Origin of the sequence: Mesorhizobium sp. CCNWLY176 (assembly GCF_037153935.1) — a bacterium.
Classification (GTDB): domain Bacteria; phylum Pseudomonadota; class Alphaproteobacteria; order Rhizobiales; family Rhizobiaceae; genus Mesorhizobium_M; species Mesorhizobium_M zhangyense.
Genome location: NZ_JBBBDZ010000002.1, coordinates 223,994 through 450,109 on the forward strand (window position 1 = coordinate 223,994; position 226,116 = coordinate 450,109).

Annotated in this window: 215 protein-coding genes, 2 tRNA genes and 1 pseudogene (2 of these 218 only partly in view); 84 read left to right on the plus strand and 134 right to left on the minus strand. The window is 61.1% G+C overall.

What is annotated here, in order from left to right:
• Together rsmA and WBQ96_RS03965 are read left to right on the plus strand one after the other, a co-directional pair.
• A protein-coding gene (gene rsmA, locus WBQ96_RS03960) for a 16S rRNA (adenine(1518)-N(6)/adenine(1519)-N(6))-dimethyltransferase RsmA (RefSeq protein WP_336547594.1) crosses the window boundary here: on the plus strand, positions 1–750 show its 3' portion. 87 nt of this gene lie to the left of the window's left edge; 750 of the gene's 837 nt are visible here — the last part of the coding sequence; its start codon lies beyond the left edge, outside the window; its stop codon occupies positions 748–750.
• Between the two features lie 17 nt (positions 751–767).
• Positions 768–1,094: an ASCH domain-containing protein gene (locus WBQ96_RS03965; protein ID WP_336547596.1), complete on the plus strand. Its 327-nt coding sequence runs from the start codon at positions 768–770 to the stop codon at positions 1,092–1,094.
• 60 nt (positions 1,095–1,154) lie between these two features.
• Here the strand turns inward: WBQ96_RS03965 and WBQ96_RS03970 are convergent, their stop codons facing one another.
• The 10 genes from WBQ96_RS03970 to fabD all read right to left on the minus strand — a co-directional run bounded on the left by WBQ96_RS03970 (position 1,155) and on the right by fabD (position 9,025).
• A complete protein-coding gene (locus tag WBQ96_RS03970) occupies positions 1,155–1,748 on the minus strand; it encodes a class I SAM-dependent methyltransferase (protein WP_336547598.1) in 594 nt (197 codons plus the stop codon).
• A gap of 13 nt (positions 1,749–1,761) precedes the next feature.
• Complete coding sequence (gene gmk, locus WBQ96_RS03975; RefSeq protein ID WP_336547600.1) at positions 1,762–2,409, minus strand: guanylate kinase; 648 nt, start codon at positions 2,407–2,409, stop codon at positions 1,762–1,764.
• A gap of 6 nt (positions 2,410–2,415) precedes the next feature.
• Positions 2,416–3,306 (minus strand): YicC/YloC family endoribonuclease, encoded by an 891-nt coding sequence (locus tag WBQ96_RS03980; protein WP_336547602.1) that lies wholly within the window; start codon positions 3,304–3,306, stop codon positions 2,416–2,418.
• Between the two features lie 111 nt (positions 3,307–3,417).
• A complete protein-coding gene (gene mltG, locus WBQ96_RS03985) occupies positions 3,418–4,617 on the minus strand; it encodes an endolytic transglycosylase MltG (protein WP_165115550.1) in 1,200 nt (399 codons plus the stop codon).
• A 111-nt stretch (positions 4,618–4,728) separates the two neighbouring features.
• On the minus strand, positions 4,729–5,991 hold the full coding sequence (gene fabF / locus WBQ96_RS03990) for a beta-ketoacyl-ACP synthase II (RefSeq protein WP_336547603.1): 1,263 nt from the start codon (positions 5,989–5,991) through the stop codon (positions 4,729–4,731).
• A gap of 37 nt (positions 5,992–6,028) precedes the next feature.
• Entirely contained in the window at positions 6,029–6,265 is a 237-nt protein-coding gene (locus WBQ96_RS03995; protein WP_019170544.1) for an acyl carrier protein, read from the minus strand.
• 337 nt (positions 6,266–6,602) lie between these two features.
• Positions 6,603–7,340, minus strand: a complete 738-nt coding sequence (gene fabG, locus WBQ96_RS04000; protein ID WP_336547607.1) for a 3-oxoacyl-[acyl-carrier-protein] reductase — start codon at positions 7,338–7,340, stop codon at positions 6,603–6,605.
• A gap of 73 nt (positions 7,341–7,413) precedes the next feature.
• Entirely contained in the window at positions 7,414–7,743 is a 330-nt protein-coding gene (locus WBQ96_RS04005; RefSeq protein ID WP_336547609.1) for a type II toxin-antitoxin system YafQ family toxin, read from the minus strand.
• Entirely contained in the window at positions 7,715–7,993 is a 279-nt protein-coding gene (locus WBQ96_RS04010) for a type II toxin-antitoxin system RelB/DinJ family antitoxin (RefSeq protein WP_336547611.1), read from the minus strand. The genes WBQ96_RS04005 and WBQ96_RS04010 overlap by 29 nt, the downstream gene beginning before the upstream one ends.
• Positions 7,994–8,083: 90 nt before the next feature.
• Complete coding sequence (gene fabD, locus WBQ96_RS04015; protein WP_336547613.1) at positions 8,084–9,025, minus strand: ACP S-malonyltransferase; 942 nt, start codon at positions 9,023–9,025, stop codon at positions 8,084–8,086.
• A 296-nt stretch (positions 9,026–9,321) separates the two neighbouring features.
• Between fabD and WBQ96_RS04020 the strand changes: the two genes are divergently transcribed.
• Positions 9,322–11,169: an LTA synthase family protein gene (locus tag WBQ96_RS04020; RefSeq protein WP_336547615.1), complete on the plus strand. Its 1,848-nt coding sequence runs from the start codon at positions 9,322–9,324 to the stop codon at positions 11,167–11,169.
• 68 nt (positions 11,170–11,237) lie between these two features.
• Here the strand turns inward: WBQ96_RS04020 and WBQ96_RS04025 are convergent, their stop codons facing one another.
• On the minus strand, positions 11,238–12,893 hold the full coding sequence (locus WBQ96_RS04025) for a TadE/TadG family type IV pilus assembly protein (protein ID WP_165115542.1): 1,656 nt from the start codon (positions 12,891–12,893) through the stop codon (positions 11,238–11,240).
• 451 nt (positions 12,894–13,344) lie between these two features.
• On the opposite strand from WBQ96_RS04025, the gene rpsF reads away from it, so the two are divergent.
• The 5 genes from rpsF (at position 13,345) to WBQ96_RS04050 (ending at position 16,878) form a co-directional block, all read left to right on the plus strand.
• Complete coding sequence (rpsF, locus tag WBQ96_RS04030; protein ID WP_336547618.1) at positions 13,345–13,869, plus strand: 30S ribosomal protein S6; 525 nt, start codon at positions 13,345–13,347, stop codon at positions 13,867–13,869.
• Positions 13,869–14,117, plus strand: a complete 249-nt coding sequence (gene rpsR / locus WBQ96_RS04035; protein ID WP_019170551.1) for a 30S ribosomal protein S18 — start codon at positions 13,869–13,871, stop codon at positions 14,115–14,117. The genes rpsF and rpsR overlap by 1 nt, the downstream gene beginning before the upstream one ends.
• Positions 14,118–14,329: 212 nt before the next feature.
• Positions 14,330–14,905 (plus strand): 50S ribosomal protein L9, encoded by a 576-nt coding sequence (gene rplI, locus WBQ96_RS04040; RefSeq protein WP_336547624.1) that lies wholly within the window; start codon positions 14,330–14,332, stop codon positions 14,903–14,905.
• A gap of 155 nt (positions 14,906–15,060) precedes the next feature.
• A complete protein-coding gene (locus WBQ96_RS04045) occupies positions 15,061–16,356 on the plus strand; it encodes a cyclopropane-fatty-acyl-phospholipid synthase family protein (protein WP_336547626.1) in 1,296 nt (431 codons plus the stop codon).
• A 198-nt stretch (positions 16,357–16,554) separates the two neighbouring features.
• Positions 16,555–16,878, plus strand: coding sequence for a YnfA family protein (locus tag WBQ96_RS04050; protein ID WP_336547628.1), 324 nt, complete (start codon positions 16,555–16,557; stop codon positions 16,876–16,878).
• A gap of 9 nt (positions 16,879–16,887) precedes the next feature.
• Here WBQ96_RS04050 and WBQ96_RS04055 read toward each other — a convergent pair whose 3' ends face one another.
• Together WBQ96_RS04055 and WBQ96_RS04060 are read right to left on the minus strand one after the other, a co-directional pair.
• Positions 16,888–17,721, minus strand: a complete 834-nt coding sequence (locus tag WBQ96_RS04055; protein WP_336547630.1) for an AraC family transcriptional regulator — start codon at positions 17,719–17,721, stop codon at positions 16,888–16,890.
• An 86-nt stretch (positions 17,722–17,807) separates the two neighbouring features.
• Positions 17,808–18,392: a hypothetical protein gene (locus tag WBQ96_RS04060; protein ID WP_336547632.1), complete on the minus strand. Its 585-nt coding sequence runs from the start codon at positions 18,390–18,392 to the stop codon at positions 17,808–17,810.
• A gap of 289 nt (positions 18,393–18,681) precedes the next feature.
• On the opposite strand from WBQ96_RS04060, the gene WBQ96_RS04065 reads away from it, so the two are divergent.
• The 6 genes from WBQ96_RS04065 (at position 18,682) to WBQ96_RS04090 (ending at position 25,167) form a co-directional block, all read left to right on the plus strand.
• Complete coding sequence (locus WBQ96_RS04065; RefSeq protein WP_091912230.1) at positions 18,682–20,172, plus strand: replicative DNA helicase; 1,491 nt, start codon at positions 18,682–18,684, stop codon at positions 20,170–20,172.
• Positions 20,173–20,175: 3 nt separating this feature from the next.
• Positions 20,176–20,718, plus strand: a complete 543-nt coding sequence (locus WBQ96_RS04070) for a DUF6584 family protein (RefSeq protein ID WP_336547635.1) — start codon at positions 20,176–20,178, stop codon at positions 20,716–20,718.
• A 3-nt stretch (positions 20,719–20,721) separates the two neighbouring features.
• On the plus strand, positions 20,722–22,122 hold the full coding sequence (gene radA, locus WBQ96_RS04075) for a DNA repair protein RadA (RefSeq protein ID WP_165115528.1): 1,401 nt from the start codon (positions 20,722–20,724) through the stop codon (positions 22,120–22,122).
• A 60-nt stretch (positions 22,123–22,182) separates the two neighbouring features.
• Positions 22,183–22,818 (plus strand): CvpA family protein, encoded by a 636-nt coding sequence (locus WBQ96_RS04080; RefSeq protein WP_336547638.1) that lies wholly within the window; start codon positions 22,183–22,185, stop codon positions 22,816–22,818.
• 132 nt (positions 22,819–22,950) lie between these two features.
• Positions 22,951–24,420, plus strand: coding sequence for an amidophosphoribosyltransferase (gene purF, locus WBQ96_RS04085; RefSeq protein ID WP_165115524.1), 1,470 nt, complete (start codon positions 22,951–22,953; stop codon positions 24,418–24,420).
• Positions 24,421–25,167: an SDR family NAD(P)-dependent oxidoreductase gene (locus WBQ96_RS04090; protein WP_336547641.1), complete on the plus strand. Its 747-nt coding sequence runs from the start codon at positions 24,421–24,423 to the stop codon at positions 25,165–25,167.
• 12 nt (positions 25,168–25,179) lie between these two features.
• On the opposite strand, the gene WBQ96_RS04095 is transcribed toward WBQ96_RS04090, so the two are convergent.
• Positions 25,180–25,707 (minus strand): OsmC family protein, encoded by a 528-nt coding sequence (locus WBQ96_RS04095; RefSeq protein ID WP_336547643.1) that lies wholly within the window; start codon positions 25,705–25,707, stop codon positions 25,180–25,182.
• A 185-nt stretch (positions 25,708–25,892) separates the two neighbouring features.
• Here WBQ96_RS04095 and WBQ96_RS04100 point away from each other — a divergent pair, with 185 nt between their 5' ends.
• Together WBQ96_RS04100 and WBQ96_RS04105 are read left to right on the plus strand one after the other, a co-directional pair.
• Entirely contained in the window at positions 25,893–26,780 is an 888-nt protein-coding gene (locus WBQ96_RS04100; protein ID WP_336547645.1) for a DMT family transporter, read from the plus strand.
• Between the two features lie 74 nt (positions 26,781–26,854).
• The gene (locus WBQ96_RS04105) at positions 26,855–27,751 is read left to right on the plus strand and encodes a DMT family transporter (protein WP_336547647.1); all 897 of its coding nucleotides are present in this window, start codon (positions 26,855–26,857) and stop codon (positions 27,749–27,751) included.
• A 181-nt stretch (positions 27,752–27,932) separates the two neighbouring features.
• Here the strand turns inward: WBQ96_RS04105 and WBQ96_RS04110 are convergent, their stop codons facing one another.
• Positions 27,933–28,538, minus strand: a complete 606-nt coding sequence (locus tag WBQ96_RS04110) for a nucleotidyltransferase domain-containing protein (protein WP_336547649.1) — start codon at positions 28,536–28,538, stop codon at positions 27,933–27,935.
• Between the two features lie 597 nt (positions 28,539–29,135).
• Here WBQ96_RS04110 and WBQ96_RS04115 point away from each other — a divergent pair.
• Entirely contained in the window at positions 29,136–31,355 is a 2,220-nt protein-coding gene (locus tag WBQ96_RS04115) for an AMP-binding protein (RefSeq protein WP_336547651.1), read from the plus strand.
• Between the two features lie 150 nt (positions 31,356–31,505).
• Here WBQ96_RS04115 and WBQ96_RS04120 read toward each other — a convergent pair whose 3' ends face one another.
• The 5 genes and pseudogenes from WBQ96_RS04120 to WBQ96_RS04140 form a co-directional block, all read right to left on the minus strand.
• Positions 31,506–32,336: a CDP-alcohol phosphatidyltransferase family protein gene (locus tag WBQ96_RS04120; RefSeq protein WP_336547653.1), complete on the minus strand. Its 831-nt coding sequence runs from the start codon at positions 32,334–32,336 to the stop codon at positions 31,506–31,508.
• A 2-nt stretch (positions 32,337–32,338) separates the two neighbouring features.
• Positions 32,339–33,040 (minus strand): annotated as a pseudogene (locus tag WBQ96_RS04125) (phosphatidylserine decarboxylase); the annotation flags it as partial.
• 90 nt (positions 33,041–33,130) lie between these two features.
• Complete coding sequence (locus WBQ96_RS04130) at positions 33,131–35,014, minus strand: ABCB family ABC transporter ATP-binding protein/permease (protein WP_336547654.1); 1,884 nt, start codon at positions 35,012–35,014, stop codon at positions 33,131–33,133.
• A gap of 5 nt (positions 35,015–35,019) precedes the next feature.
• A complete protein-coding gene (locus tag WBQ96_RS04135) occupies positions 35,020–35,373 on the minus strand; it encodes an ArsR/SmtB family transcription factor (protein WP_336547656.1) in 354 nt (117 codons plus the stop codon).
• Positions 35,374–35,435: 62 nt separating this feature from the next.
• Entirely contained in the window at positions 35,436–36,914 is a 1,479-nt protein-coding gene (locus WBQ96_RS04140; RefSeq protein WP_336547658.1) for a LysM peptidoglycan-binding domain-containing protein, read from the minus strand.
• 115 nt (positions 36,915–37,029) lie between these two features.
• Here WBQ96_RS04140 and WBQ96_RS04145 point away from each other — a divergent pair, with 115 nt between their 5' ends.
• On the plus strand, positions 37,030–37,641 hold the full coding sequence (locus WBQ96_RS04145; protein WP_165115510.1) for a TIGR00730 family Rossman fold protein: 612 nt from the start codon (positions 37,030–37,032) through the stop codon (positions 37,639–37,641).
• Between the two features lie 15 nt (positions 37,642–37,656).
• Positions 37,657–38,655, plus strand: a complete 999-nt coding sequence (locus tag WBQ96_RS04150) for a CorA family divalent cation transporter (protein ID WP_336547662.1) — start codon at positions 37,657–37,659, stop codon at positions 38,653–38,655.
• Here WBQ96_RS04150 and rarD read toward each other — a convergent pair.
• The 7 genes from rarD to cysS all read right to left on the minus strand — a co-directional run bounded on the left by rarD (position 38,652) and on the right by cysS (position 45,000).
• Positions 38,652–39,569, minus strand: a complete 918-nt coding sequence (gene rarD / locus WBQ96_RS04155; RefSeq protein WP_336547664.1) for an EamA family transporter RarD — start codon at positions 39,567–39,569, stop codon at positions 38,652–38,654. The genes WBQ96_RS04150 and rarD overlap by 4 nt on opposite strands.
• An 83-nt stretch (positions 39,570–39,652) precedes the next feature.
• The gene (gene cimA, locus WBQ96_RS04160) at positions 39,653–41,275 is read right to left on the minus strand and encodes a citramalate synthase (RefSeq protein ID WP_336547665.1); all 1,623 of its coding nucleotides are present in this window, start codon (positions 41,273–41,275) and stop codon (positions 39,653–39,655) included.
• Entirely contained in the window at positions 41,272–42,228 is a 957-nt protein-coding gene (pip, locus tag WBQ96_RS04165) for a prolyl aminopeptidase (RefSeq protein WP_336547666.1), read from the minus strand. Before pip ends, cimA begins: the two co-directional genes overlap by 4 nt.
• Positions 42,225–42,701 carry a GFA family protein gene (locus WBQ96_RS04170; RefSeq protein ID WP_336547667.1) on the minus strand — a complete coding sequence of 159 codons (477 nt, stop codon included), beginning with the start codon at positions 42,699–42,701 and terminating at the stop codon, positions 42,225–42,227. Before WBQ96_RS04170 ends, pip begins: the two co-directional genes overlap by 4 nt.
• Positions 42,698–43,189: a GFA family protein gene (locus tag WBQ96_RS04175; protein ID WP_336547668.1), complete on the minus strand. Its 492-nt coding sequence runs from the start codon at positions 43,187–43,189 to the stop codon at positions 42,698–42,700. Before WBQ96_RS04175 ends, WBQ96_RS04170 begins: the two co-directional genes overlap by 4 nt.
• A 12-nt stretch (positions 43,190–43,201) precedes the next feature.
• Positions 43,202–43,585, minus strand: a complete 384-nt coding sequence (locus tag WBQ96_RS04180) for a VOC family protein (RefSeq protein WP_336547669.1) — start codon at positions 43,583–43,585, stop codon at positions 43,202–43,204.
• A complete protein-coding gene (cysS, locus tag WBQ96_RS04185; RefSeq protein WP_336547670.1) occupies positions 43,582–45,000 on the minus strand; it encodes a cysteine--tRNA ligase in 1,419 nt (472 codons plus the stop codon). Before cysS ends, WBQ96_RS04180 begins: the two co-directional genes overlap by 4 nt.
• A gap of 379 nt (positions 45,001–45,379) precedes the next feature.
• Here cysS and WBQ96_RS04190 point away from each other — a divergent pair, with 379 nt between their 5' ends.
• Positions 45,380–45,538 (plus strand): transcriptional regulator, encoded by a 159-nt coding sequence (locus WBQ96_RS04190; protein WP_165115492.1) that lies wholly within the window; start codon positions 45,380–45,382, stop codon positions 45,536–45,538.
• Here the strand turns inward: WBQ96_RS04190 and WBQ96_RS04195 are convergent.
• On the minus strand, positions 45,515–46,141 hold the full coding sequence (locus tag WBQ96_RS04195) for a LysE/ArgO family amino acid transporter (protein ID WP_165115490.1): 627 nt from the start codon (positions 46,139–46,141) through the stop codon (positions 45,515–45,517). The genes WBQ96_RS04190 and WBQ96_RS04195 overlap by 24 nt on opposite strands.
• Before the next feature lie 12 nt (positions 46,142–46,153).
• Positions 46,154–46,921, minus strand: a complete 768-nt coding sequence (locus WBQ96_RS04200) for an SOS response-associated peptidase (RefSeq protein WP_165115488.1) — start codon at positions 46,919–46,921, stop codon at positions 46,154–46,156.
• 125 nt (positions 46,922–47,046) lie between these two features.
• Here WBQ96_RS04200 and WBQ96_RS04205 point away from each other — a divergent pair, with 125 nt between their 5' ends.
• The 5 genes from WBQ96_RS04205 (at position 47,047) to WBQ96_RS04225 (ending at position 49,702) form a co-directional block, all read left to right on the plus strand.
• Positions 47,047–47,472, plus strand: coding sequence for an NUDIX domain-containing protein (locus WBQ96_RS04205; protein WP_337035869.1), 426 nt, complete (start codon positions 47,047–47,049; stop codon positions 47,470–47,472).
• Positions 47,473–47,520: 48 nt separating this feature from the next.
• On the plus strand, positions 47,521–47,898 hold the full coding sequence (locus WBQ96_RS04210; RefSeq protein ID WP_336547678.1) for a TIGR02301 family protein: 378 nt from the start codon (positions 47,521–47,523) through the stop codon (positions 47,896–47,898).
• Between the two features lie 16 nt (positions 47,899–47,914).
• On the plus strand, positions 47,915–48,250 hold the full coding sequence (locus tag WBQ96_RS04215) for a hypothetical protein (protein WP_336547680.1): 336 nt from the start codon (positions 47,915–47,917) through the stop codon (positions 48,248–48,250).
• Positions 48,251–48,566: 316 nt separating this feature from the next.
• On the plus strand, positions 48,567–48,824 hold the full coding sequence (locus WBQ96_RS04220) for a hypothetical protein (protein WP_091914014.1): 258 nt from the start codon (positions 48,567–48,569) through the stop codon (positions 48,822–48,824).
• Positions 48,825–48,904: 80 nt separating this feature from the next.
• Positions 48,905–49,702, plus strand: a complete 798-nt coding sequence (locus tag WBQ96_RS04225; protein WP_336547681.1) for an APA family fibronectin-binding glycoprotein — start codon at positions 48,905–48,907, stop codon at positions 49,700–49,702.
• A gap of 99 nt (positions 49,703–49,801) precedes the next feature.
• On the opposite strand, the gene WBQ96_RS04230 is transcribed toward WBQ96_RS04225, so the two are convergent.
• Complete coding sequence (locus WBQ96_RS04230) at positions 49,802–51,133, minus strand: dihydroorotase (RefSeq protein ID WP_336547684.1); 1,332 nt, start codon at positions 51,131–51,133, stop codon at positions 49,802–49,804.
• A gap of 83 nt (positions 51,134–51,216) precedes the next feature.
• Here WBQ96_RS04230 and ygfZ point away from each other — a divergent pair, with 83 nt between their 5' ends.
• Entirely contained in the window at positions 51,217–52,104 is an 888-nt protein-coding gene (gene ygfZ / locus WBQ96_RS04235; protein ID WP_336547685.1) for a CAF17-like 4Fe-4S cluster assembly/insertion protein YgfZ, read from the plus strand.
• Entirely contained in the window at positions 52,104–52,718 is a 615-nt protein-coding gene (locus tag WBQ96_RS04240; protein WP_442920795.1) for a YfbR-like 5'-deoxynucleotidase, read from the plus strand. Before ygfZ ends, WBQ96_RS04240 begins: the two co-directional genes overlap by 1 nt.
• On the opposite strand, the gene WBQ96_RS04245 is transcribed toward WBQ96_RS04240, so the two are convergent.
• From WBQ96_RS04245 to WBQ96_RS04260, 4 genes are all read right to left on the minus strand, one after another.
• Positions 52,675–54,201: a RimK family protein gene (locus WBQ96_RS04245; protein ID WP_336547687.1), complete on the minus strand. Its 1,527-nt coding sequence runs from the start codon at positions 54,199–54,201 to the stop codon at positions 52,675–52,677. The two genes, WBQ96_RS04240 and WBQ96_RS04245, sit on opposite strands and share 44 nt — an antisense overlap.
• A 77-nt stretch (positions 54,202–54,278) precedes the next feature.
• Positions 54,279–54,776, minus strand: coding sequence for a GNAT family N-acetyltransferase (locus WBQ96_RS04250; protein WP_336547689.1), 498 nt, complete (start codon positions 54,774–54,776; stop codon positions 54,279–54,281).
• Between the two features lie 192 nt (positions 54,777–54,968).
• The gene (locus tag WBQ96_RS04255) at positions 54,969–55,754 is read right to left on the minus strand and encodes an anti-sigma factor family protein (RefSeq protein WP_336547691.1); all 786 of its coding nucleotides are present in this window, start codon (positions 55,752–55,754) and stop codon (positions 54,969–54,971) included.
• Positions 55,751–56,269 (minus strand): sigma-70 family RNA polymerase sigma factor, encoded by a 519-nt coding sequence (locus WBQ96_RS04260; RefSeq protein WP_336547693.1) that lies wholly within the window; start codon positions 56,267–56,269, stop codon positions 55,751–55,753. The genes WBQ96_RS04255 and WBQ96_RS04260 overlap by 4 nt, the downstream gene beginning before the upstream one ends.
• Positions 56,270–56,498: 229 nt before the next feature.
• Here WBQ96_RS04260 and WBQ96_RS04265 point away from each other — a divergent pair, with 229 nt between their 5' ends.
• Positions 56,499–57,737 (plus strand): MFS transporter, encoded by a 1,239-nt coding sequence (locus WBQ96_RS04265; protein WP_336548193.1) that lies wholly within the window; start codon positions 56,499–56,501, stop codon positions 57,735–57,737.
• Between the two features lie 2 nt (positions 57,738–57,739).
• On the opposite strand, the gene recO is transcribed toward WBQ96_RS04265, so the two are convergent.
• From recO to rpoZ, 8 genes are all read right to left on the minus strand, one after another.
• A complete protein-coding gene (recO, locus tag WBQ96_RS04270; protein WP_336547695.1) occupies positions 57,740–58,501 on the minus strand; it encodes a DNA repair protein RecO in 762 nt (253 codons plus the stop codon).
• A gap of 18 nt (positions 58,502–58,519) precedes the next feature.
• Entirely contained in the window at positions 58,520–59,428 is a 909-nt protein-coding gene (gene era / locus WBQ96_RS04275; protein ID WP_336547698.1) for a GTPase Era, read from the minus strand.
• Positions 59,425–60,147, minus strand: coding sequence for a ribonuclease III (rnc, locus tag WBQ96_RS04280; protein ID WP_165115463.1), 723 nt, complete (start codon positions 60,145–60,147; stop codon positions 59,425–59,427). The genes era and rnc overlap by 4 nt, the downstream gene beginning before the upstream one ends.
• A 1-nt stretch (position 60,148) precedes the next feature.
• Positions 60,149–60,898, minus strand: coding sequence for a signal peptidase I (gene lepB, locus WBQ96_RS04285; RefSeq protein WP_336547700.1), 750 nt, complete (start codon positions 60,896–60,898; stop codon positions 60,149–60,151).
• A 102-nt stretch (positions 60,899–61,000) separates the two neighbouring features.
• A complete protein-coding gene (gene acpS, locus WBQ96_RS04290) occupies positions 61,001–61,402 on the minus strand; it encodes a holo-ACP synthase (RefSeq protein WP_165115459.1) in 402 nt (133 codons plus the stop codon).
• A 13-nt stretch (positions 61,403–61,415) separates the two neighbouring features.
• Positions 61,416–61,994, minus strand: a complete 579-nt coding sequence (gene pyrE, locus WBQ96_RS04295) for an orotate phosphoribosyltransferase (protein ID WP_336547702.1) — start codon at positions 61,992–61,994, stop codon at positions 61,416–61,418.
• Between the two features lie 22 nt (positions 61,995–62,016).
• Positions 62,017–64,242 carry a RelA/SpoT family protein gene (locus tag WBQ96_RS04300; protein WP_336547704.1) on the minus strand — a complete coding sequence of 742 codons (2,226 nt, stop codon included), beginning with the start codon at positions 64,240–64,242 and terminating at the stop codon, positions 62,017–62,019.
• A 110-nt stretch (positions 64,243–64,352) separates the two neighbouring features.
• The gene (rpoZ, locus tag WBQ96_RS04305) at positions 64,353–64,754 is read right to left on the minus strand and encodes a DNA-directed RNA polymerase subunit omega (RefSeq protein WP_336547706.1); all 402 of its coding nucleotides are present in this window, start codon (positions 64,752–64,754) and stop codon (positions 64,353–64,355) included.
• Positions 64,755–65,071: 317 nt separating this feature from the next.
• Here rpoZ and WBQ96_RS04310 point away from each other — a divergent pair, with 317 nt between their 5' ends.
• Entirely contained in the window at positions 65,072–65,659 is a 588-nt protein-coding gene (locus WBQ96_RS04310) for a LabA-like NYN domain-containing protein (protein WP_119818996.1), read from the plus strand.
• A complete protein-coding gene (locus tag WBQ96_RS04315; RefSeq protein ID WP_336547709.1) occupies positions 65,659–66,312 on the plus strand; it encodes a uracil-DNA glycosylase in 654 nt (217 codons plus the stop codon). The genes WBQ96_RS04310 and WBQ96_RS04315 overlap by 1 nt, the downstream gene beginning before the upstream one ends.
• 62 nt (positions 66,313–66,374) lie before the next feature.
• On the opposite strand, the gene WBQ96_RS04320 is transcribed toward WBQ96_RS04315, so the two are convergent.
• The 3 genes from WBQ96_RS04320 to dapA form a co-directional block, all read right to left on the minus strand.
• Positions 66,375–66,731 carry a hypothetical protein gene (locus WBQ96_RS04320; RefSeq protein ID WP_165115449.1) on the minus strand — a complete coding sequence of 119 codons (357 nt, stop codon included), beginning with the start codon at positions 66,729–66,731 and terminating at the stop codon, positions 66,375–66,377.
• Positions 66,732–66,898: 167 nt separating this feature from the next.
• Entirely contained in the window at positions 66,899–67,375 is a 477-nt protein-coding gene (smpB, locus tag WBQ96_RS04325; protein ID WP_091913982.1) for an SsrA-binding protein SmpB, read from the minus strand.
• 92 nt (positions 67,376–67,467) lie between these two features.
• On the minus strand, positions 67,468–68,349 hold the full coding sequence (gene dapA, locus WBQ96_RS04330) for a 4-hydroxy-tetrahydrodipicolinate synthase (RefSeq protein WP_336547714.1): 882 nt from the start codon (positions 68,347–68,349) through the stop codon (positions 67,468–67,470).
• A gap of 245 nt (positions 68,350–68,594) precedes the next feature.
• Between dapA and WBQ96_RS04335 the strand changes: the two genes are divergently transcribed.
• Both WBQ96_RS04335 and WBQ96_RS04340 read left to right on the plus strand, forming a co-directional pair.
• Positions 68,595–70,628 carry a lytic transglycosylase domain-containing protein gene (locus WBQ96_RS04335; protein WP_336547716.1) on the plus strand — a complete coding sequence of 678 codons (2,034 nt, stop codon included), beginning with the start codon at positions 68,595–68,597 and terminating at the stop codon, positions 70,626–70,628.
• 113 nt (positions 70,629–70,741) lie between these two features.
• Positions 70,742–71,632: an alpha/beta fold hydrolase gene (locus tag WBQ96_RS04340; RefSeq protein ID WP_336547718.1), complete on the plus strand. Its 891-nt coding sequence runs from the start codon at positions 70,742–70,744 to the stop codon at positions 71,630–71,632.
• A 100-nt stretch (positions 71,633–71,732) separates the two neighbouring features.
• Here the strand turns inward: WBQ96_RS04340 and WBQ96_RS04345 are convergent, their stop codons facing one another.
• Positions 71,733–72,821, minus strand: coding sequence for a porin (locus WBQ96_RS04345; RefSeq protein WP_336547720.1), 1,089 nt, complete (start codon positions 72,819–72,821; stop codon positions 71,733–71,735).
• A 394-nt stretch (positions 72,822–73,215) separates the two neighbouring features.
• Entirely contained in the window at positions 73,216–74,316 is a 1,101-nt protein-coding gene (locus WBQ96_RS04350) for a porin (protein WP_165115439.1), read from the minus strand.
• A gap of 468 nt (positions 74,317–74,784) precedes the next feature.
• Here WBQ96_RS04350 and WBQ96_RS04355 point away from each other — a divergent pair.
• The 3 genes from WBQ96_RS04355 (at position 74,785) to WBQ96_RS04365 (ending at position 77,314) form a co-directional block, all read left to right on the plus strand.
• Positions 74,785–74,875: transfer RNA gene (locus tag WBQ96_RS04355), tRNA-Ser, on the plus strand.
• 115 nt (positions 74,876–74,990) lie between these two features.
• The gene (locus WBQ96_RS04360; protein WP_336547721.1) at positions 74,991–76,076 is read left to right on the plus strand and encodes a porin; all 1,086 of its coding nucleotides are present in this window, start codon (positions 74,991–74,993) and stop codon (positions 76,074–76,076) included.
• A gap of 275 nt (positions 76,077–76,351) precedes the next feature.
• The gene (locus tag WBQ96_RS04365; RefSeq protein ID WP_336547723.1) at positions 76,352–77,314 is read left to right on the plus strand and encodes a tyrosine-type recombinase/integrase; all 963 of its coding nucleotides are present in this window, start codon (positions 76,352–76,354) and stop codon (positions 77,312–77,314) included.
• Between the two features lie 312 nt (positions 77,315–77,626).
• Here the strand turns inward: WBQ96_RS04365 and WBQ96_RS04370 are convergent, their stop codons facing one another.
• Complete coding sequence (locus WBQ96_RS04370; protein ID WP_165115433.1) at positions 77,627–78,175, minus strand: TetR/AcrR family transcriptional regulator; 549 nt, start codon at positions 78,173–78,175, stop codon at positions 77,627–77,629.
• 161 nt (positions 78,176–78,336) lie between these two features.
• Between WBQ96_RS04370 and WBQ96_RS04375 the strand changes: the two genes are divergently transcribed.
• The 3 genes from WBQ96_RS04375 (at position 78,337) to WBQ96_RS04385 (ending at position 83,891) form a co-directional block, all read left to right on the plus strand.
• A complete protein-coding gene (locus tag WBQ96_RS04375) occupies positions 78,337–79,542 on the plus strand; it encodes an efflux RND transporter periplasmic adaptor subunit (RefSeq protein WP_336547725.1) in 1,206 nt (401 codons plus the stop codon).
• Positions 79,539–82,619 (plus strand): efflux RND transporter permease subunit, encoded by a 3,081-nt coding sequence (locus WBQ96_RS04380; protein WP_336547727.1) that lies wholly within the window; start codon positions 79,539–79,541, stop codon positions 82,617–82,619. The genes WBQ96_RS04375 and WBQ96_RS04380 overlap by 4 nt, the downstream gene beginning before the upstream one ends.
• A gap of 159 nt (positions 82,620–82,778) precedes the next feature.
• The gene (locus WBQ96_RS04385) at positions 82,779–83,891 is read left to right on the plus strand and encodes a pyridoxal phosphate-dependent aminotransferase (protein ID WP_336547729.1); all 1,113 of its coding nucleotides are present in this window, start codon (positions 82,779–82,781) and stop codon (positions 83,889–83,891) included.
• Positions 83,892–84,022: 131 nt separating this feature from the next.
• On the opposite strand, the gene WBQ96_RS04390 is transcribed toward WBQ96_RS04385, so the two are convergent.
• The 10 genes from WBQ96_RS04390 to WBQ96_RS04435 all read right to left on the minus strand — a co-directional run bounded on the left by WBQ96_RS04390 (position 84,023) and on the right by WBQ96_RS04435 (position 94,437).
• Entirely contained in the window at positions 84,023–85,747 is a 1,725-nt protein-coding gene (locus WBQ96_RS04390; protein ID WP_336547731.1) for an ABC transporter substrate-binding protein, read from the minus strand.
• Between the two features lie 77 nt (positions 85,748–85,824).
• Entirely contained in the window at positions 85,825–86,112 is a 288-nt protein-coding gene (locus WBQ96_RS04395) for a DUF2160 domain-containing protein (protein WP_336547733.1), read from the minus strand.
• On the minus strand, positions 86,109–86,474 hold the full coding sequence (locus tag WBQ96_RS04400) for a hypothetical protein (RefSeq protein WP_336547735.1): 366 nt from the start codon (positions 86,472–86,474) through the stop codon (positions 86,109–86,111). The genes WBQ96_RS04395 and WBQ96_RS04400 overlap by 4 nt, the downstream gene beginning before the upstream one ends.
• Positions 86,474–86,911, minus strand: coding sequence for a hypothetical protein (locus WBQ96_RS04405; protein ID WP_336547737.1), 438 nt, complete (start codon positions 86,909–86,911; stop codon positions 86,474–86,476). Before WBQ96_RS04405 ends, WBQ96_RS04400 begins: the two co-directional genes overlap by 1 nt.
• A complete protein-coding gene (locus tag WBQ96_RS04410) occupies positions 86,911–87,840 on the minus strand; it encodes a carbohydrate ABC transporter permease (protein ID WP_336547739.1) in 930 nt (309 codons plus the stop codon). Before WBQ96_RS04410 ends, WBQ96_RS04405 begins: the two co-directional genes overlap by 1 nt.
• 1 nt (position 87,841) lies before the next feature.
• The gene (locus tag WBQ96_RS04415) at positions 87,842–88,708 is read right to left on the minus strand and encodes a carbohydrate ABC transporter permease (RefSeq protein WP_165115415.1); all 867 of its coding nucleotides are present in this window, start codon (positions 88,706–88,708) and stop codon (positions 87,842–87,844) included.
• A 3-nt stretch (positions 88,709–88,711) separates the two neighbouring features.
• Positions 88,712–89,782 (minus strand): ABC transporter ATP-binding protein, encoded by a 1,071-nt coding sequence (locus WBQ96_RS04420; protein ID WP_336547743.1) that lies wholly within the window; start codon positions 89,780–89,782, stop codon positions 88,712–88,714.
• Positions 89,783–89,791: 9 nt separating this feature from the next.
• A complete protein-coding gene (locus WBQ96_RS04425) occupies positions 89,792–90,874 on the minus strand; it encodes an ABC transporter ATP-binding protein (protein WP_336547745.1) in 1,083 nt (360 codons plus the stop codon).
• Positions 90,875–91,138: 264 nt separating this feature from the next.
• Positions 91,139–92,359: an MFS transporter gene (locus WBQ96_RS04430; RefSeq protein WP_336547747.1), complete on the minus strand. Its 1,221-nt coding sequence runs from the start codon at positions 92,357–92,359 to the stop codon at positions 91,139–91,141.
• Positions 92,359–94,437, minus strand: a complete 2,079-nt coding sequence (locus WBQ96_RS04435; RefSeq protein ID WP_336547749.1) for a TonB-dependent siderophore receptor — start codon at positions 94,435–94,437, stop codon at positions 92,359–92,361. Before WBQ96_RS04435 ends, WBQ96_RS04430 begins: the two co-directional genes overlap by 1 nt.
• A gap of 295 nt (positions 94,438–94,732) precedes the next feature.
• On the opposite strand from WBQ96_RS04435, the gene WBQ96_RS04440 reads away from it, so the two are divergent.
• Genes WBQ96_RS04440 through WBQ96_RS04465 form a run of 6 tightly spaced genes read left to right on the plus strand, consistent with a single transcriptional unit; the run spans position 94,733 to position 101,190 of the window.
• Complete coding sequence (locus WBQ96_RS04440) at positions 94,733–95,362, plus strand: TetR/AcrR family transcriptional regulator (RefSeq protein WP_336547751.1); 630 nt, start codon at positions 94,733–94,735, stop codon at positions 95,360–95,362.
• Complete coding sequence (locus WBQ96_RS04445) at positions 95,343–96,506, plus strand: isovaleryl-CoA dehydrogenase (RefSeq protein WP_336547753.1); 1,164 nt, start codon at positions 95,343–95,345, stop codon at positions 96,504–96,506. The genes WBQ96_RS04440 and WBQ96_RS04445 overlap by 20 nt, the downstream gene beginning before the upstream one ends.
• A gap of 6 nt (positions 96,507–96,512) precedes the next feature.
• Positions 96,513–96,854, plus strand: a complete 342-nt coding sequence (locus WBQ96_RS04450; protein WP_336547755.1) for a hypothetical protein — start codon at positions 96,513–96,515, stop codon at positions 96,852–96,854.
• A gap of 58 nt (positions 96,855–96,912) precedes the next feature.
• Positions 96,913–98,520, plus strand: a complete 1,608-nt coding sequence (locus WBQ96_RS04455) for a carboxyl transferase domain-containing protein (RefSeq protein ID WP_336547757.1) — start codon at positions 96,913–96,915, stop codon at positions 98,518–98,520.
• A gap of 53 nt (positions 98,521–98,573) precedes the next feature.
• The gene (locus tag WBQ96_RS04460) at positions 98,574–99,092 is read left to right on the plus strand and encodes a DUF1993 domain-containing protein (RefSeq protein ID WP_165115402.1); all 519 of its coding nucleotides are present in this window, start codon (positions 98,574–98,576) and stop codon (positions 99,090–99,092) included.
• A gap of 22 nt (positions 99,093–99,114) precedes the next feature.
• The gene (locus WBQ96_RS04465; protein WP_336547759.1) at positions 99,115–101,190 is read left to right on the plus strand and encodes an acetyl/propionyl/methylcrotonyl-CoA carboxylase subunit alpha; all 2,076 of its coding nucleotides are present in this window, start codon (positions 99,115–99,117) and stop codon (positions 101,188–101,190) included.
• A gap of 84 nt (positions 101,191–101,274) precedes the next feature.
• Here the strand turns inward: WBQ96_RS04465 and WBQ96_RS04470 are convergent, their stop codons facing one another.
• Positions 101,275–102,393 (minus strand): ABC transporter substrate-binding protein, encoded by a 1,119-nt coding sequence (locus tag WBQ96_RS04470; protein WP_336547761.1) that lies wholly within the window; start codon positions 102,391–102,393, stop codon positions 101,275–101,277.
• Positions 102,394–102,716: 323 nt separating this feature from the next.
• On the minus strand, positions 102,717–102,983 hold the full coding sequence (locus WBQ96_RS04475) for a sel1 repeat family protein (RefSeq protein ID WP_091913932.1): 267 nt from the start codon (positions 102,981–102,983) through the stop codon (positions 102,717–102,719).
• 445 nt (positions 102,984–103,428) lie between these two features.
• On the opposite strand from WBQ96_RS04475, the gene WBQ96_RS04480 reads away from it, so the two are divergent.
• The gene (locus WBQ96_RS04480) at positions 103,429–103,770 is read left to right on the plus strand and encodes a DUF2147 domain-containing protein (protein ID WP_165115398.1); all 342 of its coding nucleotides are present in this window, start codon (positions 103,429–103,431) and stop codon (positions 103,768–103,770) included.
• A gap of 60 nt (positions 103,771–103,830) precedes the next feature.
• Here the strand turns inward: WBQ96_RS04480 and WBQ96_RS04485 are convergent, their stop codons facing one another.
• The gene (locus WBQ96_RS04485) at positions 103,831–104,535 is read right to left on the minus strand and encodes a glutathione S-transferase family protein (protein ID WP_336547763.1); all 705 of its coding nucleotides are present in this window, start codon (positions 104,533–104,535) and stop codon (positions 103,831–103,833) included.
• 368 nt (positions 104,536–104,903) lie between these two features.
• On the opposite strand from WBQ96_RS04485, the gene WBQ96_RS04490 reads away from it, so the two are divergent.
• From WBQ96_RS04490 to WBQ96_RS04500, 3 genes are all read left to right on the plus strand, one after another.
• Entirely contained in the window at positions 104,904–105,098 is a 195-nt protein-coding gene (locus WBQ96_RS04490) for a hypothetical protein (RefSeq protein ID WP_165115397.1), read from the plus strand.
• Positions 105,099–105,167: 69 nt separating this feature from the next.
• The gene (locus WBQ96_RS04495; RefSeq protein ID WP_165115396.1) at positions 105,168–106,670 is read left to right on the plus strand and encodes an AMP nucleosidase; all 1,503 of its coding nucleotides are present in this window, start codon (positions 105,168–105,170) and stop codon (positions 106,668–106,670) included.
• 124 nt (positions 106,671–106,794) lie between these two features.
• Positions 106,795–107,826, plus strand: a complete 1,032-nt coding sequence (locus WBQ96_RS04500) for an endonuclease/exonuclease/phosphatase family protein (RefSeq protein ID WP_336547767.1) — start codon at positions 106,795–106,797, stop codon at positions 107,824–107,826.
• Positions 107,827–107,837: 11 nt separating this feature from the next.
• Here WBQ96_RS04500 and WBQ96_RS04505 read toward each other — a convergent pair whose 3' ends face one another.
• Both WBQ96_RS04505 and WBQ96_RS04510 read right to left on the minus strand, forming a co-directional pair.
• Entirely contained in the window at positions 107,838–108,434 is a 597-nt protein-coding gene (locus WBQ96_RS04505; protein ID WP_336547769.1) for a DUF922 domain-containing protein, read from the minus strand.
• A gap of 143 nt (positions 108,435–108,577) precedes the next feature.
• On the minus strand, positions 108,578–110,257 hold the full coding sequence (locus WBQ96_RS04510; protein WP_336547771.1) for an electron transfer flavoprotein-ubiquinone oxidoreductase: 1,680 nt from the start codon (positions 110,255–110,257) through the stop codon (positions 108,578–108,580).
• A gap of 329 nt (positions 110,258–110,586) precedes the next feature.
• Here WBQ96_RS04510 and WBQ96_RS04515 point away from each other — a divergent pair, with 329 nt between their 5' ends.
• Genes WBQ96_RS04515 through WBQ96_RS04525 form a run of 3 tightly spaced genes read left to right on the plus strand, consistent with a single transcriptional unit; the run spans position 110,587 to position 112,495 of the window.
• Positions 110,587–111,180 (plus strand): hypothetical protein, encoded by a 594-nt coding sequence (locus tag WBQ96_RS04515; protein WP_442920798.1) that lies wholly within the window; start codon positions 110,587–110,589, stop codon positions 111,178–111,180.
• A 35-nt stretch (positions 111,181–111,215) separates the two neighbouring features.
• The gene (locus WBQ96_RS04520) at positions 111,216–112,106 is read left to right on the plus strand and encodes a uracil-DNA glycosylase (protein ID WP_336547775.1); all 891 of its coding nucleotides are present in this window, start codon (positions 111,216–111,218) and stop codon (positions 112,104–112,106) included.
• Between the two features lie 32 nt (positions 112,107–112,138).
• Complete coding sequence (locus WBQ96_RS04525) at positions 112,139–112,495, plus strand: hypothetical protein (protein WP_336547777.1); 357 nt, start codon at positions 112,139–112,141, stop codon at positions 112,493–112,495.
• A 16-nt stretch (positions 112,496–112,511) separates the two neighbouring features.
• Here the strand turns inward: WBQ96_RS04525 and WBQ96_RS04530 are convergent, their stop codons facing one another.
• Positions 112,512–112,910 (minus strand): hypothetical protein, encoded by a 399-nt coding sequence (locus WBQ96_RS04530; RefSeq protein WP_336547779.1) that lies wholly within the window; start codon positions 112,908–112,910, stop codon positions 112,512–112,514.
• Between the two features lie 140 nt (positions 112,911–113,050).
• Between WBQ96_RS04530 and WBQ96_RS04535 the strand changes: the two genes are divergently transcribed.
• Positions 113,051–113,875 (plus strand): helix-turn-helix domain-containing protein, encoded by an 825-nt coding sequence (locus tag WBQ96_RS04535; protein ID WP_336547781.1) that lies wholly within the window; start codon positions 113,051–113,053, stop codon positions 113,873–113,875.
• A gap of 5 nt (positions 113,876–113,880) precedes the next feature.
• Here WBQ96_RS04535 and WBQ96_RS04540 read toward each other — a convergent pair whose 3' ends face one another.
• On the minus strand, positions 113,881–114,831 hold the full coding sequence (locus WBQ96_RS04540) for a DMT family transporter (RefSeq protein WP_336547783.1): 951 nt from the start codon (positions 114,829–114,831) through the stop codon (positions 113,881–113,883).
• Entirely contained in the window at positions 114,828–117,137 is a 2,310-nt protein-coding gene (locus WBQ96_RS04545; protein WP_336547785.1) for a xanthine dehydrogenase family protein molybdopterin-binding subunit, read from the minus strand. The genes WBQ96_RS04540 and WBQ96_RS04545 overlap by 4 nt, the downstream gene beginning before the upstream one ends.
• A gap of 164 nt (positions 117,138–117,301) precedes the next feature.
• Between WBQ96_RS04545 and pepN the strand changes: the two genes are divergently transcribed.
• Both pepN and WBQ96_RS04555 read left to right on the plus strand, forming a co-directional pair.
• Positions 117,302–119,947 carry an aminopeptidase N gene (pepN, locus tag WBQ96_RS04550; protein ID WP_336547786.1) on the plus strand — a complete coding sequence of 882 codons (2,646 nt, stop codon included), beginning with the start codon at positions 117,302–117,304 and terminating at the stop codon, positions 119,945–119,947.
• A 140-nt stretch (positions 119,948–120,087) separates the two neighbouring features.
• Positions 120,088–122,409: a PAS domain-containing sensor histidine kinase gene (locus tag WBQ96_RS04555; protein ID WP_336547788.1), complete on the plus strand. Its 2,322-nt coding sequence runs from the start codon at positions 120,088–120,090 to the stop codon at positions 122,407–122,409.
• A gap of 97 nt (positions 122,410–122,506) precedes the next feature.
• On the opposite strand, the gene WBQ96_RS04560 is transcribed toward WBQ96_RS04555, so the two are convergent.
• From WBQ96_RS04560 to WBQ96_RS04710, 31 genes are all read right to left on the minus strand, one after another.
• A complete protein-coding gene (locus WBQ96_RS04560) occupies positions 122,507–125,482 on the minus strand; it encodes a bifunctional [glutamine synthetase] adenylyltransferase/[glutamine synthetase]-adenylyl-L-tyrosine phosphorylase (protein WP_336547790.1) in 2,976 nt (991 codons plus the stop codon).
• Complete coding sequence (locus WBQ96_RS04565; RefSeq protein ID WP_336547792.1) at positions 125,479–126,933, minus strand: ATP-binding protein; 1,455 nt, start codon at positions 126,931–126,933, stop codon at positions 125,479–125,481. Before WBQ96_RS04565 ends, WBQ96_RS04560 begins: the two co-directional genes overlap by 4 nt.
• A 3-nt stretch (positions 126,934–126,936) precedes the next feature.
• Positions 126,937–127,611, minus strand: coding sequence for a response regulator transcription factor (locus WBQ96_RS04570; RefSeq protein WP_091914086.1), 675 nt, complete (start codon positions 127,609–127,611; stop codon positions 126,937–126,939).
• A 199-nt stretch (positions 127,612–127,810) separates the two neighbouring features.
• Positions 127,811–129,352 carry a DegQ family serine endoprotease gene (locus tag WBQ96_RS04575; RefSeq protein WP_336547794.1) on the minus strand — a complete coding sequence of 514 codons (1,542 nt, stop codon included), beginning with the start codon at positions 129,350–129,352 and terminating at the stop codon, positions 127,811–127,813.
• Positions 129,353–129,479: 127 nt separating this feature from the next.
• A complete protein-coding gene (locus WBQ96_RS04580; protein WP_336547796.1) occupies positions 129,480–129,947 on the minus strand; it encodes a cytochrome c-type biogenesis protein in 468 nt (155 codons plus the stop codon).
• Entirely contained in the window at positions 129,944–131,929 is a 1,986-nt protein-coding gene (locus WBQ96_RS04585) for a heme lyase CcmF/NrfE family subunit (protein ID WP_336547798.1), read from the minus strand. Before WBQ96_RS04585 ends, WBQ96_RS04580 begins: the two co-directional genes overlap by 4 nt.
• Positions 131,929–132,381: a cytochrome c maturation protein CcmE gene (gene ccmE, locus WBQ96_RS04590; protein WP_165115369.1), complete on the minus strand. Its 453-nt coding sequence runs from the start codon at positions 132,379–132,381 to the stop codon at positions 131,929–131,931. Before ccmE ends, WBQ96_RS04585 begins: the two co-directional genes overlap by 1 nt.
• Before the next feature lie 5 nt (positions 132,382–132,386).
• Positions 132,387–133,529, minus strand: a complete 1,143-nt coding sequence (ccmI, locus tag WBQ96_RS04595; RefSeq protein WP_336547800.1) for a c-type cytochrome biogenesis protein CcmI — start codon at positions 133,527–133,529, stop codon at positions 132,387–132,389.
• A 97-nt stretch (positions 133,530–133,626) separates the two neighbouring features.
• Positions 133,627–134,121, minus strand: coding sequence for a hypothetical protein (locus WBQ96_RS04600; RefSeq protein ID WP_337035871.1), 495 nt, complete (start codon positions 134,119–134,121; stop codon positions 133,627–133,629).
• Between the two features lie 82 nt (positions 134,122–134,203).
• Entirely contained in the window at positions 134,204–135,580 is a 1,377-nt protein-coding gene (locus tag WBQ96_RS04605) for an ATP-binding protein (RefSeq protein WP_336547804.1), read from the minus strand.
• 46 nt (positions 135,581–135,626) lie between these two features.
• Entirely contained in the window at positions 135,627–136,292 is a 666-nt protein-coding gene (locus WBQ96_RS04610) for a response regulator transcription factor (RefSeq protein ID WP_091913898.1), read from the minus strand.
• Between the two features lie 80 nt (positions 136,293–136,372).
• On the minus strand, positions 136,373–136,678 hold the full coding sequence (locus WBQ96_RS04615) for a hypothetical protein (protein WP_165115361.1): 306 nt from the start codon (positions 136,676–136,678) through the stop codon (positions 136,373–136,375).
• A gap of 95 nt (positions 136,679–136,773) precedes the next feature.
• The gene (locus WBQ96_RS04620) at positions 136,774–136,980 is read right to left on the minus strand and encodes a hypothetical protein (protein ID WP_336547808.1); all 207 of its coding nucleotides are present in this window, start codon (positions 136,978–136,980) and stop codon (positions 136,774–136,776) included.
• Between the two features lie 34 nt (positions 136,981–137,014).
• Positions 137,015–140,914, minus strand: a complete 3,900-nt coding sequence (locus WBQ96_RS04625) for a baseplate multidomain protein megatron (RefSeq protein WP_336547810.1) — start codon at positions 140,912–140,914, stop codon at positions 137,015–137,017.
• Between the two features lie 15 nt (positions 140,915–140,929).
• The gene (locus WBQ96_RS04630; protein ID WP_336547813.1) at positions 140,930–141,379 is read right to left on the minus strand and encodes an NlpC/P60 family protein; all 450 of its coding nucleotides are present in this window, start codon (positions 141,377–141,379) and stop codon (positions 140,930–140,932) included.
• Positions 141,376–142,266 carry a DUF2163 domain-containing protein gene (locus tag WBQ96_RS04635; protein ID WP_336547815.1) on the minus strand — a complete coding sequence of 297 codons (891 nt, stop codon included), beginning with the start codon at positions 142,264–142,266 and terminating at the stop codon, positions 141,376–141,378. The genes WBQ96_RS04630 and WBQ96_RS04635 overlap by 4 nt, the downstream gene beginning before the upstream one ends.
• The gene (locus tag WBQ96_RS04640) at positions 142,263–142,910 is read right to left on the minus strand and encodes a DUF2460 domain-containing protein (RefSeq protein ID WP_336547817.1); all 648 of its coding nucleotides are present in this window, start codon (positions 142,908–142,910) and stop codon (positions 142,263–142,265) included. Before WBQ96_RS04640 ends, WBQ96_RS04635 begins: the two co-directional genes overlap by 4 nt.
• 8 nt (positions 142,911–142,918) lie before the next feature.
• Positions 142,919–143,494, minus strand: a complete 576-nt coding sequence (locus tag WBQ96_RS04645) for a phage tail tape measure protein (RefSeq protein WP_336547819.1) — start codon at positions 143,492–143,494, stop codon at positions 142,919–142,921.
• Positions 143,479–143,718, minus strand: a complete 240-nt coding sequence (locus WBQ96_RS04650) for a rcc01693 family protein (protein WP_336547821.1) — start codon at positions 143,716–143,718, stop codon at positions 143,479–143,481. Before WBQ96_RS04650 ends, WBQ96_RS04645 begins: the two co-directional genes overlap by 16 nt.
• On the minus strand, positions 143,715–144,053 hold the full coding sequence (locus WBQ96_RS04655) for a gene transfer agent family protein (RefSeq protein WP_336547823.1): 339 nt from the start codon (positions 144,051–144,053) through the stop codon (positions 143,715–143,717). The genes WBQ96_RS04650 and WBQ96_RS04655 overlap by 4 nt, the downstream gene beginning before the upstream one ends.
• Positions 144,050–144,466, minus strand: a complete 417-nt coding sequence (locus tag WBQ96_RS04660) for a phage major tail protein, TP901-1 family (protein ID WP_336547825.1) — start codon at positions 144,464–144,466, stop codon at positions 144,050–144,052. Before WBQ96_RS04660 ends, WBQ96_RS04655 begins: the two co-directional genes overlap by 4 nt.
• Before the next feature lie 64 nt (positions 144,467–144,530).
• Complete coding sequence (locus tag WBQ96_RS04665) at positions 144,531–144,932, minus strand: DUF3168 domain-containing protein (RefSeq protein ID WP_336547828.1); 402 nt, start codon at positions 144,930–144,932, stop codon at positions 144,531–144,533.
• Positions 144,913–145,101, minus strand: coding sequence for a hypothetical protein (locus WBQ96_RS04670; RefSeq protein ID WP_336547830.1), 189 nt, complete (start codon positions 145,099–145,101; stop codon positions 144,913–144,915). The genes WBQ96_RS04665 and WBQ96_RS04670 overlap by 20 nt, the downstream gene beginning before the upstream one ends.
• On the minus strand, positions 145,098–145,433 hold the full coding sequence (locus WBQ96_RS04675; RefSeq protein WP_336547832.1) for a phage head closure protein: 336 nt from the start codon (positions 145,431–145,433) through the stop codon (positions 145,098–145,100). The genes WBQ96_RS04670 and WBQ96_RS04675 overlap by 4 nt, the downstream gene beginning before the upstream one ends.
• Positions 145,433–146,002 carry a head-tail connector protein gene (locus WBQ96_RS04680; protein WP_336547833.1) on the minus strand — a complete coding sequence of 190 codons (570 nt, stop codon included), beginning with the start codon at positions 146,000–146,002 and terminating at the stop codon, positions 145,433–145,435. Before WBQ96_RS04680 ends, WBQ96_RS04675 begins: the two co-directional genes overlap by 1 nt.
• A 129-nt stretch (positions 146,003–146,131) precedes the next feature.
• On the minus strand, positions 146,132–147,385 hold the full coding sequence (locus WBQ96_RS04685; protein WP_336547835.1) for a phage major capsid protein: 1,254 nt from the start codon (positions 147,383–147,385) through the stop codon (positions 146,132–146,134).
• Positions 147,382–148,080 (minus strand): HK97 family phage prohead protease, encoded by a 699-nt coding sequence (locus WBQ96_RS04690; RefSeq protein WP_336547837.1) that lies wholly within the window; start codon positions 148,078–148,080, stop codon positions 147,382–147,384. The genes WBQ96_RS04685 and WBQ96_RS04690 overlap by 4 nt, the downstream gene beginning before the upstream one ends.
• Positions 148,064–148,420, minus strand: a complete 357-nt coding sequence (locus WBQ96_RS04695) for a DUF6107 family protein (RefSeq protein ID WP_165115329.1) — start codon at positions 148,418–148,420, stop codon at positions 148,064–148,066. Before WBQ96_RS04695 ends, WBQ96_RS04690 begins: the two co-directional genes overlap by 17 nt.
• A gap of 28 nt (positions 148,421–148,448) precedes the next feature.
• Positions 148,449–149,630 (minus strand): phage portal protein, encoded by a 1,182-nt coding sequence (locus WBQ96_RS04700; protein WP_336547840.1) that lies wholly within the window; start codon positions 149,628–149,630, stop codon positions 148,449–148,451.
• A 53-nt stretch (positions 149,631–149,683) separates the two neighbouring features.
• A complete protein-coding gene (locus tag WBQ96_RS04705) occupies positions 149,684–151,027 on the minus strand; it encodes a DNA-packaging protein (protein WP_336547842.1) in 1,344 nt (447 codons plus the stop codon).
• Positions 150,918–151,394 carry a hypothetical protein gene (locus WBQ96_RS04710; RefSeq protein WP_336547844.1) on the minus strand — a complete coding sequence of 159 codons (477 nt, stop codon included), beginning with the start codon at positions 151,392–151,394 and terminating at the stop codon, positions 150,918–150,920. Before WBQ96_RS04710 ends, WBQ96_RS04705 begins: the two co-directional genes overlap by 110 nt.
• A gap of 291 nt (positions 151,395–151,685) precedes the next feature.
• On the opposite strand from WBQ96_RS04710, the gene WBQ96_RS04715 reads away from it, so the two are divergent.
• From WBQ96_RS04715 to WBQ96_RS04735, 5 genes are all read left to right on the plus strand, one after another.
• Positions 151,686–153,845 carry a transglycosylase domain-containing protein gene (locus tag WBQ96_RS04715; protein ID WP_336547846.1) on the plus strand — a complete coding sequence of 720 codons (2,160 nt, stop codon included), beginning with the start codon at positions 151,686–151,688 and terminating at the stop codon, positions 153,843–153,845.
• A gap of 121 nt (positions 153,846–153,966) precedes the next feature.
• Entirely contained in the window at positions 153,967–154,551 is a 585-nt protein-coding gene (locus WBQ96_RS04720) for a DUF1214 domain-containing protein (protein WP_336547848.1), read from the plus strand.
• Positions 154,544–155,086, plus strand: a complete 543-nt coding sequence (locus WBQ96_RS04725) for a DUF1254 domain-containing protein (RefSeq protein WP_165115317.1) — start codon at positions 154,544–154,546, stop codon at positions 155,084–155,086. Before WBQ96_RS04720 ends, WBQ96_RS04725 begins: the two co-directional genes overlap by 8 nt.
• A 440-nt stretch (positions 155,087–155,526) precedes the next feature.
• A complete protein-coding gene (locus WBQ96_RS04730) occupies positions 155,527–155,901 on the plus strand; it encodes a tudor domain-containing protein (protein WP_246245655.1) in 375 nt (124 codons plus the stop codon).
• Positions 155,902–156,258: 357 nt separating this feature from the next.
• The gene (locus WBQ96_RS04735; RefSeq protein WP_336547851.1) at positions 156,259–157,197 is read left to right on the plus strand and encodes a DUF2336 domain-containing protein; all 939 of its coding nucleotides are present in this window, start codon (positions 156,259–156,261) and stop codon (positions 157,195–157,197) included.
• A gap of 20 nt (positions 157,198–157,217) precedes the next feature.
• Here WBQ96_RS04735 and WBQ96_RS04740 read toward each other — a convergent pair whose 3' ends face one another.
• The 3 genes from WBQ96_RS04740 to WBQ96_RS04750 form a co-directional block, all read right to left on the minus strand.
• On the minus strand, positions 157,218–157,565 hold the full coding sequence (locus WBQ96_RS04740) for a DUF1491 family protein (protein ID WP_165115311.1): 348 nt from the start codon (positions 157,563–157,565) through the stop codon (positions 157,218–157,220).
• 67 nt (positions 157,566–157,632) lie between these two features.
• Entirely contained in the window at positions 157,633–158,424 is a 792-nt protein-coding gene (locus WBQ96_RS04745; protein WP_336547854.1) for a peptidoglycan-binding domain-containing protein, read from the minus strand.
• Positions 158,399–160,135, minus strand: coding sequence for a sensor histidine kinase (locus WBQ96_RS04750; RefSeq protein ID WP_442920799.1), 1,737 nt, complete (start codon positions 160,133–160,135; stop codon positions 158,399–158,401). Before WBQ96_RS04750 ends, WBQ96_RS04745 begins: the two co-directional genes overlap by 26 nt.
• Before the next feature lie 525 nt (positions 160,136–160,660).
• On the opposite strand from WBQ96_RS04750, the gene WBQ96_RS04755 reads away from it, so the two are divergent.
• Entirely contained in the window at positions 160,661–160,996 is a 336-nt protein-coding gene (locus WBQ96_RS04755) for a DUF5330 domain-containing protein (RefSeq protein WP_336547858.1), read from the plus strand.
• Between the two features lie 117 nt (positions 160,997–161,113).
• Positions 161,114–161,539, plus strand: a complete 426-nt coding sequence (locus tag WBQ96_RS04760; protein WP_336547860.1) for a SufE family protein — start codon at positions 161,114–161,116, stop codon at positions 161,537–161,539.
• A 14-nt stretch (positions 161,540–161,553) separates the two neighbouring features.
• Here WBQ96_RS04760 and WBQ96_RS04765 read toward each other — a convergent pair whose 3' ends face one another.
• On the minus strand, positions 161,554–162,369 hold the full coding sequence (locus WBQ96_RS04765) for a DUF6456 domain-containing protein (RefSeq protein WP_336547862.1): 816 nt from the start codon (positions 162,367–162,369) through the stop codon (positions 161,554–161,556).
• Between the two features lies 1 nt (position 162,370).
• A complete protein-coding gene (locus WBQ96_RS04770; protein ID WP_336547864.1) occupies positions 162,371–162,778 on the minus strand; it encodes a helix-turn-helix domain-containing protein in 408 nt (135 codons plus the stop codon).
• Between the two features lie 217 nt (positions 162,779–162,995).
• Between WBQ96_RS04770 and WBQ96_RS04775 the strand changes: the two genes are divergently transcribed.
• Complete coding sequence (locus WBQ96_RS04775; protein WP_336547866.1) at positions 162,996–163,355, plus strand: cytoplasmic protein; 360 nt, start codon at positions 162,996–162,998, stop codon at positions 163,353–163,355.
• Positions 163,356–163,362: 7 nt separating this feature from the next.
• Here the strand turns inward: WBQ96_RS04775 and WBQ96_RS04780 are convergent, their stop codons facing one another.
• From WBQ96_RS04780 to WBQ96_RS04815, 8 genes are all read right to left on the minus strand, one after another.
• Positions 163,363–163,794 carry a MucR family transcriptional regulator gene (locus tag WBQ96_RS04780; protein ID WP_091913869.1) on the minus strand — a complete coding sequence of 144 codons (432 nt, stop codon included), beginning with the start codon at positions 163,792–163,794 and terminating at the stop codon, positions 163,363–163,365.
• A gap of 294 nt (positions 163,795–164,088) precedes the next feature.
• Positions 164,089–164,451 (minus strand): monovalent cation/H(+) antiporter subunit G, encoded by a 363-nt coding sequence (gene mnhG / locus WBQ96_RS04785; protein WP_165115305.1) that lies wholly within the window; start codon positions 164,449–164,451, stop codon positions 164,089–164,091.
• The gene (locus WBQ96_RS04790) at positions 164,448–164,783 is read right to left on the minus strand and encodes a cation:proton antiporter (RefSeq protein WP_336547872.1); all 336 of its coding nucleotides are present in this window, start codon (positions 164,781–164,783) and stop codon (positions 164,448–164,450) included. Before WBQ96_RS04790 ends, mnhG begins: the two co-directional genes overlap by 4 nt.
• Complete coding sequence (locus WBQ96_RS04795; RefSeq protein WP_336548196.1) at positions 164,780–165,253, minus strand: Na+/H+ antiporter subunit E; 474 nt, start codon at positions 165,251–165,253, stop codon at positions 164,780–164,782. Before WBQ96_RS04795 ends, WBQ96_RS04790 begins: the two co-directional genes overlap by 4 nt.
• Positions 165,253–166,821, minus strand: a complete 1,569-nt coding sequence (locus tag WBQ96_RS04800) for a Na+/H+ antiporter subunit D (RefSeq protein WP_336547874.1) — start codon at positions 166,819–166,821, stop codon at positions 165,253–165,255. Before WBQ96_RS04800 ends, WBQ96_RS04795 begins: the two co-directional genes overlap by 1 nt.
• A 3-nt stretch (positions 166,822–166,824) precedes the next feature.
• Complete coding sequence (locus tag WBQ96_RS04805; protein WP_336547876.1) at positions 166,825–167,202, minus strand: Na+/H+ antiporter subunit C; 378 nt, start codon at positions 167,200–167,202, stop codon at positions 166,825–166,827.
• Positions 167,202–167,621: a Na+/H+ antiporter subunit B gene (locus WBQ96_RS04810; protein ID WP_336547878.1), complete on the minus strand. Its 420-nt coding sequence runs from the start codon at positions 167,619–167,621 to the stop codon at positions 167,202–167,204. The genes WBQ96_RS04805 and WBQ96_RS04810 overlap by 1 nt, the downstream gene beginning before the upstream one ends.
• Position 167,622: 1 nt before the next feature.
• Positions 167,623–169,974, minus strand: a complete 2,352-nt coding sequence (locus tag WBQ96_RS04815; protein ID WP_336547880.1) for a putative monovalent cation/H+ antiporter subunit A — start codon at positions 169,972–169,974, stop codon at positions 167,623–167,625.
• Positions 169,975–170,235: 261 nt separating this feature from the next.
• On the opposite strand from WBQ96_RS04815, the gene WBQ96_RS04820 reads away from it, so the two are divergent.
• Positions 170,236–172,350: a S9 family peptidase gene (locus tag WBQ96_RS04820; RefSeq protein ID WP_336547882.1), complete on the plus strand. Its 2,115-nt coding sequence runs from the start codon at positions 170,236–170,238 to the stop codon at positions 172,348–172,350.
• A gap of 25 nt (positions 172,351–172,375) precedes the next feature.
• Here WBQ96_RS04820 and WBQ96_RS04825 read toward each other — a convergent pair whose 3' ends face one another.
• The 4 genes from WBQ96_RS04825 to WBQ96_RS04840 all read right to left on the minus strand — a co-directional run bounded on the left by WBQ96_RS04825 (position 172,376) and on the right by WBQ96_RS04840 (position 175,609).
• Positions 172,376–173,323 (minus strand): c-type cytochrome, encoded by a 948-nt coding sequence (locus tag WBQ96_RS04825; protein WP_336547884.1) that lies wholly within the window; start codon positions 173,321–173,323, stop codon positions 172,376–172,378.
• 10 nt (positions 173,324–173,333) lie between these two features.
• The gene (locus WBQ96_RS04830; protein WP_165115287.1) at positions 173,334–173,774 is read right to left on the minus strand and encodes a c-type cytochrome; all 441 of its coding nucleotides are present in this window, start codon (positions 173,772–173,774) and stop codon (positions 173,334–173,336) included.
• A gap of 191 nt (positions 173,775–173,965) precedes the next feature.
• A complete protein-coding gene (locus WBQ96_RS04835; protein WP_165115285.1) occupies positions 173,966–174,562 on the minus strand; it encodes a superoxide dismutase in 597 nt (198 codons plus the stop codon).
• Between the two features lie 168 nt (positions 174,563–174,730).
• Positions 174,731–175,609: a branched-chain amino acid aminotransferase gene (locus tag WBQ96_RS04840; RefSeq protein ID WP_165115283.1), complete on the minus strand. Its 879-nt coding sequence runs from the start codon at positions 175,607–175,609 to the stop codon at positions 174,731–174,733.
• A gap of 150 nt (positions 175,610–175,759) precedes the next feature.
• On the opposite strand from WBQ96_RS04840, the gene WBQ96_RS04845 reads away from it, so the two are divergent.
• On the plus strand, positions 175,760–176,422 hold the full coding sequence (locus tag WBQ96_RS04845) for a haloacid dehalogenase type II (RefSeq protein ID WP_336547889.1): 663 nt from the start codon (positions 175,760–175,762) through the stop codon (positions 176,420–176,422).
• 197 nt (positions 176,423–176,619) lie between these two features.
• On the plus strand, positions 176,620–177,357 hold the full coding sequence (locus WBQ96_RS04850; RefSeq protein ID WP_205826540.1) for a L,D-transpeptidase: 738 nt from the start codon (positions 176,620–176,622) through the stop codon (positions 177,355–177,357).
• Positions 177,358–177,417: 60 nt separating this feature from the next.
• Here WBQ96_RS04850 and WBQ96_RS04855 read toward each other — a convergent pair whose 3' ends face one another.
• Positions 177,418–178,950: a helicase HerA-like C-terminal domain-containing protein gene (locus WBQ96_RS04855; RefSeq protein WP_336547892.1), complete on the minus strand. Its 1,533-nt coding sequence runs from the start codon at positions 178,948–178,950 to the stop codon at positions 177,418–177,420.
• A 249-nt stretch (positions 178,951–179,199) separates the two neighbouring features.
• On the opposite strand from WBQ96_RS04855, the gene WBQ96_RS04860 reads away from it, so the two are divergent.
• From WBQ96_RS04860 to WBQ96_RS04875, 4 genes are all read left to right on the plus strand, one after another.
• Complete coding sequence (locus WBQ96_RS04860; RefSeq protein WP_336547893.1) at positions 179,200–180,642, plus strand: methylmalonyl-CoA mutase subunit beta; 1,443 nt, start codon at positions 179,200–179,202, stop codon at positions 180,640–180,642.
• Positions 180,639–182,765 carry a methylmalonyl-CoA mutase gene (gene scpA / locus WBQ96_RS04865; protein WP_336547894.1) on the plus strand — a complete coding sequence of 709 codons (2,127 nt, stop codon included), beginning with the start codon at positions 180,639–180,641 and terminating at the stop codon, positions 182,763–182,765. The genes WBQ96_RS04860 and scpA overlap by 4 nt, the downstream gene beginning before the upstream one ends.
• Positions 182,766–182,828: 63 nt before the next feature.
• Complete coding sequence (locus WBQ96_RS04870; RefSeq protein ID WP_165115272.1) at positions 182,829–183,050, plus strand: AbrB/MazE/SpoVT family DNA-binding domain-containing protein; 222 nt, start codon at positions 182,829–182,831, stop codon at positions 183,048–183,050.
• A complete protein-coding gene (locus WBQ96_RS04875; protein WP_165115270.1) occupies positions 183,047–183,436 on the plus strand; it encodes a type II toxin-antitoxin system death-on-curing family toxin in 390 nt (129 codons plus the stop codon). Before WBQ96_RS04870 ends, WBQ96_RS04875 begins: the two co-directional genes overlap by 4 nt.
• A gap of 10 nt (positions 183,437–183,446) precedes the next feature.
• Here WBQ96_RS04875 and greA read toward each other — a convergent pair whose 3' ends face one another.
• Positions 183,447–183,920: a transcription elongation factor GreA gene (greA, locus tag WBQ96_RS04880; RefSeq protein WP_336547897.1), complete on the minus strand. Its 474-nt coding sequence runs from the start codon at positions 183,918–183,920 to the stop codon at positions 183,447–183,449.
• A 110-nt stretch (positions 183,921–184,030) separates the two neighbouring features.
• Here greA and WBQ96_RS04885 point away from each other — a divergent pair, with 110 nt between their 5' ends.
• A complete protein-coding gene (locus WBQ96_RS04885) occupies positions 184,031–185,410 on the plus strand; it encodes a TIGR03808 family TAT-translocated repetitive protein (RefSeq protein ID WP_336547899.1) in 1,380 nt (459 codons plus the stop codon).
• Positions 185,411–185,421: 11 nt separating this feature from the next.
• Here the strand turns inward: WBQ96_RS04885 and WBQ96_RS04890 are convergent, their stop codons facing one another.
• Complete coding sequence (locus WBQ96_RS04890) at positions 185,422–186,426, minus strand: asparaginase (protein ID WP_336547900.1); 1,005 nt, start codon at positions 186,424–186,426, stop codon at positions 185,422–185,424.
• A gap of 77 nt (positions 186,427–186,503) precedes the next feature.
• On the opposite strand from WBQ96_RS04890, the gene WBQ96_RS04895 reads away from it, so the two are divergent.
• Positions 186,504–187,292, plus strand: coding sequence for a DUF3750 domain-containing protein (locus WBQ96_RS04895; RefSeq protein ID WP_336547901.1), 789 nt, complete (start codon positions 186,504–186,506; stop codon positions 187,290–187,292).
• A 25-nt stretch (positions 187,293–187,317) separates the two neighbouring features.
• On the opposite strand, the gene WBQ96_RS04900 is transcribed toward WBQ96_RS04895, so the two are convergent.
• On the minus strand, positions 187,318–188,055 hold the full coding sequence (locus tag WBQ96_RS04900) for an SDR family NAD(P)-dependent oxidoreductase (RefSeq protein ID WP_336547902.1): 738 nt from the start codon (positions 188,053–188,055) through the stop codon (positions 187,318–187,320).
• Positions 188,052–189,218, minus strand: coding sequence for an acetyl-CoA acetyltransferase (locus WBQ96_RS04905; RefSeq protein WP_336547903.1), 1,167 nt, complete (start codon positions 189,216–189,218; stop codon positions 188,052–188,054). Before WBQ96_RS04905 ends, WBQ96_RS04900 begins: the two co-directional genes overlap by 4 nt.
• 185 nt (positions 189,219–189,403) lie before the next feature.
• Here WBQ96_RS04905 and betI point away from each other — a divergent pair, with 185 nt between their 5' ends.
• Genes betI through betB form a run of 5 tightly spaced genes read left to right on the plus strand, consistent with a single transcriptional unit; the run spans position 189,404 to position 195,689 of the window.
• Entirely contained in the window at positions 189,404–189,997 is a 594-nt protein-coding gene (gene betI, locus WBQ96_RS04910; RefSeq protein WP_336547904.1) for a choline-binding transcriptional repressor BetI, read from the plus strand.
• Positions 189,994–191,520, plus strand: a complete 1,527-nt coding sequence (gene betC, locus WBQ96_RS04915; RefSeq protein ID WP_336547905.1) for a choline-sulfatase — start codon at positions 189,994–189,996, stop codon at positions 191,518–191,520. The genes betI and betC overlap by 4 nt, the downstream gene beginning before the upstream one ends.
• Positions 191,520–192,521, plus strand: a complete 1,002-nt coding sequence (locus WBQ96_RS04920; protein WP_336547906.1) for a threonine/serine dehydratase — start codon at positions 191,520–191,522, stop codon at positions 192,519–192,521. The genes betC and WBQ96_RS04920 overlap by 1 nt, the downstream gene beginning before the upstream one ends.
• Positions 192,514–194,166, plus strand: coding sequence for a choline dehydrogenase (gene betA, locus WBQ96_RS04925; protein WP_336547907.1), 1,653 nt, complete (start codon positions 192,514–192,516; stop codon positions 194,164–194,166). Before WBQ96_RS04920 ends, betA begins: the two co-directional genes overlap by 8 nt.
• A 59-nt stretch (positions 194,167–194,225) precedes the next feature.
• Positions 194,226–195,689 (plus strand): betaine-aldehyde dehydrogenase, encoded by a 1,464-nt coding sequence (gene betB, locus WBQ96_RS04930; protein WP_336547909.1) that lies wholly within the window; start codon positions 194,226–194,228, stop codon positions 195,687–195,689.
• Between the two features lie 57 nt (positions 195,690–195,746).
• Here the strand turns inward: betB and WBQ96_RS04935 are convergent, their stop codons facing one another.
• Positions 195,747–197,981, minus strand: a complete 2,235-nt coding sequence (locus WBQ96_RS04935) for a mannose-1-phosphate guanylyltransferase/mannose-6-phosphate isomerase (protein ID WP_336547911.1) — start codon at positions 197,979–197,981, stop codon at positions 195,747–195,749.
• 255 nt (positions 197,982–198,236) lie between these two features.
• Here WBQ96_RS04935 and WBQ96_RS04940 point away from each other — a divergent pair, with 255 nt between their 5' ends.
• From WBQ96_RS04940 to WBQ96_RS04955, 4 genes are all read left to right on the plus strand, one after another.
• Positions 198,237–198,572: a glycine zipper 2TM domain-containing protein gene (locus tag WBQ96_RS04940; protein WP_165115251.1), complete on the plus strand. Its 336-nt coding sequence runs from the start codon at positions 198,237–198,239 to the stop codon at positions 198,570–198,572.
• Between the two features lie 126 nt (positions 198,573–198,698).
• A complete protein-coding gene (locus WBQ96_RS04945; protein ID WP_336547914.1) occupies positions 198,699–198,881 on the plus strand; it encodes a hypothetical protein in 183 nt (60 codons plus the stop codon).
• 650 nt (positions 198,882–199,531) lie between these two features.
• Positions 199,532–199,608: transfer RNA gene (locus WBQ96_RS04950), tRNA-Pro, on the plus strand.
• A 414-nt stretch (positions 199,609–200,022) separates the two neighbouring features.
• Positions 200,023–200,277 carry a hypothetical protein gene (locus WBQ96_RS04955; RefSeq protein ID WP_336547916.1) on the plus strand — a complete coding sequence of 85 codons (255 nt, stop codon included), beginning with the start codon at positions 200,023–200,025 and terminating at the stop codon, positions 200,275–200,277.
• 43 nt (positions 200,278–200,320) lie between these two features.
• Here the strand turns inward: WBQ96_RS04955 and WBQ96_RS04960 are convergent, their stop codons facing one another.
• From WBQ96_RS04960 to WBQ96_RS04975, 4 genes are all read right to left on the minus strand, one after another.
• Positions 200,321–201,940 carry an ABC transporter ATP-binding protein gene (locus tag WBQ96_RS04960; protein ID WP_336547918.1) on the minus strand — a complete coding sequence of 540 codons (1,620 nt, stop codon included), beginning with the start codon at positions 201,938–201,940 and terminating at the stop codon, positions 200,321–200,323.
• Positions 201,941–201,944: 4 nt separating this feature from the next.
• On the minus strand, positions 201,945–203,069 hold the full coding sequence (locus WBQ96_RS04965; RefSeq protein ID WP_336547920.1) for an ABC transporter permease: 1,125 nt from the start codon (positions 203,067–203,069) through the stop codon (positions 201,945–201,947).
• Entirely contained in the window at positions 203,062–203,985 is a 924-nt protein-coding gene (locus tag WBQ96_RS04970; protein ID WP_091913839.1) for an ABC transporter permease subunit, read from the minus strand. The genes WBQ96_RS04965 and WBQ96_RS04970 overlap by 8 nt, the downstream gene beginning before the upstream one ends.
• 76 nt (positions 203,986–204,061) lie before the next feature.
• Positions 204,062–205,654: a peptide ABC transporter substrate-binding protein gene (locus tag WBQ96_RS04975; protein ID WP_165115239.1), complete on the minus strand. Its 1,593-nt coding sequence runs from the start codon at positions 205,652–205,654 to the stop codon at positions 204,062–204,064.
• Positions 205,655–206,001: 347 nt separating this feature from the next.
• Between WBQ96_RS04975 and WBQ96_RS04980 the strand changes: the two genes are divergently transcribed.
• Both WBQ96_RS04980 and WBQ96_RS04985 read left to right on the plus strand, forming a co-directional pair.
• Positions 206,002–206,472, plus strand: coding sequence for a TadE/TadG family type IV pilus assembly protein (locus WBQ96_RS04980; protein ID WP_165115237.1), 471 nt, complete (start codon positions 206,002–206,004; stop codon positions 206,470–206,472).
• Entirely contained in the window at positions 206,472–208,253 is a 1,782-nt protein-coding gene (locus tag WBQ96_RS04985; protein WP_341286323.1) for a TadG family pilus assembly protein, read from the plus strand. The genes WBQ96_RS04980 and WBQ96_RS04985 overlap by 1 nt, the downstream gene beginning before the upstream one ends.
• A gap of 3 nt (positions 208,254–208,256) precedes the next feature.
• On the opposite strand, the gene bglA is transcribed toward WBQ96_RS04985, so the two are convergent.
• From bglA to WBQ96_RS05035, 10 genes are all read right to left on the minus strand, one after another.
• The gene (bglA, locus tag WBQ96_RS04990; protein ID WP_165115233.1) at positions 208,257–209,888 is read right to left on the minus strand and encodes a beta-galactosidase BglA; all 1,632 of its coding nucleotides are present in this window, start codon (positions 209,886–209,888) and stop codon (positions 208,257–208,259) included.
• A gap of 21 nt (positions 209,889–209,909) precedes the next feature.
• Positions 209,910–211,910, minus strand: a complete 2,001-nt coding sequence (glgX, locus tag WBQ96_RS04995; RefSeq protein WP_336547927.1) for a glycogen debranching protein GlgX — start codon at positions 211,908–211,910, stop codon at positions 209,910–209,912.
• A gap of 14 nt (positions 211,911–211,924) precedes the next feature.
• Complete coding sequence (locus tag WBQ96_RS05000) at positions 211,925–213,550, minus strand: alpha-D-glucose phosphate-specific phosphoglucomutase (RefSeq protein WP_336547929.1); 1,626 nt, start codon at positions 213,548–213,550, stop codon at positions 211,925–211,927.
• A 3-nt stretch (positions 213,551–213,553) separates the two neighbouring features.
• Positions 213,554–214,999, minus strand: a complete 1,446-nt coding sequence (gene glgA / locus WBQ96_RS05005) for a glycogen synthase GlgA (RefSeq protein ID WP_336547931.1) — start codon at positions 214,997–214,999, stop codon at positions 213,554–213,556.
• Positions 215,000–215,008: 9 nt separating this feature from the next.
• Positions 215,009–216,271 carry a glucose-1-phosphate adenylyltransferase gene (gene glgC, locus WBQ96_RS05010; protein WP_165115227.1) on the minus strand — a complete coding sequence of 421 codons (1,263 nt, stop codon included), beginning with the start codon at positions 216,269–216,271 and terminating at the stop codon, positions 215,009–215,011.
• An 18-nt stretch (positions 216,272–216,289) separates the two neighbouring features.
• Positions 216,290–218,506: a 1,4-alpha-glucan branching protein GlgB gene (gene glgB, locus WBQ96_RS05015; protein ID WP_336547934.1), complete on the minus strand. Its 2,217-nt coding sequence runs from the start codon at positions 218,504–218,506 to the stop codon at positions 216,290–216,292.
• 49 nt (positions 218,507–218,555) lie between these two features.
• On the minus strand, positions 218,556–221,024 hold the full coding sequence (locus WBQ96_RS05020) for a glycogen/starch/alpha-glucan phosphorylase (protein WP_336547935.1): 2,469 nt from the start codon (positions 221,022–221,024) through the stop codon (positions 218,556–218,558).
• Between the two features lie 116 nt (positions 221,025–221,140).
• Entirely contained in the window at positions 221,141–221,923 is a 783-nt protein-coding gene (locus tag WBQ96_RS05025; RefSeq protein WP_336547937.1) for an ATP-binding cassette domain-containing protein, read from the minus strand.
• Positions 221,923–223,005: an ABC transporter permease gene (locus WBQ96_RS05030; RefSeq protein ID WP_336547939.1), complete on the minus strand. Its 1,083-nt coding sequence runs from the start codon at positions 223,003–223,005 to the stop codon at positions 221,923–221,925. The genes WBQ96_RS05025 and WBQ96_RS05030 overlap by 1 nt, the downstream gene beginning before the upstream one ends.
• Before the next feature lie 97 nt (positions 223,006–223,102).
• A complete protein-coding gene (locus tag WBQ96_RS05035; RefSeq protein ID WP_336548200.1) occupies positions 223,103–224,119 on the minus strand; it encodes a sugar ABC transporter substrate-binding protein in 1,017 nt (338 codons plus the stop codon).
• A gap of 309 nt (positions 224,120–224,428) precedes the next feature.
• On the opposite strand from WBQ96_RS05035, the gene WBQ96_RS05040 reads away from it, so the two are divergent.
• Positions 224,429–225,580 carry an ROK family transcriptional regulator gene (locus tag WBQ96_RS05040; protein WP_336548203.1) on the plus strand — a complete coding sequence of 384 codons (1,152 nt, stop codon included), beginning with the start codon at positions 224,429–224,431 and terminating at the stop codon, positions 225,578–225,580.
• Between the two features lie 99 nt (positions 225,581–225,679).
• Positions 225,680–226,116, plus strand: the start of a protein-coding gene (locus tag WBQ96_RS05045; protein ID WP_336547941.1) for a carbohydrate kinase family protein. The gene runs 487 nt beyond the window's last position; the window shows 437 of its 924 coding nt (coding positions 1–437); the start codon lies at positions 225,680–225,682; its stop codon lies beyond the right edge, outside the window.

Sequence of the window (226,116 nt, forward strand, 5' to 3'; positions counted from 1 at the left end):
CTCGACCTCAATCTCACCGGCAAGATCGCCCGCACCGCCGGTGATCTCAGCGCCACGACCGTCATCGAAGTCGGCCCCGGCCCCGGCGGCCTGACCCGCGCGCTGCTGATGAACGGTGCAAAGCGCGTCATAGCGATCGAGCGCGACGAGCGCTGCCTTGCGGCACTGGCCGAAGTCTCGGCGCATTATCCCGGCCGGCTGGAAGTGGTTTCGGGAGATGCGCTGAAAACCGATTTTGCGGCACTCGCCGGCGGCGAGCCGGTCAAGATCGTCGCCAATTTGCCCTACAATATCGGCACCGAACTGCTCATTCGCTGGCTCACCGTTTCCGATTGGCCGCCCTTCTATTCCTCTATGACGCTGATGTTCCAGCGCGAGGTGGCGCAGCGCATCGTGGCGGCACCCGACAGCGACGCCTATGGCCGCCTCAGCATTTTGGCCGGCTGGCGCACGCAGGCCAGGATCGCCTTCGACGTGCCGCCTCAGGCGTTCACGCCGCCACCGAAGGTGACATCCTCGGTGGTGCATCTCATCCCGCGCGAAAACCCGCTGCCGGCCGACGTGCGCGTGCTGGGCCGCGTCACCGAAGCCGCCTTCGGCCAGCGCCGCAAGATGCTGCGCCAGAGCCTCAAGGGCATCGAGGGCGCACGCCTGCTGGAAGCCACCGGCATCGACGGCACCCGCCGCGCCGAGACGCTCGATATCGCCGAGTTCGTGGCACTGGCGAATGCCGTGTCGCGCAAGGGTTGAGGATGCAGGCCCTCGGCGTGGTCCCTCGCCTTTTCCCGCTGGTCGAGATCGGGCAGAAGACCAGTACGATCCGCTGGCGAGAAACCCGGATCGAACCGGGCTATATGCGCTATGTCTGTGACGGGGAAGCCACGAAGACGGCGATCGTCTGGGTCGTCCGCTGCACCGACCTGCCGCTGTCGCAGGCGGCCGCCTTTGTCGGGCGCGAGGCAGATTGGCCGAAGGATGTCATGCTGGAAGGCATGCGCGAGCACTATCCGGAAATCGAATGGACGGATATCGTCCAGATCGTCGAGCACCTGACGCCCGCTGAAACGGCCCTGCGGGACGATTTTCCCGCCTGAGTTCAGCTCGGATGGCGTCGGTTCGATTGGACGTCATTGCAACGACCTGTATCGACTCCACTATTCCTTTATCGCAGTCACCAAAAGCCACTCAGTGGACTGTTGGTCGTAGCCACTGCCCATTGCGCGGCTAATATCAATGTTCCGCCAACCCGAGCCATAGACCTGTTCGAGCCATTCGGCCGACGGATAATTGTAATAGCGGCCAAAACGGTCGCGCCCCTCCGGCAAGCCAGTCTTGAAAGTGGCATAAAATGCGCCACCGACCTTCAATGCAGCCCGTATGCGGCCGATGATTGATGAAAGTTCACCACGCGGGACATGCAAAAGGCAGGCATTCGCCCAGATGCCGTCATATTGATTCTGCTCCTCTATATCTTCAAAGAGCAGCACCCGCACCGGTCGTTTGAGGCGCTTTTCGGCCTCCCGCGCCAATTCGGCGCAACCGTCAGTAGGAACGACGTCCAGACCGCGAGCCAGCATCGCTGCACTGTCCTGTCCTCCACCGCAGCCGAGTTCGAGAACCTTGGCGCCGCGCGGAAGATAGGCAGCAAAAGCATTAATACGTGCCTCATCGCTCTCTCGCGAACGACTGGCATAGGTCTCGGCCTCGTTGGCGTAGAAATTCAGCGTCGGAGCGTCGCGGGCTGACAATATGCCTCCTGTTTCAGCCTAGCTTCTCGTCCAGCAAACCTGAGATGAAATCGAACAGGCCCGGCCGGCGGTCGCGGCGCAGGCGCTCGGCCGCAACGATCGCCCTGACCTCGGCATAGGCCTGGTTCAGGTCGTGATTGACGACAACGAAGTCGTATTCCTTCCAATGCTCGATCTCTTCGCGCGCATTCTGCAGGCGCTTTTCGATCGCCGCATCGGCGTCTTCGGCGCGACGCTTCAGCCGTGCCTTCAGTTCCGTCATCGACGGCGGCAGGATGAAGATCGAGACGATGTCGACCCGCATCTTGTCCTTGAGCTGAAGCGCGCCCTGCCAATCGATGTCGAAAAGCATGTCGCGGCCTTCGGCCATTGCCGCCTCGACCGGCTCGCGCGGCGTCGCGTAGTAATTGCCGTGCACCTCGGCCCATTCGAGCAGCGCATCGGAATCGCGCAGGCGCTCGAATTCACGCTGCGTCACGAAATGGTAATGCACGCCGTCGATCTCGCTGCCGCGGCGCGGACGCGTGGTCACGCTGACCGACAGGCTAAGTGCCGGGTCTTTCTCCAACAGATTGCGTGCGATGGTCGACTTGCCGGCCCCCGAGGGGGACGACAGCACCAGCATGAGGCCACGGCGGCGAATATTGGTCTCAGCGGCCATAGGCCATTACTCCAGATTTTGAACCTGCTCGCGAAACTGGTCGACGACGGCCTTGAGCTCCAGCCCGATGGCTGTAACAGCGGCGGCGTTCGCTTTCGAGCATAAGGTATTCGATTCGCGGTTAAATTCCTGTGCCAGGAAGTCGAGCTTGCGGCCCACGGAGCCCCCGCCCGACAGCAGCGCCCTGCCCGAAGCAACATGGGTCTTGAGCCGGTCGATCTCCTCGCGGATATCGGCCTTGGTCGCCAGAAACGCCGCTTCCTGATGCAGGCGGCCCTCGTCGAGATTGCTGGTCGCGTCCATCAGGAGCGCTACCTGCTCGGCGATCCGCGCGCGGATGACTGCGGGCTCGCGTGACGGATCGGCCTCGGCCTTCTGTGTCAGCGCCTCGATCGTATCGATATGCCCGCGCAGAAGGTTGCCAAGTGCCTGCCCTTCGGCCTGACGCGCCTGTTCGAGCCCGGTGAGCGCCTTATCGAGCGCACCAAGGATCGCCGCATCGAGACTGGCGCGCGTCTCCTCCGTCTCGGTCGTTTCAGGAATATCGAGCACGCCGCGCAGGGCCAGCAGGCCATCGGCACTTGGCGGTGCCGCGCCGAACTGCTCCTGCAGGCGCTTGGCCAGCCCTGCCAGGTCCTTCAGAAAAGCTTCGTTGACGACGGGCTGGACCATCGTACCGGCAGCGCGGGTGACAGTCAGCGTCACCTGCATATTGCCGCGTGAAAAGCGCTTCTGCACCGCCTGGCGCGCTTGCGCTTCCAGCCTCTCGAAGCCTTGCGGCAGGCGGAATCGCGCTTCGACGGTCTTGCCGTTCACCGACTTCAGTTCCCAGGCGATCGCCGTGCCGTCATGCTCGGCCGAAGCGCGTGAAAAGCCCGTCATGCTCTGCAATGTCATCCCTCGCCCCTTCCGTGCCCAACGGCAAATCGCGGAAATCCGCTTCTGCAAATGCAGCGGGCCGGCAAGCGGCCCGATACAGACTGACTACCGTGTAGAAACAGCTGGTGCCTATTGCGCCGCAGGTGCCGGCGCGCCCTCTGTCGTTCCTTGCGTTTCCCCAGCTTTGGCGGCTTCTTCGGCCTGCTTCTTCTGTACGGCGCGCCACCGCGCCACATTGTCGTTGTGCTCGTCCAGCGACTTGGCAAAAACATGCCCGCCGGTACCGTCGGCAACGAAGTAGAGATCTTCGGTCTTGGACGGATTGGCGACAGCCTCCAGCGAAGCCTTGCCCGGATTGGCGATCGGCGTCGGAGGCAGGCCGTTGATGACATAGGTGTTGTAGGGCGTCGGCTTCTGGATGTCGGACTGGTAGATCGGCCGATCGGAAGGCCGGCCCTTGCCGCCGAACAGACCGTACAGGATCGTCGGGTCGGACTGGAGCCGCATTTTCTTTTCCAGCCGGTTGATGAAGACCGATGCAACGCGCGAACGCTCGTCGTTGCGGCCCGTCTCCTTCTCGACGATGGAGGCCAGCGTGACGAACTCGTTGACGTCGGCCAGCGGCAGGTCAGGCGAACGGCGCTGCCAGATATCTTCCACCAGCTGCTTCTGGTGGGCCAGCATCTTGTCGATGATCTGCTGGCGCGTGGTGCCGCGCGTAAAGCGCTGCGTGTCGGTGGCCAGGCTGCCTTCCGGCGGCAGGGTCGCCGGCATGTCGCCGGTCAGTGCGTCCTGTTCGGCGATGCGCTGGAACGCCTGCTCGACGGTCAGGCCTTCGGGGATCGTCAGCGAATACATCACCGACTTGCCGCTCTTGAGCAGTTCCATCACCTCATGCATGGAAGCGCCCGCCTTGACCTCGTATTCGCCGGTCTTCAGCGCCATGTCGTTGCCATAGGCGCGCACGCCAAGGCGGAAGATGCGTGCGTCGCTGATCAGGCCGCGACGCTCGAGCTGGTCGGCTATGTCCTGGACACCGGTGCCGGGCTTGACCAGAAAGGTCTGCGCCGTGGTGGTCGGGCCGGGCCCTTCAAACTCGCGCTTGCCGAAAAATACAGCAGCACCCGCAGCCAACACCGCCAGAATCACCAGCGAAAGCATGAAGTTGAGGAAAACAACGAACTGATTGCGCGAGGCGCGCGAGCGCGTGCGTTTCGGCGGCGGCGTGCCCTGTTCCGGGCGCAGTGCTTCGCTGGCGCTCTTCGGAACGATCGGTTTAGGCGGCTCGGGACGCCGGCCGAATTCGGCGTCGGAAGGATTGGTGTTCATGGCGCCTCAACACTTTGCAATCAGACGAATCCCCACCGAGATAAGGGTCGAAGGCAGACCCTAGGCACGAATATGTCAAAATTCACGGCGAAACGGCCCTATTGGCCGCCTTCAGCCGTTATAGCGCTGGAAAACCAGCGACGCATTGGTCCCGCCGAATCCAAAGGAATTGGATAGCGCAACATCGATCTGGCGCTCGCGCGCCTTGTTCGGCACGAGGTCGATTGCCGTTTCGCGTTCTGGATTGTCCAGATTGATCGTCGGCGGCGCGATGTTGTCGCGAATGGCAAGCACCGAGAAGATCGCCTCGGCAGCACCCGCAGCACCCAGGAGATGGCCGATCGCCGACTTCGTCGACGACATCGAAATCTTCGATGCAGCATTGCCGACCAGCCGCTCGACCGCGCCAAGCTCGATCGTGTCGGCCATGGTCGATGTTCCATGCGCGTTGATGTAGTCGACATCGGCAGGCTGCAGGTTCGCGCGCTTGAGCGCGGCGGTCATGCAACGGAAAGCGCCGTCGCCGTCTTCGGCGGGTGCGGTGATGTGGTAGGCATCGCCGGTCAGGCCGTAGCCCGTCACCTCGGCATAAATCTTGGCGCCGCGCGCCTTGGCGTGCTCAAGCTCCTCGAGCACGACAACACCGGCGCCCTCGCCCATGACGAAACCGTCGCGGTCTCGGTCATAGGGGCGCGAAGCCTGTTCGGGCGTGTCGTTGCGATCGGTGGAAAGCGCCTTGCAGGCGGCGAAACCGGCCAGCGAAAGGCGTGTCACGGGTGCTTCCGCACCACCGGCAAGCATGACGTCGGCATCGCCGAAGATGATCAGCCGGGCTGCATCGCCGATGGCATGCGCGCCCGTCGAGCATGCGGTCACCACGGCATGATTCGGGCCCTTCAGCCCGTGCCGGATGGAGACCTGGCCGGAGACCAGGTTGATGATCTGTCCGGGAATGAAGAAGGGGCTGATGCGGCGCGGGCCGCGCTCCTTGAGAATGAGCGCATTTTCCGCGATGCCCTCGATGCCGCCGATGCCGGAACCGATCATCACGCCGGTGGCGTGCTGTTCCTCGGGGGTCTTGGGTTCCCAGCCGGAATCCTTGAGCGCTTCGTCGGCGGCCGCAATCCCGTAAAGGATGAAGTCGCCGATCTTGCGCAGTTCCTTCGGCTCCAGATAGGCTTCCGGGCTGAAGGTGGCGTTGCTGCCGTCGCCACGCGGAATCACATGCGCGATCTTGCAGGCAAGATCCTCGACATCAAATTCCGTGACTTTCCTGGCGGCGCTCTTGCCGCTCAGGATTTGTTTCCATCCATGTTCCACGCCAACGCCAAAAGGCGAAAGCAGTCCCATGCCGGTGACGACGACACGCCTCATAGCGATACTCTCGGAAAGCTGACTGCTGGACTGAGCGTCAGGCCGAGGCCTTGTCGATGTACTTGACGGCGTCGCCGACCGTCAGAATCGTCTCGGCTGCATCGTCAGGGATTTCGACGCCGAATTCTTCTTCGAAGGCCATGACGAGTTCGACCGTATCAAGGCTGTCCGCGCCGAGATCATCGATGAAGCTGGCGGCTTCCGTTACCTTGTCGGCCTCGACGCCGAGATGTTCGACAACGATCTTCTTGACGCGCTCTGCGGTGTCACTCATTTGGGCATCCTCGTCTCTTGTTGTTCGTCTTCGTTAACGGCACGACTGCCGCTAATCAAGTTGAAAGATGTTCCCTCCCGGGAACGTAGCGGCAACGGCGGGAAGTTTGCCGAAATCGCCGCGTTGATGGCCGCATTACACGAAAAGACGCCCGCGTCCAATGCGAAAACGCCTTGTTTGGTCATAGCGCGGCATGAACCTTGTTAAGAATTCGCCCTGTCGAGTCAGGTGGCGTGGCTTTCGAGAACCGGAGCGGAGCGTACATAAAGTATGTGAGCACCGGAAGCGCAGAAAACCGCGCAAGATGGCCGACAGGATAGAATTATCAACAAGGTTCTCAGATCATCGCCATGCCGCCGTTGACGTGTATCGTCTGGCCGGTGATGTAGGCTGCTTCATTGGACGCCAGATAGACCACCGCCGAGGCGACTTCCGCGCCCGTTCCCATGCGCCGGGTCGGGATGGCGGCCATGATCGCCTCCTTCTGCTTGTCGTTCAGCTTTTCGGTCATGGCTGATTCGATGAAGCCCGGAGCGACGCAGTTGACGGTGACGTTGCGGGTGGCGATCTCCTGCGCCAGCGACTTCGACAATCCGATCATGCCGGCCTTGGAAGCGCAGTAATTGGCCTGGCCGGGATTGCCGGTGACGCCGACAACCGAGCTGATGTTGATGATGCGGCCATTGCGGCGGCGCATCATGGGATGGGTCAGCTCGCGGGTCAGGCGGAACACCGCCGTCAAATTGACCTCCAGGACCGCGTCCCAATCGGCATCGGACATGCGCACGAACAGGCCGTCCTTGGTGATGCCGGCATTGTTGACGAGGATATCGACGCCTTCGAGATCGGCTTCGGCCTTCTGGCCGAGCGCCTTGACCTCGTCGCGGTCCGACAGGTTCGCCGGAAACAGCTTTACGCGGTCGCCGAGTTCGGCAGCCAGCGTTTCCAGCTTCTCAACCCGCGTACCATGCAGGCCAACGGTTGCGCCCTGCGCATGCAGCGCACGCGCCACCGCCTCGCCGATGCCGCCGGTAGCCCCGGTGACGAGTGCCTTGCGGCCGGTCAGATCGAACATTTTTGACTCCCCTTCCAGCTTCCCGGTTTCCTTCGGAAGCGATAAGCAGACAGCAAGGCTGCCCTAATCCTTGTTATTCGAACAACTCAGCATGAGTTCCGGCCCGAACAAACACAATCTGTTCCCGCGGCCCTTTGCCATCGAGGCGGTAGACGAGCAGGAAATCACCACCAATATGACACTCACGATGAGCCGCCCAATCGCCCGTCAAAGCGTGATCCAGCCACTCTCTTCCAAGCGGCCCGTCATTCGCGACGAGCAGCATCATCGCTTCCTTGATCCGCTTCATATCGAACCGGCCCGAACGGGACAAACGTTCCCAATCCTTGAGAAAGCTCTTCGTATATTCGGATGCCCTCGGTAGCGAGGAACGTTTATCGCTCGCCGGCCTTTTCGAGGTCATCCAATAGTTCCTGAGCGGTTGCGAAGCGGGCACGGCCATTCTGAATGATGGTATCGGCCTCGGCCATCGCCGCGCGCGTTTCCGCATTCGGCATGCGAAGATCGAAAGGTACGGTCTTTTCGCGCGCTATACGCTTGAGCATGACCCTGACCACCCCCGAAACAGACAACCCCATCGAGGCCAATACGGCCGACGCCTCATTCTTCTCATCTTCGTCCACACGCACATGGACCATTCCCGTGGCTGCCATGACGGCCTCCTGATTCAACTCTGTAATACATTGTATCTCATTTGCCGAATATCAAGCAACACGAGATCAACATATTTGCAGCAAAGGCGCCTAGGCCAGCGCCGCAATGGCGGCATCGACATCGGCCGGGTTGTTGACGGCTGCGGTGGCGATTTCCTTGTTGATACGCCGTGCCAAACCGGAAAGCACCTTGCCTGCGCCAACTTCATAAAGCGTGGTCACGCCATTTGCGCCGAACCATTCCACCGTTTCGCGCCAGCGCACGCGGCCGGTCACCTGCTCGACGAGGCGGGCAGCGATCTCATCCGGGTCGCTCAGCGGCCGGACGACGACATTGGCTACGACTGGAACCGAAGGCACGTTCTTCGTCACATCGGCCAGCGCCTCACGCATGGCGTCGGCCGCCGGACCCATCAGTGCGGAATGGAAAGGTGCGGAGACCGAGAGCATCAGTGCGCGCTTGGCGCCCTTTTCGGTGCACAGCTTTGCCGCCAGTTCGACGGCGGCCTTGGCGCCCGAAATCACCAGCTGTCCGCCGCCATTGTCGTTGGCGATCTGGCAGACCGAATTTTGCGCCGCTTCCGCGCAGGCGGCTTCCACGTCGGCCTGCTCAAGTCCGATGATTGCCGCCATCGCCCCCTCGCCTACCGGCACGGCGGCCTGCATGGCATTGCCGCGAATGCGCAGCAGCCGGGCAGCATCGCCAATCGAGAAGGTGCCGGCAGCGGCAAGCGCCGAATATTCGCCAAGCGAGTGGCCGGCGACGTAGGCGACCTTGTCTTTCAGCGAGAATCCGCGCGCTTCCAGCGCCCGGATCGCGGCCATCGACACCGCCATCAGCGCCGGTTGCGCGTTTGCGGTCAGCGTCAGCGTCTCTTCGGGGCCTTCCCACATGATCTGCGAAAGCTTCTGGCCCAGCGCGTCATCGACCTCGTCGAACACCGCGCGAGCCTCCGGAAAGGCATCCGCCAGATCCTTGCCCATGCCCACGGCCTGGCTGCCCTGGCCTGGAAAGGTGAATGCAACGGCCATGTCCCGCTCCCGGATTTGTTTGTCGGAAAGGCCCTGTGGCGCAGGAAAGCCGGCGGAGTCAAGGCCACAGATCATGAAGCGCGGCTGCTATCTACCTGCCGTTCCATGAAAATCCGCAACAGTAATTTACCGGCGGTCTTCCCATTTTGAACACAGACGCTAGATTTTGTGACGGTTCGATGACAGTGAGATGACGGTTTAGTTTCGCGTTCGAGGTTCGTGAGTTGTCCAATCGGCTTACTGTGGCACAAGGGAATACGGTATGTGAGAGTGCCCGCGGCCGTGCAAAACGCCGCGTGCAGGCGCTCCATCTTGCCCGAACCCTGGCGCTTACCGTCATAATATCGGCACTTCTGGTATTTTCCGTCGAACTGATCGTTCGCGGCTCGCTTGAGCAGACATTGCTGTTTTTCCAGCAGCCGTTCCGGCCGGGTTGGACAACCGTCGTGATCTTTGCGCTGGTGCTGGTGTTTCTCGACGCCCTGCTTGGGCGCGCGCATCACGCTTTGCTGCTGGTGGCGCCGCTGGCGCTGCTCCTGGCCTTCATAGGCCATCAGAAATCGCTCTATCTCGGCGATCCACTTTACCCGACCGACTTTCTCTATGCCCGCCAGATTGTCGAATTGACGCCGCTTCTGGTGCGGCAGCGCCCGATGTCGGCGGTTTTCATGGCAGTCGGGGCGATCGCGGCGATTGCCATGCTGGTCTATGCCTGGAAGTTCTGGCGCCGCCGCATACCGGCACTGTCATGGCGCGCGCGCATCACACGCCTCGGCCTGGCGCTGCCGGCCCTGGTGTTCTTCGGCTCTATCATGGACTACGCGACCTTCTCCTGGGCGCGTGACCGTCTCCAGATCATCCCGATTATGTGGGACCAGAAGGAGAATTATAACAGCAACGGCTTCGCCATCGCCTTCGCGCTCAACGTGCCGATGGCAAAGGTGCTGGCCCCGGCGGGCTATTCGGACAAGGCCATCGCCGCAATCACGCGGCCCGAGGCCGATGCCCCGGTGCTGCCCGCTGAAAAGCCCGACATCATCATCGTGATGAACGAATCCTTCTGGGATCCGACCCGGCTGCCGGGCCTTGAGATCACGCCGGACCCCATCGCCAATGTGCGCTCGCTCGAATCCGGCCATATCTTCTCGCCGGAGTTCGGCGGCATGACCGCCAATGTCGAGTTCGAGGCGCTGACGGGCTTTTCCAACGCCTTCCTGCCTTATGGCAGCATTCCCTATCAGCAATATGTGCGCAGCCCGATTCCCTCGCTCGCCACCTTCCTGAAGAGCGAAGGCTACGCCACCAAGGCGATCCATCCTTTCGGCGGCTGGTTCTGGAACCGCACGCCCGTCTATCAGGCGTTCGGTTTCGACACCTTCCTGTCGGCCGACAATCTGCCGCCGCTCGCTTCACGCGGGCCGCTGGTGTCCGACAAGGCATTGACCGAGGAGATCATTCGCCAGGCCGATGCCACGCGCGATCCGTTCTTCATCTTCACCGTCACGCTGCAGAATCACGGCCCCTATGAGCCGAACCGCTATTGGGACACCAGCCACACCGTCTCGGGCAATGTCAGCCAGACGGCGCGCGATTCGGTGTTGAGCTATGCCGAAGGTGCTTCCGACGGCGACAAGGGCCTCGCGCGGCTGATCGAATGGGCGAAGAACCGCGAGCGTCCGACCGTCATCGCCTTCTTCGGCGACCACCTGCCGCCGCTGGGGCCGGTCTATATCGAAACCGGGTTCATGAAAGACCAGGTCGCACCGCGCAAGGCGCCGCTGCCCGAGATGAGCCTGCAGCATGAGACGCCGCTGGTCATCTGGTCGAACCGCACCGGGCCGGCGGAAAACATCGGCTCGATAAGTCCGGCCTTCCTGCCGCTGCATGTGCTGAAAACGGCCGGCATCAGCCACCCCTACTACACCGGCTTCCTCGGCGGCGTGCGCGAGCATTTCCGCGTTGTCGACCGCAACATGCTGGTGACGCCGAACGACGAAGCCCTGCCGGACTGGTCGCGCGCCAAGGAGATCGATCCCGAGATCCGCGACTATCGCCTGCTGCAATACGACATGATGTTCGGCAAGCGACACGCCGCACCGGAGTTCTTCCCCGAAACGACGGGCAAGCCGGTGCCGGCTACCTGAGACTGACGACGGCGATTCCAGGAAAGTGCGCTGCGGTTTTCCGTCCGGAGTTGCGTAAAGAAAAACCGTCAGTTGGTAACGTAAAGGTCCGTAATCGCATAGGCGATGTTGTCGAAGGCGGCCTTGAGCTGGGTCGCATCCTTGGTTGGATAGTAGTTCGCCGGCGTCGAGGCACAGCCGCTGTAGAGCTTGCGGTTTGCAGCCGTGTCGGCACCCAGAACGACGGTGAACACCTTGACGCCCTGGTTCTTCAGGCGCGTGCACATGGCGTCCGTCCAGGTGTTGACGTTGGTCAAGGCAGTGGCCCTGGTCGAGCTGCTCGTGCCCATGCGGTAGGTGTCGAAATATCCGTAAGCGCCGTAGTCGGACTGATTGGCCAGTTCGCTCGATGCGCCGAAAACGTTGTTCTCGCCATCAGTGAACACAACCACGACCTTGGACGTCTGGTCCGAATTGAAAGCGTCACCCTGGTCGTAGGGCTCGCCCGGCGACAGGACGCGATAACCCCACGCTAGCCCCTCGGATACGTTCGTTCCCGAGCCATACCAGTATACCATCTTGCTGATGTCGGTCTTGAGGCTCTCCAGATCGGTGGTCAGCGGCGCGATCGGGGTCGGACAGGCATAGTTCGGTCCGGTTGTTGCCGGAGCTGCCGTGTTGATCACCGCAGTATTCCTGATGCTGACGTTGGAGTATTTGGCCACAGCCATTTGCTGCGTTTTTTGCAGAACCTTCGTCGCCGCTTTATTGCCGTCGCTGAGGTAGCTGTTGTTGAACGCAGTGGCGCTGTTGGGGGAAGCTTTTGCAGCGCCGGGTTCGTCAGGCGCGAAATAGGGCACGAACACAGTCTCGGGTTTTACGTTACCCGTTTGATCGGCCGCGGTATAGACGAGCTTGGCCGGCGGCGTGTCGTCCAGATTTAACGCGTCAGTGGTCAGGTTTGGAGTGCCATCCGCGTTGAACTTCGAAGTGCGGGCTTCCACGCAGCCTTTCCATTCCACCTTCAGCTTGTTGACGAAAAGATCCCAGTGACCATAGCGCCTACCGTCAGCGTAGGTGGCAAAATTGTTTCCGTTGGTGCTTTTGTCGTCCTTCGGAACAATTGTCCGCTTGTCGATCCACTCGTCCTTGAAGCCGACGCCGTTGATGTTCACCGCCGTCACGAACGGCACCAGCGCCACGCGGATTTCGCGTTCCGGCTTTTCCGTCTTGGCTTGCTTGAGAATGTTGACGAGTTGCGTCGCGCCGTCGCGCAGTGCCTTCATATTGGCGTCGCCCATGGAACCGGTGTTGTCGAGCACCATCGCCACTTCCAGCTTTGCTGTCGATTCATAGGCGCTGGCCTTGACTGAGAGATGCCCGCTCTTGCCGAAGACGAAGCTGAAATTAAGGGCGACCTCCGCCGTGGCCGTCGCAGTGGTCTTGATGTAGTTGACGCCCTGCTCCACCGTCAGATGAGCAGACGGGTTGACGAGGCTGCCCTGGCCGTTTGTGTTGGCCTTGAAATAACCGTCGAAAAGATCGTCGCGCGATGTCGACTTGTCGGCCAGCCGGGAAGCGGCGAGCACGGCCGAATCGAGCGCGTTCTGCAGGCTGGATTTGGCCGACATCAGGTTGGAGACGTCGAGCGCAAAGCCGACGCCGGTTAGCATGACGGGCAGCGACACGGCGAACATCATGGCGAAGTTGCCGCTGGTCGAGCGCCAGAACCGCGTGACGAGCATAAAAGTGTACCCCCGGATCGCCCAAATTGGCCAATTACCGTGATTTCTGGGTGAACAGGGTGAAGAGATCGTTGATTTCCGGGGTACCCTTGCCCGCAATTTCACGCGGTGGTTAAGGATGCGTTGGCGCAGCACCAGCAATTTTCTGCGTCCGACGCCTCCGACCTGAAGCCGGCGCCAAAGCGGCGATCGGCTCCCGCCCTTGCCTTCCGGCCAGAATGCTGTATAGACGCCCGCAATCTGCCGGTCCCAGCTGGGGGCTGAACGGAGGGCCGGAGGTTTTTCGCAAGAAGAGCCGCCGTGTGAAGCAAAAAGTGCTTCCGCCTCCCGTGTCTCCGCTCTCGACCGTCTCGTCATGCTCCTTTCTTCCCTGCTCTTGCAGGTCAAAGAGAAGTTGCAGAGGCTTTAGCCGCCGGGAACCGGACAGGGAAACGAAGAAAGGCAAAGAACAATGGCTCTATACGAACATGTGTTTCTTGCCCGGCAAGACCTCTCGCAGCAGCAGGTCGACGCGCTTGTGGAACACTACAAGGGTGTCATCTCCTCGCATGGCGGGTCCGTTGGCCGGGTCGAGAACTGGGGACTGAAGTCCCTCACCTACCGCGTCAAGAAGAACCGCAAGGCGTATTACACGCTTATGGATCTCACCTGCCCGTCGGCCGCTCTCAACGAGATGGAGCGCCAGATGGGTCTTTCCGAAGACGTCCTGCGCTTCCTGACCGTCAAGGTCGAGGCTCATGAAGAAGGCGTCTCCGCCATGATGCAGAAGCGCGAAGAGCGCTCCGAGCGTGGCGACCGCGGCTTCGGCGATCGTGGCGACCGCCCGAACCGCAGCTTCGGCGACCGTGACCGCGGCGATCGTGGTCCGCGCAGCTTCGGCGACCGCGATGGCGGTGGCGATCGTGGCCCGCGCAATTTTGGTGACCGTGACGGCGCTCCGCGCCGGCCGCGCGATGAGGCAGGAGCTGCAGAATAATGGTCGACATCAATCAGATCCCGACCCGGCGCCCGTTCCATCGCCGCCGCAAGACCTGCCCGTTCTCCGGCGCCAACGCTCCGAAGATCGATTACAAGGACGTGCGTCTGCTGCAGCGCTACATTTCCGAGCGCGGCAAGATCGTGCCGTCGCGCATCACCGCCGTCAGCCAGAAGAAGCAGCGCGAACTCGCCAAGGCGATCAAGCGCGCCCGTTTCCTCGGCCTGCTGCCCTACGTGGTGAAGTAATAGCTTTCCGTGGTGGGCGGTTTGCCGCCCATCACACTCTCCTCCGCGACGGGCGCGGATCAGGAGCTGCGTAAAATCCCGAGTTGGGATCGGTAACGATCTCTAACTGCCGCGACAGGCAGGACAGCGACACCGGCGGCAACGCCCTCTCTGCGTCCTGACCTGTTCCGATCATTTCCGGCGAAAGCCGAAACCGAACAAGGATCAGAACCATGCAAGTCATTCTTCTCGAACGTATTTCCCGCCTCGGCCAGATGGGCGACACCGTCAAGGTCAAGGACGGCTTTGCCCGTAACTTCCTGCTGCCGCAGGGCAAGGCGCTTCGCGCCAACGAAACCAACAAGAACAAGTTCGAAGGCCAGCGCGCCCAGCTCGAAGCCCGCAACCTCGAGCGCAAGTCCGAAGCCCAGGAAATCGCAGACCGCCTCGACGGTAAGACCTTCACCGTCGTGCGTTCGGCCGGCGAAACCGGCCAGCTCTACGGTTCGGTCTCGACCCGCGACATCTCCGACATCGTCACCGCCGAAGGCTTCTCGGTCAACCGCAACCAGGTCGAGCTCAACCAGCCGATCAAGACCATCGGCCTGACCAATGTGGCGATTGCGCTGCATCCGGAAGTCGAAGTCACCATCACGCTGAACATCGCCCGCACGGCTGACGAAGCCGAGCGCCAGGCAGCCGGCGAGAAGCTGGATTCGGCCGAAGCCATCTACGGCGACGACATCAACGAGAACGCCCGCCCCGACAACTTCTTCGACCCGAACGAAGAAGAAGGCGAGGAAGCCTGATCACGCTTTAAAAAGCGGATTGTTCATTCGTGAACTGGACCAAAGCCCGGGTGAAAACCCGGGCTTTTTTGTACAAGCTGGAACATTTTCAGCCGTGGCTCTTTGACGCAGAATGATGTCGACCCCATATTGAAATCAGCATTGGGTGCCTTGGCATGAACATTCTGCTTCAACGTGTAATTGAACGTCTCGTTCGCACCGGTAACCTCACCGTCACCGGACCGAACGGCTCCACCCACACTTTCGGCGACGGCACTGGCGAGCCCGTCCATGTCGTCATCAACACGCGCCATGCCGAGCGCGCCATCGCCTTCGACCCTATGCTGGCACTGCCGGAAGCCTTCATGGAAGGCGAGCTGGACGTCGTCGAAGGCGACATTCTCGGCGTGTTGCGCGTGGCTTTCCAGAATATGGGTCCGGGCGGCATCGAGGCATCATGGACGAAGGCCGTCGAGGGCCTGCGCCATGCCTTCCGCCGATTCTACCAGTTGAACACGGCCGGCCGCTCCAGGCGCAACGTGCAACGCCACTACGACCTCTCGGGCGAGCTCTACAAGCTCTTCCTCGACGACGACATGCAATATTCCTGCGCCTATTTCGAGCGGCCAGACATGACGCTGGAGGAAGCCCAGCTCGCCAAGAAAAGGCATATCGCTGCCAAGCTGCGCATCAAGCCCGGCCAGAACGTGCTCGATATCGGTTCCGGCTGGGGCGGTCTCGGCCTTTATCTCGCCCGCACCTTCGATGCGGACGTTCTCGGCGTCACGCTGTCGACCGAGCAGCATGCGGTCGCCACCGAGCGCGCGCATGAAGAAGGGCTGGAAAACCACGTCCATTTCGAGCTTCGCGACTACCGCCACCTGACCGAGCGTTTCGACCGCATCGTTTCGGTCGGCATGTTCGAGCACGTCGGCGTCAACCACTACCGCACCTTCTTCGACAAGGTCGCCACGCTGCTGAAGCCCGACGGCGTCATGGTGCTGCATTCGATCGGCCGCAGCGGGCCGCCCTCGGCCACCAACGCTTTCATCCGCAAGCACATCTTCCCCGGCGGCTACATCCCCGCGTTGTCGGAAGTGCTGCCGCATATAGAGAAGTCGGGCCTGATGGTCTCGGACGTCGAAGTCTTGCGCCTGCACTATGCCGACACGCTGAAGAACTGGCGCGAACGCTTCATGGCCAACCGCGAGCGGGCCAAGGAAATCTACGACGAGCGCTTCTGCCGCATGTGGGAGTTCTATCTCGCCGGCTCGGAAGCCGCGTTCCGCTGGCAGGACCTCATGGTGTTCCAGATCCAGCTCACCCGCCGCAACGACATCGTGCCCCTGACGCGCGACTATATCGGCAAGTGCGAGAAAGCGATCGCCATGCACGAGGCTGCACACCAGCCGGAAGCCGAGACCGTGAAGAAGCCGCTGAGATCGCGGCGGATTCCCGAAGCGGGCGAGTAATCGCGCTTTCCTTCCAGGGTTCGCGCCGCCCCTCATCCGTCTGCCGGCACCGACCGGGGCGAGCCACGGGTCTCGCCCGTCCTTCGGACCCCCGTATAGTGACGGGGGAAGCTCCAACGTTAACGCCCCCTCTCCCCGTCCTTACGGGGAGAGGGTAAGGGTGAGGGGCAGTGCCAACCTCAACCGGAAGCCCCTTATATGACCATTCCCATCTTCATCGCCGCCGCGATCTGCGAGATCGCCGGCTGCTTTGCCTTCTGGGCGTGGTGGCGGCTGGAGAAATCGCCGTTCTGGCTGGTGCCGGGCGTAGTGTCACTCATCCTCTTCGCCTGGCTGCTCACGCTGGTCGACACTGAAGCAGCCGGCCGCGCCTACGCCACCTATGGCGGCATTTACATCGCCGCCTCGCTGGCATGGCTATGGCTGGCAGAAGGCGTTCGCCCGGATCGCTGGGACGTTCTTGGCGCGGCTGTCTGCATCGCCGGCGCCTCGATTATCCTGTTCGCGCCGCGCAGTGCATGAGTTGCCGCATCACCCCTTGATCGGTACCCATATCTCCAGCCCGCCATTTCCGCTGCGCGGGTCGAATTCAGGGCCGTAGCGCTCGAAATTCGGGGCATCAGCGGATTTGTATTGCGATTCCGGCAGCCATTTGCTCCAGATCGTATGCATCGTGCCGCGGATCGCCGAAATATGGTCGCGATGGGTGAACACCGCATATTTCTGCGGCGACACCCTCACGCGCTTGAACTCCTTCGGCATTTCGGAAAAGTCCGTGACCTCGACGCCGCTGACATATTCGAAGCTGGTATCGTCGAAATTGCAGCACAGGCCATACCAGGCATTCGGCACCGCGCCGGGAATGCTTCCTTCATATTCATTGAAGCGCTGCCACAGCGCCGGAATCAGATTGTTGGTCCTGTCGTATTCATAACGCTCGCCAAGGCCGGCGATCAGCATCGCCTTGCCCTCCACGAAGCGGGGTTCTTCCAGTTTGACGGTTGGTTGATCGGACATGATGATCGGCTCCACGAGTTCGATGTTGTCGATATGGCGTTGCGCGCGCAGTGCCTCGGGCGTCAGCCCGAACTGGTCGCGAAATGCCCGCGTGAATGCCTCATGGGAGCCATAGCCGGCATCGATGGCGACGCCGAGAATGTCGGGCGCACCATCTGCCAAAGCCCTCGCCGCCTCGCTTAGCCGGCGTCCGCGCACATAGCGGATGACCGACTGGCCGGTCGCGGCAACGAAGGCCCGCGACAGGTGAAAACGCGAGACGCCACCGACAAGGGCGATATCGTCGAGCGAAATCTCCTTGGCAAAGTGGCTTTCGACAAACCAGAGCGCTTTCGATACCGGGTCCATGTCACTCCCTTCAGGCAATGGCCCGATATGCCCGTTTCCGAAACCGTCCGTTTGATCGTTTTTGCGGTTCAGCGCGTTTTGCCGCCTCAGGGCTTCGCCGGCGTCACGATTTCGTAGGTGCAGGCGAAGGACGCAGCCGCGATGCGGTATGTGTCGCTGACATCATCGGGCACCTGCACGATGGCGTCGCCCGGCCTGGCGACCATCGCCTCGCCCCAGGGTGCGGTGAAGGTGAACTCATCCATCTCCTGCGGAACGATGAAATAGCCCATGTCCGAGCCTTTGGGCGAGAAAGCGCGATAGCCATTAGCGTCGGGTTCGGACTGTGCTTCGCCATAGCGAGTGGGAAACTTGGCCGCCTTGACCAGTATTTCCTCATTGCCGGTCTCCGGGCAGCGGTTGCGCACGACCCAGTCCCCCGCTTCCGCCGGCTTGGATTTCGTCTCCACGCCTTCGCCCTTGATGATGGTGACGACCACCTCCCCGGGCACGGCGGCTCGGGCATCGACGGGTTTGGTCTTGCGGGCGATGCCGGTTTTTCCCTCGCCCTTGACCGTCGCGAACAGCGCAACCTGGTCCTTGGTTGCTGCGGTCTCGGCAATGACTGAGGAAAATCCGGCTACGCTGCCCAGCAACAGGGCGGCGATAAATGCGGTGCTAGCGGCTCTCATGGTGTCGGTTCCCTGACAAAAATCGTCCCGCGCCATACCAGCATGAGCGCGTTGCCGAGCCAATGCCGTATCTAAATGACGATCGTGCAAAACAGCTGGGATATTCCTGTTTTGTTCCCGTCGCACTGCGCTATGATGTCAGCCTGATTCGCGTCAATCGGATTCTCGCCAGGAGTGGGTTTTTTCCGACCCGCTGTGAATCGCGGGCACAAGCGGGATAAGTCGGGATTTGTTCACCGCCCGCTAACGGCATCTGATACGGCAGGGAGCAGGCAAGATCGGGGAAGTCATGGCAGAGGCAGCACAGAAGTTCGGCGTGGCCGAAACACCGCTTTATCGCGAAGCGCCGAACAATATCGAGGCCGAGCAGGCGCTGCTTGGCGCCATCCTCGTCAACAACGACGCCTTCTACCGCGTTTCGGACTTCCTCAAGGCCTCGCATTTCTACGAGCCGCTGCACCGCAAGATCTTCGAGATTGCCGCCGAGATGATCCGCATGGGCAAGATGGCCAATCCGGTCACGCTCAGGAACTTCGTGCCGGCCGACCAGAAGGTCGGCGACATGACGGTCGCCCACTATCTCGCCCGCCTTGCGGCCGAAGCCGTCACCGTCATCAATGCCGCCGACTATGGCCGCGCCATCTACGATCTCGCCACGCGCCGCGCGCTGATCACGGTCGGCGAGGACATGGTCAACATCGCCTATGACGCGCCCGTCGACATGGCCCCACAGGAGCAGATCGAGGACGCCGAGCGCCGCCTGTTCGAGCTGGCCGAAACCGGCCGCTACGATGGCGGCTTCGAAAGCTTCACCGATGCGGTCAAGACCGCCGTCGACATGGCCAACGCCGCCTATATGCGCGACGGCCATCTGTCCGGCGTCGCCACGGGCCTGCGCGATCTCGACAAGCGCATGGGCGGCCTGCAGCCGTCCGACTTGATCGTGCTTGCCGGCCGCCCCGGCATGGGCAAGACCTCGCTCGTCACCAACATCGCCTTCAACGTCGCCCACGCCTATGAGCCGGCGCAGCAGGCCGACGGCTCGTTCAAGGCGGCCAATGGCGGCGTCATCGGCTTCTTCTCGCTCGAAATGTCGTCCGAACAGCTTGCCACGCGTATTATTTCCGAGCAGACCGAGATTCCCTCGTCCAAGATCAGGCGCGGCGAAATCACCGAGAACGATTTCGAAAAGCTCGTCGCCTGCTCGCAGATGATGCAGAAGATCCCGCTCTTCATCGATTCGACCGGTGGCATCTCCATCGCCCAGCTTGCCGCCCGCGCGCGCCGGCTCAAGCGCCAGCGCGGCCTCGACGTCATCGTCATCGACTATATTCAGCTCATGCAGGGCTCCTCCGCCAAGGCCTCGCAGAACCGCGTGCAGGAAATCACCGAGATCACCACCGGCCTGAAGGCGCTGGCCAAGGAACTCAGCGTGCCGATCATCGCGCTGTCGCAGCTGTCGCGTCAGGTCGAAAGCCGCGACGACAAGCGCCCGCAGCTCTCCGATCTTCGCGAATCGGGCTCGATCGAGCAGGACGCCGACGTGGTGATCTTCGTCTACCGCGAGGAATATTACCTCAAGAACAAGGAGCCGAAGCCCGGCACCGAGGAATACATCAAGTGGGAAACCGAGATGAACGACGTGCGTGGCAAGGCGGAAGTCATCATCGCCAAGCAGCGCCACGGCCCGACAGGCACGGTCTCGCTCGCCTTCACCGGCGAATTCACCCGCTTCTCCGATCTCGCGGAAGAGCATCACCTGCCGGAGAGGTTCGAGTAGCGTATGTCGGCGGACGCTGGCGCTGTTGACTTCCAGAAAGTCGATGAGGAGCTGTCATCCGGTCGCCTTTGGCGTGCAAAGGAGATGCTTCAGGGAAGGCTTACGCAGCCACTGTTCGACGAACTGTTGCTCGAAAAGTACGGCAATGTCCTTCTTTTGATGGGCGATCGGCTCGAGGCTGGACGCTATCTATTTGCTTCCGGGAAGCGGAACCCCGAATACAAAAATGCGATAGAGCTTTTCCTCTCCCGCCATAAGAACGCGGATATCGAGCAACTGATAAGTGAAATGCCCTTGATGGTACGTCGCCATCGCGACGTTCTGTCATCGATCTTGTCCAGTTCGGATTTTGCTGAGCATGGATACCCTGAAGCTGTGCGTGCTGCCTTGAGTGAAACCACTCTGCGTCCGGAAAGGCAGGTTCCCGCAACCCCTGCCCGTCTCAAATTTCTTCTTATTGTCATTGGCTTAGGTATCGCGGCCGTCTTTTTAGCGGGACTATATGTGATCCTGCGGTTCCTCATCTCAGCAACGCTAGGCTCCTGAACCATGGCTAAAACCCGCACCCAGTTCATCTGCCAGAATTGCGGCACGGTCCACACGCGCTGGGCCGGCAAGTGCGATGCCTGCGGCGAGTGGAACACGCTCATCGAGGAAGGCACCAACAGCGGCATCGGCAGCGGCCCGGCCTCGATGCGCAGCGCGCGAAAAGGCCGCGCCGTGGCGCTCACCACGCTGTCGGGCGACATCGAGGACGCGCCACGCATCGCGTCGGGCATCGGCGAACTCGACCGCGCGCTGGGCGGCGGTTTCGTGCGTGGCTCGGCCATTCTCGTCGGCGGCGATCCCGGCATCGGTAAGTCGACGCTTCTCACGCAAGCCGCAGCCGCGCTTGCCTCGCGCGGCCACCGCATCGTCTATGTCTCGGGCGAAGAGGCGGTTGCTCAGATCAGGCTGCGCGCCCAGCGACTCGGCGTTGCCAACACCGCCGTCGAGTTAGCCGCCGAAACCAATGTCGAGGACATTCTCGCCACCATCGCCGACGGCAAGCGGCCCGACCTGATCATCCTCGATTCGATCCAGACGCTGTGGACCGACATGGCCGATTCGGCCCCGGGCACGGTCACGCAGGTTCGTTCGTCGGCTCAGGCGATGATCCGTTATGCGAAATCCACAGGTGCTGCAGTCGTTCTCGTCGGCCATGTCACCAAGGAAGGCCAGATCGCCGGCCCGCGCGTCGTCGAGCATATGGTCGATGCCGTGCTGTATTTCGAAGGTGAAGGCGGCCATCACTATCGCATCCTGCGTACGGTAAAAAACCGCTTCGGGCCGACCGACGAGATCGGCGTCTTCGAAATGTCCGACAAGGGTTTGCGCGAAGTCGCCAATCCGTCAGAGCTTTTTCTCGGCGAAAGACACGCGAAATCGCCGGGCGCTGCGGTTTTTGCCGGCATGGAAGGCACGCGGCCCGTGCTTGTCGAGATCCAGGCGCTGGTCGCGCCCTCGCCGCTCGGCACGCCGCGCCGTGCCGTCGTCGGCTGGGACTCACCACGCCTCGCCATGGTTCTGGCCGTGCTGGAAGCCCATTGCGGCGTGCGCTTCGCCACCCACGACGTCTATCTCAACGTGGCTGGCGGCTACCGCATTTCGGAGCCCGCGGCCGATCTTGCAGTTGCCGCCGCTCTGGTTTCCTCGCTCACTGGTCTTGCCCTTCCCGCCGATTGCGTCTATTTCGGCGAAATCAGCCTTTCGGGTGCCATACGGCCAGTTGCGCATGCGCAGCAGCGCCTTAAGGAAGCCGAAAAGCTGGGCTTTGGACAGGCAGTTCTGCCGAAGGGCAGCGAGGAAATATCCGGAGGAATCGGGTCCGGCTCTTTCCAGCCCGCAACGCTCACGGACCTCGTGGTGCGGATTGCGGGGTCGCTTCGCCGGAACACTGACGACGACTGAACGGATCGCCGCCAGCGCGGCCCGGAAAGGCGCAAAGCGCCATCATGGAGTGGGAACGACATGCCGATTACGCTGCTTGACGGAATTCTCGTCGGCTTCACGCTTGTTTCCGCAATGCTCGCCATGGTTCGCGGCCTTTCCCGTGAGGTTCTTTCGATTGCGTCCTGGGTTGCTGCCGCTGCGGCTGCCTATTTCTTCTACCCGCTGGTCCTGCCTTATGTGCAGCCGCATCTCGACAATGAGAAGCTGGCGATGGGCGCGGCAGCCGGCATCGTCTTCATCATCGCGCTGATCGTGGTCACCGTCATCACCATGAAGATCGCCGATTTCATCATCGACAGCCGCGTCGGCGCGCTCGATCGCACCCTCGGTTTCCTCTACGGCGCGGCGCGCGGCATCCTGGTCGTTGCCGTCGGCCTCCTGTTCTTCAACTGGCTCGTCGGCTCGAACCCGCCTGCGTGGATCGCCAACGCCAAGTCGAAGCCGCTGCTGGAATCGATCGGCGCAAAGCTTGAAAACGCGCTGCCGGAAGACCCCGAAAACTCGATCCTCAAGCGCCTGAAGCCGGAAACCGGCACCGAGGCTCCGGAAGCCGGTACGGAAGCACCGACAGCCGACAATGCACCCGCAGAAGCACCTGCGGAGAATGCACCGGCCGACAACGCGCCAGCAGAGGCGCCGCCGGCGAACAACTGATTGCGTACGTCCAGGCGCCCGAAGTGGCGGCCGGACGACATGGCTGCGACATCGACGCCGATGAATTACAGGTGGCATTGTCGACGCCCTTGCCCTATATGACGCTTTTCCGACACCAGAGTCCGTGGCCCTATGGTTGACGCTGATAACTTCCTCTCCGCAGAGGCTGACGATCATTTCCACGACGAATGCGGCGTGTTCGGCATCTTCGGACGCCCGGAAGCCGCCGCGATCACCACGCTCGGCCTTCACGCCCTCCAGCATCGCGGCCAGGAAGCCGCCGGCATCGTCTCCTATGACGGCAGCCAGTTCCATGTAGAGCGCCATGTCGGCCTGATCGGCGACACCTTCACCAAGCAGTCGGTCATCGACCGGCTGCAAGGCACCCGCGCCATCGGTCACACGCGCTACGCCACCACGGGCGGCGCCGGCCTGCGCAACGTACAGCCCTTCTTTGCCGAGCTTTCCACCGGCGGTCTGGCCGTTGCCCACAATGGCAACATCACCAACGCGCTCACCGTGCAGCGCACCTTGCAGAAGCAGGGTTCGATTTTTTCATCCACCTCGGATACCGAAACGATCCTTCACCTCGTCGCCACGAGCAAGGAGCGCGACATCACCGCGCGCTTCATCGAGGCGATCCGCCAGCTCGAGGGGGCCTTCTCGCTGGTCGCACTGACCTCCAAGAAGATGATCGGCGTGCGCGATCCGCTCGGCATTCGCCCGCTGGTGCTGGGCGACCTCGACGGCGCCTGGATCCTTGCCTCCGAGACCTGCGCGCTCGACATCATCGGCGCGCGTTTCGTGCGCGATCTCAAGCCCGGCGAGATGGTCGTCGTCACCGGCAAGGGCATCGAGAGCCATTTTCCCTTTGAGCCGCAGAAATCGCGTTTCTGCATCTTCGAATATGTCTATTTCGCGCGGCCGGATTCCTCCGTCGAGGGCCGCAATGTCTATGACATCCGCAAGCGCATCGGCATGGAACTTGCCATCGAGAGCCCGATCGATGCCGATATCATTGTTCCGGTGCCCGATTCCGGCACGCCCGCCGCGATCGGATTCTCACAGCAGGCCGGCATTCCGTTCGAACTCGGCATCATCCGCAACCACTATGTCGGACGCACCTTCATTTCGCCCGGCGATTCCATCCGCCACATGGGCGTGAAGCTGAAGCACAACGCCAACCGCCGCATGATCGAGGGCAAGCGCGTGGTGCTGGTCGACGATTCCATCGTGCGCGGCACCACCAGCCAGAAAATCGTGCAGATGGTGCGCGAAGCCGGCGCCAGGGAAGTGCATATGCGCATCGCCTCGCCGCCCACCCGCGCCTCCTGCTTCTACGGCGTCGACACGCCGGAAAAGGCCAAGCTGCTGGCATCGCGCATGTCGGTCGAGGAGATGGCCGATTTCATCCGCGTCGATTCGCTCGGCTTCCTGTCGATCGACGGCCTCTACCGCGCCGTCGGCGAAGCGAGCCGCGTAGATGAACAGCCCCAATTCTGCGACGCCTGCTTCACCGGCGAATACCCCACCCGCCTGCTCGACCTCGAAGGCACCGACAATGTGCGGACCTTGTCGCTGTTGGCTACCGGCGGGCAATAAATGACTGAAATTCCAGACCTTTCGGGGCGCGTCGCGCTCGTCACCGGCGCGTCGCGCGGCATCGGCTATCAGATCGCCAAACAGATGGCGGCAGCCGGCGCGCATGTTATCGCAGTTGCCCGCACCGTCGGCGGGCTCGAAGACCTCGACGACGAGATCAAGAAGGCCGGCGGCGAAGCCACCCTGGTGCCGCTCGACCTCACCGACATGGCCGGCATCGACCGTCTCGGCGGCGCCATCAACGACCGCTGGGGCAAGCTCGACATTCTCGTCGCCAATGCCGGCGCGCTCGGCGTCATCTCGCCGCTCGGCCATGTCGAGGCTAAAGTGTTCGACAAGGTGATGGCCGTGAACGTCACCGGCACATGGCGGCTGATCCGCTCGGTCGACCCGCTGCTGCGCAAGTCCGACGCCGGCCGCGCCATCATCCTGTCGTCGGGTGCAGCACACTCCGCCCGCGCCTTCTGGGGGCCGTATGCGGCGTCAAAGGCGGCAGTCGAGGCGCTGGCCCGCTCCTGGGCCGACGAGACGAAAAACAGCGCATTGCGCGTGAATTCCGTCGATCCGGGCGCGACCCGCACGGCCATGCGCGCGCAGGCCATGCCGGGCGAAGACCCCGATACGCTGCCGAAACCCGCCGAGACCGCCGCAAAAATCCTGCCGCTGGCCAGCCCGGCGCTGACCGAGACCGGAAAGCTCTTCCAGGTCCAGCACGGCCGTTTTGTCAGCTACCGGATGCCCGAATAGGCCGCCCGACTCCTAAAGCTTCGCCGTCGGGCGATGGTTTTTCGCCGTCACCGACAGGTCTGGCTTGCTGTTGATGGTCTGGAAAACCACGCAATAGCGTTCGGTCAGCTTGATCAGCGTATCGATCCTGTCCTGCGGCTCGTCCGTGTCGAGGTCGAAGCGCAGCCTGATCGCGCGAAAGCCCACCGGCGCATCCTTTGCCACGCCCAGCGTGCCGCGGAAATCGAGGTCGCCCTCGGCTTCCACCGCCGCACCTTCGAGGCGGAATTCAAGTGCTGTCGCGACCGCCTTCAGCGTCACCCCGGCGCAGGCGACCAGCGCCTCCAGCAGCATGTCGCCGGAGCAGAGTTCGAGCCCGGTGCCGCCCGTCGCCGGATGAAGACCGGCCACCGCCAGCGCCCTGCCCGTCTCCACCTTGCAGGCGATGGATTGCTGGTCGATCGACCCCTTTGCCCGCAGCGTTATCAGCGCCTGCGCCGGGTCGTCGCGATAACCCTGCTTCAGCGGTGCCTGCAATGACTTCAGTTCGTCGGCGTTCATGCCAGCCTCCCAATTGCGCTTTTGACCGGACCATATCACGCCGGCGCGCCCTTGGGGCAGCAAGACGTGACCACGCCCTGCCCCAACGCTCGGCTGCGGCTGGCGTAGCCGGGCGGACGGCGGCAGTCGTATAGCTCGGCTGCTGCTGGTTCACCCGCCGCAGCGCCATTCCGCAGGGCCACTCCATGACCAATGCCGTCGTTCTCGACACGCGCGAAAAGATCTACGCCGGCATCATGCTCACCGGTGTCGCCTATTTCCTGTTTTCGGTGCAGGACGCCTCGATCAAGCTGCTCGTGACGGGACTTACCGTCTGGCAGATCCTGTTCTTCCGCAGCGCCACCGTGCTTGTCGGCTGCGCATTGATCGGCGGGCGCGAACTCCTCGTCCAGTCGGCCCGCTCGCCCATCGTCAAGGCGATGCTGCTGCGCAGCTTCCTGACGCTGCTTGCCTGGCTGTGCTTCTACAGTGCCGCGAAATATCTCCAGCTCGCCGAGCTCACCACCATCTATTTCGCCGCCCCGGTCATCATAACAATCATGTCGATCTTCATCCTTGGCGAGAAGGTGCCGCTGGTGCGCTGGATTGCGGTGCTGATCGGCTTCGTCGGCGTCTATATCGCCTGCGACCCGAGCAAGCTCGGCATAACCCTGCCGGTCGCCATGGTGCTTGCCGCCGCCTTCCTGTGGGCGCTGGCGATCGTCTTGATGCGCAAGATCGCGCTGCAGGAGCGCACGATGGTGCAACTCGTCCTCAACAATGCGTTTTTCCTCGTCATCGCCGGCGTGCCGATGGCCTTCCTGTGGCAGACCCCAACCTGGCAGGAAGCGTTGCTTCTCATGATCGTCGGCTCGCTCGGCGGCGTGGCGCAGTTCATGCTTTTCGAAGGCATGAAGCGCGCGCCCGTCTCCGTCATCGCGCCGTTCGAATACACCTCGCTGATCTGGGCCTTCGCGCTCGGCTACGCGATCTGGGGCGACATTCCCCGCCGCGAGGTCTTTATCGGCGCAGCCCTCATCTTCCTTGCCGGCGTGGTCATCATTGCCAGCGAGCATCTGCGCAAACGCGTATAGCTTCTTCCTCCTGACACTGCGGTGGCAGGGGCGATGCGGTAATCTGCGGTTCGCTGCCGCGTAAGGGAATAATCATGGAACTGGATCAATCGACCGAACGCATGCTCGGCGTGACGCTCGTCAGCGCCTCGGCGGCTGTCTTCGGCCTTGCCGGCGTGCTGACCAAATCGATCCATGCCGACCCACTGACGATCAATTGCTGGCGCGGCTTTGCCGGCGGATTGCTGATCACCGCCTATGTATTCTGGCGACGCCGCAAGGAAACCGCGCCTAAGCCTTTGCGCCTCGGCTGGCGTGGTTGGCTGATGGCCGTGATCGGAGCATTCGCCAGCATCGCCTTCATCGCCGCCTTCAAGAACACCTATGTCGCCAATGTCGCGATCATCTACGCCACGGCGCCTTTCGTGGCCGCACTTCTGGCCTGGCTTCTTGTGCGCGAACGTGTTCGCTCGCAGACCATGCTCGCCGCCTGCCTGTCGCTCGCCGGCGTCGGCCTGATGGTGTTTTCCGGCATCGGCACCGGCCGGCCATTCGGCGACGGGCTGGCACTGCTGATGACCTTCTCCAGCGCGCTCTACATGGTGCTGATCCGGAAATTCCGCGACACGCCGGTGGTGTGGGCCGGTGCGGTGTCGGCCTTCCTGCTTTTCGTGCTGGGCTGGTTCGTCACCGATCCGCTGGCCATTTCCGCGCGCGACGCCCTGCTTCTTGCGGCTTTCGGTGTATCGTTCGCCCTTGCCTCCGTGCTTTGGACCGAGGGCTCGCGGCTCATTCCCGCCGCCGAGGCCGGCTTGCTCGGCTCGGCCGAAGTGCCCTTCGCCATTTTCTTCGGCTGGCTGTTCCTGTCCGAACTGCCGCCGGTCGCAAGCCTTGCCGGCGGGGTCATCGTGCTTGCGGCGGTCTTTGCCCATGCCGGCCGAGACTGGCAGGTGGCGCGCCGGATGCGCGTTTCAGAGATGAAAAGCGCGTGATTTCAGACATTTGCAAGAGCTCAAAAATTTCTTCAAGAAAGATTCTTTTTTTGGGAACCAATTTGCGGAGCGTGCGTTGTTGATGCTGGACGGGCTGTCCCCTTATGCCCAACCCCCCGCCCGTCCCCCTTACTCCAAAGCCGGTCCCTCGTGGCCGGCTTTTCTTTGAAGTGCGGCGCTTCTACAGCGCCTGCGCCCACTCGTGACCGGGATGGGTAATCTCAAGACAGGCTTTCAGCCATGCACGCTCCGATGCTTCCAACTTCGGTACGGCATTCTCAAAGTCGATCTCATCCTTGCTGCGCCTGTGCTTTGCCTTGAACAGCAGGATGGCCGCCGGCTTTAGATAGGGAAGCCCATCACAAGTCATGTTCACTATTTCAGCGCGCGGCCGGGCAATAGCCGGGTCTCTCTTGTAGACCCAACCGTCCGGCGATCCCGGCTCGATCATCATGTCCACGCGCCAGCACCTTTGCTCGACGTCCTGGCACCATATCTGGGAAATGGTCGCCGGCGGCGCTGCATCCGTCTGCAAATACTCAACAATCCCGTCTCCGGCCGTGTAGAATTCCAGGCCCTTCAGCGCTTGCCGGAAGGTCGCGAGGTCTTCACGCAGGATCGTGAACTCAAGGTCCTCATGATCGCGCGTCTGGTATCCATGCCAAAGGTCAAGCGCCCAGCCTCCAACGATGCACCAGGGCCTGGAAACGCCGCTCAGGCAGCTTGCAAGTTCGGTCGGATGCCAGGCCCGCCAGGCGTCATGAGCGAGTGCTTGTTGTGGAGTCATGGAACTGTCCGGGCTTTATCTGCTGTGGCTGATTTTACGCCTGCGTCGCTTCAAAGAGCTTTCAGCCGTACAAGATTTTCGGCGTGAAGGCGTGGAAAGATTTTCACCCAATTTCCACTCAACCCATTGTTCTCATTAGACCTGAACATTTTTTCACGCCCGATTTATCCACACCCCAAACGCTGCCCGCATAATCTCCGCGTCGCCCTCACGGGAACACGGGTCATGAACCGGATGAGCGTGGAGGGGACGGCGTCCGGGCTGGTGGCACTACGGTGGTGCTGCTGGGTGATGAACCCCTAAGCCCGGGTCTTAGCGGCGGCTGGCCACGCGAATGTGGAGGCGACTGAGCGGGACAAGAGCGTCGGCGGGCGCATGGCAAGCGTCACATAAAACTAAAAAGACAGGCGCAAGCCATGCGTCCGCTTTCCCACTTCAATAGCCAGACGCAGAATGCGGGCGTGGTAATGAACAAGTGCGTCGAGGCAATGAAATGCGAGACCGAGACGACCTCATTGACCTTCCCGCAGCATCGTCTAGTTTCCTGATCGAAGCGGTCGGAAAGAGCCGCCCAAAAACATGCGTTGGGAGTGAGGCATGATCCTGACCGCAAAGATCGCCCTTTGCCTGCTTCTGGCCTATCTGGCGGCAGCACTTTGGCAAAAGGTGCGCCTGGGGATGACGTTTCATCAGGCACTGCTCTACCTGCCGCTCAAGCTCATCTATCGGGTGCGCGACGGCAAAATGCGGGCGGCGCGAGATGCGGCAGCACCGGTTATCTACGTCGTCACCCACCAGTCGCGGCTCGATCCCGCGCTCATGCTGGCGCTGCTGCCGGAAAACACGCTGCACATTCTCGACGAGAGGTCGGCCAGATCGCACTGGCTTGAGCCATGGCGGGAACTGGGCCGCACCATCGCCTTCAACGCCGAGCATGTCTTCGTCAGCCGCCGGCTGGTGCGCGTACTGAAAGGCAAGGGCCGCCTGGCCGTCTACATCCCCGCCGATGTCGAGCCGGACGTGAAATCCTTCCGGCTTTACCGTGCCGTGGCGCGCATAGCGCTTCAGGCCGACGCGAAGATCATCCCGGTCTTCATCGACGGCGCGCGCCACCTGCCCTTTTCGCTGACACCGCGTGAAAAAGCGCCGCGAAGCTGGTTTCCGAGGCTGACCGTCAGCACGCTGGAGCCGATGACGATCCAGCAGATGGTCGGCGATACTGACATGCGGCCATCTGATGCGCTGTTCGATCGCGTCGCCGAGGCGCGTCTTGCCGCCGCTGATCCCAAACGCAGCCTGTTTCAGGCCGTCCGCCACGCAGCCTTCCGCTATGGTGCCGGCCACCCTATCGTCGAGGATGTGGTCAGTGGCGCGCTGAGCTACCAGCGGCTGCTTATCGGCGCGCGGGTGCTGGGCCAGCGCTTTGCCCGCCTCAGCGCCCCCGGAGAGGCCGTGGGCGTGCTCCTGCCCAACACCAACGGCATGGTGCTTTCGCTGCTCGGGCTCGTTTCGGCAAGCCGGGTTGCTGCCATGCTCAACTACACCGCCGGACCCGCCAGCGTCACCGCCGCCGTGCGCACCGCCGTCATCCGCACCATCGTCTCCTCCCATGCCTTCATCGAGAAAGCCGGCCTGGCTGACATCGTTGAGGCAGCGGAAAAAGGCGGCGCGAAATTCGTCTGGATCGAAGAGCTGCGCGACAGCACCAGCCTGTTCGACAAGATCGCCGCAAGCTGCCTGTACTGGTGGCCGGTTCACAGCCAGGACGCGGACAAACCGGCCGTCATCCTGTTCACCTCCGGTTCGGAAGGCACGCCGAAGGCGGTGGTGCTTTCCAGCCGCAACCTCGTCGCCAATGCCATGCAGGCCGAGGCCCGCATCAATATCGGCCCCGACGACAAGCTGCTCAACGTGCTGCCGGCCTTCCATTCCTTCGGGCTGACCGGCGGCACGATCCTGCCCCTCGTCTCGGGGGTGAGGCTGTTCCTCTACCCCTCGCCGCTGCACTACAAGATCATCCCCGACATCGCCGCCAAGATACGGCCGACCGTGATGTTCGGCACCGACACCTTCCTCGCCGGCTATGCGCGCAATGCCGATGGCGACGAGTTTTCGAGCCTGCGCTTCGCGGTGGCCGGAGCCGAGCCGGTCAAGGCCGACACGCGGCGCATCTGGCGCGAGCGCTTCAACGCCGAGATCATCGAGGGTTTCGGACTGACCGAGGCCGCACCGGTCGTGTCGGTCAACACGGTCACCCACAATCGCGACGGCACGGTCGGACGGCTGCTGCCGGGCATGCGGATGCGGCTGGAGCCGGTCGAAGGCATCCCGGAGGGCGGCAGGCTCTGGCTTCAGGGGCCCAATGTCATGCTCGGCTATATGACCGCCGACCAGCCCGGCGTGCTTCAATCGCTGGGCAGCGGCTGGCACGACACCGGCGACATCGTTTCCATTGACCGCGAAGGTTTTTTGACCATTCGCGGCCGCGCCAAGCGTTTTGCCAAGATCGCCGGCGAGATGGTGTCGCTGGATGCTGTCGAGATGCTGGTGCAGTCGCTGTGGCCGGAAGAGCATCACGCCGCCGTCGCCGTGCCCGACAAGCGCCGCGGCGAGCGTATCGTGCTCATCACCACCGCAGGCGATGCCGATCCCTCGCTGCTGCGGCAGTACGGCAAATTGTCGGGTGCCGCCGAACTGATGGTGCCGCAGGACATCGTCAAGGTCGGCGAGATCCCGCTGCTCGGTTCCGGCAAGACCGACTATGTGTCGGCCCGCAAGCTGGCGATCGAGCGCCTCGGACTGGAGGCTGCTGCCTGAGAGACCGTTTGCAAACTCTACCCTGCCGGCCATCTGACGCAGTTTTCTGCGCTTCCGGTGCTCACGTACCCAAATGTACGCTCCGCTCCGGTTCTCGAAAACCACGCCATATGACTCGGCAGGGCGAGTTATCAAACGATCTCTACCGCCCTATTCCGTCTTGGGCGGTGCGGCTGCGGCGGCTTCCTTGGCCTTCGCTTCCTCGAGCCGCGAGCGGCGCGAATAGGCGCTGGCGCTGAGCGGCAGGAAGCAGAGATAGGCGATCACCGAGACAGACAGCGTCTGCCACGGGAACGTCACCAGCAGCAGCACGTAAAGCACGACACCGAGGATCAGCGGCAGCACCTTGTCGCCCGGCACCCGCCATTTCTTGCCCGAATAGACCGGCCAGCGGCTGACCAGCAGGAAGGCGATCAGCACCGTATAGCCCGAGCAGATGAAGCCAAAGGTTCGGTCCGGCGCAATCGCGCCGATGAACACCAGATAGATCGGCAGCATGACGATGGCAGCACCCGCCGGTGCCGGCACGCCGACGAAATACTCGGCCTGCCATGCGGGCCGGTCCTGATCCTCGTCCAGCACATTGAACCGCGCCAGCCGCAGACCGCAGGCGATCGCAAACAGAAGCGCTGCGATCCAGCCGAACGATCCGGCGCGATCGAGCAGGTAGGCATAGAGAACCAACGCCGGCGCCACGCCGAAATTGACGATGTCGGCCAGCGAATCCATCTGCGCGCCGAATTTGGACGTCGCCTTGAGTGCCCGCGCGATGCGACCGTCGATGCCGTCGAGGAAGGCTGCGATCAGTACCATGACGACGGCTGTCTCGAAGCGAGCCTCGAATGCGAGGCGGATTCCCGACAGGCCGGCGCAGATCGCCAGAACCGTGATCAGGTTCGGCAGGACCATGCGCAGCGGAATCTCCCGGATGCGCGGTCCGCCCCGGCCGTGCGGCTCGAAATGCTGGAAGGGTGCGGGCACCGTTACGAGACCCGCACGAGCGGGGTCGCGACCCCGCCGCCGAATTCGGCAAGGATGGTTTCGCCGGCAACCGAAGTCTGGCCGACCGAAACGCGCGGCGTGGCGCCGAGCGGCAGGAACACGTCCACGCGCGAGCCGAAGCGGATCAGCCCGAAACGCTCGCCGACGGCGATGTTGCTGTCGGTATCGGCCCAGCAGACGATGCGACGTGCCACCAGCCCGGCGATCTGCACGGCGGCGACCGTGCCATGAGGGCTTTCGATGACGAGGCCGTTGCGCTCGTTCTCGCTGCTGGCCTTGTCGAGCTCGGCATTGAGGAACTTACCCGGGCGATGCTCGATGCGGGTGATGCGCCCGCGCACCGGCGAGCGGTTCACGTGGCAGGAGAAGACGTTCATGAACACCGAGATGCGGGTCATTTCGGCGGTGCCGAGGCCAAGTTCGCGCGGCGGAACCGCAGGCCCGACGGCCGAGACCACGCCGTCGGCAGGGCTCACGACCAGTTTGTCGTCCACCGGCGTCACGCGCACCGGGTCGCGGAAGAAATAAGCGCACCAGGCCGTCAGGATCAGCCCGATCCAGAACAGATTGAGCGAAAAATAGCCGAGAATCAGGGTGGCGGCGGCAAATGCGCCAATAAAGGGATAGCCCTCGCGGTGTATGGGCACGAACGCGTTCTTGACGGTGTCAACGAGGCTCATCGGGCGGGGGCGGCTCCAATTGGATTGCCGGCCTGCTTACCGGAAACGGCCGCCCGCCGCAACGCAACATTGCAGTGATGCGACTTGGCGTGATCAGACTTCGGCGGTCCGCCGGCGCACGACGACGCCAAGTTCGTCGGTTTCGCGAGCAATGCGCAGCCGCTCCTCGGCCTCGGTCGCCTCGCGCTGGCGCGCCCACATCGAAGCGTAGAGCCCGTCCTTGCGCAGCAGCGACAGATGCGTTCCGCGCTCGGCGATCTGGCCGCCCTTGAGCACGATGATCTCGTCGGCGGTGATAACCGTGGAAAGGCGGTGGGCAATGACGATCGTGGTGCGGCCACGGCTGACGAGATCGAGTGCGGCCTGGATTTCCTGTTCGGTGTGGGTGTCGAGCGCGGAAGTCGCCTCGTCCAGCATCAGGATCGGCGGCGCCTTCAGGATGGTGCGGGCAATCGCCACGCGCTGCTTTTCGCCGCCGGACAGCTTCAGCCCACGCTCGCCGACCATGGCTTTGTAGCCGTCCGGCAGGTGCTCGATGAAGGGTCCGATCTGCGCCAGTTCGGCAGCCTTGAAGACCTCCTCGTCGCTGGCATCGGTGCGGCCATAGCGGATGTTGTAGGCGATGGTGTCGTTGAACAGCACCGTGTCCTGCGGCACCATGCCAATGGCAGCACGCAGGCTCTCCTGGGTCACGTCACGAATATCCTGCCCGTCGATCAGGATTGCGCCTTGCTGGATGTCGTAGAAGCGGAACAGAAGCCGCGAAATCGTCGATTTGCCGGCCCCCGAGGGCCCGACGATTGCGACTGTCTTGCCGGCCGGAACGTCGAAGCTGACGCCCTTCAGAATCGGCCGGGCCGGATCATAGGCGAAATGCACGTCGCGGAACTCGACCTTGCCCGCCCCGACAGCCAGCGGCTGCGCATCCGGTCGGTCGAGCACCTCCTGCCTGACGTCGAGAAGATCGAACATCTGCTCGATGTCGGTCAGGCCCTGCCGGATCTCGCGATAAATGAAGCCGATGAAGTTCAGCGGCACCGAAAGCTGCATCAGCATGGCATTGATGAAGACGAAATCGCCGATGGTCTGCGTGCCGGCCATGACCTCGCGCGCCGACATCCACATCGCGACCGCCATGCCGACACCGAAGATGGCGCCCTGCCCGAAGTTCAGCCAGCCGAGCGAGGTCCAGGTCTTGGTGGCGGCGCTCTCGTAGCGCGCCATCGAGCGGTCGAAACGCTCGGCCTCCATGCGCTCATTGTTGAAATATTTGACCGTCTCGAAATTGAGCAGCGAGTCGATCGCCTTGGTGTTGGCGTCAGTATCGGAATCGTTCATCTCGCGGCGGATCGAAATACGCCAGTCGCTCGCCCACACCGTGAACCATGTGTAGAGCGCCACGGTGACGGCGACGACCACCACATAGAGCCAGCCATAGGCGACGGCGAAGATCACTGCCGTCAGTGCAAATTCGAGAATGGTCGGCAAGGTGTTGAGGATGGTGAAACGAACTATCGTCTCGATGCCCTTGGTGCCGCGCTCGATGATGCGCGACAGGCCGCCGGTGCGCCGCTCCAGATGGAAGCGCAGCGACAGATTGTGCATGTGCACGAAGGTGCGGAAGGCAAGCTGGCGCACCGCGTGCTGGCCAACCTGTGCAAACAGCGCGTCGCGCAGCTGGTTGAAGCCGAGCTGTACAAGCTTCACCACATTGTAGGCGATGACCAGCATGACCGGCGCCAGCAGGAAATCCGGCAGCGGCGGTGCCGGCGCCTGGTCGCCGGCGAGCGCGTTCGTCGCCCATTTGAAGAAATAGGGCACCGCGATCAGCACGAATTTGGCGACGAACAGGTAGAACGTCGCCCACACCACCCGGGCCTTGAGATCAGCGCGATCGGCGGGCCACATATAGGGCCACAGATTGAGCAATGTTTTGAACGTTGTGCCGGAATCGGCGGAGACGGTCTTATCGGCCAAGAGTTTTACGCCTTTGAATTTCGGTCGTCGCGACTGGCGCAGCAATCTTCAACCAGAGCAGTCACAAGCCCGGAAAATCCGGCCAGTGCCTGCCGGTCGATCTCATAGCGCGACCGCTGCTTTTCGGGGGAAAACCGCACCAGCCCCGCCTCGACCAGTATTTTCAGATGCTGCGACACCGTCGACTGCGCCAGATCCAGCTGCCCGACGACATCCTTGCAGCAGCATGCCTCGCTGCCTGAGAGGTAGCGCAGGATTTCTATGCGCGTCGGATGTGACAGCGCCGCGAACCGCAACGCCACGGCTTTCGTGGCGGCAGAGCTGCAGGCATGGAAATCGGAAGCAAGAGGAGCATTCATCGTTCATCGTCGATAAACGATGAATGTGGTCCTCACAAGGCTTTTCCCGTAGAAGGCGGTTTTTACTGCGTGGTGGTCGTTGCCTGGTCGCCGATGGTCTTCATGTCGGCGGCTTCGCCCTTGTCGGTCTTTTCAGGCACCTTGAAGACCTGACCCGGCCAGATGCGATTGGGGTCGCGGATCTGTTCCTGGTTGGCGAGATAGATCGTCGAGTATCGCACGCCTAGGCCATAGACCCGGCGCGAGATGCGCCAGAGCGAATCGCCGCGGCGGATAATCACCGCGCTATCGACGCTCTGGAGTTTTGGTGACAGCGCTTCCGGTGCGGCTGCCGCGATCTCGCCGGAGCCGGCAGGCGGCGTAACTTGTGCCTCGGCAGTAGCAGCCGGCGCGGTGCCCTGTGCAGGCGCTGCGGCCGATGTTTCCGGCTGCGCGGGTTTTGGCTGCTCGGCGGGGTCGGTGGGCGCGACTGCCGCAACCGCTTCTCCCGGCTCACGCGTGAACGGCACGGCCGCACGGGCCGCAACCTTTACGCCATCCGGCTCAAGCCCGTCGACACGGACGATGTAATCGCCGACCGGCAGATCGCGCTCGGTTTCGATCAGGAAGCGTCCGCCCGGCGACGTAATCACTTCGCCCAGCAGAATGTCGTTGGCATAGGCGCGCACCTTGCGTCCCGGATCGGCAGCGCCGGCGATGAAGACCTTGCGGCCCTCGATCTCCACGGCTTCAACCTTCACCGTCGGCCCGCTTGCTGGTGCGGGAGCCGCTGCCGGCTTTTCCGGCTGGGGCGCAGCTGCCGCCTGCTGGCTGGCTGGCTGCTCGGTGGTAGGCGCGGCGGCGGTTTGCCCTGCCGGCGCTGTTGCGGGTGGCGTCGGAGCATTTTCCGTCGCAGCGCTGCCGGATTCTGTGGGTTTCGCCGCCGACTCAGGCTCCGGAATCGAGATCAGCTTGCTCGCAGCACCCGGCTGCTCGACGAGTGCCAGAACCTGGCCGCTCTTGTTTTCGGGGATGGAGACGACCGCGGTCTCGGGCGATGTCGCCACGACATTGTCGGGCGTCGTCGAGCGAAGCACGATCTGATGATCGCCGGGCTTCAAAGGCTCTTCGACCACGACGGCGAAATCGCCTTCCGGCCCGGCGATACCGTTGCCGATGATCTTGGAACCGATGACGATTTCCACTTTCGAATTGGGTGCCGCCTTGCCGGCGATCACAACCGAACCATCCGGCTCAGCGCGAACGACGTCGAAGGACGGCACACTAATTCCGGGGGCGACCACGGCACCCGCGCCTGCGGCAGGCGCTTCGGCAGCAGGCTGTTCCGCCTTGGGCGCTTGTGTTTCAGGTGCTGCCGGCTGAGACGGCAATCTTGCCGCCTTGGTATCGGCCTCGGGCGCTTTTGTGTCGGTCAGTGAGGCAGCCATCGGGGGCGCCTTGCCCAGATAGGGATCCAGCGCACCAGACACATAGGCCGTTCCGACCGCAGCGGCCGTGCCGCCGGCCAAAAACAATAAAGCCCTGATCGCTGTAACTGCCATGTTTCCCTACCCTTTAGCCACCTAAGGCGGGTCTACTCTGTTTTCACGAAGCCGACAAGAAAAAGCCCTAAGAAGGTCTTGACCTAAGTTACGCAGGCAATCACCAATCAGTTGCATGAACCCGATTCGATCCATTTGCGTTTATTGTGGCTCATCGCCGGGCCGCAGCGACGTTTACCTCAAGGCCGGTCACACGCTTGGACGCTCAATTGCTGAAGCGGGACTGCGCCTCGTTTATGGCGGCGGCACCAAGGGCATCATGGGAGCTGTGGCCGATGGCGCTATCCGGGCCGGCGGCAAGGTCACCGGCATCATTCCGCGTTTCCTCATCAACAAGGAAGCGACGGAAAACGCTCTGGGCCGTCTCGATGAACTGCTCATCACCGAGAACATGCATGAGCGAAAGCACATCATGTTCGAAAAATCGGACGCATTTGTGGCACTGCCCGGCGGCATCGGAACGGTGGAAGAGATCGTCGAGATCATGACCTGGGCGCAGCTCGGCCATCATCGCAAGCCTATCGTCTTCGGCAATATCGAGGGTTTCTGGAACCCGATGCTGGCGCTGATCGACCATATGAAGGCCGAGGGCTTCGTCCACACCACGCATCTGGTCAATCCGCTGGTCGTGGACCGGGTCGAAGCGATCGTCGCCGCCATACTCGCCGAAGGTGCTGCGGTCGATTCGCCGACGACCGGCCTGCAATCGGTCATCGACAAGCTCTGACGCGCAAGAAAACCAATGGCGGATCGCGCGCAATCGTCCGAAACCGCCAAGACACCGGAGCTTGACGACGAAGGTCTCGTGCTCGCCTTCGATTTTGCAGCTGATGGCTATCAGACCGAGGATGCCGGCGCTGCAAGCTGGAACTGGAAGAACTATTCGCTGACCGACGCGCGCGGCAGGCGCAAGATCGAGGGGCTGGAGAACCTGCCGGCAATCGTCCGCGCCACGCTGCTTGCCGGCGACGACACGCTGCACATGGACTACGACGAGGGCTGGCTGCACGGCGCCATCACCGACACCCGTCACAAGCACTATACCGACGCCCGCGAAATCGGGCAGTTGCGCTTCGCCTTCAACGAAACCCTGCTCATCAGCGCCCGCCGGCACCCGTTGCAGTCCGTCGATGATGTTCGCCGCGTCGTCGAACAGCGCAAAAAGCCATTTCGCTCGCCGAGCGAGCTCATGGAAGCGATCATCGTCAACAGCGTGAACAGGCTTTCGGGCGAACTGATCAAGATTGGCGACGAGTTGGATTCGATCGAGGACAGCATCGTCGGCGACGCCTGGCATGGCGAGCGCGAGCGCCTGACGGCGGTCAGACGGCAACTCGTCTTCATCCACCGCCATGTCGCGACCGTCTCCGGCCTGCTGCGGCATGTCGAGCACATGCATGACGACGAATTGCCGCCTGCCCTATCCAACACCGTCTCACGGCTGGCGCAGCGCTCGATAGCACTCCTGCACGACAGCGAGCAGGTGCAGTCCCGCGCCCGCCTGTTGCAGGATGAGCTGATCGCCAAGCTGGGTGCGGAATCGAACCGGCTTCTCTACGTGCTTTCGGTGATGACGGCTGTTCTGCTCCCGATGACGATCATCTCCGGCCTGTTCGGCATGAATGTCGGCGGGCTGCCCTTCATGGAAAATCCCGAAGGTTTCTGGCTGGTGGCCATCGGCTCGGGCCTGATCGCGGCGATCGTCTATTTCGCGGTCAGGCGGATCGGCGGAAGGAACTAAACCGGCTCGGTTACGGGCTCGGCCCGCCGGAAGAACATCGACCAGGTGTAGATCGCCAGCGCCGCCCAGATCAGCAGGAATGCGACGATGCGCACGCCGCTGAAAGGTTCGCCGAAAATGAATACGGCAATCAGGAAGACGATGGTCGGCGCGATATATTGCATCAGGCCGATGGTGGAGAGCCTGAGCAGCTTGGCGCCAAACGCGTAAAGCAGCAACGGCACTGCCGTGACGGGGCCGCAGCCGAGCAGCAGGGCGATATCGTAAGGGTTCGAGGCCAGGAAATGCCCCTCACCCCGCGTCTGCAGCCAGAAAATATAAGCAAGTGCCGGCACGAACAGGATCAGGATTTCGAGGAAAAAGCCCTGGCTCGGGCCGATCGGCAAGGTCTTGCGCAGATAGCCATAGAGCGCAAAGCTGATTGCGAGCGCGAGCGAAACCCATGGCAGGCCACCGGAATCCACCGCCAGAATAACCACGGCCAAAACCGCCAGCCCGACGGCGGCGATCTGGAAGCGGTTGAGCTTTTCGCCAAGCAGCACCGCGCCCATGACCACGCTGACCAACGGGTTGATGTAGTAGCCGAGCGCCGTCTCCACCGCCCTGTCGGAGGCGATCGCCCAGACATAGATGCCCCAGTTGCAGGTGATGATGGTCGCGGTAAGTGCTGCCATCATGATTGTACGGGGCGAACGAAGCGCGGTTTTCACATCCGCCGTGCGGCCAAGCAGCAGAAGCACGACGCCGGCAATCGGCAGCGACCAGACGATGCGGTGTGCGACGACCTCAACCGCCGGAATGTAAGCAACGGCTTTCATATAGAGCGGCAGCAGGCCCCACAGCAGATAGGCCGAGAGCGCGAAGGCAAAGCCGCGCGTGGCTGCGTTTTCCGAATCCGAAGTCTGCGTGGTCATGCGGCCTCTATGCGCCCCGCAAGCGCCCGGCACCATCGTAAACTTATGATGATCGCTTCAGTTTCGCTTATGCCAGGCGGCAGCTACTCTGCCGCCACCAGCCCGGCCATCTCGCGGTTTTTCATCAGCTTGTAGACGATCGAGTCCATGAGCGCCTGGAAGGAGGCGTCTATGATGTTGTCGGACACGCCCACCGTCCACCAGCGCGCGCCGGTGGCATCATGCGATTCGATCAGCACCCGGGTGATCGCTTCCGTGCCGCCATTGAGGATACGCACCTTGAAATCGGCAAGCTCGAGATCGCCGATCTCGTGCTGGAATTTGCCCAGGTCCTTGCGCAGCGCGATGTCGAGTGCGTTGACCGGACCATGTCCCTCGGCCACGGACATCTTCTCCTCGCCGTCGACCAGCACCTTCACGATCGCCTCGGAGACCGTCTTCAACTCGCCATTGGCGTCGAAACGGCGCTCGATCATGCAGCGGAAGGAGGTAACGCGAAAGAATTCCGGCACGGTGTGCAGCATCTTGCGCGCCAGAAGCTCGAAACTGGCATCGGCGCCCTCATAGGCGTAGCCCTCGGCCTCGCGCTCCTTGACCACGGCGATCAGCGCGTCGAGGCGATTGTCGTCCCTCGGCACGTCGATGCCGCGCCGCTTGAGTTCGGCGACGAAATTGGCCTTGCCGCCCTGATCCGACACCATGACCTTGCGTCGGTTGCCGACGGTTTCCGGCGGGATGTGCTCGTAGGTGGCCGGGTCCTTCGCCAGCGCCGAGGCATGAATGCCGGCCTTGGTGGCGAAGGCCGAAGCGCCGACATAGGGCGCCTGCGCTTCCGGTGCGCGGTTCAGCAGTTCATCGAAATTGCGCGACAGGCGGGAAATGCCGGACAGCGCTTCCGCCGAGATGCCGGTCTCCAGGCGGTCGGCAAAGGCCGGCTTCAGCATCAGCGTCGGGATCAGCGTGACCAGGTTGGCGTTGCCGCAGCGCTCGCCGATGCCATTCAGCGTGCCCTGAATCTGGCGAACGCCGGCATCGACTGCGGCAAGCGAATTTGCCACCGCCTGCCCAGTATCATCGTGGGCATGGATGCCGAGATTCTCGCCCGGAATCCCACTGGCGATGACCTTTTCAACGATGGCGCGCACTTCCGATGGCTGCGTGCCGCCATTGGTGTCGCACAGCACCACCCAGCGCGCGCCAGCGTCAAATGCCGTTCTGGCGCAGGCCAGCGCATAATCGGGATTGGCCTTGAAACCGTCGAAGAAGTGCTCGCAATCGACCAACGCTTCCTTGCCGGAAGCGCGGGCCGCCTCGACGGATGCGGCGATGGCGGCGAGGTTTTCTTCATTGGTGCAGCCGAGTGCGACGCGGACATGATAGTCCCAACTCTTGGCGACGAAGCACACCGCATCCGACTTCGACTGAACCAGAGCGGCCAACCCCGGATCGTTGGACCTCGAAACGCCGACACGCTTGGTCATGCCGAAAGCGACGAATTTTGCGCGCGCCGTCCGCTTCTGGCTGAAAAACGCGGTGTCGGTCGGGTTCGCGCCGGGATAGCCGCCCTCGACATAGTCGATGCCGAATTCGTCCAACATCTTTGCGATCGCAATCTTGTCCTCGATGGAAAAGTCGATGCCCGGCGTCTGCTGGCCGTCGCGCAAGGTCGTGTCGAAGAGATAGATGCGTTCGCGTGCCATCGTCATTTTCCCGCGAAATGGTCGGTCGCCCGGATCAACCGGTCGAGGATACCCGGTTCGGAGAAGGCATGCCCTGCCCCCTCGACCAGATGGAATTCGGACTGCGGCCAGGCCTTGTGAAGTTGCCAGGCGGTTGCCGGCGGACATGCCATGTCATAGCGCCCCTGCACGATAACGCCCGGGATGTCTTTGAGCTTGCCGGCATCGCGGATGAGCTGCCCGTCCTCGACCCAGCCGCCATGGACGAAATAATGGTTCTCGATGCGGGCAAAGGCGAGCGCGTAGTCGTCACCCGCGTGCTGCGCGCTTACCGAGGTGTCGGGCATAAGCGTGATCGTCTGGCCTTCCCAGATGCTCCACGCCTTGGCCGCCTCGACCTTGGCGGCATAATCATCGCCGGTGAGGCGCTTACGGTAGGCGGCCATCATGTCGCCGCGCTCGGCCTCGGGGATCGGCGCGAGAAGACGCTCCCACTTGTCCGGGAAGAATTGCGAAGCGCCGTGCTGATAATACCATTCGAGCTCGACGCGGCGCAGCGTGAAGATGCCGCGCAGCACCATTTCGCTGACACGTTCGGGATGCGTCTCGGCATAGGCGAGCGCCAGCGTCGAGCCCCACGAGCCGCCAAAAACCAGACATTTGTCGAAGCCGGCCATTTCGCGCAGGCGCTCGATATCGGCCACCAGATCCCAGGTGGTATTGTTGTCGAGGCTGGCATGCGGGGTGGATTTTCCGCAGCCGCGCTGGTCGAACAGGATGACGTCGTAAAGTTTTGGATCGAACAGCCGCCGGTGCTTTGGCGAAATCGTGCCACCCGGCCCGCCATGCAGAAACACCGCCGGCTTCGCGCCGCGCGTACCGGAACGCTCCCAGTAAATCCGGTGACCGTCGCCGACATCGAGCATGCCGCTGTCGAAAGGTTCGATCTCGGGATAGAGCGTGCGCAGTTCATGCATCATAGTTTCAAACCCTGTGCCGGCCAGGCGGGTGTTTCGTGATCGGGATGCTGGAAGGAGATAATCGCCTCCTGCCGTGCGTAATAGTCAGTGTCCTGATGCACGGGTTGATCGAAGATCGTCTCGACCCAGGGCAGGCGCGAGCCGAAATTGACCTGGATTTGTGGCGCAAGATCGGAGCGGTCGTCGAAGGCGCCGATGGCGATCTCCAGGCCGTCAGGATGGCGATAGGTCAGCGGCGTGCCGCAGCGCGCGCAGAAACCACGGTCGATATTGACCGAGGACTGGAAGTAGCTCGGCTCCTCGCGGGTCCATTCGACGCCATCCTTCGGAGTGCCGACCAGCGGACCAAAAAACCCGCCAAACGCCTTCTGGCACATGCGGCAATGGCAGATCGACGCGCGCCCAAGCGCACCACGAATGCGAAAACGCACAGCGCCGCACTGGCAGCCGCCGGTTCTAACTGTTTCAGTCATGACTGCTTCTCCGGCGGCCAGGTTTCTGTGTCGTGATCGGGATGCTGGTAGGAAACGAGATCGGCAAGGAAGGGTGCCGATTCCATGTCGGCCATTGTATCCTCGCCCGGCAGTTGCGGTATGGCATCGACATAAGGCAGTTTTGCCTCGGTGCCCCACTGGATGGTCGGCGGTATGCTCGCGGGATCATCAAAGGCAGCGATCGCCAAAGCGATGCCATCGGGCGCTTCATAGGTGAGCGGCGTGCCGCAATCGCCGCAAAAGCCGCGATGCGCGAAGTTCGACGACTTGAACCGCTTCGGCTCGCCGCGCGTCCAGGTGAGCTTTGCCTGACGCACCGAGACCAGCGGGAGATAAAAATTGCCGCTCGCCTTCTGGCACATCCGGCAGTGGCAGATCGAGGCATCGCCCAGCGTGCCTTCGACATGGAAACGCACCGCGCCGCACTGGCACCCGCCGCTATAGACCGGCCTGTTGTCGAGGCTCATGCTTATCCTCCGCTACTCGGGCGCATGACAGACGGCCTCGACATTGTTGCCGTCGGGGTCGAAGACGAAGGCGCCGTAGTAGTCCGCATGATAATGCGGACGCAGGCCCGGCGCGCCGTTGTCCTTGCCGCCGGCTGCGAGCGCTGTCTTGTGAAAGGCATCAACCTCGGCACGCGAGCGCGCGGTGAAGGCGTAGTGCCGGCCCGGTCCGGTGGGCGAGGCCTCATGCAACCAGAACACCGGCCGCTCGCGTCCATAACCGCCGACCTTCTTGCCGCCGGTGTATTCGGGCGGCACCACGTAGAGCAGCGATGCGCCAAGCGGTGCAAACGCCTGATCGTAGAAGGTTTTCGAGGCGTCGAAATTGCTGACGCTTATGCCAAGATGATCGATCATCGCCTTACCTCCCAGGTTGTGATGCGCTCGCCGGTGGCGGGGTCCTTGCCGTCCTTAAGCTGGACGCCCTGTGCCAGTAGTTCGTCGCGGATGCGGTCGGCTTCGGCCCAGTTCTTGGCGGCAATCAGCCCCAGTCTGTTGGCGATCACTTCAGCGACAGCGCTTTCATCGACCTCGGCTACAGCCAAGTCAAATCCGAGGAATGGCAGGGCTGCCCGAAGCGAAGCTGCAGCTTCGCCATTGACGGAGGCTTCCGAAGCCAGTTGCGACAGGATTTGAAACGCTGCCGGCGTGGACAAATCGTCAGCCAGAGCCTCGATGAGCGCAGATGGGATCGCCGCTGCACCGTCCGGTGCAAGATCGGCCGCGCGCTTCCACTTGCGCAGCGTATTCTCCGCCTCCTCCAGCTTACGAACACTGAAATCGATCGGCTCGCGGTAATGCGTCATCAGCATGGCCAGGCGCAGCACCTCGCCCGGCCATTTGCGGCCGCCGAATTTGTCCGTCTCCAGCAACTCGTTGATGGTGACGAAATTGCCGTCGCTTTTCGACATCTTGCGGCCTTCGACCTGCAGGAAGCCGTTGTGCATCCAGTAGTTGGCCATGACCTCGGTGCCGTGGGCGCAACGCGACTGTGCGATCTCGTTCTCGTGGTGCGGGAAGATGAGGTCGAGGCCGCCGCCGTGGATATCGAAGACCTCGCCGAGATAGGCCGCACTCATGGCCGAGCACTCGATATGCCAGCCCGGCCGGCCCCTGCCCCATGGGCTCTCCCAGCCCGGTTCGTTGTGGGAAGACAGCTTCCACAGCACGAAGTCTCCGGGGCTTTTCTTGTGGGCATCGACGGCCACGCGCGCGCCGGCTTGTTGTTCGTCCAGCGGGCGCTTCGACAACTGTCCATAGTCCGGCATCGAAGCCGTATCGAACAGGACTTCGCCTTGCGCTTCATAAGCATGGCCGCGTTCGATCAAGCGTTGAATCAAGGTGATCATATCGGCCTTGCCGTCAGCGCGCGGCTCCACGAATTCCGTGGCGCGCGGCTCGAAGGTCGGCTTCAGGCAGCCCAGCGTCGCGACATCGGCATGAAACTGGTCGGCCGTCTTCTGCGTCACCTTGCCGATCGCCTCGTTGAGCGGCAGGTTCGGGAAGTCGCGCAGCGCCCGTGCGTTGATCTTGTCGTCGACGTCGGTGATGTTGCGGGCGTAGGTGACGTGGTCGGCGCCGTAGAGATGGCGCAGCAGCCGGTAGAGCACGTCGAAGACGATGACGGGCCGCGCATTGCCGATATGGGCGAAGTCGTAGACGGTCGGACCGCAGACATACATGCGCACATTGTTCGCAGCGATCGGCACGAAGTCTTCCTTCGTGCGCGTCAGCGTGTTGTAGATACGCAGGCCTTTAAATCCGTCCGACATTCGAAATCCCAGTCCACAAGAAGATCGCCGCAAGGCGAAAAAAGACTCCAGCCTGCTGGCCGGGGCGTTTGTCCTGTCTGGGGAGAAAAGGCGAAAACGTCCTGACCAGCGCGAGCGCTAGCCGATAATGCAAATGCCACAAATGGCGTAAGGCGTTTTCATGGAAGGCTTTATCGCGCCCGATAGTGTTGCCGTCAAGTCGCATCTTCGCGGGAAACGCGTCGTCTTTTCGATGCCGGGGCGCATCGTAAGTTTTTATTAAACATGTCTATACATGAAATTGGTTAGCTGGCTCGAAATCACGGCACGCGTCACGATTTCGTCCCATTGCACCATCATTGCAGTGCCTTGACGGGACATAACCTTGGGGAAGATGACAATGTCAGCCACCACGAAGAGCGAAGCCGAGCGTATCCGCGCTCAATATGCCACGCTCACCAGCCACTATCGCGCCATCGGTCCGGCGGCGATCCTGGCAGCCGTGCTTGCAGCCAAGAAGCGCAAGCCGGCCAAGTCAGCCGTAGGCAAGGCGGCCTAACAGGCTCAGCCCTATGCCGGCCATGACGAGGCCGATCAGTACGTCGAGTACGCGCCATGCAGCCGGGCGCGCAAATACCGGCTCAAGCAGGCGGGCGCCGTAGCCCAGCCCGAAAAACCAGACGAAGGAAGCGACAACCGCACCTGCGCCGTAAGCGGCGCGGGCCGAGCCTTCATATCTGGCCGATAGCGATCCCAGAAGCACAACCGTGTCGAGATAGACATGCGGGTTGAGGAAGGTGAAGGCCAGGCAGGCCGCGATCGCCGCCTTCAGGCTACCCTCGCCCTTTTTCGCCGCATGCAGCGCTTCCGGCTTCATCGCTCGCCGGAAGGCGATGACGGCATAGGAAAACAGGAAAATCGCGCCGCCGATCGTCACGGCATTGATCAGCATCGGCGAGGTCGCGATCAGCGTGCCAAGGCCGGCGACGCCCGCCGCGATCAGCAAGGCGTCCGACAGCGCGCAGATCAGGCTCAGCACGAAGACATGCTGGCGCAGCAGGCCTTGCCGCAGGATGAAGGCATTCTGCGCGCCGATCGCCATGATGAGCGAGGCGCCGAGAAGAAATCCCGACAGCGCGGCCGGCCAAAGAGCTGATGACATCAGGAAATCCGTCTAGAAAAGTGACATCTGGTCGTCGTTGGGCGGGTTTTTCTTCTTTTCAGACCTGGGCTGTTCCTGCACCAGCGCCGGATCGATGCGGTCCTGGATTTCCGGGCCGGTATTGGCGACCTTGTTGACGAGATCCGACACCGGGATCGCTTCGAAGAAGCCTTGCTCGGCCGGCCGCAACAGATCGGCGACGTCGCGTGGTTCCTGGAACCGGCAATCGAGCCAGCGCGAAAAATCCTGCGCGTGGATGACGATCGGCATGCGCTCATGGATATGGGCTATGTCGCTGTTGGCCTGCGTGGTCAGGATCGCGCCGGTGTCCATTTCCGAGCCGCCGGGTTCGGCATAAGTCTCCATCAACCCCGCAAAAGCAATTAGGCCGCCGTCTCTTGGCCGTATCCAAAAAGGCTGGCCCTTTTTCTTGCCGTCCTGGCGCCATTCGTAAAAACCGGAAGCCGGGATGAGTGCGCGACGATGGCGCATGGCGGTACGGAACGAAGCTTTTTCGGAAGCACTTTCAGAGCGCGCATTGAACAGTAGCGGAAAGCTCCGCGTATCCTTGACCCAGGTCGGGATCAGGCCCCAGCGCACCAGCAGCGAGGTCCGGTCCGGCAAATTGGAACCCGGCTGGCGCGGTTCCCCGGCCATGACCATCAGGATCGGCTGTGTCGGCGCAATGTTGTAACGCGGCGGAAAAGCCTCAAGCTCCGGGAGCGAGAAGGCCTCGTCCACCTCTTTCGGGCTGGAAGTGAGCGCGAAACGTCCGCACATTCTTGGCTTGATACCGTTGATCTTGTGAAATCACTGTGGCGGTGGAAATCCTTTGCCGCAACCTGTATCGATTGGGCCATCCGGCCGATCCCCAATCAATTCACGGCTACGGGAAAGCAGCAGACATGCAGGAAAGGCTGATGATACCGGCGGTTTCGGTCGCGCTCCTGCGCGGTGACCGGGTGCTGCTGGTGAAACGGGGGCAAGCGCCCTCGCTGGGGCTTTATGCCTTTCCGGGCGGGCGGGTAGAGATCGGCGAGAGCGAAGCGGAAGCTGCCGCGCGCGAACTTTTCGAGGAAACCGGAATGCGGGCGCGCAATCTCCAGCCGCTGGAAGTTTTTATGATCGACGCCGAGCGCGACGGCAAAGCCATCACCTATCGGCTCCAGGTCTTTTCCGGCGAAGATATCGGCGGCGAACCGCATCCCGACAGCGACGCGGCGGAGGCCGGTTTCTTCACGCTGGCGCAGATGGAGGCCATGCCGGTGACCGATTCGGTGATGGAGGTTTCCCGTGCATTGCTGGCCGACGTAGCAATAAGCGGGGAATAGAGCGGCAAGCCGCCTTGCAGCCGTCAAATTGTTTCGTCACAAGGGCTTATGAGCCGCGCCACGCTGTTTTTCACCGTATTTCTCGCCGTTGCCTCCTCGGTCGCGACGGTGCCCGTGCGCGCGGTCGAAGCGCCCTTCGAAGGCAGCCTGATGCGCCTGTCCGAAGTGCTCGGCTCACTGCACTTCCTGCGCAACCTGTGCGGCGAGGAAGGAACCCAGTGGCGCGACCAGATGGAGAAGCTTCTGGAAGCCGAAAAACCCGACGCAACGCGGCGCGCAAAATTCATCGCCAGCTTCAACCGCGGCTATCGTTCGTTCCAGGGCAGCTATTCGAGTTGTACGCCGTCCGCGACGGAAGCCATCGCCCGCTACATGAAGGAGGGCGAGACGCTGACGCGCGACGTCGCCGCCCGTTATGGAAACTAGCCACGTACACTTTGCAATGAACGTCGAAACAACCCACCACATCGATGCGTCGGACCCGGACGAGAACGGGTACTACGACTATTTCTACGAGTACGACATCTTCCGGTTTTCCGACGACAGGTCGACGTTCTTCGCCCGATCCTATGTCGACACACCGGATGAAGTGCATTTCCTGAAATGCGGCCCCGGGTCGGAAGAGCGGCTTCTGACGGCCCGCGATTTGCGCGAACCATTGTTTGCCGAAGCATGCGGATATCTCAGGAATCTGGGGAAAACGCAGATCAACTGGCTGGATAGAAAGGACGGGGGCTATCGGTCCGTACCGGACATCGCCAGCATTCGGCCCAAGTGACTTATACCGTTCTAATCCTTTTGTTGGTGGCAGGTTGAATCGTGGCGGATTCGCCACACTTCTAAATCAAAGTTTAACCGCCATTTTGTGGGTTAACTTAAGTTTTAGTTATTCCTGTCGGCACCGTGACGTTTGCGTTACGGTAGCCGTCAAATGACTCGGGGTTTTTGATCTATCGGCCATTTGCAAGGCGCAGACAGTAGAAACATCGCATTTGCAGTGGTCAATTTTGTCCCTTTCTATCGGGACTTCGCAAGGGACAGCTCAAGGTGGTCCGGCCGACAGGGACCATGACTTGAAAGGGTGGAAGATGAGTATGGAGCACACGATCAGCGATATCGACGCGCTGGTCAGGGAAGAAAAGCGCCTGACCGCGGTGGAGTGTCACAACGAAGCCTGGGCCGAAGGTTTGTCGGCCGGCATCGAGGCCGACATCATCGCGGAAGCTGCCCTTTCCACAGCGTTTGTCGAGATTTTGCGCACCAACGGCGAAGCCGCAGCCTTGGCTCTGCTGGATGAGATGCGCGAAAAAGTTATCGCTGGCGAATTCGAGCCTGTTCGCCTGCGACATTGACACGTCCCCAAACCCTCTTTTTCAGTGTAAGAAACTGACGGGCATCGAATCTGTCGCGATGCCTACGGAGAGGACGGGACATGCAGGTATCGACGCAGGCGAAATCGCAAAGCCGCAGAAGTGCGCATATGGCGGCTTTGCTGTGGCTTGCTGCAGTCGGCGTGGCGCTGCCCACTACAGTGCTTTTCGGAACTATTCCCGCCTCGGCCCTCAGCGAAATCAAGCGCGAAGAAACCCCGGCCACCCCGTCACAGGACGAGGCCGCGCCGGAAAATACCGTCCCCTCGCCTGATCCCATACAGAAAACACCGCTGCCGGACGTGCAGCCGCAGGATGACCAGGCCGAGCCCGACGAAGGCCCGGCAGCGCCAAACGGCGCCACGCACCCCAACGAAGACGCCAACGCGCCGCTGCCGGAAATTCTTTACGACGTCCAGTCACTGCCCGAACCGGTGAAGCGCATGCGCCAGCTGCTGCTCGACGTGGCAATGGGCGGCGATATCGAGAAGCTGCGCCCGCTGATCGGCACCGGCGACGAGGCGACGCAATTGTCGCTGAGCGACCTTGAAGACGATCCAATCACCTACCTCAAGGACCTCTCCGGCGACAAGAACGGCGAGGAACTGCTGGCCATCATGGAAAACATCCTCAATGGCGGCTACGTCCACGTCGATGTGGGCAAGCCCGAGGAACTCTACGCCTGGCCCTATTTCTTCGCCATGCCGCTCGAAAAGCTGACGCAACGCCAGCGCGTCGAACTGTTCAAGATCGTCACCGCCGGCGACTACGAAGACATGAAGAGCTACGGCGTCTACAATTTCTATCGCCTCGGCATCACGCCGGAAGGCAAGTGGGCCTTCTTCGTCGCAGGCGAGTGACGGGCCGATAGATGCCGCGCATATCGAGCTGAATCAAAAACACCCGCCAAGCATCTGCTTTGGCGGGTGTTTTCGTTTTCGGAACGATTTTGATCGGACTCAGGCGGGCAAAGCCTCGGAGAAGGCAACGGCCTGGCCCTGCCCCGGCGTGACGATCTCGCCTTCCCACATCACGCGGTTGCCGCGGATGATGGTGCCGACCGGCCAGCCCGTTACCTGCCTGCCGTCATAAGGCGTCCAGCCGGCTTTCGAGCCGGCCTGCGCGTTGGTGATGGTTTCGCGGCGCTTGAGGTCCACGACCGTGAAGTCGGCCTCGTAGCCCGCCGCGATACGCCCCTTGCGCGCCATGCCGAACAGGCGCTGCGGGCCGTGGCTGGTAAGATCGACCAGCCGCTCCAGCGACAGCCGACCCGCGTTGACATGGTCGAGCATGATCGGAACCAGCGTCTGCACGCCGGTCATGCCGGAAGGCGAGGCCGGATAGGGCTTTGCCTTTTCCTCCAGTGTGTGTGGGGCATGGTCGGAGCCGAGCACTTCGACGACACCTTGCGAGATGCCGTGCCAGACGCCGTCGCGGTGCCGCGCGGCGCGAACCGGTGGGTTCATCTGGATCAACGTGCCGAGTGTGGCATAATCATCAGCGGAAAGAGTGAGATGATGCGGCGTCGCCTCGCAGGTGGCGACATCCTTGTGGTTTTCGAGGAATGCGATCTCCTCGGCCGTCGAGATATGCAGCACGTGGATGCGGGCGCGTGCAGCTCGCGCAATGCGCACCAGCCGCTCGGTGCATTGCAGGGCCGCAATCTCGTCGCGCCAGACGGGATGCGAGGATGGATCGCCCTCGACGCGCTCGCCGAGGCGTTCGCGCAGGCGAAACTCATCTTCAGAGTGGAAGGCAGCGCGGCGGCGGGTGTTCTTCAGGATCGAGTACACGCCGTCATCGTCTTCGACCAGCAAATTGCCGGTGGAGGAACCCATGAAGACCTTGATACCGGCGGCGCCCGGCAGGCGCTCGAGTTCGGCAACGTCCCCGGCATTCTCGCGCGTGCCGCCGACCCAGAAGGCGAAATCGCAATGCATGCGGTTCGTCGCGCGCGACACCTTGTCGGCAAGTGCCGCCTCGCTGGTGGTAAGCGGATTGGTGTTGGGCATCTCGAAGACGGCGGTGACGCCGCCGAGCACCGCCGCACGCGAGCCGGTCTCCAGATCTTCCTTGTGCTCCAGCCCCGGCTCGCGGAAATGGACCTGGCTGTCGACCACGCCGGGAAGGATGTGCAGGCCGGTACAATCGATGACTTCGCCGGCGGATGCCTGGCCGAGATCGCCGATCGCCGCAATGCGCCCGGCGCGCACGCCGATGTCGCGCAGGCCGGTGCCATCATGATTGACGACCGTGCCGCCCTTGAGGATGAGGTCGAACGTCGTTGTCATCAGCGTCTCTTCCGGCTCTTGCCCCTGCGATGCGTGCGGCTTACGTAATGGCCAACAGATTTGCAAGATCAGGTCACGTCCGAATGCCCGCAGTTCAGCTCCCCGACCGCATTGTGATTTCCGTCTCCGGCCCGGATGCCGAGCATTTCCTGCAGAACATTCTTACCACCGATCTGGATGCTCTCTCCCCGGAAGATGCCAAACCGGGCGCGCTGCTGACACCGCAAGGCAAGATCCTGTTCGATTTTCTCGTCTCGCGCGACGGCAAAGGTGGTTTGCTGCTGGAGTGCCGCACTGAGATCGCCGACGATTTCATTCGCCGGCTGACGCTCTACAAGCTCCGCGCCAAGGTCGAGATTTCCAAGCAGGAACAATTGCTTGTCTCCGTCTCATGGAATCCTGATTCAAACGCTTCAGTTTCTGATTCAAGTGCCTCACAAACTGATTCAACCGTCAGGCACGATCGGCGCTTTGCCGAGCCAGCCCATGTCTTCCGCATTTATGGCCAAACTGCCTCTGCCGGCGACCAGAGGCAGGCATGGCAGGATTTTCGCCTCGCCTATGGCATTGCCGAAAGCGGACCCGATTATGCGCTGAGCGACGCTTTTCCGCATGACGTGCTGCTGGACCAGACTGGCGGCGTCGGGTTCGGCAAGGGCTGCTATGTCGGGCAGGAAGTCGTTTCGCGCATGCACCATCGCGGCACGGCGCGCAGGCGCGCGCTGCTGGTTTCCGCCGACGCACCGCTGCCGCCGGGCGGCACGGATATAAAGGCCGGCGGCAAGACACTCGGCACGCTTGGCAGCGTATCCGGCACGCAAGGGCTGGCGATCGTGCGCATCGACCGGGTCAAAGACGCGATGGACGCCGGCACCGCAATAACCGCCGGCGAGATTGCGATCTCGCTGACCATTCCCGACTGGGCGAAATTCACTTTCCCGCAGGAGCCGGCTGCTGCGGAGGACGCATAATGGCCGACAAGGCCGGTGCGCCGGCCCGTGCCTGGCAGCGCATGCTGTCGGGCCGCAGGCTGGATTTGCTCGACCCGTCCCCGCTCGATGTCGAGATTTCCGATATCGCCCATGGCCTGGCGCGCGTTGCCCGCTGGAACGGCCAGACCGGCGGCGACCACGCATTCTCGGTGGCGCAGCATTCGCTATTGGTCGAGGAAATCTTTGCGCAGCAGGTAAAAGACCCCTCGCCCGATGCCCGGCTTGCGGCTCTGCTTCACGATGCCCCGGAATATGTGATCGGCGACATGATCTCGCCGTTCAAGTCGGTGGTCGGCGGTGGCTACAAGGCGGTCGAGCAGCGGCTGCAACGGGCGATCCATCTGCGCTTTTCGCTGCCTGCCGATATCAGCGAGAAGCTGAAGAAAGAAATCAAACGGGCCGATCAGATCGCTGCGTACTTTGAAGCCACGGTTCTTGCCGGCTTCACGATCTCGGAGGCGACGCAGTTCTTCGGCCGGCCGCGCGGCATTTCGGCCGACGGCTTCGACCTGACGTGCCGCCCGGCAAAGGCAGTTCAGAGCGCGTTTCTCAAGCGTTTTTCCGCAATCGAACGGATGCGTCCGGCAGGATAAGCCGCTCGGAAATCGCGTTGCTGACCGCCGGCCGCTCCAGACGGTCGAGGAACCATTGCGTCAGCCTGACCCAGACCTCGTCCTTCTCGCCAGAATCCTCACAGCCATGGTCGAGATTGGGGTTGTCGTTCACCTCGATGACGAAGACGCCATCCGCCGTTTCCTTGAGGTCGACGCCGTAGAGGCCATCGCCTATGCACCGCGCGGCGCGCACCGCCGTTTCGACGACATGGGCGGGCGCGTCCTTCAGGGTGAATGACTTGAAGCCGCCCTGATCCGGCTTGCCGTTGGCCTTGTGGTTGACGATCTGCCAGTGCTTCTTGGCCATCAAATAGTGGACCGCGAAAAGCGGCTGACCGCCGAGCACGCCGATACGCCAGTCGTAATCAGTGGGGATGAATTTCTGGGCGATCAGCAGGTCCGAATCCTCCAGCCACAGCGTCGCAAGTTGCTTCAATTCCTCGAAATTCGATGCCTTCTTTACGCCGCGCGAAAACGAGCTGTCCGGGATCTTCAGCACCAGCGGGAAGCCGAGTGTCTGCGCCGCCAGTTCGAGATCGGCCGGCCCGGCGATCATAACAGTCGGCGGCACGGGCACGTTGTTGTAGGTCATCAACTCGTTGAGATAGACCTTATTGGTGCAGCGGATCATCGACAGCGGGTCGTCGATGACCGGCATACCCTCCTGCTGGGCGCGGCGGGCGAAGCGGTAGGTGTGGTTGGAAATCGATGTGGTTTCGCGAATGAACAGCGCGTCGTAATTGGCGAGCTTGGCCAGATCCTTGCGCGATATCGGCTCGACCTCGACGCCCATTTTCTCGGCGATCTTCGCCCAATGACGCAACGAGCTGATCTCGGACGGCGGCAGTTCCTCATGCGGATCGACCAGCGTCGCGAAGGTGAAACGCGCCGGTGTACGCGCCTTGGTGTCGCGCCATTCGCGGTTGGTGTAGGTCGCCAGGCTTTCGAGAAAGCGCGGCTTTTCCTCCGGGCTCATCCGCGCCAGCGGGTGAAAGCCGATCCTGTGGATGGAGGCCCATTGCTGGCTGTCCTTGATCGACACTTCCAGCGCCGGAGCGCGGAACCAGTCGAACAGCAGCTTTGCGAAACGGTCCCATGCCTTCGACGGGCCGATGCCGAAGAAGAACGTGGCCTTGGTGGGAAAAACACCGCCAAGATCCTTGCGGCATTTGTTGAGCGCCAGTTCCAGTTCCGGCAGTGCGTGCTCGTAGAGCTTGTGCTCGGACAGGTCGATCATCGTCTCGACGGTCGGTATGACCTTGTGCCCGCGCGAACTGGCCAGCAGCGAGGCGTAATAGCCGCGGCTCTGGTAGCTGTAGCTGTTCGACAGGTTGATGACTTTGGGACGCTGCCCGCGAAACAGGGCCGGATGCGCCAGATAATCACGGTTGGTGATGATCTTGTGCGGTGTCGCCACCTGGTCGAGATCGCTTTGCCTGCCTGTAAGAATGACCCAGGTCATTTTTGCTCACGCTGTTTTCGGATGGTGATGTTGGCGGCGTCCGGCTTCCCGCCGGGCCAAGGACAATGAACTCATGGCTAACCGGTTCCGGCTTTTTTAGGCAGTGGCTGGTCGTCATCCGAGGCGGACCTGACCAGAGGCTTTTCATAGCGCAAGGCATCCGCCCCATCGGCATAATAGGCGGGCTTGTGCCCGATCTGCCGGTAGCCGTTCTTCTCGTAGAGATCGATCGCGCGGGAATTGTCCTCGCGCACTTCCAGGCGCATTGCCTTCCGGCGTTTGGCGGCAGCGGCGTTTTCTGCTGCCTCTAGCAAAGCACGCCCCAATCCGCCGCCGCTGTTTGGCGCGACGGCCAGCGAATAGAGCCTTGCCTTGTTGCTTCCGGCGCGCAGGAGAATGACACAATGGCCGGCGAGCAAGCCATCGCGCTCGGCAATCAGGATCGAGGCGCTCTTGCTGACGATCATGCGGCGGAAGGCGTTTCTGGACATGCGATCGGTCTCGAAAACCGCGTTTTCGAGCGCCACGAGTGCGCCGATGTCAGAGGCGCGGGCCGGGCGAATGTCTGCGTTCATGGCAGCCGGGAAACCTCGATCGAAAGCGTGCTCGAAGGTGGCAGAACGTCTCTGACCGAGGCATTGGCGCGACGGCATCGAAAGCGCTATCGCTCCTCGAATTGGGCCGAATTGTGACTCCTTACAACGTATGGCGAAGCGCGGAAACTTTGATGACACGGATGGGCGTTCTTCATCCTGCCATGGGGAGAATCACCCCTTCATGCCGTCGAGAAGCTGACGGTAGGCCGAGTTCGCAATCTTCATCAGCGCTTCCTGCGGAAGCGTGCCGGTCACGGCGCAGCCATAGCCGTCATCGAGCCAGTAGAGCGAGCGCGTGCCGCCCTCCTCCAGCAGCCGGAAGCCGGTTTCCTTGGTCGTGGCGTCGCTGATGATGTAGAGCGACACGCGGTTTCCCGTACGGTCCTGATACATGAATTGCGCTGCCGCCTTGCTTTCGGCCGGCAGCAGCCGCCCGCCGACGAGCTCGAAGCCCTGCGCGGTCAGGTCGGGTGCGATCAGCTTGACGCCGACACGCTTGGACAGCCAGCCGACAAGATGATCCTTCTGGTCGGCTCCGACCTCGACGACGTGCAGCTTCTCGGCGGCGTAGAGCGTATGCGCGGCAATCGCACCGTCGGCCAACTGGCTGGCGGCCGCATCTATTGAGCCCCAGCCTGTGACGCCGAGCAGATAGCCGCCAAGCCCACCGGCCACGAAAATTGCCGCAGCAGCAGCCATGCGCCAACGCTGGGGGGCAGCGCTACGGGGTTTCGTCTCGCCTGATACCAAGCGCTCGAAGCGCTCCGGAACCGGCTCGGTCAGCACACCGGCAACTGAATTTTGCAAAGCCGCAAGATCGGTCGCGAAACGCTGGCTGCGCGCCTTCATGTCGGGATTGGCTTCCAGCCAAAGCTCGTAGGCCGCACGCTCCTCGGCCGGCAACTCGCCGTCAAGTGCCATGTGGATGTCGCGTTCGGTGAAATCGCGTGCGGTCATTTCTCGATGACCCTTATGGCCCGGCGCCGCGATCCGTCCTCCAGTATCGTGCGCAATTCTTCACGGCCGCGCGCGATGCGCGACATCAGCGTGCCAGCTGGCACGCCAAGCACATTGGCGGCTTCGGCATAGGAAAAGCCTTCGACGGCAACCATCAGCAGCGCTGCCCGGCGATCCGGGCTGATCGCCTGAAGCGCATCGAGTATCTCATGCGAGGCAACGCTTTCGGCCTGATGGGCAGGAACCGCCATCGCCTCGCTTGCCTCGATCGGCAGCATGGCAGCTTCGCCGCGCCGCTTTTCCCTTCGCATCTGGTCGACAAAAAGATGATGCATGATCGTAAACAGCCACCGCCTCGGATTGTCGCCGGTTCGCCACCCCTCGAGCTTGCCCAGCGCGCGCTCGAGGCAGTCCTGGACCAGATCGTCGGCGGAATCGCGGTTGCGCAGCAGTGCGCGCGCATAGCGGCGCAGGCGCGGTATTTCGGCGAGTATCGCTGCCCTTCTCTGGTCCATGATGCGGCCGGTATTGCCTTCGTTCCAGTCCGATTGAACTCCTGTTCAGCGAGCCCGACAAGGCGGAACCGAACCGTTCGTACAATTGCTTCAGTCCTATAAGAACGTTCGGAACCGCGCCTTTATTCCCGCCGATCCATCAGCATCGCTGAACCTTCGATGCGACCAATTCATTTTGCGAAAACCTGTCGATCCGATAAAAACGGAACATGACTCGGGAGAAACGATGATGACGGCTGCAACGACAAATACCGGCACCCGGGCAACCGTTCCGTGGCTGATCATCATATGCGGCTGCCTGATCGCCGCCCTCACCTTCGGCCCGCGTTCGGCCATGGGCTTCTTCCAACTGCCTATGCTCGCGGAAAAAGGCTGGGACCGCACCACCTTCGGTCTCGCCATGGCGCTGCAGAACCTGTTCTGGGGCCTCGGCCTGCCCTTCTTCGGCGCCATTGCCGACCGCTACGGCACCTGGCGCGTGCTGGCGCTCGGCGGCCTTATTTATGCCGCCGGCCTCTACATGATGGCGACGGCGACTTCGGTCGGAATGCTGCATATCGGCGGCGGCATACTGGTCGGCCTCGGCGTTGCCGCCGGTTCATTCAGCATCGTGCTTGCGGCCTTCGCGCGCCACACGCCGCCGGAACGGCGCTCCATCGTCTTCGGCATCGGCACGGCTGCCGGGTCAGCCGGCATGTTCCTCTTTGCACCGCTCAGCCAGGGCCTGATCACCGCCTATGGCTGGTCGGATACGCTCGTCTATATGAGCTTGATGATGCTCATCATTCCGGTTCTGGCGATCCCGCTGGTCGGCAGTTCGCACAACCCGAATTCCGCCGCCGCCATCGATCACCAGTCGGTCGGTGCAGCCTTGCGCGAAGCACTCGGCCATCGCAGCTACGTGCTCCTGGTTTCAGGCTTCTTCGTCTGCGGCTTCCAGGTCGCCTTCATCACCGCGCATTTCCCCGCTTACATTGCTGATATCGGTATCGACGCGCGCTACGCGGTCATCGGGTTGGCGCTGATCGGCTTCTTCAACATCATCGGCTCGCTGGCTTCCGGTGTGATCGGCCAGAAATACTCCAAGCCGATCTTCCTCGCCTGGATCTATATCGGCCGCTCCATCGCGGTCGCCGCCTTCCTGCTGTTGCCGCAGACACCGACCAGCGTTGTGATTTTCGCCATCGTCATGGGGCTGTTGTGGCTGTCGACCGTGCCGCCGACTAATTCGCTGGTCGCCATCATGTTCGGCACCCGCCATCTCGGCATGCTCGGCGGCGTCGTGTTCCTGTCGCACCAGATCGGCTCGTTCCTCGGCGTCTGGCTCGGCGGCTACCTCTACGACCAATTCGGTTCCTACAATCCGGTATGGTGGCTCGGCGTGGCGCTCGGCATCTTTGCGGCGATCGTGCACTGGCCGATCAAGGAACGCCCCGTCGACCGGCCAGCACTGGTGCCAGCCGAGTAGTCTCAGGCCGCCGTATCGCCCGGAACGTCTTGCGCAGCGGCATTGCGTTTCCTCAACGCGTTGAGGAAACCGGCGCGAGCGTCGGGAGCCTGTATCCCGCGCGGTTCATAGACGTGGCGCGCGAAAAAGAAGTCCGTCAGCCTGAAAGCCTGTTCGATCGTCGTAATGTCGACCTGAGGGCTGGAGCCGCGGAGAAGGAATGCCGGCAGCACCAGCATCTTGTCGTGCCACGGCAAACCGGCCTCGCGCGAAACGGCACGGCCTGATTTCGGCGAGACGTAAGTGAGCTCGTCGCGCCGACCGGTGGCTGCGCATTGGGTGAGGTCGAGGCCGAAGCCCAGCTCCTCCAGCACCATCAGTTCAAAACGCACGACGAGCTCGCCGGCGGTGGTGGCATCATCCAGATGCTCGATCAGCAGCCCTAGCATCTCGTAGAGCCCGCCATGCGGGTCGCGCTCGGGCAGGAGGCGCAGATGCGCGGCCAACGTCTGCAAGCCGTAGACGGCGCAGGCGCTTTCGAACAGGCGCGCGGCGTTGAGTTCCAGCGCCTCGGCCTGGAACATGCCGAGATGCTCGTCGAGCCGCGCACGCCAGATGAGATCGACGCGGTTGCCCGCCTGCAGCAGTGGCTGGGCCTTGCGCGAGCGCCCGCCGCGCACCATGCCGAGATGGCGGCCGTGGGCGCGCGTCATCACCTCAAGTATGACGCTGGTTTCGCCATGCTTGCGGGTTCCAAGGATTATGCCCTCGTCGCGCCATTCCATGGCTGGAGCTTCGGCCGCTCAGTGCGGGAATTCAAGACCCATTTCGCGGTAGCGCTCGGGGTCGTCGCCCCAGTTCTCGCGCACCTTCACGAACAGGAAGAGATGCACCTTCTGCTCGAGGATATCGCCGATATCCTTGCGGGAGGATTGGCCGATGGAGCGGATCGTCTCGCCCTTATGGCCGAGCACGATCTTCTTCTGGCTGTCGCGCTCGACATAGATGACCTGCTCGATACGCACCGAGCCGTCGGGCTTTTCTTCCCACTTTTCCGTCTCGACATGGGACGAATAGGGCAGTTCCTGATGCAGCCGCAGATAGAGCTTCTCGCGGGTGATCTCGGCTGCGAGCTGGCGCATCGGCAGGTCCGAGATCTGGTCTTCCGGGTAATACCACGGGCCGACCGGCAAGGCTTCGGCGAGATGATCGAGGATCGCCTGGCATCCTGCCCCGGTCAGCGCCGAGACCATGAAGGTGCTTTCAAACTTCACACGCTCGTTGCAGGTGGCGGCGAGCGCCAGCAGGCTTTCCGGCTTGACCCGGTCGAGCTTGTTCAGGATCAGGATTTTAGGCTGGCGAACGCCTTCGAGATTGGTCAGCATCGCGTCGGCGTCGCCCTTGATGCCGCGCTCGGCATCGATCAGCACCATGACCATGTCGGCATCCTTGGCCCCGCCCCAGGCGGTCGTGACCATGGCCTTGTCGAGCCGGCGGCGCGGCTTGAAGATGCCGGGCGTGTCGATGAAGACGATCTGCGCATTGTTGTGGGTGGCGATGCCGCGCACGATGGCGCGCGTCGTCTGCACCTTGTGGGTGACGATCGACACTTTGGCGCCGACCAGCTGGTTGACCAGCGTCGACTTGCCGGCGTTTGGAGCGCCGATCAGGGCGACAAAGCCGGAATGGGTTGCGGGGGCGTCTTCGCTCACTGTTCGTTTCCTTCCTGGCCCCAGACGCCTTCGCGCTGGAGGATTGCCGCGGCAGCGGCCTGCTCGGCCTCGCGTTTTGAGCGGCCTGTGGCGGTCGCCGGCTCGAAATCACCGACACGCACGCTCACCGTGAACAGCGGATCGTGGTCGGGGCCTTCGCGGCTTTCGATCTGATAGGCAGGTGTAGCACTTGCCGCCTGATGTGCCCATTCCTGCAATTCGGTCTTGGGGTCGCGGCGGGCCGCACCGGTAACCTTGGACCGCGGCTCCCAATAGCGCAGGACGAAGCGTTTTGCCGCTTCCATGCCGCCGTCGAGATAAAGCGCTGCGATCAGCGATTCCAGCGCATCGGCGCGGATGTTCACCCGCTTGCGCCCGGCAAGCGTCTTGACCTCACTGCCGGCGCGGATGAGGTCCGGCAGGCCGATCTCGTCGGCGATTTCGGCCAGCGCCTCGGCATTGACCAGCGCGTTGAGCCGCACCGAAAGTTCGCCCTCGGCAGCGTTCGGAAAGGCATGGAACAGCATGTCGGCAATGATCAGGCCGAGCACGCGGTCGCCGAGAAACTCGAAGCGCTCATAGTCCGTGCCGGCCCTGGCGCCACGCGCGCTCGCATGCGTCAGCGCGCGCTGAAGCCGCTCATGGTCGCGGAACACATGGCCGGTGCGTTCCTTCAACGCCTCGGCAATGTCTTTTCCGGTCAGCCGTTTGAACGCCATCCTAACGAACGAAGTTGAACAGGCGCGAGGCGCGCATCTCGGACGGCCACTTCCAGATTTCAAGCGGGCTTGCACCATCGGCGATCGAGAAGAAGATGATGTTGGCCTTGCCGACGAGATTTTCGGCCGGCACGTAGCCGACATTGAAGCGGCTGTCGGTCGAGTTGTCGCGGTTGTCGCCCATCATGAAGAAGTGGCCTTCCGGCACAACGAACTCACGGGTGTTGTCGCCGATGGAGTTCGGCGTCAGGTCGAGCGTGTCGTAGGAAACGCCGTTCGGCAGCGTCTCGCGATAGACGTCGACCGGGCGGTTGACCTCGGTGATGTCGGGATTGTCGATCTCGCCGACCTTCTCGCGCGGCACGGCCGTGCCGTTGATGAAGAGCTGGCCGTCCTTCATCTGGACCTTGTCACCCGGCAGGCCGATGACGCGCTTGATATAATCCAATGACGGGTTCGGCGGGAACTTGAAGACCACGACATCGCCGCGCGCCGGATCACCGCCCCAGACGCGGCCCGAAAACAGGTCCGGCCCGAAGGGCAGCGAGTAACGCGAGAAACCGTAGGACCATTTGGTCACGAACAGATAGTCGCCTTCCAGAAGCGTCGGCCGCATCGAGCCTGAGGGAATCGAAAAAGGCTGAAACAGAAACGTGCGGATGACCAGCGCAAGCAGCAGCGCCTGAACGATGACGCTGACGGTCTCGCCAAGCCCGCCGGATTTCTTCTCGGATTTATCAGCCACGCTCATGTCGTCCTCAGTTTCTGCGTCGGGTTGGTATAAGGGCTCGACGCGCGCGGGGCAATCTTTGCCCTGATCGAAAAAACGCCACGAGCGCCATGAAAATGGCGGTTATTCGGCAGGCAAGGCTTCTATGATCACAAACGCTTGCGCGAGCGGAAAATCATCGGTGATCGTCAGATGGATCGCCGCGCGATGGCCCGCCGGCAGCATCTCGGCCAGCCTTGCAGCGGCTCCACCGGTCAGATGCATGGTCGGCTTGCCGCCCGGAAGATTGACCACGCCCATGTCGCGCCAGAAAACGCTATGCGAAATGCCCGTGCCCAGCGCCTTGGAGCAGGCCTCCTTGGCGGCGAAGCGCTTGGCGTAGGAAGCGGCGCGCTGCTTGCGCCGATCGGATTTTTCCTGCTCGACCTCGGTGAAGATGCGGGCCGTGAAGCGTTCGCCGTAGCGCTCCAGCGACTTTTCGATGCGCCGGATGTCGATCAGGTCACTGCCGATGCCGATGATCATCCAGCCGTAATCCTCAAATATTCCGGCTTCCGGGCTTTATCGCCGGGATTGCCGCTAGTTCTGGCGGAAGCTGGTCGGCAGGATAGGCCGGAACCTCATATTCGGCGAGCGCGACCAGCGGCACGCCGACATCCGTCTTGCCCGCAGAGCGATCGACGATGCAGGCGGCAGCGACAACCTCGGCGCCCAGCGCGCGCAGGCAGTCGATGGTCTCACGGATCGACAGGCCGGTGGTCACGATATCCTCCACGATGACGACGCGCGCGCCCTCTTCGAGTTCGAAACGGCGCAGGCGGAAGACGCCATTCTCACGCTCGACCCAGACGGCCGGTACGCCGAGATGCCGCGATGTCTCATAGGCCGGAATGATGCCGCCGATCGCCGGGCCGACGACATAGTCGATCTTGCCAGGCACCTCGGAGCGGATTTTCTCCGCCAGAGCCCGGCACAGCCGCTCGGTCTTGTCGGCATGCATGAAGACGCGTGCCTTCTGCAGGAAAACCGGACTGCGCAGGCCGGAGGTAAGGATAAAATGGCCTTCCAGCACTGCGCCGGCTTCGCGAAAAATGTCCAGTACCTGGTTCGTATTCATGCCGTTCCCGTCTTTAGAATGATCAGCCATTGACGCGCCGCGCATCGCTGACGCTCGAATTTTCCTTGAGCTGAGAGATCAGCCGGTTGAGATGCTTGAGATCCCAGACTTCCAGGTCGATCAGCATCTCGGTGAAGTCTGGCGCAGTGCGCACCATGGAAAGCGTATGGATGTTGGCATCGTTTTCGGCAATCACCTGTGCGATCTCGGCAAGCGATCCCGGTGCGTTGATCGCCACGACCGAGATGCGCGCCGGAAAGCGTTCCTTCGTCGCCTCGTCGATATCCCAGCGCACGTCGATCCAGCGCTCGGGCTGATCGTCGAACGCTGTAAGCGACGGCGACTGGATCGGATAGATGGTGATGCCGGAACCGGGCTGCACGATGCCGATGATGCGATCGCCGGGCACTGCCCCTTCGGGCGCAAAACGCACCGGCAAATCGCCGCGCACGCCGCGGATGGGAACCGCGCCGCTTTCCTTGGCCGCCAACCTGTCCTTGCGCGAGGCCCGGCCCGGAATCTGGAACAGCATGCCAGCGGCGTTGCGGATTTTCGACCAGCCCTCTTCGCGCGGCTTCGGCGGCAGCGTCACGCGCTCTTCCTTGAAATCGGGATAGACGGCCTTCATCACGTCCGTCGAAGACAACTCGCCACGGCCGACGGAGGACAGCACATCCTCGATGTCCTTGCGGGCAAGGCGGTGCAGCACCGGCTTCAGGCCGTCCTTGGAAAAGGTCTTTCCCGAGCGCTCGAAGGCGCGCTCGAGAATGCGAACGCCAAGGCCGGAATACTGCTTGCGGATCGCGTTCTTGGTCGCCCGGCGGATGGCGGCGCGCGCCTTGCCTGTGACGACCACCGATTCCCACGCCGCCGGCGGCACCTGCGCCTTGGACCGGATGATCTCGACCTCGTCGCCATTCTTCAACTCGGTCATCAGCGGCATGATGCGGCCATTGACCTTGGCACCGACGCAAGTGTCGCCGACGTCGGTGTGGACAGCATAGGCGAAATCGATGGGAGTCGCACCGCGCGGCAGCGCAATCAGCATGCCCTTGGGCGTGAAGCAGAACACCTGGTCCTGGAACAGCTCCAGCTTGGTGTTTTCCAGGAAATCCTCGGGATTGTCGCCCTCGGAAAGCTGCTCGATGGTGCGCCGCAGCCAGGCGTAGGCGTTGGTTTCCTTCGAGATGGTGTGGCTGGCGTTCACCTTGCCGCCGGTATCCTTGTAGAGCGCATGCACGGCCACGCCATACTCGGCGATCTTGTTCATCTCGCGGGTGCGAATCTGCAATTCGATGCGCTGGCGAGACGGGCCGACGATCGTGGTGTGGATGGAGCGGTAGTCGTTCTGCTTGGGCGTCGAGATGTAGTCCTTGAAGCGGCCCGGAACCATCGACCATGTCGTGTGGATCGCGCACAGCGCGCGATAACAATCCTCAACGCTGTCGACGACGACGCGAAAGCCGAAAATGTCGGAAAGCTGCTCGAAGGACAGCGCCTTGGCTTCCATCTTGCGGAAGACGGACCATGGCTTCTTCTGGCGGCTCTTGACGGTCGCGTTCAGCGCGTATTTCTCGAAAAGAGCCGATAGCGAGTTCTCGATCTCGACGATGACACCGCGATTGCGCTCGGAAATGTCGGCCAGGCGCGCCGTCACGGTGCGGTAGGCTTCCGGGTTGATGTAGCGGAATGCCAGTTCTTCCAGTTCCTCGCGCATGCCCTGCATGCCCATGCGACCAGCCAGCGGCGCATAGATCTCCATCGTCTCTTCGGCAATGCGCAGACGCTTGTCGTCGCGCATGTGGTCCAGCGTGCGCATGTTGTGCAGCCGGTCGGCGAGCTTGACGAGAAGGACGCGGACATCCTCCGAGATCGCCAGCAGCAGCTTACGGAGATTCTCGGCCTGCTCGGCCTTTTTCGAGACGAGATCGAGCTTCTTGAGCTTAGTCAGGCCCTCCACAAGCTTGCCGAGATCAGGCCCGAAGAGCTCGTCGATTTCCTGGCGGGTGGCGGTCGTGTCCTCGATCGTGTCATGCAGGAGCGCAACCGCGATCGTCGCCTCGTCCATATGCATGTCGGTCAGGATCGCGGCGACCTCAAGCGGATGTGAGAAATAAGGATCGCCGGAAGCCCGCTTCTGATGACCATGCTTCTGCATGGCGTAGACATATGCCTTGTTGAGAAGCGCCTCGTTCACGTCGGGCTTGTAGCGCTGAACGCGCTCGACAAGCTCATATTGACGCATCATGGGCCAAATCTCACAAATCGATAAAAATCATGCGCCGCATCGGTCGATACGGCGCATGATAGATAGCCACGAAACGGCCGGCGCGAAAGTGCCGACAGTACCTCTAAGGGTCAGTAATCGTCGCTTTTTTCCGGGGCGACGAGACCTTCGATGCCGGCCAGCAGATCTTCTTCGGTCATGCGGTCGAAAGTGACGTTGTCTTCTTCGCGATCTTCCTCGGCGGTGGCCACGGTGGCGTCGGCCTGGTCGATCAATTCCTGACCGTCCGATTCCGGCTCATCGACCTCGACATGCTTCTGCAGCGAGTGGATCAGATCTTCCTTCAGGTCGTCGGGCGACAGGGTCTCATCAGCGATCTCGCGCAGCGCCACGACCGGGTTCTTGTCGTTGTCGCGGTTGATGGTGATCGCCGCACCCTGCGATATCTGACGGGCGCGATGGCCGGCCAGAAGCACCAGTTCAAAGCGGTTGTCGACCTTGTCAATGCAGTCTTCAACGGTTACGCGGGCCATGGATTGCCCCTTTCATACGTGGATGTGATGGAAAACAGGCGCGCTCATTAACCTGAAAGCCCACGAAATACAAGGGCGAAGCCTGTGTCGAGAGAGTAGCCGAACCAGTAAGACCGCGATAGCACGCACTGTCCACCATTCTTTTGTCCCAAAGATAATATCACATTTTCTTGCGATAACGTCCCGGCCCCTTGGAATGGCCGCAGTCGAGCGATATTTTCTGAAGTAATGGCTTGTGAAGTGATTTTCCAACGCAACCCGGCGGGCATCATCCGCGTATTTTATGAGATTGCCTATTTTTCCAAAGGATATTTCACATGTTTGATCCCCGTGAAAAAATTGCGCTCTTCATAGACGGCGCCAATCTTTACGCGACATCACGCTCGCTCGGTTTCGATATCGACTATCGCAAGCTGCTTTCGAGTTTTCAGAAACGCGGCTATCTGCTGCGCGCCTACTATTACACCGCGCTGGTGGAGGATCAGGAATATTCCTCGATCCGCCCGCTGATCGACTGGCTCGACTATAACGGCTTCAAGGTCGTGACCAAGCCGGCCAAGGAGTTCACCGACTCGACCGGCCGCCGCAAGATCAAGGGCAACATGGATATCGAACTGACCGTCGATGCACTGGAGCTTTCCGATGTCGTCGACCACTATGTGATTTTTTCCGGCGACGGCGATTTCCGCACGCTCGTGGAAGCGCTGCAGCGGCGTGGACGAAAAGTCAGCGTGGTCTCCACCATGGCGTCGCAGCCGCCGATGATCTCCGACGATCTGCGCCGGCAGGCCGACCATTTCATCGACCTGATGACGCTGAAGAACGAGATCGGCCGTGACCCGTCCGAAAGACCGGTCCGCCGTCCGGAACCCGCCGAAACCGACACTGACGACGACGATTATTGATGCAGACAACAGCTGTCGAACCGTCGCGCGACTGCTCGCTCTGTCCGCGCCTTCATGATTTCATTGCGCTGTGGCGCCAGCGAGAGCCGGGCTGGTTCAATGCGCCGGTGCCGACATTCCTGCCACCGGAAGGCGAAGACGCCGTGCGCTTCCTCATCGTCGGGCTGGCGCCCGGCGTGCGTGGCGCGAACCGTACCGGCCGCCCCTTCACTGGCGACTATGCCGGTGACCTGCTCTACGAGACGCTGATCCGTTTCGGACTGGCGCGCGGGCGTTTCGAAGCACGCCCAGACGACAGCCTCGAACTGATCCAGACCGCGATCACCAACGCAGTCAGATGCGTGCCGCCCGAAAACAAACCGGTCGGCGCCGAGATCAACACCTGCCGGACGTTCCTGAAGCCGACGATTGGACGTTTCAAGAATCTTCGGGCGGTGCTGACCTTGGGCACCATTGCCCATCAATCCACCGTGCGCGCGCTCGGTGGACGCGTCGCCGCGCATCCCTTCAGACATGGCGGGCGGCAGGAAATCGGCGGCGTCACCGTGTTTTCGAGTTACCACTGCTCACGCTACAACACCAATACAGGACGGCTGACGACCGAGATGTTCGTGAGTATTTTCAGTGAGGTAGCGGAGTTTTTGGCCAAGTAGATTCATGCGGCCGCCAGCCCTTTCCGGCGACCGTCACTGTCACGCGACCGGACGGCCAGATCTTAATATCTCGCTCCGCCCAACATGATTTCAACGCCGAAAGGTCGGGACGCCGCCAAATGATGCGGGTTGCTTATGGGCGGAAGATCATAAAAAGCGCGCCCGATCGCCGCGCTGAGCGGCTTTGAAACCGTCGTCCTCACAACGCGAACGTCTTTGATCGATCCATCCGGAGCAAGCCTGAAAGCAACACTCAGGCGCCTCGGATCGAAACGTTGCGCTGCCTGTTGTACCGACGGGTTGTGACGGATCATGTCGACATGCCGGGACAATCGTTTTGAAAACGCCCCTATGGATTCCTCTGCGAAGGAAGGAACCGAACTCGTCAACAAGAAAGCAAAAACCAGAAAGAATCTCATGATGCACCCCCACCACCAAACAAGCGGAAGGAGCCAAGGTCGTCAACCAGTGTGAGCCTGTCTTTGAATGGAATTTCTCGCTTCGGTTGCAAAAACTGCGACTCGAAAAATACCTTCTTATCGTTTGGAAAGCACCGTCGGCCTTTGCCACTACGCGAGCAGCGCCCTCACCCCCGCTCCTTGAGCAGGCGTCCCTTCTCGCGGTTCCAGTCGCGCTGTTTTTCGGTCTCGCGCTTGTCGTGCAGTTTTTTGCCGCGGGCGATCGCCAGCAGGAGTTTGGCGCGGCCCTGGTCGTTGAAATAGATCTTCAACGGCACCATGGTCATGCCTTCGCGATCGACGCTCTGGCTCATGCGCGCCATTTCGCGCTTGTTGAGCAGAAGCTTGCGGCGACGGCGCGGCTCATGGTTGAAGCGATTGCCCTGCAGATATTCAGGCAGATAGGAATTGATCAGCCAGAACTCGCCACCCTCCACCGAGGCATATGACTCCTGGATATTTGCATGCCCCTGCCGCAGCGACTTGACCTCCGTGCCGGTCAGCACGATGCCGGCCTCGACGGTGTCGAGAACCTCATAGGAAAACCGCGCCTTGCGGTTTTCCGCGGCGATCTTGTTGTTGGGGTCGGATTTCTTCTGGTTCATGGCATCACGGCTTATCTGTTGCGTCCTTCGAGGCTCGACAAAGACGCACTCAAATGGCCCTGCGAACCAAATTCCGCAAGAGCTCTAATGGCTTAGTTGAGCAATCCGGCGTGCTTCATGGCAGCCTCGATCTTTTCAGCGGTCGCGTCTTCGACGGTCATCAGCGGCGAACGCAGCACGTTTTCCATCTTGCCCAGCCGTGACAGCGCGTATTTCGCGCCGGAAACGCCGGGCTCGAGGAAGATCGCCTTGTGCAGCGGCATTAGCCTGTCCTGAAGCTCGATCGCACGCTCCTTGTCGCCATTGAGCGTCGCTTCCTGGAATTCGGCGCAAAGCCGCGGCGCGACATTGGACGTCACCGAAATCGCGCCGACACCGCCATGCGCGTTGAAGCCGAGGGCGGAAGCATCCTCGCCCGAAAGCTGGATGAAATCCTTTCCGCAGGTGATGCGCTGTTCGGAAACCCGCTCGACCTTGCCGGTGGCATCCTTGACGCCGACGATGTTCTTGAAGTCGTGGGCCAGCCGTCCCATCGTCTCCGGCGTCATGTCGATCACCGAGCGCGGTGGGATGTTGTAGATGATGATCGGCAGGCTGGTCGACTTGGCGACCGCCGCGAAATGCGCATAGAGACCGCGCTGGGTCGGCCTGTTGTAATAGGGCGTGACCACCAGAACGGCATCCGCACCAACCTTCTCGGCGTGCTCGACCAGCCCGACTGCCTCGGCCGTGTTGTTGGAACCAGCGCCCGCAACCACCGGCACCCTGCCCTTTGCGACCTCGACGCAGGCCTTCACGACCAGGCGATGCTCTTCATGGGAAAGCGTCGGCGACTCGCCAGTGGTGCCAACCGGAACCAGGCCGGTCGTGCCTTCGGCTATCTGCCATTCGACGTATGCACGAAAGGCTTTCTCGTCGAAGCGCCCGCTCTTTTCGAACGGTGTAACGAGCGCGGTAAGCGAGCCTCTCAGCATTTCATTCTACTCCCTGGAACCACCCGGTTCCGCAATAGTGTGATTGACGCCGGCTTTCTAACCGAAAGCTGGGCCGGGCACCATAGTCTTGACATCAGCTTGCGGCAAGGATCGAGCAAAGCAGAAAGCGGACAAATCAAGGAGCTACGATAACCTTTCGTTAACCCGCCCTTCACTACCGGCGACTAGGCTTTTTGTAACCCGATCCCATTTGTATCCTGTATGGACAGGGAATAGAAAAGAGCATGCCAGGCAACAGGCAACACCGTTTCGCGCTGATCGGCGCGATTTTCGCATTGACGCCCGCTCTCGCGATCGGCGCGAGCGTCGACGCGCAGACCACCGCAGCGATTCCCGCGCAGCCGGGAAATTTCGTGAACGCCGGCTCCATGCCGGCGGGAAGCATCGCCAACCTGAAGAGTGGGCTTGATGCGCTGTCGGCACAGGAGGTCGGCCGTGCACGCGCCGTGCGCGACAGCCTTTCAGAGAATTCGCTCGACCGGCACATCCTCGCCTGGGCCATCGCGCTTCGCGGCGGCGATCTCGTGCCGAGCGGCGATATTGCCGCGGCGGCACAAGCGCTGCCTGGCTGGCCCGGCATGGCCGCCCTGCGCCGCAACAGCGAAAAAGCGCTGTTTCGCGAGAACCCCGCCCCGCAAACGGTCGTGCGCGCCTTTGGCGGCTCGCAGCCGCAAACGCTCGAAGGCGTCATTCTGCTTTCGCGAGCCTATGTAGCGCTGGGAAACCGCGATGCCGCTCGCTCGGTCCTGTCGCCGTTCTGGCGCGTCGAAAAGCTCGAGGCCAAGGACGAAGTCTCGATCATCAATGAATTCGGCAGCCTTATCCCGGCGGCGGATCATCGCTTTCGCATGGAGCGCATGCTTTATGCCGAGCGCGTCAACTCGGCCAAGCGTGTATCCGGTCTCGCCGGTGCCCAAGCGCTTGCCGGTGCCTGGAGCGCCGTGCTCAAGAATGACAAGAACGCGAGCAAGCTGCTGGACGCGGTACCGGCGGCGCAGCGCTCGGCCGGCTATATGTTCGCGCAGGCGCGATACCTACGGCGCGGCGAAAAGTTTGCGCAGGCAGCAGCCGTCATGCTGAAGGCGCCGACTGACAAGGCTTCGCTCGTCGATCCGGATGCCTGGTGGGTCGAGCGCCGCATACTGTCGCGCGAACTGGTCGATCAGGACGATATGAAGACCGCGTATCGCATCGTCGCAGCACATGCGGCGGAAAGCCCGACCAATGCCGCCGATGCCGAGTTCCATGCCGGTTGGTATGCCCTGCGCGGCCTGAACGATGCAAAAACCGCTGAAAAGCATTTCGTACGCATCGCGGACCTTGCAGAGGGATCAATTTCGAAGTCGCGCGCCTATTACTGGCTTGGCCGCGCCGCCGAAGCCGGCGGGCCGGGAAACTCGAAACCCTATTTCGAACGCGCGGCAGGCTACGGCACCACCTTCTACGGCCAGCTTGCAGCCGAACGCATCGGACAAAGCGCAATCAAAATTGCCTATCCTTCGCCGACCGCAGCCGACCGGCGCGATTTTGCCCAGCGCGAAGCCGTCAATGCCATCAAGCGGCTGGAAGACGCCGGCTATGCAAGCCTGGCCGACACACTCTACCGCGATCTGGCCGGGCAGTTGACCAGCCCCGGCGAACTGGCGCTGCTCGCGGTCATGGCGGAAAAGCGCGACAACCATTTCCTCGCGTTGAGGGTCGGCAAGATCGCCGCGGCACGTGGCATCGAAATCGGTGCCTTGTCGCACCCGATCGGCGTGATACCGGCGAATGCCAATATTTCCGGCTCGGGCAAGGCGCTTGCCTACGCTATTGCCAGACAGGAAAGCGAGTTCAATGTCGCCGCGGTTTCAAGGGTAGGCGCGCTCGGCCTGCTGCAGTTGATGCCGGGCACTGCCAAGGATCTGGCGAGAAAGAGCGGCCTGCCCTATTCGCAGGCGCGCCTGACCACGGACGCCGGCTATAATGCAGCGCTCGGCGCGACCTTCCTCGGCGAACAGCTCGGCCGCTTCAACGGCTCCTATGTGCTGACCTTCGCCGGCTACAATGCCGGCCCGCGCCGCGCTCAAGATTGGATTACCCGCTACGGCGATCCGCGCGGCAAGGATGTGGACACCGTCGTCGACTGGATCGAGCGCATCCCCTTCTCCGAAACGCGCAGCTACGTCCAGCGCGTGATGGAGAATTATCAGGTCTACAAGATGCGCCTCTCGGGCAAATTCGACATTGTCGCGGATCTGGTGAACGGACGCGACTGACTTCGCACAAGCGTAGATTGAGAGTTGCCCGCCGCGCACGGCTTGCATCATGCCTCGTGGCGGGTAATCCTGCCGGCGCCGCCCTCACGCTGCGTGTTTCCGACAGGTGCCAATTGAATTCCTCTCCCGATTTTTCTGACTTCTTCTATTCCGCGCCGGATGGGCTTCGGCTTCATGCTCGAATCTATGGCGCAGACATCACCGGATCGACGCCGGTGATCTGCCTTCCCGGCCTGACGCGCAACGCCCGGGATTTCCATGAGCTGGCGCTGTTTCTTTCACGCAAGACAAAAACACGACGTAAAGTTGTAGCGTTCGACTACCGCGGTCGCGGTGAGTCGGCTTATGACAAGGACTGGCAGAACTACAATGTCGCCGTCGAGGCTGGCGACATCCTCGCCGGACTGGTCGCGCTCGGCATCGAACACGGCGCCTTTATCGGCACCTCGCGCGGCGGGCTTATCATCCATGTTCTAGGGGCGATGCGCCCGGCGGTTCTGAAAGCGGTCGTTCTCAACGATATCGGCCCGGTACTTGAAGGTGCCGGCCTTGCGCACATACGCGCCTATCTCGAACGCGCGCCGAAGCCGAAAAGCATGGCTGATGCGATCGCTATCCAGCGCGCGACGCATGGTCAGGCCTTTTCGGCTCTGACTGACGCAGACTGGGAGCGCTTTGTCGGCGCGCTCTATCGCATCAATGGCGCTGCACCAGTCGCGGATTTCGACCCAGCATTGCTGAAGACCGTCACCGGCATGGATCTCAGCGTGCCGCTTCCGGTTCTCTGGCCGCAATTCGAGGGTCTGAAGAGCGTGCCGATGCTCGCCATTCGCGGCGAGAACTCAAAACTTCTATCAGCAGAGACGCTCAAGGAAATGGCTGCGCGTCATCCTGCGATCAAAACCATTACCGTCGAAGGCCAGGGCCACGCACCGCTGCTGGAGACCGGCAAACTGCCCAGGCAGATCGCTACGTTTTTGGAGAAAGCAGACCACGGCGCTTAATGCGCTGGACACGTAAACTATTGCTATTGCAACATATTTTTATCCAACAAAAAACCCGGCGATTGCTCGCCGGGTTTTTCGCGTTCAGCTTTGAAGCCGATCAGAAATTGCGCTGGAAGCGCAGGAAGCCACCGAAGCCATCGCCGAGCTTTTCCTTGGTGACGTCGTCATGCCAGGAATTCCAGGCCACTTCCGGGGTGATCTTCAGGCCCGGAACGAGCTCGTAAGCCACGTTGGCGACAATCGCCACGTCCTTGTTGTCGGCATACTGTGCCTGCAGGTTGAAGGTAGCCTTCTCGTTCAACTTGGCTGAACCGCCGCCCCAGACACCCCAGTTGCCGCCCCAGGTCTTGTAGAAGCTGCGGGTGACATTGTCGTCAGTGCCGTAGCCAGCCATGATGAAGAGCGAGATGGTATCAGTTGCATTGACGTCCAGGCGAACCTTGCCGGCCCATTCTTCATAGACCGAGTCGTAGCCGACGACGCCTGTGATGCCGCCCCAGCCCTGGGTGTAGCCAGCGCCGACGACCACGTGCGGAACGTAGGAGTCGATCGTGTAGTCGTCCGTGCCTTCTTCGAGGCCGACCGCCGCCGAGAAGCCATTGGTGCCGGTGTAGGTGTAGACGATCTGGTGGGTGTCGAAGGGACCGTAGCCGCCGTTCAGATCGTCCTCGATCACGTCCGCACCGTAGTTGGTGAAGGTCGAGAACAGCGAGTCGGTCTTGCCGATGCGGAAGCCGCCGAGTTCGATATAGGCATGCTCCATTTCGACATCGGTGCCGCCAGCCACGCTATCGTTCGCGTCGTTGACACCATTGTCCCAATTGAAATGAACTTGGAAGTAGGCGCGCAGGGTGCCGAGTTCGGTTTCCGAACGGGCGTCCAGTTCCAACGAGGCGCGGGCGCGCTTGTAATAGGTGTCGTTCAGGCCATCGCCCATCTTGTCGTTTACGTCGTTGAGGCCGCCGTAGCCGCCCTCGCCGATGCCGATGTCGTAACGGACATAGCCGCCGACCCGCAGGCAGGTCTCGGTGCCCGGGATGTAGTAGAAGCCGGCACCGTAAACGTCGCAGACGCGGACATATTCCATGGGTTCCGGCTCGGCCACGACGACAGCGTCAGCCGCACGGGCGCCAGAGACTGCTGCGAGGGCTGCAGCGGAGCCGAGAAGAAGGCCCTTGATGTTCATTTTCCGCTCTCCAATCAAAATCATTAAGTCCAGTCCGGGTTTCGTTGGGAGCCCACCCGGACGGAGCCGACAGGAATAACACGCCTGTTGCAGTCAGCTTTCGCGCAACTTCGTCCGGCATTCAACTGCGACTGGAGATTTTAGCTGGCGAAGTCGAATTGAGATTCGCCGCTGTGATGGAAAAGACACAAAATCAGGGATGCGATTCATCTTCCGTTAACGGATGAAGCCCGGCATGCAGGCAAATGCTCGCATTTTCATCATCGACCGAACATCTGGCAACTGTGCAATGGAAACAGCCGGCGATTCGAGATCCGTAGCAACCTAAGATATTCCACAAAAGAAAACCCGGCAGTTGCCCGCCGGGTTTTCCTCAAATCAGCTTTGAAGCCGATTAGAAGTTGCGCTGGAAGCGCAGGAAGCCACCAAAGCCGTCGCCAAGCTTGTTGCCGTCGTCATCGTGCCAGGAATTCCAGGCCACTTCCGGCGTGATCTTCAGGCCCGGAACGAGCTCGTAAGCCACGTTGGCGATTACAGCAGCGTCCTTGTTGTCGGCATACTGTGCCTGAAGGTTGAACGCAGCCTTCTCGTTCAGCTTGACAGTACCACCGCCCCAGACAGCCCAGCTACCACCCCAGGTCTTGTAGAAGCTGCGGGTGACGTTGTCGTCCGAACCGTAACCAGCCATGATGAAGAGCGAGATGGTGTCGGTCGCATTGATGTCCAGGCGAGCCTTGCCGGTCCATTCTTCATAGACCGAGTCGTAACCGACGACGCCGGACACGCCGCCCCAGCCCTGCGTGTAAGCAGCGCCGACGACCACGTGCGGAACGTAGGAGTCGATCGTGTAGTCGCCCGTGCCTTCTTCGAGAGCCACGCCAGCCGAGAAGCCGTTGCCACCGGTGTAGGTGTAAGCGATCTGGTGGGTGTCGAACGGACCATAACCGCCGTTCAGATCGTCTTCGATCACGCCGCCGGCATAGTTGGTCATCGTGGTGAAGAGCGAATCGGTCTTACCGATGCGGAAGCCACCGAGTTCGATGTAGGCGTGGTTCATCTTGGCCGTCGTACCGCCAGCGTTGCTGTCGTTGTTGCCGTCGATGAAGCTATCCCAATCGAAGTTGAGGTGCATGTAGGCGCGCAGGGTACCGAGTTCGGTTTCCGAACGGGCGTCGAGCTGCAGCGCAGCGCGAGCACGCTTGTAGTAGGTGTCGTTGAAGTTCGTCTCGCCGTTCAGCGCATCAAGCTTGTCATTGACATCGATCAGGCCGCCGTAGCCGCCTTCACCGATGCCGATGTCGTAACGGACATAGCCGCCGACGCGCAGGCAGGTTTCGGTGCCCGGGATGTAATAGAAGCCGGCGCCGTAAACGTCGCAGACGCGGACATATTCCATGGGTTCCGGCTCGGCGACGACGACAGCGTCGGCCGCGCGGGCACCGGATACTGCAGCGAGGGCCGCAGCGGAGCCGAGAAGCAGGCTCTTAATGTTCATTTTCTGACCTCCAGTCAAAGTTAAAAAACGGGTCTGGGTTTTATTTGCTGAAGGACAGCTTCCCTGCCCCATCCCCAATACTGAAAAAGACACGAACGTTCGCCCCTTCCTCGAATCTGACATTACCCACCGTGCGCCGCCGTTCAACCACGATCGTATGCCTGCAACAGCTCCTGGCGTGTGATCCCGTAACGCTGTGGCACAAATGACACGATTTGATACCCCACGGAAAGGTCTCATTAACTTCTCAACTCCGTGGAAGGCCAGGGAACCATGGGAATCCAGGGAAACGCCATGCCGAGGCTTCGTCACGATTCGCAAAACACCGCGACGGGGCATGCCGAAGCTGATCACCCGTCTCTTGCATATATAAAGGCGGGCCGTTTTCCGATTGCCGGTCTTTATTTCATCAAACAGCGTCTCTCCTTATTGCGTGCGCGCGTCCTTTTCTTTATCCAGCGACCCAACGGAGAGGTGGCCGAGTGGTCGAAGGCGCTCCCCTGCTAAGGGAGTAGAGGTCAAAAGCTTCTCGTGGGTTCGAATCCCATCCTCTCCGCCAGTGCTCAGCACTGCTCTCAAATTTCCCCAATCCTTTCAGTTGATTAGAAGATTCAAGCTTCGGCGTGAGCGTTCTTTTTCGACCTCCTTTTTCGATTCTGACTGGAGGTCAGAAAATGAACATTAAGAGCCTGCTTCTCGGCTCCGCTGCGGCCCTCGCTGCAGTATCCGGTGCCCGCGCGGCCGACGCTGTCGTCGTCGCCGAGCCGGAACCCATGGAATATGTCCGCGTCTGCGACGTTTACGGCGCCGGCTTCTATTACATCCCGGGCACCGAAACCTGCCTGCGCGTCGGCGGCTATGTCCGTTACGACATCCGCGCTGGTGAAGGCGGCTACGGCGGCCTGATCGACGTGCGTGACAAGCAGGGCGACGGCTTCAACGACACCTACTACAAGCGCGCCCGCGCTGCTCTGCAGCTCGACGCCCGTTCGGAAACCGAACTCGGCACCCTGCGCGGCTATTTCCACCTGAACTTCGACTACGATACCTCGGCTCCGGGTGGCTTCACCACTGCTGGTGGCACCGTTGCCAAGATGAACCACGCCTACATCGAACTCGGTGGCTTCCGCATCGGTAAGACCGATTCGCTGTTCACGACGCTCGTTGGTTATGCCGGCGGCGTGATCGAGGACGACATCATCATGTCTGGTCCTTATGATACGCACCAGATTTCATACACCTACAAGGGCGGCAACGGCTTCTCGGCTGCTGTAGCTCTCGAAGAAGGCAATGGTGGCTACACGATCGACTCCTACGTTCCGCATGTGGTCGTCGGCGCTGCTTACACGCAGGGCTGGGGTGGCGTGTCCGGCGTCGTCGGTTACGACTCGGTCTATGAAGAATGGGCCGGCAAGGTTCGTTTGGACGTCAACGCAACCGAGACCATCTCGCTCTTCGTGATGGCCGGCTACGGCACTGACGACGCAGCTACTCTGCGCCAGAACTTCTACAAGCCTTGGGGTGGCAAGTGGGCAGTCTGGGGCGGTGCGTCGGCCAAGCTGAACGAAAAGGCTACCCTTAATCTGCAGGCTTCTTATGCCGACAACAAGGATACCGCGATCGTTGCCAACGTGGCTTACGAGCTCGTTCCGGGCTTCAAGATCACCCCGGAAATCGCCTGGAATTCCTGGCACAGCTACAATGGCACGAAGCTCGGCGACGGCTTCGGCGGCATGATCCGCTTCCAGCGCAACTTCTAATGCGACTGGTTTAAAAACCTAGTAGACGGCCTGGGGTCTTTCGGTCCCGGGCCGTTTTTTTCTTGAAATGAAGCGTTGGCGGGCGGCCGGAAGACAGGGGAGACAACTGCACTATCGCAAGGGGTTGACGTAAGGATCGGAGAAATTCACCGGTATGAATTTCCGGAATTTCGTTCCGTTTCGAGAAATAGGGTTTCCAACGTCCCGCGAAATATGTTTAGCAGCATATGGGCGGGATATTGACCATAGGTCACTATCGACTTGGGGACTGAAAAGTGAGCACACAGGAAAGCGCGAAAAGCGAATTCTCCAGCCATGTCGTCTCGTATTCGACGAGTTATGGAGGGAGTCCGACCTTTAATGCCAATCCTTTCAATGTCGTAAGCACCTTTTCGCTCGCCGAGCTTTTCGAAAAATACAAGAATATTTTGTGGGAAGACGGAAACCACAAATACAACGTCACCTTCTTCATAGGCGAGTTGAATGAGATTTTGCTCGGGGAGCGCTTCAGCACCTTCGACCAAAGTACTCTCGATGACCTTGTCGGCAAGCTACGTGAACGCGGCAACAGCAATGCAACCATCAACAGGAAGATGGCTGCGCTCAGCAAATTGCTGCGAAAGGCGAGTCAGATGGGGGATATCCACAGCCTGCCGGAGTTTCGGCGGCAGAAAGAGCGGGCTGGACGCATCCGCTTCCTCGAACACGACGAGGAAGATCGCTTATTCGGCGCCATCAAGGCACGCTGCGAAGACAGCTACCGGCTCAGCCTGTTTCTGGTCGACAGCGGCTGCCGCCTGGGCGAAGCCCTCGGCCTGATCTGGAACGACATCCAGGAACACCGGGTAAGCTTCTGGATCACCAAATCCGGACGCAGCCGCACTATCCCCATGACCATCCGGGCCGAAGAATCGGTCGACGTCAGCGCCGAGGGCCTGAAAGGCCCCTTCTCCATGCTTACCGGCGTTCGCTACCGCGCCATATGGAATGATGCGAAGGCGGAAGTCGGCCTCGGAACCGACACCCAGGTCGTGCCGCATATCTTGCGCCACACATGCGCGTCGCGCCTCGTCCAGGGCGGCATCGATATCCGCCGCGTACAGATGTGGCTCGGGCATCAGACCCTGCAGATGACAATGCGCTATGCGCATCTTGCGACGAACGATCTGGACTCCTGCGTGGTCGTACTCGATCGCGATCGCCTTCGTCCGCGCAAGACCAAGGCCGCAGGGAAATAGGCCAATCTGCCTTTAGCGCCTGACATACTGACGCGTTGATCGTTGTCAGGCGGTAGAGCCACTGCTTGCCGCAGATAGCGAGCCCGTTTAGCCGTGCCTTTTCAGCATCGCTCGTCATTTCCTATGAAATGATGATGAAGCTGTTCTATAGCGATGAAACCATGACGACCATGCGCTCGGACGACGAGATCAAGGCGGCCTGGGCTGCAATGTCGGCGGATAATCAGAAAACGATGAAGGACGACGACAGCGGGCGTTTGGCCCTCCGCATTCTTTTATGTTCGGGCATGCGGTGTCAGCCCTGCCCCCAAATCAATCGCCCTTCTCCAAAGTTGCCCCCAACGACGCAATCACTGCGTCTTGCTCGACGGGCGACAAGACATCGATATCGAAAAGCCTGAGGCTTCTCATCCCTTCGAGTGCAAGAAAGAGGATCAGCGCGTTGGCTTCATTTCTTGAGCTTGCCTTGAGCCGGTCGAGCAACGTGCGATTGAAGCGCTTTATCGGCGTCAGGAAACCGGGATCCTCCGCCATCGCTGCGAGCAAGCCCGACGGCGGCGGCTGGCGCTGTTCCAGGTCGGTCACGAAAAGTTCAAGATAGGCAGCCCCCAGACTGTTGGGCCGCCCCTCCCACTGCTTTTCCTTCGCCTCCAGGGCGGCATTGAACTCGCTCAGATGCTGTTCCACCAGAGCTTCGAGCAGCTTGGCCTTGCTGGGGAAATTGTAGAGAAGTCCGCCTTTTGAGACCCCTGCACGCTGCGCAACCGCGTCCAGCGACAGGTGGCCCGGCCCGACTTCACCAGCCAGTTCAGCGGCCGCAGCCAATATCTTTTGTCGGGAATTCATTTTGCCGTTCGTCATCTGGGAAATCCTCTCAGAGGGTCCATATAACGCAATTGACAATACCGTCCAGACGGTACAGTAAGCAACCCCGCAGTTTTCAAACTTCGTGTTTTGGTTTAGCGCGTTGGTTGAAACGGAAATTTTTAAACGTCACGCTCATCTCACGCCCGGTGCCATCCATGATCAAGCGCTTCATCATTGCGTTCATTCTTCTTGTGCTGGTTTGCGGCGGCATCGTCGGTTTCAACATGTTCCGCGACAATGCCATCCAGCAGTTTTTCGCCAACATGCCGGTGGCCAAGGTCACCGTTTCCTCCTCGACGGTGGAACCGATCGACTGGACGCCCGGCATAGAGGCCATCGGTACCGTCAACGCTTCGCAAGGCGTGGACCTGACCGTGGAAGCCGCCGGCATCATCAAGGAAATCCTGTTCAAGGCCAACGAGCAGACCAAGGCCGGCGCAGTCCTCATTCAGCTCGATGATGCCGTCCAGCAGGCTGATCTTGCAGCTGGCAAGACTCAAGCAGCGCTCGACAAGGTGACGCTCAATCGCGCCGCCGAGTTGCAGAAGCGCGGTGTCGGCACGGACGTCAATGTCGATTCTGCCCGCGCCGCCGCAGAGGCCTCGGCTTCGCAGGTCGCCAAGCTCCAGGCCGTGGTAGACCAGAAGCAATTGCGGGCGCCATTTGCCGGCACGATGGGCATCCCCAAGATCGATATCGGACAGTATCTCGCGCCGGGAACGATCGTCGCGACGATCCAGGATCTTCAGACCATGCGTGCGGATTTCTCGATCCCCGAACAGCAGTTGGATCTGCTGAAGATCGGCGAGCCCGTCAAGTTCGGCGTCAATTCGGACGATATGCCTTTCAAAGGCACGATCACCGGCATCGAACCCAAGGTCGACCCGACCTCGCGTCTGGTCGCTGTCCGCGCCGAGATCACCAATCCCGAAGGCAAGCTCAGCCCCGGCCAATTCATTCAGGCGCAGGTTGTTCTGCCTGAGGAAAAGGATGTCCTGGCAATTGCGCAGACATCGGTGATTGCGAGCCTTTATGGCGACTATGTCTATGTCGTGCGTCCCGCCAAGAAGGCAGATGCCCCGGCAGAGGCTGCAAAGCCGGCAAAAGCCGATGACGCGGCAGCAACCGACGCGGCCAAACCCGCGGCAGAAGCCGAGACCACCGAGGCTCTTGAGGTTCATCAGGTCTTCATCAAGACGGGCCGGCGTTCCAATGGCCTCGTCGAGATTCTCGACGGCATCGCCGCCGGCGACCAGATCGTGACCGCCGGCCAGAACCGTCTTTCGAACGGCACGCCCGTGACGATCGACAATACGATCAACCCCGCCAATCCGGCGCAACCCCAGCCGGCCGCAAAATGAGCTTCTCAGACATCTTCATCCGCCGCCCCGTCCTGTCGACGGTGGTTGCCTTCATGATCCTGCTGCTCGGCTTCCAGGGCATCTTCAACCTCTCGGTGCGCGAGTATCCGGAGGTCGAGGAAACCGTGATCACCATCACGACGCCCTATGCTGGCGCCAGCGCCGATCTCATCCAGGGCTTCATCACCGCGCCGATCGCTTCTGCCGTCTCGACGACGGAAAACATCGATTACGTCACCTCGCAGAGCCGCCCCTCGGCCAGCGTCGTAACCGTGCAGATGAAGCTCGGTTCCAACCCTGACGTGGCGCTCACCGAGGTCATGTCCAAGGTCCAGCAGGTCAAGAGCCAGCTTCCGTCAGCTGCCGAAGACCCGACGATCGTCAAGGGAACCGGCCAGCAGTTCGCCATCATGTATCTGGCGCTGCAGAACCCGAACATGACATCGGAACAGCTCACCGAATATATCGAGCGCGTTATCCGCCCCCGCGTTTCGACCATCCAGGGCGTTGCCGAAGTGCAGGTTCTGGGCGCGGCGAACTATTCGATGCGCATCTGGATCGACCCGATCAAGCTGGCCGCACGCGGACTGACGGCTGCGGAAGTGCTGAGCGCCGTCAACTCCTCGAACTTCCTTGCCGCCCCCGGCAAGACCAAGAACGAATATGTCGCCTATTCGATCACGATGAAGTCGACGCTGCAGACGCCGGAAGCCTTCGGCGCCCTGCCCTTGCGCTCCGACAGCAGCAGCGTGGTGCGGCTGCGCGACGTTGCCGACGTGGAACTCGGCGCTGAAAGCACCGACACCGTCGTCAATTTCGACGGCAAGCCCGGCACCTTCATCGGCATCTTCCCGACGCCGGCGGCAAACCCGCTCGACACGGCGGCTGCCGTCACCAAGGAACTGCCGGCACTTCAGGAGAGCCTGCCGCAGGGCATGACCGTCACGATGGTCTATGATGCGACCCAGACCATCAGCGCTTCGATCGAGGAAGTGTTCAAGACGATCGGCGAAGCGGTGCTCATCGTCATCGTCGTCATCCTGCTCTTCCTCGGCTCGTTCCGCTCGGTGCTTATGCCGGTGGTCACCATTCCGCTCTCGCTGATCGGCGTGTGCGCCATCCTTCTGGCAATGGGCTATTCCATCAACCTTCTGTCTCTCCTGGCCATGGTTCTCGCCATCGGCCTCGTGGTCGACGACGCCATCGTCGTGGTGGAAAACATCCATCGCCATATGGAAGAAGGCCTGTCCCCCATGGACGCGGCATTCAAAGGCATGCGCGAGATTTTCTCGCCGGTGGTCGCCATGACCATCACGCTTGCCGCCGTGTTCGCGCCGCTCGCCTTCACCGGCGGCCTGACCGGCTCGCTGTTCCGCGAATTCGCGGTCACGCTTGCGGGCGCTGTGGTTATTTCCGGCTTCGTTGCCGTCACTATCACGCCGATGATGGCGGCGCGCATCCTGAAACCGGGCCACAGCCGTTTCCAGGGTTGGGTTGACGGAACGTTCGAAAACATCGCCAATCGCTACGAGCGGCTGGTTTCCGGTTCGCTGAAATACCGTCCGGTGACCTTGATGATCGTCATCGCACTGGTCGCTGTAACCGGCTTCATGTTCATGAAGACATCCAGCGAACTGGCGCCGGAAGAGGATTCAGGCGCGCTGTTCTCGCTCGTCACCGCACCGCGCTACGCGACGACGGAATACACCAGCCTCTACACCGACCAAATCCGCGACCTGACCAAGGATCTGCCCGAAGTGCGGGTGAACTTCTCGATCGTCGGTCTTGGCGGCGCCACCAACAGCGCCTTCTCCATCTGGGGCCTGAAGGACTGGGCCGACCGAGACCGGTCGCAGAACGAGATCAAGGCCGATATCCAGAATCGCCTGACGAAGGTGGCCGGCGTCGAAGCGCTCGTCTTCGCACCGCCGTCGCTTCCGGGCGCTGGCGGCGGCCTGCCGATCTCGATGGTGATCCAGTCGACCGGCGATCCGAGCCAGGTCTACGAGATCGCCGAGCAGATCAAGCAGAAGGCGCAAGCCTCCGGCCGCTTCATCGTCGTCCAGAACTCGCTGAACTTCGACGCACCGCAGGTGACCGTCACCGTCGACCGTGATCGCGCGGCGGCACTCAATGTGCCGATCAGCGATATCGGCACGACGCTCGGCCTGCTTGTCGGCGGCGCGAAGATCGCCCAGTTCGACCGCGATTCTAACAGCTACGACATCATCCCGCAGGTGCCGGACAAGTACCGCAACAATCCCGAAAAGCTCGGCGAGTTCTACATTCGCAGCATGTCGGGCGAGATGGTGCCGCTTTCGGCGGTGGTGAAGATCACGACCAATGCTTCACCGTCGTCGATCGATCAGTTCAACCAGTTGAACTCGGCGACGATCTCCGCGCTTCCAGTGCCGGGCGTGACGACGGGCACGGGCCTGCAGACGATCGAGGACATTGCCCGGCCGCTACTGCCGACCGGCTTCTTCACCGACTATTCGGGCCAGTCCCGTCTCGAGAAGGAGCAAGGCAGCACGATCATCATCGCCTTCGCACTGGCGGTCGTGGTGATCTATCTGGTGCTCGCAGCACAGTTCGAAAGCTTCCGCGACCCGCTCATCATCATGATGTCGGTGCCGCTGTCGATCTTCGGCGCCATCATCCCGCTCAATTTGGGGCTTGGTACGCTGAACATCTACACGCAGGTCGGACTGATCACGCTGATAGGCCTGATCACCAAGCACGGCATCCTGCTGGTGGAGTTTGCCAACCAGCAGCGGGAAGAGCATGGGCTTTCGCGGAGCGAGGCGATCATCGCTTCGGCCAAGGTGCGCCTGCGTCCGATCCTGATGACCACGGCCGCCATGGCGCTCGGCGTCGTGCCGCTGATCCTCGCCGCAGGCGCGGGTGCTGCCGCACGCTACTCGATGGGCCTGGTGATCTTCTCCGGCATCCTCATCGGCACGACCTTCACCCTGTTCGTGGTGCCGATGTTCTACACCTTCCTGTCGGCGAAGGACGTCGTTCACCGCGACGGCCTGGAACACGCCCCCGCCGCCGAACCGGTGCCACACGCCTGATCAATAGGCACAGGCAGGCCCAATAAAAAATCCGCGGCAAGTCCGCGGATTTTTGCTATGTGGCGGCAAATATCTTTTAGACGCAATTCCGGACGGAAAACCGCTACACACTTTTCCTGGAATTGCTCGGACAAACGCCTGAAATTCAAGAGTATCGCCATGCCGAAACGCCCGCCGCTCACCCCGCTCATTGCCACCCTGCCCTCGACGGTTCCCTTCGTCGGCCCGGAGGCGCAGCAGCGCGCCAGCGGGCGCAATTTCCGCGCCCGCATCGGCGCCAATGAAAGCAGTTTTGGTCCCGCACCCAGCGTCATCGCGGCGATGGACGAGGCCGCGCCGGGCATGTGGATGTATTGCGATCCCGACAATCACGATCTGAAGGTCGCGCTGGCAAAGCATCTCGGCGTCGAGCAGAAGAATGTCGTCGTCGGCCAGGGCATAGACGGCCTGCTCAACATCGTCGTGCGGCTCTATATCTCGGCGGGCGATGCCGTCGTCACCTCGCTCGGCGCCTACCCCACCTTCAATTTCCATGTCGCGGCCAGCGGCGGGCGTCTGGTGACCGTGCCTTACGAGAACGACCGCGAAAGCCTCGATGACCTTCTGGAAGCCGTGCGGCGCGAAAACGCGCCGATGGTCTACCTCTCCAACCCCGACAACCCTATGGGGACATGGTGGGAGGCAGCCGAGATCGAACGCTTCATAGCGGCATTGCCTGAAACGACGATGCTCATTCTCGACGAAGCCTATGGCGAGACCGGCCCGGTGTCCGCCCTGCCGCCGATCGATGTTGCGCGTCCCAACGTACTGAGGATGCGCACTTTCTCAAAAGCCTACGGCCTTGCTGGTCTGCGCTGCGGCTATGCCGTCGGCGAGGAAGAAACCATCGCCGATTTCGAAAAGATTCGCGATCATTACGGCGTCAGCCGCATGGCCCAGATCGCCGGCGTGGCGGCACTTGCCGATCAGGATTATCTCAAGTCCGTGGCTAAAAGGGTTGCGGCGGGACGCGACCGGATTTCCGCCATCGCGCGCGACAACGGGCTGGCGCCGATACCGTCGGCCACCAACTTCGTGACCATCGATTGCAAGGCCGACGCCGATTTTGCCCTGCGCGTGATGCAGAACCTACTCGCCCGCGACGTCTTTATCCGCAAGCCGATGGCGCCAGTTCTGAACCGTTGCATCCGGGTCAGCGTCGGGCTGGACCACGAACTTGATGTGTTTGCGGAAGAACTGCCCAAGGCGCTGGCGGCAGCGCGAAACGGGTAAGCACTTCGCTGCAAAAAAGAGAGGCGGCCGAAGCCGCCTCATTTCATATCTAAGCGTAAACAGCCCCTCACCCTTACCCTCTCCCCGTGAAAAACGGGGAGAGGGAGGTGTCAGCGTTGGAGCTTCGGCCCTTACTTCTGCCAGCTCTTGACCAGTTCGTCGTAGTTGATGGTCTGCGGCTTTTCCTTTTCGTTCTCGATCTTGAGCTGCGGCGCGAGGTTGCCCTTGGAAACGGCATCCTTGTTCCAGTATTCGAGATCGTGCTCTTCGGCCATCTTGGGTCCAATATCGCCCTGAACGCCTGCGCGTTCGAGGCGCTCCATCACCTTTTCCTGCTCGCCGCAGAGCGAATCCATCGCTTCCTGCGCCGTCTTGGCACCCGACGATGCGTCACCGATCGCCTGCCACCAGAGCTGCGCTAGCTTCGGATAGTCCGGCACGTTGGTGCCCGTCGGCGACCACTGGACGCGCGCCGGCGAACGGTAGAACTCGATCAGGCCGCCGAGCTGCGGAGCGCGTTCGGTGAAGCTCTTGTCCTGGATGGTGCTCTCGCGGATGAAGGTGAGGCCGACATGGGCCTTCTTCACGTCCACGGTCTTGGAGGTAACGAACTGCGCGTAGAGCCATGCGGCCTTGGCGCGGTCGTCAGGCGTCGACTTCATCAGCGTCCAGGAACCGACGTCCTGGTAGCCGAGCTTCATGCCGTCCTTCCAGTAGACGCCATGCGGGCTCGGAGCCATGCGCCATTTCGGCGTGCCGTCCTCGTTCATCACCGGCAGGCCGGGCTTGACCATGTCGGCGGTGAAGGCAGTGTACCAGAAGATCTGCTGGGCGATATTTCCCTGCGCCGGCACGGGGCCGGATTCGGAGAAGGTCATGCCCTGGGCTTCGGCCGGTGCATAGGCCTTCAGCCAGTCGAGATATTTCTGGATCGAATAGACAGCCGCCGGGCCATTGGTGTCGCCGCCGCGCGCGACGCAGGAGCCGACCGGTCGCGAATTCTCGTCGACCTTGATGCCCCATTCGTCGACCGGCAGGCCGTTCGGAATGCCCTTGTCGCCATTGCCGGCCATGGACAGCCAGGCATCGGTGAACCGCCAGCCGAGCGACGGATCCTTCTTGCCGTAGTCCATGTGGCCGAAGACCTTCTTGCCGTCGACGTCACGGCCGGTGAAGAATTCGGCGATGTCCTCATAGGCCGACCAGTTGACCGGCACGCCGAGGTCGTAACCGTATTTCGCCTTGAAGTCGGCTTTATTCGTCTCGTCGTTGAACCAGTCGTAGCGGAACCAGTAGAGGTTGGCGAACTGCTGGTCAGGAAGCTGGTAGAGCTTCTTGTCAGGTGCAGTCGTGAAGGACGTGCCGATGAAGTCGGCAAGGTCGAGGCCTGGATTGGTGACATCCTTGCCTTCATTGGCCATGAAGTCGGTCAGGTTGCGCACCTGCTGATAGCGCCAGTGCGTGCCGATCAGATCGGAGTCGTTGACCCAGCCATCATAGAGGTTTTGGCCGGTCTGCATCTGCGTCTGGATCTTCTCGACGACATCGCCTTCCTGGATCAGGTCGTGCGTCACCTTGATGCCGGTGATGGCCGAGAAGGCCGGAGCCAGCACTTCGGATTCGTAGGAATGGGTGGTGATGGTTTCGGAGACGACCTTGATCTCCATGCCGGCAAAAGGCTTGGCAGCGTCAACGAACCACTGCATTTCCTTTTCCTGGTCGGCGCGCGAAAGCGACGAGAGATCGCCGATTTCCTTGTCCAGGAAGGTCTTGGCCTCGTCCATGCCGGCATAGGCATTGCCTGCGCCGAACAAGAGGACAATGGCGGTCGTAGATGTCAGTAAGTGCCGTCGCATGTGTTTCCTCCACAAAACAGGTTTCAAAGTTCCCTGGAGCGGCCGCCTGAATACGGTCGTTCCGACTATTTCCCCCTCTATACGTAGCGGAACACCCCCACGGCGTAGACTACGGAGAGAGCGAGAGCCCACCACAGGTTGGGACCGACAAGGCCCAGCCATGCGATATGGATGAAAGCGCTGCCGAGCAGCGAAACGAAGAGGCGATCGCCACGCGTCGTCTCGAAGCGCAGGATGCCGACGCGCGGATTTCCGCCGGGCGAAACATATTCCCAGACGCCCATGCCGACGAGCATCAGGAAGATCGTTGCGAAGAACGCAGCGGTCGGCCAGGTCCAGGCCATCCATGAGAAATCGACGTTCATGGGCGTGGCACCCCCGAATTAGCCAAAGCCGAGGTCAAGTCGCCATCGAGGTCGGCTTGAGCGACGAACTTCATCAATCCAGACAGGTGCTCGAACGCATGCCAGGCGATGAGCGTCGTTTCCGATGACTGACCCACGACCTCCGACCTCAGATCGGCTAGGTCGTCCAGAACGTCGCTCATGGTTGCCTGTGGTGGCTCAGCCGAACCGAACGCCTCTGAGACAAAGACTGTCCAATAGAGATTTTGCTTCACCGGGATGCGATCGATGCCGGCTTGCTCGAGCGATTCAAAAAGCCGGTTGGTCAGCGCCTTCAACTCGCTCAACTCAATCGACTTTTCGTTTGGTTTCATGGCGTCCATCACACCCTCCCCAGGGCATGGATGACAGCCCAATTGAGAGAAATGATTGCACCCCAAAGGCCTGCGGTCACACCCGCAACGACGAATGGGCTGCTCCGCAGCTTGATACGCCCGGCGAAGTCAAGCGTCAGCATGACGATGGCAAAAATGCCGCCATGTGCGAATAGCGGAACAACGGAATCCTCGGCCGTAAATATGTCAAAGAATAGGAACGCTGCGACGATTGGAAACAAGATGCCACCTACGACAAACGTTCCCACCGAAGCCAATACGAACGCTGGCGCGGCGGCACTATCGATCGAGCCAGATGAGACAAGCTGCCTTCCGAAAAGCACAACAGCAGGCAACAAGGACACTCCTATCGTTGACAGCAACCAATTGCGCCCGGGCCTTTGCCCATCCATCTGCAACTCGCTATCTGTGTTTTCCAAATTCATCACACCCTCCCCAGGGCAAAGCCCTTGGCGATGTAGTTGCGGACGAACCAGATGACGAGCGCGCCGGGGATCAGCGTCAGCACGCCGGCGGCGGCGAGCAGTCCCCAGTCCATGCCCGAGGCCGACACGGTGCGCGTCATGACGGCGGCGATCGGCTTGGCATCCGTCGTCGTCAGCGTGCGGGCGATCAGCAGTTCCACCCATGAGAACATGAAGCAGAAGAAGCAGGCGACGCCGATGCCGCTGGCAATCAAAGGCATGAAGATCTTCACGAAGAAGCGCGGGAAGGAATAGCCGTCGATATAGGCGGTCTCGTCGATCTCCTTCGGCACGCCCGACATGAAGCCTTCGAGGATCCATACCGCCAGCGGCACGTTGAACAAGCAATGCGCCAGCGCAACCGCGATATGGGTGTCGATCAGCCCGAAGGCCGAATAGAGCTGGAAGAACGGCAGCGCGAACACCGCCGGCGGCGCCATGCGATTGGTGAGCAGCCAGAAGAACAGGTGCTTGTCGCCCAGGAACCGGTAGCGCGAGAAGGCGTATGCCGCAGGGAGTGCCACCGCGACCGAGATCACCATGTTCATGACCACATAAATGATCGAGTTGATGTAGCCGGAGTACCAGGAGGCATCGGTGAAGATGATCCGGTAATTCCGCAGCGTCGGCTCATGCGGATAGAGCGTCAGCGACGACACGATCTCGGTGTTGGTCTTGAAGCTCATATTGACGAGCCAGTAGATCGGCAGCAGCAGGAAGATGATGTAGAGCGTCGGCACGATCCACCACCAGCGCGACTCCTCGCCCCGCCGGCGCATGCGCCGCTCGATCTCCTGCTTCGACAGGTTGCTGGAAAGCCCGTTTGCCGCGCCGTTGTCGCTGGCAACGCTTTCCCGCGCGCTGGTCGTCCGTTCGTTCACGCCCGTCATCTCAACGCCCCGAATCGTAGTTGGTCATGACGGTGTAGAACACCCATGACAGAAGCAGGATGATCAGGAAGTAGACCAGCGACATCGCCGCCGCCGGCCCGAGATCAAACTGGCCGAGCGCCATCTTGACCAGGTCGATCGACAGGAACGTCGTCGAATTGCCGGGCCCGCCGCCGGTGACGACGAAGGGCTCGGTGTAGATCATGAAACTATCCATGAAGCGCAGCAGCACCGCGATCAGAAGCACGCGCTGCATCTTGGGCAACTGGATGTAGCGGAAAACGGCCCAGCGCGATGCGCCATCGATCTTGGCGGCCTGATAGAAGGCGTCGGGGATCGAGACCAGCCCGGCATAGCAGAGCAGCACGACGAGGCTCGTCCAGTGCCAGACGTCCATGACGATGACGGTAACCCAGGCGTCGATCGGATTCTGTACGTAATTGTAATTGATGCCAAGCGCATTGAGATAGTAGCCCATCAGGCCGATGTCGGTGCGCCCGAAGACCTGCCAGATGGTGCCGACGACGTTCCACGGGATCAGCAGCGGCAGCGCCATCAGCACGAGGCAGACCGGCACGCCCCAGCCTTTCCTTGGCATGTTCAGCGCAATGAGGATGCCGAGCGGCACTTCGATTGCGAGGATGATCCCTGAAAATACGAGGTTCCGGCCAATCGCGGCCCAGAACCGGCTCGACGCCAGCAGTTCCTGGAACCATTCGGTTCCGGCCCAGAAGAACTGGTTGTTGCCGAAGGTATCCTGCACGGAATAGTTCACGACCGTCATCAGCGGGATGACCGCGGAGAACGCCACCAGCACCAGCACAGGCAGAACCAGGAACCAGGCCTTGTTGTTCAAGGTCTTTTCCACGGGTTACGCTCCCATCTCGACGCGCCAGGAATCGGCGTAGATGTTTATCCCGGCCGGGTCGAAGCGGACTTTTGGCTCGGCCGGAATGTCGTCATCCTCGCCGAGGATCGCAGCCAAACTGCGCCCTTCGAGTTCAGCGCGCACGATCTTGTGGCGGCCGATGTCTTCCACTTTGGTGACCGATATCGGCATTCCCTCGCGGCCCAGCCGCACATATTCCGGCCGGATGCCAAGTTCGACCTTGCTCTCCCCGGCCGTCTTCGGCGCGCCCGGCAGCGCGATCGACTGGGTGCCGAGCCGCGCATTGCTGCCCTGGATATCCACCGGCATGAGATTCATGCCCGGCGAGCCGATGAAGTAGCCGACGAATGTATGCCGGGGACGCTCGAACAGTTCTGCCGGCGTATCGATCTGGACAATCTCGCCCTCGAACATCACCACCACCTTCTGCGCGAAGGTCAGCGCTTCTGTCTGGTCGTGCGTGACATAGATTTCGGTGTAGCCGAAGCGCTGGTGAAGCTGCTTCAACTGCGAGCGCAGCACCCATTTCATATGCGGGTCGATGACGGTGAGCGGCTCGTCGAACAGGATGGCGTTGACGTCGGAGCGAACGAGACCGCGGCCGAGCGATATCTTCTGCTTCTGGTCGGCGGTCAGGCCCCGCGCCTTGCGGTCCGCCCAATCCGCCAGATCGATCATCTTCAGCGTCTCTCGAACCTTCTTGTCGACCTCGCTCTCGGTGATGCCACGGTTGCGCAGCGGAAAGGCGAGATTGTCGTAGACCGTCATCGTGTCGTAGATGACCGGGAACTGGAACACCTGCGCGATGTTGCGCTCCTGCGTCGACAGTTCGGTCACGTCGTGGCCGTCGAAACGTAGGCGGCCATGCGAGGGGTGCAGCAGCCCGGAGATGATGTTGAGCAAGGTCGTCTTGCCGCAACCGGACGGCCCGAGCAGCGCATAAGCGCCGCCATCCTCGAATGTGTAGTGGATTTCCTTCAGCGCATAGACGGTCGCTGCTTTCGAAGGCCCTGCGTAGGCGTGGCGGATATGGTCGAGTTCGATGCTTGCCATGAAACTCTCCTAAGCCGCCTGCGCCTGCACGATTTCAGCAGAACGGCCCGCCTCATCGAACACCATCAGATGCCGCGGATCGATGAAGACCTCGATTACCTGGTCCGGATCGAACACCTGGATGCCATGCGCCAGCATCACCCAATGGACGTCTGCGAAATCGAGATGGACGAAGCTTTCCGAGCCGGTCACTTCCGTCACCTTCACTTTGGCCGTCACCGACACCGCCTCGCGGTTCGGACGTTTCAGCGAGAGGTGATGCGGCTGGAAGCCGACCGTGTATGTCGCATCCGCAATGCCCTTGAGCTCGGACGGCACCGGCAGGTTGACGCCGCCGTCGAGCAGGAAGCTAGCCCCGCTCTTGCGCAGTACGATGGTGTTGAGCGGCGGGTCGGAAAAGGTTCTGGCCGTCACCAGGTCGCGCGGCCGGCGGAACACGTCGATCGTCGGGCCGAATTGCGTCACCCTGCCCTGCGACAGTGTCGCGGTGTTGCCGCCGAGAAGCAGCGCTTCGGACGGCTCCGTCGTTGCATAGACGAAGATCGCGCCGGATTCGGCAAATATCTTGGGCAGTTCTGCGCGCAGTTCCTCGCGCAGCTTGTAGTCGAGATTGGCGAGCGGCTCGTCGAGAAGCACCAGCCCGGCATTCTTGACGATGGCGCGCGCCAGTGCGGTGCGCTGCTGCTGGCCGCCTGAGAGGTTGAGCGGCGTGCGGTCCAGATAAGGCGCGAGCTTGAGAAGCTCGGCGGCGCGGCGAACCTCCTTGTCGATCTTCGCACTGTCAACACCGGCAACGCGCAGCGGCGAGGCGATGTTCTCATAGACCGTCATCGCCGGATAATTGATGAACTGCTGGTAGACCATGGCGATCCGGCGCTTCTGCACCGGCACGCCGGTAACATTCACGCCGTCGAACCAGATAGAACCGGAGGTCGGCACATCGAGGCCCGCCATCAGCCGCATGAGGCTCGTCTTGCCCGAGAGCGTCGGCCCGAGAAGCACGTTGAGCGAGGCATGCTGAAGCGTCAGGTCGACCGCATCGATATGCGTGTCGGCGCCGACGACCTTCGTTACCCCTTTGAGTTCCAGCATAGTCGCCACGTTCCTCCCTGCGGCAGGCCATTTTTCGATCATGTTTGATCTTCGAACGTTTTGCAATTCGTTTTCGCTTTTGTTTCGTTAATGGCTCAAATGAATTGCATATCGGTTCAGTTGACGCAGCGTATTGTTCTTCCAGCCGGAGCGCTGGAGACGCGCCGGCTGGCTGAAAACAGGCTGGAAATATGAGAGCGCAGACGCCGGGACGCTCACCAAGGAGCGCTCCGCGAAAAGCTGGCGCCGCGTGGTGCGGCCGAATCAATTGCGGTCGGAAACCATAGCGATGACCGGTATGGCGGCGATCGCGATCACGCCGGCGGTGGCGAAGAATATGCCGTAGCCGAGATATTGTGCGACATAGCCGGCGACGATGCCGCCGACCATGCTGACCAGCGCATCCATGCACTGGAACAGCGTGAAATCCACGCCCGCCTGTTTCGGATCGGACCAGCGCATGAATTGCGCGTAGAGCGCCACGAAGCCCAGCGCCATGATGCCGGACGAACTGGCGACCGAAACCGCCATCAGCACAGCCTTCGGCATGGCATCGAATTGGTGGAAAGCGGCAAAGAAGAACAGTGCCGCCGCCTGGAGCACAATCGCCAGGATCAGAACGGCACGTATGCCCCACAGCCTGACGAGAGCACCGCCGAGCAGTGCTGCCGCAAGGCCGACGAACATGCTGCCGACGCTGTTGAGCAGCCCGACGGTGGTAAGATCCAGCCCGGCATCGATCAGGAACGGGCCGACCATGCCGAGCGCAGCCTTTTGCGCGATGACATAGACCGCCGCTGCCAGCAGGCCCTTGCGTATTTCCGGCCGCTTCAGCGCGGAGCCAAGCGACGGCACATGCTCGCGCGTTTCCACCAGCGTAGCTCTTCTGGCGCGCAGCATGAACGGCAATCCAAGCAGGATCAGCAACACCGCCATCGTCCAGACACCGGCCTGCCAGCCATACCTGTCGACAATGACGAGAAACAGCCCAGCCCCTATCGCCGAACCGAAATAAGCGCCGCCAACCTGCGCGGCATTGCCCCAGCCGTGGTTTTCCTTCGACAGGCTTTCGACGGCATAGCCGTCGCAAGCAATGTCCACAGTCGAGGCGGCGAATGCCACCACCGTCAGGCAGGCCAGAACCGGAAACAGTATTCCCGGACCGAGCGCACCGACCGCGAAAAGACCCACCACCGAGATAAGCCCGCCGATCAGGACGATGGTGCCGGAGCGGTTGCGCCCCACCGGCGGCAGGCGAAACCGCTCGACCGCCGGCGACCACAGGAATTTCAGTGCCCAGGGCAGCGCGATCAGCGAAAGCAGCCCGATATGGTCGAGCGGCATGCCCTGGTCACGCATTACAGCCGGCAGGCCTGCCCAGGTGATTCCGCCGATGACGCTTTGCGCGACGTAGAGCCCACCGATCGCCATGAAAATGGCGACCGGGGACGACGACGCGATACCGGTGTCGGTCTTTTTCAGCATCAGAAGCGGTAGCGCAGGCTGCCCATGATCGAACGCCCTTCGTCACGGTAGCAGTTGCCGGCGCTACAGATCACCTTGCGCTCGTCGAAGACGTTCTTGGCATTGATCTGCAACTTCACGCCCTCAAGATTGTCAAAGCGCCTGCCGAAATCATAGGACAGCGCCGCATCGACAAAGACCCGGTCTTCATTGTCGATCGTGTTCTGGTCGTTGCCGAAGCTCTCGCCGACGTAGCGCACGCCAGCGCCCAGGCCGAGACCGGCCAACTGACCGTCATTGAACTGGTAGTTGCCCCAGAGCGAGAAGATGTCGTTCGGCGTCGCCGAAAGCTCCTTGCCCTCGGTGTCTGCCAAACCTTTGTCGATCGTCATCTTGAGATGCGTGTAGGAGGCGATCAGGCCGAAGCCGTTGTCGAAGGACGCGTTGGCTTCAAGCTCGATGCCGCGCGAATGGAGGTCGAGCTGGCGCTGACGCTGCTGGCCATCCTCGTCGAAAGTTCCATCGTAAACAACGCCGTCCTTTTGCTTGATATCGAACAGGGCGGCGCTGATCAGCAGGTTGGTGTCCGGAATCTGGTACTTGACGCCAATCTCCTTCTGCTCGGCCGCGGTAGGCTTGGCAGCGCTACGAATATTGGTGCCTTCCGCCGACACGAAGCCGATATTGGGTGCGAAAGAGCTTGAGTAGTTGAGATAGGGGATCAGGCCCCACGGCGTCTCATAGGACAGGCCGATGCGGCCGGAGAAATGTCCATCCTTTTGGCTGGTCTCGACTTCAGACGTGTTAACAGCCTTGGTATCGACCCAGTCATAGCGTGCGCTGCCGAACAGCGTAAACGCGTCCCAGGTAAGCTGGTCTTGGGCATAGATACCGACATTGCTCATTTTCTGACTGCCGGCGAAGGCCAGCGGCGTGTTCTTCATATCGTCCGCAGAAATATATGAGACACCGCCGGCTGAATCGTAATCGGCATAAGTGTAGTCGATGCCGGCAATCGCGACATGGCTGACGGGGCCGGTATCGAAGTTGAACTGGGCCATATTGTCGACCGTGAAGGTCGCGACATTTTCGTTATAGTGTCCCCAGTAGCGGGCGAGGTCTGCTCCAACTGGATAGTGGCCGCTATACTCAAGATCCGCATCTGCCTTGGAATAGCGGAGGTTCTGGCGCACCGTCAGCAGGTCATTGAACCGATGCTCGAATTCGTATCCGATACGGCCCTGCCCCTGAGTGTAGTCGTTGTAAGCCGGGTCGCCTTCATAGAGGTCGGAAACCTCGCCCGGAGTTGGATTGTAAAAGAAAGCGGTTCCGCCGGTCTTGGTGCGCGACAGTTCGCCGAGGATCGTCAGCTTGGTGTCTTCATCCGGCTTGAAAGTGAGCGCGGGAGCTATGTAAAGCTTGTCATCCGAGTAACCTTCAAGAAAGGTATCGGAATCCCGACCAAGACCCGTCAGGCGATAGAGAAGCGTTCCATCCTCATTGGCCTTGCCGGAAAAATCAAAGCCGGTCTGGTAGCGATTGTTCTCACCGAGAAGAACCTCGACCTCGCGAAAGGTTTCTTCCTTGGGCCGCTTGGTGACAAGGTTGACGATGCCGCCGGGGCCGCTGACGCCGTAGAGCGAGGAGGCCGGTCCCTTGAGGATCGTGATGCCCTCGAGGCCGTAGGGCTCTGTCTTGAACATCGCCGTCGGCGCATTGTATTGGCGCAAGCCGTCACGGAACATGCCGTTGTAGTAGGCCGGAAAGCCGCGCAGGAAGAATGCATCATTGCGGGTATCGTAGCCGAAGCTGTTGGGGTTGGCGCTAGCCGTGTAGCTCAGAGCCTCGTTCAGCGTGCGCGGCTCCTGATCCTCGATCTGCTTCTGCGTAACCGTCGAAATGGCCTGCGGGATCTTGGCGATCGGCGTATCCGTCTTGGTGCCGATACGGTCCTGCTTGGCGACATAGCCTTCCTGTTTCAGTATCTCGTTGCTCTGCGCCTCCACCGTCACCGCGTCGAGGACGATCGCATTCTGATCCTCCTGCGCATAGGCGCCCTGATTTGAAACGAAAATGGCTGCGCCTCCCAAAAGCAGCATTCTCAGACGATATGTTCTCGGCCCCAACTGCACACTCACACTCCATAATTAAGCAATGCGCGAAATTCGCGTGTCACGCGGTCACAAATATGAGTGTTGGAGTCAAGTAATATTCCATGCTTGGAATTCCTCTCCTGGCGAACCGCATCCTTGGTGTGGCTGTAATTCAACAGTCGTCCAAAACACCTCCCTGAGCAGGTGGAGGAACAAAGAAACTCTCCATCGCTGTCACCTCTTGAATTAATTGAACGTTCGTTTTATTATCAATCTCTCACGCTGGAAAAAGCAAAAAGCCATGGCGCGCACGATTGGTTCAGATGGCGGCAGGACGGAAGCGGCAATACGCGAGGCTGCGATCAGCCTCATGGCCCGTTTCGGCTATGAGGCTGTATCGATGCGCCAGCTTGCGGCAGAAGTCGGCGTGCAGGCTGCCGCGCTCTACCGCTATTTCCCGACCAAGGAGGATTTGCTCTTCACGCTTCTATGCGAACATATGGACGGGCTGCTCTCCGCATGGGAGGCCGCGCGACCGGCCAACGCCGATCCACGCGAGCGCCTTACCGCTTTCGTGCGCAACCATATCCATTTTCATGTCGCGCGCCGGCACGCCACCCATGTCTCCAACATGGAACTGCGCGCCCTTTCGCGCGATAATCTCACGCAAATCCTGCGCCTGCGCACGGCTTACGAAAAGGAGCTGCGTCAGATCCTGCGCGACGGCGCGGAGGCCGGGACCTTCGTGATCGATGACACCGGACTGACGGCGATCGCCATCATCCAGATGATCACCGGCGTGATCGTCTGGTTCCGCCCGGACGAGCGGCTTTCGGTGGAAGAAGTAGCCGAGACCTATCTCGCAATGACAATGCGCCTGACAGGCGCGGAAAACGCCAGGGAGAACACCCATGTACGCGCACACGCTTGATTTCGGGCACGGCGAGGACATTGATGCGCTGCGCGACATGGTGCGCCGCTTCGCGCAGGAGCAGATCGCGCCGATAGCCGCCGAGATCGACCGCTCCAACGAGTTTCCCGCGCATCTGTGGGAAGAGATGGGCGCGCTCGGCTTGCTCGGCATGACCGCCGACCCGGATTTCGGCGGCACCGGCATGGGCTATCTCGCGCATGTCGTGGCCATGGAGGAGATTTCTCGCGCTTCCGCTTCGGTCGGCCTGTCCTACGGCGCGCATTCCAATCTCTGCGTCAACCAGATCAACCGCTGGGGGACCGCGGCGCAGAAGGAGACATACCTGCCTGCGCTTTGCTCCGGCGAGAAGGTTGGCGCGCTTGCCATGTCTGAGCCGGGTGCGGGTTCGGATGTCGTGTCGATGCGCCTGCGCGCCGATAAGCGCAACGACCGTTTCGTGCTCAACGGCAACAAGATGTGGATCACCAACGGGCCGGATGCCGGCACGCTGGTGGTTTACGCCAAGACCGAACCCACAATGGGCTCTCGCGGCATCACCGCCTTCATCATCGAGAGCAAGATGAAAGGCTTCTCCGTAGCTCAGAAGCTGGACAAGCTGGGCATGCGCGGCTCCAACACCGGCGAACTCGTTTTCGAGGATGTGGACGTGCCGTTCGACAATGTGCTCGGACAGGAGGGACGCGGCGTCGAGGTGCTGATGTCGGGGCTGGACTATGAACGCACGGTGCTTGCCGGCGGCCCGCTCGGCATCATGTCGGCATGTCTGGATGTCGCGGTGCCTTACGTGCAGACCAGGCGCCAGTTCGGGCAGGCTATCGGCGATTTCCAGCTCGTCCAGGGCAAGCTGGCCGACATGTACACGACGATGAACGCCGCTCGTGCCTATGTCTATGGCGTGGCCTCCGCCTGCGACCGCGGCAAGACGACCCGCAAGGACGCGGCCGGCTGCATCCTCTTTGCCGCCGAAAAGGCGACGTTGATGGCGCTCGATGCGCTGCAACTGCTTGGCGGCAATGGCTACATCAATGACTACGCCACCGGCCGCCTGCTGCGCGACGCCAAGCTCTACGAGATCGGCGCGGGGACGAGCGAGATTCGACGGTGGCTGATCGGGCGGGAGATCATGGCGGAGGGCGCGTGAGATGCTTTGGTCACGGACGTTTCCAATGTACAAGAAGGCGGCATGCGAAGAGATATTCTGACCAAACTTGTAGTCGCGAGCGCATTCGGACTGTTGGTATTGTTCGACGTGGTGACGAATGTCTCGAGCGTCGCGTTGACGACGACGTGGCTCTTTCTTGCACTTTCGGTGCTTATCTACGCAACCGGCCAATTGGCATGGACGCTCTTAGGCGCGTTCATACAGGAGGGAGGCCGATCAGATCTGGACACCCCCTTCTGGATCACATTTCTAGCGCTGCCGTTCTGCTTCACACTCCTCTACGTTGTGATCTGGAACCTGATAGAATTACACGGTTCCAACCTGTGAGCCGTCGTCCCTCTCAATACATCCGTGACCGCACTCGCAGTCATTATGGAAACCTCTGATGCCCGTAATCCAATCCCAGATCTCCCCCGCCTCCGACGCCTTCAAAACCAATGCCGCGCGCATGCGCGAGCTTGTTGGCGACATTGCCGAGAAGGCCGCAACCGTCGAACTTGGCGGCTCGCAGGAAGCGCGGGAGCGCCATGTCTCGCGTGGCAAGCTTTTGCCGCGCCAGCGACTCGCCCAGTTGATCGATCCCGGCTCTCCCTTTCTCGAGGTCGGCCAGTTCGCCGCGTGGAACATGTATGACGGCGATATTTCGGCCGCCGGCATGATCGCCGGCATCGGCCGCGTCGAGGGCCGCGAGGTGATGATCGTCGTCAACGACGCCACCGTGAAGGGCGGCACCTATTATCCGATCACGGTGAAGAAGCATCTGCGGGCGCAGGAGATCGCCATGCAGAACAATCTCCCTTGCGTCTATCTGGTCGACAGCGGCGGCGCCAACCTGCCCAACCAGGACGAGGTGTTTCCCGACCGCGACCACTTCGGCCGCATCTTCTATAACCAGGCCAACATGTCGGCGGCCGGCATTCCGCAGATCGCCTGCGTGATGGGCTCGTGCACGGCAGGCGGCGCTTACGTACCGGCGATGTCGGACGAAACCATCATGGTACGTAACCAAGCCACCATCTTTCTCGGCGGCCCGCCGCTGGTGAAGGCTGCGACAGGCGAGGATGTGAGCGCCGAAGACCTTGGCGGCGCCGAGGTCCACACGCGCCAGTCGGGCGTGGCCGACCACTACGCCATGGACGACGAGCACGCGCTGGCGATCACGCGGCGCATCGTCAAAAACCTGAATCGGAACAAGAACGTAAGCCTGAACTTACAGAAACCGATTCAACCGCTTCACGATCCGCATGAGATCTACGGCGTCATTCCCGCCGACATTCGCCAGCCCTATGACGTGCGCGAGGTCATCGCCCGTATCGTCGACGGCTCGGAGTTCGACGAGTTCAAGCAGAATTATGGCACCACGCTGGTCACGGGCTTTGCCCATCTCTACGGCATGCCGGTCGGCATCATTGCCAACAATGGCGTGCTGTTTTCTGAAAGCGCGCTGAAGGGCGCGCATTTCATCGAGCTGTGCTGCCAGCGAAAGATCCCGCTGATCTTCCTGCAGAACATCACCGGCTTCATGGTCGGCCGCAAATACGAGGCCGGCGGCATCGCCAAGGACGGCGCCAAGCTGGTGACGGCAGTGGCGACCGCGCAGGTGCCGAAGGTGACGATGATCATCGGCGGCTCGTTCGGCGCCGGCAATTACGGCATGTGCGGCCGTGCCTATTCGCCCCGCTTCCTGTGGATGTGGCCGAACGCGCGCATTTCGGTGATGGGCGGCGAGCAGGCGGCAACCGTGCTTGCCATGGTCAAGCGCGAGGGCATCGAGCGCAAGGGCGGCGAATGGACGGCGGAGGAAGAAGCGAAATTCCGCAAGCCGATCCTGATGAAATACGAGCATGAAGGCCAGCCGCTCTATTCGTCTGCCCGGCTGTGGGACGACGGCATCATCGACCCGGCGCGGTCGCGCGAAGTGCTGGCGCTGTCCTTGAGTGCTGCGCTCAATGCGCCGGTGGCGGACACCAAATTCGGCGTGTTCAGGATGTGACGACAGCCTCACGCGCCGCAGCATCGACACCATCAACAGAACCGCGAGATACCATGTCCCTTTCTCTCTACGACATTTCGATACCCGTCTTCATCACGGCGCTCAAAAACCTGTCGCACAATCTGCGGAAAGGCGAAGCTTATGCTGCCGAGCAGGGAATCGCGGAAGAAGAGCTGACCACCGCCCGGCTCTTTCCCGACATGCTGCCGCTAACCGGCCAGATACAGCGCGCCTCGGATACGGCCCGTTTCGTGGCAGTGCGCGTAGGCCAGATTGAGCCGCGCCCGATGGCGGACAACGAAGTTTCCCTCGCCGATCTTCAGGCCCGCATCGCGGCCACGATCGACTATCTCGGCGCTGTCGCACCCGACAGCATGGATGGCCGCGAGGCCGCCGCGGTGAGCTTCAAGGCCGGAACACGGACACTGGATTTCACCGGCACGAGCTACATTCTGAGCTTTGCGCTGCCCAACTTCTATTTCCACGTAACGACGGCCTACGCCATTCTGCGGCACAAGGGCGTTCCACTCGGCAAGACGGACTTTCTTGCCGGCGGAACCCCCCGTTCATAGACGCCGGCTCCGAGGGATCGCCATGTTCACCAAAATCCTGATTGCCAACCGCGGCGAGATCGCGTGCCGGGTCATCCGCACGGCGCGGCGCATGGGTATTGCCACCGTCGCGGTCTATTCCGACGCCGATGCCAGATCGCTTCACGTCTCGCAAGCGGACGAGGCGGTGCATATCGGCCCCTCGCCCGTCGGTGAAAGCTATCTGCGCGGCGAAAAGATCATCGCCGCCGCCATGGCGACGGGCGCCGAGGCCATCCACCCCGGTTATGGTTTTCTTTCGGAGAACCCGGCTTTCGTCGATCAGGTGACGGCGGCCGGCCTCGTCTTCATCGGCCCATCGGCAGCGTCGATCCGCGCGATGGGCCTGAAGGACGCAGCCAAGCGGCTGATGGAAAAGGCCGGTGTGCCGGTCGTCCCCGGCTATCACGGCGAAGCGCAGGAAATCGTCATTCTCGCCTCCAAGGCGCGCGAGATCGGCTATCCCGTCTTGATCAAGGCGCGCGCCGGCGGCGGCGGCAAGGGCATGCGCAAGGTCGAGCGTCCGGAGGATTTTGCCGAGGCGCTATCGGGTGCACGGCGTGAAGCCAAGGCAGCCTTCGGCGACGACCGGGTGCTGGTGGAAAAATATGTCGACAAGCCGCGCCATATCGAAGTGCAGGTGTTCGGCGACAATCACGGCCACGCGGTGCATCTGTTCGAGCGCGATTGTTCGGCCCAGCGCCGTCACCAGAAGGTCATCGAGGAAGCGCCCGCACCCGGCATGACCGCCGAGATGCGCAAGGCGATGACCGACGCGGCAGTGAAGGCGGCGAAAGCCATCAGCTATTCGGGTGCCGGCACGATCGAGTTCATCGTCGATGCCTCGCAAGGTCTTAAGCCCGACCGCTTCTGGTTCATGGAAATGAACACGCGCCTGCAGGTCGAGCACCCGGTGACGGAGATGATCACCGGCGTCGATCTGGTCGAATGGCAGTTGCGGGCCGCGGCCGGCGAAAAGCTGCCGAAGACGCAACCCGAGATCAAGCTCGACGGCCACGCCTTCGAGGCGCGCATCTATGCCGAAGACCCGGCAAAAGGCTTTCTGCCGGCCATCGGCACGCTGCACCGTCTCGGCTTTCCCATGGCGCCGCCTGCGGGTGCGGAAATGCGCGTAGAGACCGGCGTGCGCGAGGGCGACGCTATCTCACCGTTCTACGATCCGATGATCGCCAAGCTGGTGGTTCATGCAGCGGATCGCGCCGCCGCGTTGAATGCGCTGGGCGAGACGCTGAAGGCCACGGAAATCGCCGGCTCGGTCACCAATGTCGCGTTTCTTGCGGCTCTGGCGGCGGATACGGATTTTGCCAGCGGCGATGTCGACACCGGCCTGATCGAGCGCAAGCAGGCGGCATTGACGGTGATGGCCGTGCCGGACGGTTGCACGATTGCGCTGGCGGCACTTGCCGCATCCGGCATGGGCGAGCAGCAGCCGACCGACGATCCTTGGTCAGCGCTTGCGGGGTATTCGCATTTCCATCCGCTGGCGCGGCGGACGACGCTTCGGTTTGGCGAGGAGGAGTTTGCGGCGAGCGTTTTGGTGAAGCGGGACGGGCGAGTGGCGGTGGAGTTGGACGCACCGGCGCATCCCTCCCCCTTGAGGGGAGGGTCGATCCGCGAAGCGGATCGGGGTGGGGTCGCTGCGGCAGTGCTCGACGTTGGGGCGGTGCCTTCTGATGTAACCCCCTCTGTCGCCTTCGGCGACATCTCCCCCTCAAGGGGGGAGAAAGGCCGCGCCTTCACCCGCTGGCCCGGCCACATCACCGTCTTCGAAGCTGGCCACGCCTTCACCTTCGTCGTTCCCGACCCCTTCGCGCATGCAGCGGATGCCGGCAGCAGCGGTTCCATGCGCGCGCCGATGCCTGGTCTGGTCAAGGTGGTTCGGGCGAGGAAGGATGATGCCGTGATCAAAGGCCAGCCGCTGCTCATCCTGGAGGCGATGAAGATGGAGCACACCATCGCCGCACCGCATGACGGCATCATCGCAGAGATCGCGGAGGAAGGCTCGCAGGTGACCGATGGGACGGTGTTGGTGCGGTTTCAGGAAGAGGCAGGAGCTTAGAGCTGTCTCAGCCTTTGTGCGTCCTTCAAACAAAAATGGCCGGGACAACCCCGGCCATTTTCATTGCATCTGTCCGATAGGTATTTATTGCGCGATCGGCGCGTACTTGCCGTCGTGCCACTGGTTGATGTCGTAGCTGGCGTTCTTGAGATCGCCCTTTTCGTCGAAGGTGACGTCGCCAACAACGGTCTGGATCGGCTGGCCGTTCTTCAGCGCCTCGGCAACCTTCATCGGATCGTCGCTGCCGGCACGCTCGATGCCCTGCGCGAAGGCCTGGATGGTGGCGTAGGAGAACAGGGTGAAGCCTTCCGGCACGAAGCCGCCGGCCTTGATCTTCTCGACGGCTTCCTTGGCTTCAGGCTTGGCCTGCGGGTCGGACGGGAAGACGAACATGGTACCTTCACCGGCCGGGCCTGCAATCTGCCAGAATTCCGGCGAGGCGATCGAGTCCGGCATGATCAGCTGGAACTTGAAGCCCTGCTCGGCCGACTGGCGCAGCATCAGGCCGGCTTCGGGGTGGTAGCCGCCGAAATAGACCACGTCGGCCTTCATTTCCTTCATCTTGGTCACCAGCGCGGAATAATCCTTCTCGCCAGCGTTGATGCCTTCATACATGACCTCCTTGAGGCCGCCTTCGTTCATGGTTGCCTTGACGGCATCCGCCACGCCCTGACCGTAGGCGCTCTTGTCGTGCAGGATGACGACGTTCTTGCCGGCATATTTCTTAGCGATCCACGGGCCGATGAAGGCGCCCTGCGCGTCGTCGCGTGTGTAGAGGCGCATGATCGTCGGCCAGCCCTTCGCTGCCGCATCGTCGGTCAGCACAGGGTTGGACGAAGCCGGGCTCATCATCAGCGCGCCGCTTTCGGCATAGACGGCCGAAGCCGGGATGCTGGAGCCGGAGCAGGCGTGGCCATCGATGAACATGATGCCGTTGGCGACAATGCGGTTTGCCACCGACACGGCCTGCTTCGGATCGCAGACGTCGTCCTCGACCGAGATCTTGATCTGGCGGCCCATCACGCCGCCCTTTTCGTTGATCGCCTTGGCGGCAGCCTCGGCGCCCTGCCGGAACTGATCGCCGATATTGGCAAGCTGGCCGGTCATCGGTCCGACGACAGCAAAGGTGATGTCGTCAGCGTAAGCCGACGCCGACATCATGAGGCCGGCAAAGACCGCGCCCAGAAGTGTTTTCTTGATCATTTTCGTTTCCTCCACGGCGTCGCCCTCGACGCCGAAAGGCAATCTGATATCTCAGGCGAATGGCAAAGGCCACTCGCCAGATCGGCGATCCGGCAAGGCCAGCGGAGAAGATCGTGGAAAAATGAAAAAGCCGCGCCAGTGTGTTTCCACCGGTCACGGCTTTTGCTGGTTCGCATTGCGGTCCCTGTTTTACCACAAAACGCTGTAGTCGCCCGTTTTCGACATGCGCGGCTGGCCCGCCTCCAAGCTGCCGCGTTCTTTCTATTGAGACCCAGCCGTCTGCGCGGCTTGAGCCCTTGAATTCATATCCTGGCCTGCACTTATCAGTGCATGGTCATCCATTCGCGAGCTTCGCGAAGGGCCCTGGCGATTTCGAGCTTCGACATCGAAGCCGAAAGTTCGGAGCGCAGTTCCGCGGCGCGGGCCGAGCCCTTGATCGCGGCGATGTTGAACCATTTGTGGGCGGCGATGGTGTCGACTTCACAGTCGCGGCCAGTCGCATACATCATGCCCAGTTCAAAAAGGATATCGGCCTGGGCGGTTGTTCCCATCGTGCCGAACCCGGCTTCAAGCATTTCAAAACGTGCCATTTCGAAGGTCCCTGTCCGTTGCTGGAAGCCCGCCTCTTTTGTCGTCCTGGGCTGCTCTTCCGATGCTTCGTAGAATGAACCTGAGCCTTGAATCCGTCGTTAAATCACGTGCTTAATTTGGCGCAAACAAAGTTCAAACAAGAGGTAAACGCCTGAATTTGTTAAGGATAGCGATGCGGGAATTCCGGGCTTTCTCAGAAAATTTGAAGAAAATGCGAGTGGTGGAACGAAACCCTTCCGTAACCACGAAAACCGGTCGCATCAGAGCGGAAGATGAAAATCAGGCAGTTGCGGGCCGTTTTGCCACCGCAAAAAACCTGCTTTCCTTCCGCAAGGACACCGCTTTTGTTTTTCCGGCGACTGGATTAGCTTACGTTTGCGTAAGCGGCGGAATGGCGGGAGAGAGCAGGCCGGACCGATAGACGCTCAAAAAGGGAGGACATCTATGTTTCGTAAGATGAGCATGGCAATTGCGGCGACGCTTTTGATGGCTGGTGCGGCCTATGCCGATCCGATCGAAGGCAACTGGAAGACAAAGAGCGGCGACACGGCGGCGATCGCCAGCTGCGGCGGCGGCTTCTGCATCACGTTGAAGACAGGCAAATATGCCGGCAAGTCGATCGGCAAGATGAGCGCCAGCGGCAGCAATCAATATTCCGGCTCGATCACCGACCCGGCAGACGACAAGACCTATTCCGGGTCAGGAACGCTTTCGGGCGCGAAGCTCAACATGACCGGCTGCGCGCTCAAGATTTTCTGCAAGACGCAGGTCTGGTCGAAACTCTAGGCTTTTCCAGAATGTTGCGATCGATGCCGGGAACGTCCCGGCATCGATGCGACAAAAATATCAGGCGCGGGCTTTCTGCCCAAACAGCACTTTCTGAGCTTCCTTGTCGTCGGCGAGATTGCGCCGATGATCTTCACCGACAGTTATCGCCTTCTGGACGGCGGGCCGCGCCAGAATGACATCAAACCAGCGCTTCAGATTCGGGAAATCCTCGATCTCCTGGCCCTGGTTCTTATAGGGCCTCACCCAGCCGATGCTGGCCATGTCCGCGATCGAGTAATCGCCGGCGAGGAATTCGCGGTCAGCAAGGCGCTTGTTCATCACGCCGTAGAGCCGGTTGACCTCATTCGTGTAGCGGTCGATGCCGTACTGGATCTTCTCCGGTGCATATTGCCGGAAATGATGCGCCTGGCCTGCCATCGGCCCGAGACCACCCATCTGCCAGAACAGCCACTGATCGACCTCGACGCGCAGGCGCTCGTCGGCGGGGTAGAACTTGCCGAATTTCCGGCCGAGATATTGCAGGATCGCGCCAGACTCGAAGACGGAGATCGGCTCGCCGCCGGGTCCCTCGGGATCGACGATGGCCGGCATGCGGTTGTTGGGTGCGATTTTCAGGAATGACGGCTCGAACTGCTCGCCCTTGCCGATGTTCACATATTTGACCGTGTAGGGAACGCTGAGTTCCTCAAGCATGATCGTGATCTTCCAGCCATTTGGTGTCGGCCAATAGTGGAGTTCGATCGGCTTGGTCTGCGTCGTCATGAGAGGGTTCTCCGTTTCGGGAATGCTTTCAGCACATAGGCAGACAGCGGCGAAACACAAGCCAACAAACCGAACACGTCGATTAATAAAATTGAACCGAAGATGAACGCCCGTCTCAGAGGTCGTTCAGCCGCGCTCGGGCATTCTCCGCGTCATTGAAGGAGACACCCAATGCTTGCTCGCCGGTTCACCATAGTCTGCCTGCTGATGACCCTGTTCGGAATGACCTTTTCCATCCTGGTTGCGCAGGCAAACCGATCGACCCGGTCCTGGGAACAGGGAATGACCAGGCTCTGCTCGAACGATCCGACCTGCATCACAAGCTTCCGTCCGTAACCAGACCACCGCACCAGAAAAGCGCCACGTCCATGAACAAGATCGCCGCCACCTCGATGAATACCCTTCGGCTCCTGCCGCGGGCGGCGCTCATCCTGGCCATGCTGGCAGCTCCGGTGCTGGCCGTTCCTGCAGCCCGCGGCTCGACCGGCACGACGATCGAAGCCCCGGCACACAAGAAGGTCGGCGCGGGGTTCGTCCTGCTCCTGAGCCTGCAGCGCGGCTGACCAATAAAAAAGTGCAGGCTGACCCAGTCGTCCCCCTCCCAAGGTTGGAAGAACTCTCTATATTGGGTCATGGAAAAGAGAATCTACCCAGAACCCATTGAATTGATTGCCAGCCCGGAACCTTACGGGCTGCATAGCTTTAACGATGCCAACGAGGCCGTTGCGGCGCTCCAATTCCTTTACAGTCGAAACACCGCATTTTTGCGGGACTCCTTCACCGCCCTTGCAAATGGCGGTGATCTAAACAGGCGATATCGCGCCTTCTACCCCGAAGTCGGGGTAACGACGGCTTCCTACACGCAGGTCGATTCCCGCCAGGCCTACGGACATATGCCCTTGCCGGGCCATTATGCGACGACCATCACCCGCCCCGATCTGTTCGAAAGCTATCTCCTCGAGCAGCTTGGCATGATCATGCGAAACCACGGCGTGGTGATCACCGTATCGGAATCGGGAACGCCGATCCCGTTGCATTTTGCATTCCTCGAGGGCACCCATGTCGATGGATCGATTGCGGACCGCATCAAACGCCCGATCCGCGACCTGTTCGATGTGCCGGACCTCGACGGTACCGACGACCATATCGCCAACGGCACCTTCGAGTCCTTGCCGGGCGACACGCGCCCGCTTGCGCCTTTCACCGCTCAGCGCATCGACTACTCGCTGCACCGCCTGTCGCACTACACGGCGACGGCGCCGAACCATTTCCAGAATTTCGTGCTGTTCACCAACTACCAGTTTTACATCGACGAGTTCTGCGTCTACGCGCGGGACCTGATGGCTAGCGGTGGCGGCGGCTACGAAGAATTCGTGGAGCCCGGCCATGTCATCACCAAAGCCGGGGAAAACAGGCCATCCGAGGGCGCGACGCCCCCGCGCATGCCGCAAATGCCGGCATATCACCTGAAGAAGGCCGGCCATGCCGGCATCACCATGGTCAATATCGGCGTCGGACCCTCCAACGCCAAGACGATCACCGACCATGTCGCGGTGCTGAGGCCGCATGCCTGGCTGATGCTCGGCCACTGCGCCGGCCTGCGCAACACGCAGGCGCTGGGCGACTATGTGCTGGCGCATGCCTATGTGCGCGAGGACCACGTTCTCGACGACGATCTTCCGGTCTGGGTTCCCATCCCGCCGTTGGCCGAAATCCAGGTGGCGTTGCAGGAAGCGGTCGCCGAGGTGACTGGGCTTTCCGGCTATGAACTCAAGCGCATCATGCGCACCGGCACGGTCGCGACCATCGACAACCGCAACTGGGAACTGCGTGACCAGCGCGGGCCGGTTCAGCGGCTGTCGCAGTCACGGGCGATCGCGCTGGACATGGAATCGGCCACGATCGCGGCGAACGGCTTCCGGTTCCGCGTGCCCTACGGAACGCTGCTCTGTGTTTCCGACAAGCCGCTGCATGGCGAGCTGAAACTTCCCGGCATGGCCAGCGAATTCTACAAGCGGCAAGTGGCACAGCATCTCACCATCGGCATCCGGGCAATGGAGAAGCTGGCCGAGATGCCGATGGATCGCCTGCATTCGCGCAAGCTTCGCAGTTTTTCGGAGACAGCATTTCAGTAGGAAATCGAGGCCGGAAGGTCTCGGCCACGCCACCTAAAGAAAAATTGCGATAATCCACCCGGGCGAAGGGCCTCGCCCGATTGCATATCTTGAATGAGCCGCATTCTTGTCGATAAGGACGGGAATGAGCACAAACGACATACGAAACAAGCTGACCACGGGGGCGTTCATAGCCGTCCTCGCGCTTTCGCTTCCCCTGATTGCCGGCTTCTTCGGGAGGCTGCATCCGGTTTTCGATTCCTTCGCTCATTTCCGCGTCCATCTTGCGGTGCTGATGGCGATTGCCGCGCTTCCCTTGCTTGCGAGCAAGTATCGGAAGGAAGGTGCGACAGCATTGCTGCTGGCGGTTGCAGCTTTCGCGACGACATCGAGTTCCCTCGGTCTCGGCACGGTGCACGCCGGCGGCTTCCAGCCCAAGAGCGACGAGCAACCGACCTATAAATTGCTGCAGCTCAATCTTCGCTACAACAATGCCGAGCCGAACAAGGTGCTGTCGCTGATCGGACGCCTCCGGCCGGACGTGGTGACGCTGGAAGAAGTTTCCGACATGTGGAAGGAGAAACTGGCGCTGCTGTCGTCAGCATATCCCTACAGCATCATCTGCCCCTACCCCAACCGCGTCTTCGGCGTTGCGATCCTGTCGAGCCGGCCGATGGCCGACGGAGCCGAGGCGAATTGCTACGAACGCGGCTCGTTCGCGGTCGCCCCGGTCAATTTCAGCGGCAAGACTGTGGAGGTAGCGGCACTTCATCTTGGCTGGCCGTGGCCGTTCGAACAGTCGCGGCAGATTTCTGCAGTGGCCCAGCCGTTGTCGCTGCTTGGCGGCACCGCGTTGCTGGCCGGTGATTTCAACGCGACGCCGTGGAGTGCCGCGACCGCACGCGTCGGAAAACTCGGCGATCTCACCATGGTACCGTCAGTGGGGCCGACATGGCAGTCATGGCGGCTGCCGGAGTTTCTCCGCTTTGCCGGACTGCCAATTGATCAGGTTTTTCACAAGGGCGACGTGATCGTGAACTCCGCCCATACGCTGGCGGAGGCAGGCTCGGACCACCTGCCCGTTCTGGTAGAGTTCTCGCTTAAGCCGACTGAAAAAGAGCAGGAGACCGTTACCGCGACCGTCTCCGCCGGAAAAACCGACCTGCCGAACGGCTGAGGTCCCGAACCTTATTTCTGCTTGGCAGTCAGCAATGCGAGCATGCCATCGACGTTGCCGCCATAGTGGTGTTCTTTGGCGTCGAACTGCCGTTGCTTGCCTTCATACGCTGACTCGACACCGCGGACACGGCGCAGCCGCTCCAGGTTCGACTTCGAACAATCGGGATCGTTGTCGTTGGCGATACCAGCCACCGCTTTTTCCGCGGCATCGACCATTTCACGCGCTATGCGGCCGTGCGTTTCTTCATGCATGCGCACGCTGTCCATGAATTTGGCCCAGCGTTTCTGCAGGTCGGGCGACATCCCGCCCTTCACCCAGGGATAGCGATACGTGATGTAAAGCGTCGCGCCTGGGTTCGTCACGCGGCATCCGCCGCCTGATTTGTCCCACCTGGTGTTCCAGCGAAGCGAGTAGCGCGTCTGCGCCATGGCATGCACCATGTAGCCCTTCTTGGGGCCGGTTCGCTTCATGGCTGCAAGCAATTCTTCCCCGGTCTTGCCGGTGATCGTGTAGTTTTCCTTCATGACGACTACGTTCGACCCCGCCGAGGCGGCATTGGTGAGGCCGAAAAGGGCGGCAAGCACTGCTACTCCAACACAACGCATGGCTTTGCTCCAGCAAGGAGCCAAGCCAAGCACATCGCCAAGGCGATTTCAACAATTTGTGAACCATAACGGCACAATTCATGTTGCGCCGTTCGCACCGCCGTCATTTACGGCGGTTTCCCACAGTCACCGAAATATGACCGTCACATGCTGGTATAAACCGGACCCTCTCCGCCCTGCGGCGGCACCCAGTTGATGTTCTGGTTCGGGTCCTTGATATCGCAGGTCTTGCAGTGGACGCAGTTCTGCGCGTTGATGACGAAGCGCACATCCTTCTCCGCCGGGTCGGCGGCAGCGTTGCCATCCTTGTCGACCCATTCGTAGACGCCGGCCGGGCAGTAGCGCGTCGACGGACCGGCGAAGACGTCATGCTCCGAGCGCTCCTGCAAGGCCATGTCCTTGACCTGAAGATGGACCGGCTGGTCTTCCTCATGGTTGGTGCTGGACAGGAACACGGAAGACAGACGGTCGAAGGTCAGGACGCCGTCCGGCTTGGGATAGGCAATCTTCTTGTGCTTGGCAGCGGGCTCGAGGGTGGCATAGTCGGCCTTGCCATGCTTTAGCGTGCCGAAAGGCGAGACGCCGAACAGCGTGTTCAGCCACATGTCGAGACCGCCGATGCCGACGCCGATGATGGTGCCGAACTTCGACCACAGCGGCTTGACGTTGCGAACGCGCTTGAGATCCTTGCCGATGTCGGAGGCGCGCCACTCGTTTTCATAACCGACTAGTTCGTCATTGGTGCGGCCCTCGGCAATGGCGGCAGCCGCATGTTCGGCGGCCTGCATGCCCGAAAGCACGGCGTTGTGCGAACCCTTGATGCGCGGCACGTTGACGAAACCTGCGGCGCAGCCGATCAGCGCGCCGCCCGGGAAGGAAAGCTTCGGCACCGACTGCCAGCCGCCTTCGGTGATCGCACGCGCACCATAGGAAATGCGCTTGGCGCCCTCGAAGACGCCACGGATCGCCGGATGCGTCTTGAAGCGCTGGAATTCCTCGAAGGGTGACAGATAGGGGTTCTTGTAATTCAGGTGGACGACGAAGCCGACGGCGACCTGATTGTCTTCCAGATGATAAAGGAACGAACCGCCGCCCGTCTTCATGTCGAGCGGCCAGCCGAAGGAGTGCTGCACCAGGCCGGGCTTATGGTGCTCCGGCTTGACCTGCCACAATTCCTTGAGGCCGATGCCGTATTTGCCAGGTTCACGGCCTTCGTCGAGCTTGTATTTGGCGATGACCTGCTTGGACAGCGATCCCCGAGCACCCTCGCCCAGCAGCACATATTTGCCGAGCAGCGCCATGCCGGGCGCAAAAGCGGGCCCATGCGAGCCATCGCGCTCGACGCCCATGTCGCCGGTGATGACGCCGGTCACCGCGCCGGCATCGTTGTAGGTCAGGCTGGCAGCGGCAAAGCCCGGATAGATCTCGACCCCCAGCGCTTCGGCATGACCGGCCAGCCAGCGGCAGACATTGCCGAGCGAGACGATGTAGTTGCCGTGATTGTTCATCAGCGGCGGCATCAGGAAATTCGGCAGGCGGACCGACCCGGCAGGTCCAAGCACCAGGAAATGGTCGTCGGTCACTGCGGTCTTGAAGGGATGGCCCTCTTCCTCGCGCCAGCCGGGCAGCAAGCGGTCGATGCCGATCAGATCGACGACAGCGCCCGAGAGGATATGCGCGCCGACCTCACCGCCCTTTTCGAGAACGACGACGGAAAGCTCTGGATTGATCTGTTTCAGCCGTATCGCAGCGGCAAGGCCAGCCGGCCCTGCGCCGACGATGACCACATCGAATTCCATGCTTTCGCGTTCGATCTCGCTCATCCAAACCTCCGCACTGGCTTTTGCCCATCAGGCAATTCTTGCTGGCTTCAGCGTTCCCTTAGCGCATCCGATAGCAACGCGAAACCGCGCAACTGTCATATTCACATTGCGGATTTTGCCAAGCGTCGCGATTGCCGCAGTCAAATTATATGACGTTAACGTAAACGTCAATTATTGCGTCGAGATGCTTTGCAACAAAGCACTGAACATCGCTGCTTTCATGGATTTTCGTCGGCGCAGTTCTCGGTCATACTGACCGGATGCGGAAGGCTGAGATTTTCCGGTCCGTATCGTGGTTCCTGAGCGCGGCTTGCCGTGATTTGCTGTGCATTCTCGCTCCTGCCCTGCTTCTGTTGTGTGTCGGCGCGATCGGGGCCAATGCGCAGGAGGAAAAACCGGAAGCCAAGCGCTGGCTTGCCGGCGCCTACTCCTTCTCCGACGAACTCGGCGGGTTCAAGATACGGGCGATAGGCGGAACGGGAACCCGGGAAGACCCGATCGTCATCGAAGAGGAACTGGTCTCGGCAAGTCCGGTGACGATGGTCATCCGCACCACCAAGCCGATCCGCCCGTTCGACTTCTCCGGCAAGTATGCCAACGGCTTCATGCATCTGAAACTGATCATCTGGAACGGCAGCGAGCAGGCCTGGATCGAGGTCGAGTTCGAACTTCAGGAGATACTCGGTCAGGCGAGCCTGTTCGGCGACGGGCTCTCCTTCGATCAGAGACGCACCGATTCCAAGAACATCTATTCGGACAGCTTTGCAGACTTCAGCCGGGACTTCGAGCCTTATGACCGGCTGCTTTACCGGAACGGCAAGGTGGACCCGCGCCAATCTGCTTCATTCGGCTTCCTCATCAGCGACTATACGCCGAAGCGGCAATTTTATCTGGTACAGGACCCGCGCATTCCCTCGACCTGACTTGCTTTCGCAGCCGCCACGGAAGAATGTAGGACATGACTTCCATCGCCAGACAGGATCCGCCGGGACTTGCCGAGCTTTTCGCCTTTTATGCGGAGGCAGGCGCTTACGACGCGCTGACGGAAGAACCCGTTGACCGCCTCGCGGAGGGCGCTCGGGCGGCGCAAGCCGCGCAGCCACCGGCACAAGCCGCCGCACGACAGGCTGCCGATTCCGAGCCCGCTCCCTCGGCTGCTCCACGCGCACCGTTTCGCGACCAGCAGGCAAGCCCGGCCCCCCGGCCGGCAGCGACCGCCGCCGTGCCTGACGAGGCGCAGGCGGCACTTGCCCGTGAACTCGCCGGCAATGCAGCCACGCTCGACGAATTGCGCCAGCACATGGCTGCATTCGATGGCTGCAATCTGAAATTCACCGCCAAGAGCATGGTGTTTGCCGATGGCAACCCGGACGGCGCGGTAATGCTCGTCGGCGAGGCGCCGGGACGCGACGAGGACATCGAGGGCCTGCCCTTTGTCGGGCGTTCGGGCCAGTTGCTCGACCGCATACTGGCCGCAATCGGCCTCGACCGGACAAACGTCTATATCGCCAATGTCATTCCCTGGCGGCCGCCCGGCAATCGCACGCCGACGCCGCATGAAACCGAAATCTGCCGCCCGTTCATTGAACGGCAGATCGAACTGGCCAATCCGAAACTGCTGGTGACGTTGGGTGGCCCGTCCGCAAAGACGCTGCTCAACACCACCGAGGGCGTTTTGCGGCTGCGCGGCAACTGGCGTTCGCACACGACGAAAGCCGGGACGGTCATTCCCGCCATGCCGACGCTGCACCCGGCCTATCTCCTGAGAAATCCCGCCCACAAGAAACTTGCGTGGCGGGACTTTCTCGAAGTGAAAGCCAGGCTTGCAGCGACGGCGCATTTCAAATGAGCTTAGGAGCGGTACTTTCGAGGCGGTCTTTGGTGACGGCAAGTCTTGCCGTTGCCGTCAATTTGCGCACGGCTGGCTTCGCGAGAAGCGGAAGTACGATATTTACGATTATGAGAGCCACGTCTGCATTCGACAGCGGCGCCGGCTGGAACGTCTTGGAAATTGAACTTCAGGACGGAAAAGCCTTAGCGGAATTCACCGGTAGCAATATTGGCAAGAAAGTAGTCATTAGCTTCAATGGCGGACATTTGGCATCGCCATTCGTATATGAACCTATCAGCGACGGTAAGCTTTGGCTTTCTCCCTTTGAAAAAGAGGAACTAGAGCGGCTGGTAGAGCAGCTTTCACGGAAAGGGGCAGCACTCCAGATTGAAGTGCTGCCGAACTGACGACGAGGTTCCGCAGCTAGGCTGCCTTCATACTGGCGCGGCGCATTCCGATGAACTGCAATTCGGCGAACAGAGCCACGGCAACCGCCTGGGCGCTGACGAAGGCTATACCGAGTGCCGTGGGCGAGACCAGACCGGAAACAAGCAGACCAAAGCTGGCTACGACCCAGAGCACGTTGATGCCGATGATGTCGATCAAGGTCATCCGCGCCAGCGTCTCGCGCCGGGCCGCCACGACCAGAAACGCAACGAACGGCACGAGCACCGCACCCGACCAGAAAAGAAGGTCGGCAGGCAGGCCGAGCCACGGCGAGAGAAAAGAAGCCCCGCCCATCGCCAGAATGGCCGTCGCGCCACTGGCGACCGCATCGAGCAGCAGGGCATTGCGAAGGAAGGGCGAAACAGTGATGGTCATGGTTCTTCTCCAGCTTTGAAAGCGTTGGTGCTTCGGACGTCCATCGCCCTGAGCTGACCGAACCATGCCCGCCGGAAAGCCGCCCGGCGATTACGCTGGAGGTAATAGAATTGCCAACGCGCCTCGCCTAAGGTGACGCCATGACAACGCAACAACCTTCCACCGCCGGCTCCCTCATTCGCGAATGGCGCACCCGCCGCCGCATGAGCCAACTCGACCTCGCCGCAGAGGCGGATATTTCGCAACGCCATCTGAGCTTTGTGGAGAGCGGCCGGGCCAAACCTTCGCGCGAGATGGTGCTGCATCTGGCGGAGCAACTCGATATCCCGCTGCGCCAGCGCAACCAATTGCTGCTGGCCGCAGGCTTTGCGCCGAGTTTCAGCGAAAGGGCGCTCGGTGACACATCCTTGGCTCCGGCAATGGCGGCAGTGGAACTGGTGCTGAAAGGGCATGAGCCCTTCCCCTCTATAGCGGTCGACCGAAACTGGAATCTGGTCGCGAGCAATGCCGCCATCGCGCCGCTTCTGGCAGATATTGCGGATCAGACTTTGCTGACGCCGCCGGTCAATGTGCTGCGGCTAAGCCTTCATCCAAAGGGGCTCGCGCCGCGCATCGTCAATCTGCATGAATGGAGCACGCATCTGATCGAGCGCCTCAAGCATCAGGTCGATGCTTCCGGCGACGCGACGCTGGCCGAACTGGAGCGCGAACTGCGGACCTATCCAAGCGGCCCGCCGAATTCGCGGCCGACCCACCCCGACATTGCAGCAATTGCTCTTCCGCTGCGGCTGCGGATGGGCAGGGACATACTGTCGTTCATCGGCACGATCACCGTGTTCGGCACACCACTCGATGTGACGCTGTCGGAACTGGCGATCGAATCCTTCTTCCCTGCGGACGAGGAGACAGGCGCCCTCCTCCAGAGGCTGGCGGCGGAGCGCGGTGCCGCGCCAAAGCCTTCCTGAATCGATCAGGCCGGCGGCGGTGAAGCCTTGCTTGCCGCCTTGCGCTCCAATCCGAGCCGCTGTTCGCGCCAGATGATGAAAATGCCGGCACCGACGACGATCAGGCCGCCGATCAGCATATGGATCGTTGGAACATCTCCGAAAGCGAAATAGCCGACAGCGATGCCAAGGATCATCGAGGTGTATTCGAACGGAGCGACCGTGGAGACTTCGGCGTGGCGATAGCCTTCGGTCATGAGCAACTGCGCGAGACCACCGCAAAGACCTGACCCGATCAGGAGCGCGGCCTGCGTACCGGTCAGCGACGCCCAGCCGAAAGGATAAGTCACAAGCGATATGACCGTGGCCGTCAGCGAAAACCAAAGCACGATTGTGCCGGTTCTTTCGGTGTGGACAAGGCTGCGCACCAGGATCAAGGCCACCGCCGAGACTGCAGCGGCGGCAAGGGCCGCGATCACGCCAAGCGCCTCTTCATTGCCCATGGCTCCACCGCCGCTGAAAAGCGTGAGCGTGGGCCAGGAAATGATGAGCACGCCGACCAGGCCGACGACGACCGCGCTCCATCGGAAAACACGTATGGTCTCGCGGAGGAAGATCGCGCTGAACACGACAACTAGCAATGGCTGCGCATAGTTCAACGTGATCGCTTCCGGCAGCGGCAGGCGGGTGAGAGCAAAGAAGCCCAGCGCCATGGACGTAACGCCGACCATGCCCCGCGCCATATGGTTGAAAGGGCGCGCGGTGTGAAAGGCAGTGCGCAACTCGCCGCGAAACCCCAGAAAAACGAGGATCAGCAACATGGCGAAGAACGAGCGAAAAAAGACGATCTGCCCGCTCGGCAACGGCCCTGCCGCCTTGATCAGCGACGACATGGCCACAAAGACAGCGACCGACGAAACCTTGAAGGCAATGCCGGTCAGCGGGCTGCTGGCCCGCCTCCCCCCAGATGAATTCACTTTGTAGCCGATGCTTCCTGAATTGTTGCCCAGATACGCGCAGGCGTTGCCGGCATCTCGATATGACCGATGCCATAAGCCCGGTAAAGAGCATCTGCAACGGCATTGAGCGCAGCCGGCGTCGAACCAATGGTGCCGGCCTCGCCCGCCCCTTTGATGCCGAGTGCATTTGTGGTCGAGGGCACGTTGCGGGTTTCAAAATGGAAGGATGGCACGTCGTCGGCGCGGGGCACGGCATAGTCCATGAAGCTCGCGGTCAGCAACTGGCCGTCCTCGCCATAGACGGTGTTTTCCGTCAGCGCCTGGCCGATGCCCTGGACCACGCCGCCATGGACCTGGCCGGCAAGCAGGATGGGGTTCACGGTGACGCCGAAATCGTCAACGATGGTGTAGCCGACGATTTCCGTGGCGCCCGTATCGGGATCGATCTCGACCTCGCAGATATGGGTGCCGTTGGGATAGGTGCACTCATCCTGAAGGAACTCGCCAAAACCCTTGAGATCGTCAGGTTTCTTCGCCGCCTTGGCGACGGCGGAGAAATCGATCGTGCGGTCGGTGCCGACGATGCGGGCGAAGCCGTCGGCGAGCTTGATGTCTCCGGCGGAGGCTTCCAGTTCGTCCGCCGCGATGCGCTTGATCTTTTCGGCCAGATCCTCACCCGCACGTGCGGCCGATACGCCGCCGAGCGGAATGGAGCGCGAGCCGCCCGTGCCGCCACCCGCTTTCAACTCGTCGGTATCGCCCTGCCGAACATGGATCTTGTCGATGTCGAGGTTGAGCTTTTCGGAGATGAACTGGGCGTATGCCGTCGCATGGCCCTGCCCGTTGGTCTGGGTGCCGATCTTCAGCGTCACCGTGCCATCGCCGTTCAGTTCGACGAAAGCCGGTTCCGAGCCCGGAAAGGCGCAAGCCTCGATATAGGTCGCCATGCCGACACCGCGGATTTTTCCGTTCGCCTTCGACTGATCGAGGCGTTTGGGGAAAGTCTTCCACCCGGCCCGCTCGATCGCGGCATTCATATGGCCTTCGAACTCGCCGGTATCGTAAAGCCGGCCGGTGGCCGTGCGGTATGGCATCTGTTCGGGACGGATGAAGTTGCGCCTGCGGATTTCGGCGGCCGAAATGCCGATCTCGTTTGCGCAAACGGAAACCAGCTTCTCCAGAAGGAACGCGGCTTCCGGCCGGCCGGCACCGCGATAGGCGTCCACCGGGCAGGTGTTGGTGTAGAGGCCGGTCACGGAAACATCGAGCGCCTGGATATCGTAGACGCCGGTCGACATGGTGATGCCGACATAGGGAATGAACGGGCCGTATTGCGAAATGTAAGCGCCGATATTGGCCAGCAGATTGACGCGCATGCCGAGAAAGCGGCCATCCTTGTCCATCGCCATTTCGGCGGTTACGACATTGTCGCGGCCTTGCGCGTCAGTGAGGAAATGCTCGGTGCGGTCGCCGGCCCATTTGACCGGGCGGCCAAGCCGCTTTGCCGCTTCCAGCACCAGCGCGTGCTCGCGGTAGACGAAACTCTTCGGACCAAAGCCGCCGCCGACGTCCGGCGTGACCACGCGCAACTGGCTCTTTTCGATGCCGAAGAGGTTCGCAAGGATGTACTGCATCGAATGCACGCCCTGCGAGCCCGTGGTCAGCACGAAGCGGTTTTCGTCGGACTTCCACTCACCGATAGCAGAGCGAGGCTCCATGTAATTGCAGACGAGGCGATTGTTGACGAAGTCGATGCGCGTGAATTTTGTGGCCTTGGCGAAAGCCGCATCGCTCTTGGCCTTGTCACCCATGTGATAGCTGAACGCCCGGTTGGAGCCGAGTTCCGGCCAGACCAGCGGCGTTTCAGGATCGAGCGCGGTCGCTGTCGCGCCGGCAGCGTCCTCGCCGTCATAGTCGATCTCGATCAGTTCGGCCGCGTCCTGCGCCAGCGCCCGGCTGTCGGCCACGACGAAGGCCACGGCATCGCCGACATAATTCACCCGGTCGCGGCAGAGGATCGGGATATCGCGGGTCGGCGCGCGCGTGCCATCCGGCTGCGGCTGCATGACGCCGGATTTGAGATCGCCGAGATGGGCGAGGTCTGCGCCGGTGAGCACGAGATACACGCCCGGTGCAGCTTTGGCAGCTTCCACCGACGCTATCGTGAACGTCGCCTTGGCCGTGGGCGACCGCAGCACGTATCCATGCAGCAGGCCCTCCGGCGCGATGTCGTCGGTGTAGCGACCGGCCCCGGTGATGAAAGCCCGGTCCTCGACGCGCAAGACAGATGCGCCCATCCCGAATTTCGGAGTGACGATGGTCATGATTGCCCCGCAATGTTCGGTGGAGAATGTCGGCCTGAAATAGGCTCCCTCGTAGTTTTGTCGAGGGAACCTTTCGTGTAAAGAGCACAGCCTTCATTTTTTTGGGCCAGATTTCGCCGCCCAGTCCGCCAGAACACCGGAATTTTGACAGGAAAGTCAACGAAATGCGCACAGATACCGGCCAGGTCTTCCGCCTCGAGGATTACCGCCCGAGTGATTATCACATTCCGCTGACCGACCTTACCTTCCGACTGTCGCCGGACAGCACACGGGTGATTTCGGAGCTGACGATCGAACGCCGCGAGGGCATTTCCGACACGCTGCCGCTTGTTCTCGATGGCGACGGGCTTGTTCTCAAGCGCGTCGAGCTCGACGGGAAGGTGCTTGCGCCGTCGTCCTATCAGGCCACGCCGGAAAGTCTTGTGATTGCAAATCCGCCGGCGGCCAAGCGGTTCCGGCTTCTCATCGAAACCGAGATAGCACCATCTCAGAACCAGGCGTTGATGGGCCTCTATCGCTCGAACGGCGTCTACTGCACGCAGTGCGAGGCGGAAGGCTTTCGGCGCATCACCTATTTCCTCGACCGCCCCGACATTCTGTCGGTCTACACCGTGCGCATCGAAGCCAGACGGGACGAAGCGCCGCTGCTTCTGGCGAACGGCAATCCCGGCAAGCGGGGCGATCTTGGCGATGGCTGGCACTTTGCCGTGTGGCACGACCCCTTTCCCAAGCCGTCCTATCTCTTTGCTCTGGTCGCTGGCGATCTTGGTCTCGTCAGCGACAGCCTTGTCACTGCATCCGGCCGTGAAGTCGCGCTCGGCATCTATGTCGAGCATGGCAAGGAAAGGCTGGCGTCCTACGCCATGGACTCGCTGAAGCGCTCGATTCGCTGGGACGAGGAGGTGTTCGGGCGGGAATACGATCTCGATGTCTTCAACATCGTCGCCGTGTCCGACTTCAATATGGGGGCGATGGAAAACAAGGGCCTGAACGTCTTCAACGACAAATATGTCCTTGCTGACGAGGAGACGGCGACAGACGCCGATTTCGCCAATATCGAGGCGATCATCGCGCATGAGTATTTCCACAATTGGACAGGAAACAGAATCACTTGCCGCGACTGGTTCCAGCTTTGCCTCAAGGAAGGCCTGACCGTCTTCCGCGACCACGAGTTCTCGGCGGACCAGCGTTCGCGCGCGGTCAAGCGCATTGCGGAAGTGCGTACGCTTAGAGCGCACCAGTTCCCGGAGGACCAAGGCCCGTTAGCACATCCAGTGCGGCCGCGCCGTTACCGCGAGATCAACAATTTCTACACGGCGACCGTCTACGAGAAGGGTTCGGAAGTGGTGCGGATGATACGCACCATCCTCGGCGCGGGTATGTTTCGCAAAGGCATGGACCTCTATTTCGAGCGCCATGACGGCGACGCCGCCACGATCGAGGATTTCCTGCAGGTTTTCGAGGATGCTTCCGGCCGCGACCTTTCGCAATTCGCGCTCTGGTATCATCAGGCGGGTACGCCGAATGTGACGGTCGCTGCGTCGCATAATGCGGCAGCGGCCGAGTTTACGCTGGAGATCGAGCAGTCGGTGCCGCCGACACCTTCGGAAAGCCGCAAGCGGCTGATGCATATTCCGCTGGCTTTCGGGTTGGTGGGGAAGGATGGCAAGGACATCGCTTATACCGCGGTCGATGGCGCAAGCGTCGAGGATGGCGTGATCCATCTGCGCAAACGACGTCATGTCGTGACGTTCTCGGGCGTTGCCGAGCGGCCGGCCATCTCGCTCAACCGCGGTTTTTCCGCGCCGATCACCCTGTCCATCGAGCAGAAGCCGGAAGACCTGATGTTTCTGGCACGGCACGATGGCGATGCCTTCTCGCGCTGGCAGGCTTTCAACACGCTCCTGACGGACGCCCTGATCGCTGCAACCCGCAATGTGCTCGGTGGCAAGAAGCCCGCATTCGCAAACGAGCTTGTCGAACTGGCCGGCATTATTGCCGGCGATGAAACGCTTGAGCACGCATTTCGAGCACTGGCGATCAGCCTGCCGGGTGAAGCCGACATTGCCCGCGACATCGGCGCGAACATCGACCCCGACGCAATCCACGCCGCCCGCGAGGCGCTTGTCGGCGCGATCGCCGAGACGAACCAGAGTCATTTCAAGGCGCTATACGAAAAACTTGGCGCTTCAGGTTCATTCAGCCCTGATGCAGCCAGCGCCGGGCGCCGGGCGTTGCGCAACGTGCTTCTCGACTATCTCTCGATCCTGCCGAAGGGAGAGACACTTGCGGCCAGTCACTTTGCTGCCGCTACCAACATGACGGATCGTGCGGCGGCGCTGATGGTGCTGGCGCATCGCCATGCGAAGTCGGCGGAAGCCGTGAACGCGCTGGCTGCTTTCGAAGAAAAATACCGCAGCGACGCGCTCGTCATGGACAAATGGTTCCAGATCCAAGCGGCAACGCCCGGCCAGGATGCCGTCGATCTGGTGCGAAGGCTGACGGCTCACCCGGCCTTCTCGATGGCCAATCCCAATCGCGTGCGCTCGCTGATCGGCACCTTCGCCAGCGCCAACCAGACTGGCTTCCACCGTGCCGACGGGACAGGCTACAAGTTCTTCGTGGAAACTGTTCTGGCGGTAGAGAAGCGCAACCCACAGGTCGCAGCCAGATTGGCGACCGCCCTGCGGTCATGGCGCTCGCTGGAACCCGGAAGACAGGCCAAGGCGCGAGAGGCTCTTCTGGCAATCAGCGCGGCGGAGAATCTATCCGCTGATCTGCGCGACATCGTCGAGCGGACATTGGCCTAAATAGCGCTTGTGAGAGGCTATTTACGATCTTTTCACACCCGACCTCTGGACAAGGCGAATCACCTCTGATTCCTTATGGATGATTCGGATGTACGGTGTAGCCGGATCGTTTTAGGGGAAAGATTTCGGGGAGCCTTTTTATGGCGAAGACGGACGCGTGGCGCGCGCCCGGAGGCAGCGCTTTTGTCAAAAACAAAAGCGGCAGCCTGGCAGGGAGTGCGAGGATTATAGCAGAGCCGGCTTACCGGCGTCTGCTTGCCGCCGAGCCGCTGTTGCGCCGCTCCATTCCCGTCCTCATCGTCATCTTCCTGCTTGTCGTGGCCGCTGCCCGCTTCCTGTCGTTGATGGCGTGGCATGACGACGTGGAGCGCAACGCCAAGGCCATACTCGGACTGGGCGCTGCGGAGCTCGCCAATTCGGTCACCATCACCGGCATGGGTGGCTCCTTCGCGCAGGAAAGCCAGGACCTGCTCGAGCGCACCATGCAGCAGGGCGCCATGAGCAGCCGGCATGTGCTGGCAATCATGGACGGAAAATTCAACGTCGTTGCCGTGTCGCCGGAATCCACGCGCTGGCAGGGCCGGGCGCTGGACGGGATCGTCTCGGGCGGACAGCCCCTGTTCATGTTCGGCGAGCGTGCCGGCGTCATCGAGGTTCGCGTCAACGGCGAGGACTGGTATGCCGCTCTCAGCCTGACAAACGACCGCAAGGCAGCCGCTGCCGCATTGATTCCGCAGGACGCCGTGTTTGCTGAGTGGCGCAAGACGGTGTCACTCAATGTCACGCTGTTCGTGCTCACGGCCGGTGTGCTGATCATCATTCTCTACGCCTATTTCAGCCAAGCGACGCGGGCGCAGGAAGCGGACCGCATCTACCTCGAGGCTCATCAGCGGATAGACCTTGCGCTGGTGCGCGGCCGCTGCGGCCTGTGGGACTGGGACATGGTGCGCGGCAAGATGTACTGGTCGCGCTCGATGTACGACATGCTCGGCTACGAGCCCTGCGACACGATGCTGTCCTTCGGCGAGGTCGACGACATCATCCACCATGAAGACGGCGACCTTTTCCAGCTCGCCAACCAGATCGTTTCGCGCGAGATCGACCATATCGACCAGGTCTTTCGCATGCGCCACGCCGATGGGCGCTGGGTCTGGATGCGGGCCCGCGCTCAGGTCATCGATCCGGACGCGCCGGAAATCCAGCTCATCGGCATTGCCGTGGACGTGACCGAGCAGCGTCATCTGGCGCTGCGGTCGGAAGCCGCCGACATGCGCCTGCGTACGGCCATCGAAAACATCAACGAATCCTTCGTGCTGTGGGATGCCCAGCAGCGTCTCATCATGTGCAACAGCAAATACCAGCAGGACAACGGCCTGTCCGATCGTGACGTCGTTCCGGGTGTTTCGCGCCATGTGCTTGAACAGCGAATGGCTGCATTTGCCTCCGAGCGCCGCCTGCCCTCTCCCAACGGCAATCGTGGCGGCGCGACTTATGAGCGGCAGTTGAACGACGGACGCTGGCTTCAGGTCAACGAACTCAGGACCCGCGACGGCGGCATCGTGTCCGTCGGCTCCGACATCACGCCGATCAAGCAGCATCAGGACAAGCTTGTCGACAGCGAACGGCGCTTGATGGCGACCATCCACGATCTCAGCGTCGCGCGACGCGCCGAACAGGAGCGCGGCCGCGAAATGGTCGAGCTCAACAAGAAATACATGAAGGAAACCGAGCGCGCCGAGGCGGCCAATCGCGCAAAGTCCGAATTCCTGGCGAACATGTCGCACGAATTGCGCACGCCATTGAACGCGATAATCGGTTTCTCGGAGTTGATGGAATCCGGGCTTTTCGGGCCGCTCGGCTCGGACCGCTACGAGGAATACGCCAAGGACATCCTCAGCAGCGGCAAATATCTGCTCGGCGTCATCAACGACATCCTCGACATGTCGAAGATCGAGGCGGGACAGTTCTCAATCGACAGCGAGGAGATCAATCTCTGCCCGCTCATCAGCGAAACGGTGCGGGTCATCTCGCTGCAGGCGGCGCAGAAGTCGATCACGGTGGAGACGCAGATCGCAGACTCGCTCACCCTGTTTGCCGATCGCCGCGCCATCAAGCAGATCGTCATCAACCTGCTGTCGAACGCGGTGAAATTCACCGGGCAAGGCGGGCACATATCGGTGCGCGCGCGCAATGCCTCGGGCGCGCTGATGATCACCATCGAAGACACCGGCTGTGGCATTCCAAAGGGCGCGCTGAGCAAGCTCGGGCGGCCATTCGAGCAGGTTCAGAACCAGTTTTCCAAGAACCACACGGGGTCGGGTCTTGGTCTCGCCATTTCGCGTTCGCTGGCCGAGCTTCACGGCGGCGCGTTGAAAATCCGGTCCAACGAGGGTGTCGGCACCATCGTTTCGGTTCGGATTCCAATGCGCAAACCGCCAAAGCCGATGCAGCAGGCGGCCTGACGGCTGCGAGTTCCCAGATGCCGGGTGGCATCTGGGAAAATCTTCATTCAGCGTTGTTTTTACGCCAGCTCTTGCGGATCGGCATTTCGTCTCGGCGTCACTTTCGTTTCGCGTGCAACAACAGGTCGAAATGCGTTCTGACCCTTTGTGATGTCTCCTTGAGGTGTGCCTCAAGGACGCTGAAATCCGGAAGGTCGGTAATCGCCAAAAGCATATCTGAAAGGCCGGGCGGCACATCCTGCCGCTCGAAATGGCCGGTCAGGCAGAGCCTGATCATCTGCGTCAGCGACAGATAGAGCGTATAGGCTTCAACAAGTTCCTGCCGGACCTGTGCGTCGGCAAAGCGGGGCGCAAGCCGCGCCAGAATTTCTCCGGTGCCGGTGGTGCGGTCTCCGGCCACCACCGCGCCGGTCAGAACGGCAACCTGGGCGATGAATTCAAGATCGATCTGGCCGCCAGGAATGAGCTTGATGTCCCAGATATCCTTTGGCGGCTTTTCCTCCTCGATCATCTTGCGCATGTCGCCCGCTTCCTTGGCGACTTTGACTGCATCGCGTGGCAAGGCGATGATTTCGGACACCTCCGCCTCGGCCGCGAGGCAAAGGGTTTGGTCGCCGGTCACGGCACGAGCACGCGTTAGGGCCATATGCTCCCAGGTCCAGGCTTCTCCACGCTGATACTTGCGGAATGCATCGATATGGGTGGCCACCGGGCCCTTGTTGCCCGAAGGCCGCAGCCGCAAATCGAGCTCGTAGAGAACGCCCTCGGCAGTGGGCGCGGAAACGGCGGCAATCAGACGTTGGGTCAGGCGTGTATAGTAATGCGAGGGCGCGAGCGGCTTTTCGCCATCGGATTCATCAGCATCGGCGTCATGGTCGTAGAGCAGGATAAGATCGACGTCCGAGCCGGCGGTAAGCTCGCGGCTACCAAGCTTGCCCATGCCGAGGATCGCAGTCTTGCCGCCCTTCACTTTGCCGTGGCGCGACGAAAACTCCTCGATCACTGCATCGAGTGCCGCGCCAATCGTCAGGTCGGCGAGATCGGAAAAGGCCCTTCCGGCCCTCCCGGCGTCGATGGAGCCTGCCAGCAGGCGCACGCCGATAAGAAATTTCTGCTCGGCGGCAAAGATGCGCAGCCGGTCGAGCGTTTCCTCATAGGTCTTCGCGGCTTCCAGGAAGGCTGCAAGCCGGCCTGCCAGATAGGCCCTGTCGGGCAGTTCGGACAAAAGAGCCGGATCGAGCAGGCCGTCGAACACATGCGGCCGCCGCGTGATGATGCCCGCCAGCCGGGGTGCGGCGCCCATGATCGTCGCCAGCAACTTCAAAAGTGCCGGATTGGATTGCAACAGCGAAAAAAGCTGAATGCCGGCTGGTAGCCCGACCAGAAAATCGTTGAAGCGCATCAACGCTTCGTCCGCGCGCCGCGTCTTGCCGAAGGCTTCGAGCAGGGCCGGCGTCAGTTCGGTCAACCTTTCGCGGGCCTCGGCCGATTGCGTGGCGCGATAGCGCCCGAAATGCCAGGTGCGGATTACGCGGCAAATGTCGCTGGGCCGTTCGAAGCCGAGCCGGTGCAAGGTTTGAAGCGTGTCGGGATCGTCGACATCACCGGTGAAGACAAGATTGCCGATGCCGGAGGACAATTCCGGGGCAGTTTCAAAAAGAGCCGCGTAATGCTGCTCGACCTGCTGCAGCGACGCCCGAAACTCCTTCGAGAATGCCTCGGCGTCCGCAAACCCCAGCATATGGGCGATGCGCTCCAGGCCCTCATCATCTTCGGGCAAAGTGTGCGACTGCTCGTCGGCCACCATCTGGATCGCGTGCTCGACACGGCGCAGGAACCAATATTGGCGCGTCAGCGCGTCCCTCGCCTCGGCGGTGATCCAGCCGCGCGCGGCAAGCTGGCCGAGCATGGGAACCGTCTCGCGGCCACGCAATTCCGGAAAACGCCCGCCCGCGATCAATTGCTGGGTCTGGACGAAAAATTCGATCTCGCGAATGCCGCCGCGTCCGAGTTTGACGTTGTGCCCCTTCACCGCGATTTCGCCGTGACCCTTGTGGGCGTGGATCTGACGCTTGATGGAATGAACATCGGCGATCGCGGCATAGTCCATATATTTGCGCCAGACATAGGGCTGCAATTCCCTAAGGAAGGCAGCACCCGCTTTCAAATCGCCGGCAACCGGGCGCGCCTTGATCATGGCGGCGCGCTCCCAGTTCTGGCCTCGGCTCTCGTAATAGAGCAGCGCCGCTTGAACCGGGATCGCGAGCGGCGTCGAGCCGGGGTCCGGCCGCAGCCGCAGATCGGTGCGGAAGACATAGCCATGCTCGGTTCGGTCCTGAAGAATGCGCACCAGACGCCGCGTCAGCCGCGCAAAAAGCTCGGACGCGTCGAGCGGATCGATAACCGCCGGAGCCTCAGGCTCGAAGAACACGACCAGATCGATATCGGACGAAAAATTCAGCTCATGCGCCCCGAGCTTGCCCATGCCGAGCAGTATCCAGCCTGACCCTTCGGACGGGTTTTCCGGATCTGGCAGTTTCAGCTTGCCCTGGAAATGCGCTTCGCGAAGCAGGAAATCCACTGCTGCGCTCGTGCACGCATCCGCCAGGTCGCTCAGGCGGCGAACAGTGGTCGCGGTGTCGGCTTCAACCGCAAGATCGGCGAGCGCGATCAGGAAATGCGCTTCCATCTTGAGCTTGCGCAGCGCCATCATCAGCGTCTTTTCCGAGACATCCTCCGCGCGCGCCGCGGCGTCGATAGCGGCCCGGATCGAAAGCAGACGCTCGTCAACGGTCTCGTCGAACAGCGCATCGAGGATGTCCGGCCGCTTTCGGGCGCAATCGCGCATAAAACTGGAAAGGTCGAAAACCGCTTCCAAAAATGCGGCCCGCCTGCTTTTCCCGGCCAGTAATTCTGCGACCCGCGGAAAACCTTCATCCTCGGCGGCAGAGGCAATCTCGGAAAGTTCGCGTCTGGCCCGCCCGCGATCCAACGGCGCCAAGTTTGCAACCGGTCCTTTGAACCAGCTCCCGGTTTCCGCTTTCACCGTCTTCGCCGCCGACCCTGCCGTCATTTACCCGCCTCCCTCTGTGGGAAGGTCATAATGACAGATAATCCCGGATTGGCTGACGAAAGTTCGAGCCGGCCATGGTGAAATTTCATGATTGCCTTGGCGAGGCTGAGCCCCAAGCCGGAGCCCGGTTGCGAGCGGCTCTTTTCCAGCCGCACGAAGCGTTCGGTCACGCGTTCGCGGTCGCCATCGTCGGGAATGCCCTGACCATTGTCGATAACGTTGAGCCTGATTTCGGCGGCCACTCTTTCAAGCGTTACCCGAACCATGGGCTTTTCGGTCGAGTCCACCGAATATTTAATCGCATTGTCGACGATGTTGGACAGCGCCTGGGCAACCAGTTCCCGATTGCCATCGACAATGAAGGAGCCGTCGACCGCTGTTTCCAGCCCGACGCCCGCTTCTTCGGCCACCGGCTCGTAAAGCTCGACCACGTCGCAGACGGCGGCGGCAAGATCGACCTTCGAAACCGCCTCGGCGGAATAGCCGGCTTCCAGCCGCGAGATCATCAGTATGGCGTTGAAGGTCCGGATCAACTGATCGGATTCGGCGATCGTGCCTTCAAGTGCGGCACGATATTCGGTCGGCTTCTGCTGGCCCGACAAGGCGGCCTCCGCGCGATTGCGCAGCCGGGTCAGCGGCGTCTTCAGGTCATGGGCGATGTTGTCGGAGACCTGTTTCAGCCCCTCGTTCAGATTGGCGATGCGCGCCAGCATGGTGTTGAGGTTTTCGGACAGACGGTCGAATTCGTCGCCGGCGCCGGTCACCGGCAGACGGCCTGACAGGTCGCCACCCATGATACGGCGGCTTGCCTCCGAGACGTTGTCGATGTGGCGCAGCGCCGTTCGACCGACGAAATACCAGATGAGTGCCGCACCCAATCCCATCATGCCGAGCGCGACCATCAGGGCTCGGCGCACGACGGCACGGAAGCGTTCCGGCTCGCCAAGGTCACGGCCGACCATCACGATCATCTGGTTGGGCAATCTGAGCACGACGGCGATCGCATTGTGCCGCGCCTCGACGTCCATCTGGGCCGGCTCGGGATCGGCCGAGTTGGTACTGCGCCGGTCGGTGCCTTCCCCGAATCGCTGGTAGGAAAACGGTATCTCGGTCCAGCCATCGGTGTTGAGCACGCCGGGCTGCAGGCTCTGGACATTGCCCGAAAGGATGCGGCCATTGGCGTCGGCAATCAAATAGAGATTGGCACCCGGCTGGCGCGAGCGCCTCTCGATCGTGCGCACCAGCAGCGGCAGCCCGCCGCGTTGATAGGCGCTGCCAAGGCCCTGCACTTCCTCGTTGATCGTCTCCATGGTCTGCCCCGTCAGCATGCGCGCCGACAGGGACGTCATGTAGAAGACCAGAAGAACCGCACACAGCGTGAAAAGGATCAGATAAAGTGCCGACAGCCGGGCTGCCGTCGTTTTCATGATGGCAGGCAGTCGCAAGGCCATGTGTTATCCGGCCTTGAGCATGTAGCCCGCACCACGAACCGTATGCAGTATCGGACTGTCGAAGCCCTTTTCTATCTTGCCGCGTAATCGCGAGACGTGCACGTCGATGACATTTGTCTGCGGATCGAAGTGATAGTCCCAGACATTTTCCAGCAGCATGGTGCGCGTAACCACTTGGCCGGCGTGGCGCATGAGGTATTCGAGCAACCTGAATTCGCGCGGTTGAAGCGTAATGTCCTGCGAAGCGCGGCGAACGGTGTGGGAGAGACGGTCGAGCTCCAAATCGCCGGTCCGATAGACCGTCTCCGCCTCGCGGGAGGCAGCGCGGCGGTTGAGGACTTCGATCCGCGCCAGCAACTCGGAGAATGCGTAAGGCTTTGTCAGGTAGTCGTCACCGCCGGCGCGCAGGCCCGTGACCCGATCGTCGACTTCGCCCAGCGCTGATAGGATAAGCACTGGCGTGGTGTTGCCGCGCGATCTAAGCCCGGCGATCACGGAAAGCCCGTCACGGCGCGGCAGCATGCGGTCTACGATCATGGCATCGTAGTCACCGGAATCGGCCAGCGCGAAGCCTGTTTCGCCATCGCCGGCGACATGGGCCGTGTGCCCTGCCTCGGCAAGCGCCTTTTCCAGATACTCCGCCGCCTCGCGGTCGTCTTCGATAACGAGAATCTTCATCGCACCACTATACGCGATTTCTGCCTGTTCCATGATGTTAGCGTTCATTCGCGATCTCCGGAAGTTCGCGGCAACAGGCCGATGGGAGCCTGTTGCCGCTGGAGCCGATGCGGACTGACAAATCGCGCCTGCCCCTTTTTCTCCGGCGCAGCGCCCGGGGGTGTTGAAATCGCCGCGCCGAAGGAACTCTATCTGCGGGTCAGCCCTTCGCTACCGGCAGTGTAACGAAGCGATTGGCATCGTCACGCGTGACCTGCACCAGCACTGCCTTGCGGCCGGCCTTGGAGGCATCGGACATAGCCTTGGTGACATCGTCGGCGCTCTTCACCTCGACCGAGTTCACCGCCATGATGACGTCGCCAGCCTGGATGCCGCGCTCGGCAGCGTCGCTGTCCGGTTCGACGGCGGTCACGACCAGACCCTTGCCGTTATCCGCACCGGTGACGGTCAGGCCGAGATCGGCAAGCGCATCCGCCGGCACTTCAGGCGCAGACTGCTGGTCGTTCGACGCCTGCTTGTCGGAGCCGGGCAATTCGCCAAGGTCGAGCTTGACGGTTTCCGACTTGCCATTGCGCCAAAGCGTAACGTCGACCGAACTGCCGGGCGCGAAGCCGCCGATGAGACGGGCGAGCTCGCGGGGCGAGGCTACGTCCTTGCCGTTGATCTGGGTGATAACATCGCCGGCTACGATGCCAACCTTTTTGGCCGGGCCATCATCCTGCGCCTCGGAGACCAAAGCACCCTTGGCGCCACTCAGGCCGAGCGACTCCGCGATTTCCGGGCTGACAGGCTGGATCTGGACACCAAGCCAGCCGCGCTGCACGGAGCCGTTCTTCATCAGGTCCTGAACCACGACCTTGGCCGTGGAGGCCGGAATCGCAAAGGCGATGCCGACATTGCCGCCTGAAGGCGAGAAGATGGCCGTATTGATGCCGACGACCTGGCCACTGAGATTGAAGGCAGGGCCGCCGGAGTTGCCACGGTTCACTGCCGCGTCGATCTGGATGAAGTCGTCGTAGGGGCCGGCGCCAATGTCACGGCCACGCGCCGAGACGATGCCCGCCGTAACCGTGCCGCCCAGGCCGAAGGGATTGCCGATCGCCACGACCCAGTCACCAACGCGAACCTTGGAGTCATCGGCAAAATCGACATAGGTGAACTTACCATCGCCTTCGACCTTCAGAACAGCGAGGTCGGTACGCTGATCGGAACCGATCAGCTTGGCATCGAGTTCCTTGCCGTCATCCATCACCACGGTGAAGGATGAGCCTCCGTCGACAACGTGATTGTTGGTGACGAGATAGCCGTCTTCGGAAATGAAAAAGCCGGACCCTTGCGAAACGGGTCGCGGGCCACGCTCACGGTCCGGGCGGTTGAAACGCCTTTGGCCGCGCTGTTCGCCTTCGCCATCGCCACGGAACTGGCGAAAGAAGCGCTTCATCGGATGATCGTTGGGGAGATCGTCGAAGCCGCGCTGTCCGGGCGTGAAATCGCCACCGTCATCGGAGGTCGGCTGGATTTTGGCCTTCACCCGAACGCTGACGACTGCGGGCGTTACACGCTCGACCACATCAGCAAAACCGGGGGCCTGGGGGGCATCGACGCGCACAGCTTCGGCAAAAACCGGAGCGGTGCCGGAGGTGACCGCGCCAATGCCGATCGCGCCGGCTATGGCGAGCCAAGCAGCGGCGGCCAACAGCCGGCTGCGGGTCTTCGAAACGGGCTTGGGGGAGTTGGTCATGAAACTATCCTCTTCAAAGGGATGCGTCTGAACCGCATCCTCCAAGAGATGGATAGAGAAACCTACATTACAACGCTCTTTCCGCCGGATGAAACTTTCGTAATGTTTCATCAGAGCCTAGCGGCTTTCAATCCTTGCGTAGTATTTCTTCGAGCGCTTCGTTTTCCCTGGCCGTAAGCGCCGGCACCTCGGAAACGCGCCGGTTTCTGGCGGCATAGAACATCACCACGCCGCCACACAGAAGCAGGATCAGCGGCGCCCCCCACAGCAGCGCATTGCGCAAGCTGAAACGCGGCTTCAACAGGACGAACTCACCATAGCGGGCAACGACATAATCCAGAACCTGCACGTCGTTGTCGCCGGCAACCAGGCGCTCTCTGACCAATACCCGCAGATCATGGGCAAGTTCGGCATCCGACATATCTATGGACTGGTTCTGGCAGACCATGCAGCGCAGTTCTTCGGAAAGCAGGCGCGCACGTGCCTCAAGAGCAGGGTCCTGCAGAACTTCGTTGGGCAACACCGCATAGGCCGCGCCGCTCCAGACCATGGCCAGCAGCAGCGCGACGGCGGCGAAAGGCGACGCGCGCTTCATGAGGTCGCAGGGCTCGGCCTGACAGGCTTCGCCCGCCGTGCCGGTGCGCCGACGCGCAGCCGCCGGTCGGTCAACGATATGGCGCCCGCTATCATCATCACCAGCCCGCCAAGCCAGATCAGCGTGACCATCGGCTTCCACCACATACGAACGACCACGGCGCCATCCGTCGTCTCGTCGCCCAGCGAAATGTAGAGCTGACTGAAACCCATCGTCTTGATGCCGGCCTCAGTCGTCGGCATGCGGCGGGCAGGATAAAAGCGCTTGGACGAGATGATTTCGCCCGTTGCATTTCCGCTCGCACCAAGAATCACGAAGCGTCCCTGATCTTCCGTATAATTCGGTCCCTGGGAAGGATGCAGGCCTTCGAAGCGCACCGTATGGCCGGAAAGCTCGACAGTCTCGCCAGCACGCATGGTCAATATCTTTTCGGTCTCGAACGAGACGACTCCAACGATCCCAAGTACGGAAAGCCCGACACCCAGATGAGCAAGAGTGGTGCCGAACACCGATCGCGGCAGGCCAACAAAGCGGCTCAACATGACGCGCGGAGGAACAATGCCGAAGCCGGACTTCAGGACGATATCAGTGAGCGCGCCAAGAATGAGCCAGAACGCCAACCCGATGCCGAGGGCAGCGAAAACCGTTTCCCCCTCGACAGCGAGCATCGTGACCAACACGGCCAGCAACGCGCCGCCGAAGGCGAACATCAGCCTTTGAGCCGCACCGAAGATGTCACCGCGCTTCCACGCCAGAAGCGGCCCGAACGGGACGAGCATCAGCAGCGGAACCATCAGTGAGCCGAAGGTAAGGTTGAAGAAAGGTGCGCCGACCGAAATCTTGTCGCCGGTAATCGCTTCGATGACCAGCGGGTAGAGCGTACCTATGAGAACAGTGGCGGCAGCCGTCGTCAGGAAAAGATTGTTGAGGACGAGAGCGCCCTCTCGGGAAACCGGCTGAAACATTCCGCCGGTGGTCAAGCTGCCGGCCCGCAGGGCAAAGAGCGTCAGCGAGCCGCCAATAAACAGCATCAGGATGCACAGGATGAAAACGCCGCGGCTCGGGTCGGTGGCGAATGCGTGAACCGAAGTCAGCACGCCCGACCGAACAAGGAAGGTTCCGAGCAGCGAAAGCGAGAAAGTCAGGATCGCCAGAAGCAGCGTCCATATTTTCAGGGCCGAGCGCTTTTCCATGACGATTGCTGAATGGAGCAGCGCTGTTCCGGCGAGCCACGGCATGAAGGACGCATTCTCGACCGGGTCCCAGAACCAGAAACCGCCCCAGCCAAGTTCGTAGTAGGCCCAATACGATCCCATCGCGATGCCGCCGGTCAGGAACAGCCACGCCGCCAGCGTCCATGGACGCACCCATCGCGCCCACGCAGCGTCGATCTTGCCTTCGATCAGGGCCGCAACCGCGAAGGAAAAGCAGACGGAGAACCCGACATAGCCGAGATACAAAAGCGGCGGGTGTATCGCCAGGCCGATATCCTGCAGGATCGGGTTCAAGTCCCGTCCTTCGATAGGCGCCGGCACCAGCCGTGCGAAAGGGTTGGACGTCGCGAGGATAAACAGGAAGAACGCCGCGCCGATCCAGCCTTGAACCGCGAGGACATTGGCGCGCAGCGTGTTTGGAAGGTTGGTGCCAAACACTGCGACCAGCGCGCCAAAGAACGTCAGGATCAGCACCCAGAGCAGCATCGAGCCTTCGTGGTTGCCCCATGTGCCGGTGATCTTGAACAGCATGGGTTTGAGAGAATGCGAGTTCTCCCATACATTGGCGACCGAGAAATCGGATTGCACATAGGCCATGGTGAGAGCGGCGAACGAAAGCGCCGTCAGTGCAAAACCGGTAACCGCGACCGGGCCGCCTACAGCCATCAACCGCTCATTGCCGGTGCGCGCGCCAAACAATGGAACCAGCGACTGAACCAGGGCCAGTGCAAAGGCCAGAACGAGCGCAAAGTGACCGGTTTCAACCATTACGAACCGCCCCCTGCCTGTTCATCCTGCCAGACGCCCTTGGCTTTCAGGCTGTCGGCGACTTCCTTCGGCATGTAGTTCTCGTCATGCTTGGCAAGCACGCTGTCGGCGACAAAGACGCCGTCGGCGCCAAAGGTACCTTCGGTGATCACGCCCTGATCTTCCCGAAAGAGATCGGGAAGAATTCCGGTGTAGGTCACTTTAACCGAATTTTCCTTGTCGGTTACGCCAAAGCTGACCTGTGTACCCTGCCCTCGAATGATCGTGCCTTTTTCGACAAGGCCGCCGAGGCGAATACGCTGACCGGGTTCAAGTGTGGCCGTCTGAAGGTCGGCGGGCATGTAGAAATAGGATGCCTTCTGGCCGAGCGCATAGAATGTCAGGCCGGTCGCCGCGATCAGAAATCCGGCACCCGCTGCGATGATCGACAATCTCTTCTGTTTGCGCGTCATGCCAGCTACTCCGTGGCCGAAAGGCCAAGGGTGGCCGCAAATCCGGCGAATTTCCGACCGTCCTCGCTCGAAGCGCCCAAAGCGGCCAGGCCGCGATTGAACGCTGCGCGCGCATCGTCCTTTTTGCCGAGTACGAGATATGAACGAACAAGCCGCATCCAGCCTTCCGGATCATTTGGATTCTCGCGCAGCTTTTCGTCCAGCCCTGCCACCATGGTTTCAATCATGGCGTTCCGGTCCGTCTGCGACATTGAAGCCGCGGCATCGATCTCGGTCTGGGTAGGGCCGACGGAGGGCTTTTGCGGGCCAGCTTCCGCAAGGCGCTTCCTGGTCTCGGCCAGCGCCTGTTCTGTCGGGCTCCGCCAAGGTGAATCACCGGGAAGGAGCGTAAGCATGGCCTCCCAAGCCTTGGCGGCCTCGGTCATCTTGCCATCCTGAACCAGCGCAGTGGCCAGATAAAAGCTTGCTTTCGGTTGCATAGGCTCGAGCTTCAGCGCCCTTTCGAAAGCACGCTGTGCGTCTGAAGACACAATTCCTTCACCGGCATCGGTAATCGCTTCGCCCAAGCCTGCTTCACGCGCGGCGGTGGAGCCCTCCAGCCGAATGGCATTGCGATAGGCCGTGGCGGCTTCGTCGAAACGACCCAGCCTCAGGTACACCGGCGCCAGCACATCCCAGCCACGCCCGTCCTGTGGGTTGGCAGCGAGATGGCCCTCCGCCCGAGCAATCAGCTCATCGACCGAACTGTCGGCCGGGCTTTGCGCCAATCTTCCCCGAAGCGGTTGAGAAGGGAGATCCGGCGACCCGATAGCCGCATAGAGCCCCCAGCTTATCAATGGAATGGCAAGGACGGCCACACCGCCGAGCATCCGACCGCTCGCCGCAAAGCGCGGCAGAGAAACACTTCCGCCTTCGTTGCTTCCGGCCCGGATGATCCTGCGCGCAATCTCCGCGCGAGCCTGCTCCGCATCCGCGGGAGCGATCAGACCCCTTACCATATCCCGGTCAAGTTCCGAGAGCTGATCCCTGTAAACCTCAAGATCATGCTCATTGCCGCCAGAATCGCCCTTCGGCCGGCTAGCAAGCGGCAATAAAACCGCGAGGCTCGCACCGAGCGTGAGCAGGGCTGCAACGATCCAGAACATCATGCACTCTTAATAGACGCCACCAGATTCCATGCCAACATCATCCGCCTGCGGCGGATTAGCGTCCAACCCTACCTTATGCCAACACGCTGAAAGGGCGTCAGGTCAGCGGAGTCCAGCTGCCGTCGGTGTTTCGGCAGGCTGTCCCACGCGCGGTTCGGGTCTGCCCGGAAGCGTAAACGGTATGGGTATACTGGCGGCAATCCTGGGATCCGACGCGGTAAGGTTGCGCCGCGACCACCTGACCCGAGAAACCCGACCGCTCGCTTTTCCAGGAAACGGGCTGGCCACTTTGCGTGTATTCAAGCGCTTTGTATTCGGCTTCGAGCGCGCTTCGACGATCCCGATCGTCCATCCCGGCACCGGCAGTGCCACCAATCAGCCCATTGCCCATCGCAGCGAGGATCGTCGAGGCGACTTTTCCATTTGCCGAACTGGCCTGATTTCCGGTCACACCGCCCACAATGGCGCCGGCAGCAGCGCCCACTTTCGTGTCGGACAAACCGGTCGTCGTACACCCTGAGACGGCAAGCAGTCCGGCAACCAGTGTCACGCGAAATTTCATGCTTACCACCAGCTCCGAATTTGCAACCATGATCAAGGGCTTGGACGTTGCGTTAGTGTTGATATTTGGCCGAAATTTGGCCGCTTGCCTATGGCCGAACGGCGCATTCTTCCTATTGCACACTGCGAAGTTGAACAATGGCACAAAGACCACCCATGGCAGATCGTTCGAGCATGAGCTTGCCGCTGTATTCGTCGACGAGATCCGCAACGATCGCAAGGCCCAAACCCGAGCCTGGCTTGGTTTCGTCGAGACGCCGACCGCGTTTAAGCGCTTCGCGCGCCTTTTCCTCCGGTATGCCCGGTCCATCATCCTCGATCGTTATCGAGAACATGCCCAGCGCATCCTCGCCGTGGGTTGCCTGGTCAACCGACACGCGAACTGCGCTCTTTGCCCATTTCATGGCATTTTCCAGCAGATTGCCGACGATTTCCTCCAGGTCTTCCCGTTCGCCACCGAATACTATCTCGGATGGCGGTTCGACGAGCGTAAGCTGGTTTTCCGGCTTCAGCTTCTCCATCACCCGCACCAACCGGTGCATAACCGGGGAAATGGGCGTCCGGTAGACGACACTATCGCGTTGCGCGGCCACGCGAGCGCGCTGGAGATAGTGATCGACCTGGCTTTGCATGGCTGTCGCCTGACCGGAGATGAGCTTTCCTTTCGCTCCACCCAGAGCCCGCCCCTCGTTGATGAGTACGGCAAGCGGCGTTTTCAGCGAATGCGCCAGATTTCCGACCTGCGTGCGCGATCGCTCGACGATACGCCTATTGTTATCGATGAGCGCGTTGGTTTCGTTGGCCAGCGGTTCGATCTCGGCGGGGAACTTGCCGTCCAGTCTTTGGGCGGTCCCCTCGCGCACCATCGCCAACGCCTCACGGACCCGACCAAGCGGTCTCAGGCCCAACAGAATTGCGATCGCATTGATTGCGATCATCCCCACGCCAAACACCGAGAGATAGGTAACGAGCCGTCGTTCGAAGACGCCGATTTCATTTTCCAGTTCCGTCCGGTTACCCATGACTCGAAAGCGCGCAATCCGATTTTTCGCGTCGAGCACGAACTCGCTTTCAAACACTTCGAGGTCTTCGCCGGCGATGCCCTGGGTTTCGTAGTTGCGCTGGAAGCTGGAATTGAACGGAACTTCTTCGGCCGTCGGCGACGGAATCGGCTCCGTCATCGACAGCGAACGAAGCGAACCGCTCAGGCCGGGCGAGGCTGGCTCGACCACCCAGTACCAGCCCGAATTTGGCTCGGAAAACCGGAGATCGCCGAGATCAGGGCCACCGGTCAGAACGCCGGGCTCCGACACGCCAACAGACCCGATCAGGTTGAAGAGATGCGCAGACAGAAGGCTCTCGAAACCCCGTTCGCTCGTCTGCTGATAGAGCGTGGCGATCACCGTGTAGATGGCGATGAGAGCAAGAACCGCCCAGATGGTTGAAAAGGCGACGACGCGAAATGCCAGCGAGCGGGGTCCGACGGTCATCTGCTATGTCCGCCGGACAAAATCGATGGCTGGAGACGTCCGGGCCTCACACGCTGGGCTCACGCATGCGATAGCCCATACCGCGCACCGTCTCGATCATGTCGATGCCCATCTTCTTGCGAAGCCGGCCGACGAAGACCTCGATCGTATTGGAATCCCGATCGAAATCCTGATCGTACAGATGCTCCACCAGTTCGGTGCGCGAAACGACCTCTCCCATGTGATGCATAAGATAGGCAAGCAGCCTGAATTCGTGGGAGGTCAATTTGAGCGGCACGCCATTGACGTCCGCTTTCGAGGCCTTCGTATCGAGCCTCAACGGACCGCACGTCAATTCCGAGGAAGCGTGCCCTGCGGCCCTGCGAATGAGCGCACGCACACGCGCCAGGATTTCCTCGATATGGAAGGGCTTCGTCACATAGTCGTCGGCGCCTGCATCGATGCCGGAAACCTTGTCGCTCCAGCGGTCGCGCGCGGTGAGAATGAGCACAGGCATCTTGCGCCCATTGCGCCGCCAGCGTTCGACCACGCTGATCCCATCCATCTGCGGCAGACCGATATCGAGCACGACGGCGTCGTAGGGTTCGGTATCACCGAGGAAATGTCCTTCCTCTCCGTCGAATGCCGTGTCGACGACATATCCGGCATCGCTGAGCGCCTCTGACACCTGACGGTTCAGGTCCTTGTCATCTTCTACGACCAGTATGCGCATGATTTTATTCGCCTGTTACCGCAACCGAGGGTCAGATATAGGCCGATTCCAAGTTGTGGGGAAACAACGCAAACCGGAACTCAGTTCTGCGGAACAACGAACTCGGAACGCCGCGGCCGCTCGCCATCCTTGCCGGGCACCAGCACAACGATCACGCAGACGGCCTGACCGCCACGGGTTGCCGAGCTTGCCTTGGCAAGCGTGCCGCCATTCTGGGCCGCCACCTGCTGGCCGATCGAATAGCAGTCGGCAGCAGCCACGATCAGCGGCTGATCGCCGGAAATTTCGTCCGCTCTTGCCGGGAGCGAGGAAACCGCCGACAACAATACGCCTGAGGCGCTGAGCGCCAGGGCAGCAGACCGGAATTTTGAGCGAAGCGTTTTCATGCGTGTCGTTCTACCCAATGACTGCTGAACGTGAAATGAACGATAGATCAGCAGTATTGGAGCAGGCTGGCAAGCCTGCGACTATCCCTGTCGTTTCAGCCAATCCGGTCCCTAGCCGACAGTCGTGCAATAATGGCAACAATGCCCGCCAGTCCTGTAACAACCTGAAGTATCGTGTCCGTCAGGACAAGCTGATCGGCATCGTCGACCGAAAGGCCAATCAGTCCGGCCGTTGCGGCCATGACGGTTATCACCGACGCCCAGATCGTGCGCGAAAGATACCAGGGTTTGCTTTCGTTCATATCTTGCCTCTTTCTTTTCAGGAGAAACCGAATTCTAGTTCAGCGCAAACCGCCGGCTGGCCGGGTTGCCCCAACCAACCGCTACGCTGAGTTGCCTCACGGTCACGTCAATCTCACCCGACGCGGCACCCAGATCCGATGCGATGGAGGTTGCCGCATAAAGCCATCTCGGCTCCGAAACAGTCACGGTGCGAAGTGCAACCCCGTTCGGCCTGGCGATCTCGATCTGATACTCCTCGCGTTCTTCGCCGAGCGGAATTTCGCTCGGTGACCAGCTATCGGCATCGATGCGACCCCGCCGCACCCAAGAAATCGAGAGGTCGCCATTCGCCTGTCTTGTTGCGCGCAGATGGACTGGCGACAACGGCAACTGTGCGCGCAATCCTCCACTTGCTGATTGCGTTACAAAACTGGCGCTCGAAAAATCCGCTCCCACGGGCCCGGCGCGCCAGTTGAGAGGAAGGCCGATTTCGCTGGCCAACAGACCCGCTGCCTGAACCGCATCGTCCAGCATGACGAAACTGGCGCCGGCAGCGGCGCCGGCTTTCATCGCGTCGTTCGTTCCCAACTGACCGCGCAACAGATCGCCAAGCCGCCAGACATCGGGAGCTATCTCCTCTGCCGTCCGGAACTGCACGATCTCCCAGATACCAGCCGTCGACCTGATCGCCGCTGCATTCGCGCCGTTCAGATATTGAAGGCGGCTGACGCTGGCCACTTCCGCATCGAACAATTCAACGACGATGGAGCCTACCTGATCAACGCGCCCCTCAAATCCCGGCGCTAGTGCTTCGACCAAACGGCCGACATCGGCCGGGCGGGAAACCGATGCGCGTTGCACGAAGCCGGTCTCTTCCGGGGATACGAAGAGTAACTGGCTCTTCCAAGGCTTTTGCCAGATCGCGACCTTGAACTGATCTTGAGGCAGACCGCCGGATAAGGCAGGCAAGTCGAGGAATTCCACATGCGGCAGGCCGACGAGTTGCGCAGCCACCGGTTTTGCCTCGATCTTTGCTGATTGCCATGGCACTGGAGCCGAGCGCACTATCTGCCGCGCAGCAACCTTGCGGACCAGCCCCTCCTCTATTCCTGTGACCAGAAACTCAGAGCCGCCGGCCAAGGACGGCAGACGCACGATTGCGCTCGGAACAATGTCCACCGTTTGCGCGGCAACCGCGAAGGTCACGGTCTCACGTTCGCACCAGACACGCCGCATCCAGTCTGCCAGAAGTGCTTGGCCCTGCCCCTTTTCCAGCACGCCCGGGAACGAAACGGTCTGCTGCCGGCTGCCCGGCGCCCCGAAGCGAGTGGTTCTAACGGATGCCGCCTGGTATTCCGTCAGCGGATCTCGAAACGCGAGGATGCCTTCGACCGGCAGTTCATGGTCGGGCACGCGAACGGTTTCAACCACGGCATCCCTGTTGTTCCAGACCAATTCTTCGATCTCGACCGGCTCCGAAGCCTGCGAGCCGGCATTGCGAAAGACGAGCCGATCGGGCTCCTCGCTGACGGAAAGATCAAAGAGTTCGACGATTGGCTCCAGCACCGAACGCGCCGTAGTCGGGTCGGAGATGACATAGCCGTGAATAGTGCCATCGGCATTTGAGACTTCGGCAGGCGGGAGACCATGATCTTTCAGTATCTGGTTCACCAGAGCGCCAACGCCCGGGTTTTGAAGCCGCCCGTTCAGCCAATGGCCACGCTGCCAGTTGTCGCCATCTGACCAGATATCGGTGCGAAGCGGGAACGCCGGAAATGGCCGCGCATCCCACGCCCATAGATACATGCGCGACGGATCGACCATGCGCCCGCCATAGACCGGGGAGATCGGGTTCCTGTCATCCATGAAATCCGGCCCTGCCGGATTCCAATGCCGAAAGTGAGCATCCAGAAACCGTTGCTGTGCCAGATCCGACCGGCCGCCGTTTGAAAAATACGGCTCCGCGGTTTCAGCGGATTTAGGGTCTGGAAAGACGTTCGGCTGGTTCGGCCCCTTGTCCACCGCGGGGCAGCCGAGTTCGGTGAACCAGATCGGCTTGGAACACGGCACCCAATCGGTCGGCGTCGGGACCTCCTGTCCGGCCAGGCGATCGTAATGCGGATTGCTCCACCAGCTTACGAGATCCTTGTATCGATAAATCCACGGCTTTCCGTAGGCTCCGTCCGTGATGGGCGAGCGGGCGCGCAGCTTTCGCGCCTCATCAGAGGCATAATACCAGTCGTAACCCTCGCCGCCGGCTATAGCAGCGCTCATCCTGCCTTCGTCGTAAGGCCCTGAAAAACCGTCGGGATTTTGCGAGAAATAGTCCGAGTCATGCCAATCCGATAGCGGCATGTAGTTGTCTATGCCGATTGCATCGATGGCCGGATGCGCCCACAGAGCGTCCAGATGAAAGCAGACGTCACCGCTACCGTCGGCCGGGTGATGGCCAAAATATTCACTCCAATCGGCGCCGTAGGTGATGCTGGCGCCAGGGCCGAGGATTTCACGCGCATCGGCTGCCAACGCGCACAGCGCCTCGACGAACGGGAATTGGTCGTCTCCGTCGCGCAGCGCGGTCAGTCCGCGCAGTTCGGTTCCGATCAAGAAGGCATCGATCCCGCCGGCAGCCTGTGCCAGATGCGCGAAGTGAAGCACGAACCGTCGATATCCCCAGTCATCCGCCGATCCCGAAAACAGGATCGTCCCATCTGAAGCCGTGAACTGATTTCCTTGCGCGCTGCCGCAGAATGCCGACACCTGCGTTCGCGCCACCATCGTCTTGTCGGCGGTATCCGGCCGCATAGCAGCCGGATAGCCCGTAATCCTGCCGCGCCATGGGTAACTGGCCTGAGCAGCATCTCCATAAGGGTCCGGCAAGGTGTTTCCGGCCGCAATGTCCATCATGATGAATGGATAGAGCGTCACTTTCAGGCCACGCGCCTTGATCTCGCGGATCGCGGAGATGATGCTTCGGTCGGATGGCGTACCGCCATAGGCAGCACTCCCGTCAACCGACGACACAAGCATCGCAGCGTCGCGACTGACGCCCGAAGCCCTCCAGCTTTGGGAAAAGCCTGCCGAAAGCCGGCTGGTCACGCCCGGACGAACCTTGCAGTTCCCCGCCCGCAGATCATCGCCATACCAGGTGGCGACGAGAGCCACGCGCTCGAGATTGGGGCAAAGCATCTGGAGTTCATCGAGCGATGCCGCCAGATCCGTTCCGGCATGAAGAACATGGCGGTTCTCGGCCGCAGTCTCACCGGGTCGTTTCTGACGCGTCACCAGTTCCGCTGAAAGGCCGTATTCGGTTGCCCCGGGAATGAGCGAGATCGCCCGAACGTTTCTGGTCGTATCCCCGACCGGCCGCAGGATTTCAAACTGGAATTGCGGTATCCGGTTCCCGTATTCGCCTAGCGCAAAGCGATCGATCACAACATAGGCAAGACCGCGATAGGCTGGCGCATTGCCGCTGCCCTGCTTGGCTTCTATCAGCGGATCGACAGGCTGATCTTCGGTTCCGCGATAGATCCTGATCTCGAAATTGCTCCGGTCGATTTCGCGGCCATCCGCCCAGATACGGCGAACGCCAGCGATTTCACCTTCGCACAGCGCAAAGGCGACATTGGCGAAATAGGCGTACTCGGTGACGCGTGCCCCGCCCTTGGAGCCTTGCCGTTTCGTGGTGCGGGTTTCCTCGAAATGGGTTGCCCAGATCAAGGTACCGCCCAGGCGCGCCGCACCATAGACGCGCGGGATCGAAGCCCCCTCCTCCGCCGTGAAGGGGCGAGCGCCCGTCACGCGCGGTCCTTCCACGTTGCGGGTGCTGCCGATCAAGGCCCGGTCGATGGCATAGCCGGCCAGAGCGCCGGCGGCCGACCCAATCGCGCTTCCAACAGGACCGAGCACACCGCCAAGAAACGCCCCGGCGGCTTGCAGCAGAATGGTCGCCATAAAGGCCTCCGGAGGTCAGTTTTTCTTGGAATACTCGGGGAAGGCGAACACGCCGGCGATGCGGCGTCTCCACTGCGGCACAAGTGCCGAAACGACCACCGCGCTGCCCTGATAAGCGTGAATGAAACGATCCTGCTCGAGCAGAATTCCCGCGTGCTTTGCCGGCATATGCGGACGCCAGCGAAACAGGATCAGGTCGCCGGCCGAAAGCTCATCGACTGCTTTTTCGAAAGAATGCCGCCGTGCCGCCGAGAGCAGCAAGTCCTGCTCACCCGCCTCCGCCCAGTCCGGAGCATAGGGCCCGGGTAGCTCCGGCTCTGTCCCGTAAATCTCGCGCCAGACCCCGAGCACTAGGCCGAGACAATCGCAGCCGACGCCTTTGCGGCTGCCCTGATGGCGATAGGGCGTACCAAGCCAGCTTCGCGCCTCGGCCAAAACCGCCGCCGATATCTCTTCGGCGCTCATGGTACGACTGGACGTCCATCGAACTGGCCGCCCTCCGTGACATAGCCATAGGCGGCGTCGTTTCCAGGAAGATGCGGAAATCCACGGAAATTCAGAGAATTCGAGAACTTTGCCTTGCAGGTCGCGAAGGTCTTGTCGCAGCCGGCCTTGATCGAAAAGCTGTCACTCGAACCGATCGCAACGCCGTTTCCGGGGCGTAGCATCAACACGATACCGCGCATGTCGCATCGATGATCGTCCACCCGATCGGTTCGTCCGGCTCGCGCGCCACCCGTCCAGGTCAGGACGCCATGGGAGAACCAACCGGCCTCGAATGCTTCAAGCCCGGAAACGACAATCGTGTCGGCACCATCCAGGGATACTACCGTACCTGTTCCGCCGTATCCGGGGCGGGTGAGCAGAAATTTGCAGCGCCCGTCGCCCAGTTCGGCATCGCAGGACCGGGTCACGTAGCGCCCGTTCGGCTGATCCAGCGCATGCGTCATGCTTTCGAGCTCGGCAACAAAACGCTGGTCGCTGCGGGTGATCTTTCCGATCGTCGCCGTGCGCAACAAGGCAAAATTGCCGGGCTCGCGCCAATCGACAAGAAAAGTCTCGACTTTCGCACGATCATAAAGTCCGGCGGCAACATCCTCATCGCCGATGAGCGCGGACGACAGCGCACCCTCGATATCGACGGTGTCGACAGCCAGCCCGATCGTCTTTCTCGCTTCGCTCGCGCTGAAACCTGATTCCGGTTCAAACAAGGTTCCATCGAAGCGCAAAGCACGGTCGTGGTCCGTATAGCCGGTGACCTGCCCATCGACCCGCGTCAACCGCCAGCAGTTGCAGACGGTGGTGACCTCACGCGACAGATGTTCGGCAAGTACCTGCGGATAGATGCTCAAAGCTGCACCTCGACCATGGGAATGGACGGTATCTGCCCCGCCTTGAAGGCGGTCAGGCTCATCGACATGCGCTCTGTATCGAACCGCACTGGAACGTCGAATTCGTAGCCGGCTGTAACGGCAGCACCCGATGGCGGTATCGCATTGCCTGCAAAAACGATCTCGCCTGTTTCATCATCGAAGGTAAAGGATGCCGCCGACACCTCGACGCCAGCCACGGCGACTTTCAGTGTGCCAGGCGCGGGCTTTCGCACGAAGCGAAGATATGCCTCGTTGCCGGTCCCATAACGTTTTACCAGCGCGTATCGAGCCGCCGCGCCATTGCCGCTTCCCAATGCCTGATCCCGCGCCGACGGCGTATCAGCCGGGCGGCAGGATTTCATGTCGAACGGATCGCGAAAACGAAATGCGTGTAGCGACCCGCGCCTGGCCTCGAAGAAAACCAGCACGTCGTGAAGATCCTCCAGCGATCTCACGCCGGTCCCGGCGTCGTAGTGATGCCGTGACTGCGAGAACCGGGAATTGCGTTTTTCGCGCCCGGAGGTCAGTGCGACGATCTCGTTTCGTCTTTCGGGCCCGCCGGTCGCACCGAAGGAGATCGCAAGCGGAAACCGCACGTCGTGAAAACCGGAAAGTTCCGTCATGCTTGTCCTCAAAAAGTTCTTGCGCCGCGCGATACGGCACGCGCCAGCATGCCGGTTATCTGCGCTTCGGATTTGCGGAACGAGGCCGCGTCCTGGGCCGTGACATTGAACACGACATTGACCGGCGAGCCGCCTCCCGAAGCCGCGACCCCCAACCTGCCATCGGCCGATCTTTGCAAAGGCAGGATCGCCTCCGATCCCGCCTCTCCCATCAGGCCGATATTGCGGCCCATCGGAAAATAGCTGGGCGTGGAAACCACGCCACCGCTGGCGAACGGCACCACATGACCGGGAACACCGCCCTTGGCGAAGGGCAAAATCCCGCCAAGTCCGCCGAGCAGTCCGGAAAATAGCGATCCGGCCAGCGATTGAAGCGGCTTCAATCCTTGCTCAAGCGCCATCCCCGCCAGGTTCAACCCGACGCGGCGCAGAACATCGTCGAGCTCCCGGCCGTTGATCGCGGCGTTTTTCAGCGCTCCCGTAAGCTGGCTGCCGAAGCGGCCTGACATTTTCTCCAGATTCTCCAGCGCCGTCTGGAACGGCGTCGTGTCGGCATTTATCGAGACGATCACGTCTTCGGCCATGCTTCCTCCTGTAAGGATTTGTCGGGAAAGGCGCGCATAAGCGACGCGAGATCCTTCCGTCGCGGCGCATCGCCTCTGCTCGGCGACAGCGCGCTGATGGCGCGTTCAAACTCTCGCGGCGTCATCGACCAGAATGTCTTGGGAGAAAGCCGCAGCAGGCCGAAACCCATGGCCATGACGCGGTCCCACGGGAATTCGCTTTGTTCTGCCGCTGCGGCCTTCAAGGGTTTGGAGATGGCTCACCCTGCGCGGTGCCGAATGTCGTCGTCAGCAGATCCGAGACGATCCCCGCAAAGCCTGTCGCGCCGTTTGCGGCCTGCATCCCACCGACATCATCGTCCGATATGTCATTGCCAGCGCCGCGCAATCCCGCCCCGATGATGCGGATCATATCGAGCGCCGAAAGACGCCCGCGGGAAAACCGCTCGACCAGCGCGCCGAGATCGTCGGCTGCATAGGCGGCTTCCAGTTCTGCCAGCGCACCGAGCGTCAGGCACAGCCGATATGTCTTGCCGTCGAGTTCCGCCGCTATCTCTCCGCGCCTTCGGTTTGCCGTCATGGCGTCACCGTGAAGCTGACCGGACCTGCGGATTCGAGAGACATTTCGAATGTCACCTCGCCATCGTGGCTGCCGGTATATTCGAGCGAAGTGATCTGGAAGGCTCCCTGGACAGTCCCGAAATCCGGGACCAGAAACTGCCAGTTGGAGATTTCCCCGGCGAAGAAGCGCTGCCGGATGGTCGCGTCGGACTGCGCATCCTTGAAAATACCGGAGCCACCGATGGAGGCGCGCTGCACGCCGCTTCCGGCAAGCAGTTCGCGCCAGCGCCCGGCTGAATCGGAATCGGTGATGTCGACGGTTTCGCTGTTGAACGCGATCCGCTTGGACCTCAGGCCTGCGACAGTTACGAAACTGCCCGCTCCATTGGAGTCGAGCTTGAGAAGAAGGTCCTTGCCCTTCTGTGCGACCATGGTGGTCTCCTGATTGTTTGTTGGAAGTGTGCGGCCGCGCCGGAGCGCGAAATGCTCAGGCCGCTTATTCGGTCACCGCGCGATAGCGCAGCAAGCCGTGATGGACCGAAAGGTCCTCGTCATATCTGGCCTCGGCGAATTCGAGGCGCATGTTCACAAGGTGATGCTCGTCGAGCGCAAGCGAACCGCCGTCCAGACACGCCCTGGCGGCTTCCATGACGTCGAGCGTTTCCTTCTTGCCCTTGGCCTTCGACCAGACGTGCAGCGTGAAAAGCTGCTCGGTTCCGCTTTCGGTTCCGGTGCTCCAGTCGTAGATGCTCGTGCGCCCGAAGGTGATGTAGGGAAACGCGACATTGGCAGGAGCGTGATCGTAGATCTTGCCGCCGCCAAGAAGCACCGTCAGGGCCGGGTCGCCGCCGAGCGCGACAAAAATCGCCTTCTGCAATTCAGCGGCTGGTGCGGTCATCGTCCTGGTCCCCCATCCTTCGAGCCGCGCGATCGGGGATGTCCTCTCCGATCAACGTGGTTCGCGGTTGCGTACGGTAGCGGCGTTCGGTGTTCTCCGCCAGATCATGCGCCTTCCAGCGAAGGGAGCGCAAAAGACCGTCAAGCGTCATTGCCATCGCCACCTTCATCGACCCTCCTCCCGCACCCTGCAGACGAGATATCGACCGGTCTCGTCCGGATCGTGAACGGTGACGATATCGAACACGCGCTCCTGCCTGACGAAGCGCATGCCGCTTGCCACGCCGTCGCGCCGCCTGATCGTGACGCGATGGGTTACCGTCTCCAGCGACTGCCCTGCCCCAAAGACGCTTTGCGCCGCCACCGGCTCGACCATCGCGAAGACGGAGGCAATTTCTGCCCAGGCCTCGCCATGCCCGCCCAGACCATCGGGCGTCACAACGCATTCCTGCAACGACAACTCGGTTCTCAGTTTGCCCGGGTCGATAAAGGTTGCGTTCATCACAGCCTCCGCTCGCGATAGCCGGCAATCAGCCGGTCGTAGCCCGCCGGATAGGAAACCGGCTGATCCGCCGCCCCATAGCTGGCGCGAAACTCGTACCAATGGGCAACCAGCATCGTGACCGCGCGCTTCAACAGGTCCGGCACGTCCGTGCCGGCCTCGCCGAAACCTGCGGAAAAATCGATCTCGATGCCGTTCATCGCCCGCATCGGCTCGGGACGCCGTTCGAAATGGATGCGTGCGGGCCGCGAAAGCGTGTCGACCTGATAGTCCGCCGGATCGACCAGCGAAGCTTCTCCTTCGCTGCCGAAGACCGTCACGGAAAGGATTTCCTGCACCGGATAGCGCGCCAGCACCACGCGACCGCTGGGCGGCCAGCGATCCATAGCCAGTCGCCAGCTCTGGCTGATCATTGCAACGCCGGTTGCCCGCTCGACATCCTCGCGTGCCGCCTTGATCAACCCCGACAGCAACTCATCTTCGGTGTCGTGTGATAGGCGCAGATGGCTTTTCACCGCCGTCAGCGTCACCGGTTCGACGGCCGGATCGACCGTTCGGAAAAGCGTCATTCGCGCACCTCGTTTTCGGATTTCAAAAAGAAACGGCCCCGGCTGGAGGAACCGGGGCCGCCGCGACAATGCCAGCAGCGAGAGGGGTGGCTCGCCGCTTAACATTGTCGATCGGGAGGTCAGAAGATCTTAGTTAGTGCCGAATTTGAGCAGTTTGATCGCGTCGAAATCCTGGACGCCGCCGCCGACGCGCTTGGTCGTGTAGAACAGCACATAGGGCTTTGCGGAATAAGGATCGCGCAGCACACGAACGCCCGTGCGATCCACGATCAGATAGCCGCGGGCAAAGTCGCCAAAAGCGATCGGCGTCGCATCGGCGCCGGCATCCGGCATGTCTTCGGCTTCGACCAACGGAAAGCCCATCAGCATTGCACGCTGGCCAGGGGCAGCAGGCGGCTGCCACAGATAGTTGCCATCGGCGTCCTTAAGCTTGCGGATTGAGGCTTGCGTCTTGCGGTTCATCACCCAGTTGGCATTCTGGCGATAGCCGGCCTTCAGTGCATAGACCGTATCGATGAGGACATCGGACGGGTCGTCGGCCGGCAGTTCTCCCGTGTCGCCGGTCAGCGTGTAGCCGATCTTGCCCCAGGCCCAGTTTCCCTCGGCCACCGTCGTGTAGTCGAGAAAACCCTTGGGTTTGTTGATACCATCGCCATTGACGAAGGCAGCACCTTCCTGCTCGGCGAATGCCGCTTCGACTTCGCTCGAAATCCACTGGTCGAGATCGACCACGGCATCTTCCAGCAGCGAAGGCGTCGCGGCCGGCATGGCGTAGAGCTCCATGGTCGGGAACTGCAGTTCCGCAAGCGTCGGCGCTGCCGTCTGCGGCCGCGCCGCCGTCTCACCAACCCAGCCGACTGCCGGGCCGTTGATGGCGAATGGCTTCTTCAGGACCGCCGCAGACACCTGCCGAACCGAAGCGATCGAGCGGATCGGCGAAAGTACGGAAAGGCGCCGGCCAATTTCCATCTCGGTTTCATCAGGCACCAGATAGCCGCCGTCCTGACCGGAGCCGTAAGACATGGCCTTGGTGTCGAGGGCGCGAAGCTGGCGATCGTCACCGTTTCGCACATAGGCCTCGAACGCGCTCTTGTGTTCGCTGTATGCAAGCCGGCCGCCTTCGCGTCCAAGCACAGGGCGGACCTTCTTCAGCGAGAGATTGTCGAGGGCGCGTTTCTGCTCGTCCAGCGCCCGTGAGATGCGATCGACCTTTTCAGTCGTCACGACATCGGTGCCGCGCCGTTCGAGCTGCGCCAGCCTTTCATTGTTGCTGTCCTTGAACGCCTCGAAGGTCGTCATGAACTCGCCGAAGGCATCGGAAAGATCGAGATGCTCGCCCGAAGCCGACTTGGTTTCGAGCGCACCGCAATTGTGTGCATTCATATGAGGGATTTCCTTGTTTCGTTGATCATCCGCGTCGCCTCGCGGATCGTGGCCGCGAGGCCTGTGGGTGTTCCCGCCGCGGCATCCCGCCCGCTCACGAGATTGGCGAAGCCCTTGGCGATTACCGCCCTGGCTTCGCTCCTTGTCAGCCCCGCATCCCGCGTGAGCCAGCATTCGAATTCGCGTATTGTCGGCAGCGGGCGTCTTCGCCCCTTCACCGTTTCGATGCGCGCCTCTGGCAGCATCGGAAAGGTGACGACCGATATCTCCCAAAGATCCGCCTCGAAGATGTGGCGGATGCCGCTCGCCGAATCTTTTTTTGCGCGAACAGCGCGAAATCCTATCGACAGGCCATCCAGAGCGCCGCCACGCATGAGGCCGAGCACGTCGCGAGCCCGGCCGACATCCTTCGCCAGCCGCCCGCGAACGAACAGGCCGCGCGCATCTTCCTTCACCTCGGTCCAGACCCCGATCGGCTCGTTGGGATCATGCTGGAAAAGCATCCGGATGCCGGAGGCTCCGCGTGTCCGAAGCGATTTGGCGAAAGCGCCTCGCTCGACGATATCCTTGCCGAGATCGACCCGACCGAACAGGCTGGCATAACCGGAAAAGGAGCCGTCCGTTTCAACTTCGTCGAGCACCAGATCGACGAATTTCCGTTCGCAAAACCTTGCGGCATCATTGCCTGTCGGCATTCATCCTCTCCTGTCGTTTTTCGATGAACCGTGCGAGGCTGCTGTGCTGGAAGGCGCGCATGACGAACCCCAGCGCCCACCAGGCGCAAAGGCTCGCGATCGCCGATCCCATCAGCACGAGTTCGCCCGGCGCGATCATGTCCTGAACGCCGAGTTCGGCCGCGACCTTGAGACCGGCGGTTCCACCGAACACCAGGCCGCACACCACGCCAACCGCAAAGCGCGCCGCCGCGTCGTGCCGCCCATGCGGCAGAATATAGGCCAGCGAAATCGCCGAGCCCGCGATGGCGCCGGCTCCCTTGGCGAACCATATCCAGGCCGTCTGTGACATCTCGGTCATGATGAACCTCCTTGTTTGGAGCGAACGATCACGCCAGATCGCGCGGCTGATAACCCACCGCGTCGCGCTTCTCGTCATCGCTCAGGAATGTTGCCGCCCCCACCCGCGCCCACAGCGCATCGCGCTCTCCAGACAGCCCGTCGACCCGGTCGGCGTCGTACCAGAGCCGCAATTCCTCGCCGAACACCGGGCCAAGCCAGCCGGAAAGCTCTTTGGAAATTCGGGCCACCAAAGGCAGGATCGTCAGGCGATAAAATGCCCGGTTTGCCTCCTGGTAATTCGCATAGGTGTTGTCGCCGGGAATGCCGAGCAGCATCGGCGGTACACCGAAGGCCAGCGCGATATCGCGGCTTGCCGAGTGCTTCGCCTCGATGAAGTCCATGTCCTTCGGCGTCATGCCCATGGCCTTCCAGTCCAGCCCGCCCTCCAGCAGCAGCGGCCGGCCGGCACGAGTCGTGCCCGAATAGCCTTCCTCAAGCTCGGTCTTCAGCCGCTCGAACTGCTCGTCGGTGAGGTTGCCGCCCTCTTTCGGCGCATAGACCAGCGCGCCGGAGGGGCGCGCTGAATTGTCGAGCAGCGCCTTGTTCCAGCGTCCGGCCGCATTGTGGGTATCGAGCGCCATCAGGGCGGCCTCGAGCGGCGGAAAACCGTAGTGATCGTCCAGCGGATGGAACAGCGTCAGATGCAACGCCCCACCGCCCTGCAGGATTCCCATGGGCGCCTTTCGCTTGCCCGTCCCTTCGCGGTATTCGAGTGCTGAAGGCCATCCGGAGGCATCCGTCAAAACCGTCACGCGATCGGGCCGCAGCAGATGGAGTTCCCGCGCGCCCTCGCCGGCCTCGATCAATTCGACATAGGCGTTGCCCGCCAACAGGAGATGCCCGTAGAGCGCCTCCAGAAACGATGCGCCGGCCTGCCGCTGGTTCGGTCGCTCAAGCAGCCTCAACAGCGGATGCTCGTCGAGTTCGGCCACGCCTTCGTAAAGCAGCCACGGTATCGCGGAGGCCGTCTCGGAGATCAGCCGGACCGCCCGGTGCACCACCGGATTGCGCATGAAACCTTCGCGCGACAGCGTCGCATAGTCACGCCGTGTCCAGCGCGCTTCGCCCTGGGCGTGGATGGCGACGAAGCCACCCGGATTGCCGCTTTTGCGTTCGGGCCGCACGCTGCCGTTCCCCGCATCGCGAGGCCAGGGCCATTTCCAAGCCATATGTCCATCCTGTTTAAATTTGGGCCGTCTCGACGCGTCTGACGCGTTGCGCGCTACAAAAGGTCCCGGATACGCGGTCGCGCCATTTGATCCGGCATCAGTTCATTTATCGCCCAGACGAGCGCATCGACACGGTCCGGCGACCGGCTGCCCGAAAGTCCGTTCGGGCCGAAGTCACACATCTCGTCTTCAAGTTCGACAAAGCGCCCGGCGTGCCACACCCTGCCTTGCTCATAAAGCGCTGCAACCGGCTCGGCGCGCAGCCATTTCCCGCGCATCGCCCGCACCGCCTTTACCGGGATGGACGGGTCGACCGTACGGATCACCGCCGTCACCATGTCGCCACCCTGATTGACCTCTGCAACCAGGCAATCGGCCTCAAGACGGTGAAACAGCGCAACTGCTGCAGCGGCCCATTCATGTGGTTTCGCTGCCCGCACCGTCGCATCGGCGAGCACGATAACCCGCCCTTCCTGATCCAGCCCCGCCGCGACGATGCCGCAGGCGTCCGACGTCTTGCGCGCGCTTGCAGGCGGATCAACGGCAACGACGATGCGGCAAAGCTCGGGCGGTTCGGCAATCCTGACATTTTCAATCATGCCGCGCGACCAAAGAGCATCTTCCCGGTCTTCGATCAGCTCTCCGTTCAGCTCCTGCCTTCCAAGAGCGGTGCCGACATAGCGCCTTTCCATCATCCGCAAAAACGCGGCGGACAGATTGCCCGCATTCTCATCGGTTCTCATCCGCTCGATGACAACACCAGGTTCCGCAAGGAGACGTTTCAGAAGTTTGGTCGGCCGCGGTGTCGTGGTGATGAGCTGCCGTGGCTGGTCACCAAGCCGCAGACCGAACTGCAGCATGTCGAAACAGGCTTCGGCGTTTTTCCATTTGCCGAGCTCGTCGCACCACGCCGCCTCGAACTGCGGCCCCCTCAGGCTTTCGGGATCTTCAGAGGAAAAAATCTGCGCGACCGCGCCGCTGTCCCAGACCAGCCGCCGCCGGCTCGCCTCGAACCGTGGCCGGTCGTGCCGCGATATGGTGATGATGCCGGAAGGGCCGTCGATCATCACCTCCCGCACATCGCCCAGCGTTTCGCCGATCAACGCAATGTGCTTATGCGACCTCTCGGAAAACGGCGAAAAACCCCGAACGAGGCTGTTCACCCATTCAGCGCCAAGCCGCGTCTTTCCGGCACCGCGCCCGCCGATGACAAGCCAGGTCGCGGGTTGCGGATCCAGCCGATACTGGGCAAGCCGAGCGTGAAAAATCCATTCGTTTTCGATCTGCTCAACCGATGGGCCCTTCAGGTTTTCGGAGGACCAGTTGCCTTGCGTATCCCTCAGCCAGCTCGATGATTCGTTGGTCGATTCGACGGAGAATTCCGGCCATGTCTGCATCTCGTTTTATCTGGTTCTCTTTCGCGCTTTCGCTGCCGCGCGTGATTTCGCCGATTTTTTCGAGGGTACGCGTCAACGCAGAGATCGCATCGATGCGGGCTTTATCCAGAAGCGCCGCGCCCTCAGCAGTGCCCATCCCGATGGCTTCGACCTCACCGATCAGCCGGTCCACCACTTTTGCCAGGCGTTCGTTCTGGCTGGCGGGCCGGGTGCTTTCGGCGGCGCGAACCCATTTTTCCCGCACGATGCGTGCTTCTATGGTTGCAACCTTCCAGCCCGTTACCGCCGCCAGTTGCTCGACGGTCGCCCGCGTATTTTCATAAATTGCGCGCGCCGCAATCCACCGTTTATGGGTGCGTGTTAACATCCAGCTCTCTTGGGGTTTGTGTGTGCCGGAGAAAAGCACCGCCAATCTCACGCGGTGTTTACCGCCTGTTCAGGCCCGCCGGTCACACTTTTCTGACGATATAGAGATACTATCAAAGCACCGTTACGGTGTCAAGAATATATTCCTATTTTGGGTGTGATTTTTGTCGCCTTGACGGGAGCCTTGGATTTCCGGCGCCTCATCCGGTAAGATCAAGCACAAAACAATGTCGGACAACGAGCCGGCATGGCATCTGGGACGTCTTGAAACGCGCATTCGGGCTACAGTCGCATGGAAGACCCTTTCGAAAAGCGAAAATCAAGAGGCCCGCGCGCCGGCAGGTTGCTGGCTATCGATGCCTGGATCGATTCGTCCCTGTACGAGGCAGGTTTTAAGGCACGCCAGTTCTGGGAGACGATGACGATCTTCTTCCGGCGGTTCCGCGTCACCGGCTGGCGGCGCGGCATCATCGAGCTTCTGAGCGAAGGCTTCACCATGGGTGCGGCCGGTTCGGTCATCCTGCTCGCACTTGCTTTGCCGGCATTCGACGAAACAACCGGCAACTGGCGCCAGCAGGACGATTTCGCCGTCACCTTTCTCGACCGCTACGGCAACGAGATAGGGCAACGCGGCATCATCCAGCGCGATTCGGTGCCGGTCGACGAGATGCCGGATTTCGTCATCAAGGCGGTTCTGGCGACGGAGGATCGCCGTTTCTTCGAGCACTACGGCATCGACTTCCTCGGCCTTTTCCGCGCCATGTCGGAAAATGTGCGGGCGAATTCGGTCGTCCAGGGTGGCTCGAGCATTACCCAGCAGCTCGCCAAGAACCTGTTCCTCACCAATGAGCGAACGGTGGAACGCAAGATCAAGGAAGCCTTCCTGTCGGTCTGGCTCGAGACGAACCTGTCGAAGAAGGAAATCCTGCAGCTCTATCTCGACCGCGCCTATATGGGCGGCGGCACATTCGGCATCGCAGCTGCAGCGGATTTCTACTTCGGCAAGCAGGTCAAGGACCTGAACCTCCCTGAGGCCGCGATGCTCGCCGGCCTGTTCAAGGCTCCGTCGAAATACGCGCCGCACGTAAACCTCCCGGCGGCGCGCGCCCGCGCCAACGTCGTCCTGACAAACCTCGTGCAGTCGGGCTTCATGACGGAGGGCCAGGTTCTATCGGCTCGCCTTCATCCGGCCGATGTCGTCGACCGCGGCGACCGCAAGAGCCCTGACTATTTTCTCGATTGGGCCTTCGACGAGGTCAAGCGCGTTGCCGCAAAGTCCGGCAACCACTCGGTCGTGGCGCGCACCACCATCGATATGAACATCCAGCGCGCCGTGGAGGAATCGCTGGAGTTCCACCTGCGGCAGTACGGAAAGCAATATCATGTCACCGAAGGCGCGGTCGTCGTGCTGGAAAACAATGGCTCCGTGCGCGCCATCGTCGGCGGACGGGACTATGGCGCGAGCCAGTTCAACCGCGCGACCAAGGCGCTGCGGCAGGCCGGTTCCTCCTTCAAGCCCTATGTTTACGCAACGGCGATGGAGCACGGCTTTACCCCCGATTCCGTGATTTCCGACGGGCCGATCTCATGGGGCGCATGGTCTCCGAAAAACTATGGCCGCTCGTTTTCCGGCAGGCTGACGCTTACAACTGCCCTGGTGAAATCCGTCAACACCGTGCCTGTGCGCCTGGCGAAGGACTATCTGTCCATCCCGCCGATCAAGGCCATGGCCGTAGCCATGGGCGTCGAGTCCCCTCTCGAAGCCTACAAGACGATGGTTCTCGGTACGTCCGGCATGACGGTCATGGATCAGGCCACCGGCTACAATACCATGGCCGACGGCGGCTTTGCCGGAACGCGGCATGGCATAACCCAGCTCGTGACACATTCCGGCGAACTCATTTATGACTACTACAAGGACGCGCCCAAGCCGAAGCGCGTGCTTTCCGAGCAGGCGATGTCTTACATGAATTCCATGCTGGTTCAGGTGCCGGAAATCGGAACCGCCCGGCGCGCTGCCCTCCCCGGCATCCGCTCCGCCGGCAAGACCGGAACGACGCAATCGTACCGCGACGCCTGGTATGTCGGCTTCACCGGCAACTACACAGCCGCCGTCTGGCTCGGCAACGACGATTTCTCGACCACGAAGGACATGACCGGCGGCTCGCTGCCGGCGATGGTCTGGCAGCGTTTCATGGCCTACGCGCATCAGAACATCGATCTCAAGCCCATTCCCGGCATCAAGGACCCGTTCGTGGACGCCAAGGTCGCGGCCAAGGCCGCTGAAACTGAAAAGAAGAACGCAGACGAAGCAGCCGCGGCTGCAGAGATCGAGCGCCCGCCGGTCTTGTCCAGCACCACGACAAAGGCGCTGCGGCAGATGAGCGATTTCTTCCACGCAGCACCCGTGCTGGAAGCGCCAGCCGAACCGAAAACGCTATCGGCCCTGTGACGGTAGCTCCCGAAATCGCATCTGCAGCCATCTTGCGGGCACCGGTGATTGTTCTCGCCGCGCTTGCCTTGCCTTGCCACACCGCGATATGGCGGTACGGCATCCTTCCTTCCGGGGCATCATGCTCAAAAACTCTTTCCTCATAGCGCTCGCCCTTCTCATCGCCGTCGGCGGCGGTGGCGCCAGCGTCTGGTACGCGCTCAAGCTGCAGGAAGGCGTGGGAGCGGTATCGATCAGTGGATGGACGGCCTTTCCAGAGATCGGCACCGTCGACGCCGATCCCTATTCCAAAGCGCGCGTCGCTCGTGAAGGGGTTCTTGCGCTCGGCCGCGCCGAGGGTCTTTCCTTCATCGCCCAGCGCGATGCTTCAGGCGATGTCCTGCAACGCAACTGCACCTACACCGTCGAGGGCGTGGTTCCGCCTGCCCGCTTCTGGACGCTTTACGCCGCCGACGAGACGCTGAGTGCCATCAAGGATGACAGGCAGCCGGCGGCCGCGCTGCATTCCTATGAGGTGCTCAGATCACCGGACAATTCCCTGTCGATCTCCATCGGCAACCGCCCACAGCCCGGCAACTGGCTGGCAGTGCGCGGCTCAGGTGCGATGTTCTTCGTGCTCACCCTTTTCGACACGACGATTGCAAGCAGCACAGGTATCGCCGACGTGGCATTACCGCTCGTCAGGAAAGCCGGCTGCGATGCTTAGGCTCATTCACGCAATCATCCTTGGCCTGATCGGTGCCGGCATCGTTCACATCGCAGTCCTGATGATGATCCCGGATTTCTCCGAAAGGGACGCGTGGTCGCGCCTGGCCATGGCGGCTGATCTCTACACGGCCACTCCCTTTGCCGCCGAGACCGGTCCGACATCGACCGTAAAGTCGGTCGACCCGCTGTTTGAGGCGGCAGCCTGCCGTTTCGACCTGACCGACGGCGTGGTACAGGTGCGCGCGCAGGGAGACATGCCGTTCTGGTCGGTCTCGGTCTACAACCGGGCCGGTCAGAATATCTACAGTTTCAACGATCGAACGACGACGGACCGTTCGCTAAACTTCGTCGTCCTGACGCCCGCCCAGATGATCGAGGTCCGCAAGGATTTGCCGGAGGGGTTTGAGAAGTCGATCTTCGTCGAGGCCCCGATCGATGAAGGCATCGTCGTGGTGCGAAGCTTCGTTCCGGATGACAGCTGGAAGCAGGTCGCCGCCAGTTTTCTTGGCAGCATCTCCTGCGAACCGCAGTAGCCCCTCGCCTCGAAAGCCCCTCAATGATGAGGGGCGGGCTTCTTATGGTTCGGTCCGACGTAGCTCGATATCGTACTGACGCCGGACGCCTCCAACATGGCCCGTCGCTCGTAGCGAACCCCCGGAAAAATGATCACGGACGCCTGAGTTTCTGCTGGACGATCCGTATGGCTGGTTGCCGCTTTCCGCGGCACGAAAGACAGTATGCTGCCCATGACACGCGCTTTCCCTCTCGGTATGACCGGAGCAACTACGCAACGCCTCCATGCTTGATAAGGCCAGCAGAGGGTTAACAGACTGCTAAGGTATTCTGACGCATTCGAAAAAAATGCGCACAAGCGAACCGGCCGACGCCAACGGTTCATCTGACATTCAGTCTTACTGCCATAATAACAGCGTTGTTAGGTCCGCTTGGGGGCTGGTAAATGGGGAGACCAGATTTGATTAAGTATAGTTCTATTTTGATTGCAGTCGGCATGATAGCGCTGGGTGGTGGGGCCGCCAGCGCTCAGACGGCAGGTGATTGGGTACTCGGAAACTACAAAAACGCTGGTTACTGGTTTCCGGGCATTGCCGAAAAGGTCGAAGGCGGAACGGTCACGATCCGTTACGACGACGGCGATCGGGAGACTGTAAGTCTGGACAAGGTTCGCCCCTATGACTGGATGATCGGCATGAAGGTCCAGTGTAACTACAAGAACGCCGGTGACTGGTATCCGGGCACAATCGCTTCGTTGGCTGGCGAGAAGATCGGCATCAACTATGACGACGGCGACAAGGAAACCACCAAAACCGGCCGTTGCCGGACACAGTGAAAAGCAAGGGCAGACCTCGTGCCTGCCCAGACCGCTGACAAAACCCGTCGATTTTTCGGCGGGTTTTGTTTTTTCAGGACGTTCCGGCTTCGAACCGATTCACTGACGCTTAACCAAGGATGTGTAGGATTTGATAAGAATTGGAGTTGGCCGCGCGTTATGCTTGTTCGCTCATATTTTTCAATGCGTTATCGCTAGCGCAGAAAAGTATCTAGCGCACACTGGACCGGCGGATCGACGCTAGCTTTATCGCCAGACCATCGAATTTTCGGTCAGGCTCCGGCAGGTTGTTTTGTAAGTGCGCGTTTTGAGTAAGGCCTAGTCCTCGTGTCATCCTCAGACTTCAGGCAACTCGCCTTGAAAGGCGAAGCGGGGCGCAGCGAAAGACTGTTTCGCGCTGCCGTCTCGGCCTTCTGCTCGCTGACGCGCCCGTCGCGGCGCGACATCAAGCAGCTTGAGGATCTGGTGCTGCCGCTTTTCGACGCGGTTTCGGTCGAGGCGCGCCGCTTCGCCGCCGCCGCACTTTCGGAATGTGCCGATGCGCCCGGCGCACTTATCCGCCGCCTCTCCAACGAAGCCGTCGACATAGCCGCTCCTCTGCTCATTCGCTCGAAGGTCCTTAGGGATGTCGACCTCATCGCATTGATCGGCCGCCATGGATTGCCACATGCGCGTGCCATCGCACGCCGCGCCGACCTTAACCCGGCGATAGCCGATCTGGTCTGGGCGCTCGAAAATCCGAAGCTGGTGCGATTGCCCTTGCCGAAGGAGCGTCAAGCTCAGGTAGAAGCGGCCAACAGGGCACAGGCTTTGAGCGACGGCAATCCCGAACCTGTCCCCGGCATTTCCGCCGATAATGCGCGCAGACGTTTGCGGTCCATGATGCTATCCGCACAAACGGCACCCGATGCGACGACCGAACAGTCCACCGGATCGCTGCGATACGCGAAACTTCGCGACATGGCCCTGACCGGCAATCCGGCTCTCTTCCAGACAGCGCTCGCCGACACCAGCGACATCGACTTTCCGACAGCGAAGTCGATAATCGAAAAAGCCAACTATCCCGAACTGATCGCGGTTCTCCGCTCTCTCGAACTGAGCGAAGAGCAGGCGTTCCTCATCGCTTCCTGCGTCTATCCCGGAAAATTCGCCGACCCGGAATCAATCCGGCTGTTTCTGAACAGCTACCGAAACATGCAGTTGGACGCCGCTCACCAGAGCACCAAGACCTTGAAGGCCGGTTCGCCATCCGCTCCCGTCTCATCGCAGACTGTAACCCGAAGTGCCGCTGGCTGAAGACGCCGAGCGCACACGGCTCAAAGTTTCGTGACGGATATCAGATCTTCGACCGGCGTCTGTCCCGCCTCGATCTCGACCACCCAGATGTCAGGATCGAAACGCTTTTCCTTTTCCAGGCGAGCCTCCAGAGCGGCTGCGTCCTCGCCGACATTCAGCGATGAAAAATGCCTCTCGTCCGGGCGGGCTGAATCGTAGCTGGTCTGCGGCGCAGGCCCGTATAGAGCCGTTTCGCCAAGGCGGTTGCGCGACATGACGAAGACTGCACCGGCTTCCGTCGCCCCGCGCTTGACGATCGCAGCAAAGCCGCCGGCGCTGAAAACCCGGCGCAGGAGTGCGGAAACCCAAAAGTCGGTGGTGACGCGCATGGAGATGAACGGCTCACGCTGATAAAGGAGGGCAACGCTTATCCGGTCGCCCGGATATGCGCCAGCCTCATTTCGTCAGGCCGATTTCCTTCATCTTCACATAGACGGCTTCGTCCGGCTCGCCGGTCTCGGGCAACCCGAAAAGCGACTGGAATTCCCGGATAGCCGACTTCGTCCGTGCACCGACCAGCCCGTCAATCTCGATGCCGTCATTGCCGAATGCCTTCAGCCCGGCCTGAATCTTCGAAACCCGAGGGCTGGGCGCGGGCGCAGAAACTGGCTGCACCGCCGGAATTGGCGTTGGTGTTTGCTGCACCGGTTGCGGACGAGGCGCTGGCGCCGGCGTTATGCCGGCCGTGGTCGGATTTGCGCCCAGCTGACTCAAAAGCTGCTGATCGATCTTGCCGGATGGCGTCAGGCCCATCTTTCGCTGATAGGTTTCTATCGCCTTTGTCGTTGCCGGGCCCGATATGCCGTCGACCGTGCCGGCATAGAAATTGAGATCCTTCAGGATAGCCTGAACCTGTTCAACCGCCGGATCGCTCTTCGGTCGCGCAGGCGCGGCGGGCACCTCTTCGGGACGCTCGATATGGATTGTCGTTTCCGGCTCAAGCAAAGCGGACTCACTGCGCGCTGGCAGAAGACTGAATTCCCGCGTCGCGAAAAACGCACTGGTGTGAGCATGGGGCTGGTACCACAGCGCATTGGCCGACACATAGAACAGCGCAACCAGAAATGCGGTCGAACCGCCCACTAGTACCGGATTTCGCGAGATCATCCCGCCGAGAGCAAGCACGCTCCCTTCAAGCGGACCTGGCTTCGGAGCGCGTTTCTCAGGCCGTTTTGCGGAGCGCGCCATGCCCGGTCTCCTTTTTCCTGCCAGCCTCCAACGGCAGCAATGCCCCCTTCTTCGCCGGCTCCTTTTTAGCCGGACCGGCGACGGGAAGGGTTATGGTCACAGTCGTCCCCTCGCCCAGCGCGCTTTCGATGGACATCGTTCCTTCGTGGAGCGTAACCAGCCCCTTCACCAGCGAGAGGCCAAGACCTGTCCCTTCGAACTGGCGGGTATAGTCGTTCTGCACCTGTGTAAAGGGCTTGCCCAGCCGGCAAAGGTCGTCATCGGCGATGCCGATGCCGTTGTCGCTGACCCAGAAATGCAGCCGCGAGCCGAGTCGCTTGCCGCCGACGGTGACACTGCCGCCATTCGGCGTGAACTTGATGGCATTGGATACCAGATTGATCAGCATCTGCTGGACCGCGCGCTGGTCGGCGTGAATTTCGCCTGCTTCCGGGGCGATCTGCGTTGCAAGCGAAATCGACTTGGCTTCAGCCTGGAGGCTCATCATCGAACGGCACATCTCAACGGCATCGGCAAAGCGGAACAGTTCCGGGTTGGTGGCATATGCACCCGATTCGATCTTCGACACATCGAGTATCGAGTTCACGACCGACAGCAGGTGGTGGCCGGAATCGCGCACCAGCGTGACATATTCCTTCTGCCTCGTATCTTTGAAGCCGCCGAACATCTCGTGGATCAGCATATCAGAAAAGCCGATGATGGCGTTGAGCGGCGTGCGCAGTTCGTGGCTGACCGCTGCCAGGAAGCGTCCCTTGGCGAGTTCGAGCGTTTCAGCCGCCTCAGCAGCCACGGTCAGTTCGGCACGCAGGCCGGCCAGTTCATCATTCTCGCGGACGAGCAGCGTAAAGCCATTGCCTTCATCCCCGTCATTCATCAGTTCGATCAGGAAAGGCCGGTAGTTATCGCTCGCATCGCTGCCGTTGCGCTGCGGCAGGCGAATACGGGCTTCAACGGTCTGTCGCGCGGCGCCATCGCGCAGATCGGCGAGTGCGCAGAGGTAGCCGACCCGGTCGGAAATATGAATGCGATCGAACAGCCCCGTTCCGAGCAGAAGCTCCGGAGCGAGGTGCAATTTGGTCCGAGCCTGCGCCGAGACATCGGCAACATCGCCGCTTTGCGCCATGCGAAACACCACGGCGTCGACGATATCCTCAAGCCTTGGATGGCTTTCGTTTTGCTCGCCTTGATTCTGCACGCCGACAAATCCACCGATCCGAGGCAGCAGCGATGCCAGATAGGCCAGCGGAACCAGCCAGTGCCAAGCTGAAACCGACGCGGTTTCGGTGAAAACGGCCGTACTGAGAATCGCCTGCAGCGGCAGTACCGCCAGCGCAGCCGCGCCACTCCACAATGCCGACCGCACTGTGCGGCGCTGCCAATAGGCTTCCAACGGCAGCGCCAATATCATGGCAGTCATTGGAGACGCCGTACCACCGGCGGCAGATATAAGAACTGAAAGCGCAAGGCAGCCGACGACCAGCGAAACGCTGCCAGCAACTTTATCTTCAGCGGTGGAGCCGATCAGCACGATACCGGCCCAGGCGACGCTGAAGGCGGCGCAAACCACGGTCAGCGTCGTCGCAGCGCCCAGCGAAGCAGGCAGGAAAAAGGCGGCAGCGACAGAAGCGAAAAACGGAGCTGCCAGCAGGATGCCGACCATGCGCTGTTGACGGGCGCGCGCAAAGGCCTCGGCCACCGAAGGGTGCACCAACCGGTCGCAGGCGGCGGCAATGGCGCCGAACACTTCGCTGGATCTGGTGGTAAACAAACTCACTCAACGCACTCGCATCTGGTCCGCTTCGCGGATCGCTTATTGATTGGCTTCGAAACTCGCATCCAGCCTTTAAAGAATGGATAAGGCAGGCCCTTTCAGTACCCTGCTGATGGCGAATATCGGTACGGCGGCTGCGAAAACCGCTGCCAGTTTGTTGCATAGTAAACAGATGGTTAGGTCGCCAAATGCCTCGAAAACACGACGCCCGGCGCAGGCCGCATCCTTGTCAGTCGGAAATATCGATCAGGAACAGCAGCTTATATGGTTAGCCAAAGGTTACCGCTTTTGCAGAGACGCTATCTGGGAACGCTGGGCATCCGATCGTTTAAAATTTTAGCAAAATTTGCCGAAAATGCCGTCGAGTTCTGCAAGCCGTCCTTTGGGCGGCCATGTCAATCTCCCCTCAACAAAACGAGTCGTGCCGGACAAGACGCATGACCGACGTTAGCAGAGGGCAAGGACATGGGCTTTCTCATAAAGACTGCATTCTGGTTTTCACTGGTTCTTCTGGTGCTCCCGTTCGATTTCGGTGAGACAAAGAGCGACCAGCCGAATGTAAATGCCATTCAGGCGTTCCTTGCCGCCCGGGAAGCGGTCGGCGATGTCAGCGGCATCTGCGAACGCAAACCGGAAGTCTGCGAAGTCGGCAAATCCGCCATGCACACGGTCGGCATAAGGGCTCGCGAAGCGGCCAAAATCGCCTTCGAGATGCTCGACAGCAAATTCGGCGAGCCCGACACCGCGACGAAAACCGGCAGCGTCCCGCCGGTCGCGCCGGAAGCACCGGCTGCCAACTAACGATTTCTCTTTGCCGCCCAGCGAGGCGGCCACACCGCAGGCCAGTCTGCCCTCTCGGCGCCTGCGGTGTCTTTCTTTTTCCGTGACGTCGCGCGGCCGCGGCATTATATCGAGCGCATGAGCGCAACTATGCAAAGCATCCGCGAGGACTTCGCCTTCCTTGACGAATGGGAAGATCGTTACCGCTATGTCATCGAGCTTGGTGAGGCCCTGCCTCCCTATCCGGACTCGGCACGCGACGATGCCCACAAGGTTCAAGGTTGCGTCAGTCAGGTCTGGCTCCTTACCGAGCCCGCCGAAGGCGTCGATCCGGTCATCAATTTCCAGGGCGATTCGGACGCTCATATCGTTCGCGGGCTCGTTGCGATCATGCTCGCGCTTTTTTCCGGCAGGCGCGCCAGCGAAATTATCACGACGGACGCCGAGGCCGTTTTGCGTTCTCTCGGCCTCGACGAACATCTGACGCCGCAGCGGGCAAACGGGCTTCGCTCTATGGTGAAGCGTATCAAGCGCGACGCCGAGGCAGCGCTGCAGCCGGCATGAGCCGCTGCCAGCCGTCACCTGTCCAATGAGGGGCGATAGTCTTCACTTCCCCAATGCAGCATTCTTTTCGCCTGGCTCGGCATGACTGATTGCGGACGATAATGCCTGCTCAGCACACCGAGCGCTGTCTTCAGGACAATCTTGGCCGACCGTACCGGCCATCCGCGTTCCAGTTCCACTTGCTCCAGCCCTTTCAGGAAGCAGCATACGTCGATGAGAACGCCTGAAAGCTCCGGGCCAACGACGACGATTGCCCGATCAACCCGCTGGCGCGCGGCGAGTGCCGAGTCGGTCAACTCAGCGATCCCGTTGCCGCCGCCGCGTTTGCCGGAAGCAACGCTGGCTACCCAGTTCGCGCCCAGCCGCGGCATGATCTGACCGCGCGTGTAATCCGAGCGCAGGCGCTCGCCCGCCTCGAATTCGGCCAGCGACAGGAAGGGCGCGCCATTCCTTGTCTTGCGACGCATCAACTGCCCAAGCGGCGATTCGGAAAGATTGACCGTAGCCAGCGCAGAAACACCGTCGATTTCAATCACCCTCGTTTCAAAATCGCACTGCCGCTGCTGACAGGCGGTTTCGGTTACCGCTGCGGCCTGAGCTCCAGCCGGATAATCCATCGCTAGCCTCACCTTGTCATCGCGCCGGGCAACGACACCACGACCGATCAGATCGACAAGAGCTTCCCGATCCACGGCGATCGTCCCGTGCTCTTCGCTTTCGAGCAGAAGTTTCCCGTCGACCGCCGTCTCCTGAACCACGGCGGGGCCTTTGGACAGAAAGCTCGAGATCCGCCGGCAGGCTTCATTCTCTTCGATCGTGCTTTGCGTCATTTCAAAAGCTCGCTTTGTTGCCGAATGCTGCCAGTGCGACCCGCTCGGTAAGCGCAACCATGCGATCGAAGTCCGCGTCGTCCCGCAAATCCTCGACCAGATGACAGGCGTACATAACCGTGGTGCGGTCGCGCCCGAAACCTGTCCCGACGTCGCGCATCGTCACGCTCAGCGCGACATGCGTGACATACATCGCGATGTGCCTGACCCGAGAGACGCCGAGGCCACCACGACCAGGATTGCGCAATTCCTTGCTCGACACGTTGAACAAGGCAGCCGTGATATCCATCATGCCTTCGCACAATTCGATAATGCGTTCTTCCTGCCGCCCACCGGTCGACGCCAGCGAGACGCGTGGGGGCTCCGTCTCTTCCTGGTAATTTCTGGATACTGCCGCCGTGAGATGCACTGAACTTTTCCCTCCGCGTGTAGGAATAAGTTCTTATATCTGCACTCAGCCGGATTGTGAACAAAAGAGGAACATATTTAATGGGCAAAAATACTCATCGCATTGAAATAGCGTTGTTTTTTTCTCATCGGAAAAAATAAAAAGCCGATTTTTATCCCCCTCATTGGGAGGCGGCGGATAGTGCGTTCAACCGGGTAGAAAAAGGAAACCCACTTGAATGAACGACATTCGCGCTGAATCACAGGCGTTCCGTGCCCGCCAGATGGCCGAGACGGAAAACGCCCGGCAACTTGCAGCACTTCACCTGGCCTGCGGCATCGATTTGGCGACGGCGCTAACCGCCGCCCCCGAACCAAGGCTACGGCTGATACTTCGCCTGGAAAGGGCGATCGAACGTGAGCGCCTTAAGGGCATGCGCAGGCATTGGACCTACGACCTGAACCGCCATATCGCGTTGAAACAGGTGCTGGACCGGTTTCGCAATGCCGGGCTGCCGCCCCGAATGGTTGCGTCCCCCGCCCCATGCCGGACGCAGAAACGCAGACGGCGCCCGAAGGCGCCGCCAAAACTGTATTGATTGCAGTTTATTTACTAGCCGTCTTGCGCTTGCGGCCCAGGCCCATCTTCTTGGCCAGCTGCGAACGAGCTGCCGCATAGTTCGGCGCTACCATCGGATAGGCAGGGTCCAGGCCCCACTTCTCACGATACTGGTCGGGCGACAGGCCGTAATGGGTCATCAGGTGGCGCTTGAGCGACTTGAACTTCTTTCCGTCCTCAAGGCAGACGATGTATTCTTCGTGAACCGAACGCTTCGGGTTCACCGCAGGCTTCTGCTTGTCGGTCTGCGGCTGTTCGACAGCTCCACCGACACGACCGAGAGCTGCATGCACGTCGGCGATAAGATTTGGCAGTTCGCCAACCGGAACTGGATTGTTGCTGACATAAGCAGCAACCACATCGGCCGTCAGCTCGATCAGCATTTCGGAATTCTTGGTAGACGTATCGGTAATGTCCATATTCTTCTGGCCCCAGGGATAAGTTTCAAAAACGCCCCTTTTTTTGATTTTGTGGGGCTTTGCGGAATTTCACGACAGGCAAGACCATTACGACTCGCGTCGATCCTTCTTAATGACCTTCACCGCAAAGTAAGTCAATTAAATATTTTCTCATCTATTGTTTTTGACCTTGGTCAGTCCAGATAATCACACTAAATATCTTTAGGATACTGACATCTCGCACGCTGAAGTAGGTGAAAGCTCAATGGCATCGATAAATGCAGCTTCCGCACTATAATCTTTATTGCCAGTGGATCAATTTCGCGTGATTTTTTTCGTCTTCTGCACGAAACCTTCAATATCATCCCTAACCGACTTGTCCCACATGCGATAACCGGAAGCATGTGCAGCCTTTGCAAGCAGATGCGAAGATATCGGAACAGTTAACAGGAAGAATATCACACCCGCGAGCGCCCTGGTCGATATGGCCAGATCCTGTGACTGTACTGCCAGTGCAATCAACATCACGCACGATCCCAACGTGCCGGCCTTGGAGGCCGCGTGCATCCGCGTATACAGATCCGGCAGCCGAAGCAGGCCTACCGATGCGACCAAGGCAAAAATAGCGCCGATCACGATCAGAATACCTGCAACATAATCAAGCAACGGTTCGATCATCGCTTTCCCCTCCTGGCCCGGCTTTTGGTGCCCTTCGAGCCGTCAACGTCTTTGGCCCCTCGGCTCAACACGAAACGCGCAAAGGCGACCGTGGCAAGAAAACCGACGAGCCCTAGCGCGATAGCAATATCGACATGAAAGGCATAGCCGGTCTTGATGCCGAGAACCGCGATGAAGCCGATGGCGATGGCCACCAGCATGTCTAGCGCGAGAATACGATCGGGGAGCGTCGGTCCACGCAGCACCCGCAAAACGGTCAGCAGAAAGGAAAGGCTGAGCAACGCGAGCGCAGCCGTCACGCAATAAGACAGGAAGTCTTCCCCGGAGATCATCGGAACGCCTCCAGTATCTTGCGCTCAAAACCCGTCTCGATGTCCTTGATCGCCGCTTCCGGGTCCGAGCAGTCGATCGCATGGACGTACAGCAGGCGCTTGTCGTCCGACACATCGACCGAGAGCGTCCCGGGCGTGAGCGTGATGAGGTTTGCCAGCAAGGTTATCTCGAAATCGCGGTCCACCCTCAAAGGATAGGCGAATATGCCGGGGCGCAGGTCCATCCTGGGGGAAACGACGAGCCTGGCCACACGCCATGCCGAAAGAATCAGTTCCTTCACGAACAGCAGAGCCAGCGAAAGCACCTTGCCTGGCCGAAAGGCGCTGCGAAACGGCCCCCTTTGTTCACGCACGAGATAGAGCGTCAGGCTTCCGAGAACCAGGCCGAACACGAGGTTTGGAAAGGTGAAGGAGCCGGTGACAGCCGCCCATGCGAGAGCAAGCAGAATTACGCCGAGGTAGATCGTCATCATCCGCCTCCCGCCGGAAATACCGCGCTGATATAGCCGGCATTGTGCAGCAGTCCGCTGGCGGCTATGTCGGCTATTTTGATGAATGGTTCAGGATATACGCCCAAAACGACGATCGGCACCATCAAGGCCAGCAAAACTCCGTAGCCAAGAATCGGTGACGCCGTATTGGTTGCCAGCACCTTTGGGGCACTTGCTTCCCGATCCCGCCAGAACGCCAGAATGAACACGCGGCCCAAGGCGATGGTGGTTAGGAAACCGCTCAGCAGAACCGCGCCGGCAAGCAACCATTGATCTGCCTCCAGCGAGGCCTTTACGAGCAGAACCTTCGGCCAGAGGCCCGAGCCCGGTGGCAGACCGGCAACGGCCAGCGCCAGCACCAGCGCAATCGCAGTCAAAAGCGGCGTGCTTCGATAGAGCCCGGCAAGTTCGCGCAGTGAGAAACTGCCGCCGAGTTCCTTCATCATTCCTGTCAGCAGATAAAGCGCCGTCATGACCAGCATGGAATGCACGGCATAGAGGATCGCGCCGGAGAGGCCCGTCTGCGTGCCGAGCGCCAACCCGGCCAGCATCACACCCACACCGGAAATCACCAGGAACCCGAAGATGCGCCTTGTGTCGGATTGCGCCAGCGCGCCCATGACACCAAGCACCATGGTCAGGATCGCAACCCATCCAATGAGGTCCGCCAGCACACTGCGCTCCACCGGAAAAAGCATCACCAGCGTCCGCAGAAGCGCGTAGACGCCGATCTTGGTCAGCAGGCCGCCGAACAGGGCAGCCGTCACGATGCGCGGCGTGTGGTAGGAAGCGGGCAGCCAGAAATTCACCGGAAATGCCGCCGCCTTCATGCCGAAGGCCAGCAGATAGAGCGAGGCCAGCGTCATCAAAGGAGCTGTCGCGCGCAAGCCCTCGGCTTTGCGGGCGATGTCGGCCATGTTGAGCGTGCCGAAGGTACCGTAGAGATAGCCGGTGGCGATCAGGAACAGCGTCGTCGCTACGAGGTTCAGGATCGCATATTTGGTCGCGCCGTCGATCTGCGCTTTTTCCGATCCAAGGATCAGCAGCCCGAATGACGAGATGACGAAGACCTCGAACCAGACATAGAGGTTGAAGATATCGCCAGTCAGGAACGCCCCGCTGACGCCCGCCATCAGCAGCATCAGGAATGGGTAGAAGCCGTAGCGCCGGCCGGAAACATTGATGTCGCGTATGGCGAAGATCGCGCAGATGAAGGCTACGATGCCGGATGTCAGCGCAAATGTCGCGCCCAACGCGTCGGCAGTGAAGGAAATGCCGAAAGGCGGCAGCCAGCTTCCCATCGTCATCGAAAGCGGGCCGTTTGCAAGAACGTGCTGCAGGAGCGCCACTTCGGTGCCGACCATGGCGCCAAGACCGATCAGCGCGACGATGCCATGCCAGCGCATTTCGTGGCGGAACATCAACAGCAGTGCGCCAAATACGATCGGAATGACGACCGGCGCAATCACGAGCCAATCCGTGGCCGTCACCGGCGCGGTGATCATGGCAGCCGTCACATCGACTATTTTTCCGGGCTCAACCGCCATCGCTCAATACCCCAGCGGCGGAAGGCTCTCGCCTTCCGGTTCGGCGACGCGCATGCCGTCCGTATCGTCCGTGCCGATCTCCTGATAGGCGCGGTAGGCAAGGACCAGCAGGAAAGCGAAGAAGGAAAAGGAAATCACGATTGCCGTCAGGATCAGCGCCTGCGGCAGCGGATTGGCTACCGGTCCCGGCGGCACGTCGAAGCCAAGCGGAATGATCGGCGGCACTTCACGCGTGATCCTGCCGACCGTGAAGATCAGCAGATTGACGGCGTTGCCGAAGATAGCGATGCCGAGAAGAATGCGGATCACGTGTTTCGACAGCATCAGATAGATGCCGACGGCAAAGAACACTCCGACCAGTACTGAAAGAACCGTTTCCATCAGTCCTCCTCCCTTTCTTCAAGGGCAAGGGCGATGGAAGTGATCGAGCCGACCACGACCAGATAGACGCCGATGTCGAAGAACATCACGGTCGACAGATCGACGGTGATGCCGAAGAGGCTTGGCGACGTCCAAATCCCGGTCAGGAACGGCACGTGGAACACATAGGACAGCAGTCCGGAAAGGGCCGCCAGAAACAGGCCGAAGCCCGAAATCGCCATGGGGTGGAAATACATCGACCGCCTGACCTCCGGCACGCCGAAGGCGATGCCATAGATCGCAAAGGCCGAAGCGGCGATCAACCCGCCGATGAAGCCGCCGCCGGGTTCGTTGTGGCCGCGCAGCAGCACGAACATCGAAAACAGCAGCATCAGGCTGGTCAGATAGGGCGCGGCGGTGCGGAAGATCAGCGTTCGCATGTCAGCGCCTTCCTTTCCGTTTGGTGGGGACCGTCTGGTCCTTGGTGCGAATACGGATCAGAGCCAGAATCGCCAGTCCGGTGATCATGACCACGGCGATCTCGCCCAGCGTATCCAGTCCACGGAAATCAACGATGATGACATTCACGACATTGCGGCCATGCGCGATGACCAGCGAATAATTCTTGAAGAACGTGCTCAGCGTCTCGTCGAAGGGAAGCTGCGTGACCTTGAGCAGCAGCATGCCAAAGGCCAGGCCGCAGGCGCCGGCCACGCTGATATCCAGCACCTTCTGACCCGTCGGCCGATGGTCGGAAACGCTGAGCCGAAGCCGCGTCATGACGAGCGCCAGGATAACCACCGAGAGCGTCTCGACCATGAATTGCGTGAACGACAGGTCGGGCGCGCCCATCAGCATGAACAGAAGCGCCACCGCAAACCCCTGAATGCCGAGCGAAACGATCGCCGTCAGCCGATCCTGCGCATAGACAACAGCCCCAAGGCCGATAACCGCGATGGCAACCACGGTCCATTCATAGAACCACAGATCGGGAAACGCCGGCATGGAAGGCAATTCGTCGAACAGCACCATCGGCACCAGGAGCGTCAGTGCCACCGCGATGAAGGTCACGGTCATGTAGATGTCGAGCCGACCGTTCTGGACAATTTTCGTCACGCCGAACGACAGCCGCAGCAGTCCACGTATCGCCTGGTCGAAGCCGCGATCCGGCCCCCAGCCGATCGCCTGCAGAACCGAAGCCATGCTTGCGCGAAGCCTGTCCAGCGCCAGATACGCAACGATGCCAAGCGCTATGGTCAGCGCGGAGAGCAGCAGCGGGATGCCGATATGCGGCATGGTCGAAATATCGATCTGCAGGTCCTGCCCTGCAACCGCGCTTGCCATCGGACTGGAAAGCAATCGATGCGCAACGGTCGAAAACAACCCCGCAAGCAGACCCGAAAGAGCCAGCACAACGGGGCCAAGCCAAAGCAGGACAGGACCTTCATGCGCGTGCTTGGGCGTCTTGGCGGGTGCGCCAAAAAACGGCCGCAAGCCCACGGCAAAGGCGATGGCAAACATCAGCGTATTGCCGACGATTGCTACGATGGTGACCAAAAAGGCCCAGCCGCCGCCCACCGCGGTAGCGGCGTAGATCTCTTCCTTGGCCAGGAAGCCGAAGAAAAGCGGCAAGCCACCCATGGAAAGCGCTGCGAGGATCGCGGCTGCGAAGGTAATCGGCATCGCGCCGCGCAAGCCGCCCAGCGAGCGGATGTCGCGGGTTCCGCTTTCATGATCGATCAGGCCCGCGACCATGAACAGCGCACCCTTGAACATGGAATGCGCGATCAGGTAGAGCACCGCCGCCTCAATGGCCTTTTCCGAGCCGAAGCCGGTCAGCATGACAAGCAGGCCGAGCGACGCCACCGTCGTATAGGCAAGCATCAGCTTCAGGTCGGTCTGGCGAACAGCCAGCAGCGTTCCAACCAGCAGTGTCACGCCGCCGAACAGCGGCAGTATCGTCTCCCACGCCACCGTGTCGCCCATCACCGGGTTCATGCGCATGACGAGATAGACGCCGGCCTTCACCATCGTCGCCGAATGCAGGTAGGCCGACACCGGCGTCGGCGCCTCCATGGCGTTGGGCAGCCAGAAATGGAAAGGAAACTGCGCGGATTTGGTGAATGCGCCGCCCAGCAACAGAATAAGTGCCGCCAGATATAGCGGGCTGTTTCGCATGAGATCGCCCGACGCCAGCAGACCCGAAAGGTCGTCCTGGCCGCTCACGGCTCCAATCACCAGCAAGCCGGCCAGCAGCGACAGGCCACCGAGCCCGGTGACCACCAGCGCCTGCAGCGCGGCACGGCGCGAGGCTTCGCGGGCGTGGTCGAAACCGATCAGAAGGAACGACGTGATCGAGGTCAGTTCCCAGAAAACGAAAAGCATCAGGAACGAGTCGGCAACGACCAGTCCCTGCATCGCGCCCATGAACATCAATATGAATGAGAAGAACCGGCCCTGATGCGGATGGCCTTTGAGATAGCCGCCGGAATAGAGAACGATCAGCGTGCCGATGCCCGTGATCAGCAGGGCGAAGGTCAGCGACAACCCGTCGATATACCAGGAGAAACGGACACCCAGGCTCGGAATCCAGTCAAAGCCGCCGGCGATCGCCGCGCCCTCAGAAACAGGCCCCAACATTCCAGCGAAATGGGAGAACATCCAAAGCGGTGCAAGCGCCAGAACCCAGGCTGCGTTGTGCTTCAGCAGGCGGGTCAGGAGCGGTGCCGCCGCAGCGGCCAGAAACGGCAATATCAGCGCAAAAAATGTCAGCAGCCGTTCCCCCGTTCCCATCCCGTTGCCCGGCGCGGGCGACCTCGATATGCCAGTGCAGATTTGTGGATGACAGTGGAATAAACGGGGGGCAGCGTCCGGGCAAGTCTTTCCCGGCAAAACTCCGCCATCATCCCGCGTTCATTGTTTGAAGGCCGGGTTCTTCATGTCTACCTATCGCAGGACGCACGTAAATCTGGAAAAGACCTTTCTTCTGGCTCTTGAACGCAGCCTGTCAGCCGTGTTCAGTCCTACCTGAGAATCCCATCAAAGCGAGACGCAATGACCAGCTCCAGCATATTCCCGAAAATTGAGGCACCGCAGACCGACGAGCGACCGGTGACGGACACGCGCCATGGCGTGACCCGAACCGACGAATTCGCCTGGCTGCGCGCCGACAACTGGCAGGAGGTGTTTCGCGATCCGTCCACCCTCGATCCCGCTATCCGCGATCATCTCAATGCCGAGAACGCCTATCAGTCGGCCTTGATGGAAGACACGGTCGAACTGCAGAAGCGCCTGTTCCAGGAGATGAAGGGCCGCATCAAGGAGGACGATTCCTCCGTGCCGATGAAGGACGGGCCGTTCGCCTACGGCTCATCCTTCAAGATCGGCGGCGAGCAGCCGCGCTATTTCCGCACGCCGCGTGACGGCGGCGCCGAGGAAATCATCCTCGACGGCGATGCCGAGGCCGAAGGCAAACCCTATTTCCGCATCGGCGGGGTGGATCACTCATCCGATCACAAGCGTCTGCTCTGGGCATACGACGACAAGGGTTCGGAATTCTTCAAACTCCATGTACGCGAATTATCGACCGGCAAGGACATTTCAGACCAGATCACCGACACCGGCGGCTCGGGCGTGTGGAATGCATCGGACGATGGCTTCTTCTACACGCGCCTCGACCCGAACCACCGGCCGTCAAAAATATTCTTCCACGCTCTCGGCGACGATCCGGCCAATGATCGCCTCGTCTTTGAAGAGACCGATCCCGGCTTCTTCATGAATGTCGGTGGTTCGCGCCGCAACGACTGGATTTTCATCGGCATCAACGACCACGAGACATCGGAATACCGGCTTCTCAGCATGGCCGACCCGCATGCCGAGCCGCAACTGGTGGCGGCGCGCGAAACCGGCCTGCAATATGATCTCGAGGAAGGCGGCGATATCTTCTTCATCCTGACCAATGCCGACGGCGCCAAGGATTTCAAGATCATGACCGCGCCGGTTACCGCTCCGGGCCGCGCCAACTGGAAGGAACTGGTGCCGCATGAGCCCGGCCGGCTGATCCTGTCCGTCCTCGGCTACCAGGATTTCATGGTTCGCCTGGAGCGCAAGGAAGGCCTGCCGCGCATCGTCGTGCATGACCGCAAGACCGGCGAGGAGCACATGATCTCCTTCGAGGAGGAAGCGTTTTCGCTCGGCCTCGGCGGCTCCTATGAGTACGACACCGATGTCATCCGCTTTTCCTATTCGTCGATGACCACGCCTACCCAGCTCTTCGATTACAATCTGCGCACGCGCGAGCGGGTTCTTTTGAAGACGCAGGAAGTTCCCTCCGGCCATAATCCCGAAGACTATGTGACCCGGAGGCTGATGGCGCCGGCGCATGACGGCGAACTGGTGCCGATCTCGCTTATCTACCATCGCGATACGCCGCTCGATGGTTCGGCGCCTTGCCTGCTCTATGGCTATGGTTCCTACGGCATTGCCATCCCGGCGTCCTTCAACACCAACTGCCTGTCGCTGGCCGATCGCGGCTTCGTCTATGCCCTCGCCCATATTCGCGGTGGCAAGGACAAGGGCTATGCCTGGTATGACGAAGGCAAGCGCGAGAAAAAGACCAACACCTTCCTCGACTTCATCGCTGCCGCGCACCATCTGGTGGCCGAGCGCTACACCAGCCACGACCGCATCGTCGCGCAGGGCGGTTCGGCTGGCGGCATGTTGATGGGCGCCATCGCCAACATGGCGCCCGAAGCATTCGGCGGCATCATCGCAGAAGTGCCTTTCGTCGACGTTCTCACCACGATGCTCGACGACACACTGCCGCTGACCCCGCCCGAATGGCCGGAGTGGGGCAATCCGATCACGTCGGAAGCCGACTACAAGACGATCGCCGCCTATTCGCCCTATGACAATGTCGGCGCTCTTTCTTACCCGCCGATCCTGGCCGTGGCCGGCCTCACCGACCCGCGCGTCACCTATTGGGAGCCGGCAAAATGGGCGGCGCGCCTGCGCAAGCTGAAGAAGGATGAGAATCCGGTCCTGTTCAAGATCAACATGGATGCCGGTCACGCGGGTGCTTCGGGACGCTTCTCGCGATTGGAAGAGATCGCCTACAACTACGCCTTCGCGCTCAAGGTAACCGGCAAGGCAAAAGCCGAACCGGCGTAAGCCTCAAGTCCAGCCGGCGAACGGATCAGTTCGCCGGCTGCTTGCGTGGCGGATAGCCGTTCGGGTGCGGCGGGATCGCTTTCAGATAGGCGGCGATCGCCGCGCGATCTTCCTTGGTCAGTTTCGCCATATTGCGCTGGACCTCTGCCATGGTGCCGCCGGCGGAATCGAAATCCGGCGTGAAACCGGTTTCGAGATAGTCGGCGATTTCACTCTCTGACCATGTGACACCGCCCTCGCCCGATGTGAGGTTCGGGACGATGCCGTTCCCCTCCGCAGCTGTCGCGCCCGCCAGCCATTGGCTCTTCCTGGTCCCGCCGATGAGGTCGCGCGGTGTATGGCATTCGCCGCAATGTCCCGGCCCCTCGACGAGATAGCGCCCGGCAATCTGCGCTTCCGTCGCGCTATCGTTGAGCGCGACGACAGGCTCCGGGCTGACATAGAGCTGCTTCCAAAGGCCCAGCCCGCGGCGGATGTTGAAAGGAAAGCTCAGTGAATGGTCCGGCGCTTTGCCGGCAACCGCCGGCAGCGTCTTCATGAAGGCATAGAGGTCGGCGACATCCGAAGTCTTCATCCGCGCATAGGAAGCATAGGGAAACGCTGGATAGAAATGCTCGCCGGAGGGAGAAACACCTTTCAGCACGGCATTGACGAAATCCTCGGCGGACCAGGCGCCGATGCCGTCCGTCTTGTCCTGCGAAATGTTGGGGGCAACAAAAGTGCCGAACTGCGTCTTCAACTCGACGCCGCCGACGAGTTCGAGCTTGGCGTCCCCTTCGGCCTTGGGGCGGGCGTGGCAGGAGGTACAGCCCCCTGCCCAGAATATGCGCTCGCCCTTGACCGGATCGCCCGATTCGACGGCAGCGATTTCTGCCGCGTCGAGCCGCACCGGTTCGGTCAGGATCCAGAAAGCAGCCGCCCCGACACCGCAAAGCAGAACGGCTCCGACGGCCAGCTTTCCAGCGATACCCATCCGAAGGCGATTAGCTCTTCTTTATACGGAAGGTTTCGTGGCAGGTGCCGCAATTGGAGGTCACCTTGCCGAATGTGGTCTTGAAGGAATCCATATCGGTCGGTGGCGCAGCGACGGCTGCCGCCGTGTCGGCCTTGAACTTGTCGACCGCAGCCTGAAAACCTGCAGTGTCTTCCCAGATTTTCGGAGAAACCGTCGTCTTCTCGCCCGTTTCGCTTCCTTTCGGGAACATGGCGGCGACGTCGATCTTCTGGGCATCGTCGCTCAGCGTCTTCAGGGCTTCCAGCACAAGTGCTGCATCGAACGGCTTTTCGCCCTTCATGATCGGCGCGATGCTTCCGACAGCCTTGCCGTTTGCCTTCATGAGGGCCTGGCGGTCGGCGATCGGATCGGCAAAGGCTGCCGTAGCTGCGAGCGCGAGCGCCGATACGGCGAGGATAAGCTTCTTCATCAATAGTCCTCCGGGTTGCAAACTGGCTGCCTGGGTTTTTCAACGCGCAAGGTGGACGAAAACATCCCGCCATGCTCTTCACGCTTGCGTGATATTGCCGTGACCGCATGATTGCGATGAAGCCGGCAAACATAAAGAAAAACCCCGGACAAGCCGGGGTTTTTCGGAACTCTAAGAGCGGTCTCTAAGGCTTATGCCTTTTCGTACAGTTCGAGGACGTAGTCCCAGTTGATGAGGCTATCGACGAACGCTTCGAGATACTTCGGCCGAGCGTTGCGATAGTCGATGTAATAGGAATGCTCCCATACGTCGACGCCGAGGATCGGCGATGCGCCGTGCACCAACGGGTTTTCGCCGTTCGGTGTCTTCGAGATGGCGAGCTTGCCGTCCTTGACGGAGAGCCAGGCCCAGCCGGAGCCGAACTGCGTCGTGCCGGCAGCGATGAAATCAGCCTTGAACTTGTCGTAGCCGCCGAGGTCGCTGTCGACTGCCTTCTGCAGCGCGCCGGGCAGCTTGTTGCCGCCGCCGCCCTTCTTCATCCACTTCCAGAAATGGACGTGATTGTAGTGCTGGGCTGCGTTGTTGAAGAGGCCGGCATTCTTGCCGAACGACTGCTTGACGACTTCCTCCACCGACAGGTTTTCCATGCCGGCTTCGGCGGCAAGCTTGTTGCCGTTGTCGACATAGGCCTTGTGATGTTTGTCGTGATGATATTCCAGCGTCTCCTTGGACATGAAGGGCTGGAGAGCCTCGTAGTCGTAGGGCAATGCGGGCAATTCAAAAGCCATGGTCGTACTCCTTCGTTGGCAATTTCCGGCGATCTCTTACCGGACAGACATATGGTGGAATTGTTTTCGAACAACCCCTGAACTGGTGTGCGGTTCCTTCTAGATCATCGCGTTCGAAAGTGGCAGCCTGTTTTCTTCATGAAACCCGTTTCAGCCGGAAAAATATGCTCACTTGGCGGGCGTCGAATGCGCCCACTCCCAGTAAAGCTCGCGCGCCTTCTTCGCCACCGGTCCCGGCTGAAGATTACGATCCTCGATCCGGGTGACGGGCACGACCTTGGAGTGGTTTCCGGTTGAAAATATCTCGTCGGCCTGGAGGAAATCGCGCACCGACAAAGCCTTTTCGGTGGTGCGGAAGCCATATTCGGCCAGCAGCGAAATCGTGCGGGCGCGCGTGATGCCGGACAGGAATGTTCCGTTGGCCGCCGGCGTGAAGACGTGCCCGTCCTTGACCATGAAGATGTTCGACGAACCGGTCTCGGCGACATTGCCGAGCATGTCGAGCACGAGCGTATTGTCGAAACCGCGCATCTTGGCCTCGAGGATCGCGCGGCCGTTGTTGGGGTAGAGGCAGCCCGCCTTTGCGTTGGTCGGCATCGTCTCGATCGTCGGCCGGCGGAAGGGCGATACGGTGAGCGAAAATCCTTCCGGGGGGATCATCGGCGATTCGTAGAGGCAGAGGCAGAAGCGGGTCGAAGCGGGATCGGCCGGCACCCCCATATAGCCGCCATGCTCGGCCCAATACATCGGACGGATATAAACGGCGGTCTTGCCGTCGAATTTCTTCAGGCCGTCCAGCGTCAGGCCGACGATCTCGTCCTGGCTTTTCGACGGCTTCAGCCCCAGCGAGATCGCGGAAGAATTGACCCGTTGCGAATGCAGGTCGAGATCGGGCGAAACGCCTTCAAACCAGCGCCCGCCGTCGAAAACACTGCTTCCAAGCCACATCGCATGGCTGCGGGGCCCGAGAATCGCAACGTTGCCCTCATGCCAGTCGCCATCGACATAGGTCCAGGTCTTGCTCTGCGCGGCAGCTGAAAGTGACATGAATTATCCGCCTTCTTGAAAAGTGTGCGGCATGGAAGACGCTTTGCTCGTCTCCGTCAACCGCCGCACTGGGGGAAATGTTGATGCCAGCCGACCCGCACCGTAAGGTGACTCGCTGCGTTGTCGCGGCATTGGAGAATGAGAGCATCGATGCGCCACCACGCCTACGTCTTCGACGCCTACGGCACTCTGTTCGACGTGCACGCCGCGGTACGCCGTCATGCCGACAAGATCGGCCCTGATGGACAGCAACTGTCGGAGATATGGCGCGCCAAGCAGCTCGAATATTCGTGGACCCGCACGCTCATGGGATCCTATGCCGATTTCTGGCAGCTGACCGAACAGTCACTCGATTTTGCCTTTCTCAAGGTGCCCTCTGCTGACAAGAAACTCAGGCAGGATCTTCTCGACGCCTATTGGCGGCTCGATTGCTATCCGGAGGTTCCAGCCGTCCTGAAGGCTTTGAAAGCCGACGGTGCGCGGCTTGCCATCCTGTCCAACGGCTCGCCTGCCATGCTTGAGGCTGCCGTGAAATCCGCCGCGCTCGATCAGGTGCTCGACGACATCTTCTCCGTCGACATCGTGCGCCGGTTCAAGACCGACCCTTCGGTCTATGATCTCGTCACCACGGGCTGGCGTCTTTATCCGGATGCCGTTTCCTTCCAGTCGTCGAATCGCTGGGACATCGCCGGTGCGGCCAAATTCGGTTTTCGCACCGTATGGATCAACCGAACCAACCAGCCGGACGAATATCGCGACCTTGCCCCCGCCCTTATCCTGCCATCGCTCAAGGGGCTGTTGACCGTAGACTGACGGCCTCGCCGTGGCCGATATGCCACATGGCGCCCCCGTCACATCTTCGCCCTTTTTTCTTCACCGTCAGGCCAGAATCGAAACCGCTTATCGCGCTCGAACTTTGGGGGATGGAAAGCGTTCCGCTCGCGGAGCGTTCACGGAATTTTGCGACGCTGTTAACTATCCTTTTCAGCGCCGGGATTTAAAAGGGCATCATGACTGACACACTCTCCTCCATTCGCTTGAATCGCCGCGGCTTTCTTGGAGCAGCGGCCGTAAGTGCCGCCTCATTGGCCGTATCTGCCTGCAGCACCGTCTCGCGCGGCGCTTATGTCGACGGCCCGCCGCCAGAGGCTCCGCAGCTCAGCGTCGATTCGTCTTTCGGCGACTACGCGATGATGTACGGTCCCGTCACTGACGAAGGTTACGAAGTCCCGGGTATCCCGCTCAAGAAGATGAACAAGCGTTTCCTGCGGCAGGTCGTGCAGGACCCGACGGGCGAGCGCCCGGGCACAATCGTCGTCGATACGTCGAATCACTTCCTCTATCTGGTCCGCGAAGGCGGCGAAGCCATGCGCTACGGCGTTGGCCTTGGCCGCGCCGGTTTCGAATGGTCCGGACGCGCCGTTATCCAGTGGAAGCGCAAGTGGCCGACATGGACACCGCCGGATGAGATGATTGGACGCCAGCCGGAACTCGCCAAGTACAGCGCTGCCAATGGCGGCATGCAGCCCGGCCTGATGAACCCGCTCGGCGCGCGCGCGCTCTATATCTTCCAGAACAATCAGGACACGCTCTATCGCCTGCACGGCTCGCCGGAATGGAGCTCGATCGGCAAGTCGGTTTCGTCCGGCTGCGTACGCCTGATGAACCAGGATATCATCGATCTCTATGATCGCGTCCCGAACAAGACCCCGATCCTGGTTACCGGCGGTCTCGGCGGCGTCGCCTGACAGCTCTGAACCGAGCACTCACTTCAAAGGACCGGCCTTGGCCGGCCCTTTGTTTTTGGATCACCGCTTCAAGCTTCCGAGAATGCCGCGCACCAGCGCCCGGCCTAGCGAGGAGCCGACCGACCGCACCACCGACTTGATTGCCGCTTCCGCGACCGTCTGCCGTCCGGAAGCCCGTGGTTGCCCCGTGCGGCGTCCAGTGGTTTGCTGCGAGCTACCGCCGCCAAAATCCGGCAATGTCCAGCCGCCGCCGCTCGCCTGCGTTTCGCCCTGAGGCTCAGTCTGTGCCTGCTTGGCTCGAGCGAGCAACATTTCGTAGGCGGACTCGCGATCGATCATCTGGTCGTACTGACCTGTCACCGGGCTGGCATTGATCACCTTGCGCCGTTCTTCCGGCGTCAGCGGCCCGATGCGCGAAGACGGCGGGCGGATCAAGGTCCGCTGGACCATCGAGGGAACGCCCTTGTCCTCGAGCGTCGAAACCAGCGCCTCGCCGGTGCTGAGATTGGTTATCGCTTCGAACGTCTTGAAATCCGGGTTTGGCCGGAAAGTATCGGCCGCGACCTTCACAGCGTTCGTTTCGCGCGGCGTATAGGCGCGCAATGCGTGCTGGAGGCGATTGCCAAGCTGGGCGAGCACCGTTTCCGGTACGTCCAGCGGGTTCTGAGTGACGAAATACACGCCCACGCCCTTGGAACGGATGAGCCGAACGACCTGCTCGACACGGTCCAGCAACGCTTTCGGCGCTTCATTGAACAGCAAGTGCGCTTCATCGAAGAAGAACACGAGACGCGGCTTTTCCGGATCGCCCACTTCCGGCAGTTCCTCGAAGAGTTCGGAAAGCAGCCAGAGCAGGAAGGTGGAATAGAGCCGCGGATTGGTCATCAGCTTGTCGGCTGCGAGCACGTTCACCGCACCGCGTCCGTCGGGTGTCGTGCGCATGATGTCAGGAATCCTCAGCGCCGGTTCGCCGAAGAAATTCTTGCCGCCCTGCTGTTCCAGAACAAGCAGCGAGCGCTGGATCGCGCCGACCGAGGTCTTGTTGACGTTGCCATAGCGCGCCGAAAGCTCTTCCGAGCGTGTGGCCATATTGGCCAGCATCGACTGCAGGTCCTTCATGTCGAGGAGGAGAAGCCCCTCCTCGTCGGCGATCTTGAAGGCGATGTTGAGAACGCCTTCCTGCGCGTTGGTAAGGTTCATCAGCCGCGACAGCAGCAGCGGTCCCATTTCGGTGACGGTCGCCCGGATCGGATGGCCCTGTTCACCGAACAGATCCCAGAAAATCACCGGTGTTTCGCGGAACTCATAAGGATCGAGTTTGATCGCTTCGGCGCGCTTGAGCAGAAAATCCTTCGGCTCGCCGACCGCCGCAATGCCCGACAGATCGCCCTTGACGTCGGCGCAGAAGACAGGAACGCCGGCGTTGGAAAAGCCTTCGGCGAGAATCTGCAGCGTCACCGTCTTGCCCGTACCCGTGGCGCCCGTGATCAGGCCGTGCCGGTTTCCGTATCTCAGGAGCAGACTTTCGGGCCTTTGATAGCTGTCATCAGGCTTGCGGCTGGCCCCGATGAAAATGCTGTCTTCCTGCGCCATATTTTCCAGCTCTCCAAAAACCAAGTCGACCGCCTAGCCCGAAAACGCCAGGAACTCCGACAAAGGTATAGTGGCGTGGTTGCAGCGTCACAATGGCAATCGCGCAAATTGACGGATTGAGGGTTGCAGTCGGCGTTATGGTTTGGCAATCGGAAAAGCCATTGTGCGTGTGCTTGCATTGCGACACAACGCCGGTGGCCATAATATTCGGGCTCTGCTCGGATAAGGTTGGGAGAACAGGGAAGACGCATGGACGCCCGAGCGATTTTCAGCGATGTCGAATTCCAACCGGCTGACCGCGAGCGCTGGACAGCGCTGGCGCAAAAAGCGCTTTCCGGCGCGTCGTTCGAAGAGACGCTGGTTTCGCACACCGACGACGGCATTCGCATCGAGCCGCTCTACGAGCGCGCGCAAAGTGCGGAGTTCCTGTCGCGCCAGAATGCGGAAGCGCCGTGGATCATCACGCAGCGCATCGACGATCCGGACCCCGTTCGGGCGAACAGACAGGCGCTGGAAGAGATAAACCAGGGCGCGACTGGCCTTTCGCTTGTGTTCGACGGCGCGCCTAACGCATTCGGCTACGGTCTGCCCGGAACCGCCGAAGCGCTCGATGCGGTTCTGGAAGGCGTCGTATTGAACCGCACCTATCTGCGGATCGACGTGCATCCTTCCAGCCGGGCCATGGCCGACTGGCTGGTTGCGATCCTGACCAAACGGCGCGCCGATCCGGCAAAGCTCAATCTCTCCTTCGGCATCGACCCGGCAGCGATCTTCGCCGGCACGGGGCGTCTGCGCATGTCGATCGAGGCGCTCCAGGCATCGATGCCGCAATCGCTGGCGCATTTCTTCGCGCTTGGCGTTCCGGGCGTGCTTCTGGAGGCGGATGGCCGCGTCCTGCACAATGCGGGTGCCACCGAAGCGCAGGAACTCGGCGTCATGCTGGCTTCAGCCGTCGCCCACCTTCGGCTGTTCGAAGAAGCGCGCCAGGCTCTGCTCTACGCGGCCCCGCATATCGGCTTCTCGCTCAGCGTTGATCAGGATCAGTTCCTGTCGATGGCCAAGATCAGGGCGTTGCGAAAACTCTGGGCACGGGTCCAGCAGGCCTGCTCGATTGCGCCTTCGCAGGCGGCCATTCACGCCGAAACGTCCTACCGGATGATGACCGTGAAAGACCCGGAGACCAACATCCTGCGCACCACGTTGGCCAGCTTTGCGGCCGTTGCCGGAGGTGCGGATTCGATTGCCATCCTGCCCCACACCATCACCCATGGCTTGCCGGAAGGTTTTGCACGGCGCATTGCGCGCAACACCCAACTCATCATGGCTGGCGAAAGCCACATCGGTTTCGTCGGCGACCCCGCATCCGGCTCCGGCGGTGTCGAGGCTCTGACTGCGGCATTGTGCGAGGCGGCCTGGCAGGAGTTTCAGGCGATCGAAGCTGAAGGCGGCATACTCAGAAGCCTCGCCAATGGGCTTATCCAGAAGCGGGTCATCGAGTCGCGCAACAAGCGGATCGCCGAATACAAAGCCGGGAAACAGGCAATCGTCGGCACGACCGTCTTCCCCGTGAAGTCCGAACGCCCCGTCGAAACCATCAAGGCAGATCGTCATCCGGCACCAACGGATGGCACTGTGTTTTGTGAAGCATTGCCTGCTGCAAGGCTCGACGAATTGATCGGAGCCGCATCATGATACCCGATTTCTCAAAACTCGCATGGTCCGAGCCGACATCCGGCAAGTCTGGCGCGGATGCGAAAATCTGGCAGACGCCGGAAGGCATTCCGATCAAGCGCCGCTACGGCCCCGAAGATCTCGCCGGCTTGCCTCACCTCGACGGCTATCCCGGCAGCGCTCCCTACATCCGCGGCCCCTACCCGACCATGTATGTCCAGCAGCCATGGACGATCCGGCAATATGCCGGCTTCTCGACGGCTGAAGAATCCAATGCCTTCTACCGGCGCAATCTCGCGGCCGGCCAGAAGGGCCTTTCGGTCGCCTTCGACCTCGCCACCCATCGCGGCTATGACAGCGATCATCCGCGCGTTGCCGGCGATGTCGGCATGGCTGGAGTCGCGATCGATTCCATCCTCGACATGCGCCAGCTGTTCGACGGCATCCCGCTCGACCAGATGACCGTGTCGATGACCATGAATGGGGCAGTCCTGCCGATTATGGCGCTCTATATCGTGGCCGCAGAAGAACAAGGCGTTGCGCAGAAAGATCTCGCCGGAACCATTCAGAACGACATTCTGAAAGAGTTCATGGTGCGCAACACCTACATCTACCCGCCGAAGCCCTCGATGCGGATCATTTCCGACATCTTTTCTTATACTTCGCACCATATGCCGAAGTTCAACTCGATCTCGATTTCCGGCTATCACATGCAGGAAGCAGGCGCGACGGCCGACCTCGAGCTCGCCTACACCATCGCCGACGGCATTGAATATGCCCGCGCCGGCGTGGCTGCCGGTCTCGACATCGACAAGTTCGCACCGCGCCTGTCGTTCTTCTGGGCGATCGGCATGAACTTCTTCATGGAAGTCGCCAAGATGCGCGCGGCGCGCCTGCTCTGGGCCGGCCTGATGCAGAAGAATTTTTCGCCAAAGGACCAGCGCTCGCTGTCACTGCGCACCCATTGCCAGACCTCCGGCTGGTCGCTGACGGCGCAGGACCCTTACAACAACATCATGCGCACCATGATCGAGGCGATGGCCGCGACCCAGGGACATACCCAGTCGCTGCACACCAACTCCTTCGACGAGGCGCTGGCGCTGCCGACCGATCACTCGGCGCGCATCGCCCGCAACACGCAGCTGATCCTGCAGAAGGAATCCGGCACCACCCGCATCATCGACCCGTGGGGCGGCTCGGCCTATGTCGAGCGGCTGACGCATGATCTTGCGGCGCGCGCGCTGTCGCATATCGAAGAGGTCGAAGCGCTCGGCGGTATGGCTGCCGCGACCGAAAAAGGCATTCCCAAGCTGCGTATCGAAGAAGCCGCCGCCCGCACACAGGCGCGGATCGATTCCGGCCAGCAGGTGCTTGTCGGAGTCAACGCGTTCCAACCCAAGACGGACATCGAGGTCGATGTCCTCAAGATCGACAACGCAGAAGTACGTGCGCGCCAGCTTTCCAAACTTCAGCAGTTGAAGGGCACGCGCGATGTGGCCGCCGTCGAAAGCGCGCTCGACGCGCTGACCAAGGCAGCGACCGGCAACGAAAACCTCCTCGAATTCGCCATTAGGGCGGCGCGCGCCAGAGCCACCGTGGGCGAAATCTCGCTTGCACTGGAAAAAGCCTTCGGCCGCCATGTGGCGACGGTGCAGACGATCTCGGGTGTTTACCGCTCAGAGATCGGCGAGAACCCGACCGTCGATCGTGTTCAGGAAAAGGTCGAAGCCTTCGAGAAGAAGACCGGCTCCAAGCCCCGCATTCTGGTCGCCAAAATGGGACAGGACGGGCACGACCGCGGCCAGAAGGTGATCGCCACCGCCTTTGCCGATCTCGGCTTCGACGTGACCGTCGGCGCGATGTTCCAGACACCGGAAGAAATCGCCAAGCTCGCCGTCGACCGCGATGTCCATATCGTCGGCGCCTCATCGCTTGCCGCCGGCCATCTCACGCTGGTGCCGGAACTGCGCGACGCGCTGAAGAAACATGGCCGCGAAGATATCCTGATCGTCGCCGGCGGCGTCATCCCACCGCAGGATTACGATGCAGTGCTTGCAGCTGGTGCCGCCGAAATCTTCCCGCCCGGGACCGTGATCCCGGAAGCGGCGGAGCGGCTGCTGGATGGGCTTTTGACGGACTCCTAACGCGGTCGTTGAATTTCCGATCCCCCGATGTTATACATGAGTTATAACATCGGAACGAAAGCCATGAACACCGTCATTCGCAAGATCGGCAATTCCGAGGGTGTGATCATTCCCAAGGAAACCCTCAATCGCCTGAACCTCAAGGCCGGCGATACGCTCGAACTGATCGAGAGCAGCGAAGGTTTCGCTTTCAAGCCGACCGACGACGCTTTCGAACGGCAAATGGCTGCCGCGCGCGAAGTCATGGATAAATACAAGGTAGCACTGCAGAAACTCGCCGAATGAGCTGGGAATTCCTGTCACGGCGCGTCGTGGAGGCGATGCACTCCGAGCAGTTGCGGCGGCATGGCGGGGCGCAAGGCTTGAGAGACGAAAATTCTCTTGAGTCCGCACTTGCGCGTGCTGAAAACAAGGCGTCCTACGGTAAGCCGACTGTCCACGAATTGGCGGCTGCTTATGTTTTCGGCATCGCACGCAATCACGCTTTCGTCGATGGCAACAAACGCACAGCGATCGTTGCTGCGGGCACGTTCCTCATTGTAAACGGCTATGGACTAACCGCCGACGACGGAACGCTCTACACTTTTGTGATGGGGGTGGCGGCAGGCGAAATCGACGAAACCGGCGCGACAGCCTTCTTCCGCGACCACACGATAAAACTGGAAGCCTGATCCGGCAGCCTCAGCCGCCGCTGGTCAGCTTGACGATTTCCCACTCGTTGCCGTTGACCGTAGCTGTGTCGCCGAGCGATTTCCCGAACAGCGCAACGGCCATCGGGGAAACATGCGAGATGGTGCCTTTTGCCGGGTCGGCTTCGTCCTCGCCGACGATCTTCCAGTGCACTTTCTTGCCGTCGTCGCCTTCCAGTGTCACGCCCATGCCGAAGCGTACCACGTCGCTGCCGGGCTCCGGCACTGAAAGCTCTGCGCTCTCGCGCCGCGCCATCCAGTAACGCAGGTCACGCGAAACCAGCGCCAGCCGCTCGCGATCGGCTTGCCGCTCCGCCTTGCCGAGTTCCTCGCGCAGTTCGGCTAGCTCGGCCTCGATGAGGGCAAGACCGTGTTCGGTAACGAGATTGCGGTGAGAACTGACCGGCCGCTCACCTATGTCGGCGATGGCTTCGTTGTCATCCTCGCGTGTGAAAGCTCTGCTCATGACGCAAGCTTAAGCGCTGGCTTGACATCCGACAAGCAATCCCTTGGCCGTATAAGATGCTACTGGCATGGTTCGTGCTGCGACGATCGGATGAGATGGAAGCTGTGCCAATGCTGAACAGACGCCGCTTTCTTGCCGGCACGGCCGGCTTTGCCGTCGGCGGACTGACCGTGCCGCTAAGTGCCACGGCAGCAAGCATTGCAGGCGTCGAACTCGCGTCCATGCGCGGCTCGATCGATGCAACCGAGTTTGGCGTTCGGCCCGGCGCATTCGAGGACCAGAGCAAGGCGTTCGCGAAAATGATGCAGAGCTCGGCAGAGCGCGACATGCCGGTCTTTCTTCCGCCGGGCAGCTATGTCGTTTCCAATCTTGCCCTGCCGCGGCGCGTCCGCCTCACCGGCGTGCCTGGCGCCACGCGCATCATCTATGGCGGCGACGGTCATTTGTTCGCCGCCGAAGATGCAGAGATCATCGACCTGTCCGGTCTCGTGCTGGATGGTGCCAACAAATGGCTTGGGGACTACACGCAAGGCCTCATCGATCTGCGCCGCGTCAGCCAGCTTTCCATCGACAATTGCCAGATCATCGCCAGCGGCAAGAACGGTATTTCTCTTGAAGCCGCATCCGGCCGCATCGAGCGTTCGACGATTTCTGGTGCAGCGGATGCCGGCATCTATTCCGTCGAAGCCGGGCGCATGCAGATCACCAGCAATACCGTCACCGACTGCGGCAATGGCGGCATTCTCGTCCATCGCTGGCAGCCGGCCGAAGATGGCACCATCGTGACAGGCAATCGCGTCGAGCGTATCGCCGCGCGCAATGGCGGCACCGGCCAATACGGCAACGGCATCAATGCTTTCCGTGCCGGCAACGTCATGATCGCCAACAACATGGTTTCGGATTGCGCCTTTTCCGCCATCCGCGCCAACAGCGCAAACAATGTCCAGATAGCCGGCAACACCTGCTCACGGCTTGGTGAGACCGCGATCTATTCCGAATTTTCGTTCGAGGGCGCCGTCATCACCGGCAATATTGTCGACGGCGCGGCCAACGGCATCTCGATCGTCAATTTCAACGAAGGCGGACGGCTCGGCATCTGTTCCAACAACATCGTCCGCAACCTATCGAAGCAAGGCCCCTACCCACCTGACGCCGCCGGTTTCGGCATTGGCATCGGCATAGAGGCCGACACTGCGGTCACCGGCAATGTGGTGGAAAACGCACCATCCTTCGGCATCAGTATCGGCTGGGGGCCATATCTGCGCAATGTAACCGCCACCGGCAATGTCGTCCGCAACGCCGGCACCGGAATTGCGGTGACCGTTGTGGAAGGTGCGGGCTCGGCGGTCATTACCGACAACATCATCGACGGCACCAAGAACGGCGCGATTGTCGGCCATCGCTGGCTCGATGCCGCCACAGGCGACCTTGCCTCCGGCGGCAATGGCGGCTTCGCGCACCTCACCATAGAGCGCAACCACGCAAGCTGAACGGCGGGCAGTTACGCCAAAGCCGCTGCCGGCCGCAGGCTGCCAACGGTAATGCCGTTCCAGTTCACGAGTGCCGGATTGGCGAGCGTGTTGAGCTTTTCCGCCAGCGCCTCATCCTTTGCCAGAAGCTTCGCGAGAACCGCCGCAACCATAACTTCGGCCGCCCGCCCGGCGCCATCGTCGCATTTCAGCGCGATGCCAAGGCCAAGTTCGGGCACGGCGGCGCAGAAGACACCTTCCGCACCGATCTTGACGAAGATACGCTCCGGGGCGGTTTCCATGAGTTTCGTATCCGACCGCTCGGAGCCGGCAACGTAGAAGGGCTCGGCCATGCAGGCAGAAAACAGGCGCTTCGCCGCCGTTGCGCGCGCAGGCGCAAGTCCTACTCCCGTCGCCATCCGGGCAAATCCATGCGCGATGTTCCTGAGTGGCACCGCGTAGGTCGGGATAGAGCAGCCGTCGGTGCCACGATTGTCGGCATTGTGCGCAGCGCCGGTCACGCCTTCCATCGCCTCACGCACCATTTCCTGGTAGGCATGCCCGGCCTTCACATAGCCATGATGCTCGATGCCGGCATGACAGCTGGCGCAGATGAAACCGGCGTGCTTTCCCGAGCAGTTGTTGTGCAGGGCGCTCGGCGATCCGCCGGCTCTTGCCAGCGCGGTCGTGGCATTCTGATAGGATGGCCAATGCGCGCCGCATTCCAGCGCGCTCTCGCTCAAGCCCGCCTTTGCCAGCATGGTGCTGGCCAGTTCGACATGCGCCGTCTCGCCATTATGCGAGGCGCAGGCCAGCGCCAGTTCCTTGTCGCCAAAGCCGTAGGCATCCGCAGCACCTGTCTCGACCAGCGGCAGCGCCTGGATCGCCTTGACGGCTGAGCGCGGAAAGACCGCCTGCGACGTATCGCCGATCTCCAGCATCGCTTTGCCGTCGGCATCGAAGATCGCGACCGTGCCGCGATGAACGCTTTCAACGATATCGCCGCGCAGGACTTCGACGAGAACCGGATCCGTCATGATTTCACCGAAATTGAACTGGCCTTGTTTGCAACGCCCTATTCGGTTCACGGCTCCAAGGCAAAGGTTTTCGATAGATGAGGTTCGTCGTCCGGTTGATCCTCTTCATCGGGGTCGTTTTCCTCTTGCCGACATTGGCAACAGTCGCCTGGTGGAGCCTGCAGGATCGACCTTCCACATGGCGGGAGGCAGCATGGGGAAGCTCCGGCCTGCTTGAGCCGGCAAGCGCCGACGACAAGGCGGCAGTCTACATAATGGCTGCGCGCACGGGTGGCATGAAAGGCGCGTTCTCACTCCATTGCTGGATCGTGGTCAAACGGTCGGGCGCTACCGAATATGAACGCTATGACAAGGTCGGCTGGGGCAGCCCCATCCGGAAGAATGCCTATGCGGCAGACGCATATTGGTATTCCAACACGCCGGAGATCGTTCACCAGCTTCACGGCGCGAGTGCGGAAGCGGTACTTGCCAACATCGACGCTGCGATCTCGGATTATCCCTATTCGAGAGCAGGCGACTACCACATCTGGCCCGGGCCGAACTCCAACAGCTTCGTTGCCCATGTCATTCGATCGGTGCCCCAAATGGGAGCCCACATGCCCTCCAACGCCGTCGGCCGCGATTACGCGCCGGGTGCGGCCTCTTTCGGCTGGGACCGGCAACGCCACGATTTCAGGGCCACGGCCGGGGGGCTGCTGGGCATTGCCGCAGGCGCCAACAGCGGCATCGAACTCCAGTTCCTGGGCTTGGTCGCGGGAATGGATTTTGCGCGGCCGGCACTTCTGATACCCGCATATGGCCGGTTCGATCTATGGAACAGCGCAACACAGCTTGCCAACGGAACACACGCTGCGATGGCAGAATAGACCCTTGTGCTTGGTGAGGCCGAGATCAGGGCGCAACGCCGGCGGAGAGAAATCCGCCGTCAACGGCCAGTGTGTGGCCATTGACGAAGCTGGCCTCCGGCGAGAGCAGGAAGGCGACGGCGGCGGCTATCTCTTCCGGTTCGCCGTAGCGGGCCTGCGGCACATGGCCGATCCACAGCCGCCGCTCCTCGACCGAATGCCGCCCGGAAACCACTGCTGCCTCCATCGGCCCCGGAGCGACGCAATTGACCCGCACGCCGCGGTTGCCGAATTCCAGCGCCAGCACTTCCGACATCATTTTCAGGCCAGCCTTGGATGCGCCATAGGCGAGATGCCCGCGATTGGCGCGCATGCCGGAAACCGAGGCGATGTTGACGATGGACAGCGTCGCGCCCATGCGTTCCAACGATGCCTTTGCCGCGATGAAGGCACCGACCAGATTGACGTCGAGAAGTTCGCGCAACAACTCGGCGCTAGTGTCTTCGGCCGAAACATCGCGAGAAATGCCGGCCGAATTGACCAAGCCGCCGATCAGCCCCAGCCGATCGACCACCTCGTCGAAGGCATTTGCGATTTCTTCCTCGTCGGTAATGTCGGCCTGAAGGAAGATCGCATTCTCGTCGACGAACAGGTCTTCCGCCGTCAGCAGGGCCTGCTCGTCGGCGTCGATGATCGCAACCGGCCAGCCGTCGTCCAGAAGGCGGCGGGCAATCGCTGTTCCGATGCCCGATGCGCCTCCGGTGACGACGGCCGAATGCTTCATCTGATGCGGTCCAGGATGGAGACGTAGTTCGCCACCGCGGCACCGCCCATATTAAAGATGCCGCCAAGCTTGGCATTGGGGATCTGGATGCCGCCGGCCTCGCCGGTCAGCTGCATCGAGGTCAGCACGTGCATCGAAACGCCGGTCGCGCCGATCGGATGGCCCTTGGCCTTCAAGCCGCCTGACGGATTGACCGGCAGACGGCCGTCCTTCTGTGTCTGGCCTTCGAGAGCGACCTTGCCGCCCTCGCCGCGCTTGGCCAGCCCCATGGCCTCATATTCGATCAGTTCTGCAATGGTGAAGCAGTCATGCGTCTCGACGAAGGACAGATCGTCCAGCGTCACACCGGCATTCCTCAGCGCACGCGCCCAGGCTTCCTCGCAGCCCTCGAACAGCAAGATGTCGCGCTTCGACATCGGCAGGAAGTCCTGCACATGCTCGTTGGCGCGGAAGGCGACGGCGCGGCGCATCGAAAGCGCAGTGGTCGCGTCGGTCAGCACGATTGCGGCGGCACCGTCCGAGACCAGCGAGCAGTCTGTGCGCTTCAGCGGGCCGGCCACGAATGGGTTCTTGTCGCTCTCCGTGCGGCAGAACTCGTAGCCGAAATCCTTGCGCATGTGCGCATAGGGATTGTCGACGCCGTTCCGGTGGTTCTTCGCGGCGATGTAGGCCAGCGCGTCCGACTGGTCGCCGTGACGCTGGAAGTAGGCAGCCGCGATCTTGCCGAACTGGCCGGCGAAGCCCGCCGGGATGTCGGCCTCTTCCTTCATGTAGGAGGCGCGGATCAGGTTCTGCTGGACCTGCGGTCCGGGCGTCGTTGTCATCTGCTCGACGCCCACGACGAGCACGACACGGGCAGCCTTTGCCTCCAGCGCCCGGATGCCCTGGCGCACTGCGGCCGAGCCGGTCGCGCAGGCGTTCTCGACGCGTGTCGCAGGCTTGAATCGTAGCCGATCGTCAGCCTGCAGCACGAGGCTGGCGGTGAAATCCTGCGGCGAGAAGCCGGCATTGAAATGCCCGAGAACGATCTCGTCGACATCATCCGGCCCGATGCCGGCATGGTCGAGTGCATCCTTCGTTACCTTGACGATCAGGCTCTCGACCGTCTCGTCCGCAAGCTTGCCGAATTGCGAGTGAGCCCAGCCTACGATGCATGCAGTCATAAATTCCTCCATCAGCAGGTCGCATGTTGCGACATTTGCGGTTTGAATCCAACGGGCAGATTTCTGTTCAAGTATGAACTTATTTTGCACTGCGGTAAAGCATTGTCGCGTGGTCGATCGTCGCGGCGGATTTTATATTGATTGATCAGTCAATAAAAAATAATGTCCCGCCAGGAGTGTCTCAAGTGCCCAAACTCGGAATGGAACCACTGCGCCGCAAGGCGCTGATCGACGCGACGATCTCGGCGATCGGCGAGCGCGGTTCGCTGGATGTCACCATGTCCGAAATCGCAGGCCGCGCCGGCGTCTCGTCGGCGCTGGCGCATCATTATTTCGGCGCCAAGGACGAGCTTCTTCAGGCGACGATGCGGCACATCCTGTCCGAGCTGAACGCCGACGCGCGCGCCGCATTGCGGGATGCCCGGGGTTCAAGAGAACGTGTTCTGGCGATCATCGCAGTCAACTTTTCCGACAAGCAGTTCCAGCCGGAAATCATCGCGGCGTGGCTCGCCTTTTATGTCGAGGCACAGAAGGCACCGGCGCTGCGCCGCCTGCTGCGCATCTATGCACGGCGGCTGCATTCCAATTTGATGAGCGGCCTATGCGGGCTGATGGCGCGAAATGAAGCGGGGCACGTCGCAGAAGCCATCGCAGCGCTTATCGACGGCCTCTACATTCGCCGGGCACTCAAGGACGGCACGCCCAATGCGGCGAGCGCTGTCGCCCTCGTCGAAGATTATCTCGAAACGAAACTTCTCCAGCACAAGAAGCCTTCATGACCGGCCGGCCCAACATCCTCATCATCATGGTCGACCAGTTGAACGGAACGCTGTTTCCGGATGGCCCGGCCGACTTTCTCCACGCGCCGCACCTGAAGGCGCTGGCTGCGCGCTCCGCCCGCTTCCGCAACAACTACACCGCCTCGCCGCTCTGCGCGCCGGGCCGCGCTTCCTTCATGAGCGGCCAGTTGCCATCGCGCACCGAAGTCTACGACAATGCCGCCGAATTCGTATCTTCGATCCCCACCTACGCCCACCATCTGCGCGCCGCCGGCTATCACACCTGTCTGTCCGGCAAGATGCATTTTGTCGGGCCGGACCAAATGCACGGCTTCGAGGAGCGCCTGACGACCGACATCTACCCCGCCGATTTCGGCTGGACTCCCGACTACCGCAAACCGGGCGAGCGCATCGACTGGTGGTATCACAATCTCGGTTCCGTCAGCGGGGCGGGCGTCGCCGAAATCACCAACCAGATGGAATATGACGACGAGGTCGCCTTTCACGCGACGCAGAAGCTCTACGACCATGCCCGCACCTCGGATGACGCCAACCGCCGCCCCTGGTGCCTCACCATCTCCTTCACACATCCGCATGACCCCTATGTCGCGCGGCGCAGATATTGGGACCTTTACGAGAATTGCCCAGCACTGGAGCCAGAAGTCGGTTTCATCCCGAAGGACGAGCAGGACGCCCACTCGCAGCGGCTCTATCTCGCCAGCGACTACGACAGCTTCGACATAACGCCTGAACAAATCCGCCGTTCGCGGCAGGGCTATTTCGCCAATATTTCATATCTCGACGATAAGGTCGGCGAACTCGTCTCCGTGCTCGAGCGCACGCGCATGCTGGACGACACGATCATCCTATTCTGCTCCGACCATGGCGACATGCTCGGCGAGCGCGGCCTGTGGTTCAAGATGTGCTTCTTCGAGGGCGCGGCCCGCGTGCCGCTGATGATCGCCGGCAAGGGCATCACCCCCAGCCTGCTGGATACGCCCGTCTCCAACCTCGACATCTGCCCAACGCTTTGCGACCTGGTCGGCATCGACATGAGCGCAATCATGCCATGGACCGACGGCGAGTCGCTGCTGCCGTTGATCAACGGCGAAACACGCAACGCGCCGGTGCTGATGGAATACGCCGCCGAAGGCTCCTACGCGCCGATGGTTGCGATCCGCGAGGGCCGCTACAAATTCATCCATTGCGAGATCGACCCGCCGCAACTGTTTGATCTTGAATCGGATTCGCTGGAACTGACCAACCTCGCCGCCGATCCTGCCCATGCCGGGCTTGTCGCGGCTTTCATGGAAAAAGTCCGGGCGCGTTGGGATATGGCCGCATTCGACGCCGCCGTGCGCCAGAGCCAGGCTCGGCGCTGGGTCGTCTATCCGGCGCTGCGCAACGGTTCCTATTACCCGTGGGAATTCCAGCCGCTGCAGAAGGCGTCCGAGCGCTACATGCGCAACCACATGAACCTGGACAATCTGGAAGACCAGAAGCGTTTCCCGAGAGGCGAGTGATGACGAAGGTATTTGTTCCGACGCTAGACCATCTGAAAAAGGCATATGCCGTCACCTCGCAGGCGACGCAGATCACGCCGCTTCTGGAATCGCGCTTTCTCGCTGAACAGACGGGTGCTGCACGCGTCTTCGTCAAGCCGGAATCGCTGCAATGGGCCGGCTCCTTCAAGGTGCGCGGAGCCTATTGGCGCCTGAAGCAGCTTTCGCCGGAAGAAGCCAGGCGTGGTGTTGTCGCCTATTCCTCCGGTAATTTCGCGCAAGGGCTGGCCGCCGCCGGCCAGGCGCTCGGCATTCCGGTCACCATCGTCATGCCGATCGATGCGCCGGCCGCCAAGCGTGACGCCACCGCCGGCTATGGCGCAAAAGTAGTGCTGACCGACCATGGCGACCGCGCTCGTGAGGAGGTCGCCGCCGAACGCGCCCGGCAGATCGCCGGGGAAGAAAATCTCGCTTTGCTGCACCCCTTCGACGATCCGGAAATCGTCGCCGGTCAGGCAGGTACGGGTCTTGAAGCGCTGGAGCAGTTGGCAGTCAAGGACGCCAGCGCCGACCTGCTGTTCTGCTCCATCGGCGGCGGCGGCCTCATCGGCGGCGTGGCGCTTGCCTTCCACTACCTGTCGCCGAACACCGCCATCTACGGCGTCGAGCCCGAAGGTTTTAACGGCATGGGCACGTCGATAGACCATGGTGCAATCGAAACCATGCCGCTCGGCGGAAAATCCATCTGCGACGGGTTGATGGCGCGCAAGCCGGGCGAGGCCCCATTCGCGGCGATGAGCCAGGCCGGCATGCGCGGCGTTACCGTCAACGACGCTTCCGTACGCCGCGCCATGAAGACCGCCTTCGAGCGGCTGAAACTGGTGCTCGAACCTTCGGGCGCGGCCTCGCTCGCCGCCTTGCTCGACGGCAAGATCGATGTCGCCGGCAAGACCGTTCTCGTTGTCGCCACCGGCGGCAATGTTTCCTTCAACGATTTCATGAAGCACACCGCAGATGCTTGAAGCAGATTTCGTCATCGTCGGCTCGGGTTCGGCCGGCTCGGCCATGGCCTACCGCCTGTCGGAGGATGGCAAGCATTCGGTCATCGTCATCGAATATGGCGGCACCGATTTCGGCCCCTTCATCCAGATGCCCTCGGCGCTGTCCATCCCGATGAATATGAGCCGCTACGACTGGGGCTTTTCCAGCGAACCGGAACCGCATCTCAACGGGCGAGTGCTGGCTACGCCGCGCGGCAAGGTCATGGGCGGCTCGTCGTCCATCAACGGCATGGTCTATGTGCGTGGCCACGCGCATGATTTCGACCATTGGGCCGAGGAAGGTGCGAACGGCTGGAGCTATGCCGATGTCCTGCCCTACTTCAAACGCATGGAAACTTCGCATGGCGGCGAGGATGGCTGGCGCGGCACCAACGGGCCTCTCAATATCCAGCGCGGCCCACGCAAGAACCCGCTCTATTCGGCCTTCGTCGAGGCCGGGCATCAGGCCGGTTTCGAGCTCACCGACGACTATAATGGCTCGAAGCAGGAAGGTTTTGGAGCCATGGAGCAGACCATCTTCGGTGGTCGGCGCTGGTCTGCAGCGAATGCCTATCTGCGCCCTGCCCTCAAGCGCAAAAACGTCAGACTGATCAACGGCTTCGCGCGGAAGATCGTCATAGAGAATCAACGTGCCGTCGGCGTCGAGATCGAAGCTCGCAAAAAGATTCAGGTCGTTAAGGCAAGACGCGAGGTGATAATTGCGGCATCCTCGATCAATTCGCCCAAGCTGCTGATGCTGTCCGGCATCGGGCCGGCCGCGCATCTCAGGCAGCACGGCATCGAGGTGGTGGCTGATCGGCCCGGTGTCGGCCAAAACCTGCAGGACCATATGGAGCTTTATATCCAGCAGGAATCGACCCAGCCAATCACGCTCTACTCGGTGCTCAATCCGTTCTCGAAAGCGATCATCGGCGCGGAGTGGCTGTTCTTCAAAACCGGCCTCGGCGCCACCAACCACTTCGAGGCGGCAGCCTTCGTGCGCTCGAAAGCAGGCGTCGACTATCCCGACATTCAGTATCATTTCCTGCCCGGTGCCATTAGCTATGACGGCAAGTCGGCAGCGAAATCGCATGGCTTCCAGGCGCATGTCGGGCCAATGCGCTCGAAGTCGCGCGGCGCGATCACGCTGCGCTCCAGCGACCCATGGGCCACGCCGGAAATTCGTTTCAACTACATGTCCCACCCCGACGATTGGGAAGACTTCCGCCACTGCATTCGCCTTACGAGGGAAATCTTCGGCCAAGCCGCTTTCGATCCCTATCGTGGCAAGGAAATTTCGCCGGGCAGCCACGTCCAGACCGACGAGCAGCTCGACGACTTCATCCGCGAACATGCAGAAAGCGCCTACCACCCCTGCGGCACCTGCCGCATCGGTCGCGCCGACGACCCCCGCAGCGTGGTCGATCCCGAATGCCGCGTCATCGGCGTCGAGGGCCTGCGGGTCGCGGACTCCTCGATCTTCCCGCGCGTTACCAATGGCAACCTCAACGGCCCCTCGATCATGACCGGCGAAAAGGCCGCCGATCATATTCTCGGTCGCACCCCGCTTGCTCCATCCAATCAGGAGCCATGGATCAACCCGCGCTGGCAGGTTTCCGACCGCTGAGCCATAGATTGCATGAAGCGCCTTCAACGGCCATGCTTACCAAAAATCCGGAGACCGAAATGCGCGCACAGCCGAAAGCCTCGCACTACATCAATGGCCGTTTCGTAGACGACGAGCGCGGTGCGCCGCTTCCTGTCATCTATCCGGCAACGGGCGAGACGATCGCAACGTTGCATTCGGCAACGCCCAACATCGTCGAACTGGCCGTCGAGGCTGCCCGTGCCGCCCAACCCGCCTGGGCACGCCTGAAGCCCGTCGAACGTGGCCGCATCCTGCGCCGCGCTGCCGACTTGTTGCGCGCCCGCAACGCAGATCTGGCCAAGCTCGAAACGCTGGACACGGGCAAGGCACTCCAGGAAACGCTGGTTGCCGACGCCCCTTCCGCTGCCGATTGCCTCGAATATTTCGCCGGAGCTATAGCCGCCTATAATGGCGATTTCATCGATCTCGGCGGCCCGTTCGCCTATACGCGGCGCGAGGCGCTTGGCGTCTGCGTCGGCATCGGCGCCTGGAACTATCCGATCCAGATCGCCGGCTGGAAGTCGGCCCCGGCACTCGCCATGGGCAATGCCATGGTGTTCAAGCCGTCGGAGAACACGCCGCTCTCCGCGCTGGCGCTCGCCGAAATCTACACCGAAGCCGGCCTGCCGGACGGGCTGTTCAACGTCGTGCAGGGTTACGGCGATGTCGGCGCTACCCTTGTCGAGCACGATGTCGTAGCCAAGGTTTCGGTCACCGGTTCCGTGCCGACAGGCCGCAAGGTGCTGTCCTTGGCAGGCTCCAAGATGAAGCACGCGACGATGGAGCTTGGCGGCAAGTCGCCCCTGATCGTCTTCGATGATGCCGATATCGAAAATGCCATCGGCGGCGCAATGCTCGGCAATTTCTATTCAACCGGCCAGATCTGCTCCAACGGCACCCGCGTCTTCGTCCAGAAGGGTCTGCACGGTCGCTTCGTGGAACGGCTTGTCGAGCGCACCAAGAAAATCCGCATCGGCGACCCGCTCGACCCGGAAACGCAGATGGGGCCGCTCGTCAACAAGGCGCAGCACGAGAAGGTTCTGGGCTATATCGAGATCGGCAAGCAGGACGGCGCTACGCTCGCATGCGGCGGCAATGTGCCTTCACTGCAAGGCTTCGAAGGCGGCTGCTTCGTCGAACCGACCGTCTTCACCGGCGTGACGGATGACATGCGCATTGCCCGCGAAGAGATCTTCGGCCCAGTGATGAGCGTGCTTTCATTCGACAGTGAAGAGGAAGCGATCGAGCGCGCCAACGCCACCGAATTCGGTCTCGCGGCAGGCGTCTTCACCCGCGACCTGCAACGCGGGCACCGCGTCATCGGCGAGTTGCAGGCCGGCACCTGCTGGATCAACGCCTATAATCTCACACCTGTGGAAATGCCCTTCGGCGGCGTCAAGCAATCCGGCATTGGCCGCGAAAACGCGCTTGCGGCACTCGGCCACTACTCGCAGATCAAGTCGGTCTATGTCGAGACCGGCAATGTCGACAGCCCTTATTGAGGGATTGAAACCGGCTCGCGGGTTGAATCATATTCAATCCGCAAGCCATTGTTTTCGTTAATCCTCTGCCGTGCTGTCCAGATACTGCATCAGCGCGCAGATGAGATGGTAGAAGATGCTCGCCGGCACATCGGTCGCCAATGAGCGGCCGCGTTCGTCGATGCGGTCGATCCACAGGCCGAGGGGTGCCGGATCGATATGCCAGCGGAAGAGCCGGCCTACCCGCGCCTCTACTTCGGGCTTGAGGTCAGGTCCGCCGCCGCCGTCGAGCGCGATTGCCGCCTTGATCGCTTCCGCCTGCGGCCAGCTTCGCGACACCTGATCGAGCGGCAAACCCTGCCGCGACACAGCGCCATAGGCGAGCCCCGTCGAGCGATTGAGGCCATTGGCAATCGCGGAGGCATAAAGCTTTCTGGCGTAAGCTGTAAGATCGTTGCGCCCGCTTTTGACGGCATAATCCACCAGCAGCGAGGCCCATTCGAAATGATGGCCGGGTTCCGTCCATGTGCCTTGCTCGCCCGCTACTGGCCGCCATTCGTCATCGAAATATTCGCCCAGCGTCCAGCTATCGGCGTCGAAGAAGTGGCCACGGAAAAGATCGATGATCCGTGCCGCACGCCTGAGATGGCTGCGATCGCCCGTCGCCGTGTGCCAGGCAAGGAACGCTTCCAGAAGATGCATATGCGGGTTGGAGCGCCGCATGCCCTCGCCTTCCGCCGTCTCCAGAAAGCCGGTCAGCCTGTGGTCTTCCAAGTGCTCGTCTATGAAGGCGAAGGTTTCTTCACCAAGCCGAAGTGCATCCGGATTGCCGCACATATGTGCATGGGCCAGCGCCAGGAGCACACAGGAATGGTCATAGGCATCTTCGGTCGCATCGGCGACGCTGCCGTCGACATTCATCGTGCGCACCCAGCCACCACGGTCGGTGCGCCCCCTGCCCGTCATGAAATCCAGGCCGTGAGTGATCAGCGCATCCGCCGGCCCGTCCCACCCGCGCGCCTTGGCAACAGCGAAGGCATAGACCTGGCGGGCCATGGTGCGCATGCGCTTCGGCTTCATCAGCGGCGTGGCGTTGAAGGCCAGCGCCTCGTGAAAGCCGCCATGCAGCTCATCGACGCCAACCGTCGACCATAACGGCAATGTTTCCTGAAACAGCCAGTGCTGCACGCGCCGCCGCCATGCGCCGCTCACCACGACGCGGTCGGCCGACGGCGTGAATTTAGTCTCGAGCCTGCCGCTCTTTTCCAGCTGCTCGACGATCTTCTTGACGTTCTGGCTGCGGCTGACCGGCGCCACGAATGTCGCGTCCGCAGTCGCCACTATGGCAACGTCCTTCAGACCGATCGCCGACAGCAAGCGGCCCTCGCTGCGGATATAGGAGTTCTGGCAATCTATGGCGACGACATCGCCGACGATGACATTTCCGTCCATGTCCGAAGGGCTGACATCCAGCAGCGATTGCCAGGAGCCAAGATCGTTCCAGCGGAAGCTTGCCGGCACCATGGCGATATCCGTCGCATGTTCCATGATTGCATAGTCGATCGAGATCGATGGAACCTTCTCGTAGAGTTCGAGCGGCAGATAAAGGCCGGAAAGGTCGTTCGTGGCTGCAAGGAATGCCTCCTCGGCGGCCTCCCATATCTGAGGCTGGAACTTCCTGAACGCATCGCGCATGGCGCTGGCGCGAAACAGGAAGATGCCGGTGTTCCAGAAGAAATTTCCGGCAGACAGATAGGTCTTGGCTGTCTCCAGATCGGGCTTTTCGACAAAGCGCGAGACATCGGCAACGCCGTGCCCTCTAGCTGCAACCTCGATGTAACCATAGCCGATTTCTGGCTGGGTGGGCCGAACGCCGAAGACGACCAATCGTCCGTCCTTGGCGGCGGGAACACCCCGCTCAATGGTGTCCCAGAACTGTTTCTCTGTGGAAATTTCATGATCGGACGGTACGACCAGCACGATACCATCGCCGAAAGCGGCAAGCGTTTGCAACGATGCGATCGCAACAGCTGCCGCGGTGTTGCGCCCGGTCGGTTCGAAAATCGCCGTTCCACCAGCGAGCCCGATGGAAGCGGCGTCTGCATGCACGCGCGCGGCATGGCGTTCAGACGCGATCAGGAAGACAGGCGCTTCTCCTTCAAGCCGCGCCCTCAGGCGGCGCAAGGTCTTGACCAGCATGGAGCCATCGCCTGACAGATCGTGGAACTGCTTTGGATTATCCTCGCGCGACAGCGGCCATAGGCGCGAACCGACACCGCCACTCATCACGAAACTGACGATCCGTTCTGTCATGCTTGTCTCGCGAATCGATTCATCATCCCTCGCCTCGCGTCAGGATCGCGAGGCGTCGCCTTGATTGTCACAGACCCACTCCCTTATGCAACTGCTCAGTTTTCGGTCATGGCAAAGGCTTGCTGCGGCCTCGGCCAGTGCCAAATGCGGTTTTCAACCGACGCAATCTGTGAGGCCGAACAATTGCAACGATCTTGCTTCTGCCGCATTGAACAGTCAGGGCAAAAGGCGGGGCTTTCGACGGAGAGGTGAATTATGGAACTTCGTAAAATTACTGTGGTTGCAGCAGCGCTTGCCGCGATGACGCTTGCGGGCTGCGCCTCAAGCGAACAGCAGCAGCGCGCGGGAACCGGCGCACTGATCGGCGGTGCTGGCGGCGCGCTGGTCGGCCAGGCTATCGGCGGCAACACGCGCAGCACGGTCGCGGGCGCGGCTGGCGGTGCGCTGCTTGGTGCGGCCGTCGGTACTTTGACCACGCCATCCTCATCCTCGCCGCAGCGTCGCGGCCAGGAAATGTGCCGCTACCGCGCCGGTGACGGCAGCGTCTACACGGCACCTTGCGACGACCGCTACTACAACGGCAACTACTAACGCCATCCCGCCCGGCGAGCGATCGTCTCGCCGGGCTTTCTACCCGGAAACAATCTGCCCACGAGGCTTTTGCGCCGCCTTTGCCTCGCTGATCGTTTGTCGACTTTTTTCTATCTCGATTGCCAGATGGCCCTCGAAGATGCGCTGCAGTATCTGGTCGAGGAAGGAATCGGCGCTGGCTGGCGTCCGGATAAGGTTATCGAGCGATCGAAGCTCTATGCATGGCCGGCGGGCGGCAGGAGCACAAACGGCCAAGTCGACGCTAATCTGCTGCTCATGAACATATTGGCAAAGCAAAAGCCGCGATAATCGCTTACAGATTCTGCGTCGTCGAAGGGCACGCAATGCGCATTCTCCTTATTCTCGGTTCCCTCATCGTTGGGACGATTGCCGGCATTTACTTGTTCGGGATCATATGGCGAACCACTGCTCCTGAAGGGGCAGTGGCGATGATAGTTGGAGGAGGCACGCCGGTTGCCCTTGGAACTTTGGCGTTTCTCGGAACAAAGAGGGCTGATGGCCGGCGGCCAAGCCTTCGCAATGTGCAGTCATGGTTCGCACTTTTAGGGATAGCTGCAGCCGCAGCCGGGCTCTTCGTGCTCTTGATTGTAGCTGTTTTTCTGGTCGCTCAGCGCGGTTAGAGACCAGGCTTGGCCTAAGAGCGAATCCAGATGCTTGACCCAAACGCAAAAAACGCCCGCGCGATCCAGAAGGAACACGCGGGCGCAAAGGGCTAGAATGCGATGGATAGCCGCTTCGAGCTATCCCGCATCCACCCCGAAGTGGAAGCGCAAAGGCGCGTGGAACAAGGCATGATTGCCCGTGGGACTTTCGGTGGGACTTTTTGCGTCACTCTGTCCCACTGTATGCCTTCTGTTCCATTTTCTTTTGCCGGAACTGTTTTGCCCCTTGCGCCGCAAAACCGAAATCTCTAAGGAAACCAACGTCTGAACTGGGGACGGAGTGTAGCGCAGCCTGGTAGCGCACCTGCTTCGGGAGCAGGGGGTCGCAGGTTCGAATCCTGCCACTCCGACCAGTTACTTCCCGACATTCCCGATACTGAACTGGCGCTGAAGCCGACGCATCGAGCCGTGTGCGTCCTGAAACGCACTCCCTTTTTTAAGCCCGTCTTCCTTTTGCTTGCGCGCTGCATTCCATGCAGCGCGAATGAAGTGCGTTTTTCATGTCACACTCCGAGCGATTGCGACATTTTGCACATCTCCTATGCACGAATTTCAATTGTCGAATCATTGGGCAGATCATATGTTTGGGTTGCTGGTGATCGACCTCCTCCCCGAAAGCCAGCATCAATGCGGTGCACCTCCTCCCGCGCTGCATTTTAAATAGAGCCCGCCGCACCTCCTCCCGCGGCGGGCTTTTTTTCTGCCCTTTCGAAAACGTGATCACCGCTGCTGCTGACTTCAAACACCGCTCGCGGTTATGATACGGCATGATCACGAACGCCCATCAGTACCGCGCAATCTTGATTGCGGTTTTCGCTGCCATGCCGTTCGCTGCTGCGGCGGAAGACGCACATCCACTTCCGGGCGTCACCCAGCCGGAACCGATCGTTCAGGATCTCAAGCCCGAACCCAATAGCGACCAGGCAACGCCGGGCACGTTCAAGGTCGGCAATTTCGACGTCAAAATCTCGGGCAGCGTCATTGTCGACGTCGGCGTCAACGTCAGAAAGCCACCGAGATAATCTGACGCCGTTGGATAATGGGTGCGGTGAGCTTCCGAAGCCATCAACTCGCGATACGGAACTTCTTCACATCGATCGCCGCGGCCATCAGCGTTTGCGTATAGGTCTCGCGCGGGTTGTCGAAAATGTCGTCGGTCAGCCCTTCCTCGACGATCTGCCCCTGCTTCATGACGATGATGTAGTCGGCCATGGCGCGCACGACGGCAAGATCGTGGCTGATGAAGAGATAGGACAGGTCGTGATCGGCCTGAAGCTTGCGCAAGAGATCGACGATCTGCTTCTGCACCGAGCGGTCCAGCGCCGATGTCGGCTCATCAAGAACGACCACCTTCGGTTTGAGAATCATGGCGCGGGCAATGGCAATGCGTTGCCGCTGGCCGCCTGAAAACTCATGCGCATAGCGATTGCGCATATTCGGATCTAGACCGACTTCCAGCAACGCCTCCACCGCGCGCGCATCGCGCTGTTTGGATGACAGCGACGGTTCGTGGACAAGCAACCCCTCGGTTATCACCTGCCCGATCGTCATGCGCGGCGACAGCGAGCCGAATGGATCCTGAAACACCAGTTGCAACTCGCGCCGCAACGGGCGCATCGCCTCGCGACTCACGCCGGATATTTCACGCGCACCGAAGCGAATCGAGCCCTCGCTCGGCAGGAGGCGCAGCAGTGCCCGCCCGAGCGTCGATTTACCGGAGCCGGATTCGCCGACGATGCCAATCGTCTGGCCGCGTTTCAAAGCAAGAGAAATGCGATCGACGGCTTTCAGAAACAATGGCGGACCGGCCAGAAATCCGCCACCGATCTTGAAGCTCACCTCGACATTGCGCCCTTCGAGCAGCACAGGCGCGCCGGTTGGTGGCGCTGCCTTCCTGCCGGTCGGCTCCGCCGCCAGCAGCATCTTGGTGTAGGGATGCGCAGGCGCGGAAAATAGCGCATCCGTTACGCCCTCCTCCACGATCTCGCCGTATCGCATGACATAAACGCGATCGGCAAAGCGCCGCACGATGCCGAGGTCGTGGGTGATGAAAACAATGGCCATGCCGAATTTACGCTGCAGTTCGGCCAGAAGCGTCAGGATCTGCGCCTGCACCGTCACGTCGAGCGCCGTCGTCGGCTCATCGGCAATCAGTATGTCCGGATCATTGGCGAGCGCCATGGCGATCATCACGCGCTGGCGCTGTCCGCCCGACATTTCGTAGGGGTAGGATTTCAGGCGGCGTTCCGGATCAGGTATTTTCACCAGTTCGAGCAGCCGTAGCGCCTCCTTGCGCGCTTCGGTCTTGCCCAGCTTGCGATGACGCCGGATCGGTTCCATCAGTTGGTTGCCGATGGTGTAAAGCGGATCGAGCGAGGTCATCGGCTCCTGGAAGATCATCGTGATCTTGCGGCCGCGCACATCGTTCAGGGCTGACTTGTCCAGGGCAAGCAGATTGCGCCCACGATAGTCGACCGCGCCTGTCGCCTCGCCATTGGAAGCGAGCAGGCTCATCGCCGCCATCATGGTCTGGCTCTTGCCGGAACCGGATTCACCGACGATGGCAACCGTTTCGCCGGCATTGACGTGAAGATTAATGCCTTTCACGGCATCGACCTGACCGTCCAGCGTGCGAAAGCGCACGTGCAGGTCCTTGACGGCAAGTATGGGTTGGGAAGTGGTCATCGGCTCACCGGTCCTTCGGATCGAGCGCGTCGCGCAGGCCGTCGCCGACGAAATTCAGGGCGAACAGCGTGGAAACAAGGAAGAAGGCGGGAAACAGCAGCAGCCAGTTGGCCGTACCGATGTTCTTGGCACCCGCCGAAATGAGAACGCCCCAGCTCGTCATCGGCTCCTGGACGCCAAGCCCTAGAAAGGACAGGAAGCTCTCCAGGATGATGACCTGCGGCACGAGCAGCGTCATGTAGATGACGACGACGCCAAGCAGATTGGGAACGATGTGGCGTTGCAGAATGCCACGCCTCGTCACCCCCAGCGCCTCGGCCGCCTGCACATATTCCTGCCGTCGGATCGATAGCGCCTGGCCGCGCACGATGCGCGCCATGTCCAGCCACAGCACCGCCCCCACCGCCAGGAACATCAGCACGAAATTGCGGCCGAAGAACACCACCAGCATGATGACGAAGAAGATGAAGGGCAACGAGTAGAGCACATCGACGATGCGCATCATGACCTCGTCGATCTTACCGCCGGCAAAGCCGGCGGTCGCGCCATAGACCACGCCGATGGCCACCGCCACCACGCCGGCCAGCAGGCCGATGGCCAATGAAACGCGTCCCCCCATCAAGGTGCGCGACAGCAGGTCTCGGCCGGTATTGTCCGTGCCGAACAGGAAATATTGCTGCTTCACCGTTGCGCTCAGCACCATCTTCAATCCGTCAGGCGACTTGCTCTCGACTTTGGCATTGTCGAATGTGTCCGAGCGGTCGATGTAGCGGGTGTTGCGTTCATCGACTTCCTTCGATGAAGTCACGGTCACGTAGACCTGTTCGCCCTCCTGATGCCACTCTTCCACGTCCACGCGCATGCGTTTGACCGTATCGCGCAGCGCCGTCTCGATCATCTCCGGCTTGGGATAAGCCGAAAAGCTCGGCGGCGTGCGCACATAGTCAGGATAGATCGTGGTGTACTGATGCGGCACGAAAAACGGTCCGAACACGCAGATGATCGCCATGAAGATCAGGTAGTAAAGGCTGATCATAGACGCTTTGTTCGATTTCAGGCGCGCCCAGGCATCGCCCCAGAAGGAGCGGCCGACGATCGGCGCAGGTGCGACGGCAGCTATCTCAGTCATAGCGCACCCTCGGATCGACGACGGCGTAGAGAATGTCGACGATCAGGTTGAACAGGATGGTGAAGATGGCGATCACCACGACCGTGCCCATCACCAGAGTATAGTCGCGATTGAGCGCTGCATCGACAAAATAGCGCCCAACGCCGGGAATGGCGAAAATCGTCTCGACGATGATCGAGCCGGTCAGCAAGGCGGCGGCCGCCGGCCCGGCGTAGGATACGATGGGAAGCAGCGCGCCACGCAGCGCATGCTTGACCACAATCGACCAATCGGAAAGGCCCAGTGCGCGCGCCGTTCGAATATGATGCGAGCGCAGGGACTCGATCATCGAGCCGCGCATCAGGCGCGCAACGATGGCGATCTGCGGCAGCGCAAGCGTCAAGACTGGACCGATCTTGTTGATCAAGGCGCCGTCGCCCCAGCCGCCGATCGGCAGCAGCTTCCAGGTCAGCCCGAACAGAAGCTGGATGATCGGCGCGATAACGAATGTCGGAATGGTGCTGCCGGCAGTTGCCGTTGCAATGACGGCATAGTCGCCCGCCTTGTTCTGGTTCAGCGCCGCTATGATGCCGAGCGTGCTGCCTATCAGCAGAGCCAGGGTCAGCGCGGAAGCACCGAGCTGGATGGAAATGGGCAGGCCTTTGGCGAAGAGTTCACCGACGGTGAAGTCAGGCAGGTTGTAGCTTGGACCGAAATTGCCGTGCAGCAGGTTCTGGAGATAGTGCCAATATTGCAGCCAGAGCGGATCGCCCAGACCGAACTGGGCTTCAAGATTGGCCTTGACCTCCGGGCTCAGGCCCCGCTCCTGGTTGAACGGGCCGCCGGGCGCGACGCGTATCAGGAAGAACGCCAGGGTGACGATGACGAATAGCGTCGGTATGGCGGTTAGAAGCCGCCTGAAGACATAGAGCAGCATGGTGTTCCCCGCTGTCACTGAAAAGCTGAAGCCGCCGCTTCCCAAGGCGGGAAGCGGCGGGCCGGCTGTGGCGGGATTATTCCTTGCTGATAAAGCGCGACGGATGCCGATCCATCACGTTGTCCTCGAAGCCGGCGAGCTTCGGCGACACGATGTTGTGGTAGTTGTAGTAGAGCAGCGGAATGTTGCCGACCTCGTCGATCAGGACCTTTTCCGCTTCACCTAGCAGCTTGAAGCGCTCCTCGGGCTTGCCACCCGCGGCGGTCGCGGCATCCATCAGCTGTTCGAATTTCGGATTGTCGAAATCCGAATAGTTGTGGCCGTCGGCCTTGCGCGAGATTTCGAGGAAGGTCTCGGGATCGTTGTAATCGGCGATCCAGCCGGCGCGCGCCACGTCGAAGTCACCCTTCTGCTCCAAATGCCCGTAGTGGGTCTTGGTGTCGGTGTTGAGCAACGTCACCTCGATGCCGAGCGGCTTGAGCTGCTCCTGGATGGCGACCGCCGTGTTCTTGTGGTTCTCCGAAGTGTTGTAGCGGATCTCCATCTTCAGCGGCTTGTCCGGGCCGTAGCCAAGCTTCTCAAGAATCTTCTTGGCCGCGTCCTCGCGATCGATCTGCGATTCTTCAGCGAAAGCGGCTGGCGAGGTCGTGTAACCTTCGATGCCTGAAGGCACCATCGAATAGGCCGGAGCCATGGAATTGCTCCACACCTTCTCGGCGAGGAAGTCTCGGTCGATGGCCATGGAGACGGCGTTGCGCAGCTCGACATTGTCCCACGGCGCCTTGCTGGTCTTGATCGCATAGTAGTAGGTGCCGAGATACGGCGCGACTCGGACCTGATCGCCAAACTTCGCCTTAAGGTCGGTGAGCTGTTCGGTCGGCAGATCGTCATAGCTGTCGAGTTCGCCAGCCTCGTAGCGCTTCATAGCCGATGACCGGTCCTCGGTCGGGATGTAGTTGACGACGTCGATCTTGACGTTGGCTGCGTCATAGAACTTCGGGTTCTTGACCAGCTTGATATGATCGTTGGGAACCCACTCGGCCAGCGTATAGGCGCCATTGGAGACGAGATTGCCCGGCTTGACCCAGTCGGCGCCAAACTTCTCGATCGCCGCCTTGCTGACGGGGTATGTCGACTGGTGGGTCAACACTTCAAGGAAGTATGGGGTCGGCGCGACCAGGGTGATCTCGAGCGTGTTGGCGTCTATGGCCTTCACGCCGAGTTCCTCCGGCTTCTTCGTGCCGGCATTCACTTCCTTGGCGTTTTTCACCTTCTGCATCATCGAAGCGTATTCGGCTGCGGTTTTCGGATCCTGCAGGCGCTGGAAGGCATAGACGAAATCCTCGGCCGTCACCGGGCTGCCATCCGACCAGGTTGCGCCGCTGCGCAGCTTGAATGTGTAGACAGTGCCATCATCCGACACGGTCCAGCTCTCGGCGGCACCCGGAATGACCTCCGACTTTGCATCTTCCGTCACCAGGCCCAGGAACATGTCGCGCAGGACGTGGGCTTCATAAACGGTCGAGGTCTTGTGCGGATCCAGCGATTCCGGCTCGGCGGCACTGCCGCGGTTATAAACAACCTCGGCCAAGGAGGGGGCTATCATCATGCCGCCCGCCATCGACAGGCTTACGGCAAATACCGTCGCCTTCAGAAATTTCTTCAGCATCTTCATCACTCCCAGAATGTCGTCGCCCCTCAGCGTCGACAAATTGCCAGTTAAGCCCCAAGGCAGAACTCGTTCCCGCCTCGTTGAGCGAGCCAGCGGTCTCTTCGGCCGCCGTTCTGGGAGCTGACACTAGCGACGGAGTAATTTTATTTCAACAGGCTCTGAGGGTCACCTTGAGGAAGGTCGCAGGAAGCCTGCCGAGCCTGATCACAGACACTGTAAGTGCAATAAAACGTTTGCCGGTGAAGAATTGTTCTCCCAGAAAAAGTCACAGGACTTAACCGTTCCTTAAACAACCACAGGTTACATTACGGAAGTTGCAATAGTACGGTCTCCTGCAGCTTTTGATGGTGATCGATGTGGACGACGACAAAGATACTTTACCGGTTCCGGCTCTCATCAAATGGAGTCTGTTGCGAGACCGGAAAGGGACTTCGGCGGTCGAATTCGCCCTGCTTGCCCCTGTCTTCATCATGCTTTTTCTCGGCATGGCCGCCTATGCCATCTACTTCGGCGCCAGCCATTCCGTCCAGCAACTTGCCGCCGACGCAGCTCGTACTGCGATCGCCGGGCTGAGCGCCACAGAACGCAGCACGCTCGCCACGAATTTCATTCGCCTCAACGCAGCCGGCTATCCCTTCGTCGATCCCAAGAAGGTGACCGTCAACACGCGCGATAGTGCGGCCGACGGCAGTCAGTTCATCGTAGCGGTGCAGTATGACGCAAGCACCCTGCCTATCTGGAAGTTGTTCAAAGGTCTTCCACTGCCTGGCATGACCATTTCCCGTCAATCGACAATCCGTGTCGGGGGCATCTGATGCAATACTACGCGCAGGTACGAAAAAAATTTCTTGAGACGCGATTTTGTTCAAGTATTTCCGGAAACATCGCCGTAATGACTGCGCTGACCATGCCGGTGGCTTTGATTCTTGCAGCAGTCGCCGTCGATGAAGCTTCCCTATACGCGGAAAAGCGCGAGGCACAATCTCTGGTCGACATTGCCGCGATAACGGCGGCCGCCAATCTCTCCAAGGCGGAAACCGCCGTCACCACCACCTTCCGCGACAATGGCGTTGCGGGCGTGGTCGTCGGGAGCGCGGGAACGCAGCCGCCCGTGGGCGCAAACGGCATCAAACCCACGGTCACTGTAACCCCAGGCCGTTATGTCGCCGATGCATCGGCGGCCGTCGGCACGCGCTTTGCCGCAGGCGTTCAGCCCTATAACTCGGTCAAAGTCACCTTCAAGAAAAGCGGCAAACGCTATTTCGGTGGTGCACTCATCGGCGCGCCGACCATCGCAACACAAGCCACCGCCAGCGTCACGCCTCAGGCTGCTTTTTCCATCGGCTCTCGGCTGGCAAGCGTCGACGAAGGGATTTTGAACTCGTTGCTGAGCGGGTTGACCGGCAGCAACCTGTCGTTGAAAGTAATGGACTATAACGCACTCATAAGTGCCGATGTGAGCGTCCTCAGCTTCTTCGATGCGCTTGCGACGAAACTGCAGATCACGGCAGGCACATATACAAACGTGCTCAATGCCAGCGCGACAGTCGGCCAGATCGTGTCTGCAATGGCCTCCATCGACGGCATAGGCGCACAAGCGAAACTTGCCCTTCAGACGATTGCCAGCGGCAGCACCAACCAGACGAAAATCCCGCTTTCCCACCTCTTTGATCTTGGCCCCGTGGGAAACCTTTCTCTGGGTAGCCGTCCAGCTGGATTGACTGCGGCAGCCAGCATTATGGAAATTCTGACAGCCAGCGCGGCGTTGGCAAATGGAAGCAACCAAGCCGGTGTTAATCTTACCTCCAATCTCCTGGACTTGCTCTCAACAGAGTTGAAGCTGGCAATCGGCGAACCTCCCCAATCGTCGCCCTGGTTCAAGATCGGTGAGACCGGCAGCATCGTGCGCACTGCCCAAACGCGCTTGAGGCTTATCGCCGGGGTCAATGTCGGGATAAAAGGCATCCTGGGCGGCGGCATCAGGCTGGCATCGGTTCAACTGCCCCTGCATGTTGAAGTGGCTTATGGGGAAGCCAAGGTGACCGGAATCACTTGCCCGACCGGAAGGCCGGAAAGCATAAAAGTCACGATAGCCGCTCGTCCCGGGATAGCTACGCTGAAAATAGCGGAGACCGACGACGCAGGTTTTGGCAACTTCACCAAGCCGACAAGTTTTCGCGACGCCAAAATCGCGGACGTAGAGGTAAAGCTACTCGTCTTGACCCTTCCGCTGATTGCCGTCACGGGTTCGGCGGGAGTGGATATAGGCAACCTGAATACGAAAACGCTGACTTTCGACTATACCGACATCAAGAATAAGACGATCAAACAAGCTTCAGCAGAGAACTTTACCCAGACCCTGACGCAGTCGCTTATCAACGACCTTAAACTCAAGATCACCGCCCTTGGCCTGCCGATCGACGTCACGGTTCTTTTAGGCGTCGTCAAACAACCGATCCTCAACCTGCTTGGCACCATAACGGCGCCGGTGGACAATGCACTCTATACGCTCCTGACCGCGCTAGGCGTTCATGTCGGCCAGGCGGATATTCGCGTAACGGGCGCTACCTGCGGGAATTCGGTTTTGGTCCAGTAAAGCCTAATCCAACCGCCCGACGAAAGCACCCAGCGCCGGCAGCGAAACGCCGCCTGCGTCAAGGCTTGCTTGCCAACCGGGAAGCTCCAGCGGCGTCACCGCTCCGATTCCCGCCGGCAGTGCCCACACCGCCGGTTTGTCCGCAAAATTGAACACACACACCAGCTTTTCATTGCCCGCCTCGCGCAGGAAAGCCAGCACATCGCCTTCAGCGTCGAGGAATTCGATGCTGCCGCCGGCAAGCGTCGGATGTTCGCGCCGAAAGGCCAGAACGGCGCGGTAGTGCGCCAGCACAGAACCATCTTCTTGCTCCTGAACATCGACTGCCCGTTTGCGATGGCTTTCCGGCACAGGCAGCCAGGGTTTTCCCCGGGAAAAGCCCGCATTCGTTGCGCCGGTCTCCCACACCATCGGCGTGCGGCAGCCATCCCTGCCTTTGAAGCCCGGCCAGAAACGAATGCCATAGGGATCGCGCAGATCCTCGAAGGCGATCTCCGCTTCCTCAAGCCCAAGCTCCTCGCCCTGATAGAGGCAGATCGAGCCGCGCAGGCAGGAAAGAAGCGCGATTGCGAACTTCGCCACGGCATCCGTATCGCCGCCGGGCTTGGTCCAGCGCGAGATGTGGCGGGGGACATCGTGGTTCGAAAAGGCCCAGCAGACCCAGCCGTCCTTCACGGCATTTTCGAAGGCAAGCACGCTCTTCTTCACATGCTCGGCGGAGAATTCAGGGCTGAGCAGGTCGAAGGTGTAGCACATCTGCAATTTGTCGCCGCCGCCGGTATAGGCCGCCACCGTCTGCAGCGAGCGCGTGCCGTCCCCCACCTCGCCGACCGCGGCGCGGCCACCATATTCGTCCAGCAACGCGCGAAAGCGCTTCAGGAATTCCAGGTTCTCCGGCTGCGTCTTGTCATGGAGATGGTCCTGATAGCCATACGGATTGGTGTCGGGGATATCGTTCGCTGCTCCCGGCGGCATCGGCGGATTGTCGCGCAACAGCTTGTCATGGACATAGAAGTTCACCGTATCCAGCCGGAAGCCGTCAACGCCGCGCTTCAGCCAGAAGCGAACCGTTTCCAGAAGGGCCGCCTGCACATCGGGATTGTGGAAATTGAGGTCGGGCTGCGAGGCGAGGAAGTTGTGCAGGTAATATTGCCGGCGCGTCGAATCCCACTCCCAGGCCGGCCCGCCGAAGATCGACAGCCAGTTGTTGGGCGCGGTTCCATCCGGCTTGGCGTCGGCCCAGACATACCAGTCGGCCTTCGGATTGTCGCGGCTGGCACGGCTTTCGACAAACCATGGATGCCTGTCTGACGAATGCGACAGCACCTGATCGATGATGATCTTCAGGCCATGACTGTGCGCCTCGTCGATCAGCGCGTCGAAATCCGCGATGGTGCCAAACATGGGATCGACGGCGCAATAGTCGGAGACGTCGTAGCCCATATCGGCCATCGGCGACTTGAAGAACGGCGACAGCCAGATCGCGTCGACGCCGAGCGAGGCGATGTAGGGGATGCGCTGCGTGATGCCTTTTAGATCGCCGCTGCCGTCGCCGGTCGTGTCCTGAAAGGAGCGCGGATAGACCTGATAGACAACGCAACCGCGCCACCAATCGGTATTGACCGTGCCTGTCATCCGTAACTCCTCTGAAAAAATCTAAGAAACATCGACCTTTATTTCATCGACAAACACCAGCGAGCGCCCGCTGACAAGCAGGCCATTTTCCACAACACGAATATCATTCGATGGAGGCAGCGGGCGCCATTGGAAACCGTCGCGCGCAGGCAGCGAAAATACAGTCGCGCGGCGATCGCCATTGATCAGTATCGAGATGCGGCGTGAAATGCCTTCGCCCTGACCGAGCACCATGGTGAGCCGCTGACGCTCCGGGTCGTTCCAGCTTTGCGCATCCAGTTCCTGCCCGTTTTCCGAAAGCCATTGGACATCGGGAAAGGTTGATTCCGACAGCGGATTTCCCGTCAAGAAACTGACTTCGTGCGAAAACGAGTTCGATCTGCGCAGCGTGGCGAGCGTCGCAGCATAGTCTTCAAGCTCAATGTCACGTCCTGCCCAGTCGAGCCAGGTAATCTCATTATCCTGCGCATAGGCGTTGTTGTTGCCACGCTGGGTGCGGCCGAATTCATCACCAGCCGTCAGCATGATCGTGCCGCGTGAGGCGAAAAGCGTGGCGAGCAGAGCGCGCAAATCGTGCCGACGCTGCTCGATTACCTTCGGATCATCACTCGCACCCTCGACCCCATTGTTCCACGACAAATTCTCGTTGTGGCCGTCGCGGTTCTGTTCGCCATTGGCCTCGTTGTGCTTGCGCTCATAGGCCGTCAGATCGGCCAGTGTCATGCCGTCATGGGCGGCGATGAAATTGACGCTGCGGGTTCTTTTCCCTGCAAAAACATCGGAAGATCCCGCCAGCCGCGTCGCCATCCCACCGATCATGCCGCGATCGCCGCGCCAGAAGCGGCGGACGTCGTCGCGGTATTTGTCGTTCCACTCAAGAAAGGGCGGCTTGAAATTTCCGAGTTGATAGCCGCCTGGCCCGATGTCCCACGGCTCGGCGATCATCACGCGATCAGCCAGCTCGGCGTCTTCGCTCATAGCCTTGAGCAAAGGCGCATTTGGGTCGAAGCCATTTTCAGAGCGTCCTAGGATGGGCGCGAGGTCGAAACGAAAACCGTCGACGCCGGCATGGCGGACGAAATGGCGGAGTGTGTCCAGAACCATTTCCTGCACGACTGGACGGTCGCAGGCCAGCGTGTTGCCGGTGCCGGTATCGTTGACGAGCCGCCCGTCCGGCCCATGCCGATAGTAAGCCTGATTATCCAGCCCGCGCAGCGACAGCGTCGGGCCGAGTTCGTCGCTCTCGCCGGTGTGGTTGAAGACGAGATCGAGGATGACGCCGATACCGGCCTCGCGCAACGCGGCCACCGTCTCGCGCAGGTCGGCAATGCCCCCCGGAGCAAGGCGCGGGTCTAGCGTCATGAAGGTCACGGGATTGTAGCCCCACGCATTGCTGAGCCTGAGCGGCGGCAGGTGGCGCTCGTCGATCCACGCGGTGATTGGCATCAATTCCACCGCGCCGACGCCGAGCTTTTGCAGATGCTTTATGACAGCCGGATGCGCGAGCGCCGCAATCGTGCCGCGCTGCTCCTTGGGGATTTCCGGGTGCAGCATGGTGAAGGCGCGCACCGGCACCTCATAGATCAGGCCGCCCGGCTTGAAGAGCGGCGGAGGCGGCAGAACCGGCTCGGAAAGAGCCGTTGCCACGGCCTTCGGCATCAGCGGCGCAGTGTCCTCGCCCTCGCCTCGGCGAGCCGAAAGCCGTTGGTCGAAGACGTAGGGCCGGTCGATGGCAACCGCATAAGGGTCCATCAGCAGTTTGTCGGGATCGAACCACAGCCCGCGTTCCGGTGCATAATCGCCGTCGGCGCGAAAGCCGTAGCGCGTGCCGGATTTTAGGCCGGGCACAAAGGCCGAATGCACACCGTCGCCCTGTGGTTCAAGCTCGATGCGCTGCAGTTCCCGCGCGCCATCCTCATCGAAGATCGACACCCAGACGCGCCGGGCAGCACCCGACCACACGGAAAAGCGAATACCTTCCGTGCTTATAGCAGCGTCGAAGCGCGGCGCCGGACGGTTCAAATCCGCTGATCCCATCAGGTGATGACGCTCGGCCCCTTGCGCCCTGTATGCGCGCGAATACCGGCAATATCATCCGCAGCACCGATAAGATCGGCAAGCGCTTCCTGCGTGTCGAGATCATGTCGCTTCGGGTCAGGCTCATAGCGCTCGACATAGAGCCTAAGCGTCGCACCGGACGTGCCGGTGCCGGACAGGCGAATTACCGCGCGCGAGCCGCCTTCGAACAGGATGCGGATGCCCTGGTTCTTGCTGACCGAGCCGTCGACCGGATCGTGATAGGCAAAATCGTCGGCCTTCTCGATCTTCAGGCCGCGCACCGTCGTTCCTGGCAGGCTCGGCAGCTTGGCGCGCAGCTCGTCCACCAGCGCGTTGGCCTTGTCGGATTCGACCTCTTCGTAATCGTGGCGCGAATAATAGTTCCGGCCATAGGTCGCCCAATGTTTTGTGGCGATCTCCTTGGCGCTCTCGCCACGCACCGCCAGAATGTTCAGCCACAGCAGGACCGCCCAAAGCCCGTCCTTTTCGCGGACGTGATCGGAGCCGGTGCCGGCACTTTCCTCGCCGCAGATCGTCGCCATGCCGGCATCGAGCAAATTGCCGAAGAACTTCCAGCCGGTCGGCGTCTCATACATGCCGACGCCGAGCTTTTCGGCGACGCGGTCCGCCGCACCGCTGGTCGGCATGGAACGCGCGATGCCTTTGAGGCCAGCCTTGTAGCCGGGCGCCAGATGCGCATTGGCGGCCAGCATGGCGAGCGAATCGGAAGGCGTGATGAAGATGCCCTTGCCGATGATCAGGTTGCGGTCACCGTCTCCATCGGAAGCCGCGCCGAAATCGGGCGCGTCAGGTCCCATCATCTCGTCATAGAGATGCTTAGCGTGAACGAGATTGGGGTCCGGATGATGCCCGCCGAAATCCGGCAGGGGATGGTAGTTCCGCGCAGTGTGGTCGGGCGCGCCCAGGCGCTTTTCCAGTATTTCCTTGGCGTAGGGGCCGGTCACGGCATGCATGGCGTCGAAGCGCATGCGGAAGCCGGACTTGAACAGTTTGCGGAGCGCGTCGAAATCGAACAGGGTTTCCATCAGTTCGGCATAGTCGGCGACGGGATCGATGACCTCGACCGTCATGCCGGCCGCATCAGACTTGCCGATCGTGTCGATATCCACCTTGCCGATATCGGCGATCAGGAAGCGCGAGATCGTCTTCGACTTCTCAAAGATCGCGTCGGTGATCTTTTCCGGCGCCGGGCCGCCATTGCCGGTATTGTATTTGATGCCGAAATCTTCGTGCGGGCCGCCGGGATTGTGGCTGGCCGACAGGATCAAGCCACCGAACGCCTTGTATTTGCGAATGACGTGAGATGCCGCCGGCGTCGACAGGATGCCGCCCTGCCCGACCAGGACCTTGCCGAAGCCGTTGGCGGCGGCCATGGCGATTGCGGTCTGGATAACCTCGCGGTTGAAGTAGCGGCCGTCGCCGCCGATCACCAGCGTCTTGCCCTTAAACCCTTCCAGCGAATCGAACACCGACTGGATGAAATTCTCGGCATAATGCGGCTGCTGGAACACCGGCACCTTCTTGCGCAGGCCGGAGGTTCCCGGCTTCTGGTCGGCGAATGGTTTTGTCGCGACAGTTGTCATGCGTCAGGCAGTCCTTTTGGAAGTCAAAGATCGATAGAGCTGAACGTATTTTTGCGCGCTTCGATCCCAGGAAACATCGGCTTTCATGCCCTGCCGCTGGATCGAGGACCAGAGCGCGGGCTCGGCATAGGTCGCCACCGCGCGGCGAATGGCATGGCGGAACGCATCGCCGCTTTCCGGCTCGAATAGGAAGCCTGTGGCCACGCCTGCCGAAAGTGCAGCCTCATTAGCGTCGATGATCGTATCGGCAAGGCCGCCGGTGCGGGCAACGACCGGCACGCAGCCATAGCGGAGGCCGTAAAGCTGCGTCAGTCCGCATGGCTCGAAGCGCGACGGGATGAGGATTGCATCGCAGCCGCCCTGCATCAGATGCGACAGCCCTTCGTCATAGCCGACAACGACGCCGACCCGCCCGCGATGGCGCGCGGCACCGGCCAGAAGCGCGCCCTCGAGGCCCTGGTCACCCGAGCCGAGCACGGCAAGCCGCGCCCCGGAGGCGACAAGATCGTCCAGGCTCGACATCAGCACGTCCATGCCCTTCTGCCAGGTCAGCCGGCTGACCACGCAAAGGATCGGACTGTTGTCATGATCGAGGTTGAAGCGTTCTTCCACGGCGCGCTTGTTGGCGGCGCGCGCCTTCAGCGTTTTTGCGGTGTAGGTCGCGGTGAGATGGTGATCGGTTGCTGGGTTCCAGATATCGGTGTCGATGCCGTTGACAATGCCATGCAGGTCGCCGGCGCGCAGATTGATCAGCCCGTCCAGCCCCATGCCAAAGGCCGGAGAACGGATTTCCTGGGCGTAGGTCGGGCTGACCGTGGTGACGGCCCATGCAGCCTGAAGACCTGCCTTGAGAAAGCCGACGCCGCCATAATATTCGACGCCGTCGAGCGACATGGCGTTCGCCGGCAAACCAAGCTGCGGAAAGATCGATGCCGCAAAGCTGCCCTGAAAGGCGAGGTTGTGCACGGTTATGACCGAAGGCACGGCATTCGCCTTGCCGTAGCGCATATAGGCCAGCGTCATCGCCGACTGCCAGTCATGGGCATGCACGACATCCGGCGCGTAGCCCGAGATCGCACCCGCGGCGATATCCGCACCAACCTGGCTCAGCGCTGCAAACCGCCGCCAGTTGTCCGGCCAGTCCGCGCCGGTCGCGTCACCGTAAGGTCCGCCGACGCGGTCGAAAAGATGCGGCGCATCCAGCACGAGCAGGTCGAGCCCCAGAATGACCGCGGCATGTACCGAAGCCTTGCCGCCATGCAGGTCCGGGTAGGCCAGCAGAGCCTTTTTCTTCTTGAAGGTGCCCATCACCGCCGGGTAGCCGGGCACAAGCGTGCGCATGGCAACGCCCTGCTCCGCCAGCGCCAGCGGCAGCGCGCCCGTCACGTCGGCAAGCCCGCCGGTCTTGACCAGCGGAAAAATCTCCGGCGTGACGGAAAGCACCTGCATGCGAATACCCTAGGTTTCGAGCCTGTCGATCATGTCCTGCGTAATCAGGCAAATGCCTTTTTCCGACACTCTGAAACGTTTTGCATCAAGCACCGGATCCTCGCCAACGACGAGCCCTTCGGGAATTTCCACGCCGTGATCGAGGACGACACGCTTCAGATGGGCATTTCTGCCAACCTTGCAGTCGGGCAGCATCACCACATCGTCGAGCGTGGAATAGGAACTGATCCGGGCCCCGGTGAAAATGAGGCTTCGTCGCAGCGTAGCACCCGATACGATGCAGTCGCCCGAGATCAGCGAGGATATCGCCGAGCCGCGCCTCCCGTCCTCGTCGTGGACGAATTTTGCCGGCGGCTTCAACTCGGCATAGGTCCAGATCGGCCAGTCGCGATCGTAGAGATCGAGTTCGGGCGTGATGTCGGTCAGGTCGATATTGGCTTCCCAATAGGCGTCGATGGTTCCGACATCGCGCCAGTAGGCGCCCGTTTCCGCCGAAGACCGCACGCAGGATTTGCCGAAGCGATGCGCGACCGCCTTACCGTGCTGGACGATGTAGGGAATGATGTCCTTGCCGAAGTCGCGGCTGGAATCCGGGTCGCTCGCATCGCGCCGCAGCTGATCCATCAGGAATTTCGTCTTGAAGACATAGATGCCCATGGAGGCGAGCGCGAAATCCGGCTTGTCGGGAATGCCGGGCGGGTCGGCAGGCTTTTCGATGAAGGAGATGATGTTATCCTTCTCGTCGACATGCATGACGCCGAAGCCGACCGCTTCCATGCGCGGCACCTCGAGGCAGCCGATGGTCACGTCGGCCTTGGCGTCGACATGCTGGCGCAGCATCAGTTCGTAGTCCATCTTGTAGATGTGGTCGCCGGCCAGGATGACCATGTATTCCGGGCCGTAGGGCTCGATGATATCGATGTTCTGGTAGACCGCGTCGGCCGTCCCCTCATACCACTGGGTTTCCGAAACGCGCTGGCTGGCCGGCAGGATATCGAAGCTTTCGTTTCGCTCCGGCCGAAAGAAGTTCCAGCCACGTTGCAGATGCCTGATCAGCGAATGCGCCTTGTATTGCGTGGCAACGCCGATGCGGCGGATGCCCGAATTCAGCGCATTGGAGAGCGCGAAATCGATGATGCGCGTCTTGCCGCCGAAATAGACCGCGGGCTTTGCCCGCCGGTCGGTCAGCTCCTTGAGCCGACTACCCCTGCCGCCGGCCAGCACATAGGCCATGGCATCGCGCGCCAGCGGTTGAGGTCTTTTCGTATCCATGGCAACCCTCCCAAGTCACTAGTCTAGAACAAGCTCAAGCATGACTGTCGCCAATGGCGGCAGCAGCATCGTCGCGTGAACGGCACCGTCCTTGCCGGCAACGGCGTCGACCAGACCGCCATTGCCCTTGCCGGAACCGCCGTAATCGGATGCGTCGGTGTTCATCACCTCGCGCCACTTTCCCGCCGTCGGCAACGGCACGCGGTAGTCATCGCGCGCGACCGGCGTGAAATTGGTGATGACGGCGATCGGGGCGCCGCCGGGTGCGCTGCGCAACCAGGCGAAAACCGAGTTGGCGCTGTCGTCGGCGATCAGCCAGGAAAAGCCTTCCGGCTCGCAGTCGCGCGCATGCAGTGCCGGCCGCGAACGGTAGAGGTAATTGAGGTCGCGAATGAGCTGGCGCACCCGGCGATGCTGAAGATGGTCGAGCAGGTGCCAGTCGAGCTGGCGCTCTTCGCTCCATTCGTCGCGCTGGGCAAATTCCTGGCCCATGAACAACAGCTTTTTGCCAGGGTAGCCCCACATGAAGGCGTAGTAGGCGCGCAAGGTTGCGAATTTCTGCCAGTCGTCGCCGGCCATCTTGCTCAGCAGCGTGCCTTTGCCGTGCACCACCTCATCATGCGACAGCGGCAGCACGAAATTCTCGCTGAAGGCATAGACCAGCCCGAAGGTTATCTCGCCGTGATGGTGCTTGCGGTGGATCGGCTCCTTGGAAAGATACTCCAGCGTATCGTTCATGAAGCCCATGTTCCATTTGAAGCCGAAGCCAAGCCCGCCTTCATGCACCGGCTGCGAAACCTTCGGCCAGGAGGTCGATTCCTCGGCAATGGTTATGACGCCGGGATGCGTGCCGTAGACGGCGATGTTCATTTTCTGAAGGAAGCTGACGGCCTCCAGATTCTCGCGCCCGCCACGCTCATTGGGTATCCATTCGCCGGCCTTGCGCGAATAGTCGAGGTAGAGCATCGAGGCAACCGCATCGACGCGCAGCCCGTCGAGATGGTATTTTTCGGCCCAGAACAGCGCATTGTTGACCAGATAGGACACGACCTCGCGGCGGCCGAAATTGTAGATCGCCGTGTTCCAGTCCGGGTGAAAGCCCTTGCGCGGATCGGCGTGCTCGTAGAGCGCCGTGCCATCGAAATGCGCCAGCCCATGCGCGTCGACAGGAAAATGCGCCGGCACCCAGTCGAGGATGACGCCGACTCCCGCCCGATGCGCGCCATCGACAAAGCGGGCAAAGCCTTCCGGATCGCCGAAGCGGGCGGTCGGCGCGTAGAGCCCGGTGGTCTGGTATCCCCATGACGGATCGTAGGGATGCTCGGTGATCGGCATGAATTCGATATGGGTGAAACCGGTATCGACGACATAGGGGATCAGACGATCGGCAAGCTCATCCCAGGACAGGAACGAGCCATCGTCGCGGCGTTGCCATGAGCCGGCGTGGACCTCATAGATGGAGATCGGCTCGCGGCGCGGATCGACATTTCGCCAATGCTTCCTGTGCGCTTCGTCGCCCCATTCATGGGCAAGCGGCGCGGCGGTGACGGAGGCCGTCGCCGGGCGCAGCTCCGAGCGGAAAGCAAACGGATCGGCCTTCAGTGGCAGGTTTTCGCCCTTGGGGCCGATGATCTCGAACTTGTAGGAACGCCCGGCCTCGATATCGGGAATAAAGATCTCCCAGATGCCGATGTCCTGACGCAGCCGCATTGCATGGCGGCGGCCGTCCCATTCGTTGAAATCGCCGACAACCGACACGCGTCTGGCGTTGGGCGCCCATACGGCGAAATGCACGCCCGACGCCCCTTCGTGCCACAGAAGATGCGCGCCGAGCTTGTCGAAGAGCCTGAGATGCGAGCCCTCGGCAATGAAATAATCGTCCATCGGTCCCAGCACTGGGCCGAAGGAATAAGGATCGGTCAGCCACCATTCGCCACCGGCATTGCGGGCGCGGTATTTCAGCGGCTGGCGCTTGCGGACGGAGAGCTTGCCTTCGAAGAAGCCGCCATCGTGCCGGCGGGTCAGTTCGCCGACCTCCTTGCCGGCCAGCGTGAAGGCGGTGACGAATTCGGCATGCGGAACGAAGCAGTGGGCGGCAAAGCCCTTTTCCGCTTCCTGTATGCCGAGAACGGCGAAGGGATTTCCATGAGTGCCGGCCACGATCGCCGCGACATCGCTGTCCGAGGCAGTACCGGGCAGCTTATTCGTCGCGGCTTTGGCGCGCGGCTTGTTCATGTTCTCAGGTTCCCTCCCACTGCTCTTCCGGCAGCTTCATGCAATCACATCATGCAGGCACGTTCCAGATTTCATTGACATATTGGCGAATGGTGCGGTCGGACGAGAACCAGCCCATCCGCGCGACATTGTGGATTGCCTTGGCGTGCCATTCCGGGCTGTTGCGCCAGACGGCATCGACCTGCCGCTGCGCTGCCGCATAGGCGTCGAAATCGGCGGCGACCATGAACCAGTCGTGCTCGTAAAGGCCCGACATCAGCTCGCGGTAACGCTCCGGATCGTCAGGCGAGAAGACGCCGGAGGAGATCGCGGCCAGCGCCTGCGACAGTTCCGGCGAGGCTTCGATCACGGCGCGCGGATTGTAGCCTTCGGCACGGCGCTCGGCGACCTGCTCGGTGGTCAGGCCGAAGATGAAGATATTATCGTCGCCGACCTGTTCCTTGATCTCGACATTGGCGCCGTCGAGCGTGCCGATGGTGAGCGCGCCGTTCAGCGCGAACTTCATGTTGCCGGTGCCCGAGGCTTCCATGCCGGCAGTGGAAATCTGCTCGGAAAGGTCAGCCGCCGGCATCATGATCTCGGCCGTGCTGACATTGTAGTTCGGCACGAACACGATCTTCAGCAGCCCGCCCACCGCCGGATCGCGGTTTATGACCTTGGCGACGTCATTGGCCAGTTTGATGATCAGCTTGGCGTTGTGATAGCTGGGCGCAGCCTTGCCACCGAAGAATTTTACGCGCGGCATCCAGTCCCGTTCAGGATGCGAACGGATCTGATCGTAGAGCGCGACCGCCTCGATGATATTCAGGAGCTGGCGCTTGTATTCATGGATGCGCTTGATCTGGATATCGAACATGGCCGAGGGATCGACCTTTATCCCCTGCCGCTCCAGGACCAGAGAAGCGAGGCGCTCCTTGTTGGCGCGCTTCACGCCGGCGAATTTTTCGCGGAATGATGCGTCGTCGGCCAGCGCATCGAGGTCTTTCAGCGCGTTGATATCGTCGAGAAACCTGTCGCCGATCGCCTCGCGTATCAGCCCCGTCAGACCCGGATTGCACTGGATGAGCCAGCGGCGCGGCGTGATGCCGTTGGTCTTGTTGTTGATGCGGTCCGGGTAGAGCTGGTGAAGGTCGGCGAACACCGTTTCCTTCATCAGCTCGGTGTGAAGCGCCGAGACGCCGTTGATCGAATGCGAGCCGGCGAAAGCCAGATTGCCCATGCGCACGCGGCGCTCGCCATTCTCCTCGATCAGCGAGATGCGGCTGATCTGCTCGCCGTCGAAGTCCGCCTTCGCCCGCGCTTCCAGCAATATCTGCGCGTTGATGGCGTAGACGATCTGCATGTGGCGCGGCAGCAGGCGCTCGAACAGCGGCACCGGCCAGCTTTCCAGCGCCTCGGGCAGCAGCGTGTGGTTGGTGTAGGCGAAGGTGCGCTTGGTGATGTCCCAGGCCGCGTCGAAATCGATGCCGTGAACGTCCATCAGAAGCCGCAGCAGTTCGGCAACGGCGACCGCCGGGTGCGTGTCGTTCAGATGGATCGCCGCCTTATCGGGCAGAGAATGCAATTCGCCATACTGGCTGAGATGGCGCTGGATGATGTCCTGCAGCGAGGCGGTCGAGAAGAAATACTCCTGCCGCAGCCGCAATTCCTGACCGGCCGGGCTGGAGTCTGCGGGATAGAGCACGCGCGACAGCGCATCCGCCTTGTTGCTCTCGCGCAGTGCGCCGATATGGTCGCCGGCGTTGAACGTGTCGAGCAGGATCGGATCGACCGGCATGCCCGACCAGAGCCTCAGCGTATTGACGCGATTTCCGCGCCAGCCAACCACGGGCGTGTCGTAGGCGACAGCCAGAATACGTTCCTGCGGGCGCCAGACGTGGCGCTCCAACCGGCCATCCTTGGTGGTGATGGATTCGACTGTGCCGCCGAAACCGACCTCGAAGGAGCGCTCGCGGCGCTCGAACTCCCAGGGATTGCCGTGGTCGAGCCAGGTTTCGGGCAGTTCGACCTGCCAGCCGTCGTGGATTTCCTGCCGGAACATGCCGTTGACATAGCGGATGCCATAGCCGTGCGCAGGCACATCCACCGTTGCCATGCTCTCCATGAAGCAGGCGGCAAGCCGGCCGAGACCGCCATTGCCCAGTGCCGCGTCAGGCTCCAGCGCCGAGATGACATCGAGCTCGACACCCAGCGAGCCAAGCGCATCGCGCATGCTCTCCATCATGCCGAGATTGGTGAAGGCATCGCGCATCAGCCTGCCGATCAGGAACTCGAGCGACAGGTAATAGACGCGCTTGGCGCCCTCGTCATAGGCTTCCTTGGTCGCCTTGACCCATTGGTCGATGATGCGGTCGCGCACGACCAGAATCGATGCGGTGAGCCAGTCGAACTGGGTTGCGACCGATTCGTCCTTGCCGACCCTGTATCGCAGGGCTTTCAGAATCTCAGCGGCAAGGGCCTTAGGGTCGGGATTTTCCAAAATTGGCCGTGGAAGCTCGGATGTGGATGCAAGCGTCATATCGCCTCTAGAGCGTTATCGGTAGCCCGTCTTTACGGCAGGGTCCCAGCATCCTCCCGCAATCAATCTAGTCGATCCGTCAGGATTTTCAATCGATTCAAAACCCCGCGCGGATTTTACGCAGCCAGCGCTTGTTCCGGCGGGGCTTTCGCCCCGGTCATGAAGGCAACCGCGTCCGACATCGTATAATCCTTGGGGTCTATGACGCAGAGACGACGGCCGAGCCGGTGAATGTGGATGCGGTCGGCAACTTCGAAAACGTGCGGCATGTTGTGCGAGATCAGGACGATCGGGATACCACGACGCTTCACGTCGAGAATGAGTTCCAGCACGCGCCGTGATTCCTTGACGCCGAGGGCCGCCGTCGGCTCGTCCAGGATGATGACCTTGGACCCGAAGGCCGCCGCACGCGCCACGGCCACACCCTGGCGCTGGCCGCCAGAGAGAGTTTCCACCGCCTGGCCGATGTTCTGGATCGTCATCAGGCCGAGTTCCGTCAGCTTTTCACGCGCACGCTTTTCCATCGCCGGCCGGTCGAGCATACGCAGCCATTGGCCCATGAAACCGGGCCTGCGGATCTCGCGGCCCAGAAACATGTTGTCGGCGATCGACAGCGCCGGCGAAAGCGCGAGGTTCTGATAGACGGTCTCGATGCCAGCGTCGCGCGCTTCCATCGGCGACTTGAAGCCGATCGGCTTGCCTTCGAGATGGATTTCGCCTTCGTCAGGCGTGACGGCGCCCGAGATTGCCTTGATGAGCGATGATTTGCCGGCGCCGTTGTCGCCGATCACCGCCAGTATTTCTCCGGGGTAGAGGTCGAAATCTGCATTGTCGAGTGCGGTCACGCGGCCGTAGCGCTTGACCAGCCCACGCGCATAGAGAAGTGGTTCCTGTGCCATCAGCCTGCGACCTTTCTGATCCACTGGTCGATTGCGACCGCGATGATGATGAGCGCGCCGATCAGCAGGTAGGTCCACTGCGGGTCCGTGCCGATCAGCCGCAATCCGAGCGAGAAGACGCCGACGATCAGCGCGCCGAACAACATGCCGAGGATAGACCCCCTGCCACCGAACAGCGAGATGCCGCCGATCACCACTGCGGTGATGGATTCGATGTTGGCGAACTGTCCCGCCGTCGGAGACACCGAGCCGATACGGCCGATGATTGCCCAGCCGGCGAGCGCGCAGATGAGGCCGGAGAGGACGTAGACCGATATCAGCATGCGGCTGACCCGCACGCCCGAGAGTTCGGCCGCGTCCGGATCGTCGCCGATCGCATAGACATGGCGTCCCCAGGCGGTGTGGTTCAACACATACCAGAGCACCGCCACGAGCAGCACCATGACGATGACGCCATAAGTGAAGACGGCCCCGCCTATGCGAAACGTATTGCCGAAGAATTGCAGGATGGGCGCTTGCGCCTCGATGTCCTGCGAGCGGATCGTCTCGTTGGCGGAATAGAGGAAATTCGTCGCCAGCACGATCTGCCACATGCCCAGCGTCACGATGAAGGGCGGCAGTTTCATATAGGCGACAAGCGCGCCGTTGATCCAGCCGCACAGCGCCCCGACGGCAAAACCGCACAGGATCGCCAGCGAAGGCGGCAGCCCATAGCGGAAGGTGAATTGCCCCATCACCACCGACGACAACACCATGATCGCGCCGACCGAGAGATCGATGCCTGCAGTCATGATGACCAGCGTCTGTGCCGCACCAACAATGCCGACGATCGCCACCTGCTGGAGGATCAGCGTCATCGAAAATGCCGAGAAGAACTTTCCGCCGATGAGCATCCCGAAGATCGCCAGCGAGGCGATAAGCACAATCAGCGGCACCGCCGCCGGGCTCGAATGCAGAAAATGCTGGACCCGCTCGATGGGCGATCTTGCCTGGGTTTCGAAGTTCGCGACCGAGGCGTCGCTGCCCGAAAGCACTGTTTCGAACTCCTGCGGCCGCCGGGCGTTTGCCGAAGCGTCACTCATGGTGTTTTCCTCCTGCGGAGTCGTTGCCCCGCTATGCGAAGGGCAGCCGAAGCCGCCCTTCTACACAGCCGAACTGTCTGCCTAAGTCAGGGTCGAATCAACCCCAGCATTTTTCGAGGCCAGCCTTGACGTCGATCGATTCGACGCCGTTTGCGGGCTTTGCGGTGACCAGAGAAACGCCAGTGTCGAAGAAGTCCTTGCCTTCGGTGGGCTTCGGCTTCTCGCCACTGTCGGCGAACTTCTTGATCGCCTCGATTCCAAGGGCCGCCATCATCAGCGGATATTGCTGCGAGGTCGCGCCGATAATGCCTGCTTCGACGTTCTTTACGCCCGGGCAGCCGCCATCGACGGAAACGATCAGGACATTCTTTTCCATACCGACGGCCTTCAGCGCTTCATAAGCGCCCGCGGCTGCCGGCTCGTTGATCGTGTGCACGACATTGATGCCAGGGTCCTTCTGGAGAAGGTTTTCCATCGCCTTGCGCCCACCCTCTTCATTGCCGTTGGTAACGTCATGGCCGACGATGCGGGAATCATCTTCATCGCCAATTTTCGCCGGGTCTTTCGGGTCGATGCCGAAGCCGATCATAAAACCCTGGTCGCGAAGCACATCGACGGTGGGCTGCGAAGGCGTCAGGTCGAGGAAGGCGACCTTCGCATCCTTGGCGGCATCGCCAAGCGTCGCGGCGGCCCATTGGCCAATCAGCTTGCCGGCGAGAAGATTGTCGGTGGCGAAGGTGGCGTCCGCCGAATCGGCAGGCTCAAGCGGCGTATCCAGCGCAATGACGAGAATGCCGGCGTCGCGCGCTTTCTTGACCGCAGGCACGATGCCGGCGGTATCCGAGGCGGTCAGCAGGATACCCTTGGCGCCATCGGCAATGCAGGTCTCGATCGCCGCAACCTGGCTTTCGGAGTCGCCGTCGATCTTGCCGGCGTAGCTTTTCAGATTGACACCCAGTTCCTTGGCCTTGGCCGTGGCGCCTTCCTTCATCTTGACGAAGAATGGGTTGGTGTCGGTCTTGGTGATCAGGCAGGCACTTACATCGGCGGCTGACGCGGGTGCTGCGAAAGTCATGAGCGCTGCAGCGGCAGCGCCGAAAACGGTCGACTTCAAGAATGCGATCTTGGTCACGGTATTCCTCCCAGTAAGAACAAACCAATGCCGTTTGGACATCGTCACACAGACGCCGAGGCACCATGTCCCGCCCCGATCATCTGCCGCTAGAAAACATCAGCCAAACCGATCTGTCAATAATTAAATCACTCTTATTTATTATTGACAAACGGTGTTTGCCTTGCGCATTGTTTCTGCAAAAAGACATCAGGAATGACGGGAGGAAGATGGGTGGAGACTGGCGACCCCGGGCGCAATTCGCCCCCTTTGGCCGAGAGCCATTTTCATCGCGGCACGAACCAGAGCGGCATGCGCGATCACAACGAGCGGCTGGTGCTTTCGCTCGTGCGCCAGCATGGCAGCCTCGCCAAGACCGACATCGCCCGCATGACGCGCCTGTCCGCGCAGACCGTGTCGGTGATCATGCGCGAACTGGAAGAAGACGGCCTGCTGCTGCGGCAGGAACCCATCCGCGGCAAGATCGGACAGCCCTCGATTCCAATGGCGCTCAACCCGGAGGGTGCATATTTTCTCGGCTTGAAAATCGGGCGGCGCAGCGCCGAGCTGGTGCTGATCGACTTCCTCGGCAACATCCGGCAAATGCGCCAGAACTCCTATCGCTACCCTGCGCCGCAGGAGACCGTGCAGTTCGCGATGTCGGGCATAGCCGAGATGCGTGCAAGCCTGGACCCCAGACAGGACCGGCGTGTTGCCGGCCTCGGCATCGCCATGCCTTTCGAATTGTGGAACTGGGCCGACACCGCCGGCGCGCCGCGCGAGATCATGGACGAGTGGCGGCGCTGCGACATCCGTTCTGAAATCCAGGCGCAATGCGGCTTTCCCGTCTATCTGCAGAACGATGCGACGTCGGCCTGCGGCGCGGAACTGGTTTTCGGGCATACAGGCGGCCTTCGCGATTTCATCTATTTCTATATCGGAGCCTTCGCCGGCGGCGGCATCGTCCTCAACGGCGCACTTTATGGCGGACGCACGGGCAATGCGGGGGCACTTGGCTCGATGCCCATTCCCAACCCCGGAGGCCGCGCCACCCAGCTCATCAATGTCGCGTCCATCGCCATTCTTGAGAAGGCGCTGCTCGCACGAGACGTGGACGCTTCCTTCCTGTGGACATCGCCCAATGACTGGGGCGACATCGGCCCTGAACTCGACCAATGGATCGCCAGTGCCGCCGATGCGCTGGCCTATACGATTGTCTCTTCTTCCGCCGTCATCGATTTCGAGGCCGCGGTGATCGACGGCTGGATGCCGACTGCGGTCAGAAAGCGGCTGGTCGACGCGGTCAGGCAGGCGCTTTCCGGCATCAATGTCGAGGGCTTGCAGGTTCCCGATATTCGCGAAGGAACGGTCGGCATCAACGCCCGCGCGCTCGGCGGCGCCAGCCTGCCGCTTTCGGAGCGCTTTTTGGTCGGTGCAGCCACCACCCCATCGAAGGGGGCGTGACCGAATGCCGGCCCGCCTCCCCCATCTTGCAGTTGGTGCTTGCCGGGCCTATTCCGGCACTCACGGCCATTTCTTTCACCGACAAGCGAGCAAACGAGCATGATCCTGTGTTGTGGCGAAGCCCTGATCGACATGCTGCCGCGCGAAAGCACGGCCGGCGAGCCGTCATTCGCGCCCTATGCCGGCGGTGCCGTCTTCAACTCGGCCATCGCGCTCGGGCGGCTGGGCGTGCCGGTCGAGTTCTTCTCGGGCCTCTCCTCCGACCTTTTCGGCCAGCAGATCCGCGAAGTGCTGGCATCGAGCAATGTCGGTTCGCGCTATGCCGACGTCTCTTCGCGTCCGACCACGCTTGCCTTCGTCCGTCTCGCCGATGGCCACGCCACCTACACCTTCTATGACGAGAACACGGCCGGCCGGATGCTGACGGAGGCCGATCTACCGGTGTTCGAAGACGATATCGACGCCATGCTGTTCGGCGCAATCAGCCTTATCCCAGAGCCTTCCGGTTCCGCCTACGAAGCGTTGATGCGCCGCGA

Excerpts from the sequence above, each read along its gene's own strand:
- gmk (WP_336547600.1), bottom strand. The coding sequence starts at position 2,409 with ATGGCCGCTGAGACCAATATTCGCCGCCGTGGCCTCATGCTGGTGCTG.
- WBQ96_RS03980 (WP_336547602.1), bottom strand. The coding sequence starts at position 3,306 with ATGACATTGCAGAGCATGACGGGCTTTTCACGCGCTTCGGCCGAGCAT.
- mltG (WP_165115550.1), bottom strand. The coding sequence starts at position 4,617 with ATGAACACCAATCCTTCCGACGCCGAATTCGGCCGGCGTCCCGAGCCG.
- fabF (WP_336547603.1), bottom strand. The coding sequence starts at position 5,991 with ATGAGGCGTGTCGTCGTCACCGGCATGGGACTGCTTTCGCCTTTTGGC.
- WBQ96_RS03995 (WP_019170544.1), bottom strand. The coding sequence starts at position 6,265 with ATGAGTGACACCGCAGAGCGCGTCAAGAAGATCGTTGTCGAACATCTC.
- fabG (WP_336547607.1), bottom strand. The coding sequence starts at position 7,340 with ATGTTCGATCTGACCGGCCGCAAGGCACTCGTCACCGGGGCTACCGGC.
- WBQ96_RS04005 (WP_336547609.1), bottom strand. The coding sequence starts at position 7,743 with ATGACCTCGAAAAGGCCGGCGAGCGATAAACGTTCCTCGCTACCGAGG.
- WBQ96_RS04010 (WP_336547611.1), bottom strand. The coding sequence starts at position 7,993 with ATGGCAGCCACGGGAATGGTCCATGTGCGTGTGGACGAAGATGAGAAG.
- fabD (WP_336547613.1), bottom strand. The coding sequence starts at position 9,025 with ATGGCCGTTGCATTCACCTTTCCAGGCCAGGGCAGCCAGGCCGTGGGC.
- WBQ96_RS04025 (WP_165115542.1), bottom strand. The coding sequence starts at position 12,893 with ATGCTCGTCACGCGGTTCTGGCGCTCGACCAGCGGCAACTTCGCCATG.
- rpsF (WP_336547618.1), top strand. The coding sequence starts at position 13,345 with ATGGCTCTATACGAACATGTGTTTCTTGCCCGGCAAGACCTCTCGCAG.
- rpsR (WP_019170551.1), top strand. The coding sequence starts at position 13,869 with ATGGTCGACATCAATCAGATCCCGACCCGGCGCCCGTTCCATCGCCGC.
- rplI (WP_336547624.1), top strand. The coding sequence starts at position 14,330 with ATGCAAGTCATTCTTCTCGAACGTATTTCCCGCCTCGGCCAGATGGGC.
- WBQ96_RS04045 (WP_336547626.1), top strand. The coding sequence starts at position 15,061 with ATGAACATTCTGCTTCAACGTGTAATTGAACGTCTCGTTCGCACCGGT.
- WBQ96_RS04050 (WP_336547628.1), top strand. The coding sequence starts at position 16,555 with ATGACCATTCCCATCTTCATCGCCGCCGCGATCTGCGAGATCGCCGGC.
- WBQ96_RS04055 (WP_336547630.1), bottom strand. The coding sequence starts at position 17,721 with ATGGACCCGGTATCGAAAGCGCTCTGGTTTGTCGAAAGCCACTTTGCC.
- WBQ96_RS04060 (WP_336547632.1), bottom strand. The coding sequence starts at position 18,392 with ATGAGAGCCGCTAGCACCGCATTTATCGCCGCCCTGTTGCTGGGCAGC.
- WBQ96_RS04065 (WP_091912230.1), top strand. The coding sequence starts at position 18,682 with ATGGCAGAGGCAGCACAGAAGTTCGGCGTGGCCGAAACACCGCTTTAT.
- WBQ96_RS04070 (WP_336547635.1), top strand. The coding sequence starts at position 20,176 with ATGTCGGCGGACGCTGGCGCTGTTGACTTCCAGAAAGTCGATGAGGAG.
- radA (WP_165115528.1), top strand. The coding sequence starts at position 20,722 with ATGGCTAAAACCCGCACCCAGTTCATCTGCCAGAATTGCGGCACGGTC.
- WBQ96_RS04080 (WP_336547638.1), top strand. The coding sequence starts at position 22,183 with ATGCCGATTACGCTGCTTGACGGAATTCTCGTCGGCTTCACGCTTGTT.
- purF (WP_165115524.1), top strand. The coding sequence starts at position 22,951 with ATGGTTGACGCTGATAACTTCCTCTCCGCAGAGGCTGACGATCATTTC.
- WBQ96_RS04090 (WP_336547641.1), top strand. The coding sequence starts at position 24,421 with ATGACTGAAATTCCAGACCTTTCGGGGCGCGTCGCGCTCGTCACCGGC.
- WBQ96_RS04095 (WP_336547643.1), bottom strand. The coding sequence starts at position 25,707 with ATGAACGCCGACGAACTGAAGTCATTGCAGGCACCGCTGAAGCAGGGT.
- WBQ96_RS04100 (WP_336547645.1), top strand. The coding sequence starts at position 25,893 with ATGACCAATGCCGTCGTTCTCGACACGCGCGAAAAGATCTACGCCGGC.
- WBQ96_RS04105 (WP_336547647.1), top strand. The coding sequence starts at position 26,855 with ATGGAACTGGATCAATCGACCGAACGCATGCTCGGCGTGACGCTCGTC.
- WBQ96_RS04110 (WP_336547649.1), bottom strand. The coding sequence starts at position 28,538 with ATGACTCCACAACAAGCACTCGCTCATGACGCCTGGCGGGCCTGGCAT.
- WBQ96_RS04115 (WP_336547651.1), top strand. The coding sequence starts at position 29,136 with ATGATCCTGACCGCAAAGATCGCCCTTTGCCTGCTTCTGGCCTATCTG.
- WBQ96_RS04135 (WP_336547656.1), bottom strand. The coding sequence starts at position 35,373 with ATGAATGCTCCTCTTGCTTCCGATTTCCATGCCTGCAGCTCTGCCGCC.
- WBQ96_RS04140 (WP_336547658.1), bottom strand. The coding sequence starts at position 36,914 with ATGGCAGTTACAGCGATCAGGGCTTTATTGTTTTTGGCCGGCGGCACG.
- WBQ96_RS04145 (WP_165115510.1), top strand. The coding sequence starts at position 37,030 with ATGAACCCGATTCGATCCATTTGCGTTTATTGTGGCTCATCGCCGGGC.
- WBQ96_RS04150 (WP_336547662.1), top strand. The coding sequence starts at position 37,657 with ATGGCGGATCGCGCGCAATCGTCCGAAACCGCCAAGACACCGGAGCTT.
- rarD (WP_336547664.1), bottom strand. The coding sequence starts at position 39,569 with ATGACCACGCAGACTTCGGATTCGGAAAACGCAGCCACGCGCGGCTTT.
- cimA (WP_336547665.1), bottom strand. The coding sequence starts at position 41,275 with ATGACGATGGCACGCGAACGCATCTATCTCTTCGACACGACCTTGCGC.
- pip (WP_336547666.1), bottom strand. The coding sequence starts at position 42,228 with ATGATGCATGAACTGCGCACGCTCTATCCCGAGATCGAACCTTTCGAC.
- WBQ96_RS04170 (WP_336547667.1), bottom strand. The coding sequence starts at position 42,701 with ATGACTGAAACAGTTAGAACCGGCGGCTGCCAGTGCGGCGCTGTGCGT.
- WBQ96_RS04175 (WP_336547668.1), bottom strand. The coding sequence starts at position 43,189 with ATGAGCCTCGACAACAGGCCGGTCTATAGCGGCGGGTGCCAGTGCGGC.
- WBQ96_RS04180 (WP_336547669.1), bottom strand. The coding sequence starts at position 43,585 with ATGATCGATCATCTTGGCATAAGCGTCAGCAATTTCGACGCCTCGAAA.
- cysS (WP_336547670.1), bottom strand. The coding sequence starts at position 45,000 with ATGTCGGACGGATTTAAAGGCCTGCGTATCTACAACACGCTGACGCGC.
- WBQ96_RS04190 (WP_165115492.1), top strand. The coding sequence starts at position 45,380 with ATGTCAGCCACCACGAAGAGCGAAGCCGAGCGTATCCGCGCTCAATAT.
- WBQ96_RS04195 (WP_165115490.1), bottom strand. The coding sequence starts at position 46,141 with ATGTCATCAGCTCTTTGGCCGGCCGCGCTGTCGGGATTTCTTCTCGGC.
- WBQ96_RS04200 (WP_165115488.1), bottom strand. The coding sequence starts at position 46,921 with ATGTGCGGACGTTTCGCGCTCACTTCCAGCCCGAAAGAGGTGGACGAG.
- WBQ96_RS04205 (WP_337035869.1), top strand. The coding sequence starts at position 47,047 with ATGCAGGAAAGGCTGATGATACCGGCGGTTTCGGTCGCGCTCCTGCGC.
- WBQ96_RS04210 (WP_336547678.1), top strand. The coding sequence starts at position 47,521 with ATGAGCCGCGCCACGCTGTTTTTCACCGTATTTCTCGCCGTTGCCTCC.
- WBQ96_RS04215 (WP_336547680.1), top strand. The coding sequence starts at position 47,915 with ATGAACGTCGAAACAACCCACCACATCGATGCGTCGGACCCGGACGAG.
- WBQ96_RS04220 (WP_091914014.1), top strand. The coding sequence starts at position 48,567 with ATGGAGCACACGATCAGCGATATCGACGCGCTGGTCAGGGAAGAAAAG.
- WBQ96_RS04225 (WP_336547681.1), top strand. The coding sequence starts at position 48,905 with ATGCAGGTATCGACGCAGGCGAAATCGCAAAGCCGCAGAAGTGCGCAT.
- WBQ96_RS04230 (WP_336547684.1), bottom strand. The coding sequence starts at position 51,133 with ATGACAACGACGTTCGACCTCATCCTCAAGGGCGGCACGGTCGTCAAT.
- ygfZ (WP_336547685.1), top strand. The coding sequence starts at position 51,217 with ATGCCCGCAGTTCAGCTCCCCGACCGCATTGTGATTTCCGTCTCCGGC.
- WBQ96_RS04240 (WP_442920795.1), top strand. The coding sequence starts at position 52,104 with ATGGCCGACAAGGCCGGTGCGCCGGCCCGTGCCTGGCAGCGCATGCTG.
- WBQ96_RS04245 (WP_336547687.1), bottom strand. The coding sequence starts at position 54,201 with ATGACCTGGGTCATTCTTACAGGCAGGCAAAGCGATCTCGACCAGGTG.
- WBQ96_RS04250 (WP_336547689.1), bottom strand. The coding sequence starts at position 54,776 with ATGAACGCAGACATTCGCCCGGCCCGCGCCTCTGACATCGGCGCACTC.
- WBQ96_RS04255 (WP_336547691.1), bottom strand. The coding sequence starts at position 55,754 with ATGACCGCACGCGATTTCACCGAACGCGACATCCACATGGCACTTGAC.
- WBQ96_RS04260 (WP_336547693.1), bottom strand. The coding sequence starts at position 56,269 with ATGGACCAGAGAAGGGCAGCGATACTCGCCGAAATACCGCGCCTGCGC.
- WBQ96_RS04265 (WP_336548193.1), top strand. The coding sequence starts at position 56,499 with ATGACGGCTGCAACGACAAATACCGGCACCCGGGCAACCGTTCCGTGG.
- recO (WP_336547695.1), bottom strand. The coding sequence starts at position 58,501 with ATGGAATGGCGCGACGAGGGCATAATCCTTGGAACCCGCAAGCATGGC.
- rnc (WP_165115463.1), bottom strand. The coding sequence starts at position 60,147 with ATGGCGTTCAAACGGCTGACCGGAAAAGACATTGCCGAGGCGTTGAAG.
- lepB (WP_336547700.1), bottom strand. The coding sequence starts at position 60,898 with ATGAGCGTGGCTGATAAATCCGAGAAGAAATCCGGCGGGCTTGGCGAG.
- acpS (WP_165115459.1), bottom strand. The coding sequence starts at position 61,402 with ATGATCATCGGCATCGGCAGTGACCTGATCGACATCCGGCGCATCGAA.
- pyrE (WP_336547702.1), bottom strand. The coding sequence starts at position 61,994 with ATGAATACGAACCAGGTACTGGACATTTTTCGCGAAGCCGGCGCAGTG.
- WBQ96_RS04300 (WP_336547704.1), bottom strand. The coding sequence starts at position 64,242 with ATGATGCGTCAATATGAGCTTGTCGAGCGCGTTCAGCGCTACAAGCCC.
- rpoZ (WP_336547706.1), bottom strand. The coding sequence starts at position 64,754 with ATGGCCCGCGTAACCGTTGAAGACTGCATTGACAAGGTCGACAACCGC.
- WBQ96_RS04310 (WP_119818996.1), top strand. The coding sequence starts at position 65,072 with ATGTTTGATCCCCGTGAAAAAATTGCGCTCTTCATAGACGGCGCCAAT.
- WBQ96_RS04315 (WP_336547709.1), top strand. The coding sequence starts at position 65,659 with ATGCAGACAACAGCTGTCGAACCGTCGCGCGACTGCTCGCTCTGTCCG.
- WBQ96_RS04320 (WP_165115449.1), bottom strand. The coding sequence starts at position 66,731 with ATGAGATTCTTTCTGGTTTTTGCTTTCTTGTTGACGAGTTCGGTTCCT.
- smpB (WP_091913982.1), bottom strand. The coding sequence starts at position 67,375 with ATGAACCAGAAGAAATCCGACCCCAACAACAAGATCGCCGCGGAAAAC.
- dapA (WP_336547714.1), bottom strand. The coding sequence starts at position 68,349 with ATGCTGAGAGGCTCGCTTACCGCGCTCGTTACACCGTTCGAAAAGAGC.
- WBQ96_RS04335 (WP_336547716.1), top strand. The coding sequence starts at position 68,595 with ATGCCAGGCAACAGGCAACACCGTTTCGCGCTGATCGGCGCGATTTTC.
- WBQ96_RS04345 (WP_336547720.1), bottom strand. The coding sequence starts at position 72,821 with ATGAACATCAAGGGCCTTCTTCTCGGCTCCGCTGCAGCCCTCGCAGCA.
- WBQ96_RS04350 (WP_165115439.1), bottom strand. The coding sequence starts at position 74,316 with ATGAACATTAAGAGCCTGCTTCTCGGCTCCGCTGCGGCCCTCGCTGCA.
- WBQ96_RS04360 (WP_336547721.1), top strand. The coding sequence starts at position 74,991 with ATGAACATTAAGAGCCTGCTTCTCGGCTCCGCTGCGGCCCTCGCTGCA.
- WBQ96_RS04370 (WP_165115433.1), bottom strand. The coding sequence starts at position 78,175 with ATGACGAACGGCAAAATGAATTCCCGACAAAAGATATTGGCTGCGGCC.
- WBQ96_RS04375 (WP_336547725.1), top strand. The coding sequence starts at position 78,337 with ATGATCAAGCGCTTCATCATTGCGTTCATTCTTCTTGTGCTGGTTTGC.
- WBQ96_RS04380 (WP_336547727.1), top strand. The coding sequence starts at position 79,539 with ATGAGCTTCTCAGACATCTTCATCCGCCGCCCCGTCCTGTCGACGGTG.
- WBQ96_RS04385 (WP_336547729.1), top strand. The coding sequence starts at position 82,779 with ATGCCGAAACGCCCGCCGCTCACCCCGCTCATTGCCACCCTGCCCTCG.
- WBQ96_RS04390 (WP_336547731.1), bottom strand. The coding sequence starts at position 85,747 with ATGCGACGGCACTTACTGACATCTACGACCGCCATTGTCCTCTTGTTC.
- WBQ96_RS04395 (WP_336547733.1), bottom strand. The coding sequence starts at position 86,112 with ATGAACGTCGATTTCTCATGGATGGCCTGGACCTGGCCGACCGCTGCG.
- WBQ96_RS04400 (WP_336547735.1), bottom strand. The coding sequence starts at position 86,474 with ATGGACGCCATGAAACCAAACGAAAAGTCGATTGAGTTGAGCGAGTTG.
- WBQ96_RS04405 (WP_336547737.1), bottom strand. The coding sequence starts at position 86,911 with ATGAATTTGGAAAACACAGATAGCGAGTTGCAGATGGATGGGCAAAGG.
- WBQ96_RS04410 (WP_336547739.1), bottom strand. The coding sequence starts at position 87,840 with ATGACGGGCGTGAACGAACGGACGACCAGCGCGCGGGAAAGCGTTGCC.
- WBQ96_RS04420 (WP_336547743.1), bottom strand. The coding sequence starts at position 89,782 with ATGGCAAGCATCGAACTCGACCATATCCGCCACGCCTACGCAGGGCCT.
- WBQ96_RS04425 (WP_336547745.1), bottom strand. The coding sequence starts at position 90,874 with ATGCTGGAACTCAAAGGGGTAACGAAGGTCGTCGGCGCCGACACGCAT.
- WBQ96_RS04430 (WP_336547747.1), bottom strand. The coding sequence starts at position 92,359 with ATGCTGAAAAAGACCGACACCGGTATCGCGTCGTCGTCCCCGGTCGCC.
- WBQ96_RS04435 (WP_336547749.1), bottom strand. The coding sequence starts at position 94,437 with ATGCTGCTTTTGGGAGGCGCAGCCATTTTCGTTTCAAATCAGGGCGCC.
- WBQ96_RS04440 (WP_336547751.1), top strand. The coding sequence starts at position 94,733 with ATGGCGCGCACGATTGGTTCAGATGGCGGCAGGACGGAAGCGGCAATA.
- WBQ96_RS04445 (WP_336547753.1), top strand. The coding sequence starts at position 95,343 with ATGTACGCGCACACGCTTGATTTCGGGCACGGCGAGGACATTGATGCG.
- WBQ96_RS04455 (WP_336547757.1), top strand. The coding sequence starts at position 96,913 with ATGCCCGTAATCCAATCCCAGATCTCCCCCGCCTCCGACGCCTTCAAA.
- WBQ96_RS04460 (WP_165115402.1), top strand. The coding sequence starts at position 98,574 with ATGTCCCTTTCTCTCTACGACATTTCGATACCCGTCTTCATCACGGCG.
- WBQ96_RS04465 (WP_336547759.1), top strand. The coding sequence starts at position 99,115 with ATGTTCACCAAAATCCTGATTGCCAACCGCGGCGAGATCGCGTGCCGG.
- WBQ96_RS04470 (WP_336547761.1), bottom strand. The coding sequence starts at position 102,393 with ATGATCAAGAAAACACTTCTGGGCGCGGTCTTTGCCGGCCTCATGATG.
- WBQ96_RS04475 (WP_091913932.1), bottom strand. The coding sequence starts at position 102,983 with ATGGCACGTTTTGAAATGCTTGAAGCCGGGTTCGGCACGATGGGAACA.
- WBQ96_RS04480 (WP_165115398.1), top strand. The coding sequence starts at position 103,429 with ATGTTTCGTAAGATGAGCATGGCAATTGCGGCGACGCTTTTGATGGCT.
- WBQ96_RS04485 (WP_336547763.1), bottom strand. The coding sequence starts at position 104,535 with ATGACGACGCAGACCAAGCCGATCGAACTCCACTATTGGCCGACACCA.
- WBQ96_RS04490 (WP_165115397.1), top strand. The coding sequence starts at position 104,904 with ATGAACAAGATCGCCGCCACCTCGATGAATACCCTTCGGCTCCTGCCG.
- WBQ96_RS04495 (WP_165115396.1), top strand. The coding sequence starts at position 105,168 with ATGGAAAAGAGAATCTACCCAGAACCCATTGAATTGATTGCCAGCCCG.
- WBQ96_RS04500 (WP_336547767.1), top strand. The coding sequence starts at position 106,795 with ATGAGCACAAACGACATACGAAACAAGCTGACCACGGGGGCGTTCATA.
- WBQ96_RS04505 (WP_336547769.1), bottom strand. The coding sequence starts at position 108,434 with ATGCGTTGTGTTGGAGTAGCAGTGCTTGCCGCCCTTTTCGGCCTCACC.
- WBQ96_RS04510 (WP_336547771.1), bottom strand. The coding sequence starts at position 110,257 with ATGAGCGAGATCGAACGCGAAAGCATGGAATTCGATGTGGTCATCGTC.
- WBQ96_RS04520 (WP_336547775.1), top strand. The coding sequence starts at position 111,216 with ATGACTTCCATCGCCAGACAGGATCCGCCGGGACTTGCCGAGCTTTTC.
- WBQ96_RS04530 (WP_336547779.1), bottom strand. The coding sequence starts at position 112,910 with ATGACCATCACTGTTTCGCCCTTCCTTCGCAATGCCCTGCTGCTCGAT.
- WBQ96_RS04535 (WP_336547781.1), top strand. The coding sequence starts at position 113,051 with ATGACAACGCAACAACCTTCCACCGCCGGCTCCCTCATTCGCGAATGG.
- WBQ96_RS04545 (WP_336547785.1), bottom strand. The coding sequence starts at position 117,137 with ATGACCATCGTCACTCCGAAATTCGGGATGGGCGCATCTGTCTTGCGC.
- pepN (WP_336547786.1), top strand. The coding sequence starts at position 117,302 with ATGCGCACAGATACCGGCCAGGTCTTCCGCCTCGAGGATTACCGCCCG.
- WBQ96_RS04555 (WP_336547788.1), top strand. The coding sequence starts at position 120,088 with ATGGCGAAGACGGACGCGTGGCGCGCGCCCGGAGGCAGCGCTTTTGTC.
- WBQ96_RS04560 (WP_336547790.1), bottom strand. The coding sequence starts at position 125,482 with ATGACGGCAGGGTCGGCGGCGAAGACGGTGAAAGCGGAAACCGGGAGC.
- WBQ96_RS04565 (WP_336547792.1), bottom strand. The coding sequence starts at position 126,933 with ATGGCCTTGCGACTGCCTGCCATCATGAAAACGACGGCAGCCCGGCTG.
- WBQ96_RS04570 (WP_091914086.1), bottom strand. The coding sequence starts at position 127,611 with ATGAAGATTCTCGTTATCGAAGACGACCGCGAGGCGGCGGAGTATCTG.
- WBQ96_RS04575 (WP_336547794.1), bottom strand. The coding sequence starts at position 129,352 with ATGACCAACTCCCCCAAGCCCGTTTCGAAGACCCGCAGCCGGCTGTTG.
- WBQ96_RS04580 (WP_336547796.1), bottom strand. The coding sequence starts at position 129,947 with ATGAAGCGCGCGTCGCCTTTCGCCGCCGTCGCGCTGCTGCTGGCCATG.
- WBQ96_RS04585 (WP_336547798.1), bottom strand. The coding sequence starts at position 131,929 with ATGGTTGAAACCGGTCACTTTGCGCTCGTTCTGGCCTTTGCACTGGCC.
- ccmE (WP_165115369.1), bottom strand. The coding sequence starts at position 132,381 with ATGACGCGCAAACAGAAGAGATTGTCGATCATCGCAGCGGGTGCCGGA.
- ccmI (WP_336547800.1), bottom strand. The coding sequence starts at position 133,529 with ATGATGTTCTGGATCGTTGCAGCCCTGCTCACGCTCGGTGCGAGCCTC.
- WBQ96_RS04600 (WP_337035871.1), bottom strand. The coding sequence starts at position 134,121 with ATGGTTGCAAATTCGGAGCTGGTGGTAAGCATGAAATTTCGCGTGACA.
- WBQ96_RS04605 (WP_336547804.1), bottom strand. The coding sequence starts at position 135,580 with ATGACCGTCGGACCCCGCTCGCTGGCATTTCGCGTCGTCGCCTTTTCA.
- WBQ96_RS04610 (WP_091913898.1), bottom strand. The coding sequence starts at position 136,292 with ATGCGCATACTGGTCGTAGAAGATGACAAGGACCTGAACCGTCAGGTG.
- WBQ96_RS04615 (WP_165115361.1), bottom strand. The coding sequence starts at position 136,678 with ATGAAAACGCTTCGCTCAAAATTCCGGTCTGCTGCCCTGGCGCTCAGC.
- WBQ96_RS04620 (WP_336547808.1), bottom strand. The coding sequence starts at position 136,980 with ATGAACGAAAGCAAACCCTGGTATCTTTCGCGCACGATCTGGGCGTCG.
- WBQ96_RS04625 (WP_336547810.1), bottom strand. The coding sequence starts at position 140,914 with ATGGCGACCATTCTGCTGCAAGCCGCCGGGGCGTTTCTTGGCGGTGTG.
- WBQ96_RS04630 (WP_336547813.1), bottom strand. The coding sequence starts at position 141,379 with ATGAGCGCCGAAGAGATATCGGCGGCGGTTTTGGCCGAGGCGCGAAGC.
- WBQ96_RS04640 (WP_336547817.1), bottom strand. The coding sequence starts at position 142,910 with ATGACGGAACTTTCCGGTTTTCACGACGTGCGGTTTCCGCTTGCGATC.
- WBQ96_RS04645 (WP_336547819.1), bottom strand. The coding sequence starts at position 143,494 with ATGGCCGAAGACGTGATCGTCTCGATAAATGCCGACACGACGCCGTTC.
- WBQ96_RS04655 (WP_336547823.1), bottom strand. The coding sequence starts at position 144,053 with ATGACGGCAAACCGAAGGCGCGGAGAGATAGCGGCGGAACTCGACGGC.
- WBQ96_RS04660 (WP_336547825.1), bottom strand. The coding sequence starts at position 144,466 with ATGGTCGCACAGAAGGGCAAGGACCTTCTTCTCAAGCTCGACTCCAAT.
- WBQ96_RS04665 (WP_336547828.1), bottom strand. The coding sequence starts at position 144,932 with ATGACCGCACCAGCCGCTGAATTGCAGAAGGCGATTTTTGTCGCGCTC.
- WBQ96_RS04670 (WP_336547830.1), bottom strand. The coding sequence starts at position 145,101 with ATGAAGGTGGCGATGGCAATGACGCTTGACGGTCTTTTGCGCTCCCTT.
- WBQ96_RS04675 (WP_336547832.1), bottom strand. The coding sequence starts at position 145,433 with ATGAACGCAACCTTTATCGACCCGGGCAAACTGAGAACCGAGTTGTCG.
- WBQ96_RS04680 (WP_336547833.1), bottom strand. The coding sequence starts at position 146,002 with ATGACGCTTTTCCGAACGGTCGATCCGGCCGTCGAACCGGTGACGCTG.
- WBQ96_RS04685 (WP_336547835.1), bottom strand. The coding sequence starts at position 147,385 with ATGAATGCACACAATTGCGGTGCGCTCGAAACCAAGTCGGCTTCGGGC.
- WBQ96_RS04690 (WP_336547837.1), bottom strand. The coding sequence starts at position 148,080 with ATGCCGACAGGCAATGATGCCGCAAGGTTTTGCGAACGGAAATTCGTC.
- WBQ96_RS04695 (WP_165115329.1), bottom strand. The coding sequence starts at position 148,420 with ATGACCGAGATGTCACAGACGGCCTGGATATGGTTCGCCAAGGGAGCC.
- WBQ96_RS04700 (WP_336547840.1), bottom strand. The coding sequence starts at position 149,630 with ATGGCTTGGAAATGGCCCTGGCCTCGCGATGCGGGGAACGGCAGCGTG.
- WBQ96_RS04705 (WP_336547842.1), bottom strand. The coding sequence starts at position 151,027 with ATGCAGACATGGCCGGAATTCTCCGTCGAATCGACCAACGAATCATCG.
- WBQ96_RS04710 (WP_336547844.1), bottom strand. The coding sequence starts at position 151,394 with ATGTTAACACGCACCCATAAACGGTGGATTGCGGCGCGCGCAATTTAT.
- WBQ96_RS04715 (WP_336547846.1), top strand. The coding sequence starts at position 151,686 with ATGGAAGACCCTTTCGAAAAGCGAAAATCAAGAGGCCCGCGCGCCGGC.
- WBQ96_RS04720 (WP_336547848.1), top strand. The coding sequence starts at position 153,967 with ATGCTCAAAAACTCTTTCCTCATAGCGCTCGCCCTTCTCATCGCCGTC.
- WBQ96_RS04725 (WP_165115317.1), top strand. The coding sequence starts at position 154,544 with ATGCTTAGGCTCATTCACGCAATCATCCTTGGCCTGATCGGTGCCGGC.
- WBQ96_RS04740 (WP_165115311.1), bottom strand. The coding sequence starts at position 157,565 with ATGCGCGTCACCACCGACTTTTGGGTTTCCGCACTCCTGCGCCGGGTT.
- WBQ96_RS04745 (WP_336547854.1), bottom strand. The coding sequence starts at position 158,424 with ATGGCGCGCTCCGCAAAACGGCCTGAGAAACGCGCTCCGAAGCCAGGT.
- WBQ96_RS04755 (WP_336547858.1), top strand. The coding sequence starts at position 160,661 with ATGGGCTTTCTCATAAAGACTGCATTCTGGTTTTCACTGGTTCTTCTG.
- WBQ96_RS04760 (WP_336547860.1), top strand. The coding sequence starts at position 161,114 with ATGAGCGCAACTATGCAAAGCATCCGCGAGGACTTCGCCTTCCTTGAC.
- WBQ96_RS04765 (WP_336547862.1), bottom strand. The coding sequence starts at position 162,369 with ATGACGCAAAGCACGATCGAAGAGAATGAAGCCTGCCGGCGGATCTCG.
- WBQ96_RS04775 (WP_336547866.1), top strand. The coding sequence starts at position 162,996 with ATGAACGACATTCGCGCTGAATCACAGGCGTTCCGTGCCCGCCAGATG.
- WBQ96_RS04780 (WP_091913869.1), bottom strand. The coding sequence starts at position 163,794 with ATGGACATTACCGATACGTCTACCAAGAATTCCGAAATGCTGATCGAG.
- mnhG (WP_165115305.1), bottom strand. The coding sequence starts at position 164,451 with ATGATCGAACCGTTGCTTGATTATGTTGCAGGTATTCTGATCGTGATC.
- WBQ96_RS04790 (WP_336547872.1), bottom strand. The coding sequence starts at position 164,783 with ATGATCTCCGGGGAAGACTTCCTGTCTTATTGCGTGACGGCTGCGCTC.
- WBQ96_RS04795 (WP_336548196.1), bottom strand. The coding sequence starts at position 165,253 with ATGACGATCTACCTCGGCGTAATTCTGCTTGCTCTCGCATGGGCGGCT.
- WBQ96_RS04800 (WP_336547874.1), bottom strand. The coding sequence starts at position 166,821 with ATGGCGGTTGAGCCCGGAAAAATAGTCGATGTGACGGCTGCCATGATC.
- WBQ96_RS04805 (WP_336547876.1), bottom strand. The coding sequence starts at position 167,202 with ATGGAAACGGTTCTTTCAGTACTGGTCGGAGTGTTCTTTGCCGTCGGC.
- WBQ96_RS04810 (WP_336547878.1), bottom strand. The coding sequence starts at position 167,621 with ATGCGAACGCTGATCTTCCGCACCGCCGCGCCCTATCTGACCAGCCTG.
- WBQ96_RS04815 (WP_336547880.1), bottom strand. The coding sequence starts at position 169,974 with ATGGGAACGGGGGAACGGCTGCTGACATTTTTTGCGCTGATATTGCCG.
- WBQ96_RS04820 (WP_336547882.1), top strand. The coding sequence starts at position 170,236 with ATGACCAGCTCCAGCATATTCCCGAAAATTGAGGCACCGCAGACCGAC.
- WBQ96_RS04825 (WP_336547884.1), bottom strand. The coding sequence starts at position 173,323 with ATGGGTATCGCTGGAAAGCTGGCCGTCGGAGCCGTTCTGCTTTGCGGT.
- WBQ96_RS04830 (WP_165115287.1), bottom strand. The coding sequence starts at position 173,774 with ATGAAGAAGCTTATCCTCGCCGTATCGGCGCTCGCGCTCGCAGCTACG.
- WBQ96_RS04835 (WP_165115285.1), bottom strand. The coding sequence starts at position 174,562 with ATGGCTTTTGAATTGCCCGCATTGCCCTACGACTACGAGGCTCTCCAG.
- WBQ96_RS04840 (WP_165115283.1), bottom strand. The coding sequence starts at position 175,609 with ATGTCACTTTCAGCTGCCGCGCAGAGCAAGACCTGGACCTATGTCGAT.
- WBQ96_RS04845 (WP_336547889.1), top strand. The coding sequence starts at position 175,760 with ATGCGCCACCACGCCTACGTCTTCGACGCCTACGGCACTCTGTTCGAC.
- WBQ96_RS04850 (WP_205826540.1), top strand. The coding sequence starts at position 176,620 with ATGACTGACACACTCTCCTCCATTCGCTTGAATCGCCGCGGCTTTCTT.
- WBQ96_RS04855 (WP_336547892.1), bottom strand. The coding sequence starts at position 178,950 with ATGGCGCAGGAAGACAGCATTTTCATCGGGGCCAGCCGCAAGCCTGAT.
- WBQ96_RS04860 (WP_336547893.1), top strand. The coding sequence starts at position 179,200 with ATGGACGCCCGAGCGATTTTCAGCGATGTCGAATTCCAACCGGCTGAC.
- scpA (WP_336547894.1), top strand. The coding sequence starts at position 180,639 with ATGATACCCGATTTCTCAAAACTCGCATGGTCCGAGCCGACATCCGGC.
- WBQ96_RS04870 (WP_165115272.1), top strand. The coding sequence starts at position 182,829 with ATGAACACCGTCATTCGCAAGATCGGCAATTCCGAGGGTGTGATCATT.
- WBQ96_RS04875 (WP_165115270.1), top strand. The coding sequence starts at position 183,047 with ATGAGCTGGGAATTCCTGTCACGGCGCGTCGTGGAGGCGATGCACTCC.
- greA (WP_336547897.1), bottom strand. The coding sequence starts at position 183,920 with ATGAGCAGAGCTTTCACACGCGAGGATGACAACGAAGCCATCGCCGAC.
- WBQ96_RS04885 (WP_336547899.1), top strand. The coding sequence starts at position 184,031 with ATGCTGAACAGACGCCGCTTTCTTGCCGGCACGGCCGGCTTTGCCGTC.
- WBQ96_RS04890 (WP_336547900.1), bottom strand. The coding sequence starts at position 186,426 with ATGACGGATCCGGTTCTCGTCGAAGTCCTGCGCGGCGATATCGTTGAA.
- WBQ96_RS04895 (WP_336547901.1), top strand. The coding sequence starts at position 186,504 with ATGAGGTTCGTCGTCCGGTTGATCCTCTTCATCGGGGTCGTTTTCCTC.
- WBQ96_RS04900 (WP_336547902.1), bottom strand. The coding sequence starts at position 188,055 with ATGAAGCATTCGGCCGTCGTCACCGGAGGCGCATCGGGCATCGGAACA.
- WBQ96_RS04905 (WP_336547903.1), bottom strand. The coding sequence starts at position 189,218 with ATGACTGCATGCATCGTAGGCTGGGCTCACTCGCAATTCGGCAAGCTT.
- betC (WP_336547905.1), top strand. The coding sequence starts at position 189,994 with ATGACCGGCCGGCCCAACATCCTCATCATCATGGTCGACCAGTTGAAC.
- WBQ96_RS04920 (WP_336547906.1), top strand. The coding sequence starts at position 191,520 with ATGACGAAGGTATTTGTTCCGACGCTAGACCATCTGAAAAAGGCATAT.
- betA (WP_336547907.1), top strand. The coding sequence starts at position 192,514 with ATGCTTGAAGCAGATTTCGTCATCGTCGGCTCGGGTTCGGCCGGCTCG.
- betB (WP_336547909.1), top strand. The coding sequence starts at position 194,226 with ATGCGCGCACAGCCGAAAGCCTCGCACTACATCAATGGCCGTTTCGTA.
- WBQ96_RS04935 (WP_336547911.1), bottom strand. The coding sequence starts at position 197,981 with ATGACAGAACGGATCGTCAGTTTCGTGATGAGTGGCGGTGTCGGTTCG.
- WBQ96_RS04940 (WP_165115251.1), top strand. The coding sequence starts at position 198,237 with ATGGAACTTCGTAAAATTACTGTGGTTGCAGCAGCGCTTGCCGCGATG.
- WBQ96_RS04945 (WP_336547914.1), top strand. The coding sequence starts at position 198,699 with ATGGCCCTCGAAGATGCGCTGCAGTATCTGGTCGAGGAAGGAATCGGC.
- WBQ96_RS04955 (WP_336547916.1), top strand. The coding sequence starts at position 200,023 with ATGATCACGAACGCCCATCAGTACCGCGCAATCTTGATTGCGGTTTTC.
- WBQ96_RS04960 (WP_336547918.1), bottom strand. The coding sequence starts at position 201,940 with ATGACCACTTCCCAACCCATACTTGCCGTCAAGGACCTGCACGTGCGC.
- WBQ96_RS04965 (WP_336547920.1), bottom strand. The coding sequence starts at position 203,069 with ATGACTGAGATAGCTGCCGTCGCACCTGCGCCGATCGTCGGCCGCTCC.
- WBQ96_RS04970 (WP_091913839.1), bottom strand. The coding sequence starts at position 203,985 with ATGCTGCTCTATGTCTTCAGGCGGCTTCTAACCGCCATACCGACGCTA.
- WBQ96_RS04975 (WP_165115239.1), bottom strand. The coding sequence starts at position 205,654 with ATGCTGAAGAAATTTCTGAAGGCGACGGTATTTGCCGTAAGCCTGTCG.
- WBQ96_RS04980 (WP_165115237.1), top strand. The coding sequence starts at position 206,002 with ATGGTGATCGATGTGGACGACGACAAAGATACTTTACCGGTTCCGGCT.
- WBQ96_RS04985 (WP_341286323.1), top strand. The coding sequence starts at position 206,472 with ATGCAATACTACGCGCAGGTACGAAAAAAATTTCTTGAGACGCGATTT.
- bglA (WP_165115233.1), bottom strand. The coding sequence starts at position 209,888 with ATGACAGGCACGGTCAATACCGATTGGTGGCGCGGTTGCGTTGTCTAT.
- WBQ96_RS05000 (WP_336547929.1), bottom strand. The coding sequence starts at position 213,550 with ATGACAACTGTCGCGACAAAACCATTCGCCGACCAGAAGCCGGGAACC.
- glgA (WP_336547931.1), bottom strand. The coding sequence starts at position 214,999 with ATGCAGGTGCTTTCCGTCACGCCGGAGATTTTTCCGCTGGTCAAGACC.
- glgC (WP_165115227.1), bottom strand. The coding sequence starts at position 216,271 with ATGGATACGAAAAGACCTCAACCGCTGGCGCGCGATGCCATGGCCTAT.
- glgB (WP_336547934.1), bottom strand. The coding sequence starts at position 218,506 with ATGAACAAGCCGCGCGCCAAAGCCGCGACGAATAAGCTGCCCGGTACT.
- WBQ96_RS05020 (WP_336547935.1), bottom strand. The coding sequence starts at position 221,024 with ATGACGCTTGCATCCACATCCGAGCTTCCACGGCCAATTTTGGAAAAT.
- WBQ96_RS05025 (WP_336547937.1), bottom strand. The coding sequence starts at position 221,923 with ATGGCACAGGAACCACTTCTCTATGCGCGTGGGCTGGTCAAGCGCTAC.
- WBQ96_RS05030 (WP_336547939.1), bottom strand. The coding sequence starts at position 223,005 with ATGAGTGACGCTTCGGCAAACGCCCGGCGGCCGCAGGAGTTCGAAACA.
- WBQ96_RS05040 (WP_336548203.1), top strand. The coding sequence starts at position 224,429 with ATGCGCGATCACAACGAGCGGCTGGTGCTTTCGCTCGTGCGCCAGCAT.